Raw genomic sequence first — 230,686 nt, forward strand, 5'->3', positions numbered from 1 at the left:
AGTGGTTGTGGAAAATCAACCTTGCTCCGTTTGCTTGTTGGCTTAGATGATCAATTCGAAGGAAAAATTCTGGTTGATGGTCAGCCGATTAGTGGCACCAGTTTGGAACGAGGAATTGTGTTCCAAGATCACCGTTTATTTCCTTGGCTGAATGTACAGGATAATATTCGGGTTGCACTCTTAAACAGTCAACTCACACGAAAGGAGCAGGATCAACTGATTGATGAGCATATTGAACTAGTTGGGTTAAGCAAGTTCAAACAGGCTTATCCCGCACAGCTTTCAGGAGGGATGAGCCAACGTGTTGCTATTGCCCGAAGCTTGATTAATCGGCCTAAAATTTTATTGCTGGATGAGCCATTTGGCGCCTTAGATGCGCTAACCCGAGCAAACTTGCAAAAGGAATTACAACGGATTTGGCAGGCTGAAAAAATTACCATGATTATCGTGACACATGATGTTGAGGAGGCGGTATTTCTTGGTGATCGTGTGGTGGTGATGCAACCGAATCCAGGCCGAATCAAGCGGATTGTTCCCGTTCATCTGGCACATCCACGGCTACGTGAGGATGTGCGATTGTCTGCAATTCGAAATGATATTTTGACTGATTTTAGTCATGTGGATGATGATCATTTAGTTATTCCACCTGCGAAAGAATTTAATCAATTTCAGTTTGCTTGGTAAACCCAAGTAAACTGATTTTTATAATCATAAAAATGAATAAATTAATATAAAAATATTGCTTCTTAAAATGATTGGTTTGCATATATTTAAGTTAGTCACTGCATAGAGTGATTGGGGAAGATTGAATAAAGCATAGCGCTTTTAAAATAATGAATGATGAATAGGAACGACAATGACCGTACTCACACAACTCTCAGCTGCGATCGAAAGCGCACCACGTTGGCATGAATATAAAAAACATAGTTTGGACACTGTACAAATCACACCAATCAATGGGGCTTTAGGCGCAATCGTAACAGGGCTAGATGCCAGTCAGCCACAAAGCTCGGAAGTGATTTTGAAGCTTAAGAAGGCTTTACATGAGCATTTAATTTTAGTGTTTAAGTCACAAGACCTTGAAGATAATGATTTACTTGCTTTTGCGAGCTATTTTGGTGGTATCTTCCGTCCACCTACAGATGTTCCCGTATTGGCAACCAATCATGATACGCATGTACCACCAGATATCGTGCCAGTATCCAATGCCGTTGGTGAAGGAGATTATACTGGCCATGGTGAACTGACCCCGCATAGCGACCATCACTGGACGCCACAACCTTCCAGCGGTTCTTTACTTTATGCGATTGAAATTCCTAAAGATGGTGGAGCAACCAGTTGGTACAATACAGTACAGGCCTATGAAGACCTTGACCAAGCAACCAAAGCTGAAATTGAAGGTTTACAGCTCATCACCTATAACCCTTTCTTGCGTCTCAAAGACAAGAGCCCAATTCCCAAATACCGCTTCGCGGATCAACCGACCTTAGGGTCTGCTTTCCCACATCCGTTGGTGCGGACGCATTCAGAAAGTGGCCGACGTGGTATTTATTTAGATGCACAGACCGAGGTTGAAGTGGTTGGCTATGATGATCAGAAAGGCGCGGCATTGATTGAACGTTTAAGAGCTCATATTGTGCAACCGCAGTATCGTTATGAGCATCAATGGGAAATTGGCGATATCGTGTATTGGGATAATCAGTTAACCCTACACTCACGTACCGCTTTTCCTGCCGAGCAACGTCGCTTACTGAAACGTGTCAGTCTAGCGGGTGCAAGACCTTTTTAAGATTTTAGCAGCCAGCGAAAGCTGGCTTTTAATTTTCTGCTTTTGCCAATTCTGCTTCGATATAACTAATAATCATGGTACTTAACCCTTTCACCATTTCATCAAAGCTGATTTGCGGATTCGGTAAGATTAAATGACGAGCCACATTGAAGATACTACTATTAATACTGATATAAGCAGTCACGCTGAGATTATTGACCTTTAAGTAACGAGGATGGCGAATCATATATTTCATCAAAACCTCCATCAGTGCCATTTCAATTTGACCTATATATTTCTCGTATTTGAGTTCAGTTGCATAACGCAGGCAAATCAGATATCGGTCATCATCGCGGGTCAGTAGATCTCTAAAGGTATAGAAAATCATTTCAAATAAAGGTTCTAACTCCTGTTCAATGATGATCGGCGTGAGTTCCTTAACCATATCCAATACTTCTTTGACAAAAGTTCTGGCCATTGCATCATAAATTTCTTCTTTATTTTTAAAATACTCATATAAAGAGCCAACACTCACTCCTGCAATATCTGCAATATGCCGTGTGGTGGTGCCGCTAGTACCGTTGGTGGCAACGGCAATAAAGCCTGCTTCAATAATCGTATCTACGGTCACTTTAGAACGTGATTGACGTGGTTTGCGAGTAGTCATAATGCTTTATTATTAAAATCCGAACATAACGTCAGATTAACATGCCGCTGAAAGTGATGAAAGTAGCTGTAAATTAATCCGAACAAATAAAATTACTTAGTTGGTCATTTAAATTTTTTAGCGGTCATGATTTTATCTATAAGGCCAATCTTTTATATGAAAATAAAGCGTTCATTCAGAAATTAATTTTCTTATATGTTTGATTTGTATATTTAAATTTTATTAAAATTCGATATTTGTACAAATTTAAAAATAAGAAAATTGACCTTAGATTGATCTCTGAAAGTTCAAAACATTTGAATAAATTACCCGAATTGAATCCGAACATAAGATCGGTTTACAGTGGGTCTAGAAGAGGAACTGGTTCATAAAAATCTCCCGAATGTTTTTTCGTAGATCAGATGCGATTGGAATTACGAAAAAGAGATGAACCAAGTGCAACGCATGTAAAAGGGCAAAAGACGCTCAAGTGAAGTAGGTAGGTGTAGCCATGATTAGCAGCACATTAAAGAAAGGTTTAAGTCTATTTAAATCTAACCCAATAACTGAGCAAATTGATTTTGCGAGTAAAAAAACCATTCCTATTCGTCATTTGGCTATTGGATTTGAAGGCAAACAAGTTGACTTATCTTTCTATATGAATAATCAGTTTGCCACGATTTTCTTTGCGACACTTTCAGTATTCTTAACCTATGGCGAAGATTTAGTGATTGAAACCGCCCGTCATCATCGTGATCAACTGAAAGATCCGATTTTAAAACAACGTGTAACTTCATTGATTGGTCAGGAAGCGATTCATTCAAAATTACATAATGAGTTTAACGATGCAATTGTTGAGTTAGATTATCCAGTAAGACTCTATCGTTTTTTGGGTGAACAATTTTTTGATCACATTTTCTTGAAATTCCCGCAACCTTTGAAGTTGTCATTGATGGCGGGGATTGAGCATTTTACTGCTGTATTGGCAGAGTACATGATGGCGCATGAGCAGAATTTCTATTTCTCTGATGATGCCAAAACTCGTGCATTATGGATGTGGCATATGCTTGAAGAGTCAGAGCATAAAGATGTGGCCTATGATGTTTATCAAACATTGAATGGTAACTATGCCTTACGTATTTCAGGTTTCTTTTTGGCTTATTTCACTATTCTTGGTCTGATTCCTTTCTCGGCAACCATGGTCCCGATTTTACGTAAGCCACAAGAAATGCTGACTTCGAAATTTTGGAAAGATGCACGTCGTGGCGTCAAGCTAATTTTTAGTCCGAAGGATGGTGTGTTTGGAAGTACCCAAGGACGTATTTTTGATTATTTGCGTACTGATTTCCATCCAAATGATCATGATGCATCTGCGTATTTCGAGTATTACGAAAAGAAACTTTTATCAGAGGGTGGGGCTTTATATCCATTCTTCGTGAAGGAATTTACACCAAAGGTACAAGCGGCTTAATGCTGAATTAAGTATGTACAGTATGCATGTCATTGCGCGCTGAATTGGCAAAAAAGCTCAGCGTGTGATGAGCAGTTTAGTTCTTGTTGCCTATATTGCAGTCATGCACTATGCAAGCGAAGCAATCTTATCCAGTGGCTGTGTAGCATTGGCTAAGCCTTTTAAGTTGTAGTGCCGTTTTAGGGGATCAAGCTATGGTCGCTCACGTTCTTCGTAATGTTTTTTCAGAAAAACTCAGTACCAAATATCAAGGGCTCGTTCAGAACCTTGCGAGCAAGTCACCGATTCCAATTCGCCATTTTGATTTCAAGTTTAATCCAGCAGAATTGGATGAAAAGTTTTTTTTAAATAAAGAACTCGCAACCTCATATTTTCATGCTTTATCCATCTTCCTAACCTTTGGTGAAGACGTGGTGATTGAAACAGCGCGTCATCATCGTGACTTTATTGCAGATCCGATTTTGAAACAAAGATTGACCTCACTGATTGGGCAAGAGGCGATTCATTCAAAAATCCACAATCAATTTAATGATGAAGTGCTGAAGGAAAATGGTTATCCCGTTGAATTGTTGCGCGCCATTGCGGGTAAGGTCTTTGATTATGGTATTTACAAGCTGCCGCAATCGTTACAGCTTTCATTGATGGCAGGGATTGAGCATTACACAGCAGTGTTGGCTGAATTTATGATGCAACACGAAGACTACTTGTTGGGTTCACAAGATGAGCGTCAGCGCGCCATGTGGATGTGGCATATGCTGGAAGAATCTGAACATAAAGACATTGCCTATGATGTCTTCCTTGAGCTTTCAGGCAATTACTGGCTCAGAATTACAGGCTTTTTGTTGGCGAGCTTAACGATTCTTGGTGGGGTGTCATTGGGTGGTTATCTGATGCCGTTTGTGCGTAAACCAAGCAACTTGGTCAATCCACGCTATATGAAAGATATTGTAGAAAGCACAGCTTTACTGTTCGGTAGCGAGCGTGGGGTATTTGGCAGCAGTTTTATGCATATTCTTGAATATCTGCGTCCAAGCTTCCATCCCAATGATCATGATACCACTGCATATATGGTCTATTACAAAGAGCGTTTATTAAACCCTGAAACCGGTTTATTAAGTCCGTATTTCCTTAAAGAATTTGTGCCACCTGTACGTGCAGCGACTGCATAACTGGGTGTTTATAAATACAAGATTGCTGGAAAATAAAGATGAAATTATTTGGGAAAAAAACCAAGCCAAGCCAAAAAGCATTCGCTGTGGTGACTGGTGCAGGAAGTGGTATTGGTCGTAGTTTTGCGCTTGAATTGGCAAAACGTGGCGGCACAGTCGTGTGTTCGGACATTAACCTTGACGCAGCAAAAGAAACGGTCAGCTTGGTTGAAGCGCTTGGTGCAAAAGCCTTTGCTGTGCAATGTGATGTCGCTAAGGAAGAGCAAGTCAATCAGTTGGCTGAGCAGGCTCAGCAATTGATGCAGAGCCCAGTCACATTGGTGATTAATAATGCAGGGATTGGTCTTGGCGGCAAGTTTGATGAAATGTCTTCTGAGGATTGGCATTGGTGCATGAATATTAATTTATGGGGCGTAATCTACGGTTGTCGTGCTTTTGTACCGAAGTTTAAACAGCTTGGTCATGGCGCAATTATTAATGTTGCATCAGCTGCATCGTATACGGCAGCACCAGAAATGACCGTCTATAACGTTTCTAAAGCGGGTGTCCGAGCCTTATCGGAAACACTGTCAGCTGAATTGAAAAAATCGAATATTAAGGTCAATGTGCTTTGCCCAACCTTAGTGCCGACCAACATTATTAAAAACGGCAAGGTTCCACATAAAGGGCTATTGGATTATGCGCTTACCCATTTGGCATTTACCACCAGTGACAAGGTCGCCAAATTAACGCTAGATCGTTTGGATAAAGGTGAGCTTTATACCATTCCACAAATTGATGCCAAGTTATTTTGGTTCTTAAAACGCACTGCTCCGAACTTATATGCCAAGTTCTTAGGCACATCGTATCGATTAATGAAGTAACTCCTGAATAGGGAACGATTTTAATAACTGAGATCAACCACAATTCCAGAATTGAATTGCAGATCTTGGTGAATAAGTGAAAGGATATTTTAAATGACAGCTCAAGCAAAAAAATTAAATTCAGCTGAAGGAAAAGCACTCCCACAACATATCTATGACACCTTTATTGTGGGTGCGGGTATTTCAGGAATTGCGACTGCAATTCGTCTTGATCAAGTGGGTTATAGCAACTACAAGATTATTGAAAAAGCAACACGTGTGGGGGGGACTTGGCGTGAAAATACCTACCCAGGGTGTGGTTGTGATGTGCCATCAGCGCTCTATTCATATTCTTTTGCGCCAAGTGCAAAATGGAGCCATTTATTTGCTCGTCAACCTGAGATCCTGAATTACTTAGAAGAAGTGAGCCAAGATTTTGGTGTGAGTTCAAAAATTGAGTTTGGTACAGAGCTGCTCAATGCGGCATGGGACAGTGAACGTAATTTATGGGTGATGGACACCAATAAAGGGCAATTTTTGGCACGGACCACCATTTTTGCCACAGGGCCAATTACCGAAGCCCAAATTCCTAAACTTGAAGGCTTAGAAACCTTTAAAGGGGAAATGTTTCATTCGGCAAAATGGAATCATGAATATGACTTGACGGGCAAGCGTATTGCAGTAATCGGGACAGGTGCATCAGCGATTCAGTTCGTGCCGCAGATTCAACCATTGGCAAAAGAACTGTATGTCTATCAACGTACTGCACCTTGGGTGGTTCCGAAACCTGATACCGACTTAGGTGATGTGAGCAAAGCCCTGATTGAAAAATTCCCACTGATCCAAAAAACATGGCGCAAAACAGTTGCTCAGTCTTTAAATGCGATTAACTTTGGTTTACGTAATCCAGCAGTGTTAAAACCTGTGGGTGAATTAGCCAAACTGATTTTACGCTTCCAAATCGAAGATCCTGAATTACGTAAAAACGTTACTCCGAACTTTACCATTGGCTGTAAACGTCTTTTATTCGCTAACAACTATTATCCAGCCTTACAACAGCCGAATACACAGTTGATTCCACATGGATTGGTGAAAGTAGAAGGCAATACTGTAGTATCGGCGAATGGTGAACGTCATGAAGTCGATGTGATTATTTGGGGAACTGGTTTTGAAGTCTCTCATCCGCCTATTGGTAAGCGTGTAACCAATGAAAAAGGTCAGATTCTCAATGATCTTTGGAAGAGCAGTTCACCTGAAGCTTATTTGGGGACCAGCATTGAAAATGTACCGAATGCATTCTTGGTCTTAGGACCAAACGTATTGGTATATGATTCTTTTATTGGTTTGGCAGAAGCACAGCTCGATTATATTGTGGATGGTCTACTCAAAATCAGAGACAAAGGCATTGCCAAGTTGAACATTAAACCAGAAGTCATCAAGCATCATAATGAGCTGGTGCAAAAACATCTAAAAACTACCGTGTTTAATGCAGGTGGCTGTAAGAGTTATTATTTAGATGCTAATGGTCGTAACTTTGCTGCTTGGCCTTGGTCATTGAAAAAGTTAAAACAACGTTTGAAACGTATGGATTTGAATGATTACCAAGTGACTTATCAGACTGAAAAAACCAACTGATTTTGAGTTGAATCATTCAAAGCAGCAAATTTTATCTTAGGGTAGAATTTGCTGCTTATTTTTTTCAAGATAGGAATAAAAATGGGGAATAAAAATGAAACAAGGACAATCGAGCCGAACAGCTGAGGCAGCGGCAGCATTGCGCGCCAATCATTTTCAAAATGCAGAAAATCCAGTTTTTGTAGATCCTTTTGCATTTGAGTTAACCAGTAAGGGCTGGAAGAAACTGTTAACCAGTGCGTTGACTGTAAAAGTCATGAACTCCTCTGTGTTTAATCGTACTTTGGGCTTATTAACAGGGCAAGTAGTAGGACGTTCAAGATATGCAGAAGATTTACTTGAGCAAGCAATCGCGAAGGGGATTCAACAGTATGTACTGGTAGGGGCAGGCTTAGATTCATTCACGCTACGACATGCTCAGCAGTATCCACAGTTAAAAATCTTTGAAGTGGACCATCCAGATACCCAAGCAGCAAAACAAAGGAAACTACGTCAATTTGGTGAGCTTCCTGCCAATGTTGAGTTTGTCGCGATTGATTTTGAAAAAGAGTCGATTGCAGATGCTCTGGCGCGCAGTACGTTTAAGCAGGATCAAGCTGCTTTTTTCTCATGGTTGGGAACCACGCATTATCTTGAGCCTGAAACGACGTTAAAGACCTTGACAAGCATTGCACAGATTGCTGCGCAGGGAAGTGAAGTGGCGTTGGACTATTCGATTGATTATCGAGAACTAGAGGGTGTAGAGCGCTTAGGAAGCTTGTTTGTGTCGCAATTTACCCGTTTTTTAAAAGAGCCATTAAAAGGGCAATTCAGACCCAAGGTATTGCACCAAGCGGTGGAGCAAATGGGCTATCAAGTCACTGAGGATTTATCTGGAGATGGTTTGAGTGAGCGTTATTTTCAAGCTCGACCCGATCATCTCCGTCATACCATTGCAACACATATGTTGCATCTGCGTTTGCAGAAGCATTGATTCGAGCTGCAAAAAAGAAAAAGCCCTTAAATACACTTGAGCATTTAAGGGCAGTATGAATTAACGGCGTTGGTTATAAACTGCTAAAGCTGCTGGCAAGTTTTTACGCATGTCGCTAATACGTTGAGTATTCGATGGGTGAGTCGACAGGAACGAGCCACCAGCACCAGCGCCATCTAAACGATTCATTTTTTCCCACAGGCTGATTGCCGCATTTGGGTTATAGCCAGCTTTTGCCATGAGCATTAAACCGCCGTAATCCGCACGACTTTCCAAGTTACGTGAGTACGGTAAGCCGATACCCACTTGGCTACCTAAATCAATTGCAGCACTGCCTAGATCGCCGATGCTGTTGCCTGCGTATGATTTACCAATACCAATTGCAAGATTAGTTAAAGCCTGAGCACCGATTTTACTTTTTGCATGCTCTTCAAGTGCATGGGTCATTTCATGTCCCATAACAGCAGCAATTTCATCATTGGTTAAATTGAGCTTGTTCACGATACCCGTATAGAAAACAACCTTACCACCAGGGGCTACATAGGCGTTAACGGTATCTGATTTGAGTACTGCAAGTTGCCATTGAAAGCGTTGACCAGTCTGGTTCATTTGATCCGCATAAGGTTTTAAGCGGTTGAATACGGTATTAATACGTTGATAAGTACTTGAGCTGCTATCCAGCTGATTTTTGGCACGTGCTTCTTGAGTCATTTTTGAGAAGCTTTGTGCTGATTGAGCATTTAAAGTTGCGCTGTCTGCGCCAGCCATGTCTGCGAAAGATGCGCAGCCAGAAATTGTCATTACGGTCACAGCACACAGGCTCAAAGCTAATTTCTTCATACTTATTCTCTCCAAATCAGTATCTTATGAATATAGTCGTGATCAGGGTGGATTATAGAAAATGTTGACAGCAGTTAATATTCTGAATGCCTCTATAATCATTGTAATTATGTAATCAGCAACGTGTATTCCGTGTAAAAAATCAAAGCCAGTGCTGAGCACTGGCTTTGTTCGAGTCAATCCGATCTCAGATCAAATTAATCCTCGTCATCGTACTCGTCTTCAGTGAAAGTGTTTTCTTCTAAAGATGCATCAAAAATCAAGATTGCTTTACCGTCAGTCTGAATCATACCTTGATCTTCAAGTGTCTTGAGGACACGACCAACCATTTCACGAGAACAACCGACGATACGACCAATTTCTTGGCGAGTAATACGAATCTGACGGCCATTCGGTAAAATCATTGCTTCTGGCTGAGCAGATAAGTCAATTAGACAACGTGCAATACGACCAGACACATCAATGAAGGCTAGATCAGTCACTTTACGTGTTGTATTTTTTAGGCGACGGACCAATTGAGCAAACACAGCGTAACTTAAATCTGGGTATTGCTTGCTTAACTCATGAAAATTGTCATACGAAATTTCTGCAATTTCACAGACATCTCGCGTACGTACTTCTGCGGTACGTTGAGGGTTCTTTTCAAAAAGACCCATTTCACCAAAGAAATCGCCAGGATTGAGATAAGCGACAACGATTTCTCGTTCGTCATCTTCACGTAAGATAATTGACACTGAACCTTTTAATATTAAATACAGTGATTTTGATTCCGTTCCAGCGTCAACAATCGTGGTGCGTTTAGGGTATCTGTTAATATGAGCACGTTTTAGCAAAGCTTTAACTGATTCAGGTAGTTGACCTGGAGACAAAGCATCAGTGCTAAGTTGTGAAAAATTTGAAGTCATGCTTAAAATTTCCGAATTTGGATAAAACCGATCGCACAGACTCTTGTAAGAGCCTTTTCTACACAGAAGAGATGAAATTCCTTATCAACTCATTTTATGTTAGTGTACAAGAACAGAGTAAATTTATAACGTTTTTCGGGTAGTTGCAATGCAAACAAGTGTACATTGGTTAGAGAATGTTGCTTTTGAGGCAAAATCAGAAAGTGGCCATACTGTGGTGATGGATGGTTCTGCCGAATATGGTGGTGAAAACCGTGGTCCACGTCCTATGGAATTGATTTTAATGGGACTTGGTGGGTGTGCTTCGTTTGATATTGTGACCATTTTAAAGAAATCCCGCCAAGATGTGACGAATGTTGTATGTCAGCTGAAAGCAGAAAGAGCGGATTCAATTCCTGCGGTATTTACTAAAATCCATTTGCACTTCATTGTCACGGGTAAAGCGGTAAAAACCAAGCAAGTTGAAAAAGCAGTTGAGCTTTCTGCTGAGAAATATTGTTCAGCAAGTAAAATGCTTGCCGATGGTGGTGTTGAAATTACCCATGATTTTGAAATTGTTGAAGCTGCTTAAAAGTTAAAATTATTAAGTTTTACTAAAAAGTGACCTGTTTTTACAGGTCACTTTTTTTTAAGTTTTTCTTTTTATTTTAGAAATAATTGTGGGTCTACCCGCGCATTATTCAAACTCATTCCCCAATGCAAGTGTGGCCCAGTGACACGACCAGTTTTACCAACCAATCCCAGTGTTTCACCCTGACGAATCTGTTGTCCCTTGACCACATTAATTTTACTCAAATGACAGAACATGCTGATCAGACCCTGACCATGATCAATCAGAACTGTATTACCATTAAAGAAATAGTTGCCTGTTTGGACCACGACACCACCAGCAGGTGCGATAACATTCTGTCCCACAGGTGCTGGGATATCTAAACCAGAATGTGGTGCGCGCTCTTCACCATTGAAAAAACGCTTTCTGCCAAATGAATTACTAAATTTACCTGCCGTAGGCCGAATAAAGTTAGGAAACTGGGTCCAGTTACTTTGGGAAAAAGAGCTATAAATATCATTTTGCTCTTTCGCTTCTCGTGCATAACGGTCGAGTTGTTCTTGGTTCGGGTTGACATAATCCTGATTTTTAACGCTTAAGCGTTGCTCAGCATAGCGATAGGGTGTCACTTCGACTTGAATCGGCTTATGATTGGTGGCTAAAGTCAAGGTACCTAATGGGGCCGAAAGTGGAATACCAAACACGGCATAGCGTTGCTTGCCTTGTTGTGTAATCAAAACAGGCTTTTGTTCATACAAGACTTGGGTGGTTTCAGTCGAAAGTGGAATCACGGCAATACCGCCAGCTCGTCTTGAGTCTTGGGGGAGTTGTGCAAAAGCAGTATGAAGCGGAAGGAGGGACGCAACGCTGAGCAAAATTGTTTTTAAAGACATGATGAGCATTTCTAATTGAAGCAAAGCCTTAAGCTAAAACGTTCACCTTAAAATCACAATAAGGATTTTGTGCAAAACAGAATAGACAGAAAAATTATACAAAATATACTTGAAATAGATTGTTTATACACCCATATTAATACTGAGTTTTATACATTGATATTTTTATAAAATATTGAAAAATATATAAATTTTATTTGAAATTTTAAAAAGCGTTCCCATCTAAGTGATAAGTTAAAAATTTGTTGTGAGGAATAACAAGAATGCGATTTGAAAAATTTACAAACCGCTTACAGCAAGCACTCTCAGATGCACAATCATTGGCTATGGGTAAGGATCACACTTCGATTGCAGGTGTGCATATCTTATCCACTTTACTTGAAGAACCGGCCAATCTGAGTTTATTGCAACAAGCGGGTGCACGTTTACCTGAGTTAAAACAGAAACTTGAACAAGCCGTGCAAAATGCACCGACTTTGGCAAATCCTACAGGTGATATCAATCTCAATCCTGAAGCGGTAAAGGCATTGAATTTAGCTGACCGCTATGCGCAAAAGGCAGGAGATGAGTTTCTGTCGACTGATTGGGTGCTGTTAGGTTTGGCGGAAACAGGTGAAACAAAAACAATATTGAATAGCGTGGGTGTGACACCAGAAAGCTTACGTAAAGTAATTGAAAATATTCGAGGAAACGACAAAGTCATGAGCAATAATCACGAAGATCAACGTGACTCACTCAATAAATATACCATTGACCTAACTGAGCGTGCTTTAGCGGGCAAGCTTGATCCTGTGATTGGTCGTGATGATGAAATTCGCCGTACCATCCAGGTTCTCTCACGTCGAACCAAAAATAACCCAGTTTTAATTGGTGAACCTGGGGTGGGTAAAACTGCAATTGTTGAAGGTTTGGCGCAACGTATTGTCAATGGCGAAGTACCTGAAGGCTTGAAAAATAAGCGCGTCTTATCATTAGACTTAGGTTCATTACTTGCAGGTGCGAAATATCGCGGTGAGTTTGAAGAGCGACTAAAAGCAGTTCTCAAAGACCTTGCGAAACACGAAGGCGAGATCATCTTATTTATTGATGAGTTACATACGCTGGTTGGTGCAGGTAAGGGCGATGGCGCAATGGATGCAGGTAATATGTTAAAACCTGCCTTAGCGCGTGGTGAATTACGCTGTGTCGGTGCGACGACCTTAGATGAATACCGTCAATACATCGAGAAAGATGCTGCACTTGAACGTCGTTTCCAGAAGGTATTGGTTGATGAGCCAAGTGTTGAAGACACGATTGCGATTTTGCGTGGTCTAAAAGAAAAATATGCGACCCACCATGGGGTGCAAATTTTAGACTCAGCCATTATTGCAGCGGCGAAGATGTCACATCGTTATATTACCGATCGTCAGTTGCCTGATAAAGCGATTGATTTGATTGATGAGGCAGCATCTCGTATCAAAATGGAAATCGATTCCAAGCCTGAGGCTTTAGATAAACTTGATCGCCGTTTAATCCAGTTGAAAATGCAATTGGAAGCGGTGAGAAAAGATCAAGATGCAGGCAGTAAAGCCGAAGTCAATCATCTTGAGCAGCAAATTGCTGAAAAGCAAAAAGAGTACAACGATCTAGAAGAAATCTGGAAGGCTGAAAAAACCTTGGTTGAAGGGGATAAGAAAGCACAAGTTGAACTCGATCAAGCGCGTGTTGCTTTGGAAAAAGCCAAACGTGAAGGTGATTTGGCAGAAGCGGCGCGTTTGCAATATGGTGTGATTCCAGAGTTGCAGAAACGCTTGGAACAAGCCGAAGTTGCTGAGGAAAATGAAGAACCGAAGCTGATTCGGACCAAAGTCACCGAAAACGAAATTGCAGAAGTGGTCAGTGCTGCAACAGGCATTCCTGTGGCGAAAATGCTACAGGGTGAGCGTGAAAAACTGCTGAATATGGAAGAGTTCTTACATAATCGTGTGGTTGGACAAGATGAAGCGGTGGTTGCTGTTTCCAATGCAGTCCGTCGTTCACGTGCAGGTTTATCTGACCCGAATCGTCCAAGTGGTTCATTCTTGTTCCTTGGACCGACAGGTGTAGGTAAAACTGAGTTGACCAAAGCATTGGCAAACTTCTTGTTTGACAGTGATGATGCCATGATTCGTATTGATATGTCCGAATTTATGGAAAAGCACTCTGTCAGTCGTTTGGTGGGTGCACCTCCGGGCTATGTAGGTTATGAAGAAGGTGGTGTTTTAACTGAGGCAGTACGTCGTAAACCTTACAGTGTGGTGTTATTTGATGAGGTGGAAAAAGCCCATCCAGATGTGTTTAACATCCTGCTACAAGTGTTAGATGATGGGCGCTTAACGGATTCACAAGGTCGTGTGATTGACTTTAAGAATACTGTTATTGTGATGACTTCTAACTTAGGTTCACAAGATGTGCGTGAACTGGGTGAAGGCGCAACCGATGACGAGGTGCGTACTGTGGTCATGAATGCTGTGACACAGCATTTCCGTCCTGAGTTTATTAACCGTATTGATGAGTTGGTGGTTTTCCACTCACTGCAAAAGGCGCAGATTCGTGGTATTGCGGATATTCAGTTAGATCGTTTACGTTCACGCTTGAGTGATCGTGATATGGGCTTAACAGTGGATGATACCGCTTTCGATCTATTGATCGATGCCGGTTTTGATCCTGTATATGGTGCACGACCATTGAAACGTGCCATTCAGCAGCAAGTGGAGAATAACTTGGCTCAGAAAATCTTATCTGGTGAGTTTCAGCCAGGGGATAACATTTTGATCAAAGGGGAAAGTGGTCATTTGGTCTTTGATAAAATGAAACTAAGTTAAACGCAATTTGAATGTTTGGCTAAAAAGATGGTGATGTAAATCACCATCTTTTTTTGTATCAGTGCAACTGGTCAGATTTTTGCAGGAATATTACCAATGACATTGCGACTTTGAGAAAAACTTGATAGTTTCGGAACAAATAAGAAAAAAATTCAGGATGAATTGCAATGGAAAAGAACAGACATCATTGCACAAATATGTGTGTAATTTTGTTGATGACTGCCTTATCTTCAATGGTGCATGCTGCACAACCATTGAGTGAGGGGACGCTCGCCTTACAAACTGCTATGTTAAACAACGCACTTCCCAGTATTCTTATTAAAGCGCAACAAGATGCCCTAAAGCCTGAAGAAGAGCGCTGGCGCTCACAACGACTCTTGAGTGATAAGTACTTAGGTGAGATTCGTGTCAGCACCATCTTAGGTGGTGTATTGTCATCTCATGAAGAGCAAAAGAAAGTGATGGCTGTTGACCCCAGAGATAAGAGGTCGGCCACGATCAAGCCGCACGAACAACCACCTGATCGCTATATGATTTATGAGTTCCAATCAGGTGATGTTCATGTGACTTATAACAATGATGTTAAAGCCGAATTGGTGGTTAAATAGCAGGGTGCTGAATTTTCCAAGCACGGTGAATTTTTTGATTACGTTTAAAATCTAGACCAATAGTTTCAGAGGTGATTTCTTCGACTTGATACATCGCCTCGATTTCTTCGTCTAATTCAAAGCCTCGATAGTTATTTGAGAAGTACAAGGTCCCATCACTGGTTAAACGATTCATTGCACGTTTGAGTAGGGAAACATGGTCGCGTTGTACATCAAAAGTTCCATAGAACTTTTTCGAATTCGAGAAAGTCGGTGGATCAATGAAGATCAAGTCATATTGTTCATGACCTTCTTTTAGCCATTCAAAACAATCGCTGGCAAAGAACATATGTTGTTCATCAGCATGGTCTACAGTCAAACCATTGAGGACAAAGTTCTCTTTAGACCAACTCAAATAGGTATTGGATAGATCTACACTGGTGGTACTTGCTGCACCACCAAGCGCGGCATGTAGACTTGCAGTTGAAGTATAGCTGTAAAGATTAAGGAAGTGTTTGCCGCGCGCTTCTTTGGCAATTCTTAAGCGCATCTGACGGTGATCCAAGAATAAACCAGTATCTAAATAATCAGTTAAATTCACCAAGATACGTGCTTTGCCTTCCTGAACGATAAAACGTTTAGACGCTGTACTTTGTTTGGTGTACTGGTTTGCACCCGCTTGTTTTGCACGCGTTTTAATAAAGATGGCATCACGACCTAAACCAGTCACAGCACGAATCGCTGCAAGTGCTAAGTTAAAGCGTTTTTTTGCTTTTTCTGGATCAATGGTTTTTGGTGGTGCGTATTCTTGAACATGCAAACGATCTCCATATAAATCGACTGCAACGTTAAAGTCTGGTAAGTCTGCATCATATAAACGTAGGCAGAATACATTCTCTTTCACCGCCCATTTTTTCAATGTTTGCATATTTTTTTGCAAACGATTGGTAAAGTCTTCGGCACCTTCAATTTTCTCAAATTGTTGTGGTTGCCAAGTCGCAAGGAAAGGTTGTGTCACTGTCGCAGGCTTGACTGTTCCAAAGCGGGTGTAAATTGGCAGTTTGCCATTCATCAAACGTAAGGTTTGCGGATCATTAAATGCCAGTACGTCTGCTTGCTCAATTTGCGCGGCAATAATCGCAGCACGTTGATTTGGGAAATGTTTTTGCAATAAAGCAGATAGGCCAAGATATAAAGAACGGTTCGATGCTTTATCGCCCAAGCGTTCGCCATACGGTGGGTTGGTCACGATAAAGGCCTTTTTACCTTCAGCATGAAAATCATCCCAATCTGCCAGCGTACGTTCTTCAATTTGAATTTGATCGAGTAACTTTTCAAAACCCGCAGCAATAATGTTTTGGCGCGTTGCTTTGACTGCTTCCCAGTCAGCATCGTAAGCATAAAACTTAGGTAGGGGTTGTTCTAATGCTTTTTCATGACGTTCTGCGGCTTCGGCTTTGAGGGACAACCACAGTTCACGATCATGACCATGCCAGCCATTGAAGCCAAAGCGGCGCACTAAACCGGGTGCACGATCAGTTAAAATCAATAAAGATTCGATAATGAATGTGCCTGAACCACACATTGGGTCAAGAATAATATCGGGCTGATATTGCGCCAGTTGGGCTTTTTGTAGAATCGCCGCTGCCAAGTTTTCTTTAATCGGGGCATCGGTCATAAAACGACGGTAACCGCGTTTATGCAAAGAATCACCTGATAAGTCTAAGCAATAAGTATGTTCTGTTTTACCTGCTAACACATAAAGCGTGATCTCAGGTTGTTTAATATCAATGCTTGGGCGTTTGCCAACGGCTTCCATAAAGGAATCGACCACGCCATCTTTTACGCGTAAGGTTGCAAATTGCGTATTAACCTTAATTTCACGTTCCACATGTAAGCGGACTGCAAAGGTACTTTGTGGTGCAAAAATCAGTGACCAGTCAAAGCTAATCGCGCCTTCATAGAGCTCTTCTGCTACGTCACGTGCGTCATGGGTATGTTCAAGTTCATGCGTATGAATTGGTAATAATACCCGAGAGGCTAAACGAGACCACATACAAACCCGATATGCATTTTCGAGCGTGCCTTTAAAAACCAAACGCCCTGCAAAACGTTGGATATTTTGAATGCCTAAATCTTCAAGCTCTTGTTGTAATAAGGTTTCAAGCCCGTCCGCACAGGTGACCCAATAGTCTGTTAGACGTGGTTTAGCGTTCATTCAAATTTCCAAAACATTTTTAGCAATTGGCTATTTTAACTGATTTTTGTTTGTTCTGTCGGTGCATATTTGTGTGATTGTTAGCTTTATCAGCGATTCATCGCATTTTTTTGATGAATTATTCTTGGCCTGATCTGTTTTTAATGTGATGAGATTCATTATTGATGCCAAATTTATTGAATAGTTGGTACATCTTTTGCTTCTAAATTAGCAGCACATCAGTGAACTATTTGACTTAAAGCTGATGAAATTTAAGAATTTTAATTTGATGGCTGTGGGGATGTTATGAAAGAAAGCATGAAGAATGAAGTCGTGGTCAACGCCGAAGCTTTTACGATTGCAACTCAAATGTATGTCCGTTTAAGACGTGTCTGTGGTCGTGTGATCGATGTGATGTATTTGGTCAATAATAAAGACTATGCCAAGCATATACTTGAACTTGCCTTGGCAACACAAGACCCAGAATTGGAGCGTTTTGTGCTTCGTTTAAGTCCATTGATTGATTTATATCCAGAACCTGCGGCATTGGTGACCGAAGCAAAAGTTGAGGAGAAAAAGCAAGCTGTTGAAGTTTTAGAAAGCTATTCAATGGAAGTGACCGAAGAAGAGATCTATCAAGCCCAAGTGCACCATCACTACATTGGTGCATTGAGATAGATTATAAGTCATTCAAAAATAGAGAAGGAGTAAAGGATGTAGCCAAGCTGTTTACATCCTTATTAGTATTGCTTAGGCATGAGATTCGAACGCAATATTTAAAGCATAGCTGTAATCTTCGCTATACCCATTAAAAAAAATAAGATGATGAAAAAAATCTAAAAGATTTTTACTTAAGTGCTGAAAAGTTCAACTGCGAATGAAATCCAAAGTCTGTATAATGCGTTAACTTAACGTGTTAGGAATCTCTTATGCACTTGGCGGCATTGCATACTTTGAGTCAGATCCAGCTCAATCAACAAGGAAATCTCAAGCACTTTTTAACTATTGAAGGTCTTTCCAAAGAAACCTTAACCAAGATTCTAGATACAGCGCAAAGCTTCTTAGATGAAAATAATAATTTGATCAATCGTCCGTTGCTTGAAGGACTGACGGTGATGAATCTTTTCTTCGAAAACTCCACTCGTACCCGTACTACTTTTGAGGCTGCAGCAAAGCGTTTGTCTGCCAATGTCTTGAATATTGATATTGCACGTTCAAGTACCTCTAAGGGTGAAACCTTACGTGATACGCTTTGGAATTTGGAAGCCATGGCAGCGGATATCTTTGTGGTACGTCATTCATCGTCAGGTGCAGCGCATTTTATTGCCAAAGATGTCTGTCCTAAAGTTGCGATTATTAATGCGGGTGATGGTCGTCATGCACATCCTACCCAAGCCATGCTGGATATGTTGACTATTCGCCGTGAAACCAAGAAGCCATTTGAAGACTTAACAGTGGCGATCATTGGAGATATCAAACATTCGCGTGTTGCGCGTTCGAATGTGGCAGCATTGCAAACATTGGGCTGCAAAGACATTCGCGTGATTGCACCTAATACCCTGTTGCCAGTCGGCTTTAATGAATATGGCGAACATGTGCGTCTGTTTAACAAAATGGATGAAGGGGTAACAGATTGCGATGTGATTATTGCCTTACGGATTCAAAATGAACGTATTGATTCACCAGCTTTATCTTCACAAGCCGAATTCTACAAAATGTACGGCTTAAACAAAGAGCGTTTAGCTTTGGCAAAGCCTGATTGTATCGTGATGCATCCAGGCCCAATGAACCGTGGAGTTGAAATTGACTCAAGTGTTGCCGATGGTGATCAATCTGTCATTTTGAAGCAAGTTACCAATGGGATTGCGGTTCGTATGGCAGTGTTGGCACTCGCGATGCAAGGGCAGTTACAAGAACAAGGTTTAATTGAAGCGATTGCGCTGTAAGGGATAGATCACATGAGTATTGTAAAAATTGAAAATGTCCGTGTGCTCGATCCAATTCAAAAAACTGATCAAGTAAAAACGGTGTATATCGAAAATGGTAAGTTGGTTGATGCGGTTGATCAAGTCAACGAAACCATTGATGGTCAAGGCAAATGGTTAATGCCAACCATGGTTGATCTTTGTGCACGTTTACGTGAACCTGGGCAACAACAGCATGGAACGTTAAAGTCTGAAGGTAAAGCAGCACGTGCCAATGGTATTTTGCATGTGATGACACCCCCTGATTCAAAACCAATTGTTCAAGATAATGGTGCTTTAATTCATGGTTTGATCGAAAAAGCACAATTGGATGGCGGAATTTACCTGCAAATTATTGGTGCGCAAACCCAAGGTCTCAATGGCAAACAACCTGCCAATATGGCGGGGTTGAAGAAAGGTGGATGTACGGCTGTTTCAAATGCCAATGCAAGCTTTGAAAATGATGATGTGGTGATTCGTACTCTAGAATATGCGGCAGGTTTGGGTTTGACCGTGGTGTTCTATGCCGAAGAGCCTCAAATTGCCAAAGATGGCTGTGCACACGAAGGTTTTATTGCTTCTCGTCAAGGTTTACCGATGATCCCTGCGATTGCTGAAACTGTTGCAATTGCCAAATACTTGATCATGATTGAAGCAACAGGCGTGAAAGCACACTTTGGTTTACTGTCTAGTGGTGCTTCTGTTGATTTGATTCGCGCTGCAAAAGCCAAAGGTTTACCTGTAACTGCCGATGTTGCCATGCATCAGTTACATCTAACTGAGCAACTGACGGATGGCTTTAACTCACTTGCACATGTACGCCCACCGCTACGTTCTGAGCAAGATAAAGCCTTATTGCGTCAAGGGGTGAAAGAAGGGGTGATTGATGCAATTTGTACGCATCATGAACCACTTAGTAGCTCGGCAAAAATGGCTCCATTTGCTGAAACACAGCCAGGGATTACTGCTTTTGATACCTATGTGGGTTTAGGTGTGCAATTGATTCAAGAAGGTGTGTTTGAACCTTTGGAATGGGTGGCGAAAGTGACCTCTATACCAGCACAAGTCGCCAATATGACTGATCGTTGGTTGCAAGAAGCTGGTTGGGTTTTAATTGATCCAGAATTACAGTGGACTGTGTCTAAAGACAGTATCTTATCCCAAGGTAAAAATACGCCATTACTGGGTCAACAACTGACTGGTAAGGTGGTAAGCACCTTCGCATAAATGAGATGAAAACAGTAGAATAAGGCGATCAAGTCTTATTCTGCTTTGTAAACTGTGATGTAGATATTGTATTTAAATTTTACAAAGCCGATAAAAATTAAAAAACTAGATTAAAGTAACAATATAAATGAGATGTGCTTTACATAAAATTATAAAAAATGAGAATTAAACAGTTTAAATAATTGGAGCTAAATCATATGGCTATTAATCCAATGGAGCTACTTAAGCAAAAGGTATCCTCTATTATTGTCAATGATCAAACTTGTTTGGTAAATGAAAAAAATGATGTTTTATCAAGATTTTACCCTATTTTTTTACATCGTTTTTTAGAAAAACCTGAATTGGTTGATCAATTAAAAGAAAAACTTACGCCCTCTATTTTTGATTTATTAGAGCAAAATGATCGTGTAAAAAATGAATTGTTGTTGAGATTAGCAGCAGGCAAAGTTGCTGTGGCTGAAGTTGAAATTACATTAAATCGGGCCATTCCTAAAAGCTTAGCTGTGCTTTCAAATGAGGTCGGAAATGATGCGATCAGCATTATTCATTATCTCCGTGAACATAAACAGTCTATTCATGCCTTATTGCCAAACTGGTCAGATGAGGTATTGCTACATTTAAATGAGGTTCCTGAACCTGAGCCCGTATTGGAAGAAGTCATAGCACCTGCAGAAGAGCCAATAGAAAAGAAATCCTATAAATTGTTTCCTTTTTTAACTTTGATTTTTGCCAGCTTTTCTTTGCTCTTTCTTTATCATTTAAGTAAGTAAAATCTGTCGTTTAGATGGTATTACGCTGGATCACGCTGTAATTGATTTCGTGCTAGCTAGCGTCATGGCAAACAGATGTTTTGTAAACTGTGATGTAAGTATTGTATTTAAATGATATAAAAACGAATAAAAAATACACAAATGTTTAGAATGAAAATGCATCAGTTTGCTTGTACTTCGCATTTTTCTTAAGCGATCTGAATATTATAAATTTAATGTGTTGGAGAGAATAACAATGTCAATAAACCCAATAGAACTGTTAAAGCAGAAAGTGACTTCTGTGCTTGTGAATGGTCAAGACGGATTGGCGAACGAAAAAAGTGCGCTGTTATCTAAGTTTTACCCGATTTTTCTTTCGATTTTAGCCGCAAAACCTGAACTGATTCAGAAACTAAAAGAGTCGATTTCACCTTCATTATTCGATTTATTTGGTCATAATGATCAAGTTAAAAATACTTTATTATCCAATCTTGCTAGCGGTCAGCTTTCCACAGCTGAAGCAGAACAAACTTTAAATCAGTCGATTCCGATCAGCCTTGCTGCTTTAACCAGTGAAGCCGGCAACGATACCCAAAGTATTGTCAATTATTTAAAACAGCATGCCGATTCAATTCGTGCTCTGCTACCCGCATGGGCGGTCGGTTTACTTGCGCCTTTAGGGCTGGTTTCAAGTGCTTCAGCCTCTGTATCAAATTTGGCAAATAATACAGCAGCAGGTGCAGCAACTAAATCACGTGCATGGTTACCGATTGTGGCGCTGATTATTTTGGCTCTTCTGGTCGCATGGCTGTGGAAGTCATGTCAACATAAACAAATGGAAGTGCCTGTAAATAATGCGGATTCTCCAGCATCACAGGTTGGTACAGTCATTGCACCAGCGAGTTTAGCATTAACCACCGATGCCAATGGTCATGTTGCACAGTGTCAGGTTATGGTGGGTGATCAAGGATTTTTGGCCAGCATTCAGGCCAAGGTCAAAGAAATTTTTTCTTCTACTCAGGATTGTATGGTAGATACTGCCGGTACGGCTGCAACACATGCAGGCAAGTTTACTGATCAAGCAGGACTTGCAGGTGTGTTGGGATTACTTAAAGGGGTTCCAAATGTTTCCTTGGAATGGGTCGGTGATAAGATCACCTTAAAAGGTACAGATGCAGCTAAACTCAATGAGTTGCTTGGCAAGATCAAAGGATTAGTACCAAATACTGAGGTGGTTGTCGAAGCACCTGTGAGTGCTGCTGATTCTGTCAGTAATAGTCTAAATGCAGCACAAGATGCATTGGCGAGTATTGATGCCAATCAGGTTGATATTAATGCTGTGATTAAAGCGCTTAATCTACAGATTATTAATTTCTCTACGGGATCCAACCAGATTCCAGATGAAAACAAAGCAATCTTGGATAAAGCCGCTGGCTTAATGAAAAATACCAAAGACGCAAAACTAACCGTTGCGGGTTATACCGATTCGACAGGTAATGCCAATAGCAATAAAACGCTGTCACAAAAACGTGCACAGGCTGTGGTCGATTATTTAGTTGGTCAAGGTGTAGATGCTGCTCAACTCACAGCGGTGGGACATGGTGCTGATAACCCTGTTGCAGATAATACAACTGAGGAAGGGCGCTTTAAAAATCGTCGAATTGAGTTTTCAATTAGTCCTTAATTGATGCTTTGTTGAAGTTTTAAAGGAGTTATTGAGAAAATAACTCCTTTTATTTTAATTATTTATTTGAGTAAATATCATTTTAAATAACGTTGTTTAAATAAAATCAAATAAAAGACTCGAAAGTATAGATTTAAATTGAGTAGAATACGCTCGAAAAACAAGATAATAGAGTATTAATATGAATAAGTTTTTGATATTCACAACATTAACCGCAGCTGTGTTATTAACAGGATGTGATAAGTTCAAACCGAAAGATAAAGTTGAAAATACCGATGCGGCAGTCGCAGAGTGGAGCTGTACCAATCAAGATAACTTGAATAATATTCAAGCGGCACTCAAAAAAGACTATTTAAAGCAAATCGAGCGTAGCCTAAGAGAAAGTCAGTATCAGGCAGACTATGATGTTTTGGATAAAATCAATAAAGGTCTGAAATTCGAAATTAAAAATGTGCGTACTTTGGATACAGCAGAAGGTGAACAAACATCAAAAACACAATTAAGCTGTGAAAGTCAGTTAATTGTTCAATTTCCAAAAGGCTTACAAAAGCGTGCGGAAAATGCCTATGCTGAGCAGCAGAAAAATTGTGAAGAGTGTGAAGGCGATTATAGTGCCAGTACTTTAGGTGATTATTTTGCAGATAATGAATATTCATTGACTTTAGAAGATGACAAGCTCAAAGGTAGTTTCTTCTATGACATTACCAAGACTGATAAAGATGGTTTAGTATTCAATATCCCTGATCAAAATGCAGTGATTGATGGTGTGGTCTTTATGGCGACCAAAGCCGTACAGTATGTGGCTTATTTAAAAGAAAACCGCCTGATTGAACAAAGCAATGAACAAGCTCAGCAGCAATATGATGCAGAAGAATCGGCTCAAATGGGTTTGGCTCAAAAAGCAATGGATATTCGCAAGAAAGAGTTGGATGCTGAAAAAGCACAACAAGTTGAGCGTTTAAACCAAACGTGGGACAAGTTTAGCCCAGAGCAGAAAGCACAGTTGCAGCAAGACCAGTCTGATTGGTTTGAAAAACGCGATGTTGATTGTAAAGTACTTGCTCAGAAGCATGTGTCTGACATTCCTGAAAAAGATTTGGAAACCTATCAAAAGCAATCACGCTATTGGAATGATGCGATGCGTCAACAAGACCAAGATATGCAGTACACCAAGTGTTTCACCCAACGTACTATTGAGCGCATTGTTTATCTCAATAATGTCAATTAAGTAAGCAACAACTAGAAGGACGAATTGATTCGTCCTTTTTTTATTGGCATGCTTAGCACAGCGATGGTTTTAAGATAAATATTATGCGAATTACATTGATTGGCGCAGGTCGTGTTGCAACCCATTTGGCCAAAGTATTGCAATTGCGGCATCAGATTGTGCAAATCTGTAGTCGGAATCTACAACATGCTCAGACCCTTGCAGACCAAGTCAGTGCCCAAGCAATTGATGATGAGCAGCAGCTAGATGAGCAAACCGATTTAGTGATTATTGCAGTCAGTGATCAGGCGATTCGTAGCGTGATTGATTCGATTGCGCCATATCTCCCTGAAAATCTGATTGTACATACTTCGGGGAGCACTGCTTTATCAGTACTGGAACAAAGACATCCACGCGCGGGTGTGTTCTATCCTTTGCAAACCTTTAGTATGGAAAGGAATGTGAATTGGGCAGACACCCCTTTGTTTGTTGAGGCAGTACAGCAACAGGACTTAACCTTATTAACCGAATTAGCCAACAGTTTAAGCCAACGTGTCTATCAATATAGTTCTACACAACGTTTGACCTTGCATTTAGCAGCGGTATTTGCTTGTAATTTTAGTAATTATTGTTATGACATGGCGAAGCAGATCGTTGATGCAGAGCAGGTTGATTTTAGTTTGCTCTATCCACTTATTTTAGAGACCGCAAATAAAGCCACAGCCAATAATCCCAAGGATATGCAGACAGGCCCTGCGATGCGTGGTGACCAAAATATATTAAGTATGCATAGCCAGTTATTAGCAGATTCTAATCGTCCAGACTTGCAGAATATCTATGGTCTTATCAGTGAATCTATTTTAAAACGCCATCATTAAATTAATTTAACAATAAGTATACAAAATAGACAAATCAGTCTGTTTTGTATACCATGACTAAAATTTGATTTAATTCTATATAAAAAGATGTTGGCTAATATATTTCAAGCTTTAGAGAGTCTCGGCCTTACTGCACAAAAACGTGCAATCCATATTCAATTTTCTCATCAAAGTTTAAAGACTCAAGTCTTCCTACAGCGTATTGATGGTCAGCATCAACTGAATAATGGATTTAAGGCAGAACTGATTTGCCTGTCGACCAATGCGACCATTCCACTCAAACAATTTATTGGTAGCCATGCGGCAATTGATACGGTGACCGATAATGGACAATTGACCCGTGTCACAGGGATCATTACTCAAGCCTTACAAGGGCAATCGGATGGTAGCTTAACCGTCTATAAGCTGACTTTAGAAGATCCCACCGCATTGTGGAAACAACGTCGTAACAGCCGTGTGTTTATGAACAAGAGCGTGCCTGATGTCGTGCAACTTATCTTTAAAGAGTGGCAACAAAAGAGTTCCTTATTTGCATCAAGCTTAACGCTTGATTTAAGCGGACTGAGCCAAGATTACGATATTCGTCCTTTTATTATGCAATATAATCAATCAGATGAAGCATTTTTAACATCTTTGATGCGTAGCGAAGGGATTAGCTGGTTAATTGATGAAGCCGAGCGAATCGTTCCGCAAAGCAGTGCCGCGATTCAGCCGCAAAAACTACGCTTGATTGATGACAATAGCCAATACCAAGCGCTAGACAGAAGAACGATTCGTTACCACCGCAGCAGTGCGACAGAGCAATATGACAGCATGACCAGTTTGGTCGGGCAACGCAGCTTACAACCGAGCAGCGTGCATGTACAGCGTTGGCAAGCTGATGTACTGGAACAAGAAGATGGCGCAGGCAGTGTGCAGAGCACACATAAACACAGTGCTCAATACGACAATGCCAGTTTAGGTCTGGAGCAGGCATGGCATTTCTCACCGGCATGGATGCAAGACCTGAATGGTGAAGATGGTGCAACCGCATCGGGCAATGCGCAGATCGAAAAACTGAATCAAAATCTCGGTCAATATTACGACTTACAATCCAAGCAATTTACAGCCCATACCACCGTCCGCGACACGCATGTGGGTTACTGGTTTGAATTGGCTGAACATCCTGAAATTGATCAACATGCTGGCAGCGATAAAGAATTCCTGATTACAGGCAAAAACTTTTATAACCAAAACAACTTGCCTAAAGATCTACATCAGCAGATCAATCAATTATTAGCACAAAGCAATTGGCAGCCAACTCAATCTAATAACACAGAAGAACGCCAAGCCAATCAACTGACACTACAACGCCGCAGCATTAAAACCGTACCTGAATTTAATCCCTTACAACACCGCCCAATAGCCTCACCGCAACGAGCCAAAGTGGTTGGGCCAAGCGGCGAAGAAATTCATGTGGATGAATGGGGGCGGATTAAAGTCCGTTTCCTATTCACCCGTAACGATGACCACAGCCATGATGGTGGTGCGGGTGCCAATGATAACGACACCGATTCAGCTTGGGTTGATGTACTGACGCCTTGGGCAGGTGAAGGCTATGGTGCACGTTTCTTACCGCGTATTGGAGAAATCGTAGTCATAGACTTCTTTGATGGCAATATTGACCGTCCATTTGTGGTGGGAAGAATTCATGAAGGCCAGCGTAGCCCGACCAAGTTTGATCAAGTAGGTAAGCTGCCAGACACCAAGAAACTGGCAGGAATTAAGTCCAAAGAGGTTCAAGGTGAAGGTTTTAACCAACTGCGCTTTGATGACACCACAGGACAGATCAGTGCTCAGTTGCAAAGTAGCCATGCCGCCAGCCAACTGAATCTGGGTAAACTCAGTCATCCCAAAGACAAGGCTGAAAGTGAAGACCGAGGTGAAGGTTTTGAGCTACGTACCGACCAATGGGGTGCAGTGCGGGCAGGCGATGGTTTATTACTTTCCACCTATAAACAAGATCAAGCCCAAGGTGAACATCTGGACGCACAAGTTGCTAAACAGCAGCTTGAGGGCAATCAAAACAATGCCAAAGCCTTAAGTGAAGTTGCCAAGAACCAACAGACCGATGAAATAGAATCGCTGGATCAACTCAAAGAATTTGCGGAAGAAATTGAATCTGATATTGCCAAATTTAATAAGGCGATGTTGTTGCTTAGCTCACCTGCGGGCATTGGTTTAAGTAGCAATGAAGATATTCATCTCTCTGCGGATGGACAGATCAATCAGTTTGCGGGTGATAGTATTAATCTAAGCACCCAAAAAAATCTGGTGGCACATGTGAGTGGTAAAGCCAGTCTGTTTGCCGCACAAAATGGCATTAAACAAGTCGCAGCCAAAGGCAAGTTTGAAGTTCAGGCCCAAGGGGATGGCATGGATTTACTTGCCAAGCAAGGCATACAAATTACTTCGACTGAAGACCGTATTGAAATCACCAGCCCCAAAGAGATTGTGATTACTGCGGGTGGTTCTCAGATTAAGCTGAATGGCTCAGGGATTTTCCCTGTGACTAGTGGCAAGTTTGAGGTGAAGGCTGGGCAGCATTTGTTTGTGGGTGGGGCGAAGTCAAATTATATTTTACCTGAATTACCAAACATTCAATATGCTTATAGTAATAAATTGGATGTTTTTAATCTCTTTAAGCAGTCGGAATTAAAAAATATTGAATATTCAATATTGCATTATAATGGGAAAGTTAAAAAGGGGACGCTTGATCAATATGGTAGAACTGATCGAATAAGATCGCATGAAAAAGAAAAAGTTAAAATCTTAATTGGAGGAGATGAGTGGCATTACTATATTGAAAATTTTGGAGGAACCAAAGATGAGAATACTTTTATTCAATTTTTAGACTTTTTAGGTGTAGCTATTCCTAATTTAATATTTCAGTTGAGTGATGAAAATAATAAGATTATTTTAACAGGCACAACTGATAAAAATGGTGAGGCTGTCTTTAAGTGTCCTAATGTTAATTTTCCTTTACTTTCAGTAAAAAGTATTATTGATAATGAGTTTAAGCCTATTATTAGAATTGAGAATAATTATGTAAGAGAAATTACACTGATTAGCCCTAAAATTTTAAAAGATATAGATTTGTTTCAAGATTCTGAGGAAAAGGGAGCTTATAGACGAAGTAATTATTCAGGAGAAACATCATTCAATGACGGAGAGAATTAAAAATGGTGGATGAGTCTAAAAAAGATCAGCAGATGAAGAACCAGAATGGTAGATCTGTACTTGTAATTTCGGCTGAAGATGTAAAAGATGCAGCTAGTGCAATTCAAACAGCTTCTGATTGGTTGGGTTATTTGACAACAGGTACGAAAGTAGTAGAAAAGAATAACTTTGCATGGGGCGTCTTACACTCTAAAAATTCCCCAGGATTTAGTCTAGAAAACTTAAAAAAAATTAAAATGTATTCTCATAATCCAGAAACAAATAGAGTATTTCAGGGAAATAAGCACACTAAAGTTACAAATATTGGAAAAGTGGCTGGTAAAGTTGATAAAGTTGGTGGAATGTTAGGAAATGTTGGGGATGCTGCAGAGATTGTTGTGGCAATAAAGCAAAAAGATGCGAAAGCTCTCGCATCAAAATCTTCGACAATGATTTTATCAAAAAGTGGCGAAACTGCGGGTTTGGCTGCTGCAGGGAAATGTACAAAGTTTGCAGTGAAAAAATTAGATCCGAAGAGAGTCGCTATAGCAGGTACAGCTTGTTATATAGCATTTAACTATGGTGGAAAGTATGTAGGTGACAAAGTAGGTACAGCCGTTGGAGAAACTGGTCCTGCTGTAGAAGTAGCTAAAGGTATTATTAAAGCGATTGATATAATGGATGAGCAAGATAAAGCTGCTGAGGAAAAAAGGAAGGCAATAGAAACTAAAAAAGATCCTATGCTAGAATGGCATGTAATTGGTGCAGATTAATTACAAGGTTTTTATATGAAATTAAAGTTTTTAACAGTTTTTGTTTTATTAGGTTTTAATCCTTTAGTTCTTTTAGCATGTTCTAAACCTACAGTTGAATCTGTAACAGTTTCACAAAATGCAGAAAAAATTTACCAAAATGGTGAAAAATATTATTTAGGTAAAGGAGTGTCGCAAGATTATCAAAAAGCTTTTCAATTGATTGAGCAAGCCGCTAATATGGGCTTAGCTGAAGCTCAAAATGATTTAGCTAGTATGTATTTTGAAGGGTTAGGTACAAAACAAGACTACGAAAAAGCTTTTTTTTGGTTTGATAAATCGGCGAAACAAAACTTTCCTGAAGCTGAATACAACTTAGGGTTAATGTATGCTCATGGAAATTTTGTGCCAGTAAGTAAATCAAAAGCATTAGAGCTATATTCTAAAGCAGCAGAAAAAAACTTTCCTCAAGCACAATTTAATTTAGCTAATGCTTATTTAAATGGTGATGGATTACCTAAGGATGAGGCTAAAGCATTAGAGCTATACGCTAAAGCAGCAGAACAAAACTTTCCTCAAGCACAATTCAATTTAGCTAATGCTTATTTTAATGGTGATGGATTACCTAAAGATGAGAAAAAAGCATTGGAATTATATACTAAAGCAGCAGAACAAAATTTCCCTCAAGCGCAATTTAATTTAGCTTATATATATCAACATAACTTTAATGATATAGAAAAAGCTAAGTATTGGTTCAAAAAAGCTTATGATAATGGTATTGAAGAAGCTGGAGCAGCATTAATGCAATTGGATGATTAATTTTTTTTTATAAATAAGTATAAAAATGTGCACAAAATAAGTGCAGAAATGGTTGCAATGATTCCCTGTAGTTCTAGAACTATTAATGATAACCAAGATGTTTTTAAACTAATTTGGTTTTCATTAATATGTATTTTCCCTATATTGTTTTCTTTGGATATATAAACTTTTATATCCCCGTTTTTTTTGTGGTTATTCCATAGTTGTGTGTTTTTAATTTTTAAATTTTCACACGACTCAAAAAAACTTGTTCTATAATAGTTGAAAATTTTATCCTCATTAATATAGTAGTTTTTTTTATCTATAGTGTATTTATATTTTATAGAGCGGTATGCTGCTCTATTAATACCTCTATAAAATGGTTTGTGTGAACAGTAAACTTCTGATTCTATAATTTCAAATTTGTCTAGCTTCACCCAGTTTTTATGTGTGAAACTAAATAATGATTTTTTAATACAGAGAAATAGTAAGCTAGCTGAGAGGAGTAAAAATAAAGTAATTATTGTATATAATACTGTTTTTTTCATTTAAAAAAAGGAGGCAATGTAAATGCATAATTTTATCAATTTTTTTTTCAACTTATTGTTTTATTGTGTTAGTTAGGTCTCGAAAGGAACATCCTGGATTTATTACTTATGAATTTCTTAAGAATTTTAGAGGGATTAATCAATGTCTGATGCGGAATTATTTATTGTGGCAAACTATGAACACAATTCGGATGGTTCATATACGACCTGAAGCTACTTGACAGACTGTTGAATATTGGTGACACAGCGTACTCTATACAAACGATAAGTCATTTTATTCTCTTCATTTGATTCTGGGGGGGCTCTTACAATATTGAGTCTATCATACGTATTTGTTGAAGAGGAACTGCACAATACCTTTTTAGTTTCAGACCTAGCTCTTGTTGGATTCTCAACAGACGGATGCTTATAATTGTAATTATAATTTTTTGATTGACTAATATTATTTTTGAAGAAGGGAGTATAGGTTGTTAGTAATGTTGAGTGGGGAGTCAAATAAAATTATAGAGAAGGTTTTGGAAACTACATTTTTAATCACAATTTTTGATCAGTTAGGATGGTTTTAATGATTGTGCAGAAACTTAAATCTATTGTTTTTAGCTGCATATGGAATTGGAAATAAAATGAAAAAATATGAACTGATTCATAAATCTTTTCTTGCTTTATTAATATTTGTTATTTCCCTGAGTTTTATTTATATTTTTTCAAATTTTATTTTTTGTTTATTCATATTTTTATTTTTTGGTGTGCTTTTTACTTTACAAGGAAGAGCTGCGTTAGGTGTGAGTGGTCAAAAATACTTTATGTATATCACATTAAATGCTTTTCTTTTATTTGCTTTTTCTGCCTTTACCCTGGTTTTGTCTTTGAAGGGTCATGCCATATTTGTTCTTTTTCCAATTTTTATATATATTATTTTGGATTATATTGTTTTCAGAATTAAGTTAGAGGGGATTTTAATAGAATTCTCGAAAGATAGTTTGGTGATTGTTGATAATAATTATGATGATTTTTCAAGTGAATTTGAACTTAAATATGGTAAGGTTTGGGGTGTGGGGCTTGAAATATTTACTATGGTTTATGTTTTATATATGTTCGTAGTTGGACCATACTTCTTTATTTTTAAATTTAAAAGTTATTTTGATGTGGATAATATTGCAATGGAGTGGAAGGTTGGTTTTGTTGTGTATGCCTTGGTTCTTTTGTTTTTAATACTATGGGAGTATACCTTTAAAAGGCTAATTTTTTTTAAAAGATTACTTTCTAATTAACCTTTTTGAACTTAGCGTGATAAGGGTTTTAGAAGAGCTTTAAGTAATAGGATGTTGGGTTTTAATTTTTTTAGTAAAAAATAATATCTTATTTCTTTCAATAGCTTGCATAGTTCTGCTAGGGAATATTTGTGTGATATGATTAACCAGGGAAATTAGTTGATTAAATTAAGTTGGGAATTATTATTTAGGTTTGTAGTTAAGGGTTTTAAATGTCTTTGAAATTGTCTGGTTTTGATTGTAAATATTTTGTTAAAAATCATTTTATTATGAATTTGGTGTTAGGGTTTTTAACTTTTTTAATATTTTTTTCATCAATTTCTGCGAATTCGGATTTAATTAATTTTCTACTAACATTAGCTTTTGTTTTTTATTTTTCATTTTGTGTTTATATAAGAGTCAAAAGTAAGTCTAGCATCTTGGATTATGCTCGTCATCGTTATTTAAGTTGCTATCTGAGTTCCTTTTGCTTTTTTCTTCTCTCCTTGTTGGTTGCTTTAGATTTGGGTGATTTTTATTTTTTTGGTTATATTTTTATTTATTTTGTTTTGTTTGTTTTTATTTGGTTTTATAATAGGATCGAGTTGCGCTCTAATACGTATTGGAGTCTTTTAGATGAGGCTTTTTTTTCAAAAGATGACATCGAATTATATGATTTCTTTTTTTTAATTAGTAAACATAAGTATAAAACTAGCAATTTGTCTGTTATTGCTGCAATTGTTATTTCGCAGATTGCATTTGTCTTTACGATGAATGGTTTTTTAAAAATTTCTCCTGCTTATGAGTCTTCTATTTTGCCAGGTGTTTTTTTATTCATTTCTTGCTTTATAATAATCAATATGAGGTTACATGTGATTTTTCCATATTATTTCTTAAAACAATATGAAGATGATGAAAGTATGAGAAACCTACACAACTAAGTTCCTCAAAAGCTATGTTGAAATTAAGACTGTTTTATCGAAATGGCAATGAGGGGGAGCCCTTCTGTAGTTTACAATGTTAGGTTGAAATATTATATGGATTTAAATCCAAAATAGGAGAGAGTGAAATTATTTTAGATTTTTTATGTGCAATCAGGCTTTATAGAGTCCAGATGGTTGTAGCAGCTCGATTATAAGCTTGTGATGGAGTTCAAACAGATCTCAGCGGAACTTTTTGATAGTTATTAAAAGATGCCAAACTGTAAGTGATATTGAGTCATAAAACCAAGTAGAGCTTTGTTGTGAGTAAGGAAGGGCGTTTTAAAGAATCAATTCAAGCACTCGTTTGTTGCAAGTTGCAGTAGACAATGAGTATGTTGAAGCTCAATATAATATTGCATTTAATTGTTATATTAGAAGTCATGCTAAGCAAAATTTAAGTGGATTAGTTGAGTATGTGGGAAATAACAAATAAATCATATTTTAACTTTTAATCAATCTTTAATTGGGTGTAAAAATCCTTAATTATTATACTGAAAATGTTTGAAATTTAAGCTTAATATTCAGTGCTTTAATTGTTGAATCTATAAGGAAATTTACGGTAGTAAGTTTTATAGAGAATTTAGTCAAATAAATGTTGTCTATTAATAGCCAGTATTTATTTTTTGCATTGTTTCCGTATCTAAGAGTGCACGGATACTTTTAAACAAAGGATGTTTGTTCGTATATTTCTCACCATAAGTAAGGTTAAACTCATAATCAAAATCATCGGGATTAATGCCTTGGTTATGTTGTAAAATCGTTTCTAACTTATCTAAGGCTTTTACAGCAATTGCTTCTTGCGTTTGACCAGCCTCATATTCTTCCCACAGTCCAAGTAGCGAGCTTCTTAGCGGATCATCTAATGACTGGGTAAGGAATAAGAGATCATTACGTTCTTGGGCATTTTTATCAGGATGATTTTGCTTTTCGATCGCAGGAATATCACCATGAATTGTCTCGCCCAAATCATGAACAAGACACATCTTTAAGACTCTTGAAAAGTCGAGGTATGTCAATTCATCTTCAAATACCAGTGCTAATAAGGCAAGTCTCCACGTATGCTCAGCAGTACTCTCATTTCGGCCATTAGACGTGTGGGATGAACGCATGATATTTTTTAGATTTTCAGCTTCTTTTAAAAAGAGTAAACGACCTTTAATAATGTCGGTATTCATTCAGCTTTCCTGTTATTTCCAAAATGATAGAACTCTACGTTCACAAGGTTATAGAGGCATTAAAAATAGTTGTAAGGTCTGGTTTAATATATTTGGACTAATTGCAGCAATTTTTCTCTGCTTTCTGCTGAGATAAAACTTGCATTTAAAGCATCAATATTGGTTTGTATGAAGTCTTCATCCTGCCAACCAAACCGATCATGTAATAATTGATATTCTTGATTTAAAGTTGTATTCGCCACCGTTCGAGCATCCGTATTAATATTGAGCTTTACACCAGCTTGCTTAAGCTTATCGACTGAATGTTTTTCAATATTTTCAAAAACATCACATACGATATTACTGCTTGGGCATACTTCAAGTAATATATTTTGCTGCTTTAATCTTGCAACGACAGCATCATTTTCTATACTACGTACGCCATGGCCTATACGAGTTACGCTTAATTTATCTAGCACTTCGGTAACACTATCAGCTCCTTTGGCTTCTCCTGCATGCGCTATGACATTGCCGCCCATACCTCTAACATGTTCAAAAGCTGCGATGTGATTGTCTAATGAATACCGTGCTTCGTCAGCCGCTAGGTCAAGTCCAACAACGCCATCATTCATAAAGTTAGTCACTAATTTTGCAGTCTTCATACTATCTTCAAAACTAAAGTGCCTGAGCGTGCATAAAAGTAGTCCAGCTTTGATATTGTATAATGCCGATGCTTGCTGCATTGCTTTTAGGACTGTTTCAGTCACTTCTTCTACTGTTAGTCCTAGTCGTGTATGTAATAGGGGAGCAAAGCGAAGTTCTGCATAAATAACATTGTCTGCCTTCAGTTGATCAAATAGATCATCGACTGCAAGCGCAATGGCTGATTTTGTCTGTAGAATATCCAGAGTAGGCGCTATTTTACTTAAAAAATCCCCTAGGTCTTTACATTTGTTCGGGGCAATAAAAGTGTCATTAAACGTTTTTAGTCTTAAATCTGGCAGAATTTGCCTCGCACAATAATAGCTCAGGGAGGTGTCTAAATGAACATGCAGCTCAACCTTGGCTAATTTTTTAGAATCAAATAAATTCATACTTCTCTCAATTTACAAAGAGTGACGGGCTCAATATTGCTTCATCAGATGCTGTATCAGTATCAATCAATACATGTCTCACTGTGATATGACAATACCGTTATTCTTGAGGTGTGCTACAGCTTATGTTTCAATTTAAATTAGAAAAAGGACATATGTCCCTTTTTTGATATTTGATAAAGTGTGCTGACCGAAGAATATAATTTAGCTCTATCACATGGATGCCTAAGGTCAACTTAAAACATAGAGCGAAACGGTGTATGTCTGATAGATGCGCAGGCTAGAGAAGAGTCGTAAATGATGAAGAATATGAGTAAAAATGAATTAATGCAGAACTATGTGGATACATTTTCATTGTGTAACTATTTCTCTCCGGCATTGTTAGAAAATCTACGATTAAAGCAAATAGAAGAGGGGGAATACCTTGTTGCACAAGGGAGTTCATTGAATAATCTCTTCTTACTGGTGGATGGAAAGTTGCAAGTAGAACATTTTCATCAAGATGGAAGTTATGCTGTATTTTCTATCGAAAAGGCATTCTCGGTGATTGGTGACTTAGAGCTTTTTTTAGATATCGATCTGTATACGGTGAGTACTGTTAGGGCAATTTCAAAGGCAGATATTCTTGAAATACCTTTGGGTAAGATTCAGCAATATGGTTTTAATGACCCTAATTTTCTACGTTTTATTTGTACTCACCTGAGTAAAAAACTATATGCTTCGACTCAATTGCTGACGAACGTATCACTTCCTGCATTTGTGAAAGTACGGAAGTACTTGGCAATTAGAGCTGAAGCTGAAGGAACCGTAATTCAGTTAGAAAAACGTGATTCTATTGCCGCTATGCTTGGAATTTCAACTCGACAGCTCAATCGTGTTCTTAAAGATTTAGCGGAGTTAAACATTATTCAGTTCAAAAATAAAACAGTGAAAGTGCTGGATAGTGATTACCTGCTTGAAATCAAGAAGACAGATTTTTTCTAACCTACAAGAGAAGGGTTGGATAGCGATTACGATCTATTTTTAATTTTCAGAATTGATCAGTTTTCTTGAATAATATTTACACTTTATTTAAGGAGTATATTGCAGACATTTCTTAAATTTGTAATCCTTATCAAAAGGGTGTCTAGTTTTGAACTTAGGCAGGTGTTTGTTGTAGTCGGGCCGCTATAACGTAACGAAAGAGCACCTGTATGTTTAAGCTAAAGATTTTTGACTCAATCTCTACGGAAGTATTGACTTTAAAAAGTGATCTGGAACTGAATACTGAAATTCAGCTGATCACAAAATATAAAACATCTCACTCGGAAGCTTATAAAAAAGCGATCGTTTTAATATTTAAAGAACGAGGTTATTCTAGCCTAGAAATAGGGCAACTATTAGTGTCCTGATGCTTATATTTGTTTTAAAATTAAGGTGATATAAGCCTATATATTATTAGCTCTCGCTATTTTTATTCTCTCTGTCCTTGGGTTATGGGAGATTGGAAGGGCAATGATAGGACATATTCCAAATGGAGTATGTCCTTAATCTGTTTTATTCTTTGAGGCTAATTCAAGATATTTTTTTCTTGATCGGTTTTTGAGAAAGATGTATCGCGCTGCTAACAATATTTTGAATACGACTGAATGATAAAATAGCACTAAATATATGATATTTAATGCTATAGTTTGTTTTTAAAAGAGGGTTTGCTAAGACAATAAAGATTCTTTACTTTATTTTCTTAAAGATAAAATCATTAATCTTATGACCAGATTCCAGACCACGACGCTCAAATTTAGTCACTGGACGCCATTCTGGACGAGGGTAACTATTGCCTTTACCTGCCAAGTTTTCCATATCAGGACGATTATCTAGGATATCAAGCATCCACTCTGCATACGGTTCCCAGTCAGTTGCTGAGTGGAAAGTACCACCCAACTCAAGCTTTTGCTCAACTAGTTGCATACGCTCATGAATCACAAAGCGGCGTTTAAAGTGACGCTTCTTCTGCCACGGATCTGGGAAATAAAGCTGTACACAGTTAATACTGTTATCTGGCATTTCACGTAATACTTGGATTGCATCGGCATCTAGTACAAACAAGTTCTTTAAACCTGCCATACCCGCTTCATAGACACACTGTGCGATACCAGGCACATGCACTTCGATTCCGACAAAGTTACGTTCAGGATTGGCTTTTGCCATTAATACCAAAGAGCGACCCATACCAAAACCGATTTCAACAGTTAATGGACGTTCAGGATGTTCAAAGTGTTGACGTAAATCACCAACAGGGTATTCCAAAATTAAATCACGATAATCTTCTAAAGCAGTACGTTGTGAAGTATTGAGCGGAGCTGAACGACGCATAAACGTCACAATTTCACGGTGCTCAGGCAAATTGTCGAGTTCCGTAATTTGCGTTTCTAACTGATCGTTTGACATGATTCTGGAGATATAAATATAGAAATGCCGTATTTTAAGTGTTCAGGTGGTCAAGTCAAACTTTAAGTGATTTTATTTAGCCAGTCATTTCTAAAATTGCTTAAAATTTGTCAAAAAAACTTCATGTAGCTGTCACAGAAATTGCATAGCCTAATTACAATTTTAACACTAAGTAAAAAACCATGAACAATTTTAAATACCATTCGATCGCCATTTGTTTAGGTCTGTTAGGCGCATCTTCAATCTTTTCTGTTGCACATGCACAATTGATGTTTAGTCAATATGTCGATGGCAGCAGCAATAAAAAAGGACTGGAAATCTATAACCCCGATGCCACAACGGTGAATTTAGCTGATTATGAAATCCAGCAGTTTAATAATGGTGGCACAGTTAAAACAGTTGCCTTCCCATTACAGGGAACTCTAGCCAGTAAACAAAAATTCCTGATTGGTCGTTCAGAACTACAGGCGCAATTGGGCGATAAGGTTAATCAAGTTGCGGGATTATCTTTTAATGGTGACGATGCCATTGTATTGCTGTATCGCGGTACGCCTGTAGATCGTTTTGGTCGTATTGGTGAGCGCCCAACGTCAGGCTGGGGTACGACGGTATTCAGTACTGCGAATAGCTTTAAGCGCATTCAAACGGACAATCCTGTGGTGAGTGTTGATCCGACCAGCCCATTTGACCTTGACCAGTCTTGGCAGGCATGGACAGATCGTAATGACTTTTCGAATTTAACTGGTTCAACCACCACTCCACCTGTAGATGCAGTCAGCTGTAGCAGTAGCGATACGCCGATTGCCAGTCTTGCGCAATCGACTCAAAATCAAAACTACACCATTCGTGGTGTGATTACAGCGGATTACCGTTATAGCAATGGTTTCTCAGGTTTTTATGTACAAACCCCTGACAGCAAAGCAACGCCAAATGTCAGCAATGCCATCTTTGTTTATATCCCTGCAAGCAGTGCTGTCAAAGGTGGGCAAGTGGGTGATGAAGTGATTCTGCGTGGTCGTTTAACCAGTTATCAAAACCAACTTCAACTGGATCAGTTACAACAGGATATTAAAACCTGTAACCAGAACATGGCATCGTTGATTCAACCATTGGATTTAAACTTACCCTTTAGCAGTTTGACCGATACAGCGGGGAACTCACCGAAACGTTATCAGGGCATGCTGGTAAAATTACCGCAAACGTTGACGGTAAGCGAAAACTATAATTTCGGTCGTTATGGTGAACTTTCTCTGAGTCTTGGTCGCTTATTTATTCCAACCAATCTTTATCCTGCACTTTCAAATGAAGCCAAGGCTTTAGCACAGCAGAATCTACTTTCAAAAATTATTTTTGATGATGGTTATAATAATCAAAACCGCGCACCGTGGTTGCCACAAAACTTTAGTGCTTTAAATACATTACGTTCTGGTTATCAGTTAAAGAATGCACAAGGGATTCTAGAATATCGTTTTAATGCGTGGCGTGTACAGCCGATTGCAGGGGCGAACTTGCCAGAAGTCGTGACCACCACTAATCCGCGCCCAACCATTACGGCTAAACAAAGCAAGCATATTCGCGCTGCGGCTTTTAACGTCTTGAACTATGACAATGGTAAGAACGGCTTCCCAACCGAACGTGGTGCCAATAGTCAGGCTGAATTTGATAAACAACATGCCAAAATCGTCAATGCATTAAAATCAATTGATGCAGATGTTTATGGACTGATGGAGATAGCCAACAATGGTTATGGCAGTGACAGCGCAGTTGCCAATCTCACCAAAGCTTTAGGACCAGACTGGAAATATGTAATTCCAGAAGGCTTGAACCAGTTGGGTACTGATGTGATTGCAGTTGCAATTATCTATAACAGCAAACGTGTACAGCCAGTGAATAAACCTGCGGTATTGGACCTAGGCGATAAGAGCCGTTCGATCATTGCACAATCCTTCAAGCCTGTACAAGGCGGACAAATCTTCACCGTGATTCCAAATCATCTTAAGTCGAAGAGCTGTCGAGGTGTCGATGAAAGTTCTCTCGATGCGGATCAACGTGATGGGCAGGGCTGTTGGAACCCAACCCGAGTGAAAGCGGTTGAGCAACTCACCCAATGGATTGCCAAGAATCCGACTCAAGTAAAAAATCCGAATATCTTGCTTTTGGGGGATATGAACAGTTATGCCAAAGAAGATCCGATCCTGACCTTTGAGAAAGCCAACTACAAAGTTTTGCTGAATGACAGCAAAGTCGGTGAGGGCAATAAGGCGTATAGTTATGTGTTTGGTGTTGCGAGTGATGCCGATGGTTATGGCGGTGCAGGTAATCTTGATCATGCCATTGCCGATGCCAATCTGTATAAACGTGTAATCAAGACCTTTGCATGGCATATCAATGCCGATGAGCCAACAGTATTGGACTATAACGAGGAATATAAAACCGATGAGCAAAAGGCCTTGTTCTTCTCGGCAGATGCTTATCGTTCTTCGGACCATGATCCTGTGATTGTAGATTTGGATATGAAAAGCTCGGACTCGCAACTTGAACCAAACAATCCGAAAAATATTATCGTTGAATTTTTAAACTCATTATTTGAGTGGTTAGGCAAGCTTTTTGGTCGAGCATAACCCGATTTCCGTGACATTGTTTAGTTTGTTTTTTCATAAATTAATCAATCGTCACGGAATATAACTTGCAAGGTAGAAAAAAATTCATTAATAGTAGTGGTGTAGATGTTCTTAGCATGAAAGCGATTATAAATTTTAGTTATTTCTGTTCTCGAGTTTCGTAGGAACGTCCTAGAGCATAAGTTGTTAGATAACAAGGATCAATTATGAAGTTGTATTATTCCCCTGGTGCTTGCTCATTGGCTGCCCATATTATTTTAAATGAAATAAACGTTGATTTTGATTTAGAACGAGTTGATCTAAAAACACATAAAACTTCAAAAGGTGCAGATTATTACGAGATTAATCCAAAGGGCTATGTCCCTGCATTGGAAATTAATCCAGGTTTAATTTTAACTGAGAATGTAGCGATTTTACCGTTTTTGGCGCAGCATGACCCAAAACAGGATTTAATCCCACCATCGGGGATGGGGCGTGCTAAAGTCCTTGAATGGTTAGGCTATTTGAACTCAGAACTGCATGACGCTTATTCAGTGTTCTTTGGTGGTAAGCTCACTGATGATGAGAAAGCCAAAGCTTATGCAGAAGTTGATCGTTTGCTTAAATATATCGACAACTATTTAGCTGAATCAGATTGTGATTATTTAGTTGATGACAACTTTGGTCCTGCGGATGCGTATTTATTTGTTCTCACCAATTGGTCCAACCATATCGAACATGATTTAACCCCTTATATCAACATTATCGCATTGCGTAACAAAGTGGCTGAACGTCAGTCGGTACAAATTGCGATGCGTGATGAAGGTTTGTTAAGTTAATTCAGATCAATAAAAAAGCCTCTGTTGATAGAGGCTTTTTTATTTCAACTCAATTATTGTTGAGCTTTTTCTTTCACATCAGCAGCAGTTGACTCTACAGCACCAGCAACTTTAGCAGTTGCATCACGTGCAGCAGCTTCAGTTTTTGCAGCAGCTTCAGCAGTTGCAGTCGCAGTGTGATCAGCAGCAGCATCAATTTGATCACCCGCTGTATCTACAGCAGTTGCAACATTGTTAGCAGCAGAATCAGCAGCATTTTGAACATCAGCACCAACTTGGCTAGCGGCATGTTCTAAATGCTCACCTGTAGTTGCACCAGTTTCAGGTGCTTTATCTTTATTACAGCCTACAAGCGCAACAGTAGCAGCAAGACCTAAAGCAACAAGTAATTTATTCATTGTCTATTTCCTTTTCTTTGTGGCATCCAATAGGAATGGATACCGAAAATATAAACATAAACTTGATGAATAATAAAGTTGAATATTTGTTGATAACTTGTAAAAACACGCACTTACATCGGAAAATGTAAGTGCGTGTACATGTTGGCGGATGAGTTTAAACGCCAGAACGGATCATATAATCAAAAGCAGATAGTGATGCTTTCGCGCCTTCACCTGTGGCAATGATGATTTGCTTATATGGCACTGTAGTACAGTCACCTGCGGCAAAGACACCTTTGACATTGGTTTCATTACGATCATTAATCACGATCTCACCACGATTACTCAGTTCAACCGCACTATTCTTCAAGAAATCTGTGTTTGGTAATAAACCAATCTGTACAAAAATCCCTGCAAGCTCGACTGTGTGTTCAACATCTGTGGCGCGGTCTTTGTATTTCAAGGCCGTTACTTGAGCACCATCACCCACCACTTCGGTACTGAGAGCATTCAAGATCACAGTGGTATTTGGCAAGCTATTTAACTTGTCTTGCAATACTTGGTCAGCACGAAGTTTGGTATCAAACTCAACCAAAGTTACATGCTCAACAATGCCTGCAAGGTCAATCGCTGCTTCTACACCCGAGTTACCACCACCAATCACGGCAACACGTTTGCCTTTGAATAATGGACCATCACAGTGTGGGCAGTAGGCTACACCACGAGTACGGTATTCTGCTTCACCTGGTACGTTCATTTCTCTCCAACGCGCACCTGTAGACAGGATAATGGTTTTCGATTCAAGTTTGGCACCATTCTCCAGTTCAACCTCAACCAGACCATTGGCTGTTTGATCTGCACCAGTGATCTTGCTGACACGTTGCAGGTTCATAATGTCCACACCGTACTCACGCACATGTGCTTCCATGTCTTGAGCAAACTGTGGGCCTACGGTTTTTTGAACGGTCGTGAAGTTCTCAATGTCCATGGTGTCCATGACCTGACCGCCAAAGCGTTCAGCGACGATCCCAGTTTTAATCCCTTTACGTGCTGCATAGATTGCAGCAGTACCACCTGCAGGACCACCGCCAATCACCAATACATCAAATGCATCTTTGGCATTGATTGCGGCGGCATCTTTCTCAGCTGAATTGCTATCCAACTTGGCAACGATTTCTTCCAAAGTCATACGACCTTGACCAATATGCTGGTTGTCTTGAAACACCATTGGTACTGCCAAGATTTTGCGTTCTTCAACTTCGTCTTGGAAGAAGGCACCATCAATCATGGTTGCTGTGGTATTTGGATTATTGATCGCAATTAAGTTTAAAGCTTGAACCACATCTGGACAGTTGTGGCAGCTTAAAGATACAAACACATCAAAATTTGCGCTTAAGTTGAGACCTTTGATCTGAGTGAGTATTTCATCAGACACTTTAGGCGCATAACCAGACACTTGTAATAATGCCAAGATCAAAGAAGTAAACTCATGTCCCATCGGTAAGCCAGCAAAGAACACCCGTGGTTGTTCACCAGCTTTGGCCACACCAAAACTAGGACGGCGAGCGTTTGAACCGTCAAAACGCGCCGTAACTTGGTCAGAAAGTTCAGCAATTTCAGTCACGAGTTCTTTGATTTTTGCAGCTTTGTCTGATTCATCTAAAGCAGCAACCAACTCGATTGGACTTTCTAAACGTTCTAAGTAAGCTTTTAATTGAGTTTTAATATTTTGATCTAACATGTATTTCTCCAAAGACTAAGGCTTTCAAATCAGCTAAATTCATTCAATGAGGCTATAGTACGCAAAAGCACTGAATAGGTAAAACAGTATGTTTTTATGAGTTTGATCGGTTTTTTGAATTTTTACTGGTTTTGTCACTTTTTTGAACATATCTTTCAGTAAAAATTTGAGTACAATCAAAGTTGTTATATAACTGCAATCATTTCGTGGCATAAATAAAGGGTAACGAACATGACTTTACAACGTGGCATCTATCAGCATTATAAAGGACAGCTATATCAAGTCTTTAACGTGGCTCGTCATAGTGAAACAGAAGAACAGTTGGTGGTCTACCAATGCTTATATGGGGATTATTCGATGTGGGTACGCCCATTGACAATGTTTAGCGAAACCGTTCAGCTTGAAGATGGGCAAGTCCTGCCGCGTTTTAAATTAATACAATCAACTTAAATTCATTTAGCTTTTAAACAGCCTGTTTGAGGGGATCAGACATGACCAGCACGGTATTTTTACAACGTATTTCTGATTTATATGATGAGTTTAAACAACACGATGCTCGACAGTCTGATCGTTTAAGACGCTATCGAAATATTGAAGCAGAGTCTGCCAAACTGCTGGCAATGCTAGTTCGTAGCCAATGCTCAAAACGGATTTTAGAAATAGGTACTTCAACGGGTTATTCAACACTTTGGCTGGCAGAAGCTGCAAAAGCAGTTGCTGGGGCGGTGCAAACCTTAGAAATTAATGCTTTTCGTAGCGCACAAGCAAGAAAGTATGCTGAGGAATTTGGCTTAGAGGCTTTGATTGATTTTTGGGTGGGGGATGCAGCAGATTATCTGGCCCAAGCGACCGAACCTTTCGATTTGATATTACTCGATGCTGAGCGTGGTAGTTATGCTGGGTATTGGGAAGACTTAAAGCGTTTATTGCAATCTTCAGGTAGCACTTTAATTGTTGATAATGTGATTTCCCATGCCGCAGAGGTGAAGGAATTTCTTGAACTGATCAAAGATGATGAAGACTATATGAGTACGATCTTACCTGTCGGCGCTGGCTTATGTATGGTGGTCTTGAAATAAGTTGATTTTATGAAGATGCGCTTGCCGATAAGCCTGCGGACTACAACCCTGAACTTTATTAAATGCGCGGGTGAAATTGGCTGGATTGGAATAGCCTAATTCATAGGCAATAGCAGTAATGGTAAAGCTAGAATTTTCTAATAAATCAATGGCACGCTCAGTGCTGATCTGCTGTTTTAAAGCTTGAAATTCAACGCCTTGTTGCTGCAAATAGCGTTGCAAGGTTTTGGTGGAAATATTTAATACTTTGGCACATTCCATGAGGGTTGGGACTTGATTGGCTTGTCGCAACATCATGCTGACCCATTCCACAATTTCGCCTTGATGGTAGATTTTCTGGATTTGTTCCTGACAGCGTTGTTCAACTATTTTTAAACTATGTGCATCTGCCAAAGGTAAGGGTAGTGCCAACTGTTGCTGATCAATCACCACACGGATACCTGAAAGCCAAGTATAGTTAAAGTGAAAATTGGCTTTCACCAAGGCTAAATAACGTTCTTGATAGCTTGGCTCTGGAATACTTAAATAGACTTGGTAGCGTTGTAATTGCTGACCTGCCAATTCTAATAGACTGTAGTAGAACGCTACGGCAATCGCTTCAATATGAAAGGCCAAACACTGCTTATTCATCTGCAAAATTGGTTCAAATAACAGTTCAACTTTTTGTGAGTCTGATGGAAACTGAATACTCAGCTTAAAACTCGGCATAATCAGTCTAAAATATTGTGCAATCAGCCTAAGTGCATGTTCTAGATTTGGGCTGGTCATCAGTGCATAGCCGACGAGACTGTGTGAGCTGAGCTTTATATTTTTACCCAGTTCAAAGGCCAAGTCTCGGGTATTGGGCAGGCTTAAACCAATTTCTATGAATTGCTCAATTTGTTGAATCGATAATAATTCTGTTTTTGCTAATTCTTGCTGCACTGCCATCAACAAATCATTATCGTATTGATGCGTACCGATTAAAATTTCAATCAATCGCAAATAATAACGTGATGGAATAACAGGGATCTGTTGCTTTTGCACAAGAAAAACTCAGTAAAGTCTTAAAATGATAATATCAAGTCTTAAAATGATAATATAGAGGGGCGATGAAGGAACACAATCAGTTCAAGCAAAACATTTTGTGTTTGATTGAGGAGTTTCTAATGAATATGCATACTCAACTGGATGTCGAGCAAGCGACAACAACATTTAAGGATAAAAAACGTCACTTATGGCTATTGGGTTTGGCTGTACCAACCATTGCAATGGGGGGCTTGGCGGGCTATCAATTTGGTCCTAAAAAAACGAAAAAGTTCTTCGCTTCATTTGGGCCATTATTTATTCATGGTGTGATCCCAACATTAGATAAATTGATTGGCGAAGACACCGAAAACCCACCATTAGATGCAATCGCAGATTTAGAAGCCGATCCGTATTACGCTCGTATTGTGAAGCTTTTTATACCATTACAATACGCGACCAATATTTATGGGGCCTATTTAGCCAGTCGTAAAGATACACCCGTCGCGGATCAAGTTTTACTAGGAACTTTGGTAGGCATGGTCAATGGTATTGCAATTAATACTGCACATGAACTCAGCCATAAGACAGGGCGCTTAGAGCATTATCTTTCGCATTTGGCTTTGGCGCCGTCAGGTTATAACCATTTCCGCATTGAACACCCATATGGGCACCATCGTCGTGTTGCGACACCAGAAGATCCTGCCTCTTCACAATTTGGCGAGACTTTCTGGAAGTTTTTGCCACGTACTGTGATTGGTAGCTTTAAATCTGCAATTGAAATTGAAAAGAATCGTTTAGAACGTAAAAAGCTGCCTTTCTTCTGTAAGGAGAATGAGTTGATTCATGGCTGGGCGATGTCTGCTGCATACCATGCTGCCATGTTTACGAAGTTTGGTCTGCGCTCAGTACCGTTCCAAGTCACGCAAGCGGCCTATGCGATCACTTTGTTTGAGTCGGTGAATTATATTGAACATTATGGTTTGAAGCGTGCAAAGAAAGACAATGGTCAGTATGAGCGAACGCTACCAGAACATAGCTGGAACAATAATAATGTGGTAACCAATCTGTTCTTATATCAGTTGCAACGTCATTCGGATCATCATGCTAATCCAACTCGAAGCTTCCAAACTTTGCGACATTTTGAAGATGCACCACAACTTCCTGCTGGTTATGGTGCGATGATTTTGCCAGCATTTATTCCATCGTGGTGGTCAAAAATTATGGATGATCGAGTTGTACAGCACTATAAAGGTAACTTGGACAGGATCAATGTCTATCCTGAAGCCAAGCATAAGATGTTAGAGAAATATGCTAAACAGCAAGATGTGGCTTAACGTTAAAGTTAGATTCATTGAAAATCAGCCCAACGGGCTGATTTTTTTATTTTCTAAGCCGAAATACAGAGTCGTTTAAAATGCAGATCAAACTCAAGATATTTATGCACAAAGGCTGTTTTATCATTGGTGCGAAGTAAATTATTGTAGATAAACTCTGGAACGGGATGATAAAGCTCACCTGAGCCATTGCTATAAAAAATTTTTAAATAGCGTGAAGAAACATCATATTTCCAAGAGGTTACAACAACAGATTTTTCCATATAACGACTCCTATTTTTGTTTGATCTTTTAGTACATATCTAAAAACTCTTTTGTTTCATAATTTGACAGTACTCCAACTGGGGCAGTCTGACAATTCATAAATGAAGCTGGCTATAAATTTATAAGTATAAGAATTGTAAAAAATTAGCTATAAATTTTCGGTGTGGAATAGGACTTGGATTGATAAAAATAATCAATAAAAAAACCACCCTAAAAAAGGGTGGTTTCAAACCGATTGGTCTAATCTAAAGAATTAGATTTTACCAACTAAGTCGATAGATGGAGCAAGCGTAGCTTCGCCTTCTTTCCATTTAGCTGGGCAAACTTCACCTGGGTGAGCGTGAACATATTGAGCAGCTTTAACTTTACGAAGAAGTTCAGATGCATCACGGCCGATACCACCAGCGTTGATTTCAACGATTTGGATTTTGCCTTCTGGATCGATTACGAAAGTACCACGGTCAGCAAGACCAGCAGCTTCGATTAATACCTCGAAGTTTTTAGAAAGTGTCCAAGTTGGGTCACCGATCAATGGGTATTGGATTTTACCAATCACTTCTGAAGTGTCGTGCCAAGCTTTGTGCGTGAAGTGAGTATCAGTAGATACGCCATAGATTTCAACGCCTAATTTTTGGAATTCAGCATAGTTGTCAGCAAGGTCGCCTAACTCAGTTGGACATACGAATGTGAAGTCAGCTGGGTAGAAGAATACAACAGACCATTTGCCTTTAAGATCTGCTTCAGATACGTCAACAAATTGACCGTTGTGGTACGCAGTCGCTTTAAATGGTTTAACTTCAGTATTAATTAAGCTCATCATTGTCTCCATGATTGAGGTTTTATTGAGAGGCTAACGCCTTACTTGTTTACGAGGTCAAGAATAAATAATTTTTAGTTATTGGGGAAATAGTATTTTTATATGACTAGAATCGGAAAATTGAATAACTCAATAAAAACGACTTTCACCCAAGAATATCTGTCCTATTTGACTGCATCGAGATGAAGCAAACATGACAAAAGATCCAGAACTAATGTGCATAACAACATGAAGTCTACGCCATCAAAATTCAAGGGTAAAATTGAAAAAATCTAAAATTATATAAAAAACGGAGATATACGATTAAATTTTCTGCATTGCGAGACTCATTAACACGACTCAATAATACTGAGCAGCGCTAAGCATCTAAAAATGATTAATCGGAGCTAATGCAAAGCATTTGAAAAGCTTTCTTTGCATAGCAAGATTTTAAGGCGTAAAATAGCCGATTCTTTTTATATTCAGGAAAGCTGTTCAGTGCAGAGTCATTTAAATGTAGATCAATGGGTTATGGCACGTGACCGTCACCGTTTAAATCGACTGCGCAAGGATAAGAAAACAGAAACAGCAGAAATTGAAAAACTATTTGAACAGTCTAACCATAAAGTCAAACAACGTTTAGCCCGTATTCCGCAAATCAAGCTCAATCAAGACTTGCCTGTTACCCAATACGCAGATCGTTTAATTGAGGCGATTCAAAAGCATCAGGTGATTATTGTTGCTGGTGAAACGGGTTCTGGTAAAACCACACAGCTTCCACAAATTGCCATGCTGGCAGGTCGTGGACTCACAGGCATGATCGGTCATACTCAGCCGCGTCGATTGGCTGCACGGAGTGTTTCACAACGTATTGCGGAAGAAGTGGGACAGAAGCTAGGTGATGCCATTGGTTTCAAGGTTCGTTTTAATGAGCAAGGTTCGCAAGATTCTATCGTCCGTTTGATGACCGATGGTATTTTGTTGGCAGAGCTTACCAACGACCATTTTTTATCAAAATATGACACCATCATTATTGATGAAGCGCATGAACGCTCACTCAATATTGATTTCATCATGGGCTATCTCAAGCAGCTTTTGCCAAAGCGCCCTGATTTAAAAGTGATCGTGACCTCAGCAACTTTGGATGTAAATCGTTTCAGTCAATATTTCAATGATGCACCGATCTTCGAAGTGGAAGGGCGAAGCTTCCCCGTGGAAGTGCGTTATCGTCCCATCTCCGAGATGAGTATTGTCGGTAGTGATGATGATGAGTTCGATGACTTTGAAGAAAATCTACCACGTGCTGTGGTACAGGCAGTCGAAGAATGTTTTGCTGATGCAGAAAGCCGCGGTCATCCTGAACATGCCGATATTTTGATTTTTGCCAGTACTGAACAAGAAATTCGTGAGTTACAGGAAACTTTGCAGAAGTTTGGTCCTCGTCATACTGAGGTTTTACCTTTATATGCACGTTTGGCGCTGGCTGAACAGCAAAAGATTTTTAGTCCGAGTGGCAAAGGGCGACGTATTATTATTGCGACCAACGTGGCGGAAACGGCGTTGACGGTGCCAAATATTCGCTATGTGATTGATAGTGGTTTTGCTCGTATTTCACGTTATAACTACCGTTCGCGGGTACAGCGCTTACCAATTGAAGCGATTTCACAGGCAGCAGCCAATCAGCGTAAGGGGCGCTGTGGTCGTATTGCGGCGGGTGTCTGTATCCGGCTATACAGTGAAGAAGATTTTTTAAGTCGTCCAGAGTTTACTGAACCTGAGATTAAACGAACCAACTTGGCTTCTGTAATTTTACAGATGCAAAGTTTAGGTTTAGGTAGTTTGGAAGATTTTGACTTTATTGAGCCGCCTGATTTCCGTTTGGTCAATGACGGTCGCAAACTCTTGATTGAGTTGGGTGCATTATCATCCCTCTCCTCTCCCAAAGAGAGAGGAGAACTCCTTCTCCCAGTGGGAGAAGGTTGGGATGAGGGCAAAAGAAAAGCTAGTGGAGGACTAACCAAAGTCGGTCAAATGATGGCGCGTATGCCGATTGATCCACGACTGGCTCGAATGCTGATTGGTGGTGCGCACTTTGGTGTACTTAAAGAAACACTGATTATTGTCAGTGCCTTGGCGATTCAAGATCCGCGTGAACGTCCAGCCGATAAACAAATGCAGGCCGATCAAAAGCATGCCTTATTCAAGGAAGCAGATTCAGACTTTTTATTCTATCTGAAGCTTTGGAATACGATACAAACCAGTCCTGATACACAAACCGAAAACAAGCGCCGTCAATTTGCGCGCCAACATTTTTTAAGTTGGTTACGTCTGCGGGAATGGAAGCAAACCCATCAGCAGTTAGTGGAACTGGCAGAAGGTTTAAAGCTGAGTTTTAATGAAAAAGGTGCGAATTACGAAAACCTGCACCGTGCACTTTTAACCGGGCTACTTTCATTTATTGCCAATAAAACAGATGAACGTAATACTTTTATGGCGGTGCGTCAGCAGAAAGCCAAAGTGTTCCCAGCCAGTACCTTACACAAGACCAATACCGCTTGGGTCATGGCCTTTGAGATGGTGGAAACTTCTCAGGTGTATTTACGTACTTTGGCAAAAATTGATCCTGAATGGATTCTGTTGGCAGCTCGTGATTTATTGAAGTACCACTATTTCGAGCCACACTGGTCGAAAAAAGCGGGTATTGTAAATGCCTATGCACAAATATCACTATTCGGTTTAATCATCGAGCCAAAGCGAATGATTAATTTTGAGAAAGTGGATCAAGCTGCGGCACATGAAATCTTCTTACGTGATGCACTGACCACGGGTAATTTAGGTGTTACACCGCCGTTTTTAAAGCACAACCTACTGAAACTCGAAGAAGTAGAACGGGTAGAAGATAAGTTGCGTCGTCGCGATTTAGTGGTCGATGAGGAAACCATTTACCAGTTCTATGCCGAGAAAGTGCCTGAGGAAATTGCCAGTCGTCGCAGTTTTGAAGATTGGCGGGCAACAGTAGAAACAGACAATCCACGCTACTTGTTCGTTGAAGATGATGCTTTGTGGATGAATGATCGTCCCACCACGCTACAATTCCCTGATTATTTACATAATGGTCAGTTACGTTTGGCTGCAAGCTATCGTTTTGATCCAAGTCATGATGAAGATGGGGCAACGGTTAAAATCCCTGTGCAGGCTTTACCGCAAGTGGATGAAAAGCAATGGTCTTGGGGAATTCCTGGTTGGCGACAAGATTTAATTGAAGCTTTGCTCAAAGCACTTCCTAAAGACAAACGCCGTAATCTGGTTCCGATTCCAGATACCGCGAAAAAGTTGATGCAAGGCATTGATGCGGTGCATTTACGTGAGCATCTATTTAATTATTTAGCCTTTGCTTTACGTGGTGAACAGATTACGGAAAAAGACTTTTCTTTCGAGAGAATTGATCAATATCTGGTGCCTTTTATTAAGGTATTGGATGAAAAAGGTAAACTCATTGCCCAAGGCCGTGACTTAGATGAGTTAAAAGCACGTTGTCGTGTTGAAACTCATCGTCCAGTGAAACAGCAAGCAGGTGAGTTCCAGACCTTCCCTGAAAACTTTGTATTTGAAGCATCGCAAAAAGTGACGGGCGTGATCGTCAAGCAATATCAGGCTTTGGTTCCTACCAAGCGATTTGCTGAGCTTGAAGCCAAAGATGAAGCGGGCGTGGTGATTCAAACCTTTAATGATCAGGATGAAGCGATTAAGCAGCATCGTGAAGGGGTAATCCGTCTGGTACATATGCAATTGGGGGATCTAATCCGTCAATTGAAAAAACAGATTTCCAAGCCTTTAGCTCTCGCTTATTCACCGTTGGGTGATCGTGCCAAGCTGGAGCAAATGCTGGTCTATGCAACCTTACAGATTTCGATTCAAGAACTGCCTAAAAATGCCACTGAGTTTCAGCAGTTACTGACTGAAACTAAAAAGCAATTTTTAGCAAATGGTCAACAGACATTAACTGATTTAACTGAAATATTTACTCAATGGCAGCAGATTCGCCGTGAACTATTGGTCTTGGATCAGAGTATTTTTGGCCGAAGTGTCGATGACATAGAAGATCAACTTGATTTAATGTTATTGGCCAACTTTGTTTATAGCCAATCACCTGAAATTTGGCAGGAATACCCGCGTTATTTGAAAGCGCTGCTATTGCGTTTAGATCGTTTGCCCAATAATCTACAACGAGACCTTGCTGCAATTGATGATGTCGATCCATGGATGGACAAAGTATTTAAACTTAGAAACGATCCTAAAATCAAAGAACTGTATTTGATGTTGGAAGAACTGCGAATTTCCTTGTTTTCTCAACCGATGAAAACAAAGCTGCCTATTTCACCAACTAGATTACAAAAACTATGGGATCGATTAGCAATCGGTTAAACTGAGAAATATGAAAGTTAGAAGCATTCTTTACAGGAGTTTTACATGGGCATCCGTATAACAGGTACAGGGTTATTTCACCCAACCGAATCTATTTCCAATGAAGAGTTGGTTGAAAGTTTAAATGCTTATGTAGAACAGTATAACCAAGATCACGCAGCTGAAATTGAAGCGGGCGAAATTGAAGCTTTACGTGGTTCAAGCCCTGAATTTATCGAAAAAGCATCGGGTATCCAACGCCGTTACGTGGTCGAAAAATCGGGTATTCTTGATCCAACCCGTTTACGTCCGCGTTTGCAAGAGCGCAGCAATGATGAATTGTCACTTCAAGCAGAGTGGGGCGTGATTGCTGCAAAACAAGCGATGGAAAATGCAGGCGTGACTGCAGAAGATATCGATGTGGTGATTTTGGCGTGTTCAAATATGCAACGTGCCTATCCTGCAGTTGCGATTGAAATCCAGTCTGCTTTGGGTATCCAAGGTTATGCTTATGACATGAACGTGGCATGTTCTGCTGCAACATTTGGTTTGAAGCAAGCCTATGATGCCGTGAAATGTGGCGCGCGCCGTGTGTTATTGCTCAATGTTGAAATTACATCGGGTCATTTAGATTACCGTACTCGTGATGCACACTTTATCTTTGGTGATGTTGCAACGGCATCGATTATTGAAGAAACTGAAACTAAATCGGGTTATGAAATCTTAGATATCCATTTGTTTACTCAGTTCTCAAATAATATCCGTAACAATTTTGGTTTCTTAAACCGTAGCGAAGATGCAGTGGTTGACGACAAGTTATTCCGTCAAGACGGTCGTAAAGTCTTTAAAGAAGTTTGTCCTTTAGTTGCTAAAATCATTACAGCACAATTGGAAAAACTGGAGTTAAGCGCTGAACAAATCAAGCGTTTCTGGTTGCATCAAGCCAATGCCAATATGAATGAACTGATTTTGAAATTGGTTGTGGGTAAAGAAGCTGATTTAGAGCGTGCACCTATCATTTTGGATGAGTTTGCCAATACCTCGTCTGCTGGCGTGATTATTGCAATGCATCGTACTGGTGAGCAAGTGAATAACGGCGAATATGCGGTGATTTCTTCATTCGGTGCTGGCTATTCTGTTGGTTCGATTGTGGTACAAAAGCATATTGCTTAAGTGTTTAGCATAATCAAAATTAAGGAGCAAGAATTTGCTCCTTTTTTGTATTAGAAAGATTGATGAATCAAGAAATTTTGGCTTTATTAACGGATATTCCTGATCACGCAGATTATGCTTGTACTGCTGAAGAATTGGACTTGGTAGATATTTCTCAAGATCGAATCGATCGGGTTGTTGAGCTGCTTCATCATACAGAAGATGTTGTGGTTTTTGATGCCGCTAAACTGTTAACCCATTGGGGGCAGGATGAGGGCTTTAATGCGCTGACACATTTATTTGATACAAATCAATTGAGTGGCTGGATAGACCATCGCTTACATGGTTATGATGATACTTTGCAACATGTATTAAGTGCATTTGTCAGTTACTGGGCAGCAAAGTCGGATGCGGGTTTAGGTGAGTTGGCGAGAGGGAAAATTTTTCCTTATGTTGCAAAAATTATTGAGCAATCGAATACAGCGCCTTTTGAAATTAATAGTATTTTTTGGGTGATCGAAAAGAAACAATATAAGGAATATATTCCCTTATTAAAGACGCATCTGGATAAAATGATGGATGACCCTAAATTATATTTTTGGAAAATTCATGATGCAATCCAGTTGATGCTTAAGTTCGATACTGATTTTGTCTATCATCTGTTGCAAGAAAAGGGAAAAAGTTTAAAGGATTTTAGGATCGAGTGTTAATTCTCAATGACTTGCTAAGAATACAATCGAGGGGCGCACCGAAGTACGCCCATCTCAACATTAAGCTTCAATTGCTTGAACTGCAATTTTCTTGGCAGGATCGACTTTACGGCGTACCGCTGGAACAGGTTCACCATGGTATTGGCGATCAGCAAAATAGCTTGAGCGAACCATTGGCGCAGACCAGATATTTCTAAAACCAAGTTTACGACCATGCTCAGCATAGCGTTCAAACTCTTCTGGTGTGACAAAGCGATCGATTGGTGCATGTTGCTTAGACGGCTGTAGATATTGACCAATAGTAATGTAGTCAACATCATGTGCTCTAAGATCATCGAGCAGGGCGATCACTTCTTCTTCTGTTTCACCGATACCGACCATCAAACCACATTTTGTTGGTACATCAGGGCAGTATTCTTTAAACATTTTTAACAGCGTTAAAGAGTGCTGATAATCAGAACCTGGACGCATCGCTTTATACAAACGCGGCACAGTTTCAATGTTGTGGTTGAACACATCTGGTGGACATTCAGTCATAATGCGTAAGGCAATATCCATACGACCACGGAAGTCAGGAACCAGAATTTCCAATAAAGTTTTAGGGCTTAATGCACGTGCTTCTTTGATACAATCAACGAAGTGTTGAGCACCGCCATCCAAAAGGTCATCACGGTCAACTGAGGTAATTACCGCATATTTGAGGCCGAGATTGGAAATCGTCTCTGCCATATGGCGTGGTTCATCTGGATCTAAAGCATTTGGACGACCATGTGCAACGTCACAGAAAGGGCAGCGACGTGTACAGATATCACCCATGATCATAAAGGTTGCTGTACCACCACCGAAACATTCAGGTAGGTTAGGACAAGCAGCTTCTTCACAGACAGTATGCAGTTTTTGCGAGCGCAAGGTTGTTTTAATACGCTGAACTTCTTCTGGAGCGGTCATCTTGACTCGAATCCAGTCCGGTTTGCGAGGTACTTCAACCGTAGGGATAACTTTTACAGGAATTCTTGCGACTTTTTCCGCGCCACGAAGTTTTATACCCTGTTCAGGTTTACGGTGTTCAGACATATAAGTTCTACAGCCTTTGACTTGAGATATCCTGTTATTATAGTCAAATTTACCGTAATAAAGCATGAAAAGTGGTATTCATTTTGAAAATGTAAATATATAAAAATATATAGTTGTGAAATACATCATCTGGCTGCATATTGGTTATCATATATAAAGCAAAAACGGTTAGAAACAAAGGAGCTTTGAATGCCACGTAAGAAAGAGGTCGTTGGTGGGAATATTGTTAAGTATGATGCAGTAATTCTCGGTTCTGGCCCAGCTGGCGAAGGCGCGGCAATGAAGCTTGCAAAAGCAGGTAAACGTGTTGCAATCGTTGATGTTCGTGATCAACTCGGTGGTAACTGTGCACACGTCGGAACAATTCCAAGTAAAGCATTACGTCAAACAGTTTCAAGTATTATTCGTTATCAACGTGATCCAATGTTTCAAAAAGTCGGTGAGTGGAAACAATTCACCATGAAACAGGTGTTACGTAACGCGCATAAAGTGATTCAACAGCAAGTTGATACACATACACGTTTTTATGACCGCAATAAAATTGAAGTTTTTCACGGTCGTGCCTATATACAAGATAAAAACACCGTACTGATTTTTGGTCAGGATGGCATTAAAGACACCATCATTTGCAAGCAAATCGTGATCGCAACGGGTAGTCGTCCATACCAGCCACAAGGTTTAGACTTTAATCATCCACGCGTATTTGACTCAGACAAAATTCTCGATCTCGATTATTCAATCCAAAAAATCATCATTTATGGTGCGGGTGTAATTGGTTGCGAATATGCATCTATTTTCATCGGGCTTGATCATAAAGTTGATTTGATCAACACTCAGCAAAAGCTTTTAAGCTATCTTGATGACGAAATTGCCGATGCATTGTCATATCACCTGCGTGAACAAGGTGTATTGATTCGTCACAATGAGCAAATTGATCGTTTAGAAACTTTTGATGATCATGTGGTCTTGCATTTACTCAGTGGTAAGAAAATCAAAGCTGATGCGATTTTGTGGTGTAACGGTCGTTCAGGCAATACCGATGGTCTAGGCTTGGAAAATGTAGGCTTAGTGCCGAATGGTCGTGGTCAGTTGATGGTCAATGATCAATATCAAACTGAAGCTGAAAATATTTATGCGGCAGGTGATGTGATTGGTTGGCCATCATTGGCATCAGCGGCGTATGACCAAGGTCGCTGCGCGGGTGCAAACATGGTGGGTGAAAAGAATGTGAAGCCAATCCGTGATGTACCAACAGGTATTTATACCATTCCAGAGATTTCTTCAATTGGTAAGACTGAGCAGGAATTGACAGAAGAGAAAGTACCTTACGAAGTAGGGCAAGCTTCTTTCCGTCATTTGGCTCGCGCGCAGATTACCGGTGATACTGTTGGTGAGTTAAAGATCTTGTTTCATCGTGATACTTTGGAAGTTTTGGGTATTCACTGCTTTGGTAACAATGCCGCAGAGATTATTCACATTGGGCAAGTGGTGATGCACAGTCCAAACAATACCTTGAAGTACTTTGTTGAAACCACATTCAACTATCCGACCATGGCAGAAGCCTATCGCGTTGCAGCGTTGAATGGTATGAATCGTTTGTTCTAAGTGCTAGATACGTTGTATGATCAAAATGCCAATCAATTTGATTGGCATTTTGCTATCTTGTGTTTGATAACAGGTCACTATGAAAACTCAAAAAAATAATCTGATTCTGGTTGCTATTGTTGTTTTAGCGGCAGCTTATTTTGGTCTGGATTTTAAGCAAAAACAAAATACCAGTAATTCTTCCTCTATACCCAGTGCAAGTAATGCTGTTGCTGCCGATGATCAAAACAAGATTATGCAAGCTTATCAGCAGCAGCGAAGTAATGTGCAGGTACAAGCGCAGGGTATTGTAAAAGCCATTTTGCCAGATGACAATGAAGGTTCAAGACATCAGAAAATGATTCTTAAACTGGAGAATGGTTTAACCGTATTGATCGCACACAACATTGATTTAGCGCCAAGAATTGAAGGGCTGAAAAAAGGCGATACAGTTGAGTTTTTTGGTGAATATGAATACAGCCAAAAAGGTGGGGTGATTCATTGGACCCATCATGATCCGCGTGGAAAACATATTGATGGGTGGCTGAAATATCAAGGAAAAATGTACCAATAATATAAGAGGGTTAAGGAGAAAGAATTATTTATTCATCCCAGAAATTTCGATCAAATGGTTTAAATTGAAGGGCATCTTTCTCTGAGATGCCAAATTCATTCATTAAATCGATATAAACTCTCTCAACATTTTCAAGTGCTGACTCTTCAATTGGACCATATATTTCACCATTTTTCATAATAAGTGCATAAATATAGTCAATTGAGCCGCCAAAACACACATATTCAATAAAAAGCCATTGTTTAACATGATTGATATTCATCGCGCTAAAAAGAGCTTTTATGTCATCTGGTGATGATGGCGTTTTAATTGATGGGGATAGCTTTATCCCAATGCCATGGAATGGATCTTTGATATCTTTCCAAGTAGTCCCGTCAATAGGATAAAAGGGGCTTTTCATTTGCTCGGTTAATGCAAAAAAACCTACAAATTGATATGACATTTAAATCCTATTCCTGAATATTCAGAGATTTGTTGCAAGATATGCGCTAAATTAGCTTGTAATCGCTGATTTTTGACGAAGTTTCCATTTAGGTAGGACTTTAGCTAAATAAGCGTCCATGCACCATACTGGGCCAATCAGAAGGAATTGTAAGTCTTTAAAGAATGACGGCTTCTTACCTTCAACTTTGTGCCCATAAAACTGCCCGATCCATGCAATCACAAATACGCCAATATAGAATCCGACGCCGACAGGTAAAATCACAATCAGCCACGCCATGACGGCTAATAAAGCAGCCATTGCAATCGCAAGTACGATGTCTAAACGGGCATAAAAAACTAAAGTTAAAACCAGCAATAGTGCGGTGAGTAAGGTGCTAAAGTGCGCCAGAATACCAATGATTGAAAAGAGAATGGCAGGCACACAGACCCAATGGATTTTTTTGTTGGTTTGGTTTTGGTGACTGTCACTATATTCGTCAAACCATTCGTCAATCGATTTCACAGCACACTCCTTGCAGTATTCATTTTTATTGATTCAATATACCGAAGAATAGGATAGGGCGTAAAGTATTAACAAATGTAATAGATGAAAATAAAAAAAGCCGCATAAGCGGCTTTTTAGTTGTGGTCTTAATGATTAAGAATTAGGACCATCAACACGTTCAATGCTCACATTACCTGTACCTGCGCTAGACATACCCAGTTGCTTTGCAGCACCATAAGATAAGTCTAATACACGGTTACCATGGAAAGGACCACGATCGTTAACTTTTACAACAACACTTTTACCATTGTCTTTGTTTGTTACACGGATATAACAGTTCAAAGGAAGGCTACGGTGTGCAGCAGTCATTGCATTCATATCGAATGTTTCACCACTTGCTGTTTTACGGCCATGGAATTGACGACCATACCATGACGCAACACCACTTTGGCTGAATTTACGAACGGTGTTCGAAGCAACAGTATTCAGTTTTTCAATCACTGAAGGCTCTTCTTCAGGGATATCGATCTTAGCAGCAATCGTTTGGCGACGGACTTTGTCACCTGAACTCTCAGTGATTGAAAGACTATTAACGTTAGAGAAACGAGAATTAAAATTTTGAGAATCTTTGCTTAGAACGCGGGCAGCCAAATTAGAACCTTCCACATCATTGGTTAATGATGAAGACTGTACCATTTCAGCATGTAACGGGCTTAAACTTAAGCCTGCCGTCAGCGCTAGAATATATTTTAGCGAAAACTGCATTGTATAAACTCCTAGAGAACATGCTTTTCTATTTCAATAAAAACACCTTGAAATATAGTGCACATGTCTAATTATTCACTTTTGCAATTACTTTATCTTGCGGCGATAATATTCATCGCTTACGAAGTGTGTCTAGTCTTTAACGATAAATAGTTACAAAAAGGGCAAAAACTTACAGTTTCTGGTTATAAATTAATCAATATTGTAACAATTTATGAATTTTGCCGAATATATGTACTTTTTAAATAAAAAATTTATTGACTTTTCATAATCTTGTAAAAAAGCTAGCCTATCGGCTAGCTGCTTCTGTGCCCAATAACCACACTGCAGTGGCATACATTCTGCTTCTGTTGTAGGTGGTAATCACTTGGAAATTTGGATAAGTAATATAGTAAATTGGACCAAATTGGTCTTGTAATTGAATAACATTGACTAAATCAAGGTCATCAATTTTTACCAAAGGGTCAAGTGGCGCAATCCCTAATCTTTTCAATTCACCATAAGGTGTTGGTTGGGTTAAATCCTTAGCAATCACGCTATCCGGATTGTTACCAGAGTAACGAGCAGGGAAGCCAATTGGACGATCGCGTTCCCATCCGTGCTGAGCTAAATAGTTTGCAATTGAACCAATCGCATCTGCAGCAGAGTTTCTTAAGTCAATATGTCCATTGCCGTCGTAATCCACACCTAACTTTTGGATATTACTTGGCATAAACTGTGGGTAACCAATTGCACCCGCATAAGAGCCTACAATGCTGTTAGTTGGATAACCTTCTTTATAGGTCCAAGAAATCAAAGCAGCGAGTTCGTCACTAAAATAGTCAGCACGGCGTGGATAACCAAAGGCAAGTGTTGCTAGGGCATCTCTGGTGATGAAAGAGCCTTTATTGGCGCCATAACCTGTTTCTACACCTAAAATGCCGAGAATCACCGATTTAGGCACACCGTACTGCTGTTCAGCACGATTCAGTACGTCTTCATATTGGCTTTTAAAACGTGCACCACGTTGAATGGTACCTTCTACTAGAAACATTGAGCGGTATTGATACCAAGGTTTACTTTCACCAGGACGAGTCATGATGTTTAAAATGTTGGGTAAATTGCGCGCACCACTCATGGCGGCATCAATCTGTTCGCCACTTAACCCGTAGGTTGTCATTGCTTTTTGTTTGAATGCAGGGTAATTGGGATGAGTGTAAAATTCATTGGCTTGTGCCCAATTACTACTCAAAAATAAACCAGCGCTTAAAGTTAAAAATTTAAAAGTTTTATTCAAAGTAGGAAGAAACATAAGTTTATAAAATTCCTCATTATCGATGTGTATGAATAGACATAACCAGTCCAAAAGTTGACATAAGAGTAATAATTGCAGTTCCGCCATAACTCATGAACGGCAAAGGCACACCTACTACAGGTAAAATACCACTGACCATGCCTGCATTTACAAATACATAAACAAAAAAAGACAAACCAAAGGCACCAGCAACCAAACGACCATAGTTATGGAAGCTTTGTAAGCCGATTTGGAATGTTCTAAAAATAATTGCACAATACAGAAGAATCAGCAGAGTGACGCCAATCAAGCCAAATTCTTCTGAATAGGCGGCAATAATAAAGTCAGTATGACCTTCTGGTAAAAAGTGTAGATGGGATTGGGTTCCCTCTAAAAAGCCTTTACCGGAAAAGCCACCAGAACCAATCGCTGTTTTAGATTGAATAATGTTCCAACCCGTTCCGAGTGCATCGGCTTCTGGGTTAAATAAAGTCAGAACGCGCTGACGTTGATAATCATGCAGTAAAAATTCCCATGCGATTGGAATAATAATGCCTGCAATACCTGCTGCGCCTGCAATCAATTTCCATGACAGCCCACTGAGGAACAGGACGAAAATACCACTGGCAAGGACCAATAACGACGTCCCTAAGTCGGGTTGTTCTGCAATCAGTAGAAAAGGAACAACAATCAGCAATAAAGACAGAATGACTTGTGAGAAGCTTGGTGGTAGGGCTTTACGTGACAAGAACCATGCCACCATCATTGGCATGCCAATTTTCATAAATTCACTAGGTTGTACGCTACCAAAGCCAGGAATATCAATCCAACGTTGCGCCCCCATACGGACTTCACCAAAAACCACCACAGCAAGCAGTGATAACACCCCAAATACATAAAAGTAGGGAGAAAATGCCTGATACACTTTTGGTGGAATTTGAGCCAAAGTAAACATCACCACAAAGCCAATACCAAAGCTCATGGCTTGTTTACTGACCAGCCCGACATCTTGCGCTGATGCACTATATAAAACAGTCAGGCCAAGTAAGGCATTGAGAATCAGAAATAGGCATAGCCATGGGTCGATATGCAGTTGTTGCCAACGAGAAGGCTGATTGGCAGTGCTCAAGCCATCACGAGGTGCTTGACGTAAAAATTTGTATTGCGGGCTTGGAGACATGCGATTCTAAATCAGGTAAATCAACGCTTCGCGAATGCTAACATAAACGCTGATTTAGACAATGCAAATTTAGAAATTGTGACATTTATAAGCGATTAATTTGGCATAAAAAAAGCGACGATTTGGTAATCGTCGCTTTCTTATCATTCTAAACTTATTTTTGTACCAAAAGTTGGTCGAAGTGCTTGGTAAAGACTTCAAGTTCCACTTGGTTTAAGCTCGGAATCAATTTTTTAATCACGATATGAACAGCAGTTTCTACGCCGCTGGTTGCAACGCTGGCTACGCCACGTTTCACCATACCTAGACCAAGGGTTTTGTTAAATTCAGTCATAAAGTGGTGAATCAATGCGTCTGCAAACTTTTTAAACTGCTGCGTTAAAGCATCACGTTGCTCTTTACCGTTTCCAGCAGCCACTTCTGCAAAGCTTTTTTTCATGTCATTGACAAGATTGTCTGGTAATACCGTACCGATACGTTGTTTACCATCATTATCAATAAACAAGCTTTTTTCCATGAATGCGAGTGATTCAAGCACTTGTTCATTAGAGGCTTTGCCTAAGAGCTGTTTCATTAGGGTTTCAACAATGCCGCGAATTTTAATCGCAAGACCTTCAGTCGTATCACGTTTGTCACTTGGTGGAAATTGTTGAACCAAGTGAACCAACATAGTGTCAATTAACTCATCAGTTAGCTGTAGAGAAATTTTGTCACGTAAAGGGTATTGAGGCTCTTTACTGTCACGGTTGGCTTGCGCAAGTTGAATGTCCTGACTCAAACTTGCTGACGGAAGAATCCCGAAATAACTGGTCATTGAAGAACGTCCTCTATATCAAATTTATTCGTTTTATTGTCGTGCCAAGCGAATTGGCTCGGGCATCCATGACAAATCTGATACTCGGCATGGGTTAATATCCAAGCCCCCACGGCGAGTATAAGTTGCATAGACCATCAGCTTTTCTGGCTTTAACAGTTGCCAAATATCCGCAAATATTTGCTCAACACATTGTTCATGGAAACCATTATGCTGACGGTACGAGATAATATAAGCTAAAATGCTGCGATAACAAGGTTTTTTACCTTGCAAACGAATAAAAACAGTGCCCCAATCTGGCTGGCCTGTCACAGGACAATTACTTCTTAATAAATGCGAGTACAACTCGATTTCGACATCGTCTTCTGTGGTTGTATCCAATTGCAACAAGGTTGAGTCAGGATGCTCTGATAAACGCTCAGGAATGAGATCATCAATACAAATCCCTTGAGGTTTAGATATCTCTAAATCATCAACTTGGAACAGTTGTAATTCAACTTTTGCACCAGCAGCATGGGATAAATCACGCTCAACGGTTTCAACAAAGGCTTGCTGAGACTCAAATTGAGTGAAGTTCATGCTGTTGAAATAAAGTTTTAATGACTTTGATTCAATTAAATTAGGTGAGCTGGCAGGTAAGGTTAAGCGACCAATTGCCACTTGCGGTAAACCAAGATGATTCAGCCATGAAATTTCAAATACATGCCACCAGTCTTTACCTTGAGTAATGCCTTCAATATGCGCATATTGTTGACGAGACTCAGCACGCGCAATTGGAAATAAAACATCTGGCTGATATTGAGTAGGGTATTGGGTATCTTTACCCAATAAAGAATGTTCAACACTCATTCACGCATTCCTGAACCACGAGCTAATAAATGATAGGCGATTGCATAAAGGACAACACAGCATAGCGTCACGATGCCTAATGATAAGGACACATTGACATCGCTATGACCTAAAATACCGTAACGGAAGGCGTTGACCATATATACAATTGGATTAACTAAAGACACGTTTTGCCAAAATGGGCTGAGTGCACTAATGGCATAGAACACACCACCTAAATAGGTAAGAGGTGTCAATACGAAAGTTGGGATAATTGAAATATCATCAAATGACTTGGCATAGACCGCATTGATGAAACCGCCCAATGAAAATAATAATGAAGTAATAATGACTGTATATATAGTCACAAATACATTATAAATTTCTAAGTGAGTAAAGAATAGGCTCATTATCGTGACGATCAAACCGACCAACACACCACGGCTAACACCACCAATCACATAACCCCATAAGATTAAGTGTAAGGGTACTGGGCTCATAATGAGTTCTTCAATACTTTTTTGGAATTTGGCACTAAAGAAACTTGAGGAAACGTTGGCATAGCTGTTGGTGATTACAGCCATCATAATCAAGCCGGGCACAATAAACTGCATATAGCTAAAGCCGCCCATTTCACCAATACGGGAACCCACCAAGTTGCCAAAAATCACAAAGTACAAACTCATGGTGATGGCGGGTGGAAGCAGGGTTTGTGGCCAAATTCGCATAAAGCGACGAATTTCTTTAACGACTAAGGTCCACAGGGCGGTTTGTAATTGACTAAAATTCATTGATCCGCTCCTGCAAGATTCTTCTCGACCATTTTCACGAACAATTCTTCTAAGCGATTCGATTTATTACGCATACTGCTGACTTGGATATTCTGTGACTGTAATAACAGGAAGAGGTCATTCATGCTATGCGCCTTATCCATGGTGACTTCTAGGGTAACCGGATCAATCAGATTAAATTTAAAACCTATAATATTCAGGTCGAAAGTTTCGATTGGTTCAGCTAAATCACAGATAAACGATTCTTCATTCAATTGATTGAGGAAACCTTTCATTGAGGTATCTTCCTTAATCACTCCGCGGTCAATAATTGCGATACGACGACACAGCATTTCTGCTTCTTCTAAATAGTGTGTGGTCAGGATGATCGATGTGCCATTTTCATTCATTTCGGTGAGGAAGTCCCACATCGAACGACGTAACTCAATATCAACGCCAGCAGTCGGTTCATCGAGGATCAGCAGTTTAGGTTCATGCATCATCGCACGTGCAATCATTAAACGGCGTTTCATACCACCTGAGAGCATACGCGATTGAATATTGCGTTTTTCCCATAAGCCAAGCTTTTCTAAATAGTGTTCAGCACGTTGTTCGGCCAACTTCTTCGGAATGCCGTAATAACCCGCTTGGGTCACTAAAATATCGAAAGTTTTTTCAAATTGACCAAAGTTAAATTCTTGAGGAACAACACCAAGACATTGTTTTGCATGTGAGGGATGGGTATCTAAGTTATGCCCAAAAATCTCTACTGAACCAGATGTTTTTTTGGTTAAAGAGCTGATGATACCAATCGTTGTCGATTTTCCTGCACCATTAGGTCCTAATAATGCATAAAATTCACCTTCAGGTACGGTAAGGTCAATCCCTTTTAACGCCTGAAAACCATTACGATAAGTTTTGGACAAACCGCTCAACACCAAAGCATCAGTCATAAACGTCTCACGTTGTTAAATAGATGGGGTATTTTGAGCGATATGAAAAAATAAACCAAGTAGAAAAATAGGTTTATGGCGTGTTAAAAACAGAACGATTATAAAAATAAGAGGATAGAGAGAAGGAGATGCAATGGTGCGCTCAGCGGGACTCGAACCCACGCCACAGGCTTCGGAGACCTGTACTCTATCCAGTTGAGCTATGAGCGCATGCGTGCCACATCATAGGCAAAAAACACAGGCAGGTAAATATATACCTTCCAATAAAGCTACTTCTTGTTTATTAAAACATCAATTTTATTCTCAACTTATCGATATTCTACATATCCAACTATAAATGCTGCACTGAATAATTGATCAATTTTAAAGTTTGATTGAGTTGAGCAGGTGGAATTCGTGATTCTTGCAGTGAGGTTATCCATTGCATTTGGCAGACTTTGAGTTGTTGTAAAGAACTAATCGACTGAATTTTTTGTATCAATGGGCGCGCCATTAGACCGCAATAGGTCGTGAGCGTTTGAATCATGACTTGCTGGATTTCAACAAAGGGTAATTTTTCTAATTCAATAATTTCAGGTTCGATTTCTGGTTTTAGTTCAGCCGCACTAGGTCTTGGTGCGATTGTTTCTTGTGTTATAACGGGCTCTGATGCTGTTTTGAGATCATGAACTTTTAATTCGGGTACTGGATTTGCTTTTTGAACGATAGGTGTTGCTTGTTCAGCCAGTAGACCCATATCAATCAGTTGTTGAACCAGTTCAGTTGGTGCAATCCTTTCCTTATAGTCTTGATCTAGTTCTTTAAAATCTTCATGGTCAATTAATAGCAGTAGACGACGTTGACGTGCAGTCAATGCAATACTGCGTTGTTGTAGGGCTGTTTGCCCAAGCTCGGTTTTAAAAAAATGTGACATCTCTTAATCTCCCCCAAATCAAGATCTAGACGGAGATTAAGATAAGGTTAAAAAATGACAATAATGTTAACAATTTATTAAATATCATTGCCTTGTTTAAAGTAAGTGGCAAATAAGCTAAAAATTGAGAACGTTATCCTTTATTTCACTCATTTAGTTTCTAAAGCTTTGCGTAAATACGGGTCAAGATCTTCCTGACGCATGAGCCATTGAATGTAATCAGCAGGGAGGTCCTGAATGGCAGTACCTTTATGTTTACCAAAAGTAATGCTTTTAGGAATACGGGCATCTTCAGATGCAAGATAAAGCTGTTCAATATTTTGAATGTTCAACTGATGAATGATATGCATCAGAATATTGGCGGTTAAGATAATGTCGGCATCAGCCCGATGTGCACCTTTCAACATTTCTCGTGCTTTATCACTGCCTTTTGAGATCAGGTAAATCAGGGCGGAAATATTGTGCGCTTCGGCATCTTCCCATACGTGACGTGCTAAGGCCAAAGTACAAATTGGTTTTAGTTTTGAGGTGTCAACGCCACAACGTGCAATAGCTGCAATATCATAATCAACGTTGTGCCCAATGATATAAGTCGTTTCAACAGGAAGTTGAAATTCATTATAAAAAGGTTGGTCTACGAGATCGGATTCTAAAATATGATGGACCGCCATGGCAGCAAATGAAATAGGCTGACCAACTTGGTAAAGCTGATCAAAAATTTGTTTTTTATCGAGACTGAGCTTTCCATTTTCAATTTCAATTGGGGCATAGGCAATTTCAATCGGCAACCCATTCAACGTATGTGTTTCAGTATCTAAAATGATTGCTTGCATAACATTGACCTAGCTTGAGTTGAGAATTTCAATATCTTACAAGAAATTCTTCATAAGCTGTGCTGAATAAGGCAGATGCAGTTTAGTTTTTTTTAAATTTAAAAAAGAGTTTGGCTAAAACTGCGCAAATAAACAGCAAAATAAAAAAATACTTGAACAATTTGGGATTTAGCGCATTCTTATGGAAGTATTTGCCTTCGTAAAAGAAATACTAAGTACTAAAATGAAAACGATAAAAATCAGGGAAACATGACATGAACATGAACATGAAATTATTAACGGTTGCACTGCTGAGCTCAAGTGTATTGCTTACCGCGTGTAATGGCGATGACGACAATATTTCGTTTGTACCGAAGCCAGGTATTCCAGAAAACAACATTAAAAATCCTGTGGTGGGTATTCCAGTTGCTTATACTAAAACAGACTTTAGCGCCGTGGCTGCTGAAAGTTCGGTCATGACGTATAAAATGTTAGGACAAAATGGCAAAGAGACCATGGCGACCTCACTATTATTTGTACCTGGTGGGCCAACACCTGCTGGCGGCTGGAAAATTGTTGCATGGGCGCATGGCACGACTGGCGTTGCTGATCAATGTGCACCAAGCCGAAATGCAACCAATATGTATATTCAAGGTATGATTACCCAATTTCTGGCAGCGGGCTATGTGGTGGTTGCACCTGATTATGAAGGTTTAGGTGAGCCAAGTGGTCGCGAGTTGCATCCGTTCCTAAATGTAAAAAGTGAAGCCTATTCGATTACCGATGCGGTGGTTGCTGCGCGATCTTATTTAGCAGGGCAAGGTAAATTGGTTTCACGGCAATGGATGACAGTTGGGCATTCTCAAGGTGGGCAAGCCGCATTGGGGGCAGCACAATATCAAAGCCGTGCTAAGCTTGACTATAAGGGGACAATTGCTGTTGCACCTGCCTCTAATTTAGCTGCAATTTTGGTGAATGGTAATGCGTCAGTTGAGAATGCACCTTTAGCGCAAAAAATTGCGATGTATGCCCAGCTAGATACATTTACCGCTTTGATCACTGCAGGTTTAAGAAATCTTGAACCAAGTTTTAATTACGCTAATGTTTTTAAAACTCCAACTGATTTGATAGCGAAACAGGCTGAATCAGATTGCTATGATGTATTAGGTCAGAAATTTGGAGCAGCGATGCAGGATTATGCGAGTAAAAACAATAATAGTTTAACCAATTATCCAAGAACACAAACCAATTTTATGGCTGTGCCTTTGGTAAAAACGTTCTTGGAAACTGATTCGCAGCCAGCTCAGGTGAAATTGGATCAACCAGTAGTAATTTATCAAGGAGCAAAAGATACAACGGTTCCTAAAGCTGCAACGGATGCGTTGGTATTAATTGCACAAAACAAAGGGTCAAAAATCCAGTACATTACCAATACTGAATGGGATCATGGCTCGGCGTATGTCTTGAATATAGGTGAGATTGTCAAGGATGTAAAAGCGGCGATGCCTGCCAATAATTAAGAGAAGAGAGAGTAGCCCGATTTTCCATTTTGCGAAGATTGGGCTTTTTCAATGTAAGTCTCTAAGATGTAAAAATGTATAAAAAATAGCTTGTTGATTTTGGCCTATCAAAACCCCTGCTAAGAATGAATAAAATTCACGAATAATTAAATAAATATCAATCTGTGAAACCATAAACTTCGTGCTACAATATGCACCAATCTTTAGCACGGCTTAAAAGCCCTAATTCATAGGACCCTCCGCTAATGTTTGCCAATATCTCTATTGCTGAATTTGATCCAGAATTAGCTCAAGCAATTGCTTCTGAAGGCGTACGCCAAGAAGCACATATCGAGTTAATCGCATCTGAAAACTATTGCTCACCAGCTGTAATGGAAGCTCAAGGATCAAAACTTACGAATAAATATGCAGAAGGCTATCCTGGCAAACGCTACTATGGCGGTTGTGAATATGTGGATGTGATTGAACAACTTGCAATTGATCGTGCAAAAGAGTTGTTCGGTGCAGACTATGCAAACGTTCAGCCACATGCGGGTTCACAAGCAAACTCTGCGGTTTACCTAGCACTTCTTAACCCAGGTGATACCGTTCTTGGTATGAGCTTGGCTCACGGTGGTCACTTGACTCACGGTGCTAAAGTAAGCTTCTCTGGTAAAACCTATAACGCTGTTCAGTATGGTTTAAATACTGAAACTGGCGAAATTGATTATGAAGAAGTAGAGCGTTTAGCGTTGGAACACAAGCCACGTATGATCGTTGCTGGTTTCTCTGCTTATAGCCAAATCGTTGATTGGCAGCGTTTCCGTGACATCGCTGACAAAGTAGGTGCATACCTTTTTGTTGATATGGCGCATGTTGCTGGTTTAGTTGCTGCGGGTGTTTATCCTAACCCAGTGCAAATTGCAGACGTAACAACGACAACAACGCATAAAACACTTCGTGGTCCACGTTCAGGTTTAATCCTTGCTAAAGCAAACGAAGAAATCGAAAAGAAACTTCAATCTGCTGTATTCCCAGGCAACCAAGGTGGTCCTTTGATGCATGCGATTGCTGCTAAAGCAATCTGCTTCAAAGAAGCAATGTCTGATGAGTTTAAAACTTACCAGCAACAAGTTGTGAAAAATGCACAAGCAATGGCTGAAGTTTTGATTGCACGTGGTTATGATGTTGTTTCTGGCGGTACAGAAAACCATTTATTCTTATTGTCTTTAATCAAACAAGACGTAACGGGTAAAGAAGTTGATGCTTGGTTAGGCTCAGCGCACATCACTGTAAACAAAAATGCGGTTCCAAATGACCCGCGTTCTCCGTTCGTAACTTCTGGTATCCGTATTGGTACGCCAGCCGTGACGACTCGTGGTTTTGGTGAAGCTGAAGTACGTGAACTTGCAGGTTGGATCGCAGACGTGATCGACAGCAAAGGTGACGAGAAAGTTATCGCTGATGTAAAAGCTAAAGTAGAAGCTGTTTGTGCAAAATTCCCTGTATATGCAAACTAATTTGTATATCTAAAAAAAGCGCCGTAAGGCGCTTTTTTTATGGATATTTGTTCATTTATGACTTAGCCAATAATATTGAGTGCATTCTTGGCTGCTGCAACAACATCTTGCCATTCGGGTTTTTCAATATACTCAGTGTCGAGTAAATAGGAACCATATTACTTGTATCAACAGGATTCCCATTCGCATAGATATAAGGATTCAATCCACCTTCAAGCCCAATGCGATCAGGTTCTACATAACGCCCCAAAGCAGGGTTGTCTTACGCAGCTTTAGCCGCTGCTCAAATTATGATTGTAGTGCTGCTTGGTTAGCTCATCATTACTCAAGCGTAGCTTTCGGCTTGCGCTCTGGCAGAGCAGTGCTCTGCTGATCCTCCTTCATGACCAGAGAAGCGAAGGTTAAACTTCACGGTCTGAACACTTGGAACACCTACACCAAAAGCCTTTGCGCAATTGCAAAGCTTCAAACGTTTTATTTATCATTGCTCATCCCAAGCCATCAATCAAACGGCATGGGGGCAGCGATTACAATCAAGTAGGTTTTGCTGGTTACACTAGAGCCATAAATTGCAAGGAAAGGTTTATCACTCATCCATACATATCGATCGATGGAACACCATCAGCAGTATACTCACCAATCAAGTGACTATACCTATTATAAACAGAATGAAAACATTCACTGTTCAAATTTACAATCCTTATCTTTTGATGGTTTTATACTATTTAATATTTGTAGGATGGTTAATCCATCATCATCTGATCTTATTTCAGAAATGATTGTCGAGTAGTATTGATTTTCATTAAATTTAAAAGGAATTGTTATAATATTTTTGTAGTATGGGTGCTCCTGGTCTGATAAGTTTAGTGTATTAATATTTATTTTCTGGAATTTAGTTTTAAGATTTTCAAAAAAAGGAAGAAAATCAATAGATGTATTTTTTTTAAGCTCTTCTTGCTGATGCGTTGTAGTGTTTTTTATTGTTATAAAACCAATTCTATCTGTTTTTTCAATTTTTGATGGTATATTCCTTATTAAATGGCTACTTATAGTAGTGTTTTCTGTATTTACTAATCCATTTATTTGAAGATTTTTTGGGATGGTAATATTGAAACAAGGATATAATGGGAACTCTGTATTATCAGTAGTTGATACTAATGTATCTAATTTGGTTATTATCTTAGGGGCAGCTAAGCTTTTTATAATATTGTTTGAAGTTTCCATATGTTCTTTTTTTATTTTGTAGAAAAATTGTATTGTGGTTGCAGGTCCACTATTTGAAATTAATAATTCCTCTCGTAAACAAACCTCTGTCTTGAGATTATTGCAAAACCAATAAGGGATTTTTACATTTGGTTGGTTGTTTAAATTAAATTCTTGATATTTTATTGGCTTCTCCAGTATGCTCTTATTGGGGAAATTGCCAATATACATATTTAGAATATTGTCATTGTTTTTGTAGAAGTAGTACAATTCAAAATCTGGTCCTACATCTTTTTTGGAAAATATATCATCAGGTGTAACTAATGATATATTATGTATATTTATTGTTTTAGCTTGGATACCAGCAGAAGATGCTAGAACAATACTAGATATTATAAAGATGTTTTTTTTCATAAAATTATTCACTGTTTACCTTTTAATATATCAATCAAGTGACTGTACCTATTATAAACAGAATGAAAACATTCACTGTTCAAATTTACAATCCTTATCTTCTGATGGTTTTATGCTATTCAGGATTTGTAAAACAGTAAGTCCATCATCATCAGCCCTTATTTCTGAAGTAAATATTGAGTAGTATTGAATTTCTTTGAATTTAAAAGGTATGGTTATAGTGCTTTTATAGTAGGGGTTTTTGGGATCAGATAGGTTTAAAGTTACGATATTTGAATTTTTAAAGTTTGATTTAATTTTTTCGAAAAATGGCAGGAAATTAATTTTCATGCTTGTTGAAATGTTGTCTTCTTTTTCTATTTTTGAATTTTCGATTTCTATAAAACCAATTTTTCTTGTTTTTATATTTCTAGTTGTTGTGTTTCTAATGGTATGTTCGCTAATATTATTTCCATTAATATTTAAGATGGTGTTTATTTCAGTATTCTCTGGGAGGGTAATATAAAAACAAGGGTGTAGTGGTAACTCAGTATTATCCTGTTTAGATGTTATGGTAGATGGTTTGTTTTTTATTGGAGGTGCATCTAAACTTTTTATGATGTTGTTTGCAATTTCTAAGTTTTTTTTGTCTATTGCATAAAAAAATTGTATTTTAAATCCTGGGTTTTCTTGATTTAAAATAGATAATTCTGTGCGTGAGCAAATTTTATTTTCATCACATTCCCAGTAGGGTATTTCTATATTCGGTTGTTTTTCTAAGTTAAATTTTTTGTATGTTAGTGGTTGTTCTAAGATACTTTTATTTGGGAAATTACCTATATACATATTGAGGATGTTTTCATTGTTTTTGTAGAAATAATAGACTTCAAAATCTGGGCCTATTTTTTTATTTAGATAAATGTCTTCAGGTAATTCAAGAGAAATACTCTCAAATGTTATTTTTTTTGCATAGGCATTTAAGGATGTAAAACTAATGATAAAAATTATGCATAAGTAAAATTCGATATTCATTTTATAAGCTAGTTCCATTGTTCTGATTTATCAGATCTGTTATAAATCAAGAATAAACCCACCTTCAATTCTACGTAATGCACTAAAGCAGGGTTGTCTTACACAACTTTAGCTGCTGCTCAGGCACTGGTTGTAAGTGGATTATTTGCTTGTACGTTAATTTTTAGCTTTGGACTTGCACATCTGAGAGTTATATAACTGAATAAAAAAGGAATAACCTTGTTCAGCGCAACCGTTGAAATATGAATTAAACGTAATTTATATGTAAATAAAAGCTTAGCTACACGTTTTTAACGCTTTATGTCAGAATTGTTGTTCCATAAGGTTAGCTAAAATATCACAATGAATTAAGATCGATTCATCTGGAGACATCTCATTTATATATTCAAGCCAATAGTTTCAACTGCCTTTGAAATTTAAAAGTAATATTCACCCAGCTTCACACCAAACTTCAACATCAATATTGTCTGATCGAAATTGTAGTGATACTTTTGCTAAAAGTAAATTAGATTTCTTATTCGGAAATCTTATGCTTATATCAAAGTCAGGCTTTCCTATTCTTAAATTTATATGGTAGAAAATGCTTTCTACACCGTCAGGTAGTCTGGAAACTTTATTGATTTCATGTATTTGAGCATCCCATAATAATGTGGACTCTGATCTCAAATTTTCCCTAACAGTGTTTAAGATCAATCGTTCAATTTCATTTATCTCGCCTAAACCATAAATTATTTTTTTAAACCAATTAAGCATTTATCTTTTCTCCATGTTTTTTAACTATTTTCTTTGATGTACGATAAAAAACATTCTTGATAAAATTCAAAACTCATTTTTATATAAAATGCAGTGGTGTCGCACTGTAAAAATAACCATTTTAAAGCTGTTTCTGGGTTGTTTTCTTGTAGGGCAGATAGGAAATTGTTGTTGTAGTAAATAATACTGCTAATGTTGGGGAGTTCAATTCTATTTAATGTGAATTTATGGGATTCTATCAATAGAAATCCATTTATAAATATTGGAGAAGGAGGCAGCCTTTTATAGTTTTTTATTTCTTGGTTGATTTGTTTGGCATTAATGATGATTGATAAATGTGTGTCTTTCTCTATTTTTTTTGTTAATACAATTTCATTGTTCTTTTTATTGTAATTGAATTCATCTCCTAAAAAATAGAATAATATTTTTGCGTAAATTTCTCCATTTGTATCGTTACTTTTTAATATCTCTTTAATTTTTTCATCACCTTTTTTATTATTATCCCAATATTTTTTGAAAACTTCTTTTTGATTTTCTTGAAATATTTCTAAGTAATTGTCAGGGATGTTTTTTATAAAATCAAATCTATTTCTTAAGTCGGTGATATGTTCGTTAGAGAATAAATCCGTAGTTTTGCTGATACTGTAGGAATATTTAATTATTTCATTAAAATAAATATTAATTCTATCTTCCATGTTCTTTTTAATGAAATATATTTCGTTGTTTTTATATTCGCATAGAGTAAAAGCTTGCATTAATAAATGATTACTTTTGTCAAGATAAGAAATTCTCAATGCTTTTTTTAGCATTTTTTCAGAATTTTTTAACAAAAAAATGTTGAAATATTTTTTAAATAAGTCTTCTTGATTCATTTTTTTCCTAAAACTTAAAATGAGGGGGTAAACCCCTCATCTCAGATATTATCTTAAGGTATTGCAGGAATAAATCCTGGTAAAGCAGGAATTTAACCACCACTATTAGAGTTGTTATACTCAGAGTGTTGATTTTTTGTTTATAGTTTGCATTTTTCACTTTCTATGAAGTTGATAGAATTTAATAAAGTTAACAATGCAAAAGCATCCGTGCTATAACGAATATCTGCTTTAATTAGCGAGTAGTATTCATTGTTTTTGTAATTAAATGGTATTAGAAAGGTATTTTTGTAGTATATTGGGTCTATAGATGGGTTTTGGCTTGTAATGGAAATTCTTTTAAATTTATTTTTTAATTTAATGAAAAAAGGTGAAAAATCAATATGTTTTGATTGATTTGTGGTGATTCCAGCATCTGTATTATCCTTTGTGTCAACTTTAAAAGTTATAAAACCTATTGGGTTGATGTTTGGGTTTGTTTCAATGTTTTTTATAATAAAATTATTTTTTATATCTGTATTTGGTGATCTTCCAATAATTTCCATGTTATTTAAAAGGTTGATTGAGAAACAAGGGTTTATGAAAACTTCAGATGATTGGCTTTTTGCTTGAAATTTAAAACCATTGTTTATAAATATTTTTCTCTCGCTTGAGAAGCTTTTTATTATGTTATTTACAATTTCTTTATTTTTATTTGAGGTTTCGTAGAAAAACTGTACTTTATTCGGGAAGTCGATATCATCAAATGTAATTTCTAGTACAGAGCAAATTTCTTCTTTATTTTCTATACAGTTCCAATATGGTATTTTTATGTTTTTATATTGTGTTAGAGGTGTTTCCGATAAAGCTGAAGATCTTTCTATGATATTTCTATTTGGGAAATTTCCTATATAGAGATTTAATATGTTTTCTTTTTTTGTGTTATATAAGTTGTATATAGTAAAATCTTCTTCGTTGGTTTCTTTGATGTATATATCCTCAGGGATCTCTAGAGAAAAGTTCTTGAAATCAAATGTTTTCGGGTGAGTTGGATTAGCCAATAAAAAAACATTAAACATGTAATCTTTATAAAATGATGACCCGCCATGGTTTTAATCTCTTTTACGTTGTTATTTTATCATTTTTAGGGCTGTATTTCCATTTCTTAAAATATATGCCCAAGATTGGTTGGTTACTACACCTCGTTGTGTGTTACTTATAATATCATTTTCCCATCTAGGATTCGCAATCGAGAATGGGCCTCCTTTCGGTGTGTGGTAAGTATCATAGTCAAATCTCCACTTCGTATTGAATTCTTTAACATATTCAAATCTTTAACGCTGAAAATTTAATTAGGAAAGGGGAGGTTAATGTAAATTCAAGGAGATTAATTTTTGCTATCATACTAAATTTTTCAATTTAAAGATTAGTATATTTAAATTTCTTTAGCTAAATTTTCAAAAATCCTTATTTTTTGAGTATAGTTGTTTAAAATGCTTTCTAGTGTAGCTGAAAAAGGCTCTACCATTTCCGGAAAACTACCATCATTATTTAAATACCTAAAAGGAGGGGTGAAAATTTTTATTACTATGGTCTGCGATAATGGTAGATTAATTGATATTTTTTTAAAATTAAGCAAGCTGTTTATTTTTATATTGTTTGGTGTGATTTTTATATACTCTTTTTGATAAAATAATATAAAAATATTGTTATAGATGAATAGGGCCGCTTCTTTTTTTTGAAGTGACCAAGTGTAAAATGTGAAGTAAAATCCTAAAAGTTTCTCTTTTTTTTCCTTCACTTCATCAAATTTACATTTTTCTATTTTTTCCCCTTTTAATTTGTAATATGTATTTTTACCATACATATTGGGAGGGATGTTTAATATAAAGATTTCTTCATTAAATTTAGATGCTTTCATAAAATATACCTTTATTTTGAATAGGAGGGATTACCCTCCTATATGGATTACAAAAGACTATTTTTTATTTGGGTCTTTGTTTGTTGGGTGTCTGTTTAAATTGTCATATGTATTTCTAACTTCACCAAAAAAACCATTACCAATGATAATATTTGTATAATATTTATTTGTTCTCATAGATCCTTCAATAATTTCTTCAGAGGTTTTGATTTTAGATAACTGTTCATATGATGATATATGCCAATTGCCCAAAGGTTTAGCTAATGGACCCCTGTATTCTAATTTTATTGCATTTCTTAAAGCTACAGCTTCTTCTGCTGTTTTAACTACATTTCCTATATTTTTAACTTCTAACACATAGCCTATGCGTCCTAACGCCCCAAGAAATGATAGTCCGCCATCGAATAACTCTGCACCTCTCATTTGGTATGATCCTTCGTAAAATGAATTATATAAACCAGTGCCAAATTTATATCCAGGCCACCAATCATACATTGTTTGTTCAAAACTGCTTGAACATTTGCCACCAATACAGTCTAAACCATTTGGATCAACACTATTAATAGGATTCCCATTCGCATAGATATAAGGATTCAACCCACCTTCAAGCCCGATTGGGTCAGGTTCTACATAACGCCCCAAAGCAGGGTTGTAGTAACGATTATGATTGTAGTGCTGCTTAGTTAGCTCATCATAATACTGACCAGGGAAGCGAAGGTTAAACTTCACGGTCTGAACACTTGGAACACCTACACCAAAAGCAGTACTGTCCCAAGCCCATACAGTTGTTGAGGCGTCCGCAGCATCAATCAAACGGCGCGGGGTATTTTGCGCATCGGTGACGATCCAGTATGTTTTGCTGGTTGCACCAGAGCCATAAATTGCAGCGACAGGTTTATCACCCATCCAGACATATTCAACCAGTGGCACACCATCAGCGCTATATTCACCAATCAAATGATAGTTTAAAAATGAAGATTAATCCTATTAATATAATAATTTTTTAAATTAAAAAATAATTTTGCTTAATAGTGGTTTTTAAATTTAACATAGCAGTATTTTATATGGAACAATAGATAACTAGTTGGCTGAATTTTAGTTAGCATAATTTAGTCTTTTATCTTTTTCTCATAGTTTTTTCTCTATTAACTAAAGATAAAATCCAAGGGTTTTGGTTGTTATAAAATACCTCAGAAATGGGCCGCTCTGGTGCAGTTTCAATTAAACGAACTAATTCATTAGCTAATCCGAAAAAACTATCATTTCCAAATAAATTTGCTAAAGAAATAGCTTCTTTAATAGTTGAAGGTTATTGAATTTTCTCAATTAATTCTTGAAATTTAGATACATATTCATAACTATTCTTGTCATTTAAAATCTCTTTTTCACTTGGGAACTTTCCCATACTTATCATTTCTGTAATACATTTCTGCATTTTAACACCTGTTATTTATGTATTTGTTAATTGTACCGTAAAAAAGCCAATGATTCCTGTAGTAGAAAACATTGGCTTATACAGTCTCAGTCTAGTTATAATGAATGTGGCTATTTTAATGGGAATTTATTATAGCATGTTTACTCATTTAGCCTGTTGAGAGGGTATAGCGAAGTAATATCCTGATCATTCAAAACAACTTTTATCTGTTCGAAATCAAAGTAAATATTTATTGAATTTTTGTCAGCTCCTGTAATCTCAATTGTTTTTTCATTGCTTGTATAAGTGAATACAATGATTGATAATGGTGTGACTTCATAAGTTAACAGCCAAGGTTCTATTACCAAAGTAACAATTTCTTTACTATCATTTTTGTACGAGAATATATGTTTTTCCATGATCATTTATTTTCCTGCTAATTTTAAAATATTGTTCATTAATGCAGCTCTTGTTAATGGGGTTGGTGTAACTAAAACTTTATCCTTAGGGGTTAGGTTAGCAATTCTAATATAAAAGTCTCTCATTGTTTTTATATCATTTTCAGGTATCTGTTTTAAAATAGATTTGGCCTCGTAAGGTGTCATAAACATTGATCTTAATAGTGCATCGTTTGGTCTAGATCCCCATTTTATGATGTTTTTGCCTGCATCTTGGAATGTTAATCCACTTTCTGGTAGAATTTTAGGCATATTTTTTTCTAGTACATATAGTTGACTTAATGTATTTTTATTAACTCTTGCTATATCAACGGATAAATCGGCCAACTTAAATAATTCATCTATTTTCGTTGTAAAACCTAATTTAGGCAATGGCGCTAATGTTATAACATCATCTGCAAAATTATAAGCTATTCTATCAGTAAAATCCCCTCCAGAAGCAGAGTAAAAGTTCTGACCATTTTCGACCCATTCACCTTTTGAATTTACATAGGCATATAAACCGCTTGGATCGATAGCATCCACTGGATTCCCATCCGCATAGATATAAGGATTCAATCCACCTTCGAGCCCGATCGGGTCAGGTTCAACATAACGCCCCAAAGCAGGATTGTAGTAGCGATTATGATTGTAGTGCTGCTTGGTTAGCTCATCATAATACTGACCAGGGAAACGAAGGTTAAACTTCACCGTCTGAACACTTGGAACACCTACGCCAAAAGCAGTACTGTCCCAAGCCCATACAGTTGTTGAAGCATCCGCTGCATTAATCAAACGGCGTGGCGTATTTTGCGCATCAGTGACGATCCAGTATGTTTTGCTGGTTGCACCAGAGCCATAAATTGCAGCGACAGGTTTATCACCCATCCAGACATATTCAACCAGTGGCACACCATCAGCGCTATATTCACCAATCAAATGACTATTTTCATCATAAACATACTGAACAGCATTGGCTTTCCATGCTGAACCATTGGCTTGATCACCACGAACAGTCCGCTCATTTTTGTGGTTATAAGTCATATAGTACTGAGGAGCTGTTGCTGCGCCGCCTGTGGTTTTATCCTCACGGCGATTACCTGCATTGTCATAGGTTGGAGTAAATCCACCATAGATCAATTCGGCATTGGCAGTATGTGTAACTGCTGCACCTGCAATAGTCGCTAACTTATTGCCTGTATATGTATAGGCTACACTCGCCTGAGGTTGCTGATGTGTCCCTGTCGCGGCAAGACTTAAACGGTTACCATTTTTGTCATAAGTATAGGTAATCCCGAAAACATTGGTGCTGCCATTAACACGAGTTTCAGTAAGCAGGCGATCCGCATTACTATAACTAAAGCTATCAACCAAACCATTATTACGAGTGAGCTTGTTAACACGACCATCGTTATCAAAAGCATATGCCAAGCTGTAGTTGACAGCACCCGCATTATTTTTATTGCTAATGGACTGAACAGCACCATTCTTGACCGCATCATAGCTCCAAGTATAACTTGCGGCCCCAGCACCCCAGTTCCAACCTGTCATTTGACCGCCTGCATCGTACGTGATTGCACGAATCAGCGCAGCGCCATCTAATGTGATATTGGTGAGTAAGTTCTTCTTGGTCGCATCATAGCTATACGCCAACTTACGCCCAGAGGGTAAGGTCAAACTACTTAATTTATCACCAACAGTATAGGCATAAGCGACAGCTAAGCTTGGTTTGGTTCCTGTCCACGTGGTGATGGTCTTGTTGGTTTGAGATTTACTGATGATACGGTCATAAATATCATAGCCATAACTGGTATCTACGCCATAAGCCGTATCATTAGAGCTGACTTTATCCAAGCGACCAAAACGGGTCTGGTCATAAGCAAAGTTCAGATTGCTCAACAGGTTGGCAGGTGTTGTTGTGGTCGAATGCGTACAAGCTGTTTGCCCAACACGTGCCAAAGCATCGATATTCAGATTGTCACATTTACGTGTTCCGTATACCGACTGAGTCAGTAGATCTGCTTCATTGTAGCTATAGCTCTTGGTGCCATAATCGGTATTGATCTCTTTGGTTAAGACTTTACCATTGCGATAAGCATAGGGATTGGTTCCTGCATTTAAGGCATCAAGTGCTGTGAGTGTATTGTCCTGTAGGTCATAGGTCTTTTTATCAATATTGCCAAGGCCATCGGTATGGGTCAGGACACGATTTAAAACATCATAAGACCATTTTTCGGTAATTCCCAAGGCAGAAGCCGTTTGGGTGAGATTCCCATTGAGGTCATAGCTGTTCGTGACCCAGTTTTTAGCGGCATCTGTACCACTGACGGTTTTAAGGGGACGGAAATTGGCGTCCAATGCTGTGGAACTTTGATTAAAGATCGTTGCACCGGTACTATCGGTCAGTTTTTCTAAAGCAACGATCCCATTGCCGTGATAGCTCTTATTGAGCAAACTGCCATCTGCTAAGGTCGTTTTAATGAGGCGTCCAGCTACATCATAAGCATAGGAGGTTTTTTCGCCATCGGGATTGGTTTCCGTACTTAAGCGCTTTAACGTATCATAGGTATAGCTGGTGGTTTTACCTGTGATGGTCGTCGTCGCAGTTCCTGTGCCTGTGGTTTTGCTGGCAACAGTACCATCCGCATTATAGACAAACTTATCGACTAAGCCGGTTGGGTAAACAATACGTTCAGGCTGACCAAGCGCATTATAACCGACATAACTGGTGGTACGGGTTGTACCGTTTACGACCTGAGATTCTGAGGCCTTATTGCCGTATGCATCGTAGCCAAAAGTCACCTTATCAATCGTGCCTGTACGTGGCCCATCCACAGTCGAAACCAGACCATTGCTCAGATAGGTATAATCTGTGGTTTTGGAGGTGCTGCCAGCCTGAGATGAACTTAGAACAGATTGGGTAATCTGCCCAACTGTGTTAATGCTGTTGGTTTGAGTCTGATTGCCGCGTTGAATGCTTGACGGAATATCAAATGCCGTACTGTAACTTGCGGTTGTGGTACGGGGGGTGGTTGAGCCCACAGCTTCGGCGAGAGAGGTCAGGCGATTATTGACATCAAAACCCAGTGTGGTTTTATTACCATTCTTATCTACAACCTCACTGAGGCGGCGAATTTTCTTGGAAAAAACCAGATTCTTGAGCGGTTTGCCGTTATAACTCAAGCACGGAAAGCCACTGGTCGAATTATAGAACAGGCGATTAGAACCATCTGTGCTATTGGCCAAACTAAAGACTTCAGTTGCAACCGAAGCGGTGGAAGGGTGTGGGCCCGAAAGTGTCAGCGTACCACCATCTACATTTTCATTAAAACGCAATGAGGCGTAATCTAAAGCTTTATCGCTATAGCTGGCGATGCTATCAGCCGTTGTCTCCCAGTTAAATAAGGCCTGTCCAGATTTGGCGTATTTACTTAAGATCGGCAGAATGACCCCAACATCTGTTTTGGCTCTGTCTTTAAATAAGCCATTATGGGTATAGTCTGTATAGGTATAGTCTTCAGTACCATTAGTTGTTGATACCACTTTTACTAATTTAGGCAGATTTTTTGTCGTACTGTTCCAGACTACAGGCTGAATTACATAGCTATAATTGGCAATTTGTTTATTCAGTGTATTTGGAGAAGATTCAACACTGCTAATCATGCCTTGCAGTTGTAAGCCCAATGGCGAGGTATCAGACCCTGTCATATTATTTCGGCTTATTTTCAAGCTATTGCCGCGATTGTCTGTAACGCCCGTCAGCAAATAACCTGCAACGGCTCCAGAACGAGAGACTGGAGAATAGGTCATATTGATGACTTTGCCACCAGGATATTTGACCTGAGTCGCTTGGAAATTCTGCAACAGTCCTCTTGAACCTGACAGTGCTTGGAAAGTAATTTCTACACCGTTGATGTTCACAATGACCGAGAGGTTATTGTCGGTAATTTTGTACTCGGTATCCGTGGTAATCGGTACCAGACTCGGATTGGACATTTTAATCGAGCCATCACTTTGTTTGGCAAAGGTCATGGGTAGGCCACCACCAGGCATATTTAAGGTATAAGCCTGAGTACCAATGGTATTTAAACGGAAATCATAATTATGACTCCAACCCACGCCAAAAAGTGCTCTGACTTCCAGATAAGTCACAGCAAATGCTTCATCGAGGACTTTGGCATCATTTGAGCGGTAGCTCGGATTAAAACCTAATTGCAGCGCGGTTTCATAGCTTCGGGTAAAGGCTAAGGGTCCAGTAATATCGGTACTGCCCGTCGTAATTTGTCGGGAGATTGCATTGATCCCAGGGGTACAGGACTGAACATTTTGGGCTTGTGCGGTCAATGCGGTGAGTCCATAGCGCTCATCTTGATAAGCGGCATGGGTATAGATTGAGGAGACTAAAAAGGGGGTTGCTAACATGTGCAGCAACAGCTTATTCATTTTCATATCATTACCATCTTATAAAAAATTATTGGTTTTCATTATTTGAAACACGGATAAAAAAACACCGTATTCATAAAAAGAATCATGGGAAAGCAGGTGAAATATCACGATGCCTGCCATGCTTCTTTAAATTCATTTTGTGATGAATAAGTTGTGAAATACATCAATGCTGTTTCTTGAGCGACAAACTGTGACGCATGAGGAGGTGCGGATTTTTATTTTAAACTTATATTATTCAAAGGTTTGAATTGTTTTCTTTGTCGTGAAAAATGTAGGATAAATAAAAAATATAGCTAAAAAGTGGTCGTTACTTTTATCTAAATGAACTTGATACATTTTTCTTATCTACCATGCTGCAATTCGATTTAAAAATAAAAAAGTGATGCTGATCCCACAGCATCAAATTGGTGCTTTGTTTTTTAAAATGCACTCTGAACAAGCTAAAAATGACCTTTTGAGTATTACGAATATGCAAAATCGTATTACTAAATTGGCATGTCTTTTGCTTCATAACAACATAGATAAAGTTGTCTAGGGTTCCGATGTATCCGCATGGAGACATGACTGGTCCGAGAGATAACGGTTCGATAGAACTACACGGAGGGATAAAAGCCCGGGAGGTCAGGCATATTGCCATAACGAGGTTAAGTATCCGCAAGGGGTTTGTTATGAATCAATCGTTCTATCACGACAATAAAATACTGTGGCAAGAAACATTGCCTGGTGGGCATCATTGGTCGGGTCGCATTCAACGAGGGGCAGTTTTACAGCTTGAAGCGCTGGGGCAGCAGGCCAATGTGTCTTTGTTCTGTGTCAATGCTGATGACAAGCTGGAGCGTTTTAATATGCCCGATAGTCTAAAAGCACAGCATACGGCTTTTCTCTCGACAGGGCATGTTTTGTACTCAGATCTTGGCCGTGTGATGGCCTCCATTATTCAAGATGAGCATGGCTGGAATGATGTGTTTTGCGGTCCAAGTACCGCACAGCAGATTGCACAAAATTTTGGCAAAAAAAACTTTCAGGATGCGCGTAATGACATGCATCAAAATGGTCTAGATAGTTTATTGGTGGAATTGACCAAATTTGGTCTAGGCCAAGCCGATTTGAGCGCAACAGTAAATTTATTTTCAAAAGTCCAGCCCGACGATCATGGTCGATTAAGTTATGTCACAGACGACAATCAACAGCAAAAGATTGAACTGCGCTTTGAAATGGATTGTCTGGTTTTTCTTTCTGCGGCACCACATCCACTCGATTTATCTACACAGTATCAACCCGCCGATATCCAAATTCGTCTATTCAAAGCCAATGCCTTAACTGAACAGGATGTTTGTCGGGATTCATGTGCTCAAAATCAGCGTGGTTTTGCCAATAACACACGCTATTACGCATTGTCGAATTAAGGTGGGGAGCGAGAAAATGACAGCATCAGCAAAAATTGAACAGATTGTTTTAGACCAGATTTGCCTTGCAGGTGAAGCATGGATGGGTGAGGTAAAACAAGGTCAGTATTTCCGCATTATTGATCTGGAAGGAAACCAAGCTGTTGATACCTTATTTATCAGTGCCAACAACGCTGAAGAACGTTATAGCGCAACCGATACCTTGGCGCAAAATCAGCAGCTTTATCTGGAAAAAGGCACGATCTTATTTAGTAATTTTGCCCGCCCAATTGCCACTATTATCGATGACAATTGCGGCAGACATGACACCTTAGGTGGCGCATGTTCATGTGAAAGCAATACCGTTCGTTATGCGCATGATAAATATCCGATGCACAGTTGCCGCAATAATTTCATGTATGCCTTGGCACAACATCCGATCGCCAAAAAGCATCAGCTCAATGTGCGTCATATTGGTCCCAATATTAACTTTTTTATGAATGTACCAGTAACCGCTGAAGGCCATTTAAAGTTTGAAGATGGGGTGTCTGCAGCGGGTAAATATGTCGAGATCAAAGCCGAAATGGATCTGATCGTTCTGATTTCAAATTGTCCGCAATTGAATAATCCTTGTAATGCCTATAACCCGACCAAAATCCAACTTGTTATACGTGACGCGTGAGGTGGCATAATGTTTAAAAAAGTACTGATTGCCAATCGTGGGGCGATTGCCTGTCGTGTCATTCGTAGCTTAAAAAAACTTGGGATTCAATCGGTTGCGGTCTATTCCGAAGCGGATAGGGACTCCTTGCATGTCAGTTTAGCCGACGAAGCGATTTTTATCGGCGATTCAGCTGCACAACAAAGCTATTTAAATATTGAAAAAATCCTTGCCGCAGCACAGCACACTGGGGCGGAAGCGATTCATCCGGGTTATGGTTTTTTATCAGAAAATGCCGCATTTTGTGATCTGTGCGAGCAACACGGTATAGCCTTTATTGGTCCGACCTCACAGCAAATGCGCGATTTTGGTCTAAAACATACCGCACGAGCATTGGCGATTCAGAACCATGTACCCTTGCTACCGGGTAGTCAGTTGCTTATCGACTTGGATGATGCATTGCTTCAGGCCGATCAGATTGGCTATCCCGTGATGCTGAAAAGCACCGCAGGCGGTGGCGGTATTGGCATGCGTCTGGTCTGGAATGAACAGGAATTAAAAGAAGCCTATCAAACTGTTTCCTATCTGGCGCAAGCGAACTTTAAAGATGCAGGACTGTATCTGGAAAAGTTTGTCGAAAATGCCCGTCACATTGAGGTACAAATTTTTGGCGATGGTCAAGGCCATGTCATTGCACTTGGTGAGCGCGATTGTTCGGTACAACGCCGTAATCAAAAAGTGATTGAGGAAACACCCGCACCACATTTGAATGATACGCAACGCACGTATATTCAACAGGTTGCTATTCAATTGATGCAGTCGGTGCAGTATCGTTCTGCAGGTACGGTTGAATTTGTGATGGATACCGATACACAACAGTTCTACTTTTTAGAAGTGAATACACGCTTGCAAGTGGAACATGGGGTGACGGAACAGGTGTATGACGTTGATCTGGTTGAATGGATGGTGACCTTGGCCAGTGGGGATTGGCAAGCACCGCAACAGATTGCACCGCCCAAAGGTCATTCGATTCAAGTGCGTTTATATGCCGAAGATCCGATTAAGAACTTTCAACCCAGCGCAGGCTTATTGACCAGTGTCAAATTTGACCCTCAATCACGGGTGGAAACTTGGGTGGAAACAGGCTCAAATGTTTCCTCATTCTATGACCCGATGATTGCAAAAATTATTGTGACGGCAACGGATCGAGAGCAGGCCATCGTTGCTATGCAAAATAGCCTAAGTAATACAGAGATTGCAGGGATTGAAACCAATCTCGAATACTTACAGGAAATTATTGCGGGTGAGGTATTTGGGCAAGGCACACAAACCACCCGTTTCTTGAATCAGTTTGAATGGAAAACCCAAAAAATAGAAGTGTTACAGGCAGGGATTCAAACTGCAGTGCAGGATGTAACAGGTCGCTTAGGGTATTGGGATGTGGGTGTTCCGCCTTCAGGTGCGATGGATGCATTGAGCTTGAATGTTGCCAATCAATTGTTGGGCAATGAATTTAATAGTTCGGGACTAGAATGTACCTTGCTTGGACCGACTTTAAAGTTTCATTGTGATAGTCAGATTGCCATCACAGGTGGTGAGATGGAGGTCAGTCTGGATGGTCAGCCAGTCGCGATGTGGTCAAGCATTAATGTGCGTAAAGGTCAGGTGTTAAAATGCGGTCGTATCAGTACGGGTTGCCGTAGTTATATTGGGATTAAACATGGATTTAATCTGCCTGCGTATTTGGGCAGTTTAGCGACCTTTACCTTAGGGCAATTTGGTGGTCATGCAGGGCGTAACTTACTGATGGGTGATATGTTGCCAATCACGGAGGCGAAAACCGAGCAAACAGTTGCATTAAAACCTGAACAAATCCCAAGTTTTAAAACCGAATGGGAAATCGCGGTCATGTATGGTCCGCATGGCGCACCTGATTTCTTTACGCCGAATGATGTTGCCATGTTTTTTGATCAAGACTGGGAGATTCACTTTAACTCGAGTCGTACCGGTATTCGTTTGATCGGCCCGAAACCTGAATGGGCTCGGATTGATGGCGGCGAAGCAGGTTTACATCCATCGAATATTCATGACAATGCTTATGCGATTGGTGCCATTGATTTCACTGGGGATATGCCAATTATCTTGGGGCCTGATGGCCCGAGTTTAGGCGGCTTTGTTTGCCCTGCGGTGGTGATCAACTCAGAGTTATGGAAATTAGGTCAACTCAAAGCAGGTGATAAAGTGAGATTTATCCCTGTCAGTTATGCACAGGCGCAACAGTTAGAACAGCGTTATCAATCGGCCTTACAGAATGAAACGGCATCACAGATTAATTTTGAACCGATGTTTAAAGCAGAGCCTGTCACTTTAAAAAATGCCGTGTTGGCGACTTTGGATCAGGGTGCCGACAAACCCAAAGTGAGCTATCGCCCCGCAGGTAACCAATATCTGTTAGTAGAATATGGTGAATTGGTCTTAGATCTCAATTTACGTTTTCGTATTCATGCCTTAATGCAATGGGTACAACAACAAAATATTCAGGGCATCATTGATTTGACCCCAGGCATTCGTTCATTGCAGATTCATTATGATTCAATGGTTCTAGAGCAACTGGATTTACTGCGCTTATTACAAGTGGCTGAAAGTGAATTACCCGATATTGAAAATATGCAGGTACCGTCTAGAACTGTGTATTTACCACTGGCTTGGGAAGATTCGCAAACCCAACTTGCCACCGAAAAATATACGCAATTGGTTCGTCCAGATGCACCATGGTGTCCAGATAATATTGAGTTCATTCGCCGTATTAATGGTCTTGCATCAAAGCAAGCCGTTAAAGATGTGGTCTATGACACGGCGTATTTGGTAATGGGCTTGGGAGATGTTTATCTGGGTGCACCTGTTGCGACACCGCTAGACCCGAGACACCGTTTAGTTACCACTAAATATAATCCTGCTCGAACATGGACACCTGAAAACGCCGTCGGAATTGGTGGGGCTTATATGTGTGTTTATGGCATGGAAGGGCCGGGTGGCTATCAGTTTGTAGGACGTACCACACAGGTGTGGAGCCGTTATCGTCAAAATCCGAATTTTGAAGCGCACAAACCGTGGTTGCTCAGATTCTTTGACCAAATCCGTTTCTATGAAGTGTCCGAATCTGAGCTGTTGGAAATGCGGGAAGACTTTAAAGCAGGGCGTTTGCAACTGCGGATCGAAGAAGGGGTGCTGAATCTCAAAGACTACAATGCTTTTCTAAAAGACAATCAAAGCAGTATTCAGGCTTTTAAACAGATTCAACAAAGTAATTTTGAAGCGGAACGCCGTCGCTGGCATGAAGCAGGCTTGGCTGAATATGTTTCTGAAAGTATGGATGCAGTACTGGATGATTCAGAAATCATAGTTCAGAATGGTGGCATGATCGTGGAGTCACATATGCCGGGTTCGGTCTGGAAAATTGAATGTACCGTAGGCGATATTATCGAAGAAGGTGAAACCTTGGCGGTGATTGAAGCAATGAAAATTGAAATTCCAATCCTTGCGCCTGCAAAAATGAAAGTCGATAGTATCTTGATTGATAAAGCGCAAACGGTAAAAACAGGACAGGCATTGTTTACGCTTGCACCTGCTGTATAGCAATCAAAATCCATGATGCAGAAAAGGCCCTATGATGAAACATCGGGCTTTTTTTTGTGCATTTATTCAGCAATTCACACGGTTTTTCTACTTTATTTGGCTAAAAAATTGGCATAGATACTGCATTAAATATTACGAATTATAAATTTGGTATTACTAAGACTGAGGTGGTTATGAAAAAGCAATCAATCCTGATTCAGTATTTCAAAGTTGCAGCGCGCTGTTTTGCCAATTTACTTACGGTCCGAGCAGGTCTGTATGTAAAGCAAAACCAAGTTTCTAAACAATAGTCTGATTATTATGAATGCGCGTCCTAAACTGACTCGAATCAGTATTACCGTCCCTGAAAAAACGGTTGAGGCCTTAGATCAAACCATTGTCGAAGAGCATTATGAAAGTCGCTCTCAGGCCATTGTCGACATGATTAACAAGCATCTCATTGCTGAACAGGCACAGCAAAATGCAGTCATGGTCGGCACACTGACCTTGTTGTATGACGCCAGTTGTATGCCGTTGCGTATGCAACTCTTAGACTTACAACAAAAATTTTTAGAACAGGTGATCAGTTCATTACATATTCAATTGGATCAACAAAAAATATTGGAAGTCATGCTGTTACAAGGCGGCAGTAATGATCTTAAACAAATTAGTCAGCAATTTACTGCTTTAAAAGGGGTGATTAAAGGGCATCTGGAACTCATGGATGCCGTGATGCCACCCTTACAGCAAAACGAATAGGACGCAGCGGCATCGGTAGTGTCGCTCAACACGTGATTTAGATGTGCTCTGGGCAAAATTTTCAAAAAAGATATGGGGTGATTATGAAGCAAGCAATAGCAACGTTATCTGTTTCAGTGCTGTTGGGACTGAGCCTTAGCGCGTGTGATAATTCGGCCAAAGTGCCAACGGCGGAAAAAGCAACCGAGGCCAAAGAGCTAACGACAACCACACCTATTACAATTGGGTATAGTGATTGGCCGGGTTGGGTGGCTTGGCAAGTGGCGATTGAAAAAGGTTGGCTCAAAGATGCAGGCTTAAATGTTGAATTTAAATGGTTTGATTATTCAGCCTCAATTTCTGCTTTTGCTGCCAATCAACTCGATGCGGTGTTTATTACCAATGGCGATAATTTAGTCAATGCCTCGGGTGGAAGCAAGGGCATGATCATTATGGTGACCGATTATTCTGCGGGTAATGATGTGATTATTGCCAAGAATGGCATCAACAGCATTCAGGATTTAAAAGGCAAATCCATAGCAACAGAAAAGGGTTTGGTCGATCACCTGTTATTATCGACGGCTTTGACTGATGCCAAGATTCCATTCTCAGATATTAAACTGGTCAATTCAGTAACCAATGAACTTCCTCAAGTGTTTGGCAGTCAGGATATTGCTGCGATTGCAGTATGGCAACCCGTTGCCAATCAAGCATTAAAAGCAGTGGCGGGTTCCAAGATTATTTATAGTTCCAAAGATAAGCCAGGTTTGATCTACGATACGCTTGCGGTGAATCCAGCTCATTTATCGGCGCATCAAGAGGACTGGAAAAAGCTGATCCAAGTGTGGGATAAAACGGTGAAGTATATCCAAGATCCTGCAACCCATGCAGATGCGGTAAAAATTATGGCCAACCGTGTCGGTGTCGATCCTCAACAATATGAGCAATTTATTGAGGGAACGCATTTACTGGATATCGCAGCGAATAAGAAAGTGTTTCAGAAGGGAACAGGCTTTGATTCGATTTATGGTTCAACCTATCATGTCAATCAATTCAATGTCAGTAATGGCATTTATAAAACTGCAGTGGATGTGGATGGCTTGATTTATCCAGCTTTGGTGGATGAGTTGAAATAGCTAATTTATAAAAAAAATCGTTCTCATAGAACGATTTTTTTATTTCTGGATTTTAAAATTTTAAGGACAATCTTTTTAAAGAATTGATTGTCCTTTTTAGAGTCAATCAGATACAAACAGTTTTAGTAAGTTCGCGTGGCATTTTTTAATAAATGCTTTTGCTCAGCAGCCAGCCATTGTTGTGTATCTGTAGTGGTTGCGCTTGTGGTATTAAATACAAAATCAGGTTGATAGATATCTAAGTGAAAATAAAGTCGATACAGTTCACCTTCAATCTGTTTCAGTTGGGTCAGGGTATTGGAATCTTCTATTTCAAAATCATCGAGTGAAATTGATTGCTGTAAACGACTACTGATTGTACTAAAACCAATAGAAGAACCATTTAAAGCAACCGAGACTTCATAGCTTTCGATCACTTTAGGATCATTTTCAGGATGATCAATCGGGCTATTCTTCAGTTGCTTTTGTTGTTGAGGAAGGCGTGATTGAGCATAAGCCATGTGCTGATCGCTGATCATCAAGCCACCATCCATAGCTATCATCTGTTGTGTTGCCACATGTTGCATTTGAAATAGACGTAAACCAAGCAATAAACCTTGCTGAGCCTGTTGCCGCCAATCCTCTACATAGGCATGGGAAGGTGAAAACTCTAAAATACTGTTGCCGATCGGGTAGAGTTTCGCTGGTTCAGGCCATTGAATATGATTCTGATAGTTTTGATGAACCTGCCAAGAGAGTAATTCACGCTCTGAATCCCATAAGGTATCGCCGATCCATCCTTGTCGCTCATGTACTGCAGTTTGATTGGCATCGATCAGTCGGAGGTCAATGCTGAAAGATTTGGACTGAAACCAATACACAATGGTCTTTTCGTCCGTCATGCCATTGAAGAAACTGATACTTTTACGTCTAAAACATCCCAGTAAATAGCGGGGTAAGGGCAAGTGATCATCAATTGGCGTTGGCTCAAGTTGCGCGAGTAAGTTGATTAGATTCATTCACCTGCTCCTTGTTCATTTAAACCAAAGGAGTACAGCGGACGGGCATTTTCAAGTACCAGCTCGCCTGATTGAATGCGTTGCTTGAGGTACATAAAAGTTTGAGCGGTCTGATTGAATAGATGCTCACCGCCTTTCATAGGCGGGTATAACGGTGCTTCATTGGGAATCAGTGGCTGAATCAGATAGTCATAATCACAGGAGAAGAACAGCGGAAAAGAGTAACGTTCTTGCTGCACCCGTCGAACACGATGTTTGGTTGCCAGATAACGACCATTAGATAAGATCTCCATCATATCGCCAATATTCATTACCATGGTGTTTTCAATTAAGGGAATATCGATCCATTCACCTTGTTTATTCAGTACCTGTAAACCTTCCGCCGTTGGAAATAACAGGGTAAAACATTCATAGTCGGTATGTGCACCAATGCCTGATTGATCTTGTGCCTCAGGATTGTAAGGATAATGAATCAGTCTTAATTGGCTCGGCGCATGCTTTAAATGCGGTTCAAAAAAGTCTTCATTCAGCTCAAGTGCCAAAGCAAAAGCTTTAAATAGCTGATTACCGATGGCTTTGATATGTTGATAATAATTTAAGACGGTGTGTTTAAAGTGGGCATCTTCAGGCCATAGTGTTGGTCCGATTAAAGGGCGACGATGCTGCTCACCGAGATAGTCATAATTGATGTCATAGGATTCTTTTAGATCATAGACATTGGCTTTAAACTGTTCTTCACCGATTGGCACATAACCACTATGATTTTGAGAAAGACCAATATAATGCTGCATTTTAGTGGCTTGGTCTTGGCTAAAATAGTGCTGTGCGGTTTGTTTTAACTGATCGAACAGTTCGGGCTGAAATTGTTCTCCTTGAATGTATAAGAAGCCAACCTCCTTACAGGCTTGATCTAGTTGCTTGACCACCTGTTTGCGATCTTCTAAACGCTCACTGTTGAGGGGGGAAATATCTATCAAGGGCAACACATAATCATGGTTCATGAGATCCACCATTGGCTGGTCGTCCAGCAATAAATGAAGCAGATTGGGTCGTCCCAAACGCTATTTTATTTATGTGTACTCATTTGGGTCATACGTGGAATTTTAGGTAAATCTTGTAGTGCAGGGTCGAGTTGTTCCTCTTGGTGATGTACCAACAGATCAACCCGTTCCCGTAATTGTTTAAATTCAGGCGAATGCATCAGTTCCATGCTTCGTGGGCGTGGTAGATTGACCTCGATAATCTCTTTGATCTCGCCCGGATTGGCTTTTAAGGCCACAATACGATCTGCCAATAAAATGGCTTCATCCATGTCATGCGTGACAAATAAAATGGTGATATCAATGTTTTGCCACAAGTCCATGAGATGCTTTTGCATTTTTTGTCGGGTGTAGGGATCGAGTGCACCAAAAGGTTCATCCATGAGTAAAATCTTAGGTTCATTGACTAAGGCACGGGCAATGGCGACACGTTGTTTCATCCCACCTGAAAGCTCGTGTGGAAACTGATTTTCATATTTTTCTAAGCCAATAATATTAATCCACTCACGTGCCATTTCTTCGGCACGGGTTTGACTGATGCCTTTCATCAAAGGGCCAAACATCACATTTTCTTTAACGGTTTTCCATGGAAATAAGGTATAGCCTTGAAACACCATGCCACGTTCTGAACTTGGGCCTTTAATCTTTTGCCCTTCAACCAGAACCTCGCCACTGTGGTAGTCATCTAGACCTGCAACCACACGGCTTAAAGTTGATTTTCCACATCCCGAAGGACCAATCACACAGACAAACTCACGTTTATGAATACGTAAATCAATTTGGTTCAGCACGGTTCGTCCTGAATCACCATGCTGAAAAATTTGCATCAGTTGCTTGGTTTCCAACATCACGGGACGCGTATAAATATGCTCAAAATAGGCTTTGGTATCGAAATTATCCGCCATATTTATACTCCTTTTTTCCATTTAAATAGGTATGTGCCGAGTTTCATTAAAATCAAATCACACAACAGTCCAATCACCCCGATAATCAGGATGGCGGCATAGACATTGTCAAAGTTCTGATAACGCGCTTGTTGAGTAATGAACCAGGTAATTCCTGAGGTGGCACCAATCAGTTCTGACACAATCAGATAGGTCCATGCCCAACCGAGCAAGACCCGTTGGTCTCGATAAATGTCGGGTAGTGCCGCAGGAATCACCACATGAAACAGGCTTTTAAGCTTATTGGTGCCTAGGGTATAACCTGCTTCAACCAAGCCGCGATCAACCATTCGAGTGGTATTGGCAATGATCAGAATTTGCTGAAATAAGGTACCAATCACGATAATGGCAATTTTCGGGGCATCATTAATACCTAAAATCGCCACTGCTAATGCCCCAAAGGCAGGTGCTGGCAGGTAGCGAAAGAACTCGACAAAGGGTTCAGTCAGCTTAGAGACGGTATTGGAAAAACCACACAGGATACCCAACGGCACACCGATCAATGAAGAAATAAAAAACGCCGTAAAAACAATCTTGATACTGTGCCATAGACTTTGATGTAACCACGGCGCATCGGCCTGTTGAGGTGGAGTGGTAAAGGACGTAAATAAGGCTTTCGCCACTTGATGCGGTGCAGGCAAATAAATGGGATTGACCAAAATACCTGTAGGCGGTGTTTTGCCTTGATTGACGGCATCTTGTGCCTCTGCATAATAAGCCTGCTTATCTATTCGGGTGCCTGCCTGTAGATAAGTGGCTGAGCCTGCATGGGTAATTTGAACTTGTGGATGCCAGATAAAGGGTAAGTAACTGACACAGCTCCAGATCAGGATGGGAATTAGAAAAGACCCCAAACTCAAATAAAGCTTTTTGCTTTTTGACAGTACTGAATGATGCATAGGTGCACACCCGTAGTAATACTAATTGAATAAAACGTAATACTAATTAGCAATTTTGATGCCAGTGCGGATGCTGAATAGCAAAATTAGGATGAAGTGCAGTCAATGAAAAGCGAGATAGGCACTTTTCCATACTTTTCATGGGATTGTGCCTATCAGTGATGAAGTCCTTAATGCTTGAATAGATTAAGATTATTGAATTTAATCAGCAGTTGATCAGGAGATTCAACCCACGCTGGGTCAGGCTGAATACAGTCGATGGGACAGACAGCGAGACAGGTGGGTGCTGTGTAGAAACCGATACATTCAGTGCAACGTTGTGGATCAATTTCATAGACTTTTGCACCTTCATTAATCGCTTGATTGGGGCATTCAGGTAAGCACATATCGCAATTGATACATGCGTTAGTAATCATTAGTGCCATCTTAATCTGCCGAATAGGCCAAAGCCGCAGATCGTAACTCGGTTGTGGCATGGGGCAAATTACGAATCAACAGTGCATATTCAATATCGACTTCTGGGGAAAATGGAATTTCCACGATATGTCCTGAACCCTTGGCACTTTCAATGGCATTGCCTTTAAGATCACGCATCTGTTCTAATTTGAAGTTGATATTGCCTTTGGGTGTCATAAGCTCAAGTGAATCACCAATTACAAAACGGTTTTTAACCTCAATTCGAATATGGTCGCCCTGACGTGCAATGACTTCACCGCAAAATTGTTGATAGTCAAAATGCGATGAACCATCGACATAATTTTGATAATCGCTATGCACATGGCGACGCAAGAAACCTTCGGTATAACCACGGTTTGCCAAACCTTCTAGTTGAGTCATCAAGCTAGGATCAAATTTATTACCTACCAGTGCATCATCAATGGCTTTACGGTAAATCTGTGCAGTACGGGCACAATAAAAATAAGATTTAGTCCGACCCTCAATCTTTAAAGAAGCAACACCCATTTGAGTCAGACGATCTACATGTTGCACTGCGCGTAGATCTTTAGAATTCATAAAATAAGTGCCGTGCTCATCTTCTTCAGCGGCAAACATCTCTTCATCATGACGCTGCACCAAAACAGTTTGCGCCGTATTAGTGCTGTTTGATGTTTTTGAGCAACATTGCTGCTGAGTATTGGCTGGTTGAACAGGGGTGACATTTCCATTGGCATCTTCTTGCGCTGTGTGGATTTTATAGTCCCAACGACAGGCATTGGTACAGGCGCCTTGATTGGCATCACGTTTATTTATATAACCCGATAACAAGCAACGACCAGAATAGGCCATACACAGTGCCCCATGCACGAACACTTCCAGTTCAATTTCAGGGACATGATTTTGGATTTCTTCTATTTCATCGAGCGAAAGTTCTCGAGATAAAATTACCCGACTTAGACCATAGTCTTTCCAGAATTTTACTGTGGCCCAGTTAATGGCATTGGCTTGTACCGAGAGATGAATCTGCATCTCAGGAAAATGCTCACGCACCAACATAATCAATCCGGGATCAGACATAATCAGCGCATCGGGCTGCATGGCAATAATCGGTTCGATATCTCGGATAAAGTTTTTGAGCTTGCTGTTGTGCGGCTGGATATTGACCACCACATAAAACTTTTTGCCTAGCGCATGCGCCTCATCAATCCCGATTTTTAAATTGTCATGGTCAAATTCATTGTTACGCACGCGTAAGCTATAACGTGGCTGGCCCGCATAGACCGCATCGGCACCATAAGCAAAGGCATAACGCATATTTTTAAGTGAACCAGCAGGAGAGAGTAATTCAGTATTCATGATGCAGCATAAAAGGCATATAAAAAATAAGGGATTATTCTAGAAAGTTCAGATTAAGGATTCAACCTAGTGTTTTGCTCAGGATTTTATAGATATTTATGAAAAATCTAGGCCATAAAAAAGCACCCGAAGGTGCTTTTGGAATTAGTGATGACGATGCTTTCTTTTCTTCTTGTATTTCTTAGATTGGTAATTGTCATAGTCGCGGTCTTGTCCGACTTTACGGCCTAGAGCAGAACCACCCGCTGCGCCAGCTGCAGCACCAATATAACCACCAGTCGTGCCCCCCAGGTTTTTACCTACAGTATAACCACCAACACCACCTAGACCACCACCAATGGCAGCTTCAGTACGGGTACGTTTGCTGCTTGCAGCTGCAGCGCCGCCAGCACCACCCAGTGCAGAACCAATCATTGCGCCGCTGTTTCCACCCATTTCTTTACCAATTGCAGTACCGACGACGCTACCAAGCGCGGACGTCGCAGCAACACGGGTTGCATTATCAGCATGAGCAGCAGTAACCAATGATGAGCTCGCAAAAATAGCAGCACATAACCAAGCATTTAATTTCATTTTTGACTCCGTGTCCGAAATAAAGCGGACCTCTTTTTCATGGCTGCAAATGTAACAAAGTTTGAGTATGAAAGTGTGGAGAAGCTTTTCTGAATTATTACTCTTTGGTGTCTGGATTGTAGTGTTATGTTGCTGAGCTTAGAGGAGAATGCGCGTAAGATACGATTAAACAATAAGATCGTTAAACCTTGCACAAAAAAAATGAAACCTTATTTTAAGGCTCCATTCATTTTTTAATTAATCTAAGGATTCATCTTTCGCAGTTTGCTCTTCGTGTTTGAACTGACGTGGATTGAGTTCAGTCTGCAGACGCTGATAGTTTAAGTCACGAATATTCTTTTGGGTTGCCACCACGCCAAACAGACTTAATAAAAAGGACATGATGTAAAAGCCTTTTTCACTCATGCTCAGTTCGGCATTCCATAAGCTCACCAATAAAAGACCAATACATAGGGCCATCGAAGCCCAACAGAGTCCATAATAAATCGCCGTAACAGGAATCTCTTCCAGTTGATCACGCACGGTTTTCTGCAAAGAAGCTGCGGAAAAAAGTCCATACAGCAAGATCACGAGATAATAACCTTTTTCATGCAAAGGCATATTGGCATTCCAGAGGCCGATCATAAAGCCTACACCACCTGCAAGTAATGCCACCCAACTCGCAGCGATAAAGGCAGAGGTGGGACGGTTTATAAAATTATTCATAAATTATCCTATTGTTTTATCTTTCTATTTGTCTTGCATTATTTATATATAAGCCTTGGTCAGAGAACAAGCACTGAGAACTAAAACTGAACAATTTGTGATGAAATGGGGGTGGAATAGTAAGTTCCCCTGATTCTCTATGTCTTTTAAGCAGTAGAGTCTGTAAACTATGCGCAATTTTTTGATTTTGCTCGTGCTTCGTCGGCACTGAGTCTTTAGATTTTGAGATATTCCGCCCATGAAAGCATCACTCCGTTTAAGACTCGATCAACTTTGTGATCGTCACGAAGAGCTGACTGCATTACTCGCTGATGTAGAAGTAATTTCGGACAATAAACGTTTTCGTAAATTGTCTCGTGAACATAATGATTTAACTGAAATCACTGAGGTTTGGAGCAAATATCGTCAAGCGGAAGAAGATATCGAAACGGCTGAAACGATGAAATCAGATCCTGATTTTAAAGACATGGCCGAGGAAGAAATCAAAGAAAATAAAGCACTTTTGGTTGCGCTTGAAGAGCAGTTAAATGTGTTGATGATTCCGAAAGATCCAAATGACGCCAACGCAGCCTATCTTGAGGTTCGTGCGGGTACAGGCGGTGATGAAGCAGCGATCTTTTCGGGCGATTTATTCCGTATGTATAGCAAATACGCTGAAACACAAGGTTGGCGTATTGAAGTGCTTTCTGAAAATGAAGGTGAACATGGCGGTTATAAAGAAATCATTTGCCGTATTGACGGTGAAGGCGTTTATGGTCGTTTGAAGTTTGAAAGTGGTGCGCACCGTGTACAACGTGTTCCTGCGACTGAATCACAGGGCCGTGTACATACTTCGGCTTGTACGGTTGCGATTCTGCCAGAAGTCGATGTAGACACTACAGTTGAAATTAATCCTGCCGATTTGCGTATTGATACTTACCGTGCATCAGGTGCAGGTGGTCAGCATATTAACAAAACCGATTCAGCGGTTCGTATTACCCATATTCCATCGGGTGTGGTGGTGGAATGTCAGGAAGAGCGTTCACAGCACAAGAACAAAGCCAAAGCGATGGCGTTGTTGGTCTCACGTTTAGAAAATGCCAAACGTGCAGCGGCTGATGCAGCAACTTCAGAAATGCGCCGTGACTTGGTCGGCTCTGGTGATCGTTCAGAGCGTATTCGTACCTATAACTATCCACAAGGTCGTATGACTGATCACCGTATCAATCTCACTTTATATAAGTTAGATGCAATTATGGAAGGTGATTTAACTGAATTGTTAGATAGCTTACATCGTGAATATCAAGCAGATCAGTTGGCGATGCTTGCACAGGAAAATGGCGGCTAATGAATATTGCTCAAGCCTTAGAAATCAAAGGTGAAATTGATAGCTATGAACGTCAAGAGGCGGCATGGCTACTGGAGCATCTTTTGGGTATTAACGCCTTAGAACTTAAATTAAGGCTTGAGCAAGAGCTGACCGAAATGCAGGAGCAAGCTTATTTAGATGGGCTGGCTCGTATCGAACAAGGTGAACCTTTGGCCTATGTCACTGGTTCACAACCGTTTTGGACGCTCGATTTAAAAGTCACCCATGACACTTTGGTACCGCGTCCGGATACCGAAATCCTTGTGGAAACGGTATTAAAACTGCCATTAAGTTCACAAGCCAATATTGTTGACCTAGGGACAGGCACGGGTGCAATTGCTTTGGCACTTGCGAGTGAACGTCCACAATGGCAAGTCACTGCAACTGATATCTATGCGCCGACTTTAGAGGTAGCGCAGGACAATGCGGTTCGACATGGTCTCATGCAGGTGAGGTTTGCCTGTGGGGCTTGGTTTGAGGCTTTAGAACAACAACAATTTGATTTGATTGTATCCAATCCGCCTTATATTGATCCTGACGATGTGCATATGCAAAAGCTCAAGTCAGAACCTGAGCGTGCATTGATTGCAGCTAAGCAGGGCATGGCGGATATTGAAACCATTATTACCCAAGGTAAAGACTGGCTTAAACCGAATGGCTGGATTGTGCTTGAACATGGTTATGACCAAGGCCAAGCAGTACGTGATATTTTTGAGCAGCATCATTTTAGCCAGATTAAAACAATTCAGGATTATGGACAAAATGACCGTGTGACCTTGGCCTGTTGGATTTAAGCCTGTTTGTGAATGCTATCGCGCCAACGGAGTAAACGATTTTCGAGTCGTTTCATCAAGGTGTCGCTAATTTTGCCTAACAATGCCAATAGAATAATGGCAATGATTACAATATCTGGACGTGAAGTTTCTCGCCCATCACTGAGTAGATAACCAATTCCTTGGGTTGCTGCAATGAGTTCGGCTGCAATCATAAACATCCACGATAAGCTTAAGCTATTGCGTAAACCGGTCAATATTCCAGAAGAAGCGGCAGGTAAAACAATCGAGATAACCCGTTGCAATGCATTGAGATGATAGACTTTCCCAACCTCAATCAGCTTTCGATCAACATTATGGATGGCAGCGACAGTATTGGTATAGGTTGGAAAAAATGCACCTATTGCAATCAATGTGATTTTTGAAGACTCATCAATCCCTAACCAAAGCAATAATAATGGAATCCAAGCAAGGCTTGGAATTGATTTGAGTGCCGAAAATGTTGGTTCTAAATAGGCTTCTACTTCTTTGCTTAAGCCGACCCAAATCGCAAAAATCAAAGCTAAACCACTACCGAGGGCAAAACCGACGAGCACCCGCCAAGTACTGATGTAAATGTGCTGCAGTAAATCCGTTTGAGCTAAATCCCAAAAAGATTGCCACAAGCTACTGGGTGCAGGGAGTAAATACGCTTCGATATCGCCATTTCTGACCAAAAATTCACACAATATCAGCAGCAGGATTGGAATGAGCAGTGCTTTTAACCAACGAATGAAGTTTGGGCTAAAACGCTTTTTAGTTGTTTGTACGCTTTGCTGAGCGAGAAAATCTGTTAGCCCAGCCTTGTGACTTGAGTTGCGCATCGCTTATTTCACAACTTTTTGCGCAAAACGTGGATCAAGCAGCTGATCAACAACTTGATTGACATCAGTTCCTTTTCTGACCAGATCTTCTTCTGTTAGGATTTTTCCTGATCGTTTCAGGGCTTGGATTTGTGTCGCTGAAGGAATGTTTTGCTCAAAGTTGGTACGGCTCAACTGCAATTGAGCAACGGGCAAAGGCAGTTTAGCTTCGCGGGCCAACAATGCTGCAACTTTATCTGGATTGGCTTTGGCCCATTTTCGTGCTTGTTCGTAGGCTTTAATCACCGCCTCAATCGCTTCAGGGCTTTGTTTACTAAATTCTTCTTTGACACTTAAGACGCTATAACTATTAAATCCTACATTGCGATACAGCAATTTAGCCCCAGATTGGATTTGTGCAGATGCCATTAAGGGATCAAGTCCCGCCCATGCATCCACTTGACCGCGTTCTAATGCTGTTTTGCCGTCTGGGTGTTGTAAATGCACCAGTTGAACATCACGTTTATTCAATCCGACCGTATCTAATGCTTGTAGCGTAAACAGGAAAGGATCTGTGCCTTTGGTTGCAGCAATTTTTTTGCCTTTGAGGTCTTTTAAGTTTTTGATTGGAGAGTTTGCAGGAACGACTAGAGCTGTCCATTCAGGTTGGCTTTGAATATAGACCGTCTTGATTGGGCTGCCATTGGCGCGACTGAGTACCGCAGCCAAACCGGCGGTTGAAGCGAAATCAATGCTATTGCTATTTAAATACTCTAAAGAACGGTTACTGCCTTGACTGAACACCCATTTGATTTCGGTATTGGGAAGGGCTTTTTCTAACAGTTTTTGATCTTTTACCACTAAACTGGTCGGCGCATAGTAGGCGTAGTCAAGTTTGAGCGTGGTGGGAATGGCAGCAAAACTGGAGGATATAAATACCGTAGAAAAGCCTAAAGCGAATAAAGTCTGAGAGAGAGGTAATTTAGAAAGGAAAGACATGAGATAAATCAGCGCCGTATAATGAAATATCAGCGATCTTTACATGTATCACAGAGCATCCCAACTGAGTTATTTTGATTTACAAATCTTGATAATAGATAAAAATCAAATCGATCCCAAGACACTGTTTTTATTCATAAACAATGTTGAATATTACGTTGGGCTGCTATTGAAAATATAGTGATATCCTCAGCTTAATCCTCGATATATTGCTGTACTGCATTGGCTAAACGGCTTTTACCTTGTTGTTGTAGTCCATTCACTACGGCCAAAGCATCTGGCTTTTCCTGATTTTGGCTGAGTTTAAACTTAGCTGTGATCTGTGAAATCGGAATTTCGATCCCGACAATACCTTGCAGCTCCTGAGCAATATATTCGCTGGGTGCATCTGACATTTTCCAAGGTGTTGCTTGTTTGGCTTCATGAGTACGTGTCAGTCTGGCCAAGATACCACGTAAAGATTTTTCGTCATGCAGGAAATTGATGCTTCCTTTGACATGGACGACTTGATAGTTCCATGTGGGGACATGTCGATGGTGTTGTTGTTTGCTTGGATACCAATTCGGTGAGATATAAGCTTGCTCACCCTGAAAGATCATCAAAACTTCTGTGCCGCTTTCAATTTGGGTATGCAGCGGATTATTTTTAGCAATATGTGCAACCAGTGTTGCTGTTTGATTTTGCTTATCACGTAATAAATGAAAGGGCAAATGATTGGCCTCCAAACCTTCCGCACTATGACTAATTAAAGTCGCAAAAGGATAGTCTTGAATCAATTGATATAGTTTTTCAAGATCTGTTTCTTCAAATATTTCAGGTAAATACATCCTTTACTCCTTCAGTTATTCTGAGTGGCCCAAAAGTTTTTTGTTATTGGGTGATGATTTTCTATAACTGCCTGGACTGACTCCCGTCCATTTTTTAAAGGCGCGATGAAATGCACTTGGATCATGAAAATGCAGATCATCACTAATCGTTTGAATTGAATCATTACTTTTACTGAGTCGTTCAATAGCGATATCACAGCGAATATCATTTTTAAGCTGCTGATAACTGACGCCTTCTTGCTTTAAACGACGTTGAATAGTCGCAGTCGACATATTCAGTTGCTGTGCAATCTCTTTTAGTTCATCCCATTGTGATGGTGGTTGTAGCAGCAGTTGACGGCGGATCTGTAAGCTTAATGAGTTCTCATTTTTAAAGCGTACGATCAGGTTATAAGGCGTGTGTTTGAGAAAATCTTTGAGCGCTTGTTTATCTTTTTTGATTTTATGCTTGAGATAATGCGCGTCAAACTCGATTTGGTTTTGCTCGGCATTAAATTGAATGTTCTCGCAAAAACGCACTCGATAATCTTGTAGTTCCACAGGTGGGTGGCATCTAAAACTCATTTTATGGAAGCCAATCCGTTGATCACTCAACCAGCACATTAAACTATGCACCAGCATTAGATAAGTTGAATAGGTAAACATGCGCTTTGGATGCTCACGATCATGCAAGATCAGATAAGCCTTGGTGCCACGTTGTACCAATTCACCACGAATATCATCCAGTAGCAGACTTAGGAATTTTAAAATTTCGTGGATGGCTTGCTCAAGGGTTTCGGCATTAAACGCTAATTTTGCTAATAGGCTATAGCTGCCTCGGCGCATAGGATGGCGATCCATGCCCAAGAATTCATCATTCATACTTTCTGCAAGTTCAACCCATAACTGCGCGCATTGCGTTACAGGCACACGCGCCTTGGAAGAGGTTAATAACTCTGCAGAAATACCAGCACGATTGGCGATATTGACAATATTCAAGCCACGACTGGCGGCGACACTCAATGCTTCACGAATTAAAGCATTTGAAATGGTGTCCTTAGCCGAATTAAGATCGAGGTTGAGGTTTTTGTTCATAGATCAATAAAATACAGGAGAATAATAAAATCGAATGCTCAAAAGTTGCATTAAATCTGCTACTTTTTGAAATTGTATCGGAAAAAAGTTGCCTTTAGGCTTAGTGATAAGAATTTATATCTTTAATTTGATAGGAAACGTAAATGAAAATTCAGGGAAAACATTTTGTTATTACAGGTGGCGGTTCAGGTTTAGGCGCGGCAACAGCGGAATATTTAGTCGAAAAGGGTGCCTCGGTTACGTTGGTCGATATGAATGTTGAAGCGGGGGAACAACAAGCGCAAACCTTGGGTGCAGCAGCAGAATTTGTAAAGCTAGATGTGACTGATGAAGTAGCAGCAGAGCAGTTCTTTAAAGAGGTATTGGCCAAACATGGCAGCGTTTATGGCCTGATCAATTGTGCTGGCATTGGCCCCTCTGCAAAAGTAGTGGGTAAGGATGGCGTCCATGATTTGGCGATGTTCTCTAAAACCTTACACATTAATGTCACGGGGACATTTAATATGCTGCGTTTTGCAGCAGATGCCATGAGTAAAAACACGGTTGCAGAAGGTGATGAAGATCGTGGCGTGATTGTGAATACTGCTTCAGTGGCTGCCTTTGATGGTCAGATTGGACAAGCGGCTTATTCGGCATCAAAAGGGGCTGTGGTAGCGATGACCTTACCGATTGCTCGAGAACTGGCCCGCCATTCAATCCGTGTCATGACCATTGCCCCAGGGATTATGGAAACGCCAATGTTGAAAGGCTTGCCTCAGAATGTGCAAGATGCCTTAGGACAAATGGTGCCTTATCCATCACGTTTAGGTCGCCCAGAAGAGTTTGCGCGTTTAGTCGCGCATATTGCTGAAAATTCCTATTTGAATGGTGAAGTGATTCGTTTAGATGGTGCAATCCGTATGGCACCAAAATAAGTTGAGCTTTCATTCAAACGCCGTTATGGAGATCATTTCATAACGGTTTTTTATACTTTGATGTTTGTGCTATTGAATATTGTTTCTAGAGCAATTTCGATTTAAGGTCGAAGAATAATAAAAATGATTTAACAAGAAGGATCAGACCGATGAAACCCATGATTTTTTTATCCATGACATTGGCACTGACCTTAACAGGCTGTGTCGGTAATATGAACCCGACAGGTGGCAACTCAAGACCAAATTATCCGTATTACGTTACACAACAACCGATGCTGGTTAAAAAAATCCATGTTCCAGCAGGAACCACCTTGGTTTATAAGGAACAGTACTTCACAAAAGGCAAACAAGACCAGATTATGTCAGAAAATAAACTGACCGATATTCGATTGCCCATTGGTCAAAGCATCGATTGGGGTGGTGTACCAGTTACCATGATTTCGCAGTTTTTTAATTCATCTATGCGCGGCTATTCTGTGTATGCCGATTTTAAGAAGTTAGATGCAGATAAACGAACCAGATTTTCTCAGCTATGGCAGAGTTGTGATGATGATCTAGGCATTAGTATCAAAGATCGAAAGGATTGGTCATTTAATAAAGCCAATATTGCTGATGTGCAAAGCTGTAGTGGTCTTTATCAACGTTATTTTAAAAATGACCAAGAACAGCAGCAGTTCTTGGATCTTTTATATCGTGAGTTGATGAAAATCAATGATTAGTAAAAGAGGCAAAGCCTGTTTGGCCTTGCCTGATATCCAAGATTATTTGGCCTTAACTTCTTCACCAATCAGATAAAATGTCCCACCTGCAATATAATGCAGGCTACGCAAATCTTTGCTGGCTTCTTGAAAGTGCCAATGTCCATCGTGGAATACGCGTGAATCTGCCCAAGCACCGACCACCGAACCGATAAATAAATCATGCGCTTGTTGATTGTGCGGTTCTGGAATCACTTTACAGATCAACCAAGCCAGGCTACCTGCCACCAGTGGGACTGGAAAGTCAGCTTGGTAAAACAATTCAGTTTTGCACTCTTCTAACTTACTTGGATGATCGAACTGACTGATGGTTCCGAGTTGATGCACCAGATCAATCTGCGCATAGCAGGGTACTTGCAAGGCAAAATAACCACTTTGTTCTACCAGTTGACGAGTTTTGGTACTTTTATCCAAGACTACAGTGACCTTTGCAGGCGTTAATTCTAAAGCACAGGCCCAAGCCGCAGCCATGACATTACGTTCTTGTCCGTATTGAGCAGACACTAAAACCGTCGGGCCATGATTGAGTAGGCGATAGGCTTTGGAAAGTTCAACAGCCTTCATGTCAGGGTGATTCATATAACATCCAAAAGGTTGAAACATCATCCTATTGTTGCATAAAATTTCGTAAAATTTTATTCAATTTCCCAGCGTTTAAAAGCACGATTGAAACTGGAAATGGAAGAGTAACCAAGTTTTTTAGCCAACTCATCTTTGGTCAGAAAAGGATTTAGCATCAGTTGTTTGGCTTTTTCCTTGCGCACGTCCTCATAGAGTGTTTGAAAACTGACGGCTTTTTCTTGCAGCATGCGTTGTAAAGTCCGTTTGGTCAGGTTCAACTTTTGTGCCACTTGTTCAATACTGAGTAAACCTTCGGTCTTATCGTCAATCAGATATTTAATCCGCTGTAAAATATCCTGAGTGGCAACCAGTTCATCTAGCTCTTTTTGGCACAAGGCTTTAAATTTTTGTGCGCTAAGCGGATCAGCCATACTTAAAGGTGCATTTAAAAAGGTTGCGGGTGTGATTAAGCGGGTGTTGGGTTGTTGATAACGTATTTCAGCAAAGCTGGAAGTTAGGATATCGCTAAAACGAGCGAAATAGTCAGGGCATTTACATTGCAGATCAATGCTGGGCTTAAAGTCTGGAATGAAGAATCGAACCAAATGGACAAAACCTGTTAGAAAGAAAATACAGCTGAATTCATAGGCTTGAGTATCTAATTCATCATTAAAATTCAGCAGGGAACTGTCATAGGTAATACTGTAATAGGCAGTTTGATCTTCAACTTTGAAGTTGAATGCAACAAATGAGCATTGCAAACTGGCAAATTGATTGATGGTTTCAATCGCCTCCAAGGCATTTTTGGAAATGGCAACGGTAAAACCAAGTAAGCCATGTGAGCTGATTTTTAACTGCGTGCCTGCATAAAAACCGATGCCTTGTTCCTGTGTCAGTTCAATCGTTCGTGCAATCACTTTTTTAAAGGCATTTAAACTAATTTTATAACTTAGCTCATGCAACTTTTCGATCTCAACACCAGTACCCCAAAATAAGGTTTCAGCAGCAATATCCCATCGTGATACCACCTCACTCAGTAGGTGAGCATACGAGCTACTAATAAAGTGCTGATTTTGAAGACGGGGAATACTCATAGTGCGCAGCAAATTCCATTTTAAAAGCAGATCCAGTTTATTCAGAACTTAAAGCAGTGAGTATGATTTGAAAATGTGCATTCATCGGAATTTATTCAATCTAGCGTAATTTTGGCACGAATTGTTATGATTTTGGCACAGTTTGTTTTAGTCTAAAAATCACACAAAATTTCCAAGGAGTATAATTTTGCCAGTCGTTTGTATGCTAGGAATGATTCCAGATACGAAGAAAAAGACTAAATCGTTGTAATAAAAATGAAAAATGCTAGGAGCAAAACGTGAAGAAAAAATATTTAAATGTCATGGCGCTGATGGCAGGCATGGTGGTGAGCAGCGGATCTGTGGTACACGCAGGTTTGTTTGATTTTTTTGCACCCAAGGCATCATGGCAAAACTGTAATGTGAACTCTTGTTCAGTCGGCGGTAGCACCAGTGTTACATCAAGTTATGCGAAAACCAAGTATCCAATTCTCTTGGCGCATGGGATGGCAGGTTTCTCAGCCGTAGGTCCTTTGCAATACTGGAACGGAATTACTGAAGACTTGGTTGGTAATGGTGCAAATGTATTTGTTGCACAGCAAGCCTCGTTTAATTCTTCGGAAGCACGTGGTGAGCAATTATTGCTACAGGCAAAACAAGTGTTAGCGATTACAGGTGCAGAGAAAATTAATTTGATTGGCCATAGTCATGGCTCTCAATCAGTTCGTTATGTCGCGAGTTTGTTGCCAAACAAAGTTGCGTCAGTCACAGCAGTCGGTGGGCCTACCAAAGGATCTGATGTGGCTGATGTAGTCGATTCAGTGGTTAAATCACCTGCGGGGCCAGTCTTGGCACCTGTAATCGCAGCAGGGGTGAATGCCTTCTTCTCGCTAGTGGGGATTGGTTCAGGACATTATTATGATCAAGATGCACTGGCGGGCTTAAATTCATTAACCACTAGCGGTTCAGCCAACTTTAACCAACGTTTTCCTGCAGGTGTACCAACCACAGCATGTGGTTCGGGTACTGAACTGGTCAATGGTGTACGTTATTATTCTTGGAGTGGAACCAGTCCATTTACCAATGCATTAGATCCGATGGACTATGCATTAACTGCAACATCGTTACTGATCTCAGGGGAAAATGATGGCTTAGTGCCGCGTTGTTCGAGCCATTTGGGTACTGTGATTCGTGACAATTACGCATTTAACCATTTGGATGAAGTCAATCAAATTCTGGGTTTAGTTGGATTCTTACAAAATCCAGTCACCCCTTATCGGACTCAGGCAAATCGTCTGAAAAATCTAGGCTTATAATTCATTGATGACAGGAGCAATCCGTTGCTCCTGTCATGTTTAACGGTTCAAACAAAGAAAGAATGATAAATAGAGCAAGGGATGATGAACGGTAAATTTTTAAATAATAAAACCATTAGCTTAGTTTTGATTGTATGTTTATTGCTCTTGTTGGCTTTAATCTACTGGATATTTAAACCAGATGCTCAAAATACGCCACATGAGCCAAGCCAACAGGCTCAATCACAGCTTATAGGCAATGGTTTTGAAGCTGGCCAGCAAAATAATCAAAAAGGCAAAATGCCAGAATTGGCTGCTTCATTACGCGGTACAGAAATTGATTGTCCAATTCAGGTAGATGCCAACGGTAAATTAATTTTGACGGTCGGTATTCGTAGCTGTTTCGATTATTTCTTTTCCAGTTTAGGTGAAAAAACTGAAACTGAACTGATTGCCGATATTCGACAGTATCTCACTGCGACTTTACCTGACACAGCTTCGAGTTATGCAAGTTATCTGTTAGATCAATATGTGGCCTATACCCATGCCTTAAAAAATATAAAACCAACGGGCAACTTTAAGACGGGTGATATTGAAGGCTTTCAGAAAGTGATTGATCAGATGTATAAAGTACAGCAGCAGTTTTTTAATGCAGCTGAGATCAATGCCTTATTTGGCAATGAACGTAATCTGAATCAGTTTAATATTGATCAAATGCGTATCCATGCCAATAAAACCCTGAGCGCTCAGCAAAAGGCAGCTGAATTGGCGAAACTGATTGATCAACTTCCGAGCACACTGGCGGATGGCGTTCGGGTTTCGATGCAATTTGCTGAATTGCAGCAATTAACTCAAGAGGTGCGGGAAAAGGGTGGTTCTGCTCAAGAGCTACGGAATATGCGTGAAAGTTTACTAGGGCCAGAAGCGGCGGATCGTTTAGAGAAAGTTGATCAAGAAGAAGCAGGATGGCAAACACAGGTCAATGGTTACTTGGCAGCACGTGACCAGATTTTAAAGAGTGATGCCACGGATGCCAGTAAACAGCAGTCAATTGATCAGTTGCGTAATCAATCCTTTGGAACTAAAGAGGATTTATTAAGAGCGCAGTCATATGAAATGATGCATGATCGGAAGTAGGGCAAAAGGAATAGATGTAAATATAATCAGTAATAATTTTATTAGGTAAGTTTGAATATGTATGTGGCTGATTATATTGGTTTAGCATTGATCCAAGATATGACAGATAAGAGTTTGCCCCAGTCGGAAGTCGTGATTAAGGGAAAAAAGACAGGGGTTGTGGTTGAGGGTAAAGTGGTAGAAGGTGTGGTTTGTGTATATTCTCACTGCTATCTGCTTTTCCTTACCCATGATTGTATCTTTGAGGAAACTTTAACTTTGGCGTTAGTCGATCTGCATAAAAATAGCTTGTTGGAGACATTGTGGATAGGGCTGGTTTATCAGACAGATATCTTTACTGGCCCGAGGATATGTGATGATAAAATCTTATTTGAATTTTTAGCTGAAAAAACGTGGGTTCTTCAAGTATTGCAAACTGCCAGAATTCGATTTCCTATTTCTTTAAACACTTTGATACATCGTGGTTTTCAATTTAAATCTTATCTCCAGTTAGAACATTAATTTATGTGACGTATGCCGTCATGAACTCATTGCTGCTTTCCTTTTTGGAATCTTGGTCTTTCTAAATGACGTATGCCGTCATGAACCCTCTTTGATTACCGTTGAACGTTGCCAGTGATTTCTAAATGACGTATGCCGTCATGAACTAGTGGTTCAATCAATTATCAAACGGGTACTTTTTCTAAATGACGTATGCCGTCATGAACCTATCAAGGTGCAGCAGACCAGTTTCCTGAGTTTTCTAAATGACGTATGCCGTCATGAACACATGAACAGCCAGAATTACTGCTGCGTCTCTTTTCTAAATGACGTATGCCGTCATGAACTGATAGCTGTTCCGACAACTTCTTTATTCTGATTTCTAAATGACGTATGCCGTCATGAACATTTCTTTGCAGGCGGTGGCGGTGCAAGCACTTTTCTAAATGACGTATGCCGTCATGAACAGGTATTTGAACAAATTTACGCTGTAATAAATTTTCTAAATGACGTATGCCGTCATGAACTGATAGCTGTTCCGACAACTTCTTTATTCTGATTTCTAAATGACGTATGCCGTCATGAACAGTGAGAATCAATTTCTTCAAGCGTCCATTCATTTCTAAATGACGTATGCCGTCATGAACGCGGATCCGCAACGAAAAACCCAATACCTAAATTTCTAAATGACGTATGCCGTCATGAACGAGAAGAAAGAAGGAGGAAACAATGGCTGAGTTTTCTAAATGACGTATGCCGTCATGAACATTTTGCTGGAGATGCCTTGATCTGGACATAATTTCTAAATGACGTATGCCGTCATGAACAGAAATTGACTTTAACCAGCAATTGCCTGAGTTTTCTAAATGACGTATGCCGTCATGAACAGGATGTTTAAACAATGATTTGCTTACTTTATTTTCTAAATGACGTATGCCGTCATGAACAGTGAGAATCAATTTCTTCAAGCGTCCATTCATTTCTAAATGACGTATGCCGTCATGAACAGGATGTTTAAACAATGATTTGCTTACTTTATTTTCTAAATGACGTATGCCGTCATGAACTTCTATTGGAAATGGTTGTGAGACTTTCAACTTTTCTAAATGACGTATGCCGTCATGAACTCGGATTTGGTTTGTATTTTGGCTATTTGTATTTTCTAAATGACGTATGCCGTCATGAACCGTGGAGTTCTGGCTGATAAAATTTTTCTGAATTTCTAAATGACGTATGCCGTCATGAACTGCGAGAAAGAGCATCTTTCTTGGCTGTCTTATTTCTAAATGACGTATGCCGTCATGAACTACAACCAAAATCGAACGCAATTGCGCTTAATTTTCTAAATGACGTATGCCGTCATGAACATCAAGGCAAGTACTATGCATACACGCAACAATTTCTAAATGACGTATGCCGTCATGAACACCACAGAACCATCAGGCGTATCTCTCCAGTCTTTCTAAATGACGTATGCCGTCATGAACTTTCCACACATACGTGTTTCCGCGGAGTAAAATTTCTAAATGACGTATGCCGTCATGAACTTTTGCACCGTGTTTGGGTTTGTGTAATCACTTTTCTAAATGACGTATGCCGTCATGAACACAACTCGACCATCTAAAGCCTGAATCGCACTTTTCTAAATGACGTATGCCGTCATGAACTCCAACAAATCAGCTTGGCTTGGCATAGTTATTTTCTAAATGACGTATGCCGTCATGAACGATCTTTCTTTTCGAATTCAACGAAAGTGAAATTTCTAAATGACGTATGCCGTCATGAACTAGGCATTTGCTTGGTAGTAACAACATCATAATTTCTAAATGACGTATGCCGTCATGAACGATGGAATGCAAAACTTGGGTATATACACAAGTTTCTAAATGACGTATGCCGTCATGAACGACATCACGCGCTACTAACTGGTAATACAGTTTTTCTAAATGACGTATGCCGTCATGAACTCAGCGCGGATTTTGTGCCGTCTGCTTATCGCTTTCTAAATGACGTATGCCGTCATGAACCTTGAAAGTTACTACTGAAGGAAAGTTGGTTTTTTCTAAATGACGTATGCCGTCATGAACCATTTATGTGTGATGCTTGCGATTAACTTTTCTTTCTAAATGACGTATGCCGTCATGAACCGTGAAAAACAGAAAATCGTATCAACGTTCTTTTTCTAAATGACGTATGCCGTCATGAACCTTAACGTTAGTTATCGCCGCGTCCTTAATGTTTTCTAAATGACGTATGCCGTCATGAACAAAGTGGAATAGCAAGCAAGATAGCCGTTTCTTTTCTAAATGACGTATGCCGTCATGAACAAATCTTGCGAATTATTCAGCTTCACTTGTTTTTTCTAAATGACGTATGCCGTCATGAACATGGGTAATCATAATAGATACAGCTCGAACAATTTCTAAATGACGTATGCCGTCATGAACGCCCCATCCGATCCCTATCAACTGCAATCATTTTTCTAAATGATGTATGCCGTCATGAACATGGTTTCCAAGAACTTGAGAAAGTCGCCTCGGTTTCTAAATGACGTATGCCGTCATGAACTCTTCGCAGGACTGCATTTAAGTTCGACATAATTTCTAAATGACGTATGCCGTCATGAACCTTCTCGTACATCAACGAGAGACATATCAACATTTCTAAATGACGTATGCCGTCATGAACTTCAGCAGGTTTCGGTTCTAACGGTTTATTTTTTTCTAAATGACGTATGCCGTCATGAACTGGTCGGCTTACTTATAGCTGTCTATTTCATTTTTCTAAATGACGTATGCCGTCATGAACTCCAGCAGCGTGAGGGTGTTCCAGCAGCGTGATTTCTAAATGACGTATGCCGTCATGAACAAAATGACTTTCTCTCCAGTAGAAGGAGAAAATTTCTAAATGACGTATGCCGTCATGAACACTGTAACTGCCATAAAGCTTTTCTCCTAAAATTTCTAAATGACGTATGCCGTCATGAACAATCAACTGTACGCTGTCTTGGTGCGCCTGTTTTTCTAAATGACGTATGCCGTCATGAACATGTGGCTTAATTCTTTGAGAACGGTTGAAGGTTTCTAAATGACGTATGCCGTCATGAACTGCGATTTACTCCTTAGATTTTAAATCTGCAATTTCTAAATGACGTATGCCGTCATGAACGCTTGGATTCACGATTGGCTGCTGGTCGAAAATTTCTAAATGACGTATGCCGTCATGAACAGGCAAAAATGGTATTTGACTGGGATTTTACTTTTCTAAATGACGTATGCCGTCATGAACAATGGTGCAAAATTTCGCTATCTTGAACAGTATTTCTAAATGACGTATGCCGTCATGAACGTTCAGGACGGTGCATCATTCAAAGGCTATTTTTTCTAAATGACGTATGCCGTCATGAACAGGAATTGATACTATCAGCGGTGATAAGGTTGTTTCTAAATGACGTATGCCGTCATGAACATGCTTGGCCAGTATGTCGCACCAGGTGAACATTTCTAAATGACGTATGCCGTCATGAACTAGTCCCAACAGGACTGCCAGATTCATCAATTTTTCTAAATGACGTATGCCGTCATGAACATCCACTAAAAAAGCACTCATAATCCTCTACATTTCTAAATGACGTATGCCGTCATGAACAGATTTATGAGGCATCAACTTCTCAACATATTTTTCTAAATGACGTATGCCGTCATGAACGGTATGACCCGCTTTTAGACTATACAGACGGCTTTCTAAATGACGTATGCCGTCATGAACATATGCAGATCTACACGGTTTGGGTTTGTAACTTTCTAAATGACGTATGCCGTCATGAACTAAACAAAACCAATTTGGCTCTAGTGATGAGTTTTCTAAATGACGTATGCCGTCATGAACCCTGAGACTTTCAAACCGCCTTGATTGTCTTTTTTCTAAATGACGTATGCCGTCATGAACATGCAATCATCACCTACATCTATGCAGATCCTTTTCTAAATGACGTATGCCGTCATGAATACTCAGATGGTTTTTCTGGGACAAAACGCTTATTTCTAAATGACGTATGCCGTCATGAACTTGAGATCGAATATTCAGCTGATGGGCGTGATTTTCTAAATGACGTATGCCGTCATGAACCAGGATGATGCGTGGTCTATTTTATCGAAGATTTTCTAAATGACGTATGCCGTCATGAACGACATTCATCGACTGCAAGAATTGAGTTCTTATTTCTAAATGACGTATGCCGTCATGAACTTTTCATTTACAACTGCCTTCGCCCACTTGTTTTTCTAAATGACGTATGCCGTCATGAACTTATGTGCACGCACAAGATGATTAATGACATCTTTCTAAATGACGTATGCCGTCATGAACCAGTACAACTTATTGGGGTGGAGAAACCTCTATTTCTAAATGACGTATGCCGTCATGAACTATAAAATAATGAAAATAACATAAGCTAAAACATGAAGTTATACTCAAAAGGCTTTAATACCCAAAATTTCTAACTGATGTAGTAACTTATTGATTTTATTAAACTGTTAAAGAGTAAGAAAAATATTGGGGTAAAAATAGCTTTTTGTCAAAAGAAAACAGTGTTGGTTCTAATTTATTACTTTCCTCAGAACCTACATCGACTTAAAATCATGAACACTCTTGATGATAAAGAAGTAAGTCCCGTGTCAGACCATTTAGAAAACGAATTTGAGCTAAGTAATGAGGAAATGCATCTCTATAGTCGTCAGATTTTATTAGATGGTTGGGATATCGAAGCACAAGAAAAACTAAAACTTGCCAATGTGCTAATAATCGGCGCAGGCGGTATCGGCTGTACCAGTGCTGAGCTGTTAGCACGTGCAGGTGTAGGTAAAATTACCATTGTCGATGCCGATACGATTGAAATGAGTAATCTACAAAGACAAATTGCCTTTACGACAAAAGATTTAGGTCGATACAAAGCAGAAATACTGGCAAAGCATCTAAAAGACATTAATCCGCATATACAGGTCAATTATCAAAATATACGATTCGATGAAACGAATGCTGATGAACTCGTACAGCATCAAGATGTAGTCTTAGATGGCTGTGATAACTTTACAACTCGTTATCTGGTTAATGCAGTATGTAGAAAACATCAAGTACCTCTGATTAGTGCGTCAGCAATAGGTTTTGAAGGGCAGATGTTTATGGTGGATGCTGATTCAGCCTGTTATGAATGTTTATTTCCGAAAGAAGATCATGCCAATGAAGGACTGCGCTGTGCGGAGTCAGGTGTATTAGCTACCACTCCTGTAATGATAGCGTCATTACAAGCACATCACACTTTACTGTTTTTAGGCTTAGGTTTGACCCCACTCAAGCAAAAACTATTGCTTTGGAATGGCTTAAATTTAACGCAACGTATTCTTAAATTTGAAAAAGATATAAATTGTCCTGTTTGTCAGGCAACTTGATCGGTAAATTGAACAAAATTTGCTAAACTAATGCCATCTGTGAGGCAAGAAAGATTATGAAAAGAAATATTTTATTCGATGGATTACGCTCTGTTGCACGTATTGGTGAAACAGTGGTGGTTGCAGCACAAGCAGGTGTGAGGTATGCAACTGAAAAACCAAGCAACGCCAAACTGATGCGTGAGACCTTTGAGTCGCTTGGTTCGACTTATATCAAACTGGGGCAATTTATTGCCAGTACGCCGTCTTTATTCCCACGTGAATACGTTCAGGAATTCCAAGGCTGTTTAGATCAAACGCCAACCTTACCATTTAGCTATATCCAAAAAGTTTTGGCAGAAGAGTTTGAAGGGCGCAATCTCAATGAAATTTTTAGTTTTATTGATGAAAAGCCTTTGGCTTCAGCTTCAATTGCACAAGTCCACGCCGCTCGACTCGTTACGGGTGAAGATGTGGTATTAAAGGTGCAAAAGCCAGGTGTTGAAACCATTCTTTATACCGACTTGAATGTGGTGCATTGGGCAACAAAGCTACTTGAAAGAGCCGTGCCAAAAATCAAGTTTGCATCACTTTCTGAAATCGTAGATGAGATCAAAACACGGATGGTTCGTGAAGTTGATTTTATTGAAGAAGCTCAGAATCTGGATGACTTTATTCAGTACTTGAATGTGTCAGGTAACCAAGCGGCAACTGCGCCAAAGGTTTATCACCAGTTTTCAACGCGCCGTGTGCTGACCATGCAGCGTTTATATGGCGTATCATTAACTGATTTTGATGTGGTCAAACAATACGCTAAAGACCCGACGCAAGTCTTGATTACTGCGATGAATACTTGGTTTGGTAGTTTAATGCTGTGTAAGAGTTTTCATGCTGATTTACACGCTGGCAATTTGATGCTGCTGGAAGATGGTCGTATCGGTTTTATTGATTTTGGTATTGTTGGTCAGTTAAACCCGGAAGTTTGGACCGCATGTATGGCGTTTATGGATGCTTTACAGCATACCAATTACAACGCAATGGCTGAGAACATGCTGAAAATGGGCATGACCCATCAGAAAATTGATACTCAAGTCTTGGCTGATGATTTAGAACGTTTATTTAGTGGCGTGTTATTGGCAGATCCACAAGAAATTCTGAGTTCCAATCCTGCAGATTTGAATGACATTATGATGGATATGGTGGCTGTTGGTGAGCGTCACGGTATTAAATTCCCGCGTGACTTCGCTTTGTTATTCAAGCAAATGCTATATTTTGATCGTTTCATGCGTGTTCTCGCACCATATACCGATATTTATGCTGACCAACGTTTAAAAATGGTTCACAATATTGAACCTGCTTCGTTTTTAAAGCATTAATTTATTTATCGGTTCATTAGGTCATTATGGATGCCATTATAATTGAAGGGTTGAAGGTTGATACTGTCATTGGTTGTTTCAGTTGGGAACGCCAAATTATTCAACCTTTAATGCTAGATCTCACCATTCATAATGATCTAACGCAAGCTGCACAATCAGATGAGCTAGAAGATACGCTCAACTATGCGCAAATCTGTGAGCTTGCAGCACAGGTGATTCAACAAGCCAAACCCAAACTAATTGAGCATGCAGCACAATTGGTACTTGAATGTCTATTTACCACCTTTCCCTCGATTGAATCGATCAGTATCACCATTCGCAAACCCGCCATCATTGCACAAGCCAATGCAGTAGGAATTCGCCTTGAACGCAACAGAAACAATTTTTGCGCTCGCACTGGCGAGTAATCTCAAGCAACAACAGAATTTCACTTTTGCTTATCAACAAATCGAAGGTTTAGGCATAGTGGAATTTTCTCCAATTTATGAAATTCCATGTCGGGATGGAATTGGTGCTGATTATTGGAATTCAGCCTGTTTATTAAAAAGCCGACTCAGTGTTGATGAGGTGACTGAAATCCTGAAAAAACTAGAAGCGCAATCTGGTCGGGTTCGCCCATCGCATCAGATCAGTTTGGATATTGATGTGATTGCATGGGGTGAAACTTTAGACCGTATGCAATTTAATCCAAAAAAGTTACCATTGGCTTTGGATGTCAAAATTCCTTTATATGATTTATGGCAGCATGCAGATTTAACTTATCTTCAAAGTATGCATTATCCTGTCATTACAATGTAATTGTTTGAGTGGCTAATGCGATAATAATTAGGAAGAATTCTTGATGAAAATAGTTTTACTTTTATCAACTTTAACGGTTTTACTTTCGGGCTGTGCGACCATGAGTGTCGAGCAATGTAAAACAGCAAATTGGTTCAATGTAGGTGAAAAAGATGGTTCAGAAGGACGTGATTCACGCTTAGATAAATATTATTCTTCCTGCCAAAAAGCCAATATTGTGCCGAATCAGAAGCTGTATGAACAAGGCTATCAAAAAGGCTTGGGTTATTACTGCCGACCAGAAAATATCTTTAATGAGGCTTTAGAAGGTCGTGGCGATATTCGCGTTTGCCCGATTGAAAAGCGTGAATCCTTACGTAGTTATTACCAAGTTGCCAATGAATACTATCAGGCAGATTCAGAGTTTAATCGCTCCCAAAATGATATGAACCGTTATTTAAAAGAGCTGGAGCGTAAAGATCTGCCGACCAAAGTTCGGGAAGAGTATAAAAAAAGTTTATACGATCTACGCATCAATAGCAGTTGGGTACAGTCACGTTATCATCAAGCTGTCAGAGATCTAGAGCGTTTTAAGGCAGAACATGGTTTATATTGAACCGTTCAGTTTTAACATCTGATGAAAAAAATCCATGGTTGCAATCCATGGATTTTTGTTTGTGACGAAACACATTTGAGTTACATACGCCCGTATACAGGGATGTTTAAATAGATAACAAGCGAATAATGAAGGAATTATTTATGCAAGCCAAGTTACTTATTGCTCTAGGGATTATTCTCTGTGGCAGCATGAACTCAGCCTATGCAATTGATGCCAAATATAGACAACAATTAGAACAATCAGGTTGTACTCAAGTCAGTGAAGCACAAGGTTGCGATATTAGCAAAAGCAAAGCGGAAAATAGCAAGGCGGGTTTTGTCGAGCAAACGGTAGATGTAGCAAGTCCGAGTGCATCAATAACACAGCAACCGCAGTGGATTGCAGAAAGATCAGATGGCACGGCTTTGGCTGTAATTAAAATTGATCAGCAACAGCGAGTTTGGGTGAATGATACGCGTGTTATTGCGGTGAAGAAGAATGACCAATTGAGTTTTAGACAAGGTAAAATTGATTACACTATTTTTACCGATTTGGACAAGCAGTCGCAAAGCTTTTGGAGTGACCGTTATTCGACCGATAAAGGTAAAATTGTGTTTCGTTAATTTTGATGATGTAAGCTAAATCAAAAGGGAATTAGCTTTCGATAATTCCCTTGGATAAGTTAAAGATAATAACTGGTTTTAGTCATTAGTTTCGAAATAGCGGTCATAGTAATCCGTACAGGCGCGGGTAGGTTCACGCCACCAGCTTCTAAGGCAGTATCACGATGATGTAACTCGTCTTCATTCATTTGTACGAGGATTTTCCGTGAACGTTCATCATGAGCAGGTAGTTGCTGAATATGCTCTTGCAAATGCTGACTCACTTGGCGTTCAGTTTCAGCTACAAAACCCAAGCTGTATTTGTCGCCTGCAATACCTGCAATTGCACCCATCCCATAAGATAGGCCGTACCAAATTGGATTTAATACACTGGTGTGGCTATCCAATTCTTTTAAGCGGTCTTCGCACCATGCCAAATGGTCTTGTTCTTCAATTGCTGCTTGCTGCATTTCTTCACGCACATGCGGTAGTTTTGCGGTGAGTGCCTGACCGTGATAGAGCGCTTGAGCACACACCTCACCACTATGATTGACGCGCATCAAGCCAGCAACATGACGGGCATCACTGACACAGAGTTGTGATGGTTCTTCATCGGCTGGGTTGCTGCGCTGCGCACTAGTCGCACCAGGAACTAAACTACGTAAGGCTTGATCAAAGGAATTAATAAGTTTATCGAGACCAGTGTAATGACGCATATATTAATCCTCTAATGTATTGGGTGCATTTTCTAATAAAGGTTTTAGGCGTTTTAATAACCAAAATGAAAAAATAGCACTTAAAACAGCGGTAATGGTAAATAAGATTTTAATATCAATTTTTAAAAAGCTTAAGATTAAAATAGAGAAAACTGCAGAAGAGACCATAAATACAGCATTTAAAATGTTATTTGCTGCGACAACACGCGCACGATGTGAGCGTGGTGAATAGGCCTGCATCATGGCATAGAGTGGCACAATATAAAATCCACCACTAATGCCCAGTAAAGTCACTGCCAGCATGACATGGTAGTAGACAGCACCGAGCGTAAACATATCTTTTAAGCTGAGTAATTCACCTGTACGCTCAGGGACAAAGGCGAGACTTGTAGCCAAATACAGGGCAAATACAGTTAAACCAATTGCGCCATAGGGCACCATCTTGATATTAATATCCGAACCCCCGATTTTTCTGCAAAGTAAAGAACCTACACCTATACCAACCGAGAAAAAGGTGAGTAATAGACTCACTACATTTTCTGATGCATGTAGGTTTTGTTGCGTCAGTTGTGGAATCTGGGTTAAATAGGTTGCACCATAGAACCAGTACCAAGAGTTACCCAACAAAATTACAAATACAACGGGGATACTTTTGGCATATTGGATAGTCTGAAAACTGGTGCGAATAAAGTTCCAATCAATTTTTAAATCAGGTGCGGCGACTTTCTGCGGCAAGATAAAACGGCTACACAAATAGCCTAAGCAAGCAATAGTGATAACAGTGACACTGATCCAAAGTAGATTACCTTCTGAAGTGGCAATCACTGCACCACCTAAAATCATCCCCAGCAAAATTGCAATCGATGTACCTGACTGAAACAAGGCATTGCCTGACATCAACTCTTGCGGCTTTAAAATTTCAGGCAAAATGGCATATTTGATTGGACCAAAACAAGTGGAATGGGTGCCCATTAAAAACAAGGCAAATAATAGTAACCATAAATTCCCAAGCAGGAAGCCAGCAGTACCAATCAACATGATCACGATTTCTAATATTTTAATAAAGCGAATCAGTTGTGAGCGTTCGTATTTATCTGCGATTTGGCCGGCAGTCGCTGAAAAAAAGAAGTAGGGCAAAATGAACAATAAGGCTGCTAAATTGTTTAATGTGCTGATTGATGCACTTTGTTGTTGAATCCACCCATAGGTAATCACTAGCAGTAGCGCTTGCTTATATACATTATCATTCAGTGCGCCAAAGAACTGTGTGAAAAACATCGGGGCAAACCGACGTGATGTCATTAAGTGCTCATCTTGTTTCATCATGTGTTCACTTCATTGTGATTTATAAAAAAATGTGACGAACTGTAAAAATGTGATGAAATGCATGTATGATACCTAGGTCTGATTGGATGAAAAATCAAAGATTTGAAGTTATTTCACCCATCAAAAACGATAAATTAAAAAACAAATTTAGAGTTTTACATGCCATCTAAAACGAAGTTTAAACAGTCGACACTGGTTCATTCTATGCATTTAATTTTTAAAATGCAGGGTTTTCCTAAACTTATTTGTAGTGGTTTTTTAATTAGTTCTTGCATATCAGTTGCTTATGCACAAGAACAAAATTCGGCTGTGCCTGAAAATCAAGCGCTTGAACAGACCGAACCAGCCATTGAACTGGCAGCTCCTGCATTAGCACCAACAGCGCCAGCAATCAATCTTGCGGATCAAGGGGTATTGCCTGGGCAAGACAGTTTGGCAGCGCTAAAAGAACAAGAACAATCCACTAATCAAATTAACGAATTAAAACCGATTCAGTTGGATGACAATTTAGAAAATCTGCCTGTAATCCCTGTCGATCAAAACATGGCAAATGAAATCTTCCGTGTTGCTGAAGATGCAAAAAATCAAGCACAAGCGTATCGAGAAAACACCGCAAGAAATCCTGAGCCTATCATCGCTGATGCATCACAGACTGAACTGACTGAAATTAAACAAGCACCACTGAATATTGATCAACTGATGGGTGAGATTCAAGCAGACAGTAAAATCGTGGTGGAGGCCAATGAAACAGGTAAAACTTTAGCTGAATTGCAGCCTAAGTCTGATCAACCGCAGGAAAAGGTTGGATTCTTTAAACGAATTGTAAATCGTTTCCGTCCAGATAATTTACTCAATACCGATAAAATTCCGCGTATTTCCGCAGATGTGACTGGCGCACCTGCGATTTTGGCATTGAATATCAAAGCTAAATTGTCTAGTTTCACCCAAGAGTCTTTTGAGGATTTTAATGTTGCCTTACCGCAATTGCGTGCTTTGACCAATCAGGCGGCGCAAGCGGTAGGCTATTACAATGCCACTTATACCTTTGTGAAAGAAAGTGATAGCAAAGTGAAGGTGATTGTGGTTCCAAATGAACCCGTCAAAATTAAAGAACAAAATATTGAATTTACGGGTGCAGGCGCTAATACACCTCAATTCCAAGTGATTCGATTAATTCCAGAGCAAGATGTCGGTGATATTTTTAATCACGGCGCTTATGAAGCAACCAAAACTAAAATTACTACGGTAGCTTCGGATAACGGTTATTTCGATGCATTTTGGCGATTGCATGATGTCAAAATCACTCAACCAGAAAAAACTGCTGAAATTAATTTAAATTATGAAACGGGCGAGCGCTATAAGTTAAAGAAAGTTGAGTATCGGATGAGTGATCCGAGTAAACCATTGCCGCTCACCCAAAAGGTTCTCGACAGTTTAGCACCTTGGAAAGAGGATGATGATTATGCTTTCTGGCGTGTCAATGTATTGGCAAATAATTTAACCAATAGTCGTTATTTTAACTATACCTTGGTTGATACGATCAAGCCTGATGCGATTCAACCCCCTCTAGATTTACCACCTGACCTACAGGCTTTGGTTGATCAACAACGTGTGCAAGAATCGCAATTGATGAGCAGTCAACAGAAGGCAGATCTGGCTCGTGCAAAAGTCACCTCTGCGCAAGAGGTGACACAGGACGTGGTGGATGAATCACAGTTCTCTGGTGCAGAACCAGCGCAACCTGCTTTGGCGCGTTCAATGCCAGTGTTACCAGCACATGACGACGACGATGAAGAACGTCAGAAGCTCGAAGAACAAGCACGGGCAGAGCGCAAAATTCCTGTGGTCGTGACGCTAAATGCTGATCGTTTAAACAGCCTTGAAACCGGTATTGGTTATGGTACCGATACGGGTGCACGTATTCGTACGCAATACCGTCGTGCCATTGTCAATAAATATGGTCACTCTTTTGACGCGAACGTTGAGGTCTCTGAAATCCGACAGTCGATTGATGGTCGTTATAGTATTCCTTATAAACACCCGTTAAATGACTATTTCAACCTTGTTGGTGGTTATGAGCGTGAAACTCGCGATGACATTGGCCCAGATGTCAACTTATTGGTTGAATCTGCGGTACTGGGTGGTGAACGTGTCATTAAAAATCCATTGGGTGATTGGCAACATACTTTTGGTTTACGTTATCGTTTAGACCGCCTCACCAAAAAAGGTGATGTCAATGTCGATGAGTTGCCAGATGCTTTTAAAGTTTCAGGAATTGATTCTGAGCAAGAATCTTTGCTCTTAGGTTATGAAGCATCTAAAACCAATAGCAATACCCGTTTGAATCCAACCAAAGGTTTTAAACAAACCTATAAAGTTGAACTGGGTACAGAGTCTTTACTCTCAGATGCCAATATGGCAATCGTAAGTGCAGGTTGGCGTTTTATCTATTCATTGGGTGAAAACGACAATCACCAATTTGTCGGTCGTGGCGATGCAAGCTATATTTTTACCGATGACTTTAATAAAGTTCCTTATAACTTACGTTTCTTTACGGGTGGTGATCAGTCTTTACGTGGTTTCGACTATAAAAGCCTATCACCTGAAGAAAACGGCTATAAGATCGGTGGTCAAGCCTTAGGGGTTGGCTCCTTAGAATACAATTATCAATTTAAAGATGGCTGGCGTGCTGCAGTGTTCTCGGACTTTGGTAACGCTTATGACAAACAATTTAGTAACCCAACAGAATATAGTGTGGGTGTTGGTATCCGCTGGAGATCGCCAATTGGACCAATTCGATTAGATATCGCATCGGGCATTTCTAATGATAATAATCCAATTCGATTACATTTCTTTATTGGGCCACAGCTTTAAAACTTTTTTAGCCCTGTATTTAATCAGGGCAAAACAATCTCGGGTTGATTATGACGGAAGTAGAACAGCAACTTACCCCTCCAACAAAACCAAGACCACCACGGCGCATTGCTCGAAATATTGTGCTGATTGTGCTGATCATTCTTTTATTACTGGTCAGTTCTTTGCTTGTGATGATGTCAACGGATAAGGGTAGCCGTTTTCTATTAGACCGTGTACTTCAAAGCCAGAAAACCATTAAATACGAATATGAAAGTGGTAATCTGCTTTCAGGCATTATTTTAAAAAATGTGTTAGTGCGACTGGAGGGAATTGATGTTTCTTTAGATCGTGCCGATGTGTCTTTGGGGTGGCGAGCGATTCTAAAAAAAGAAGTGCATCTTAGCCATGCTGATGTTCGTAATCTAAAGATTCTTGATAAGAAACCACCATCAGGCAAACCGTTTGGATTTGATCCGATCAAACTTCCTTTTGTATTACGGGTTGATGAAGCCAAGCTCGACCATTTGCAATTGCAAACCACTACTTCGAAAGTCGATTTTAGCGATATTTATCTAAAAGATGCTTTATGGTCAGAAACCAAATTAAAGTTCGAAGACTCACGCATGAAAATGGAGTTTTTAGCAGTTAACAATGCATCAGGAGAGATGGATTTTAGTGGTAAATATCCGCTCAATGCGACTGCTGATTTGATCATTCCTGCACTTAAAAGTTTGGATATTGATGTCATTAAAGTTGCAGCCAGAGGGTCTCTAGATACCTTAAAAGTTGGCGTGGCAACTCGAAATCCAGACCTGCTCACAGGTTGGGCGGTCGTCCATCCTGTACGTGAACATGTGCCGATGAATGGTGAGCTGTTCTTTAAAAACTATCATTTGCCATTACTCAAAGATCAAAAGCTGTTTGCAAAAGATGGTATTGCAAAATTTAATGGCGATATCCAGAAACTGATTTTAACGTTGAATACAGACCTTAAAGGCGAGCAAGTGCCAGAGGGGCAATATACAGCATTGATGGATACTGATTTAACTCATCAATTGAATATCCGTGAGTTTAATGGCCAATTGATGGGTGGGGTGGTCAGCTTGCTCGGTTTTGTAAACTGGCAGGATCATGTGTCTTGGGATGTCAAAGGTCGTTTAGAAGGCTTGGATTCGAAAGACAAAACCGTACCGCAAATTGCACAAGATTTTTTACCTCCAAACTTGGATGCGAGCCTGAACTCTACAGGTTCAATGGAAAAAGGTTTGGCGCTGAATGCACAGCTTGCATTTGATAAGTTTGAGACTTGGGCGGTTCAGCTGGACCAAGCGGAAGAAAAAGACCATAAAGCACAACCGATGTTGCTTGATGTGTCATGGAAAGGGATTGATCGTGCCATGCCTTATATCGGCTGGCTCAGTAGTGAAGAAGGTCATACCAATCTGACTTTAAAAGAAGGTCAGCAAGACATTTACCTCACTACAACGATTCGTCCTCATGAGCAGGCTTTATTGCCAACAGGAAAATATGATGCGCGTTTAGATGTAAAAGGCGATCTATTAAATGTGGAAAGTTTCCGCTATGAAGCGGAAAAAGGCAGCTTGTCGGGTCAGGCCAAAGTTAAGTTACCAACCGAAAAGCAGCAACTTTCGTGGCAAGCTCAGCTCAAAGCACAGAATTTTAATCCGCAAAGCATTGCTGCGGCTGCCCCAATCAATCTATTGAATGGTGAAATCAAAGCCATTGGTTATGCCAAACCAAATCAACAAATCATTCGTTTTGAACAAATTGATTTAACTGGTCAGTTACCTCAAGAAAATAAAGCTGAAACAATTGCCTTAAAAGGTAAAAGTTCGACAGCTCTGATTTTCAATGATGAAAAAGCTGGTGGTGGATTTAAAAGTTTTGCCGTGGATTATGATGGTTCTTTGAATGCCTTGAATCAAGCTAATGGCATTTTAAAGATTAAGGTTGCAGGTACGCCTGATTACATCAAGATTAATGAACTTAATCACGATGGGGTTGCTGGAAAGATCTTCGCAACGGGTGCGGTCAACCTCAAAGATAAACTGGGTTGGGATATTGATGCTTCATTGGTACGCTTTAAACCTCAATATTTTGTTTCAAGTGTCAAAGGTGAAGTTTCTGGACGGGTTAAAACACTTGGTGTTTGGTCGGATAAACTGAAACGGATTGATATCCGTCAGCTCAATGTTGCAGGCTTCCTGAATAACAAACCAATTCGTGGTCGCGGTAATCTGAGTTTATTGCTTGATTCGAATCAAGCGGGTTTCTTACCACAACAATTCGAAGCCAATGACTTATTCTTTGCCTACGCACAGAATCAGTTGCAAGCCACAGGCAATGCACAAAATTTACGTATTAAGTTGAATGCGCCTGCTTTATATGAGCTTTATCCGGGCTTGCGTGGTCGTGCATACGGCAGTTTAAATGTACAGTCGCAGCCACGCTTAAAAGCAACCGCAAATATGGTGGTTGATAATTTTGCCTTTAATGATCTGGTGTCAATTCGTTCATTAAAAGTGCAGGGTGAATTGCCAACTTCTGAAACCACACCAACACAACTGACTGCAACGGTAGATCGTTTGCGTAATGGCAATCGTGAAATCGAACATGCAACCGTGAATCTAGCGGGAACGCGCAAGGCACATGTGTTGAAGGTTGAGAGTAAAAACCGTCAATCGAATTTCTATTTACAACTGGCAGGTGGTTTCAATCCGAAGAACGACTGGTTAGGCCAATTGCAAAAAGGTAATTTTACCTCGCGTAATATCAGTTTGGTACAAAACCAAAGTGCGCCGATTATCTATACCACGGCACAACAGGAATTGTATGTGGGTCAGCATTGCTGGCAGAGTTCGAGTAGCCAATTATGTCTAGATCAGCCTGCGCGCCTTAGCAAAGCTAAAGGTAGCTTCTCCTTTATTACCAAAAATCTGGATTTAAAAGACTTTACCGCCTTCATGCCTGAAGGTTTAGCGGTCACAGGTCAATTGAATGGTTATGCCAAAGCATCTTGGGCTCAGGGGAGCCATCCGAAGCTGGACGCGCGTTTAGTCACCCAGAAAGGTGAAATTGGATTGGCTGCGGATGATCCACAAGATCCTGCTACAACGGTCACTTATGATGAATTGAGTTTGATTGCGAAAAGTATCAGCGAAGGTTTGTTGTTACGTGTCGATATGAAAACACCAGACATTGGGACAGGTTATGCCAATGTGATTGTTAATCCATATCAAGCCAATATGCCAATGCGTGGTGAAGTTGCATTTAATGATGTGCAGTTGAAAGTGTTTAAGCCATTTATCAAAGATGTACGCTCAATGTCAGGGACTCTGGCCTTGGCAGGTAAAATGAATGGAACTTTAACTCAACCTGAGTTTGTCGGTGAGATGCGCTTGAAAAATGGTGCAATTTCGATGATCTCTCTGCCTGTGAATTTAAGCAATATTCAGCTGTATTCTTCTATACGTCAGCAATCTGCCAGTATTGATGGCGCATTTAATAGTGGTCAAGGTGTTGGACGTTTGAAGGGTAATTTTGATTGGAAAAATGACCCACATTTAAATCTGACCCTGAAAGGTGAAAACTTATTGGTACGCCAAGCACCAATGATCACGGCGATTGTAGAGCCTGATTTAAGCTTGGATGTTTATCCTTTTGCGCAGCGCTTAAGCTTGAAAGGGAAAATTGATGTGCCGCGTGCGCGTATCTCGATGCCAGAAAGTTCTGCGACGGTGGTGAACTTATCACCTGATGTGCGTGTGGTTCAACAAGGTCAAGACTTGCTGGCAACTTTAAAAGCAGCTAAACCGTGGGATATTCGCGCCGATATGACCGTAAGTTTAGGCAACCAAGTCATTTTCCAAGGTTTCGAAAGTACCATTCCATTGGTCGGTCGTTTGCACTTATCGCAGCGTGGTTTAGAAACAGCCATGCGTGCCAATGGTGCGATTGGCGTCAGTCAAAAGGTGAAGATCGAAGCCTATGGACAAAGTCTTGATTTGAACCGAGCAATTGCACGTTTCAATGGGCCGTTGGCCAACCCGACACTGGATATTGATGCCAATAAACCAGTTCAGGGTAGCATGGTTGGGGTACGTGTCACAGGAACGGCCACTGTACCGAATATTCAAATTTATAACGATGCTGGCTTGTCTGAACAAGAAGCATTAAATGCCTTACTGACAGGTCGTATTAATGAAGGTAACAGTGGTTTAAGTAATACCGAAGGCTTTAAGTCTGACGTAAATAACACTATTGCTGCTGCGGGTATTAGTATGGGCTTGGGCGGTACGCGAGCCTTGACTAACCAGATTGGTCGAACCTTTGGTTTGAGTGGTTTGGCATTGGACGCACAGGGTACGGGCGATGATACGCAAGTGAGTCTGACAGGCTATATCACGCCAGATCTGTTTATTCGTTATGGTATTGGTGTATTTACTCCAGTAAATAAATTGACCTTGCGTTATCAGATGAACCGTCGTTTATATCTGGAAGCGAGTCAGTCCTTAGAACGTGCGATTGACGTATTCTACAATTGGAGATTCTAAGCCTACTTTTAGCTTGATTTAGAATCACAAAGAGGAATTATTTCGATGAAATAGTTCCTCTTTTTTATGAGTGTAAAACAGCCCGAACCTTCAAAAAGCATTCACATAAAAATTAATGCGGACTAATGGTCTGAGGAAACTTTTTAAACAGATTTTATAACCAATGATTTTAGAAAAATAAAAATGTGATAGAATTAATTTAACCTATTGAAAATAAACGATTTTATGACATTTTTTGGAGAAAATAAATGAAATCTGTCACTTTTGGTCAGCTTTGGGCAGTGCTTGGCTTAGTGCTCTTCAGTTCGACACTCCAAGTCAATGCCAAGGAATACTATAAGTGGGTTGATGCCAAAGGGGTCACCACTTATTCCGCAACACCGCAACCTGTACAAAGACAAGAACCTCAACTTGATCCTGTAAAAAAGAATGCCAATACTACGGTCGCGCAACAAGCAAATGTACAAACGGTGACTACGCCCAAAGAGCCAAAAATTACAACAGTAACCGCAACTGCCGCAACAACATCGACTAAGCCTGTCACTGCGACCACGGCAGCAACAAGCAATCTTAGCACGACAAGTGACATGCTTATCCCTGTCAAAAACTGCAATGGGGTTAGATGTTGGGATATGAAAGGTAAGTCCTATAATCTCGTCGCAGGAACGACATACCTCTCTGCCAATGGTGGAAAATGTCAAAAGTTAGGCAATAACATGCGCTGTAGCAAATGATTTGTATGTTTTTATTACGGAAAGCCTTGTTTTAAAGGCTTCCTTTTGCAAAATCAACAAGTTTCAGTATGATGTGTGCATCAAATTAGCCGCAGTATGATGATGAAAAAAGTTTTGTTTATTGCAATAGGTTTAGTTTTGGCTGGTTGTGCTGAGAAAAAGCCGTTAACCCCTGAAGAACAATGGCATGGCTATTGCGTCAGTGTGGGCAACGCAGCACGTTCGATTACGCTAGATCGTCAAAATGGAATAGAGCAAAAACAAGCAACGGAATATGCGGCAAAGATTGAAGATGAGATGACACGTAAATTTATCTTTAAAATTTTGGATACAGTTTATGCACTTCCTGTTGATCAATTGAAAAAAGATCCAGAAGCATTACGTGAAAATTTAAAGAAACAGTTTATGGAAGAATGCTTGGTTACCCCACATGACAAGCTGCCAAACTATAAACTTTTTTAATGTGTATATAAAAAAGACAACACCGTTTGTCTTTTTTTATGGATGTAATTTATTGTTTTATTAGACTTTAACCTAAGACCAAAGCGGTATTTCAAAGGGATGAACATTTCGCTATAAAATAATGGGCATCACGTAGAAATACGGTAGTTGCATTAACATTTAACGCGAAGTCTAGTAAAATTTTACTTGTCCACATTACTTGTAAAGCTTGTAGCAAGCTGGAACTTACAAGTAATTTTTTAGAAAAGAGGAATAACACTGTGCTAGAAGCTTACCGCCAACACGTTGAAGAACGTGCCGCACTCGGAGTCCCACCGAAGCCACTTGATGATGCTCAAACAGCTGAACTCGTAGCCTTATTAAAAAATCCACCAGCAGGTGAAGAAGCTTATTTAGTAGATTTACTAGAAAATCGTGTTCCAGCAGGTGTTGACCAAGCTGCATATGTAAAAGCTGCTTTCTTAGCTGCTGTTGCAAAAGGCGAAGCAACCTCTCCACTCGTATCTAAAGAACGTGCCGTTTACTTACTAGGTACAATGCTTGGTGGTTATAACGTAGCACCACTTGTTGAACTTCTAGACAATGCTGAGCTTGCTGAATTAGCGGCTGAAGCGTTAAAGAAAACACTGCTTGTATTTGATGCGTTCCATGACGTAGCTGACAAAGCAAAAGCAGGCAATGCTGCTGCTAAAGCAGTATTACAATCTTGGGCTGATGCAGAATGGTTCACAAGCCGTGCTGACGTTCCAGAAGAAATCAAAATCACTGTGTTCAAAGTAACAGGCGAGACCAATACGGATGACTTGTCTCCAGCGCAAGACGCTTGGAGCCGTCCAGACATCCCATTACACGCAAATGCAATGTTGAAAAACGAGCGTGATGGTATCAACCCTGAAAAACCAGGTGAAGTTGGTCCATTAAACCAAATCAAAGAATTGATCGCGAAAGGCAACCAAGTTGCTTACGTGGGTGACGTTGTTGGTACTGGTTCTTCTCGTAAATCTGCAACGAACTCTGTACTTTGGTTCTTCGGTGACGAACTTCCACACATTCCAAACAAAAAAGATGGTGGTGTGTGCTTAGGTACTAAGATCGCGCCAATTTTCTTCAACACAATGGAAGATGCAGGTGCATTACCTGTAGAAATCGACGTTGCCAACATGAACATGGGCGACGAAGTTGTATTGAAAATTGATCACGCTGCTGCAAAAGTAACTGCATTCAAAGACGGTGCACAAATTGCAGAAGCTGAGCTTAAAACGCCTGTACTTTTAGACGAAGTACGTGCTGGTGGTCGTATTAACTTGATCATCGGTCGTGGTTTGACTGCAAAAGCGCGTGAAGAATTAGGTCTTGCACCATCAGCATTGTTCCGTACACCAGTACAACCTGCTGACACTGGCAAAGGCTTTACACAAGCGCAGAAAATGGTTGGTCGTGCATGTGGTTTAGCTGAAGGCCAAGGTATCCGTCCGGGTACTTACTGTGAACCGAAGATGACCACTGTTGGTTCTCAAGATACAACAGGTCCGATGACGCGTGATGAGTTAAAAGACTTGGCGTGCTTGGGCTTCTCAGCTGACTTAGTGATGCAGTCTTTCTGTCACACTGCTGCGTATCCAAAACCAGTTGACGTAACAACTCACCATACATTACCTGACTTCATTATGAACCGTGGTGGTGTATCTTTACGTCCAGGTGACGGTATTATCCACTCTTGGTTAAACCGTATGTTACTTCCAGATACTGTTGGTACTGGTGGTGACTCACATACACGTTTCCCAATCGGTATTTCTTTCCCCGCGGGTTCTGGTCTTGTTGCATTCGCAGCTGCAACTGGCGTTATGCCACTTGATATGCCTGAGTCTGTACTGGTTAAGTTCAAAGGTAAAATGCAACCTGGTATCACTTTACGTGACCTAGTACATGCAATTCCTTACTACGCAATTCAAGCGGGTGACTTAACTGTTGAGAAGAAAGGTAAGAAAAACATCTTCTCTGGTCGTATCCTTGAGATCGATTTATCAGAAATGGAAAATGACTTGACTGTTGAGCAAGCATTCGAACTTTCTGATGCATCTGCTGAGCGTTCTGCTGCTGGTTGTTCAATCACACTTTCTGAAGAGAAAGTTGCTGAATACTTACGTTCTAACATCACCATGTTGAAGTGGATGATTGCAGAAGGTTATGGCGATGCGCGTACTATGGCGCGTCGTGCTGAAAACATGCAGAAGTGGTTAGATAACCCAAGCTTGTTGAAAGCAGATGCTGATGCAGAATACTTAAAAGTTTACGAAATCGATCTTGCTGACATCAAAGAACCAATTCTTTGCTGCCCGAACGATCCAGATGACGCGAAACTTCTTTCTGATGTTCAAGGCGACAAGATTGATGAAGTATTCATCGGTTCTTGTATGACTAACATCGGTCACTTCCGTGCAGCGGGTCAGTTACTTGACAAAGTACCTGGTGGTTCATTGTCTACTCGTTTATGGTTGGCTCCACCAACTCGTATGGACGAGCATCAATTGATGGAAGAAGGCTTGTATAACATTTATGGCCGTGCTGGTGCGCGTACAGAGATGCCAGGCTGTTCATTGTGTATGGGTAACCAAGCACGTGTAGCACCGAATACAACATGTGTATCGACTTCTACTCGTAACTTCCCGAACCGTTTAGGTCAAGGTGCAAACGTTTACTTAGCTTCTGCTGAGCTTGCATCTGTCGCTGCGGTTCTTGGTAAATTACCAAGCCCAGAAGAATATCAACAGTACGCGTCACAAATCGACAGCGCTTCTGCTGACATCTACAAATACTTGAACTTCGACAAGATGAGCGAATATACAAAAGAAGCTGATCAAGTTGATACCAAGAAAATCCAAGCTGCTCAATTGACTTAATGAGCTAGGATTAAGAAAAGCCGACAAGGCTTTTCCCTAGCGCTAAAGCAAAAAAGCTAAAAATAAGGGCTGAGTCATCAGCCCTTATTTTTTTTATGCTGTGCCTGATCGTGATGCCAGATGTGACTTAACAATTTAGGCAAAATCAATGTATTAAAAATGAAGATTTACTTTTCAGAATAACTTTAATCTGTGTTTTTTCTTGAGCAATTTCGAATTTGCTTCTTTTCTATGCTAATTAAATCATCAATACATTTTAATTATTCATGAACAATAAACTTTGCTGTTTATGCTCAAGCTTAGTGTCTACTGTGTTTAGCGTAAACATACAGGGTTTTATTCAATCATATAAAAAGGAGTTTGATGATGGAAACTTTAGCCAAAGCTTATGCTAAAGCAGCAGGAATTGTGCTCGCAGGGTGCCTATTGGTAGCCTGTAATGATGATGATAAGAAGAAATTAAATTCTGACATTAAGCTGCAAACAACAACAATGGCCTTAACCGCTTTAAGTCAGCACCTTGTTTGGAAAAATGACCAATGTGATGCGGTATATCGAGATGCGATAGAACAAAATCATAAAGCATTAACCGCCTTGCAAGATTTAAGAGCGTCATTAACCACGCAGCAGAACAATTTAGCCGCTTTTATTGATCAGCGTATGTTGCCTAAGCTCACTCAGTTGGGTTCTGAGGCCACTTTTATCCGTGAACGTTGTAATGCTCCAGATTATGACGGTACGGGCGTGAGTATGGAACGTCCTGCAATGCTGCGTGAAATGCTGAATGAATGGCAGGGAACGATTGATTTATTAACAAAACAGCTCAGTAAACCGCCACAAATGAATGTATCAATTCAACCCGCACGTTTAACCAATGTAGAGGTTAATACAGGCACCGTTGCAGCATTCAAATTTAAAGATTGTTCAGATGGCTTTTGTCCTGAGTTGACGGTAATTCCCGCTGGAAGCTATCTAATGGGTGGCACATTGGAAGAGCAGGAGCGAGAGGGCGTGCCAGCTCAGGCAAGACCCTATGAACTACCTCAACATCAAGTCAATGTTACACAACCATTTGCAATGGCCTCGCATGAAACCACGGTCGCTCAATTTCAGCAATTCCAGAAAGAAACAGGCTGGGAAGTGCAAGGATGTCGAAGTTGGGAAACACGAGACGGTGAGTTCAATATGTGGTATCGCAATGACTTAACTCCGAGTAATCCAGGGTTTACACAAACGGCTCAAGATCCCGTTGTGTGTGTACGTCGTGAAGATGGTCAGGCTTTTGCAGCATGGTTATCTGAAAAAACAGGAAAAACCTATCGTTTGCCTACTGAGGCTGAATGGGAATATGCAGCACGGGCGGGGACATCAACTGCATTCTATTGGGGCAATGACCCTGAGCGTGATCAAGCCTGCAAGTATGCCAATGTTTTAGATGTCAGCACGACGACCACAGAAACCAATACAGCCACATGGCGGGCATTTAACTGTAACGATGGTTATGCATATACCGCACCTGTGGGCTCATTTTTACCGAATGCTTTTGGTTTATATGATGTACTCGCCAATGCGCGTGAATGGGTAGATGATTGTTGGCATGCCAATTATCAAGGTGCGCCTGCAACAGCAGTACGTTGGGGTGCAGAAAATAATGGTCTATGTAATTTCCCTGTATTGCGTGGTGGTGCATGGATCTATAACGTACATAATGTGCGAACGGCTTACCGTAATGCCTATTATTCGTCTCAGGCACGTTCAACCATGTGGGGTTTCCGTGTGGTTAGAGAAATTTAAGCTTATAGATTATGCCACGATGCCGATCTCATAGTTTTAATTGATATGGTCTCGTAATTTTGTCTTTACAGTTTAAATCATCCATCGTTTAATCATTCGAAAATGAGTGATTTAAAAAGTTGATTCAATTAAATGGCGAAACAATCCCGCTTCTTATGTATTGGTGGATTCCTTAACGGTTCAGCTGTGAAAGATCAAGGTGACAGTTTTATCTGTGTCGAAAATGGCAAACAAGTCAGCTACCACAAAAAGGAAATCTTCCATCAAGACTCGTGGCATCAAGATTACTACGTCTGCGAAACGACGACGGATCAACAAGCACGAAACTGGGTTTATGATATCAAGCCTGATTAATGACGCTGATATCATTTTATTCGCTGTATAGGTTTATAATTCTAGTACCCTTCAAATTAGTTACATGAAAAAGCCCCTTCGTAAGGGGCTTTTTTTAAACTAAATCATCCTACCAATAACCCAACACTTTCCACCAAAGTCCGCCAATCACCACAAAGATGATGATATTGACGACACTCATGACAAAGCCCGCTTTCCACCATTCACCCAGTGTGGTGTAACCTGAACCGAATACCACAGGCGATGTGCCCGTTGCATAATGGGTTAAGGTCATCATGATGCTCGAAGCCGCTGCCATCATTAAGGCAAATAACATCGGTGGCGCACCTAATGCAAGTCCAGCCGTATAAAAGGCTGCAAACATGGCGGTGATATGTGCGGTGGTACTGGCAAACATATAATGTGCATACAGATAGGCAAGTATTAACAATAAACAGGCAGGCATCCAGCTGAGTCCTAAATGACCAATCCCTGTTTCTAACACACCTGAGAACCACGTGATTAAACCGAGCTTATTTAAATAAGTCGCCATCATCACCAAGGCCGCAAACCAAGTGATGGTATCCCATGCGCTTTTTTGCGTCAGGATATCTTCCCAAGTCAGTACACCCGTAATCAGCAGCAAGCCTAAACCAATAAAGGCTGTCGTGGTGGGATCAACCGCCCAAGCTGAGCCAAAAATCATGGCAGGGATACCAGCCCATAACAGCAGTAAAATCCCAAATACCCCCAGCATAATGATTTCATTTTTGCTGACAGGGCCCATTTCTTTTAACTTGGTTTTGGCAAATTGAGCCGCATTCGGAGTTTCTTTCACTTCAGGTGGATACATCCAATACATGATCAATGGCATGATGATCAAGGCTATTAAACCTGGTAATAACATCGCCAGCGCCCATGTACTCCAACTCAAGGAAATCTGACTGTTGGTTGCTTTCGCCACCAGATCAACCACCAGTGGGTTAGGGGCAGTTGCGGTAATAAACATGGCAGAAGTAATCGGGTTGGCTTGGTAGTTCACTAAAGCTAAGTATTTCCCCATACGACCTTCGGTGCCTTTGGCAGGATCGGAGTCATAACTGGTGGAGATTGCACGGACAATCGGGTGAATAATCCCGCCACCACGTGCGGTATTACTTGGGGTCACAGGTGCAAGAATCAGTTCAGACAGCACCATGCTATAACCGATACCAATGGTTTTCTTGCCCCAAACGGCGATAAATAAATAGCCTAAGCGTGCACCCAATCCAGTTTTTTGCAAACCTTTGGAGATCATAATTGAAATACCAATCAACCAGATCAGTGGGCTGGCAAAACTGCTGAGGGCATCTTGAATGGCACCACTTGGAGTGTCATTAGTCACACCTGTCACGGCGACTAAAGTAATGGCAATAATCGCAATTGCACCAATCGGCATGGCTTTACCGATAATGGCGGCAATCACACCAACAAACATTGCCAATAAATGCCATGCATCAGGATCAACACCAGTCGGTACAGGAATGACGAACCAGATCAATAATGCAATAAATAAAGAGATCAGCGTCGGGAGAGCTTTAAATCCCATGTAATTTCCCCTTGTTGTACGGGTTTAATAAAATTTATAGTTCTTTATGAATGAATCGTTAAAGAAAATAACCACTAAGCTTTTATTATCGTTGAAGCAAGCGCCAAACTGCAAAGAAAGTTTTGTTGAAACAGCGTGATATAGACCAATCAATTGGTGAATGCTTTTGTTTTAAACGAGAAAATAGAGCTTCAGCTTAAAATCCCTTATTAAATACGAGAGCAACGTGCTACATTTTTGGCTTGCTTGATTAAACAATAAGTATGGTATGACTCAATTTTCATGGCAGCAATTAAGACGTTTTGTTTATGACAATCTGCACAATGATGACTATAAAAGTACGGTAAGTACCTGCCTAAACTATCTATTGATTGCCTTGATTATTGGCAACGTGGCTGCGGTTTTGTTGGAGTCCGTCAACGAATTTTATCAACTATACAAGCCTTATTTCGATATCTTTGAAAATCTCTCGATCATGATTTTTAGTGGTGAATACCTGCTTAGGCTCTGGAGTATTGTTGAGGAAGAGCCGCAAGAGGCTGCTTGGAAACAACGGATTCGTTGGATGAAAAGTGGTGGGGCAATTATCGACCTATTGGCGATTTTGCCTGCTTATCTCAATTTCATTGTTCCGATTGATTTGCGTTTCTTACGCGTCTTACGTTTGGTTCGTTTACTCAAGCTAACCCGTTATTTTGTTTCGCTGCAAATTTTATTGCGCGTGATTCAACGCGAAAAAGGCTCATTCCAAGCGGTTATTTTTATCTTGGTGATTATGATCGTGATGACGGCTTCTGCGATTTATGTGGTTGAGAATAAAGCCCAGCCTGAGGCGTTTAGCTCAATACCGCAATCGATGTGGTGGGCAGTGGTTACCTTAACTACAGTTGGTTATGGCGATGTGACCCCTGTGACTAACTTGGGGCGGATACTCGGTGCATTTATTACCATTCTCGGGGTAGGTATTGCCGCTTTACCAGCGGGTATTTTGGCTTCTGGTCTTGCCAATGAATTGAATATGCGTAATCAGCGATTGGAGCAAGAGTTTCGGGAAGTACTACAGGCCAAAGGTTTAGACCTGCTGCATGATCAAGTGGAAATTGAACGGATTCGCAAAAAGGTCGGTTTACCCAAAGAGCAGACCCATGAAATTATTATGCAACTGGTCAGAGAAAAGTTGCTTGAAGATCAGGAGCAGGAAAAGAAGCTGTGCCGTTACTGCCCACATTGTGGCGAAAAACTTCCTGAATAACTTGAAATTTATTATAAAAATGTAGCTTAAGGCTTCAGCATAAGCGCCTAATACTCAGTTATTTATTCTGATTAAATAATACTTAATTTGGCTCTAAAGCTCGGTAACACTGAGCCTTAGGGCTTTTTTATTAAAAATTAAAAGTTCTGTTGATTCAGTGGTACTTCACATCGATGATATTTCATTTAAAAAAGTTAACAATAATCTTTATCATTTGTGATAATTTCTTGTTATCTATTTTGTATTTTTTAAGCTTATTTTAAGTTTGCGCATCCTATGAAGTTCTCCCAACATGATTAAGCGGCGTTATCTGATTTTATTATTGCTTCCATTGGCATTTATTTCCTTATTTGTTGGTGTCGGTGAGATGAGTCTTGCGGGTTTGTGGGCTGGTAATCCTCATGAATGGCAATTGTTCTGGACCAGTCGTTTACCGCGTCTCATGGCAATTATTGTGGCAGGTGCGGGCCTGAGTGTCTGTGGCTTGATTATGCAATCCCTTAGCCGCAACCGTTTTGTTTCTCCAACCACTGCTGGTTTGTATGATTGTGCCCGTTTAGGCGTCTTGGTTTCGATTATCTTGCTGCCGAGTGCTTCAATCTTTGTCAAAACAGGCTTTGCGATTGCCGTGACACTGATGGGTGCAATGGCCTTTATGAGCATTTTGGCGACCCTCAAGCATCGAGATACGGTCTTTGTTCCACTGGTGGGCATGATTTTCGGCAGTATTATCTCGGCCTTTACCACCTTTATTGCCTTGCAAATGGATCTATTACAAAACTTGGCAGGTTGGTTGCAAGGTGATTTTTCCACCATTTTAAATGGTCAGTATGAGCTGATCTACCTCAGTGTGCCTGTATTGATCCTGATCTATGTCTTTGCCAATCGTTTTGTCTTGGCAGGCTTAGGACAGGATTTTGCCACCAATTTAGGGCTGAATTATAAACAGACCTTATTTTTGGGCTTGCTACTTGTTTCGGTGATTACAGGCGTAGTGATTGTGACCGTTGGTGCAATTCCTTTTCTTGGACTAATCGTACCGAATTTGGTCAGCTTATATCTAGGCGACAATATCCGCCGAACCTTATCACATACGGCGCTCCTCGGTGCTTTGCTGGTATTGCTTTGTGATGTTTTTGGCAGGGTGGTGATTTATCCCTATGAGGTCTCAGTGAGTTTGATTATGGGTGTTGTCGGCAGTGTGATTTTCCTGTGGTTATTGCTCAGGAGATATCGCTATGCCTCATAAAACCAAACTGATTGTTTTAGCCCTCTTGATGCTGCTGAGCATTGCCTTATATCTGGGTTGGAATTTAGGGATGGCATGGCAATATGCTCTCGGTCTGCGTTTAAAAACCGTTGCTGCCATCATCGTCGCTGGCGTCGCCGTTGGTGTTTCAACTTTGGTCTTTCATACCATTGTGAATAACCGAGTGGTGACACCGCAGGCTTTAGGGTTGGATAAATTATATGAATTGTCCAAGACAGCGATTATCTATTTCTTTGGTGCGAGCACTTTACTGTCACTCAACTTTGTTACCGATTATTTGATCAGTTTGCTGCTCATGGTCACGTTTGCCTTGTTGCTATATCGGTTTATTTTCCAAAAAGTTGCACAGCAAAATATTTATTTTCTGTTGTTGGTGGGGCTGATCTGTTCGACTTTATTCGACAATATGACCACATTCTTTCAGGTCTTGCTCGATCCTGATGAATTTCAGATTGCAGCCTATGCCGGTTTTGCCAGTTTTAATGTGGTGAAAATGGAAACGGTTGGACTGTCTTTGCTGACTATTGTGCCGATTCTGTTTTATAGCTTAAAGCACTATCACAAGCTGGATGTGATGGCGTTGGGACGCGATCATGCTCTAAATTTGGGTCTGGATTATGACAAGACCAGTCGCGTGTTATTGATTCTGGTGGTCTTGGCGCTGGCTTCAGCAACTGCTTTGGCAGGCCCGATGATGTTCCTTGGCTTGTTGGTACTCAACATTACCCTCGAGTTGTTCAAGACTCATCAGCATCACATCTTATTACTCGGCATTATTCTGGTCAGCATCCTATGTTTGATGATCGGGCAGTTCATCGTATTGCATCTATTGAATTTCAAAACCACGTTGAGTGTGATCATTAATTTTGTCGGTGGAATTTATTTCTTCTGGATATTACTGAAGGAAAATAAAAAATGGCAATAGAGCTAAAAAATTTAAGCAAAAGCTATCAGCAACAGCAGGTGGTACATGAGCTTTCACTAAGTATTGCCAAAGGACAGTTTACGGCGTTCATTGGCCCGAATGGTGCGGGCAAAAGTACGGTACTTTCGATGATGAGTCGCTTAATCGAGGCAGATCAGGGGCAAGTGTTGCTGGATGGGCAAGACTTACAGCAGATGAAAAGCGCTGAAATTGCGAAAAAGCTGGCCATCTTAAAACAATCCAACCATACCGAGCTAAGGCTCAGTATTGAGGATCTGGTGGCATTTGGTCGTTTCCCATACTCCCAAGGACGCTTGACCGTAGAAGATCGCAAGGTAATTGATCGCTCGATTGCCTATATGGATTTAGAAGCCTTACGGCAGCGTCAAATCAGTGAATTGTCAGGTGGTCAACGTCAGCGTGCTTATATCGCCATGATTCTGGCACAAGACACCGATTATATTTTGCTGGATGAACCTTTGAATAATCTGGATATGAAGCACTCTTCACAAATTATGAAGGTGCTAAAAGATCTGGCTGAAAATCACGGTAAGTCGATCATTGTAGTGATTCATGACATCAATTTTGCCTCAGTGTATGCGGATCACATTATTGCCATGAAAGAAGGGCAATTGGTCTATCAAGGTCATCCACAGCAGATGATGGATGAACGCATTCTCAAGGATATTTTCGATTTTCATATCCCGATTCAACAGGTTCAACAGCACAAATTAGGTTTGTATTTCATTAGTTAGGAGTTCGTTATGCTTTTCAAAAAAACATTGCCAGTCATGATGCTGAGTGTGGTCTTGGCTGCATGTGGTAATTCCAACACACCTTCTGCAACACAGGAAGGAAATACGGCTGCTGCACAGGATACGCATAGCTTCGAAAGTAAGGCGGGTCAAATCACGATTCCTGCAAATTTATCTCGAATTGCGGTATTGGATACCAGTGCTTTGAATACCATCCATGCTTTAGGCGCGGATGACAAAGTGGTGGCTTTACCCAAAGGCACCCCGTTGCCAAAAGTGCTGCAAGACTTTAATGAGGGTAAATATCTGGATGTCGGTACAGTCAAAGAACCAAATCTGGAAAAAATTGCAGCCAGCCAACCTGAATTGATTTTGATGAGCGGACGAATGGAAAATCTGGTGGCACAGATTAAACAGATTGCACCGACTTATTTTGTTGATGTGGACTATAACGATCAGTTCAACTCATTTAAGCAGCAAACCCTGAATATTGCCGAGATGGTGGGCAAAAAGCCAGAAGCGGAGCAACAATTACAAACTTTGGAAAAAGATATAGCCGCATTAAAAGCCAAAACTAAAGCTAAAACTGCTTTAGTGGTTCTGGTCAATAACAGCAAAATTGCGGCTTATGGGCCAGGTTCACGCTTCGGTAATATCCATGACCTCTATGGTTTTACTCCAGCAGATCCTTCAATCAAAGTCGGCTTGCATGGTATGGCGGTGTCGCATGAGTTTATTGCCCAGAAAAATCCTGATTATCTGTTTGTGATTGACCGTGGTGCTGCGATTACTGAAAATCAGCAAGGTGCCAAGCAGGTCTTGAATAACAAGATTATTAACCAGACCAAAGCAGCGAAAAATGGCAATATCGTCTATTTGGATTCAAGTAACTGGTACTTGATGAATAATGGCTTGGATGGCATGAAGGCGATGTTGAAAGAAGTGGCAGATGCGGTGAAATAAAAATTCAATCTGCTGATTTTATAACAAAAACCCGAAGGACTTCCTTTGGGTTTTTTATATGATGGAATTTAATAAATCACTACTTTTATAACATCATGCGTATTTCTTTATTGTATTTGGGCACGGCGATTTTAGCCATTTTGCTGCTGATTTCTGGAATTCAGCCTTTTGATCGAACCACGTGGTGGCTTGAAGTCATCCCCGTATTGATCGGCGGTCCCGTTATTATTTGCCACTTATAAAGCTTTTCCGCTCAGCCCTCTGTTATATGGACTTATTTTCTTGCATGCCGTTGTGTTGATTGTCGGTGGCGCGTATAGCTACGCATGCGTGCCTTTGGGTTTTGAAATTGCACAATGGTTGGGTTTAGAACGAAATCCATACGACAAGATCGGACATTTTATGCAGGGCTTTGTCCCTGCCATAGCTGCGCGTGAAATTCTGATTCGAAATCGTATTTTAAGCAAAGGCAAAATGCTCAGTTTTATTGTGATCTGTATTGTAATGGCGATTAGTGCGGGCTATGAATTGATTGAATGGGCCGCTGCATTGTCTTTGGGCCAAGGAGCCGAAGAGTTTTTGGGTACGCAAGGGGATGAGTGGGATACACAGTCAGATATGTTCTTTGCCTTGATTGGGTCGATCACAGCCTTATTATTCTTATCAAAATGGCATGATCGACAGATTGCAAAATTAATAGATTAAAACCCGTAGGTGAAACTGCCGTTAAGATGCAGCAGTTTCATTTTTCTGTGAATATCTGGCATAAGCCAGTGCAATTAATAAAATCGCCAATCCACCTAAACTTAAGACAAAACCAACCCAGATCGGTGCTAACCAACCCATATTATGACTTAGTACCCATCCGCCCAAGAACGCGCCAAGTGCATTGGCCAAGTTAAATGCCGAATGATTCAGTGAGGCTGCCAAAGTTTGTGCATCACCTGCGATATCCATCAAATGGGTCTGTAAAGCACCACCAAGACCGATCACGGTAAAGCCAATCAAGAATAAGGCGGCAATTGCGGTATAGAGATGAGACATCATAAAGCTGGCAGCGACAAAGGCGAGTGCCGAACTGATCAGAATGCCAATAATGGTTTTAAATAGATTTTTATCTGCCAACCAGCCGGCAACCAAGCCACCAATCACCATACCAATGCCCCAAATTGCGAGCGCTACAGGTACCACACGAATATCAGCATGGGTATATTCGGTTAGAATTGGTGAGACATAGCTATACACCGAAAACATGCCGCCAAAGCCAATTGCACCAACGGCAAGGGTCAGCCACATATTGATATTTTTTAAACCCGCCAACTCCGCTTTGATACTGGCAGTTTTCTGCAATGGGATATTGGGAACAAATAAACTGACACCAATGAGGGTAATAAACGCAATCACCGCAGAAAACTCAAAACCTGATTTCCAGCCAAATTGTTGACCCAGCCAAGTGGCAATCGGCACGCCAATGACATTGGCAATGGTGAGCCCCATCATCACCTGTGCAATCGCAGTTGCACGGCGCTGTTTGCCCGCCAGTTCAGCCGCAACTAAGGCTGCTACGCCGAAGTAGGCACCATGTGGAAAACCTGCAATAAAGCGAGACAACAGCATGGCTTCTGGTGTGCTTGCAAAAGCCGTCGCAGCATTGGCCAAGCCATAAAAAAGCATCAGGCTAAGTAAAAGCGTCTTACGTGGTACTTTTGCACCTAAAATCGCAATAATTGGTGCACCCACCATGACACCGAGGGCATAGGCGCTGATGAAATAGCCTGCATGCGGCACACTGACATTTAAATCGGTGGCGATTTCCTGAATCAAACCCATGGCCACAAATTCGGTGGTGCCAATACAGAAACTACCAACAGCAAGGGAGAAAATAACCAGAAATAAGGAATAATTGTGTGAAGGTGTGGAATCTAAGGGAGAGCTTGGTGAGGACATAATATTTCGAGTTAAAAAGTACCACCGTATTATATTCGACTCGCATTCAGAAAAGTGAAATAGAACACAATTTTTATCTCAACTGATTTGGAGAGACAGCATAAAAAATGATTAATTGAATGATAATTATTTTCATTTATGTATAATGCAAAACAGACGTTTTTTAGCTGAATTTTTATAAGGGTGGAAAGAGAGTGAAAAAATTATTGATCAGTTCATTGTTGCTTGCTTCAGCTTATAGCTTTGCTCATGAACCCTATGTTGCACCACTTGCATATACAACGGAACAAACCCAAGTTGCAATTATCTCGGGTTATGCAGAAGAAGCTTTGCAAAGTGAATATGCATTAAAAGATGCGAAGTTTGAGATTACCGCACCGAATAAAACTAAAACCACGATTGAGCCAGATTCTAAGCTCAGTTCGGCAACTGTATTTGACTTGAAATTGCCTGAAGCAGGCACTTATACGGTCAAAACCAGCGTCAGTTATCCATTGAAATATGTGCAAGATCAAAAAGAATGGAAAATGTTCTTTGATATGCCAGCAGACAAAGCGCCTGCAAAAGCTGAACGTGATTTTGTGATTCCTTCAGATTTAAAAGCGAAAAAATTTACACCTGTTGAAATTACCCGTGAATGGACATTTTTGACTTATGTATCTAAAGAGAAGAATACGCCAGTGCAGGCAAGCACAGCACCGATTCAAGTTGAGTTTTTAACCCATCCACGTGAGCTAAAGGCCAATCAAACCGTTAAAATTAAAGTTTCGAAAGCCAATCAAGCATTGACCAATGCTAATGTGGTCATTCGTGTTAAAGGTGCAACCGATAAACAAGGCATTAGCTTAAAGACTGCCGCAGATGGCAGTGCTGATTTAGTCTTTGCTCAAGCAGGTGAATATCTGATTGAAGTTAGCGAAGCAGTCGATGCGAAGCAAAAGCCAAGCAATCAGTTCTATAGCATCATCAGTGTTGCTGTAAATTAAGAAGCGGAAAGGCTAATTCATCTGAATTAGCCTTTTATTTCGAGGTCAATTTTATTGATTTGACTCATCATCCATTGCATTACTATAAAATTTCACACCCAATTGAATACGGTCACGACCATTGCTCATACGCCAGCGATTACTATCTCTAAGCGAATAAACACAACCACAGTATTCCTGTTGATAAAATTCTTCACGTTTGCTGATCTCTAGCATCCGTACTGCGCCGCCATGTTTACGCCAGTTATAATCCCAATATTGAATATTTGGATAATGTGCAGCGGCACGCAGACCACAGTCATTAATTTGCTGCATATTCTTCCAGCGAGAAATGCCCAGTGAACTACTGATCAGACTAAAGCCATGTTCATAGGCATATAGCGCTGTTCTTTCAAAACGCATATCAAAGCACATGGTGCAGCGAATGCCTTTTTCAGGCTCATTTTCCATGCCTTTGGCACGGGCAAACCAGTTGTCAGTGTCGTAGTCACAATCGATAAAAGGAATATTATGCTTTTCGGCAAAGCGGATATTTTCCTCTTTACGAATCAAATATTCTTTCACAGGGTGAATATTTGGATTATAGAAAAAGATCGAAAAGTCGATGCCAGACTCAATCAAGGTTTCCATCACTTCACCTGAACACGGCGCACAGCATGAATGCAGCAACAGTTTGTCGTGCCCTTCGGGTAGGCTGAGCATTTGACGTTCAAGCGTCTTTTGACTTTGTCGTGTCATCGTTAGCGCGGTCTGCAAAAGTGAATCGTCTATTGTAAAAGTTTTAAATGCTTATGGCAGTTCAATTCCATGAAATGTTCTCAGCTCAAGCTGAAAATTTTTAAATACCAAAAGCATCCGTGTATTAATAGCAATTGGTGTGTTGAGTTTTTAAACGAGTGTGAATGGGTAAATCATGAAATAAAGCCTATGTTGAGACAAACTAATTAATATCATGTTAAGATGAATTAAATTCAATAATGGTTGTGGTCGTGTTAGAACTTCGTCATTTAAAAACTTTAATTGCTTTAAGAGAGCACGGTTCCTTGGTATCTGCTGCAACAGATTTATGTCTTACGCCATCTGCAATTTCACATCAATTAAAAGAATTGGATCACTGGTATGGGGTAGAAGTGGTTAATCGTCGTAGTCGTCCGGTGAGCTTCTCCAATGTAGGTGAACGCTTACTTAAACTGGCAGATGATGTATTGCCACAGGTACAAATTGCGCAAACCGATATTACCCGTATCGTACATGGGCAAACGGGACGAATTATTTTCTCATCGGAATGCCATAGCTGCTTTGATTGGCTCATGCCATTACTCAATCAATATCGCCTGCAATATCCAGATGTGGACCTAGACTTTGCAGCCGGTTTTGAATCGAATCCACATGAGTTATTGCAAAATGCGGAATTTGATTTATTGATTACGGCTGACCCAATTGCGCTAAAAGGGATTGAATACTTCCCGATCTTTGAATATGAATCTCGTTTAGTACTTTCCAATACCCATCCATTGGTGCGTGCTGAGCAGGTTTCAGTCGAAGATTTAGCTGAAGAAACGCTGATCACTTATCCTGTTGATAAACATCGCTTGGATATCATGGCGCACTTGTTTATTCCTGCCAATATTCAACCCAAACATATTCGTACCACTGATCTGACCCAGATGCTAATTCAATTGGTTGCCAGTGGGCGTGGTATTGCCGCATTGCCTGACTGGGTGGTGAATGAGTATGAGCAAAAAGGCTGGGTGGTGAGTCGCCGTTTAGATTGTGTTTCGCCACAAGGTTTAAGACGAAAGCTCTACGCGGGTTATCGTAGTGAAGATAAGGAAAAGAATTACTTTGAAGGTTTTATTAAGCAGCTAGAAAAGTTTTCCAAGTTACGCACCGTATATTATGAACAGTAAGCGGCGATTGTTGGTTATCAGGTAGTGGCAGCACCACTACCTATTGACTAACGCGCGAGAAGCCTCTCTTTTTTAGTTTATCCGTTCATGACTTACCAATCAGCAAGGACAATATCCCTGCGGCAATCAGTGGACCAACAGGAACACCTCTCAATAGCGCTACACCTGCCACGGTTCCAATCAAAAGCCCTGCAACCACATCGGGTTGATTACTCATCAGTTTAACGCCACGACCACCCAGCCAAGCCACCAATAATCCAACTGCAATTGCAGCTAATGACTTAATACTAATAAATGATTTGAGGATGCTTTCACCACTGATTTTGCCGCTTGCGATGGGTGCAAGGACACCGATGGTCAGGATGATAATGCCAATATTCAAACCATGATTTTGAATATAGGGGAAAAACTGATTCAGAGGAGTCAATTTAACCAAGATCAGACAAGCAGCTGCGATCGTTACTGCCGTGTTTTGACTAAAGATACCGCAGCCTAATAAAACAAGCAGAACCAATAAGTTGACATCAAATTGTGAAAACATGTGCGAAACGTTTGCGGGGAAAGAAAGTTGAATTATATCGTAAATAGTCGCTAACTTCGGTTAAATTCATCTTAATAGCAGAGGAGAAGATTTTAACATTGATGCCTTTGCAGATTCTCCAAGGCATTAAAAAAGCCATCTTTCAACTAAAAAGTTGAAGATGGCTCGTTGTGCGAAAGAAATTAAGCCAGTTTTTTGAATGTTCCATAATAGGCAATTTGTTCATCCCAGAACTGTTCCCATAAATCACAGTATTCAAGACAGATTTGGCGGATCGACGCATATTCAGATTCAACACAAGCTTGCGCCAACACGAACCATAAATCGTCCTCATGATCATCATCTGCAGCTTCTGCTGAGGCATCATGTGAAACACCATGTACATAGTAATAACCGCTGTCGACATCAAACCCAACAGCTTTGGTTGCCTGACGTAAGGCTGGACTAAATAAAATTACTTCTTCTTCGGCCACAGCCAATAATGCTGAAACGGCTTGATAGCTATGGAATGCATTTTCCAGATAACTACGAACACGTTGCGAAATGAGCGACGGTTGATAGTCATTACGTTCTGCTTGACTCAGTTCAAAGTCATTTAACACGTCTTCAAATAGTGGATAATGGGCATATTCAGGGTTGCCTGAATAGTATCCTTCTTCGTCTAAACCTGGGCGGAAACCGAATTCATCCAGAATATTAAGATTAAGTAAAAAACGAGGGAACATTTTAGAACCTGATAATAAACGCGGCTCTAGTTGCTTGGTTTGAAATTGTGCCATCAATAATGCATCCGTAAATACTTGTACGATGGCATGGCGATATTCTAAATGAATGTGTTTTAAGGTTTCTTTATCAATAACACCGTCATTTAGAAGTTGAATAGCTGGATGACGTGAAACAGGGTGATTTGAAATTTCTGCACGTAATTGTTTCAGAAAGTTCAAGTTCTTGTTCCATTGTTCAGTAGAAATACTATTCTTCATTCCTTCAATAGCTTTCTGTCTTGGGTCGTTAAAGTTTTCAAATTTTTTAGGCATAGTTTTGTACTCGATGAATTAATAATATTATTGCTTTTCCAATTATTTACTTAGATTTTCTTTGGTTGCTTATGAATATAACTATTAGTTCAACCAAACATCTTTTTATTGGATGATTTAAATATAAAATGAATTTTTTGTGAAATCAATTTATTAAGTCGGCTAAAAAATAGTAAGAAAGTTTATGAATTAACTTAACTGTAAGCAAACAGTGAATTGCTTCACGTTAAAAAGAAATATTTTAAAAATAGAAAGATTTTTTTACAAATGATCTTGTATGTAGACTGATTTTTACATACCCTATAAGAGGAACAATAAAGAAAATGCGACTTTTCTATAATGCTCTTAAAATAACATAACATACATAGTGGCCAGAACTTTCCAGCATGTAAACTATGTCTAAATAATGCATTAAGTTTTTTGATAGAATTCTACAAGGATAATAAAATGTCAAAAAAAGAAGATATTATTGCAACGGCTCTAGACCTTTTTAACCGTCATAACTACAGCTCTGTGGGTGTGGATCGAATTATTAGTGAGTCGAGTGTTGCCAAAATGACTTTCTACAAATACTTTCCATCCAAAGAGAACTTGATCGAAGAATGCTTGTCTCGAAGGAATAAAAGTATTCAGGCGGCTATTGAACATGAAATTAGCTTAATTGCAGAAGAGGATTATTTAGGAAAAATTAAGGCAGTGTATTTTTGGCATTTGTCTTGGTTTAATTCAGATGATTTTCATGGCTGTATGTTCCAAAAAGCTTCTTTAGAAATTCTACAACAATATCCCTCAATTATTGGGCCAATTGTCGAATATCGAGAGTGGTTAATGGCTTTGGTGGAAGATTTGTTTGAAAAGGCTAAAGTATTTCAACCTCACGTGCTGACTGCAATGTATATTAATATTTTAGATGGTATGACCGCTTATGCAAAAGTGAATAAGGATCATGCTCAAATCGAAGAGTGTTGGTATTATATTGAACGTTTGATTCATTTAGAAGCAGCTTAGCTTAAATAACAGTGTCATCCTTATAAGTTATAAAAAGATGACACTGTTTTATCATTGGTCCTTAACAGTAATGAGAGGTATTTTTCGAAAATTACGCCACCAGCGAAATAAGAAAAAATGATTCCATGTTCTTTGGAAAAATAAACTAAATTCTTCGGCTAATATATTTTCTTGTATTTCATTTTTTTCTAATTGATCTAAATCTAAAATTTGTAATGAAAGTTCAGAATCTTTTATAACTGCTGATAACTCCAGTGTTAATAGCTGTTTATATTGTTTGAAACACGAAGATGGGCAATCAAGTGTGATGTAAAGTATATTCCCAAGACCCCAACACCAAATTTTTTCAATTTCGGGGTGCTCTAAGCCAAAACTATAAATGAACTGTCTAAATTGGCGGTGATTTAAGTGGCGTGACCAGAGTTCTTCACTTAAATTGGAATCTTGGCTTGATAATGCGGTAAATGCTATTTTTCTTAAAATCTCAATATCATCCTTAAATAAACTAATAAATGCACTCTGTTGTCGGTCTAAAAAGAACTGTTGATGAATATCATTAGGAAATGAAATAGAGATGATGGTATTTTCATATTTTTGTTGTATGGCTGGAAAAATATTGAAAATAATTTTGCCAAGTTCAAGATTGATACATTTAAACTCAGCGTTTGAGAGCGCTTCTTGCATTTCAACAGTGGGTTGAAATGCATAAGTTGCAATCACATAGGTTGGATGGGAGATACCCTGATCATCTTTTAGCTCTAAAATATGAATGTGAGGGCTAATCTGACTTTCGTTGATACCTTCTATTGCTTGTATGGATAAATACAGGGAAAATGATAAGACCAATTCAAAGTTTTCATAAAACCAAACCAGTGCCTGACTACGTTTTTCAGTGTTCTCATCATTAAAGTCATAAAAAAACTGCATGATATTTTTATAGTCTTCAATATTTATCGTTGAATCTTGAGTTGTCATCAATGGATTTTCCTTTTTTAATTATAAAAAAAGGTGCTTAAAGCACCTTTTTAATGAAAAAATTTATTTTTCAACAAATGCACGTTCAATCACATAGTCACCCATCACGCCCATACGAGGTGATTCAACCAGACCATGTTCATCAAGCAGTGCTGCAACATCTTTAAGGAAGGCAGGGCTACCACAGAGCATGGCACGGTCAGTTTCACGGTTAAAACGTGGTAAACCAATTTTTTCAAAAAGTTCGCCAGTTTCAATGGCTGTGGTCACACGGCCTTGAGTGTGGAACGGTTCACGTGTCACCGTTGGGTAGTAAACTAATTTGTCTTTGATGCCGAGTTCTTCAAAGAACTCGTGGTTCGGAAGTTCATTTAAGATCAAATCTTGGTAAGCAAGTTCTGATACATAACGTGTACCGTGAACCATAATTACTTTTTCAAACTTTTCGTAAGTTTCAGGGTCACGAAGTAGAGAAAGGAATGGAGCAAGGCCAGTACCAGAAGATAAAAGGTATAAATTTTTACCTGGTAATAAATCGTCATGTACTAAAGTGCCTGTAGGCTTTTTAGAAATCAGGATTTCGTCGCCCACTTGTACTTTTTGTAAGATAGAAGTTAATGGACCGTCTTGTACTTTAATAGAGAAGAATTCGAGTTCTTCTTCATAATTCGCACTCGCGATCGAATAAGCACGCATTAAAGGCTTACCATTCACTTCAAGGCCGATCATCACAAACTGACCATTTTTAAAACGTAAGCTGGTGTCGCGTGTAGTTTTAAAACTGAAAAGCGTGTCATTCCAGTGGTGAACATAAGTAATGCGTTCAACGTTAAAAGCAGCCATTAAAGGTCTCGATCACAGTTAAAAGAAACAGATCGCTATTCTAATCTAAAATCATTCTCGATAAACTGAATATATTTAATTGTGTTTATAAGAAAAAGTGATGAGCAACTCAGTAGTCATGCCGATCATTGGCCATATGCATTCTCCTTATCGGGAGAAATTTGGTATCCCACGCCAGCCAAACCTCGTACAAGTCGAGTCCTATATAGAGATGGCGGAGCCTTATAACGATATTCTGGCTTTTGAAGGGATTGAAGATTTTAGTCATTTGTGGCTGCTATGGCAGTTTCATGAAAACAAAAATCAAGATAACTCTTTGAATCAAATGTCTAAATTTCGTCCACAGGTGCGTCCACCACGACTGGGCGGTAATCAGAAAATAGGTGTTTTTGCGACACGTAGCATGTATCGACCATCACCCATCGGCTTGTCGGTGGTACGTTTTCTACGTGTTGAAAAGCAGGCTAAAGCCGTTCGTCTCTATGTCATGGGCAGTGATTTATTACATGGCACACCGATTTTAGACATCAAACCGTATATCCAATATTCCGATTCGATTGAAGATTCGGTCAGTGGTTATGCCCAACAAGAGCCAGTACGTAAAATAGTAGCGTGGACGGAAACTGCTCAGTCACAGCAGCAACAGTTATTAAATGATGGGATTTTAAATAAAAAGATATTCGATGAACTGGAACAAGTGTTATCTTTAGATCCACGACCTGCGTATCAAGATGATGCTGAGCGGGTCTATGGGATGTGTTTTTCAGAATTGAATATTCGTTTTACAGTGGATGACCGGACTGTCACCGTAGTGGCTGTAGAGCAAAGCTAAAAACTTTAAAAAAATAATTGAGTCATATATTTGGGGAACTAACGGTGATACAAGCACAGGCAAAATTTGCAAACTTTTCGTTTACAATTGATGTGACGTGGTGCTTAGAGCAACTACTGAAAGATGGTCGGATTACTGAACGGGATAAGTTACTTATCCAAACCACACATCGTCAGAAAGATCAGTTGAAATGGCATCCTTTGCAGTGGATTGCCAATTTTAATTTAAAAGATCAACTCAATCAGGGTTCTACACTAGCGATGAATCGCTTGTGTCAGTGGTTGGCTGAAAAAGCAGATATTCCTTTATTTGTGATTGATCCGCTCAAAGCAGATGTCGCTGCTCTAACCAGTGTGATGTCACAAGAGTTTGCGGTTAGAAACCATATTTTAGCGGTTGAAGTGCATGCGGATCGGATTTTGATTGGGACGGATCAGCCCTTTACCACCGAATGGCTCAACAACTTGGAGCGGAGTTTAGCACCAAAGAAAATTGAAAAAGTGCTGCTCAATCCCGAACAACTGCAACGTTATCTGGTTGAATATTATCAAGTCAGTCGGGCCGTGAGTTCATCGCAAAATGCCAGTATTTATGATCGAGAAAATAAAGGGGTTGAGGCTTTATTACAGTTAGGCGATACCCAAAACCCAGATGCCAATGATCAGCATATTGTGAAATTGGTGGATTGGGTGCTGCAATTTGCATTCGAGCAAAGTGCCAGTGATATTCATTTGGAGCCAAGGAAAGATAAAGGTAAGGTACGTTTCCGTATAGATGGTGTTTTGCATACGATCTATAACATGCCTGCCAATACACTCACCGCGGTAATTTCACGCATTAAAATCTTGGGCCGTATGAATGTGGCGGAAAAGCGAAAACCGCAAGATGGACGCTTAAAAACGCGTACACCAAAAGGGCAAGAAACAGAATTACGTCTTTCTACCTTACCTACCGCTTTTGGCGAAAAATTAGTAATGCGTATCTTTGACCCAGAAGTGTTGGTCCGTAGTTTCCAGCAGTTAGGCTTTGAAGGGCATTTATTGCAGAGTTGGCAACAACTCACACAGCACAGTCATGGCATTATCTTGGTGACAGGCCCGACAGGTTCAGGTAAAACCACAACGCTGTATTCATCGTTAAAACAACTGGCAACCGAACAGGTTAATGTTTGTACCATTGAAGATCCGATCGAAATGCTGGAACCAAGCTTTAACCAAATGCAGGTGAATCCAAACATTGAATTAGGCTTTGCGGATGGGGTTCGCGCCTTAATGCGTCAAGACCCTGACATTATCATGGTCGGTGAGATTCGTGATCACGATACCGCAAATATGGCGATTCAAGCGGCATTAACAGGTCATTTAGTCCTTTCTACGTTACATACTAATGATGCGCCATCAAGTTTGACTCGTTTGCACGATCTTGGAATCCAGCCCTTTCTTACTGCAGCAACAATTTTAGGGGTATTGGCACAACGTTTGGTACGTCGCCTTTGTCCGCATTGTAAACAGCAAACCGCCATCAATGAACAAGAATGGGAACATCTCACCTTTGACTATATGATGGATATGCCTACGACGATGTATAAAGCGGTTGGGTGTGAAGCGTGTCGTCAGACGGGTTATAAAGGCCGTGTCGGGATCTATGAGTTTATGCCAGTGAGTTTGGAGCTTAAATCACAAATCAGTGCAAACGCTACACTGAATCAATTAAGAGCACAGGCCAAGAAAGAAGGTATTGAACCTTTGCGTATCGCAGGGGCACGTAAAGTTATTGAAGGGGTAACCACTTTGGAAGAGGTTTTACGTGTCGTCCCTCTAAGTTAAACAGAAAATTTTAATCTTCAGATTCACCTCATCTTCATTTGTTTTAATGCCTACATCGAAATGAAGAAGCCAAAATGAGGGTATCAAGATGAACGTTATTTCTAAAGTTGCAGTAATTGCTGGTTTGGTTGGTGTGACAACTTTTGCAGTTGCAAATACAAATGCTGTGAATCAACAGGCGATAGCGCCCACTCAAACGACGACCGTTAAACAAGCATTGACGATGAAAGATGATACGCCAGTGCAATTAAAAGGTTATGTGGTGAAGGCGACTGGCGATGAGAAATATCAGTTTAGCGATCAAACTGGTTCAATCACCGTCGATATTGATGATGATTTATGGCAAGGTAAAGCTGTATCGGCAAAAACACCTGTAACCTTGATTGGTGAAATTGATATTGATTATAAACCAGCCAAACGTGTTGAGGTTGATGTAGATCAAGTTCAATTCTAAGCAAGCTGATGATCTCAAAAGACCACATGACAAGCATGTGGTTTTTTGCTTATGCTTTATTCCCAGAAAAATGTTATAGATCAAAAGAGAGGATTATTTTTTATGCGAATTTTATTGGCTGAAGATGATGCCTCTCAGGCAGAGAGTATTAAAGACTGGTTAGAGATGGATGGCTATAGTGTCGATTGGGTGGAACGTGGTGATCATGCGATCTTGGCGGTCGAACAGCATCAATATGATTGCATCTTATTGGATCGGGGCTTACCACAGGCTACAGGTGACGACATTCTAAAATGCATTCGCCGTCAGGATAGTAAAACTCCAGTTATTTTTATTACAGCCAAAGACCATATTCATGATCGGGTCGAAGGTTTGGATTTGGGCGCCAATGATTATTTGGTGAAACCATTTAATTTAGAGGAACTCTCGGCACGGGTTCGTTCACAATTACGTCAGCATCAAGCTCAAGCGGGACAGTACCTGAATTTTTCCGATTTACAGCTGGACCCACAAGCCAAAACACTGAGCAAAGCAGGGCAGGCCATTAATCTGACCGCGAAAGAATTTCAGATTTTGCATAAACTCATGCAAAAGCCCGATCACATTTTGACACGGGAACAACTGGAAGAATCTTTATATGCATGGGGCGATGAAATTGAAAGCAATGCCATTGAAGTATTTATTTATCAAATTCGAAAGAAAATTGGTGGGCAATATATCAAAACCATCCGTGGTTTAGGCTATCGCATGCATCAGGAATAACAGAATGAAAGTGCTGTCCTTACAAAGCAAACTGGTCAAAACTTCGTTAATCAGCTCCATCGTTGCTGGATGTGTGGCATTGCTTTTATTCGCGGTCATTTCTGTTTACCAAACTATGCAAGTACAAGACGAAATCATGGATGAGATTTCAGATATGCTGCTTATCGCAGATTTAACCAGCCCCTCTGGGCAGCAAATTGATGAGCTCAGTGATCAGTTTGATATTCAATATCGTTTAAGCAATCAGCAGCAAGTGCTCACCCAGTCAGAAGACTTTCAACTCGATCAACAGTATTACAGTTTGATTGAGGCTGCACATGGCGACTACGGCCTGATTTGGCAGAAAGGTCAGCTATGGCGAAGTTATGCGGGTGAAGATGAAAATTCGCATATGCAAGTGTTGATATTGCAACCTTTAGAAGAGCGTTTTCAAGATTTGCTGCATAGCTTTATGGGATATGCACTGGTCTTAATTTTGCTGTGGTCAATGCAGTGGATCATGCTGCATTTCCTGATCAAGCGCCAATTTAGTGTGATTCATCAATTATCAAAACAAATTTCGGCCAAGAATGCGGATGATCTTAGGCCCATCTCCTCTGGTGAAGTTGAGTTAAAAGAATTGCAACCGATGTTGGCTCAGCTCAATCGGCTACTGCAGCGTCTAGATCATTCTTTGCAGGCTGAACAACGTTTTACTGCAGATGCATCGCATGAGTTACGCTCGCCATTGTCCGCAATTCAGATGCGTTTACAGTTGTTGCAACGTAAATATCCAGAACGTACTGCCGATTTTTCACAAATGCAGCAAGACGTGAGTCGTGGAATTCAAACTTTAGAAAATCTATTGTTATTGGCGCGATTAGATCCTGAGCATGCGGAAAACTTACCCAAAACTTATTTTTCGATGCAGGAGATTGTTGAAGAGGCAATACAGGCACTTCACTTATTTGCCAAGGAAAAGCATATCCAGTTGCATTGGCAGGATGTGGCAGATCTGCAAGGTCAGATTCTTGCCAATCAGCAGCTCATCTTTACCTGTGTTCGAAACCTTGTGGATAATGCCATTCGGTATACGCCAGAACATGGACAAGTCTATATCACTTTACAGCAACAGCAGCAATATTTGGCTTTGATTGTAGAAAATGAAGGGCAAGGGATGGGTACAGAAAGTTTGGCACGTTTGGGTGAGCGTTTTTATCGGGCTTTGGGAAGCAAAACACAAGGTTCTGGTTTGGGTTTATCTATTTGTAAAAAAATTATTGAACTTCATCATGGGGAAATTGAGTTCGCACTGTCTCAACATGGTGGTCTAAAAGTCAGCATACGTTTTAAATGTTTGTAATTTAAACACATTAAAAAAGCAGTATGCGCTGACATACTGCTATTCCCACGTTTTTTATTGTTGTGCGATTATTATTATATTACTTCGTTAAAATCAGACGATTATTACGGGTTAAACGTAAACGATACTCCTCACCAGCATGCATGATGCGGATTTCGCGACCTAAGGCAAAAAGGTTATTTGAATGCAACATTGGCAATGATTGAGCTGCATCAGTACTGCGGGTAAATAGGCTAAATGGTGCGTTCATTTGTTATGCTCCGTGGTGTGTTTTTTAATGTTTTAAATGATAATCATTATCGAATAGACCTGTCAACGGAAATTTTAAGAATTTACAAAATCGTCTATTATTTTTATTTTTTGACATGGGAAAGCGATTATAAATTACTTAAAATAAAACTGAAAAGATGAGAGATTTTAGTCTGTTATGACCAAAGCTACGGTTGATGTTGCGATCGCAATTTTATTACATAAAAGCAAAGTATTGGTAGGTTGGAGACAAGCCAGTCAGCACCAAGGCAATAAACATGAATTTCCAGGTGGAAAAGTTGAACAAGGGGAAAGCCCTGAGCAGGCTTGTCGCCGTGAAATTTATGAAGAAGTTGGTATTGGTTTAAAAGAGTGGCATGCTTTTGATCTGATTCATCATGAATATGATGATCTCATTGTCAATTTGCATTTATTCCATGCTTATGTACCTGATGAATTATTAGGGCTTATTCATCAACCGTGGGCTTGGTATAGCCGAGATCAATTGGCAAATTTAAATTTCCCTAAAGCCAATGCTGCAATTTTAGAGCGCTTAAGTTGGTCGCATTTGATTCAAATTAGTGACCAACTTGCTCAAATATCACAACAGCATGCTTTGTTTTATTGGCGTACATCTTTAGAAGATCAAGCACAGATTGAATCACAATTGCAGCGATTAAGCGATGCAGAATATTCGCGGCTGGTTGTCAATTATGCGCTTTGGCAGCAATTGAGTAACGACCTACAAGCAAAAATTCAAACCATCCACCTGAAGCAATCACAATTGATGCATTTAAACAAAGCTGAATTGATCGTAGGGAAACGTTTTATTGCGGCCTGTCATGATGCAGTGTCATTACAGCATGCACACCAGATTGGCTGTGATGCGGTCTTTTTGAGTCCTGTACATGCAACCGCCACACATCCTGAAGCACAGGGCTTAGGTTGGCACAGTTTTGCAGAACTGGCACAAAACAGTGATATTCCTGTATTTGCCTTAGGTGGTGTTGCACCAGCAGATTTAGAACAAGCCCAAAAACATCATGCTTATGGGCTTGCTGGAATTCGTCAATTTATTTCAGCTGACTAAAGTCAAAGTGCCTGAATGGCTTTACGCGCTTCTTGAGCCTTAACGGTATGGCCACGGGCTTCACTGGCTTTCAGGATAATCAACCAGAACTGTTTCTTCATGGCATTGCTTTGTGCATAACTTAAGCCACGACGTGCCAATGCTTCGGCATTGGCATATTCTTTGCGCTGATCGGCGATCATGGCCAAATACAAATAGGTTTCAGTCGCTTGCGGTGCAATCCGTTGTGCTTGAAGGGCATAACGTTCAGCTTCCGCCAATTGCTGTTGTTTATAAGCGACTTGTGTTTTTTGCATTAAGGTTTTAAATGCGGGCAGTTGACTGCCATCATTAAACTTTTGCTGAACTTTTTGCTGCGGCACCACCACAGGCACACTTTGGCGCTTAATCTCTTTTTGTTCATAAGGCGTAATTTTCACCCCAGAAGAAGGTTCAGTCACTTTCTTAGGCGGGTGAGCTGGTGTTGTTTTGGTCGGCGTTTTTTCAGGCGCTGTGGTACAGCCTGCAAGTAGCAACATACCAACCAAGACTGCAGTTTTCTTCATCATATCCAATTATCCTTTTGACTTAGTTGTCACCGCTATAGCTGCCGCTCGAAATAACGCGGCTGGGTTGGCGATTGGATAAATCTGTATCCATTTGGTTTTCACTTTCACGAATATAGTTGCTGATACCGTCATTATGATCATCGGCAGGGGTTTCTTCGGACTGTGGAATATAGGTAGGTTCTACTTCGTAATGAGATTGTCCACAAAGGGTTGCACGACGGGGTACAGTTTGACGTAATAATGGAATATACAACGCTCCATCACAGCCTTGCGCTGATAAGTCACCCGTTGCACTATCAATCCATTGCCATTGAACATTGTCGGTTTGACGTAGGTTCACAGGTTCTTGGCGTAATTGACGCATCACATTGGTCCAAACGGGTAATGCACCTGAAGAACCTGTTAAGCCCGTCACTTTATTGTCATCCAGACCTAACCACACCACTGCAACGTGATTGCCTGAATAGCCAGCAAACCATGAGTCACGCGTATCATTTGTTGTGCCTGACTTACCTGCTAAATTCAATGATTCAGGTAAGCTGTTATAAGCAGAGCGACCTGTACCAGAACGCATCACTTGCTGTAAACCATAGTTAAGAATGTAGGCCGCAGCAGGATCAATAGTCTGTTGAACATTTAAGCCATAACGATCTAATAAATGTCCTTTGGCATCGACCACAGTACGAATCGAGCGTGGTGGATACTTGAAGCCACCAGTCGCAAAATTGCCGTAAATGCTTAAAACTTCCATCGGCGACATATTTACGGCACCAAGGTAAATCGAAGGGTAGGCAGGAATGTCTGAACTTACGCCAAACTGCCTTAATTTATTGCTGAACGCGGATAAACCAAACTCATTGGCTAAACGTACGGTCGAAAGGTTATACGAGTTGGCCAATGCTTGTTGCATCGGAACAACACCATGTTCACCACCACTATAGTTTTTCGGTGTCCAGCTCTTATCCCCATCAATTGGAATATTCACTGCACTATCTTCAATCGGGCTTGCCCAAGTATAGCGGCCAGATTCAATCGCATTTAAGTAGATGATCGGTTTTAACAGAGAGCCGACTTGACGCTTGGCATCCAGTGCACGGTTAAAACCAGTAAAGTCTTGAGTTGAACCGACGGCAGCGACTAATTCACCATTTTCAGGATGTGCAACCAGAACAGCGCCTTGCAAGTTTTTCAAACGGGCAGGGTTGGCTTTGGCTAAACGATCCACAGTGCTCTTAAAGGCATTTTGGACTTGGGTTTGTGCAATCGGATCCAGTGTGGTAAAGATTCTTAGACCTTGATTGGTGATATCACTTTCTTGATATTCAGTGCGAAGTTGACGACGCACGATATCAAGGAAATCTGGGAATTTTGCAGGGCCTAAGGTTGGTTTACTCACCACATTTAAAGGGCGGGCAATTTCGTCTTGGTATTCAGCTTCGGTTAAGTAACCCATGACTTTCATGTTGTTTAATACAACATCACGGCGTTTTTTGGCTGATTCTGGATTACGCCAAGGGTTATATAAAGAAGGACCTTGAACCAGGCCAACTAAATATGCCTGTTGTGAGATATTCAGTTCACGTAACGGTAAGCCAAAGTAAAATTGTGATGCCAAACCGTAGCCATTGATTGAATAGCTGCCGTTTTGTCCCAAGTTTACTTCATTGAGATACGCTTCCAGAATTTCATCTTTGCTGTAATGCAATTCAATCAGTAGAGCCATTAGGGCTTCATTGACTTTACGTTTTAACGTTTTCTCTGGAGAGAGATAGAAGTTTTTAACCAGCTGTTGCGTTAAGGTTGAACCACCTTGACGGCGACCACCGGTGGCGTTACTGACCAAAGCACGTGCCGTACCTCGGATTGAAATACCATGATGGTGATAGAAGTTACGGTCTTCGGTTGAAATTAATGCTTCAATCAGGGTTTTTGGTACTTTATTCAGTTTAATGAGGACACGGTCTTCATTATGCTGTGGGTAAATACCGCCAATCAATAAAGGTTCTAAACGTGCAATTCCTGTATTCGAAGGTTTAGTCGAGCGAATTTCGCTAACTTGACCATTCATAAAGGCAAGTTCGAGTACTTGTTCAGGCTCGGTGCTGTCACCATAGTCAAAACCACGAGTATGCACATACAGTTTGTTACCCTGTACCACATAACTACCTGACTTATCGTAATTCGCCGTGTTTTTATAACCCAGTAATTTTAACTCTTGGGTAAAATTCTCTTGGGTAATCGGTGCATTAGAATAGATTTCTAATGGGCGAGCGAACACCTTGGCAGGAATGTCCCAACGCTGACCTTCAAACTTGTCACGAATAATATTATCCAAGCGGATCAGATAGATACTAAAAGCAACAAAGACACCTATCACTAACATTGAGAAAATGAGTGCTAGAAAACCAATACCACGTTCAAACTTCATAGATTTGCGTTAAAACCAAAACAATGTCGGTAATGATGCGATAGCTTATTGTCATTTTGCAATCATAAAACTGTGAATAAATAGCAACATGCAATAAAAAGTTTAAGAATGTGTTGACATTAATCGTATAAAAAAACAACGGATAGACATTTTTATACTTTTTAATCAATCATCAACGCAACATTGGTTGTTAATGATATGATAGTCAGTAATCGCGACGGAGCTGAATTATTCGTGCAAATTTCACATAAATCCTTTCGAAATATTGGTCTAATTGGACGACCAGACAAATATTCTGTAGTAGAAACGTTATGTTTAATTCATGATCATCTGATCACTTTAGGCTTAAACCCCGTTTTTGATCAGGAAACAGCCAAACTGGTGCCTTATAGTCATGGGCAGACCGTTAGCCGAAATTTGCTTGGGGAAGTGGTCGATTTAGTTGTGGTCGTTGGTGGGGATGGTTCATTATTGCATGCTGCACGTGCGTTGGTTCGACACAATACCCCAGTCATCGGCATCAACCGTGGTCGACTGGGCTTCTTGACCGATATTAAGCCAGCAGAGGCTATTTTTAAGCTTGATCAGGTCTTGCAAGGTCAGTTTCAATTGGATCGCCGTTTCTTATTGGAAATGGAAGTCAGAACCAATGGTGAAACGATTTATGATGCGATTGCATTGAATGATGTGGTGCTACATTCGGGCAAATCGGTCCATATGATCGATTTTGAACTGAATATTGATGGACAATATGTCTATCGTCAGCATAGTGATGGTTTGATTGTTTCGACGCCAACGGGTTCAACCGCATATTCACTGTCAGGTGGTGGGCCAATTTTGCATCCGAGTATGGATGCGATTGCACTAGTTCCAATGCATCCGCATACGTTGTCATCACGACCAATCGTAGTCGGTGGGCAAAGTGAGGTGAAGATTACCATTCGGGAAAACCGTGTTTTGCCGATGGTCAGCGCCGATGGTCAACATAGTGTTGCATTAAATGTCGGTGATACTGTGCATATTCGCAAACATCCGTTTAAACTAAGCTTATTACATCCACCCGGTTATGACTTCTATATGGCATGTCGTACCAAATTGGGGTGGAATCAAGATTTTGAATCTTTTCAACAGGATGACTCATGAATATTGAACAAATGCTCGCTATTTTAAATCCTGAAATTGTTGAGCGTCTTCGTACTGCTGTTGAAATTGGTAAATGGCCAAATGGTATTGCATTGACCAAAGAGCAGCGTGAAATTTGTATGCAAGCGGTATATGCATGGGAAATGGAACATTTGCCAAAAGAACAGCGTAGTGGTTATATCGACCGTGGTACTAAAGAGGAAGGCGAAGAGTGTGATGATGATCATCACAAACACGAGCCTGAATTTAAGCCAATTCGTTTTGTTTAATACGACTGGAATGAATAAAAATGCTCCTATGGAGCATTTTTATTGCGTATGAAAATTTAGCAAGATTTTAGTTATAAAATGAATAAACTGGTTATTCAAGATTATGGTACTCCTCAAAGCAAGAGACTAGTTTTAAATTCTCAAGAAGATCAGGGTATTGCTTTCTTATAAGTTCAAGGCATTTAGGATTTGCAGTAACGACAATTAAAGGGTCACGAGGATAGGTGAGGAACATTGGATAATTCTGAATAAGCCGATAAATTGCTTGTTCCAGTTTGATGTCACCGCATGGTTTATAAATTGTGATACTTTCCACCGTACTATTATTTTCATGAAAGTTTATCGAAAAATGACATTCATTATTCAGGATTAGATTTTGAAATTGTGTGTTGCCATAATTTAAAAGATAATAATTGTGTTCTATTTCTACCCAATAGGGACTAAAGATATTTAAGAGATCATCTTTGCTCGCTGACTCATCCATTGCGATAATAAAATACTCGATTCCCATCTTTTTCCTCGTTAATATTTTTTCTCTATGCTGTTGAGATTGGAAAAGGGTTAATTTTATCGTATTAACTCTTCTAACTCGATTTGGGCTTGGGTTGAATGATTTTGAGCAGCTTTGTTTAACCAATATTTCGCTTTTTGGGGATTCGCTTTCAAAAAATCATCCCCATCTTGATACCACAAACCTAATGCAAATTGTGCTTGAGATAAATTGTTATATGCTGATTTTTCTAGATATTTAAAAGCAAGCTGCTGATTAATATTGGTTCCTTCGCCTTCAAGGTACATCATCGCAAGTACATATTGAGCTTCTGCATGGTTTTTCTCTGCAGCCAAAAGATAATATTTGAGTGCTAATTTATCATCCATTGGGAAACCATTTCTCCCCATGTAATATGAATTTGCAATATAAACTTGGGCTGCGGTGTTGCCCTGATTGGCACGTTCTAATTGATTGGATACGGTTTGTGTGAGGTCATTTTGTGCGTATGCTGAAGGGTAGCTGAATAGTGTCATGGCTAAGACCATACTGATATAAAATGGTTGCTTAAAACGATTTTTTCTATATTTAGAGATTGTTTTTTTTATATTGCTTGTTTGAGAGTTTTGATCCAACATTTATTCTCACTTTATCTGTTTAACAGATATATCGTATTGCGAACTATAAAATTAATTTGGATAGTGTTTACTATTCAGTTCAATAATAACAGCTCATTCAATAAATTTTGTTAGAAAGACGTATAATGGTAAAGCAGTTGCACCAACAGGCTAGCAATGGAAAATAGTCATGACGATATTTGGATGAGAAAAATAATGAATAGGACTTATCTTAAAATCGCTTTAACTGCACTTGTTATATTTAATACAAGCATAATTTTTGCCAAACAGCCCATTGAATGCCGCCTTAAAGTAAATGTTGTAGCTAGTCAAAAATATAGTTCGCCACGAACGAAATATACAACTATCAAGAATGATGGTTATCCTATGTTATTGATTGGGATTCAGGTGATAGAGGCGCAAACTATGCAGAACTCCCAAAAGATTAAAGCGCATGATGCATATTGTAAGACCTTTATAGGTCAACAACGAGATGCTTATCTGTCTGGTCCTTATGACGTCAATAAGATTACAATTAAAATAGGTGATCAATTGAGCCTAAGAAATATTCATTCTTCAGGGCAGGAATATCCGTTTTGGCCAGATTTTTATTATGTTGAAGATTAAGATTTTTAAATGGTCTATTGTATTGTAGCTAAAATATACGGGTTTCTAGAGTTAAGCAAAAAGTGAAACGTGAGATTGGTCAATTGATGCTTAAGCTGATCGTACTATTCAGTTTTGTTCTTGCAGGATGTAGTTATCCTTCAAATGAAAAGAGTAAAATAGTTCAAAATGTCCAGTTAGGAAAAATGACCTATTCTCGACTTGATGGGATTAGTGGGGACTTGTTCAGTTTTGAGATGATGACGAAGAATAACTTAAACGATTTGTATCTTAAGGAAAACTATAAATATTCACATTTTAAATGCAAGCCAATACAAGATTATGTCGTCATAGGCTCCGTTTCGATTGATGAGGGGCGTGTTGAACATGGGATGTATATTTCAGCGGGTTCTTTTAAAGTCTGTGAAGATGAGGCAATGAATATCTGCCTCAGAAAGAAGCAGATTGAGGCGTTATTAACAGATAATCTTTCTTGCCGGCTTGTTATGGGGGGGCTGTTCAGAAAAAGTAAAGTTGTTGCAGATACTATCGTTATCACTAAAGCTGCGATGCTTGAATCTAAAGTTCGATAGAGCAATATATTGTAAAGATCATGGCGATTTCTTTGACTTGAAATCGCCATTTGGCTTAGTTTAGACGCTTTTCCCATAGCGCTTTGGCTTTATCCATTGCTTCATCATAGCTATTGACTACACCCATGGTATACAACGCGATTCCCATGGTTTCGATCACCGCCATTTCTCCATATTCATGTTTCTGCTCACCCAGCCAAACCGCTTTAAACACAGCTAGATCAAGCTCTTCTTCAATTGGGCTACGGTCAGGGGTCAATTTAGGCAGTTCGTGTTCGTACAACTCACCATTTTTAATGCCACAAATTAAGGTTTTGGCATCAGGATTACGTTCAAACTCACCACCTTCACCTTTAATCACGGCACTGTTCTGATAACCTAAACGGAATGCGGTCTGTTGATGTGAAGTGCGATAAGCTGGATGGAAGATTGCTTGTAAGGTCGCTTTGGCATTAAATGGATTAATCAGGCGTGCCAAGGTGTGGATTGGGGAACGCAACCCCATTACATTTCGTAGCGAGATTAATTCACTTAGAATCGGTGAGATTGCTTCAAGAGGGAGGTAAGCAAAGTTGTGCTGTTCAAGTTGTTCACGGACATCTTGTTGATTTTGACAAATTGAATAGCCCAAATATTGTAAAACTTGTTCGGTATAGACACGGTTAATGGTATGCCCCGATGCACCATGCATCACAATTTTGTAACCATGATGCGCTAAAGTCAGCGCTGCCAATAAGAACCATGGGTAGTGTTTACGCTTGCCTGCATACGAGGACCAATCAAGATCGACATCAAGTGGCTGAAAATTGAGTTGATCACGGGTGGCTTGGACAAAACCCGCTAATTCATCGACAGACTCTTCTTTAACACGTAACAGCATCAAGAATGCACCCAACTGCACATCAAGTACTTCGTCTTTTAAAATCATGCTAAAAGCTTGATAGGCTTCTTCATAACTAAGCGAACGAGAACCTGTTTTGCCCTTACCTAAAATACGAACATACTGAGCAAAGGGATGTTCTGCGGTTTTATAGATATTACGTTTTGTGTTCATGGTCGTATTGAAGATTGTCACAAAGAATAAAATGAATATGACATAAAATTGGGCGGCGTAGCATAAAAAAACCAACACGCTGTTTAATCAATAAGCAATTGTGGTTTAGAGATTGGCGATGCAAACAAAATTATTGACCGAATCAGTCTAGTGATTTGATGTAAACGGGACATGACATCCCATCTAAAAGTTATTAGCATGACTGCGAACAAATTTTTAAGAACAATGAAAGCGAAAGGAAATAATGATGTTAGCTTATGATTCAGATTTGGAACTCTTCCGCGATAACTTTAAACGCTTTATGAGCGAGCAGATTGCACCGCATTATGAGCAATGGGAACGTGAAGGGATTATGCCGCGTTCAGTCTGGAACGCATTGGGCGAAAATGGATTCTTATGTGTCGATGTTCCAGAAGAATATGGTGGTTACGGTGTACCAACGCATTATTCACTCATGTTGGTTGAAGAGTCTGCGCGTGCAGGCTACTGTGCATTATCCACCGCGATTTCATGTCATTCTGAAATTGCTGCGCCGTACATCCAGCACATTGCGACAGAAGAACAAAAACAGTACTGGTTACCCAAAATGGTATCGGGTGAAGTGGTTGGTGCCATTGGTATGACTGAACCGGGTGCTGGCTCGGACTTACAAGCAATGCGGACCAGCGCCATCCTGCAAGATGATCACTATCTGTTAAATGGTTCAAAAACTTTTATTTCCAATGGTCAGCATGCAGATCTTGTGGTTCTGGCAGTAAAAACTGATCCACAAGCGCGTGCCAAAGGTGTGTCACTCATGTTGGTTGACACACATTTAGAGGGCTTTAAAAAGGGTACTAACCTCGACAAAATTGGTTTGCATTCACAAGATACTTCAGAGCTGTTCTTTGATAATGTCAAAGTACCGAAAGATCAATTATTGGGTCAAGCAGGGCAAGGCTTTGCTTACTTGATGCAAGAGCTTCCGCGTGAGCGTACCGCGATTGCGTCTACTGCATTGGGCGCAATCCGTGGTGCAATTGATTTAGCAACAGCATATGTAAAAGAACGTCAGGCCTTTGGTCAGGCAATTTCACAATTCCAAAATACACGTTTTGTCTTGGCGCAAGCGAAGATTGATGAGTTGGCAACAGCCGCTTTTTATAACCAAAACGTAGCTTTATATAATGAAGGCAAGTTGGATGTGGAAACGGCTGCCGCATTGAAGAGCTTTAGTACCGATATGCAAATGAAAGTAGCCGATAACTTGCTGCAATTATTTGGTGGCTACGGTTATATGACTGAATATCCAATTTCACGTTTCTTTGTTGATGCGCGTATTCAACGTATCTATGGCGGTACCAATGAAATCATGAAAGAAATCGTGGCGCGTGGCATTATCGGTAAAGCTTAATCCGTATTTATCGAGTCAAACAGCCTGCTTTCGAGCAGGCTGTTTTGTTTTCACTATTTGCTTGATCGTTGGATGACAGGGTAGCTCTGTTGTTTAGGTAATTGTTGCAAGGCTTGATTGATCTTGCGTAGAAACTCATCGGCTTCGTCTTGCCGAAAACTGTCTTCCGTATATGCACTACGTTGTTGAATATTAATTCCACAGCCGCGTATCTCCATATTAGATGGATTAAATGTCCAATCATTTGGGTTTTTTAAGTAAATGCTTAAATCGCTTTCACAACTTTTCCATAAATTTAGAAATGCATTCGATTGTTCTGATTTAAAGCCTCTTGCTGGATAGACAAAAAAACCCTTCATTGCGGGATCGATATATTGAATAAATTGCTCAACGGGCATACCGCCCCAAAGGATGGCGGTATTTTCAGGAAGGGCGATGCCTGTTAGGTTTTGTTCTTTTAAAGTATGAGTTTGCTGATGGGTCTGTCTAAAGTGTTGTGATTGATAGGTGAGCTTGGTTTGAGGGGGGATCGGAATTCCCCGAGCTTGACTGCTCACTGGGCTGATAAAGTAAGGTGAGCGATCAGTACCATTGCAACCCGCAATCATGGGGCAACCGCTACATGCGCTTAAACCGATACTGATCAAGCTTAATAAAGCTAAGCCGAAAATCTTATTCATTGTATTTACTGTTGTTATGACATCTTCAGACAGTATAACCAATCTATGCTACTGAAAGGTTCAAATTTAAGCGGAGAGAATCGTCCGCTTAAATGTAGCGGTGTTTATTCAGGATTTTATGGTGTTGGTTCATCAAAGAGATTTGAACAACTTTGCGGTTGACAACCTGCCAACATAATCGCTTTCGGTAAGCTAGCATACATATTGGTGAGATGCTGCTCAGCAGGATGTCGATAATTCCAGAACAAGAAATGCGGTGAACGTTGCTGATTAAAAATTTGGTAAAAATCATTCTGCTTTTGTAAGGATTCAGCATCTGGTGTTGGGCTACGACCATGCTCATGTGTACCCACTGTGGTCATCAGCATAAGATCTTGAGTTTTATTTTGGTTCTTTAACCAATCTGTCTGACGGTTTAATAGGGCATAGTTGTCAAACCAGAGTGAAGGGCTGGCAGCGATATAACGTTGGAACATTTGTGGTTGGCTAAAGAAAGTATGTAAAACAAACAGTCCGCCAAAGGAATGTCCAAACAAGCTTTGTTGCTGTGGATTGACTTTGATTTTTGCATGAACGGCAGGTTTCAGCTCTTTTTCTATAAATTGAATGAATTGGTCTGCACCACCATAGCTGTACTTGGCTTGTTTTTGAAATTCAGCCGATGCTTTAGGTGTGTAATCTAAAGCCCGTTTTTCTACATCAAAAGTACTTTGTTTGGGATATCCAATAGCAACAATGGCGACAGGACTCAAACCCAAGCGATTGGCACCACCACCCACTGATTTAGCAATATTGGCAGCACTCTCAAAAGCAGCATTACCATCCAATACATACAGAATTGGAAAACCTTGCTTTGGAGCTTCACCAGCAGGAACAGAGATCTGAATCAGATAATCATGTTTTGTATATTTAGATGCGATTACAAAGCTTTGTTGAATATTGGTTTGTGATTTGAGAGGTGCTTTATTTGAACTAGAGGTGTTGGGCTGAGCAAAAGCCAAGGGTGTAGCCATGAGCAGAGCAAAAGTCAAAATACCAAGTCGTTTAAACATAATTTATTCGCAAGCAGTGAAATTTTGCTAGCAATATATAATGAAAATCATTATCAATAAAGTTTGGTAATAAAAAGAGTTAAAACTCAGCGTGTTTAATAGCTTAAAGTGTTGCTATACTAGCTCGGATAATCAATTCACAGATGAATTGTAATCCATTCTTATAGATGATTTTGCTGAGGCTGCATTCAATGGTAAACGATGGACAAAACACATCGAATTCACTTAATTTAGACCAAATTCGTAACGATATTGATAGTGTTGATCAACAAATCCAAGAGTTACTCAACCGCCGTGCCACGCTTGCAGAAGCGGTAGCCAAAGCGAAATTTGCATCCGAAGAAAATCCGCTGTTTTATCGCCCTGAACGTGAAGCGCAAGTGCTACGGAAAGTGATGGAGCGTAATCAAGGGCCTTTGTCTGATGCAACCATGGCGCGTTTGTTCCGTGAAATCATGTCAGCATGTTTGGCACTTGAAGCACCACAAAGTATCGCATTCCTTGGGCCTGAAGGCACTTATACCCATTCCGCTGTATTAAAGCATTTCGGTAAAGATGCGGTTGTGCGTCCATTACCAACCATTGATGAAGTATTCCGTGAAGTTGAAGCGGGCAGCGCACATTATGGTGTAGTTCCAGTAGAGAACTCATCAGAAGGGATTGTCAACCATACCCTAGATTGCTTTAAATCATCGACAGTCAATGTGATTGGTGAAGTTGAGCTGCGTATCCATCACCAGTTCCTTGTATCTGAAAATACCCGTAAAGACAGCATTAAGCAGATTTATGCACACCAGCAAACCTTGGCACAATGCCGTAAATGGTTAGATGCACACTATCCAGGGGTTGAGCGTGTTGCACTGAACTCAAATGCAGAAGCGGCGCGCCGTATTCGTAATGAATGGCACTCAGCAGCGATTGCATCTGATATTGCAGCAAGCATGTACAACCTTGAGATTTTACATAGCAATATTGAAGATAACCCTGAAAATACCACACGTTTCCTTGTGATTGGTCGTGAGAAGATTCCTCAAAGCGGGAATGATAAAACTTCGCTACTCATCTCTGCGCATGATCGTGCCGGTGCTTTACTGGAAATTCTTGCGCCATTTGCCAAGCATCAAATCAGCTTGACCAGTATTGAAACGCGTCCTGCCTTACCTGAGAAATGGGCTTATGTGTTCTTTATTGATTTAGAAGGACATATCGGTCAGGAAAATGTTGCAGCGGCATTGGAAGAAATCCGTCCAATGGTGAAAGAGTTACGTGTCCTCGGTTCGTATCCAATCGCTGTTTTATAATCCCGTTTTATCGTATGGATAGATGACTTCGGTATCTATCCATATCAAAGTCGTCTCATTAGGCAAATATGTTTTATGTCTCAACCATTATTTAAGAAAGTTGCATTTATTGGGCTTGGACTGATTGGATCGAGTCTTGCTCGTGTGATTGTGGCAGAACAACTTGCAGCTCAAATTGTGGCTTCAACACGCTCAAAAAAAACATTAGAAGATGCTAAGGCACTCGGTCTTATTCAACACGGTTATGCAACACCTGAAGAAGCAGTTCGGGATGCAGATTTAATTGTTTTAGCACTGCCTGTTCGTGCGACACAAAAAGTGCTGGAACAGATCAAGCCTTATCTTGCAGACAATGTCATTATTACCGATGTGGGTAGTACCAAAGGTAATGTCGTTGAAGCAGCAAAAGCAGTATTTGGTGAAAATCTACCAGTCGGTTTTGTACCAGGTCATCCGATTGCGGGTGCTGAACATACTGGTGTACATGCAGGAAAAGTTGACTTATTTGTCAATCATAAAGTGATTTTGACACCACTTCCGACCAGTGCTGATTGGGCTGTTGAAAAACTGATTCAACTTTGGTCTGCGGCAAAAGCCGAAGTGATTTGCATGGATGTCACTAAGCACGATGAAGTATTGGCACATACCAGTCATTTACCACATTTGATGGCATTCAATCTGGTCGAACAACTGGCAAATCGTGAAGATAATTTAGATATTTTTCGCTATGCTGCTGGAGGTTTTCGTGACTTCTCTCGGATTGCAGCCAGTGATCCACAGATGTGGCATGACATTTTCTTTGCCAATAAAACCGCAATTTTGAATGCTGTTGAGGGCTTTGAACAGCAATTGTCAGTTTTAAAGAAATTGATTGAACAGGAAGATTCGCAAGCGTTGATGGGACTGCTCGGGCATGCTCAAGCAGCACGTCAGCACTTTAACCATATGTTGGCCAAAAAACCTTTGATGGAGAAAAACAAGGTGACACAGCAATTTACCATTTTACCGGGAAAGAAAACATTTACAGGTAAATTCACCGTACCGGGTGACAAATCTGTGTCACATCGCTCCATTATGTTTGGTGCGATTGCCGAAGGCACAACGCATGTGACAGGCTTCTTGGAAGGGGAAGATGCACTTGCAACTTTGCAGGCTTTCCGTGATATGGGTGTGAGCATTGAAGGACCGAAGAATGGTGAAGTCACTATTCATGGTGTAGGCATGCAAGGCTTAAAAGCGCCAGCAAGCGCTTTGTATATGGGTAACTCAGGGACTAGTATGCGTTTGCTGTCAGGCATGTTGTCTGCACAGAAGTTTGATTCAGTGATGACCGGTGATGCATCGTTGTCTAAACGTCCAATGGAACGTATTGCTAAACCACTTCGTGAAATGGGTGCACAAATCCAAACTACGGGTGAGAAAGGTACACCACCCGTCAGTATCACAGGTAGCCAAGCCCTTAAAGGGATTCAATACGATTTACCCATGGCATCTGCTCAAGTGAAATCAGGTATTTTATTGGCGGGTTTATGGGCTGCGGGTGAAACTTCGGTGACTGAGCCAGAACCAACCCGTGACCATACTGAGCGTATGTTGCGTGCTTTTGGTTATGATGTGAAAACCGAGGGCAATAAAATCTCGCTTGTGGGGGGCGGCAAATTAGTCGGTACTGATATTCAAGTGCCTTCTGATATTTCATCTGCTGCATTCTTTATGGTCGGTGCTGCAATTACTGAAGGTGCAGATGTCATTCTTGAAGCGGTTGGGATCAATCCAACGCGTACAGGTGTAATTGAAATTCTTAAGCAAATGGGTGCTGATCTAACTGTAGAAAATGAACGTATTGCAGGTGGTGAACCTATTGCAGATATTCATATCAAAGGTTCTCGTACACTAAAAGGCATTCATATGCCTGAAGATCAAGTGCCGTTAGCAATTGATGAATTCCCAGCATTATTCATAGCGGCTGCTTGTGCAGAAGGCCAAACGGTTCTGACTGGTGCTGCTGAGCTACGTGTTAAAGAATCTGACCGTATCCAAGTGATGGCAGATGGTTTAAAAACTATGGGCATTGACTGTACTCCAACCGACGATGGCATCATCATTGAAGGTAAGGGTAAGTCTGGTGACTGGTCAGCCATTTTCACTGGTGGTGAAATTGAATCACATCATGACCATCGTATTGCCATGAGTTTCAGTATGGCGGGTTTACGTACTTCAGGTAATATCACCATTCATGGTACAGAAACTGTGGCAACCAGTTTCCCAACCTTCACCGAACTTGCAAATACAGCAGGTTTGGATTTACAGGTTGTGAATCCATAAGCTGATCTGGAAAGGCAGTGTTTAGCTTGATTAATTAAGTTAAATGCTGCTTTTTTTATAAGCATATTCATAAAAACAATTGGCTAAACATAAGGCGAAAACGCTTAAATAATAAAAATGCTGAGTTTGTAGATGTACATATCTAATCGGGTCTAAATTTATCAATTTAGCCATAGAACTAAGACAATCAGCTAATCTATTAAAGACAATTGTATATATAATAATTCTTACCGTTCGCGTCGGATTTACTCTGCGATCCAGAGTTAAAAACATAAAAATAGAGGGAATAGCATGAAAACGTTGCAATTTATAGCAGATTGCCCAAAACATGGGATGGTCGAGCATCCACCGAATGAATGCTATATCACGCAAGAGTATGTGGCTGCATTATTGTATAAACAATTAGAACAATATGGTTTTGATGCCCAGCATATTCGTCATGAGCATGAAAAAATTGAAGTGCGTATCGACAATCATCAACTTCCACTGTCTATTCTCTGCTCTCAGCAGGATACAGAAGGTCATATTCTGTGTGAAATCTCTGCCAATCCACAGCAAGAACAAGCTTGGTTTGAGCGTATTGAAACACAAAGCATAATTCGCCAATTGGCTCAGGCTGTCGAAAATAGCTTAAAAGCGGAACATAGTTTTTCCCAATTTGTATGGAAAAGCTAAGTCAATTTTGCGCATAAAATCTTAATTGAAGTGATTTAACATCATTGCCGTTTGGGTGTATGGTGTATATTGGTTTAAACGCTTTATTTGAGAGTATAGGTGTATGATACAGGTCGATTTTTCTAAATTATCACCCCAAATGGTTTGGCAACATTTTGAGACCTTATGTACGATTCCTCGACCATCCAAACATGAACAACAACTCAGACAACATTTAAAAGATTGGGCGGAACAGCGCAACTTGGAAACCTATGTCGATGACATTGGTAATTTAATTATTCGAAAAGCCGCTACAGCGGGTAAAGAGCACGTTGCAGGTGTGATTTTGCAGGGACACTTAGATATGGTGACTCAGGCAAATCGTGGTACCCAACATGACTTTTTTAAAGATCCCATTCAACCTGTATTAAAAGACGGCTGGCTGATTGCTGAAAATACCACATTGGGTGCAGACAATGGTATCGGTGTTGCACTGGCGCTGGCTGTATTAGAATCCAGCGATATCGCGCACGGACCGATTGAAGTTTTGCTCACCATTGATGAAGAAGCAGGAATGAGCGGTGCTCGTTTACTCGAGTCAGGTGTGTTAACTGGACAGTGGCTTTTTAATATTGATACCGAAGAATGGGGCGAGTTGTATCTTGGCTGCGCAGGTAGTATTGACTTAGAAGTACAGCAATCACCTGAATATGAACCAGCACCTGCAAATTTGATTTATGTGGATCTGTTGGTATCAGGTTTAAAAGGTGGTCATTCAGGGGTTGATATTCATTTGGGTCGTGGTAATGCCAATGTGATTTTGGCCAATTTCCTGAATGATTATTTGGCATCATCCAATGGCCGACTGGTTGAGTTTGTCGGTGGATCGGCTCGAAATGCTATCCCACGCGAAGCTGTGGCAACGATTGCAATTAAAAAAGATCAATTGGCTGATCTAGAAAAAGCAGTTGCAGCAACACAAGTGGAATGGCAGCAAAAGCTACAGGGTATTGATGAGCAGTTGCAGATCACCGTGCAGCAAAATGCCAATCAGATACATGAAGTCATTACATTACAGCAGCAACAAGCATGGTTGCAGGCATTGGCAACGTGTCCTTATGGTATTGCACAGTGGAGTACTGCTTTACCCGATGTGGTTGAGACTTCGAATAATCTTGGTGTGGTCAAACTGACGAAAGATGAAGCGAAAACTTTGATTATGGTTCGTTCGATGGTGAACCAAGAAGCAGTGACATTTGCACAAAACATTCAACAACACTTTGCCAATTTCCAGATTCAATCCGAATTAACGCCGTTAGTGTCGGGCTGGACACCAAATCCAGATTCGGCTGCATTGAAATGTTTACAACAAGCTTATCAGTCTGCATTTAAGATTGAGCCAAACTTGAAAGTGATTCATGCTGGTTTGGAGTGTGGCATTATCGCTGAACATTATCCTGATTTACAGATGGTATCGTTTGGCCCTGATATTCAAGGGGCGCATGCGCCAGGTGAGAGGGTTAAAGTAGATACGGTCGAGAAATGTTGGGAGTTATTGGTGACGGCTTTGGAAAGTGTGCGTTAACTCAATCTCGGAATCAGATCAGACCAATGATTCTGTCTTGGTCTGATCATTTAGTAATAAATATTGTGTTGGTACATGCTTTGTTAGCCAAACACCATTTTCTGCCTGATAAAACTCAAAGCCATCTTTATGCATTTGTATCGTATTGATTAAGAAGAGCACAGGCTTACCGTAGCGTTGACCTACATTCAACGCCGTTTCTTTATTTTCACTTAAATGTACATAATGGCGCTGTCCTGCAATTAAGCCTTGCGTCTGAATTGAATCTATGAATCGACTCGCTGTGCCATGATATAAATATTGTGGTGGTTTTTGTGCAATCATTTGCCGCTGTACGGTGCTTGTTGAGTGGCCTTGCACAGCTCTGATCATCAAACCATCGTCTGAAATTTGGAAGCGTTTTTTATCATTTTGTTCTACGATTACTTGGAGGAATGCTTCATCTAGAAGAACATTGTGTTGTTGCGCAGCTTCAATGAGCTCAGCAATTTTTGCCCAACCTTCTTGATCAAGCTGAAGCCCAATTTGTTCAGGCTTATGTCTTAAGATCAGGCTTAAAAACTTGCTTATTTGAGTATGTTCTTTCATATTTAATATTCTACGTTTACTTTGACTTGAAATAGCGTTTTATCCACCTCGATAAATTCAATTTCACAATCAATAAATTTTTCAATCATTGTGGCCTGAGTACGGGTGTGTTCACTAATACATTGTGCAGTAAATTCACCCCCTTGACCCAATGCCATAGGCAATAACAATTGATCTGCTAAATATTCATCTACTACGGCTTGGGAATTAATATATTGCTTCACCTGTTCAGCCAAATGATTGGCAATTTGTTCTGCACTTTTACGCATTTCACCCAAAGCAGTAAATAGCTGAGTGTGGTGTTGATGCTCAACTTTGACATACGCCGTATTGCCTTGGCTAATCCCATTTAAATGGAACTGCTGTTGCGTATCTAGTTTCAGTCTTTTATTTAAAGTTGTTAATTCTCGTTCTGCGATTTGTGCTTCTTCTGAAAGATTCAATACTGCTGCAAAAGCCTCAGTACTTTGTAAAGCGCCACGATCTAATAGATTTAACTTGTTTCGATGTAGCCATGGCTGAATCTTGATTTGAATTTCACCTGCACCAATTGGGAAGAAGCCTGCTTTATTTAACTTAAATTCGCTTTCGATCCCCAGCTTTGTGAGCGTAGGCAAAAAGCAATGCTCAATAAAATCAGCTGTTGGTGCAAGCGGATTATGGGTACCCCCAGAAATCGTGAGTTCACTGGCGTCATTTTGCAATAACAAAGCAGGCAATAGGGTTTGCAAAACCAGTGTTGTACTTCCTGCCGAACCAATCTGGAATTGGTATTTTCCACTTTGCACATGCTGTGGTGCAAAGTACAAGCGCTGGCTATGCAGTTCAGCACCTTCTATATAGGCTTGGCTAATCTGTTGAGATGCCTGTACACAGACTAAATGTTGACGCATTAAGCCTGGTTTTTTACGCCCAGCACGAATGTTGATTAATTCAAATGCCTGACCTGTAATCATCGAAAGGGCAAGGGCGGTTCTTAAAATTTGCCCACCACCTTCACCTTGTGAACCATCAATCTGGATGGTTGCTGGCATATTTGCCAAAGCTTTATTCACGTCTATTTTCCTTATTTTGTAATTTAATGAACATACTGTCAGTACATGGTAATGCGAAGTAACGCGTGACTTTGCTTTCGGCAAAGGTTTACTCGGTACATGGTGCTGAGCCTAATCAGTGAAGATTGATGCACGGCTCACATGCTGCCATAGCCGCCTGAATTATTTTCAATCCCTCAGATCGGAGTAAAGCGGGATCTTGTACTCGCCCAGTATGCCCAAACTGTGATTGTGAACTCAATTCACAAAATCTGTTGTTTATTCGACTAAATCAATTTGCCAATTGGCAGCCTGAATTTTGATATTTAAATCACGTAATTTCGCGCTGATATCATCGGCTTGTTTTTGCAAGCTAGAGACAGGGATAACCTTCTGCCATTTGATCTCGCGTGAACTATAACGATCAGGTTCACGATGGGTATTGGCAATCGCATCAATGAGAATCTTATGCTGCTCAGCATAACTATCACGTAAGCTTAATAGGGACAGTAGGATTTTGCCATCCTCTAATTTTGCTTGTGCATTGGTCAAATGAATACGACAAATCAATTGATTGCTTTCTTGGGTTAAAGCAAACACCTGTTTGATCAGTTCATTTGGATCTTCACTCGGTTCATCGCCGTCTTGTACCAATACATTGGCGTTGATCCGTTGTTTTAATGAAGCGAGCTTTTTTTGTTGATCGCTTCGCAGTAAAAGTGCTTCTGCAAGTTTCATCTTTTATTTTCCTAAAAAATTTATTCTTTAATCTGTCGAGCTTGCAAGTAGTAAACAGCCTTTATTTTGCTGTGGTGAATAGATGGTTAAGCACCAATTACCCCACCATTCTCGGCCGGGTTCAAAATAATCATTCCATTCAGAATCATTATCTCGACCACTACCTGGGTAGCCAACCCAATCATATATTTCACAGTCTTTTTCAGTTAGAAGACATAATTGCGTGAATTTTTTGAAGAATGCGACTCGATTAGAATGGGCAAGGGTTGTTCCATATGGTGGATCAATGACTGACTCTAACAAGTTCAAAAACCAATTATGTCCAGAGAATAAATTAGGTTTGTCTAAACTATCAATATCTACAAGAGTGCTATCTAATTTCTCAATGATTAAAGTGTTTAAGTCCAACGCTTTTTCTATTGCTAAACGTTCACAATTCAATAGCATCTGTTGATGAATAGCGAGTGTATTCGAAGATTCCGTTTGATCTGCGATATCAAACAAAGAAACTTCAAATACGGCGTGTATGGCATCGAGATCAGATTGTAATTCTTTGCTCTTCAAATGATTTAATTGGACAAACATATGTTCACCTTCTGCTTATGCTCAGGTATTTAACCCTTAACACAAACCACTTGTCTTAATGTATACACCACTTCAACCAAATCCTGCTGTGCTTTCATCACATCTTCAATCGGTTTATAAGCTGATGGAATTTCATCAATTACAGCAGCATCTTTACGGCATTCCACGCCTTCAGTCTGCACGATCTGATCTTCCACGGTAAAACGTCGTTTTGCTTCAGCACGGCTCATTACACGACCTGCACCATGCGAACATGAACAGAACGACTCCTGATTTCCAAGCCCACGAACAATAAAGGACTTGGCACCCATTGAACCTGGGATAATTCCATATTCTCCTAAACGTGCACGTACAGCACCTTTACGGGTCACCATCACTTCTTCGCCGTAATGTTCTTCCTTTTCCACATAGTTATGGTGGCAATTCACCGCTTCCAATTTTGCATTAAATGGTTTTGGAATAATTGTTGCTAAAGCTTTAATCGCAGACTGCATCATGATTTCACGGTTTTTCATGGCAAAGCGTTGTGCCCAACCCACAGCAAACCAGTAATCATCAAAATGCTCAGTACCTTCAACTAAATAGGCCAGATCTTTATTGGGTAAGTTAATAAAGTGCTTTTGCATATCTTTACGTGCCAGCTCGATAAAATGATTACCGATGGCATTACCCACACCACGTGAACCTGAGTGCAACATAATCCAAACATGATCGTGTTCATCTAAACAGATTTCTACAAAGTGATTTCCTGTTCCTAAAGTTCCCAACTGCTTACGGTTATTGGTATTTTTTAGGCGAGGATGCTTCGCACAGATGAACTCAAAATCTGCAACTAAATCAGCCCAAGCTTGATCGACCATTTCAGGTGGCGTTTCCCAAGAACCTTTATCTCGTCCACGGCCTTTGGTCATTCCATGTGGAATCAAGCGCTCAAGCTCAGTACGTAAAGCATATAGGTTATCGGGTAAATCCGACGCGGTTAAGTTGGTACGCGTCGCCATCATTCCACAGCCGATATCGACACCTACGGCGGCAGGGATAATCGCACCTTTGGTAGGAATCACACTTCCGATGGTTGCACCTAAGCCAAAGTGAACGTCTGGCATCACCGCCATCCATTTATAAATAAAGGGCATTTGTGCGGTTTGCAGCAATTGTTGTTTTGAGTTTTCATCGACTAGTACGCCATTGGTCCACATTTTCACAGGCATACTTTTGCCATTTTGTAGAACCTGATAGGCGCGTTGTTGCTGTTCTTGTTCAAATTGAGCTTGTTGGTTGATTTGTTCAACGACAGACATTTTCGTTTTCCTTTCAAAGCCTGCCTGCCAAGCGTTTGCAGGCAGGTGATATTCACAAGATCCCAATGATATTGTGTGCTTATACTATTGCAGCGACTGTGCCAACTTTTTAAATGTATCTATTAAAACATCTTATTTTATTGATAATAAACAAGATATTTTATTTTTCTTAGATTCTCTGGATTGTTTTTGGTATATAGTTTAATAAATTTGATATTATTTTAGATATTTTTATATCTTAAAAGATATTTTAAATTTATAAAAATTCTTAATTTTTCGAGCGAATTTTAGCTCGTTTGCAATTTGTTGTCATAAGGTATTGATGAGTGCATGATTTAGGAGAGAAATGTTGGTTTCTATTTGATATCCAGCGTCGTCATTTCTCATTTGAATTCTATATTGCTGCTTTAGCAAATAGATGGGGTGTTGTTTGATATATTTCAGATGAAAATCTGTTGTCTGGTTTAGATGTGAGTATGTCTTTGTTTAAGGTCATGCTATAAACATAACAAAACATCAATAAATTGCTAAATCTGATGGAACTTTTTCGTTATTTAGTCTCGATTATTTTATTTGTTGCAGGGGTATTTTGTGTTGTGCAATTCCTGTTGGAGGATTTTAATCTCGTATTTCTTGCGCTAAGTACTGTTTGTTTCCTATTTGCTTATTGGGTGAAACCAAAGCGAGAAAACCGAGGTGGTAGAAGTGATGCTTGGGATTGGTTCGATTTGATCGATATTTCTATTGAACTTATTTATCGGATCATCACCTTACCAGTTCGCCTAATACGAAGAATATTTGATTTCTTTTCGCCTGATATTCCATAAGGAGGGGGGATCTCAATCAACAAGGAGGATAAACACTTCTTTTTCCTTAGCTGCCTTATTTATAAAAATAGATATACAACTACGTACGATTTTGCTATGTAGTGCTTATCGCATTTGATTGAGATTAAAGAGGATCATCACAACAAAAATAATGAGACTTTCCTTAAAAAAGGATTAGATATTTGAACTCTATGCTTTCGCATTCACCATGTAGTCCCATTGGCATTTGTGATGATGCGACATAAACAAAATTATCTAAGACTTAAACCATTATGTCTTAATTTAGACGACTGCATACACTGTAGATGCAGGTGAGAGTGGTTACTCACATTTATGGGGTAGGATGTAGTCCTAAACGCATTTTATGCCGTATCATAAAAAATATGCAAACAATTAATCGCCAAGACAACTCTTCCACTGCGTTTCCCTTTCCGCCATTGATCGAGGTCGATCAAGATGGACTCGAACCATCAAGTTATTGCTAACGGTGAACCCCTTATTGTAGTCCTGACTGCATTTTGCATAGACCAGTAAACAAAATGATAAGACCTTTTATACATGGCTCTACCCAATTGAGCTACAAACTGATTTGCATCAATTTGAAGGGACTTGAACCCTCAACAAATGTAGTCCTATCTGCATTTTACTGGTTGGTTGTAATAACAAGGTGTAATGAAACGTTTTATCTACAGGATGTAGTTCCATCGGCATTTATTACAACCATTCCTCGCACAACAATAATGATGAAACATCGAGCCAGCTTTCACTGAGCTATCTTGGAAGGATAGTGATGTAGTTCCATCTGCATTTGTGCAATTTTGATTATAGGGTAGCAAGTTGAATCTAGAAACAAAAACATTGGAAAGATGTAGTTCCTTAAGCATTTACCCTATTTACAGACCTGACCAATCAAGTCGGTAATTTGCTTTGTTCAATTTCATTGATCCAGTGATCAGCGTGCATTTTACCCTGCGAAAATAAATCAATCAGCGTAAATACATGGTCACTAAAACCACCAATATTTATCACATCAGTACGTTCAGGTACTTGAGTGTGCGTATAAGGCTGTAAATCTACGCAGACCAATTTTGCTTCTGGGCAGCGTTGTTTTAAAATATCCCATTCATACAACATGCCTGTTTTATGGCGTGTGCGTAACTGGTCAGCCCAAGACTCATTGTCTGAAAAATAAATCATCAAATCGACAACTGCCTGATCTCGATTGAGTCGATTTAATGGAATGCTGCAATCCGTTCCACCGCCACCAAGCGAAGCAAATTGTTTGGCGACTTCAAAAATAGAGCGTGTTTTACCACCTGTAAAAACCTGTTTTAATCGACCAAATAAGCTTGCTTGATCAGATTCATTTTCCACAATATTTAATGAATGAAGTTGTGTATCAAATGGCATAATTTCAATGTCAGGATTTACTTGCTTTAACGCACAAGCAAATAACGATGCCACATCGACACAACGTAAAGTTGATGTTGCGCCTTTACGATAGCCTGTCACGGGGCTTGCCATTGAACCTGAGACATCAATCGCAACAACCACGCGACCAGCGAGGCGAGGTACATTTTGCAAAGCGGCCTGCATTACCTGTTCTAAAGCTTGTTTTACAATTTGTGGGACGGTGTCATTCAGCGCAGACCAAGTTGTCATTAATTGATAGGGCAAAACTCGGCTTTTGCGAATCATATCCTGATCTTGTAATTTATTTGCAATGATTTCATCCATACCCTCGATTTGAAATACACCATGACGAGCAAAAGTATTCAAGTTCATTCTTAACATCTGCCAACCTCCATTTTTAGCAATCTCAGCCCATTGCTGAGCTGAAAGCTGTAAATTGGTGAGAAGTTGCATTGGCAAGTCAGGAACATCTTGGCTTAAACCTTGACGGAATTTTTCTAAGGCTTGAACTTTGGCAGGCAACTGCTCAAGCTCGTATTTTTTACCTAGCACATAAGCAAAGAATGCCTCCTGAGCGACATCTTTAGGCTTTGGGTGAGTCATTTTTAATACATCTGCTATAGAAGGTTGATTGCCAATATTAGCTGCCAACAATTGATTTTCATTGGCATTGATCAACCATTGATTGATCATTTTCTTTGGCAAGCTACCCAAAGATTTGCGTTGTACCACACCTGAACGCATGATTTGTACAAAATTACGCAACTGTTTGCCATTATCAATCACCAATGGAAAGACTGCTTTAAATAAGGTTTGATCACGTTGTGATAAAATGGCCAATAATAAAACAGGCATGTCTTTCATGTAGTTATTTTGGCGGGTATAAACTGCCGTTTTAGCAATAAATTCTGCATCAATATCTTGTGTTAGTACCAATACCTGATCCAACTGCATTTGTGCCGTTTGATAAAAGGTGTGATTCAACGTACCTGTTGCTGCAAGTTGAGCTAAGGCTTGACGGTGATTTAGTTGAAATGCACGACCGCCAGCTTCATTGTTGATCAATTGTTTTTTAGTTGCCTGAGAGGCAAAAATTGTCTGGTTTACCATGACCCATCCTCTATGAATTTTAAGTTGTTGTCTCTTGGATGTGTTATTGCAGTGACTGTGCCAACTTTTTAAAAACCAACTATAAATTTTTTTAAGGTATTGATAATTAAATTAAATAAAATTTTAAATATTTTTCTGGAGTATATGTATTGTTGATTTTATCGATATTAATATATCTTTTGGGATATATTGATATTTTAAAAGATATATGATCTGTGCTGAGATTTTATTGATAGATCATATATCAGGGGATCTATTAGGATTTGTCGATTTTTGAAAGTTGACCTGTCTCATCTAAGCTAAATTGATCGAAATCATGGGCTAAATAGAAGTTTCCTTGATAGAAAACTTGCACTTCCTCTGCAATGGCTTGCTGTCCAGCATTATCTTGATGTCTTGGACTAAAGTGCGTCAGGATTAGATTGCTTAGACCTTGTTGCTGAGCGAATTCTGCAACCATCTTTGCTGAACTATGCATTGGGCCTGAACCGACTTTATCTAAAGCGGCTTGTGTGTAGGTGCTTTCGTGAATCAAAAGTTGAGCATCTTCGCAAGCCTGTGCCAATAATTCAGGACAGTCATTATCGCCGCCGACGATGGCATGTGCGCGTTGTATCTGTAACTGGGTAAAATCGGCTGCTTTTAAAGTTTTTCCATTAAATTGAATGTCCAGACCTTGTTGTAAATCGCCCCAAGCTTTGCCTTTTGGTACGCCGAGTTGAATTAAAGCCTGCGTATCTAATTTTTTTTGAGTGTATTGCACAATCATACTAAATGCGAAACTGGGTACACGATGACTGAGTGGGTGAGCTTGAATTGAAAGATTATCCGTCAGTTGCTGTATTTGGGTCGCTTCATTTACATCAATAAAGTGGAGTGGGTAAGGTAAATGTAAATCGGTCAGTTGTGCTGTGACTGCAATCCATTGTTGAATTTCTTTGGGCGCGATAATGGTTAAAGGTGCAGTACGGGCATTCATACCTGCACTTGCGAGTAAGCCAACTAGGCCATAACAGTGATCGCCGTGAACATGGCTAATGCAGATCGCGATTAAGTTTTGTAATGAAAGTTTGGCCTGTTGAATGCGATGCTGTGTGCCTTCACCAGCATCGACCAATATCCAGTCTTTATTCTTGCTGTTGCGGATGGCTAAACCAGAAACGTTGCGTGTCAGTGTGGGTACACCAGATGATGTGCCTAAAAAAGTAAAATGAAGCATCTTGTTGGTATTTTTTAATGAAAAGGTTATTGTATATGAAACTATAAAATTTTATAGAAAATGATGTGCAAAGATCATAAGATCAATAAAAAGATTTAAGGGCATAGCCTCAAATGAGTAAACTAGGATGTATATGTGGTCATGTGATTGTTGATCAGACAGATCAAATTCCATACAAAGCTTCTTTTATTACTGATGTTGATTTATTTGATTTTTATGATGCAGTCGATGATACGATGAAGACGCCTTTAAATCATAAACAGACATTTTCTGAGCAGTTTATAGATAGGTTTATACGATATTCTGCAGATATGTATGAATGTACGCAATGTGGGCGATTATGGATAGGTATTGGAAATAATCAGTTTAAGCCTTTTCTTCCTGAATCAGGGAAATATCAAGCTATTTTAAATATTCAACATGATAGATTTAAATGAATAAAAAAACCGTTGTGATTGGCTTTGTAGGTTCTACTTTAGATCAAGGAAAGCGTCCTGATCGTTGGCAACGCTGGCGTCCGACTTTGAGCCTTCTGATGCATGAAGATTTGATTGTGGATGAATTGGTACTATTGCATGATCGACAACATCATAATTTAGTTAAATTTATTGCTGAAGATGTGCAGGATGTGTCGCCATCGACTACCGTGTCAGGTCAGCGAGTGAGTATCCGTGATCCTTGGGATTTTGCCGAGGTCTATGGTGCGCTGTATGACTTTGTAAAAACCTATCCATTTGATACTGAAAAAAATAACTATCTTTTGCATATCACGACAGGCACACACGTTGGTCAAATCTGTTGGTATCTATTAGTCGATGCCAATTATTTGCCTGCCAAGCTGATTCAAAGTGCACCCAATCAACAAAAAACACCAGAAGGTGAATATCGTATCATTGATCTGGATTTGTCTCGCTATGATGTTCTCAAGCAGCGTTTTGAAGATGAACAACAACAAAACTGGCAGCAACTAAAAGCCAATATTTCAACTTATAACCCCGAATTTAATCAACTGATCACTGAAGTTGAATTGGTGGCAACACGTTCCAGCGCACCGATTTTGATTATGGGTGCAACAGGGGTTGGAAAATCGCATTTAGCCAAACAAATCTTTCAATTAAAGAAAGATAAGTTTCATTTGAATGGCCGCTTTATTGATGTCAACTGTGCGACCTTACGTGGTGACAGTGCCATGTCGAGTTTGTTTGGTCATATCAAAGGAGCATTTACAGGTGCAGCGGCTTCGCGGACAGGTCTATTAAAAAGTGCCGATCAGGGGATTTTGTTTTTGGATGAAATTGGGGAGCTTGGGCTAGATGAGCAAGCGATGCTGCTCAAGGCGTTGGAGGATAAATCCTTTTTTCCTGTCGGAAGTGACAAAGAGGTTCAGGCAGATTTCCAACTGATTGCAGGGACAAATCGAGATCTAAGAACTGAAGTGCAGGCAGGTCGTTTCCGAGAGGATTTATGGGCGCGATTGAATACATGGACTTTCTTTTTACCCAATCTTAAAGATCGAATTGAAGATATTGCTCCGAATATTGAATTTGAGTTGCAACGCTTCGCGGCAAATCAGCAACGCCAATTACGCTTTCAACGTGATGCACTCGATGTGTATTTGAAATTTGCTAAGTCTAAAGAAGCATCATGGCAAGGTAATTTTCGTGATTTAACTGCCAGTGTGACGCGATTAGCGACATTATCCAGTGGTGAGCTGATCCGTTCAGAAACAGTCGAAAAAGAGATTCAGCGTTTAAAGCAGTTGTGGTCGATTCAAACCACACAAAGTGAATTTAAGGAAAAGGATGTTCTACTCAAGTATTTAGATCAAGCGCAGTTGAGCGAGATCGATGAGTTTGATCAGATTCAACTGCGTGGGGTGCTGCAAGTCTGTGAAAATGCCAAGTCGATGGCGGATGCTGGACGTCAATTGTTTGCAGCTTCACGCCAACAACGTAATACCACCAATGACAGTGACCGAGTCAAAAAGTATTTGGCTCGGTTTGGCTTAAGTTGGGGGGATTTTCAGTAATCATTCAACTGGATGGTTTTTCTTTATTTGGGGTTGGTTAGGTAGAAATTCTAAGTTCCAGAGCTTTTCGGCATGCCGGCCAATCCACCAGAACGAAACGGCGAGCAAGATAAAGAAAATGGCTTTGTGCATGCCATTCCAGAAGAACTCAAAATACTTGGTGTAGAGGTTAATAAATAAGAAGGTGATACCAAAACCACGTGAGGTGGCATCATCATGTTTTAAACCATAGACAATCGCGATAATGGCAATAAAAGCGAATAGAACACCCCAATGCAACAGCTCATATTGTTTAACGCTATACCAACTACTTAAGTCTCCATAATTGCCAAAGATTGAGAGGATCCATAAGGCAATAAACAGGTAGAGTAGGCCCATGACATAAGTTGAATGTGCAAAGTCTTTAAAATGCGCATACCGTTTAAACAGCAAGCTTAATCCAATCAGTGCGCCACCAAACAAGACAAAGCGTAAAGGAAAGTTCATCCCAAGATAATAAGCACCCCAACCTGACATATAGCCTGTTTCCGTCCCAAACCATGAGCCGAGTGATAGCAGCGAAAACACCCAGATCAGTTTAGAAGGGAACCAGAAGGCAAGTGCCGCATAAATGATGGTGGAGAGCAGAAATAATAAAGAGAAATGTCCACTACCAGTATCAATGGCTTGGCCAAAATAGGCGACAGACGCTGCGGTAGAGAGCACGCCTGCAAAAATAATCGCTTCATTGCTAAATTGATGCAGCGGTTTGGTTTTGCGTCGATGATAGGCAAAGCCATAAAAGGTTGCTGCAACCACAGCAAAAATCAAACAAGGAATGATTTTGGAATCAATAAAGATTTTTTCAATCAATTCCATCAAAAATTTATCGGCGGTAATTGCAGCAATGGCAATTACGGCACAAATCATTGAAATCCAGAATGAGTATTTTGCTAAACGTTCCCAGTCAAAAGGCCGAATCGAAAAACTTTGATTTAAATCATTGGCAACATCGGGCGTAATCGTGCCTTGTTGTTGCCATTGCTCAATGGTTTGCTTTAAAAAAAGTCCCTGTTTTTTATTTAATTTCATTATGAAAGAACCCGAATGTCTGTACATCTATACTGATATAACAGACATTGGATTCAAAACACGTATATTTTTCTTAGTAATTTGTTGTTAAGTCTACAGTTTTAAAAAACGAGCAATGACTTGACGCAACTGTTTTAGATAACCTGTAAAGAAATGATTGGCGCCTGGCAAAATTGTGATCGGATGTTTTTGTGGTTTTGCCCAGGCAATCATATCTGAGAGCAAGGTAATATCATCCTGCTCACCGTGAACAAAGAGAATGTCGCCGTCAATTGCAGGGGTTTTATAATGACGTAAATCAACCACCGAGCCTGTAGGTAAGCCACATAATACCAACTGTTTAGGACGTAATTCATCGCTGAGTTGTGCTTGGCATTTTGCCAGTACATGTGAACCAAAGCTAAAGCCACCTGCGTAGAAGGTTAAACCTGCATGCTTTTCACGGGCATATTTAATCACAGCCATGATGTCATCAGTCTCGCCGTGTCCTTGGTCATGTGTGCCTTCACTCCCAGCTAAACCACGAAAACTTGGACGATACACAATACAGCCCATTTCATTGAAAATCTGAGCCAATAAAACAGGGACCTTGTGATGAGGTGTACCACCTTGTAAAGGATGTGGGTGGCAGACGACAGCAAAACCTGTGATTTCACCTTGGGGTTGATCAACAAACATTTCGATTTGACCAACAGGACCTTGGATGAATAATTGCTCAGACATAAGATACGCAATGGATAATGGAAGAATCCACTATTTTACCGATAAAACTGAACGAGAACACGAATTGGCATTAAAAATTATCAACTGTTATAGTTTCACTAAGATAAATTTATTTTTGATTGATTATGCTTGCTTTAATTTCTCCTGCTAAAACACTTGATTACACCACAGCCTTACCTACAGATACGCACACTCAGCCACGTTTATTGGCACAATCTCAACAGTTGATTGATGTATGTCGTAAACTTTCGGCAACTGAAATCGCATCCTTGATGACAGTAAGCGAGAAAATCGCCAATTTAAATGTAGAGCGTTTTCGTGACTGGAATGCTGATTTTGATTTTTCCAATGCACGTCAAGCCTTGTTTGCATTTAAAGGGGATGTGTATACTGGTTTAGATGCTTATCATCTAAAAGACCAAGATGTTAATTTTGCCCAACAGCATTTACGTATGCTGTCTGGTCTGTATGGTTTATTGCGTCCGTTGGATTTGATGATGCCGTACCGTTTGGAAATGGGGACTAAATTGAAAAATACCCGTGGCCATAATCTATATGAATTTTGGGGCAGTATTATCACCGATCAAATTAACCACGATTTAGCTGAAATTGATGCAAAAGTATTGGTAAATTTAGCTTCTGACGAATATTATAAATCTGTGAATGAAAAGAAAATTCAGGCAGAAATTATCAAGCCTGTATTCTTGGATCAGAAGAACGGAAAATATAAAGTCATTAGTTTCTATGCGAAAAAAGCGCGTGGTCTGATGGCAAGATACTTGATTGAAAATAAATTAAGCCAAGTAGAACAATTAAAAGCATTTGATAGTGAAGGGTATTACTTTGATGCTGAAAGTTCATCGAATAAAGAATTGGTCTTTAAGCGAGATGAACAACACGCAGCTTAGTTTTGCCTTGGGCAGGGTGGGATGTTAACCAAAGAATATTTATTAAAACACGCAATATCGTCTGATCAAGTTAAAGTCAAAGGGCATTTGACAGAACCTCGAAGTTATGGGGTGTATGCATTACCTTTAGATCGAGATGGTACTCGACGATTCCGATTTGGTAATCACCCTATGCGCCAACAGGAACTGAAACATGAGTTTGGTTCCTGTACCTTGTATCAGCTTTTTTTAGAGCGTAAAGATGCTGAATCATTGGCAAAGTGGCTGAATAAAGAAATCCAATGAGGATGAGCAATGCCACAATATTTAACTTCATTAGAAAAATCATGGTTTGAGCTGCAGCAGCATTATTATTTTTCTGAACCGCAGAAAGTTTTTAATAAGTTGATTGCTGCCTACAGTGAAAAGCAGCGGGCTTATCATACGCTGCAGCATTTGTATGAATGTTTGGCTTTATTTGACACGATTCGAGCTGATTTAAATGATGGGCATGCAGTTGCATTGGCGCTCTGGTTCCATGATGCAGTTTATGATCCGCAAGCGAAAGATAACGAGTTGAAAAGTGCTGAGCTGTTCGAGCAGTATTTGGTTCAAGATTTACCAAACGATATTGTTCAAAAGATAAAGCGGTGGATTGTTGCCACGCAAAAGCATGCATCGACAGATGAGTTGGATTTACAGTTTTTACTGGATATTGATTTGGCGATTCTAGCGGCTTCGCCAGAGCGTTTTACGGAGTATGAGCAGCAGATTCAGCAGGAATACGCTTGGGTTGATCCAGATGTCTATTTGATTAAAAGAAAAGAAGTCCTAGCGCATTTTTATCAGACAGAACCGCTGTATCAAACTGAATATTTCCAACAGAATTTTGAGCAAAGGGCGAAAGGGAATTTGAGGGAAATATTGGATGGAAAATAGTTTACACATTCCTAAACTCCTTAACACGAATGCTAGGATGGCATTGGCAAAGCGATTGAACTTACCTTATCACGATAATATGCAAGATTGGGAATATGAAGTCGCTGACGTAGTTCACATAGATGATTTTTTGAATGCTTATGGTCTAAACGATATTACAGACGATGAGCGATTTCTGCTGATTGAAATGCTTTTTCAGTCTTTTGAAGAAGTGAATGATTTAGAGAAAGACTCTCGTTGGCATCGGACACTATCTTTTGTTGAAAATAATCTTGATTTGCACACACAAACTGTTCTTTATTGGGCAAATGGCGTAGAGCCATTTGAGGATAGTTGGAATATAGCGCCTTTTATTAGAAACCTGAGAGACCAATATAATTTGAAAAAATAAAATTCATTTAGGGATAATATTTTATCCCTTTATGGTGATACCTTTTCCCCTGGTAAATTAAATAAGATGAGTAATTATCATCAATCATTAAATTAACTGAATGGTTGCATAATTTGTAAAATAAATCATACTCAAGATCAGTTACAATAGGTCGTATTACACCCCCACCAAGAATATCCATAACATCATTCTTATAAATATCTAAATCTTCTTTGTTTTCCCACCACGTTATAATTTCGGTAAGTGTCTCAAAAGGTGTTTCCCAAAAAAACTCCTCAGCGCCATATTCGAGTTGAACGGGAATGATTTCGTACGTTGGTTCTAAAATAAAATTTGTCATAAATCGCCTCTTTTCCTAATTTTACTGTAGCGATGTTACTTATACTTTTAATACTAATGATCGTCTAAAAATAACTTCTGTGAATGTAAAGGGCGAACTGTGTTCGCCCAAAAACTTTACTTAAAGAAATACCCAGTCTCTGGTGAGCTCGCATTCGCCATACGCTTACGTGGCATACGACCTGCTAAAAATGCTTCACGACCTGCTTCAACCGCTTTCTTCATTGCAGAAGCCATTAAAATTGGATTTTGCGCAGCTGCAATCGCTGTATTCATGAGTACGCCGTCGCAACCCAATTCCATTGCAATCGCCGCATCACTGGCTGTACCAACACCAGCATCAACTAACACGGGAACTTTGGCATTTTCTTTGATGATTGAAATGGTGTGTGGATTGAGAATACCGAGACCAGAACCAATTAAGCTACCCAAAGGCATGATCGCAACACAACCCATACTTTCAAGTTCTTGAGCAACAATAGGGTCATCTGAGGTGTAGACCATGATTTCAAAGCCATCATCAATCAAGGTTTGCGCTGCTTTAAGCGTTGCAGTGACATTTGGATATAAAGTTTTTTCATCACCAAGGACTTCTAACTTCACCAAATTGTGACCATCAAGCAGTTCACGGGCTAGCATACAAGTCCGAATCGCGCTATCTGCATCAAAGCAACCTGCGGTATTTGGCAGGATTGTGTATTTCTCAGGTGGAATCACAGAAAGCAGATTTGGTTGATCGGCATGCTGACCAATGTTTACACGACGAATTGCAACGGTGACAATTTCAGCACCACTGGCTTGAATGGCTAAATCAGTTTCATTGAGATCTTTATATTTACCAGTTCCGACCAATAAACGAGATTGGAAAGTACGTGAACCAACAATTAAAGGGGAATCTTGCATGGGCTTACTCCATTTTTAGCCGATTAGCCGCCACCAACAGCTTGAATAATTTCAATACGATCTTCAGGAGCAATTGTTGTTTGCTCAAGTCTACTTTTCGGAATAATCTGTTGGTTCTTCTCTACAGCAAAGCGTTTGCCTTCTAAGGCTAAGCTTTGAATCAATTGCTGTAGATTTTCACAAGACGTGTCTGTTGACTCGCCATTTAAATAGATGTGCATGATCAATCCTTATTTCGCATGCTTGATTGCTTGCCATGCGAGTAACAGCCAGCCCGCTATCATAAACGCACCGCCAATCGGTGTAATCGCACCTAAAATACGAGGTAGGCCGAGCGCCATAATGTATAACGAACCGCAGAAAAAGATGATACCAATTTGCATCAAAATAAAAGGAATTTTTATTGGGAATGTTGCTGTGGTTTTATGCAAAACACCTAAAATCAGTAAGCCGAGCCCATGATAGAAAAAGTATTGAGTTGCTGTTGCCCACCAAGCGAGTTGCTCTGGGGTTGCAAATGATTTGAGTCCATGAGCACCGAAAGCACCCAACATAACTGCAAGCGCAAGGTTAAGCGCCGAGATAGCTATCCACATAATGGCAATGGAACTGGAAATTTGATGAACAAAGTTAACATATTCGAGGGCTTAAACAAAGCCAGATAAAACAAAAGGGCATTAAAGCCCTTGTGTTTGGTTTGATTTTAACTTGCAGACATCGCAGTTTTGATCTTTTCCATTGCATTTTTTTCAAGCTGGCGAATACGTTCTGCGGAAACATTATATTCTGCAGCTAGTTCATGCAAGGTTGATTTGTCATCATCTAACCAGCGACGTTGTAAAATATTCCGTGAACGATCATCTAGCTGATCCATTGCCTCATGCAAGGCCGTAGTGCTTTGTTCTTCGTAGTCTTCTTCTTCAACTAATCGAGCAGGATCGTAACGATTGTCCTCGAGATACAGTGCAGGTGCTGTATGTGGTGTATCGTCATCGTCATCGCCTTGAGCTTCAAAAGCAGCATCATAAGCGGTTAAGCGACCTTCCATTTCGAGCACTTGCTCTGGTGTGACATTCAAATCATTGGCAATTGATTTCGCTTCTTCCAAAGTGAGTCGTTTGCTTGATTTTTTAAGGCTACGTAAGTTAAAGAATAATTTACGTTGTGCCTTGGTCGTTGCGATTTTGACAATACGCCAGTTACGAATCACATATTCATGTATTTCGGCTTTAATCCAGTGCACTGCAAAAGAAACTAAGCGAACACCCATATTTGGATCGAAGCGTTTGACCGCTTTCATTAATCCAAGGTTACCTTCTTGAATGAGATCGCCTTGTGGCAATCCGTAACCTGCATAGCTACGTGCAATATGTACCACAAAGCGTAGGTGTGACATTACCAATAGTTTGGCAGCATCAAGATCTTGGTCATAATAATAACGCTCAGCAAGTTCTTTTTCCTGCTCGGCCGTTAGAATTGGAATTTGATTGACAGTACTGATATATGCACCAAGGTTTACGCCTGGCGCAGACAATGACAGGGGCATCAATTGATTGCTGCTGTCAGTAGTCATGGAGTCTCCTTATAGGATGGTATTTAAGTCAACAATTTCATCTTAATGCGAATGTTCTTCATCACTAAGGAAATTTGAGTATAGAAATGTAAAGTTAACTATTTTATCTTTACCAAGAGTTTAGCAAAGAATCACATAGATTCAATTAAATAGTGAAATTCATTGTCTGAAATTTTTTGTGTCTGGCATTGAAGTTGCTGAATTTGGCAATATCGTGTTACATCAATTTCACTGTGCGGGTCAGAAGATTTCAATAGATATTGTTGTATGCCGTTGGCTTTCTTTAGTGCGCGCTTTAGCATGAGCAAAGGCATGGGGCAAGGTTGCCCTAAGGCATCAATAATGATGAGAGTATCGGGTGTGTCGGTCATATTCATTTAAATCACTTTATTCAGAATTATCTTAACAAATTTTTGCGTAATTTTTGAGAGGAAAATTTCATTAAAAAATTAGCTAAATTATTGAAAAAAACAGATAGAAATATCCTTAATAACTAAAAAAACTTCTATTAATTGTGATAAACCCATGATAAGCTCGATGCGTTTTAGAAAGTTGTTTAATGCAATTTAATTGTTTTAAACTCTATAACAAATGGATGTAACCGGAAATTGTTGATAGTTTTACAGAATGATTACAAGCTTTAAAATTATAAATATTTTAAAACCTTGTTGGCTCTGCTGTTTGCAACACCGGAAGGTCCTTATCTTTCAATATCTGAGGATTGACTTATGACAGCTCGTGAACAAGGCGTAGTAAAGTGGTTTAACGACACTAAAGGCTTTGGTTTTATTCAGCGTAATGGTGGTGATGACGTATTTGTTCATTTCCGCGCAATTATGGGTGATGGCCACCGTTCTTTACGTGACGGCCAACGCGTAGAATTCAGTGTTGTTCAAGGACAAAAAGGTTTCCAAGCTGAAAACGTTCAGCCTTTAGACTAATTTGTTGCCTTAACGCAATATAAAAACGCTCCAATGTAATTTGGGGCGTTTTTGTTTTTTATGGTTTATAATAGCGACTTTCTTTTGGTCGTTGATGGTTTGAGAGCATATATGACATCTGGTTTTGAAACCTTAAATTTACATCCGCAGCTGAAGAAAGCGATTGATGCTTTGGGTTTTACAAAAATGACCCCAATTCAGCAAAAGGTTTTAAAATATACATTAGCAGGGCATGATGCCATTGGTCGAGCGCAAACAGGTACGGGGAAAACTGCTGCCTTTTTGATTAGTGTGATCAATGATCTACTCAATAATCCAGTGCAAGAGCAGCGTTTTCGCGGTGAACCACGTGCATTGATTTTAGCGCCGACCCGTGAGTTGGCATTGCAGATTGAGAGTGATGCGCAAGCGTTGACCAAGTTTTCAAATTTGCACCTTGTGACCTTACTCGGTGGTGTGGATTTTGAAAAACAAAAGAAAATGTTGGATCGTAACTTTGTCGATATTATTGTTGCTACGCCTGGACGCTTAATTGATTTTGTTGAGCAAAAAGAAGTGTGGTTGGATAAAATCGAATTCTTAGTAATCGATGAGGCTGACCGTTTGCTTGATATGGGCTTCATTCCTTCTGTCAAAAGAATTGTTCGTTACTCCCCGTTTAAAGAACAGCGCCAAACTTTAATGTTCTCTGCAACATTTAGTTATGATGTACTTAATTTAGCGCGTCAATGGTTGTTCGAGCCAGTTACAGTCGAAATTGAGCCTGAGCAAAAAACCAATAATGACGTTGAACAGCGTGTCTATGTGGTTGCTAAACAGGATAAATACAAGTTACTGCAAGATATTTTGCGTGAAGAGCCAATTGATAAGGTCATGATCTTTGCCAATCGCCGAGATCAGGTGCGTCGCTTGTACGATCACTTAAAGCGTGATGGATATAAAGTAGGCATGCTATCTGGTGAAATTGCACAAGATAAGCGTTTAAAGATGTTAGACCAATTCAAACAAGGTAAGAACAATATTATGATTGCAACAGATGTTGCGGGTCGTGGTATTCATGTCGATGGTGTTTCGCATGTGATTAATTTTACCTTGCCTGAGCAGTCGGATGACTATGTGCATCGTATTGGGCGTACAGGGCGTGCTGGCGCGCAGGGCGTTAGTATTAGTTTCCTGTCAGAAGATGATGCATTCTATTTACCAGAAATTGAAAAAGCGATTGGTAAAAAATTACCGTTAACACGTTTAGAAGGTTATTGCTAAATTTTGATCCATTTTATTGGATCTAATTAAGCGCAATGTCTTTTGAGAAAAAGGTCAAATCATGCTGTGATTTGACCTTTTTGATTATTAAGTCAGAATAACTACTCAAATTACACAAAAGATTGAAGATTTTTTTATAATTACTGTGATTAGTTGCTGAATTGAAATAGATCAGCATGTAGAATATGGCGCATTACCTGGGAGGATATTATGGCTCTAATTTCAATGCGCCAGCTCTTGGATCACGCTGCAGAACATAACTACGGCGTACCAGCGTTTAACGTAAACAACTTAGAACAAATGCGTGCAATCATGCTCGCTGCGGATGCAACGAATTCACCTGTTATCGTGCAAGCTTCGGCTGGTGCGCGTAAATATGCGGGTGCACCTTTCTTACGTCATCTTATTTTAGCTGCGATTGAAGAGTGGCCACATATTCCAGTGGTAATGCATCAAGATCATGGTACAAGCCCTGATGTTTGCCAACGTTCAATCCAATTGGGTTTTAGCTCAGTGATGATGGATGGTTCATTGGGTGCGGACGGTAAAACACCTACAACTTATGATTACAATGTTGACGTAACTCGTCGTGTTGTAGCAATGGCACATGCGTGTGGCGTTTCAGTTGAAGGTGAAATCGGTTGCTTGGGTAGCCTTGAAACTGGTATGGCAGGTGAAGAAGATGGTGTTGGTGCAGAAGGTGTGCTTGACCACTCTCAACTGTTAACTTCTGTTGAAGAAGCAACTCAGTTTGTGGCAGATACCAATGTCGATGCCTTGGCGATTGCTGTCGGTACTTCACATGGTGCGTACAAGTTTACTCGTCCACCTACAGGCGATATCTTGGCCATTGACCGTATTAAAGAAATCCATGCTGCTTTACCAAATACACATCTTGTGATGCATGGTTCAAGCTCTGTACCACAAGAGTGGTTGGCTGTGATTAACCAATACGGTGGTGATATTAAAGAAACTTATGGTGTGCCTGTAGATCAGCTAGTGGAAGCGATCAAACATGGTGTGCGTAAGATTAACATTGACACTGATTTACGTTTGGCTTCTACTGGCGCAATGCGTCGTATGATGGCTGAAAAACCAAGTGAATTTGACCCGCGTAAATTCTTTGGTGAAACAGTTGAAGCAATGAAGCAAATCTGTGTAGATCGTTATAATTCATTTGGTACATCAGGTAATGCAGATAAAATTCGTCCAATTTCTTTAGAGAAAATGGTTGATCGTTACAAATAATCAATTTGTAATGGGTAAAAAATAGCGGCAATTGCCGCTATTTTTTTACCTTTAATTTGGGGAATAAAAAATGCCAGCGGATTGCTGGCATTTTTCTTAAGCGGATTTATTTCTGTTGTGCTTTTGAGTCAAGGCTCGCATCTTTAATTTCCACGTAAGCATTGGCACGAAGCTCACGCATCCAGCTATCAACTTCGGTATCGAATTGGCGTTCACCCAAGATTTGACGTGCCATACGTTCTTGCACTTCTTTGGTCATGTCTTGTTCACGAGTATCTGTGACTTGCAAGATATGCCAGCCGAACTGGCTTTGGAAGGGTTGGCTGATTTGTCCAACCGGTGTTTCTTTCATGACTTTTTCAAACTCAGGAACCATTACACCAGGACTCACCCAGCCTAAGCTACCGCCATCACGGGCAGAACCTGTATCGTTGGAGTAGGTTGCAGCGAGTGTTGCAAAATCATCACCTGCTTTAGCGCGGTTGTATAGGCTATCGATCATTTGTTTTGCACGATCTATGCTTACCACTTCAGAAGGTTGGATTAAGATATGGCGGGTCTGATATTGAGGGACTAATGCTTTTTGTTCGTTTTGCTTGCGTTCAAGTAATTTTAAGACATGCACGCCATCACGAACATTGATCAGCTCAGTGGTTTGTCCAACTTGAAGTGGGGCAATACGTGCTGAAAGCTCAGTTGGAATTTCTGAGAGTGAGCGGAATCCCATATCAGCGCCATCAACTTTCACGGAAGCGGTGGATAGTTTAGAGCTAATTGATTTAGTGTCATCACTTGTAGTGAGGGATTGTTTTACTTGTTGAGCGACTTGCTGTACATCATTGGCATTGTCACCTGAAATACGCATGTGAAGGACGTGCACCTGAGTCCCGAGCGCAGCTTGACCTTCTGGTGACTTAAGGAAGTTGTCAACATCATGATCACTGATCTTAATACGTGACATAACTTGTTGTTGGCGTAAACGACCAATCGCTAAATCTTCAGCAACACGGTTACGCAAGTTTTCGTATGTACCAGGCGCAATTGCATCTAACTTTTGTTGAAATGCTTCAAGTGTATTGGCCCCTGATTGGTTTGCGACTTTTAATACCGCAGCATTTAAACTTTTTTCATCAGGTTTGATGCCATAACGCTTCACTTGCTCTAATTGAGCTTGGCGAATGATCAATTGATCAAGCACTTGCATTTGCAAATACTGTTGCGGCGGAACAGTTTTATTCTGTGCTTTTAACTGGTGTTCTGTTTCAGCAATCCCTTGTTCTAAATCACTTTTAAGAATGACACTACTATCTACAATGGCAACAACCTCATCCGTAGGTTGTGCAAAGCTTTGCATTGATGAAGAAATTAGGGTAGCGAGAACAGTCGCTTTAAAGATATGTTGAAAAGATTTTATCTTCATTAACGTTGTGTCCAAGATTGATTAATTTTGTTGAAACCTAAAACTCTGTTTTCAAGGAGAGAAGCAAGCTTGTTGTTTAAAGCACCAAGACCTTTCAGGGTGAATTCAGCCATCACCGCATTCTTTTTACGAACATCTGGAGAGTTTGGATCATCCAAATCGTTATAGTAAGAACGGCCATAGACTGAAACAGCCCAACAGCATGATTCGTAATTTACACCAAGTAAGTATTCACGCATCACATTGTTGTCAATGTCGTATTGAGCATGACCCATAATACGCCAATTGTCTTTTACAGGTTGTATAAAGGATGCAACAACTTGGTCATAAGAATCCTGTCGATCAGGGATGTGCTTACGATAAAAATAGCCTAAGTTATAAAGATTACCTTTGTCGCCTGTATAGTAGGCTTGAAAGTCCCGCTGTGCGTTTTCACCATTCGACATCCAAGCAGAGTTGGAGGTGATAGTGAAGTTCTGGTTAAGCTGGCTCGATAAGCTTACAATCGGTCCTGTACGACGCTGTGTGTCAAACTCATCGAGTTTTTCATTTAGGCTGACACGACGATCACTGAAATAATAGCTTTGACCAATGCTAGCTTTAATGCGCTCTAGGCCTTCAGTATCCAGCAAGCTATAAGTCACACCGAGCGACAAGAAGTTATTGTCATCTAGACGGTCATGTCCATAGAAACGATACGGGTTGAACAGTTGATCATAGTTGATCGATGCTGTGGTCGAATCAAAGTTTGGATGATCATCTTGGTTTTTATAAGGTGAATAAGCATAAAAGGCACGAGGGGAAATACTTTGTAAGTATTTACCATCTTTCTCAAATGTTAAACCAGTCGATAATGTGAATTGTGGAACGACAACTGATTTCTCTAAATCATCAGAAGCAGATAGTCCACGGCCTTCTTTTGAATCTTGATCGTAGAAGGTATTAATGCTACGGACAGAAACTTCTGGAACGACATAGAACCAAGAAGGAGTTAAGTAGTTATAACGAACTGCAAACTGATTGTAGATACGGGTACCGCTTGATTCTAATGCAGATCCATCATTTACAGATTTTTTGAAATAAGCCGTATCGTTATTAAACTCGTATTGTAGGCCTTGTGGATCACCCGTAATGTAGTTTAATAAGAATTGCGGAAGACGAGCGTAGGGCTTATCGACATCTTTGATTGTCTTATCCAAAGTTTGGAAGTCTTCAACTTTCAACTGAGCTCTCAGGCCCGGAATTCCATTTTGGTAATTCAGTTCCCAAGCACGGCGTAAATTTAGATCTGTTCGTGTGTTTGGATTATTGTTGAAATCCGCGAAGTAATCTTTATCTGATGCGTAGTTGTATTCTAAATTGGTCGACCATTGATTATCGATCTTCCAATTGTGAACAAAGTGAAGATCATCACGTGCTTCATCACCATATTGATTGTCTTTGGCAATATAACCACCCCAAATACGACCTGAACCAAAGTTTTCAGTCATATAGCGGAAGTCAGCATCTAATTTCGGGCCACGTTTGCTCATGTAGCTCGGCGTGAGTGTGAGGTCATAGTTTGGCGCAAGATTGAGATAGATGGGGGTGATTAATTGTGCACCACCATCATTGCTATAACCAAAATTTGGGCTCAATAAACCTGTCGTACGTCGGTCATCAATCGGGAAGTTGAAATAAGGAACTGCAAGTACAGGTACATTTTTGACATAGAGCTTGGTACCGCGTGTTACGCCACGACCTGTATCTTGGTTGAGCTCAATTTCTTTGGCCTGAATTTTCCATGCAGGCTTTTGCTCAGGAGGACAAGCAGTATAACTCGCATCCTTCAACACGACTAAGTTCTGATTGGCCCGTTTGATCTGGCTGGCATGACCATGTGCATGCTGCTGTTCTGAGATATAGAAACTATTATTTAGATCACCCGTTTGTGTCTTTAAATTATAGTTAATTGTATCGCTTTGGGTGAGTAAACCTGATTGAGCAACTTGAACACGACCTTCGGCGTTGGCGTAGGTCTGTGTTGAATCAATGGTAACTTGATCGGCACGAATGGTGCGGCCTTCTTGGTCAATGACGACATTGCCTTGTAGGACTGAATCACCCGCTGGGTTGTAATGCCCATAATCTGCTGTGAGTACAGAGGTGGTCGTATCCGCAGTGCCAGCTTTTGTTTCTGGGTTGATTGGAGTCACCCAAGTCCCTTGGCAAAAGGAGGAGCTCAAATAGCGATTATCACGTAACTGTGCTTCAGGTGCGGATTTATCCACATAATATTGCTGGAAGAAACTTTCCCCAGGATAACTTTCTTGATTTTGCTGTTCTTGATTCTGTCGAATGGCAGCTTTGAGCTGTTTATTGTCAAGCGTAGAGACAGCATCAGCTGGTGCCGCGAAACTGGATTGGATCGAGCCGCCACATAAGAGTGTCAAAATAGCTGTTGCTAAAGGATTAAATTTAAACTGATGTTTCATTGTCTCATTAACCAGTACGCTAATTCACAATTAATTATTGTCGCATCATAGAGAAAAAGTTGATAAGTGGCTACACTTAAGCTTTCAAAATCTCAGCTAGTTTTAGATTTTATTGCAAATGAATACACAACGTGAACAATTGATACAAACTTGGCTTCAAGCCACTCTACAATCTGATCAATTTGAGATCAGCTTTCTGGCTGGAGATGCAAGCTTTCGTCGCTATGCGCGAATTAAGTTACAAAACAAAACATACATGCTAATGGATGCACCTCCTGAAAAAGAAGATTGTGCACCATTTGTCAGTATTGATGAGTTTTTTGACAAAAATGGTGTGCGTGTTCCGCATATTGTTGCGAAAGACTTAACTTTGGGACTGCTGTTATTGGAAGATTTTGGGGATGTGGTGTTATCAACACTACTCAATGATCAAACAGTAGATCAATATTATGCTCAAAGTTTTAAGCAGTTGATTGAATTGCAGCAGGTCGATGGTGATGCACAATTGCCAGCTTATTCTTATGAAAAGTTAATGACTGAAATGCGTTTGCTTACAGATTGGATGTTGCCTTCATTGAGCATTCAACCGACAGAGCAGCAATTGGAAACAATCGAACAAGCATTCGACTTTCTTGCGATTGAAGCAACTCAGCAGCCACAAGTGATTGTACATCGTGATTTTCACAGTCGTAATTTGATGAAAATCGAGAATGAGCAAGAATTAGGTGTGATTGATTTTCAGGACGCAGTAATTGGTGCGGATACTTATGACTTAATTTCAATTACACGTGATGCCTATGTACAGTGGAATGCTGAGCGTGTATATGAATGGTTTGAGGTGTTCTATAACTTATTACCTGCATCAGCAAAAGAAAACCGTAGTTTTGAGCAATTCAAGCGAGATGCGGACTTGATGGCAATTCAGCGCCATTTGAAAATTTTAGGTATCTTTGTACGCCTGTTTGAACGTGATGGTAAATCTGGCTATTTAAAAGATTTACCACGTGTGATGTGGTATTTGCTTGAAGAAAGCCAAGGCTATGATGAACTGAATGATTTCATGCAGTTTATCCGTGATGTGGTCATGCCTAAATTTATTGCGAAATATGGTGATTACGAGGTTGCAGCATAATGAAAGCCATGATTCTTGCTGCAGGTCTAGGCAATCGCATGCGACCTTTAACCTTACATACGCCTAAACCTTTACTTGAGGTGGGTGGCAAAGCTCTGATTGTTTGGCATATTGAAAAGCTGAAAGCGGTGGGTGTGACTGAGATCGTGATTAATACGGCTTGGTTGGGAGATAAGCTTGTTGCTGCTTTGGGTGATGGTTCACAATTTGGTGTGACCATCTTGTGGTCACATGAAGGTGAGGGTTTGGAAACGGCGGGTGGTATTATTAATGCTTTACCGTTGTTGGGTGATCAACCTTTTATCTTGGTAAATGGTGATGTTTGGACCACAATGGACTTTTCATCACTCTTAAGTGTTCAGTTGGAGGATAAACAAGCCCATTTGGTCTTGGTAGAGAATCCACCACAGCATTTGAAAGGTGACTTTATCCTTGCGAATGATTTGGCTTACACCTTTGAACAAGAGCAACTTGGCGAAGCATTAACTTATAGTGGCGTTGCGGTATTGGCACCGCAGATGTTCGCTGGTTTGGAAAATGGCAAGCGACCTTTAGCGCCATTGTTGAAACAAGCGATGCAACAACAGCAGGTTTCTGCTGAAAAAATGCAGGCAATTTGGGTGGATGTAGGTACGCCTGAGCGGTTGCAACAGTTGGATCAGCAAATCAAGCAGGGCACGTTTGCATAATAAAAAATGCTTTGTCTATCTGTGATTTGCATAAGAACAGACAAAAACTTAGCGGATTGTGCAGTTTATCATGCTTGTAAATGTTTAACTGCATAATCGTTCAACAAGTCCTACTGTGCCTTGTATCAGAAATCGGTATACTGCACAGCAAATTTATCGAGATGTTGCACTGTTATGCATCCTTTTTTTCAAGAATTAAAGCAAGGTAGTCAAGCGCTAGGTCTGAACCTGAGTGAGGACGCCCTAATACTCTTATTGAAATATCAAGATGCTCTCGTGCTATGGAATAAGGCCTACAACTTGACGGCAATTCGTGAGCCGAAAGAAATGTTGGTTAAACATTTATTAGATAGTTTAAGTATCTTAAATGATTTACCACAAGGTCGCCTATTGGATGTGGGTACGGGCGGTGGTATGCCAGGCATGATCATTGCATTATGCCAACCAGAACGTTCTTGTGTACTATTAGATTCAAATGGGAAAAAGATTCGTTTCTTGAAGCAATTTATTGCGGATTTAAAACTGAATAATGTTATTGCTGTGCAAACACGTGTAGAGAATGAAGATAGTATCGGTGAGCTTGGTCAGTTCGATGTCATTACCAGTCGGGCATTTGCTTCTTTGACAGACTTTGTGGATGCAGCGCAACCTTATATGCACCAACAAAGTATCATTGCCGCAATGAAAGGCTTAATCCCAGAGGATGAAGTTGAGCAGATGAAAGATCAGTATTCATGTAAGATCATTGAACTGCGTGTGCCAAGATTGGATGAACAGCGTCATTTACTTTTACTTCAACGTATTCAATAAAAATATTAAGGGTAGTCATGGCTCAAATTATTGCGATTGCAAACCAAAAAGGTGGTGTGGGAAAAACCACGACAGCAGTCAATCTTGCTGCTTCTTTGGCGATCTTGAAGAAACGTGTCTTGTTGGTCGATATGGACTCACAAGGGAATGCCACCATGGGGTCTGGCATTCAAAAGAATGATTTACTTTATTCAGTTACAGATGTGTTGTTGGGTGAAGTGCCGATTGAAACAGCTATTCAAAAAGCTGAAGTAGGTTATAAGGTTTTAGGTGCAAACCGTGAGCTTGCAGGTGTGGAACTTGCCATTGCAGAACAGGAGGGACGAGAGTTCATTCTTAAAAATGCATTGCAAGAAGTCGATTCCGCATTTGATTATATTATTGTGGACTGTGCGCCAAGTTTAAGCCTGATCACTGTGAATGCCTTGGCGGCTGTCAATGGTGTGATTATTCCAATGCAATGTGAATACTATGCTCTGGAAGGCTTGGCTGACCTTACACAAACCATTGACCGTATACAAAAAGCCCTTAATCCAAACTTGGAAATTGTTGGGGTATTACGTACCATGTATGACGCTCGTAATGCATTGACACGTGATGTGTCAGCTGAATTAGAGCAATATTTTGGTAAAAAACTCTATGAAACGGTCATTCCGCGAAATATTCGTTTGGCTGAAGCACCTGCACATGGTTTGCCTGTGATTTATTTTGAGAAAAGTTCGAAAGGCGCTGTTTCATATTTGAATCTCGCTGCAGAAATGTTGAAGAAAAGTAAAGTGAAAAAAGGAAGTGCTGTATGAGCATCAAGAAACGCGGATTGGCTAAAGGTCGTGGTTTAGATGCGCTATTGGGTTCAATTCAAAAAGAGAAATTGCAACTTGAAGCACAAGCCTTGGATCATGGTCAACTCAAGCAAATTGATGTTAACTTGTTGAAGCGTGGTGAATATCAGCCACGTCGTTTCATCCAGGAGCAGGATTTACAAGAGCTTGCAGCATCAATTGAAAAACATGGTGTGATGCAACCGATTGTGATTCGTCCTGTAGATGATGAACAGCATCCATATGAAATTATCGCGGGTGAACGTCGTTGGCGTGCAGCACAATTGGCTGGTTTGGCTGAAATTCCCGCGATTGTACGTGATTTAAATGATCAAGTCGCAATTGCCTTGGCTTTAATTGAAAACATTCAACGTCAAGATTTAAACCCGATTGATCAGGCGGTTGCTTTACAACGGTTCCATGATGAGTTTGGTTTAAGTCATCAAGAAATTGCAGATACGGTCGGCAAGGCACGTACTACAGTGAGTAATTTGTTACGCTTACTTAGCTTGGCTGATCCGATTAAGGACTTAATGCAACAGGGTCAGATTGATATGGGGCATGCCCGTGCGATTTTGACATTGAAAGCAAAAGATCAGATCGCGGTTGCACAAATCGTGATTGAAAAAGGTTTGTCGGTACGCCAAACTGAACAGTTAGTTCGTGAGTGGAGTGAACCAAAACCTGAAAAGGAAAAGGCTCAGATTTCTCCAGATATTGAACAATTGACTCAGAAACTTTCGGAGCGTTTCGGGGCAAATGTGAAAATTGACCATAATCAGAAAGGTAAAGGGAAAATGGTCATTCATTACCACTCATTGGATGAGTTGGATGGAATCCTCAATATTTGTTTGCCGAACTAATATCAAGGATGGATTCGTTGAGTGTTTCGCAAAATTGCTAGAATGATCAATGAATCCAAGTCCATCCTTTTATAGTTTAAATATTATTGGGGAATAATATGTGGGAACTTGTGAAAGCGGGTGGCTGGTTAATGCTGCCCCTTATTCTCTCATCAATTTTTACGGTTGCGATTACACTTGAACGATATATTCGTTTAAAACGGTCACAAGTTTTACCGCAAGCACTGCTTGTCAATGGTTCGGATGTAGAGTCGGTTATTACGCAGTTAAAACAAGATGAAGCATCAAAAAGTCCTTTGGGGCGTATTCTTAAAGCGGGTTATGAGCATCAAGACCAAGGCGAACAATTTGCACGTGCTCAGATGGAAGCAACAGCTTCTCAAGAAATTAGTTATCTCGAAAAAAACATCAACTTCTTAGGGACCTTGAGTGCAATTGCACCTTTATTGGGTTTACTTGGAACAGTACTCGGGATTATCGAATCATTTTTAGTGATAGATGTGGGGTCGGCTGGTAATGCCAGTATGATGATGCCAGGTATTTCTAAGGCTTTAATTACCACTGCTGTTGGGATGTTAATTGCGATTCCTGCCATGATTGCCTATCGTTATTTCCAACGCGTGGTTCATGAATATATCGCTGAATTAGAGCAGCAGTCGACCTTGTTTCATGCCGCGCTTTTTTACAAGAAAGCAGGACATGTACAAGAACATCGTCGTGCCAGTTAAGCCGAGGTGTTCGCATGAAGTTTAAGCGTTCTCAGGTTGAAGATATTCATATCAATTTGACACCAATGATTGACTGTATGTTATTTATCTTGGTGTTTTTATTACTTTCTACGACATTTAGTCAGCAAAGTCGTATAAACCTAACATTGCCAGATGCGCAGGGTGTACCGCCTAAACAATTCGATCACAAAATTGAAATCATGGTAGACTCCACAGGGCATTATTCTGTCAATGGTCAGGCTTTATCAAGTAAAGATATTGCTGACTTAAGCACAGCAATTAAGCAGGTTGCACAAGATCGTCGTGATTTTATGTTTATTATTGCTGCTGACGCCAAAGCTGCACATCAGGATGTCATTCGTGTGATGGATGTGGCAGGTCAACTCGGATTTGTTAACGTCAATATCAGCACCAAAGTTCCAACGAGAGGTTTTACTGAGTGAATCAGGATTTTAAGGTTTATGTCCGTTTAATATCGTATTTAAAATCTTATTGGGGCGTAGCCTTACTCGTCTTACTTGGTTTTGGAATCAACGCTGCGACGGAAGTTTCTGTCGCAAAGTTGCTGAAATACATTATTGATGCCATTCAAGAAGGTAGTCGTACAAACTTGGACTGGTTTCCAGCCCTCATTGTCTTATTGATGTTCTTCCGTGGCGTCGGTCTATTCCTTGGTGGTTATTTCTCTGCTGTCATTTCGCGTAGTTTAGTGTTTAGCATCCGTCAGGAAGTCTATGCAAAGCTACTAAGACTGCCAGCGCAATACTATCTTGATAATAGCGCAGGGCATATTAGTGCCAAATTGATGTACAACGTAGAGCAGTTAACAGCAGCTTCTTCTGAGTCTTTACAGACGCTGATCAAAGATGGTTTGATTGTTATTGGTTTGTTGAGCTATTTACTCTATACCAATTGGCGTTTAACACTGTGTATCGTGGTTTTCATGCCATTTATTGGTTTGCTGGTCAGAGTCGCATCAAAAAAGATGCGTAAACTGTCGATTCAAGTGCAAAATACCATGGGGGATGTGAACCATGTGGTACAAGAGACGATTACTGGAAACTCTGTTGTAAAGAGTTTTACGGGTGAAGCTTTTGAACAGAAGCGTTTTTATAAATCTTCTGAAGAAAACCTTCGTCGTGGTTTGAAAATGGTCGTCGTGCAGAATATTAATAGTCCGATCATTCAGCTGTTATTGTCGATGGCAATGGCGATTATTCTTTGGTTGGCTTTGCGTCCTCAAGTTTTTGGTGATACGTCTGCAGGTGAGTTTATATCATTTATTACCGCTGCAGGTTTGATATCAAAGCCAGTAAAGAACTTAACCGATATCAATGAAAAACTTCAACGTGGTTTAGCAGCAGCCCATTCAGTTTTTGAATTGCTAGATATGCCTGAAGAAGTGAACAACGGGCAGCTTAAACCTGTGTTACATGGCAATATTAAATTTGACCATGCAAACTTGCGTTATGAAGATGGTACACATGCAATAAAAGACTTTTCTTTAGATATTAAGGCAGGTCAAACCATTGCATTGGTTGGGCGCTCTGGTGCAGGGAAAACTTCTTTAGTGAATATGTTGCCACGCTTTCAAGAGTTAAGTGAAGGGCAAATTTACTTTGACGATATCCCTGTTCAGGATATTGAATTGGCTTATTTGCGATCACAAATTGCGACAGTGAATCAGCAAGTCGTGTTATTTAACCGCTCAGTACGCGATAATATTGCTTATGGTCAGTTACAAGACTCGAGTGATGAGCAAGTGATTGCTGCGGCTAAAGCTGCTTATGCGCATGACTTTATTATGAACCTACCACAAGGTTATGACACGATTTTAGGTGCTCAAGGCTTAAATCTATCGGGTGGTCAGCGTCAGCGTATTGCGATTGCAAGAGCAATTTTAAAAGACTCTCCAATTTTAATTTTAGACGAAGCGACCAGTGCCTTGGATAATGAATCTGAATACTTTATTCAGCAAGCATTTGATGAAGCTATGCAGGGCCGTACCACCATTGTGATTGCCCACCGTTTATCTACAGTTGAAAATGCAGATGTCATTGTCGTGATGGATAAAGGTCAGATTATTGAACAAGGTACCCATGCTGAGTTACTCGAAAAACATGGCATGTACTATCAGCTACACCAACGTAACTTCGAGGAAAACTAAGTATGTCGATGGCGCAACGAATACAGGATGCTTGGAATGAACAAGCTTCGTGGTTAGTGGTGTTGCGCCCCCTGTCTTGGTTGTATCGCTTAGGTTTTTGTGCCAATCAGGCTTTGTATAAACACGGAATTAAACCTGTTTATACGGCACCAGTACCTGTCATGGTCATTGGTAATATTACCGTTGGCGGCAGCGGTAAAACGCCATTGCTGATTCAATTGGTCAAATATTTACAACAGCATCAGATTCGTGTGGGTGTCATTAGTCGGGGATATGGCGGCGAAGGTCCATTCCCACTTTTGGTGACGCAACGATCTGAACCCGATACTGCCGGTGATGAACCCTGCCTTATTGTTCAATCGACCCATGTCCCGATGGCGGTTGGGCCGAATCGACAAGCTTCGATCGAGTTGTTACTCGAACAGGAAAAACTTGATCTCATCATTAGTGATGATGGCTTGCAACATTGGGCTCTGGCACGTCAAATTGAATGGATCGTATTAGATCAAAATCGGGGTTTGGGTAATGAAAAGCTATTACCAGAAGGCTATTTACGTGAGCCTAAATCACGCCTAAAAGATAGTACTGTGATTGAACATAGCAAAACTGCACAAGCGCAAAGAAGTATGCATTTGGCGGTGGGGCAACCTTATCTTTTAAATACCAATCTTGAAGAAAGCTGGTTTGATGTGGATCAGTATTTTAATGCAGTGGTTGGCATTGGTTTTCCGCAACGTTTTTATCAAACACTCAATAGTTTGAATGTACAGCAGTATCAGGCACATGAATTTCCAGATCATCATGATTATGAAATCGGCGATTTAACATTCGACAATCATGATGCGATTATCACTACTGAAAAAGATGCAGTAAAGTTTAAAACCTTATTAAAACAACATCCTGAATTCAATACACCGATTTGGGTGGTTCCTGTTGAGGCTGTATTATCATCCGATTGTTATGACTTGCTGAAACAACAATTACAGCATGTCGGTATTCAATTTTCTTAGAGAGCGTCCATGAAACATATTGTCATTCCTGCTCGTTTTGCGAGTTCTCGTTTGCCAGCAAAACCATTACTCCTGATTCATGGCCGTCCAATGATTTTGCGTGTGGTTGACCAAGCCAAAAAAGTTGCAGGTTTTGATGATCTGTGTGTCGCCACGGATGATGAACGTATCGCAGAGGTGTGTCGTGCGGAAGGGGTTGATGTGGTAATGACCCGTGCAGAACATCCTTCAGGCACTGACCGTTTAAGCGAAGTCGCACGTCTGAAAGGCTGGGATCAAGATGATATTATCGTCAATGTGCAAGGTGATGAGCCATTGTTACCAGCACAATTGGTTCAGCAGGTGAGCCAGCTTTTAGTCGACAATCCGCAATGCTCAATGTCTACGTTGTGTGAGCCGATCCATCAGTTAGATGAGTTTCAGCGAGATAGTATTGTTAAAGTGGTGATGAGTAAGCGTAATGAGGCGTTATATTTTAGCCGTGCAACCATTCCGTATGATCGTGATGCTGCGAAACAGAGCGAAGCAACATTGCATGATCAAGCTTTTCGTCATTTAGGTCTATATGCCTATCGTGTGAAATTGCTGCAAGACTATGTCACTTGGGAACAAGGTCATCTCGAAAAGTTGGAAAGTTTGGAGCAACTCCGTGTGCTTGAAAACGGTCACCGTATCGCGATTGCTGTGGCAGAAGCTAATTTACCGCCAGGAGTTGATACTCAGGCAGACTTAGATCGCTTAAACACTCTGCCTGTGAGTGCATTTGAATAACTATGGTCGATACTCAATCTACAGTGATTTATCCTTGGCATGCTCAGACATGGGAATTGTTAACAACGCGGTTCCCTGAACTTGGTCATGGTCTTTTGTTTTACGGAAAGAAAGGTTGCGCCAAGCAAGAGTTTGCAGAGCGATTTGTGGCTTGGGTGCTGTGTCTAAATAAACAGGCACAACGGGCCTGTGGTGAGTGTACCAGTTGTCAATGGTTGAAGTCCGATACACATCCAAACTATGTGCATATCACTACGGATGAAGACAATAAAAAGCAAAATGCAAAAATCAAAATTGAAAAAATCCGAGACTTACTTCCGTTTGTTCAGCAAACAGGAGAGGGTTGGCGTGTGGTGGTTATTGAGCCTGCTGAAGCCTTAAATACGGCCTCTGCCAATGCATTGCTCAAGACCTTGGAGGAGCCTGGCGAGAAGGTTGTACTGATCTTATTGGCCGACCATTATTTAAAACTTCCTGCAACGATCCGAAGTCGCCTACAGCATTTTGCTTTAGACCGATTAACGATTCAGGAGGCACAAACATTTGTACAACAGCAAATTCCTGAGATTAATGCCGAGCAAGTTTCATTATTGTTAAATCTTGCCAATGATATGCCGTTGACAGCGATTGAGATTGAAAAGAGTGAATGGTTACAGAAACGTGCATTATTCTTGAATGATTGGTTTAAGTTGGTGGCTGAAAAGAATATGCCTTTAAACTATTCAAATAAGTGGTCTAAAGAATTAAATTTCTCTGAATTGATCACCATGTTTGAATATCTTTTAGGGGATTTGATCAGTTTAAAGTTGAATCAATCCTTAAAGAATGATGATTTGGACTTTAAAGCACTTGCCGAGTTCTACAGTTTGGAAGCGCTGTTTACGATTTACTCTGACTTACAGCAGAAAAAGTTAATGATTGAGCAAAATGTTCAAACCCAACTGGTGCTGGATGAGTTATTTATTCAGTTGATGAATGTTACTTAAGTAGATTTTAAAAATATTTTAATTAAATTTATAGACTTAGTCCTCTAAATCAAACATGAGGCCTAAGTTTTATCGTGTTTATGTAAAGTTTGTATATAAATTGTTCGGTACTCTTCAAACCTGATTAAAACTATATAAAATGTGAGTTACTTCACAATAATATTAAAAAATAAGGAATGTAGAGATGAAAATAACATTTATAGCGATTGCTTTATCATTTGCAGTAATGCCAAATATCGCAATGGCTGAACCGAAATTTGTATCCAATATTAATGGCTCCTCATTTGCGATTAATGCTTCAAATGTAGGCTTTCAAGCATATGAATGTGTATATAGCTATTCATTTAATCATGCCCAAGGTGTGGTCGTGAATCAGTTCAGTGGTACGCTTTATATCGAAGCTGGGGTGAGTAATATTTCTGTGATTTCAAGACATACAGATCAAATGATTAGTGCGTTGAATTTTGATTATAAATGCACTGAAAAATAGTCATTCATGACGTGAATGTTGAGTAAAGAAGCCGCTTACAAGAGCGGTTTTTTTATGGAAAAAATTTCCCTTATGGTGAATGTTAAAAATTCACATATTTCAATAAGTATGTTATTTTTTCACATGGCGTTTTGCTCGATATGCTAGGGAATTGAAATATGCACGTAAAAACACTTTTGGTCGCTTTCAGCTTTTTGTCATTAAGTGCTTGTCAGACATTGGATTCAGCAATGTCTGCAACGGATGGAATTTTAAATAAAACTGGAGATATCCTCAGTGGGGACTTTCGTGGTTTGGGGCCTGCGAAGAAAGCAACGCTTTCTGAAATCTGGAGGGATTGGCAACAAAATGAAATTACTGCAAAACGGAAATGGGATGCTCAGCGTCTTGAAGTACCCGGAATCATTACTCGTATTACTAAAACTGGTGAGGTGATTTCTCAAAACCAGATTGCGATTATTTTTAAAGATCCAAGTAATAGTAAATGTAAAGGACAAGGCTTGACACGTGACGATTTAAAAGTAAATACAGATAAAATTAGCAATCTAAAAGTTGGTGATCGGATTACCGTGACAGGTGTGCTGGGTACAACTGAATCAAAATGGGCAACGCAAGGTGAATGCTGGTTCTCATTTGATAAAGCTGAGATTGTAAAAGCAACAAAATAATCTATTCGGTCGAGATCTTAAGCCGGCCTTACTATCTCGATCAACCTAAATTATTTATGGATTTAAGGTGTTATCATCATCTTCACTTCCTGTAGGAAGTGGAGTGTAATAAACCAGTTTCAATTGGTTGTTTTTGAGGAGGTAAAATTTTTTAGCATAGATATCTTTTTCATTGATTTGAACGGAACCATGGCTCACCAATATAAGCTATTGGGTCGGATATCAATTAACTTTTCTCCAGTTTCACCACCGAATACGTTGAGAATTTTTCCTGTTCTTTTACTAATTAAGGTCAGGCTAAAACACATCGCACCACAACCCCAACCAACTGCGACATATTCTCCTGCATAGTCAGGTTTTTCTTTTAATCCCTCTGATAATCGTGTTCTAAACAAACGAGCATCAGCATCACTCTTGTCTAATTGTGCAGTGGGCCCTTTATAAGTCTGCACGGGGTAGTCAGTGAATTTGGGTTGAGTGTTCAAAGTCTTCGCATAGAGCATGGATGGACTGAATAGGTAAGCACTACACAAGATGACTAGGTTCATTCTTTTCATTCAAAACTCCTGTTGATCTGCCTTTTTATGCTTTAATCGAGTGGGTTCAGTCAATTTTGATAAATTGTCATCTTGGTTTAAACAATCCTATCTAGAATGCTTGGCTTGTTTAAATAAGACTCAGGTTGGTGGCTTTGTTCTGGTTTTATTTAAACATTATTTGTTGTTTGTTCGATTGTTTTCTATAATCAAGCCATAAATCGAGTATAGATTTTTTATTAGACGGTCACCAATGAAAATTCTCTAAAATGATGCGGGCTAGTAATATTTTTAAGATTTATCAATGGTATAAAATTATTAATGTGTTAATGAATTAGTATTTGACAGGGGAATGTTATGCAACCACAAATGATGGGCGGAATTATACAGGTCAATATTCCAGATAAAACCACATTGCAATCCAGCTATATGCCTTTTGTTGTGGGCGGTGGTCTATTTGTACCAACGAAACAAGCCGTTAAAATGGGGCAAGAGGTGTTTGTGCTGGCAACCTTACCTGAGCAATCACAAAAGATTCCTTTGACCGGAAAGGTGATCTGGATTTCACATAAACAGACGCATTTTAAACCACAAGGTTTTGCAATCCAGCTTGTTGGTGAAAAAGGTGTGTATTATAAAAATGAAGCTGAAAAATTATTAGCGGGTATGAAAGGCTTGGATCGTCCAAGTTATACCATGTAGTCGTAAAGAGAATAGGAAGAAAGAGTGTTTGTTGATACGCATTGCCATTTAACCATGTTAGATCTAAGTCCTTATCAAGGGGATTTAGATCAAGCACTTGAACAAGCGCGACTTGCAGGTGTGTCCAAGTTCATGGGGATTTCAGTTGATCTTGATGATCATGTTAAATTGGCTGAAATTGCTGCTCGACATGATGATGTGGGCTATTCAGTGGGTGTGCATCCTTGTGAAGACGAGCATATCATGGCGCGTGCAACAACGGATTATCTGGTTCAACTTGCTCAGTCAGACAAAGTCTGGGCCTTAGGGGAAACGGGTTTAGATTATTATCATAGTACCGATTTTGTTGCTGAGCAAAAACGTTGTTTTGCACGTCATATTGAAGCATCTAAGATTGTTAAAAAGCCTGTGGTGGTGCACACCCGAGCAGCGAAACACGATACTGTCGATATTATTCGGGCAGAACAATCTACACATGGCATTCTGCATTGTTTTACTGAAGATTGGGAAACGGCAAAAGCGGTTCTGGATTGTGGTTATTACATTTCCTTTTCTGGTATTGTCTCTTTTAAAAATGCACAAGACTTACGTGATGTTGCGAAGCAGGTACCACTTGATCGTTTGTTGATTGAAACGGATAGCCCTTATTTAGCACCTATGCCATATCGAGGTAAAACCAATGAACCGAAATACGTTCCTTTTGTAGCAAAAGCATTAAGTGATGTATATGATAAATCGGTTGAAGAGATTGGCATGATTACAACACAAAATTTTGAGAATCTCTTAAATTTGAAGTAAACGGTTTTTGATGTACTAGGAAAGAGAGTTATTACGTGAAAATGGATCGTCAGGCTCAGTTTAGAGCACGAGAAGTATTAATTTTTCAAATCGCGGAGCAACTCCTATTAGAAAATGGTGAAGCTGGCATGACGCTAGATGCTTTGGCAGCAGAACTGGATCTTGCTAAAGGTACGCTATATAAGCATTTTCAAAGTAAAGATGAACTATACATGCTGCTCATTATCCGTAATGAGCGTATGTTGTTGGAGATGATTCAGGATACTGAAAAGGCTTTTCCCGAACATTTAGCATTCTTTATGTTGCATCATTTACATCACCCTGAACGTACAGCATTATTTCACCAGATTGAAGAGCGCCTTTCGACAACGGGTCAGGGTATTCAATTGCTTTTTAGTGAGTTATATAAAGTACGTCGACAGCGTTTACGTATCATCATTCGGATGACCGAAAGTTATTTATTGAGTATCAATAGCACCATGACTACTCGTGATTATCTCGCCTCAATTTGGTCGTTGACCTATGGTGCGGCGGTAATTTTGAACTCGAGTTTCTATCAACGTTATTTAGGTTCTCGAGATACCTTACGTGTTGCCTATATCGAGCAAGCTTTAGCATTACCTAAGTTACTCGAACCTGTACTCCCATAGTTGAAATGATAATGAGATCACCACCACATTCGCAAAAAGCCTTTACCCTGATTGAGGTCATGGTGGTGATTGTTATTATGACCATCATGGCATCTCTGGTGGTATTAAATATTGGGGGAGTCGATCAACGCCGAGCAATGCAGGCTAGAGAAATGTTTGTTCTTGATCTGAAAAAAATCAATAAAGAAGCAACAGATCAGGCCAAAGTTTTTGCTCTAAATACTCAGAATGCCACAGATGTAGCACCGTTTAGTTATAACTTGTTTGAATACCACGATCAAAGCCGTGAGCAGATTCAGCAGGCAGACCGTACTTGGCAACAGTATAAAGAATTTAAAACTCGCCAATTACCTGATCATGTGTCTTTTAGTATTCAAAGTCTTGACACAGCGAACTATAACAAAGCAAAAAATGAAGACTTATTAGGTGGTAAAGCGCCGCAATTGATTTGGTTTGGCAATGGTGAAGTGAAGCCTGTTCGGATACAGTTCTATTATGAGCAACAACCGATTGGTCATGAGTTAGAGCTAGATCATTTGGGTAAAATAAATGAAAATTAAATATTCAGATGAAAGCGTTCCATCTTGTGCTTGGGTGAACAATTCTAATAATCGAAGCATAGCTTCTCGCCTTGCGACACGATCGAGCCTTGCTCGATTTAATCGTGTTCACGTCGAGCATAGCTCTCCGTCTTGCGCTCAGGTGAAACGTTGTTTCACTAACCCCTATACTCGAAGCATAGCTTCTCGCCTTGCAGCAGGGCCGAGCGGTGCTCGGCGGAGACCTACTTCAGGATTTACCTTACTCGAAGTGATGGTCGCTTTGGCGATCTTTGCTGTAGCAGCAATTGCCTTAACTAAAGTTGCGATGCAGTACACGCAGTCAACCTCAAATGCGATTTTAAGAACTAAAGCACAATTTGTCGCAATGAATGAAGTGGCGATGATGGAAATCAATCAGGAATGGCTGGATGGAACACAATCCAAGCAAATTACTTCACAAGGTGAAACTTGGCAAATTGATAAAAAAGCACAATCGACGATAAGCCCGAAAATTCAACGTATCGAGTTGCAAGTCAGCTTATTTAATAATGAACAAGGTAAGGTCGAAGCGGGTGTTACGAATCTTGTGTTCTTTAACTATCCTGCAAAGGCGAGAACACAATGACATATCATGCTGAGCATCGCTCTTTGCGTCAATCAGGCTTTACTTTGGTTGAATTGTTGGTTGCAATTGCAATTTTTGCTGTGCTTTCAATGTTGGGATGGAAGGTCTTTGATTATCTACTAAAAGTAAAAGATCGCAATGCAGAGCATGAAACGTATCTATTTGCCTTGCAAGATGCCTATCAACAGGTTTTAAGAGATAGCTTGCAGATTATCCCTGTGACGGCAAATGATGGGCGACAATTGCAAGCGGCCATTGTATTGAATGATCAACACTTTGCATTTAGTAAGGCTGGGGTTTCAGACCCATTGAAACAGGGACTTTCACCCTATGAGCGCATTGAATATCGCTATGATTCAGCACAAAAGAAAGTATATCGATTAAAGTATTCGAATTTGAATATTCCAAATCGCGTACAGCCGATTTCAAGTACGTTGCTGGATAATGTGGATCAATTTAAGGTGATGGTTCTGAATCCGCAGGAACTGACGCAATGGCCTGAAAATATCAGTGATCCAAACAATATCGCTGAGCTGAAAAAACTACCTTTAGGGTTAAAAATACAATTGACTGTTGCAGGGACAGATTATGAATGGGTATATAGCCTGTTAACTCCGAATCAGGGGGCAGGAAATCCATGAGAACAATGAAAATCTCTTCCTCTCAGCGTGGTATCGCATTACTCACGATATTGGTTATGGTGGCCTTGGCAACGATTTTAGCGGCGACGATAGCCAAAAGACAAACCAATACCTCTGAAAATACAGGCTATTTGATGCGTCAAAATCAATCGCTGCTCTATGCGAAAAGTGCAGAAGCCTTTTTCTCCGAACTATTGATCCAAGACAGCGATAATGGCGGTACGATTGACCATTTGCAGGAAAACTGGGCCAAGCCGATGCCACCGTTTCCTGTGGAGGATGGTCTGGTATCTGGCCGCTTGATTGATGAGTCGGGAAAATTTAACCTCAATAATTTGGTCAAAGCAGATGGCAATCAAGTTGATGATTCGGCACGGCGCTGGTTTGAAAAATTGTTACAACGGGTAGGTTTGCCTGCTGAGTTGAGTCAGGCAGTCATTGACTGGCAAGATAGCAATGAAGAAGTAACTGGTGCAATGGGGGCTGAGAGTAGCTATTATCAAGGTTTAGACCCTGCATATTTAGTACCCAATACAAAATTTCATAGTGTTGAGGAGCTTAAGCTGGTGAGGGGCTTTGAAGGTAAAAACTACGATTTGATTAAACCTTATGTCACGGCTTTACCTGAACAAACCAAAGTAAATATCAATACGGCACCAGCATTATTGCTTGCTAGTATTGATCCAACAGTGGATGTTAAAACAGTCGAGCAGGAGCTAAAACGTAAACAAACAGAGCTCACTTATTTCAATAATGTGGAAGATTTATGGAAGTTAAGTGTTTTTTCTGGAATAGAACAACAAAATAAAACTGATGCGGCCGCTTTACTGGATAGTAAGTCCAATTATTTTACCGCACAAATTGAGGTTGTTTTAAGCGAACGGAAGCGTCAATTTAGCAGTGCTTTGGTGCGTAAAGATAAGCAAGTATCTGTTTATTCAAGAAGTCTTGCACCATTTGAGTGACTTTGAAGATTGATTTATCAAATGGTGACAAGATTTAAAATCAATCCCAATGCACGTTTTTTTGCTTTATAATAAAATTCGTTTGCAGATAAAAGATTAGCTTGGTGCATGTTAATTCGTAAATTATTTAAGTTTGAAAATGCTCATATTGTACGTAACTGTACATCGGACCGTTGTAAGCATTCGATCCATGGGCATAGCTATAAAGTTGAATTATTATTAAAAGCGTCAAAGTTAGATCATGGGCAAATGGTCTATGACTTCGGTCTGTTAAAAGGCGTTATTAAAGAGTTGTATGATAGTTTTGATCATGCGATCTGTTTTTGGCAGAAAGATGATCCTGCTTATATTGAGGCATGTAAAACATTTAGTGCGCGTTGGATTGCTTTACCTGTTTCGCCATCGGCTGAACAGTTTTCTCGTATTTTCTTTTATCTTGCTCAGCAGGTATTGAACTCAACCACAACTCAAAACGGCGAGGGTGATGTTGAAGTGTATTCTGTGATTGTGCATGAAACAGATACGGGTTATGCGCAGAGTTTTCAGGAAGATATTGATAATGCACAAATGGGTGCATTAAGTTTGGATCAAATTGTGTTTTCAGAGCAAGTACAGGCTGAATGGAGTGATGTTCAGATGTATGAAAATCTGAAAAAAGGAATGAAGTTCCAAAATCCAAACGTAGAATTACAAGTTAATATTTGAGTGCTTTTGCACGTATTTGAGTGAATTTATTTCAAGGAATGTGGATGCAATTTACTGAACAGCAGCAGGACAAATTAAGTAAAGTTCAGTTGGACGAGTCTTGGAAAATCTCATTATCAGAGTTTTTGCTTAGTCAAAAAATGGATAATTTACGTGAGTTTTTACAGCAAGAAAAAGTTGCTGAAAAGACGATTTATCCACCCAGTAAACAGATTTTTAATGCGCTGAATACCACACCGCTTGGTGAAGTTAAAGTCGTTATTTTAGGCCAAGATCCATATCATGGTCCAAATCAGGCCAATGGTCTAAGTTTTTCGGTACAAAGAGGGGTTGCATTACCGCCATCTTTACGTAATATTTTTCACGAATTACATACCGATCTGGCTGTACCGATTTCACGTCATGGTGATTTGAGTCAATGGGCAGCACAAGGGGTGCTGTTACTCAACAGTGTACTCACGGTAGAAGCAGGACAGCCGACTTCACATCAAAAACAAGGGTGGGAAGACTTTACCGATACTGTTATTGACGTATTAAATGAACAACGTGAACATGTGGTGTTTATTTTATGGGGTGCGTATGCACAACGTAAAGGTCAACGTATTGATCGTAATAGACATCTTGTGCTAACAGCAGCGCATCCATCACCACTTGCTGCGAATCGTGGTGGCTTTTTTGGCTGTAAAGTATTTTCTAAAACCAATCAATATTTGAAACAACATGGCATTGAGCCTATAGACTGGCAATTGGACGCATAATGACTTCTCCTGATTTAAATAGCTATCATCCAGATTTAGTTATTGAACACGCAAAAAATGGTTGGCGAATCATTCGTCTTAATCGCCCTAAATCTTTGCACGCTTTGGATGAATCCATCGTCAGTGCATTGCTTCAGGTTTTTGAAGATTTTCATGTCGATGAGACGGTGAAAGCAATCTGGTTTGATTCAACCACACCGAAAGCATTTTGTGCAGGTGGTGATGTACGTAAATTACGCCAGTTGGTGATAAATCAGGAAGTTGATGCGGCCAATCAATTCTTCCAGCAAGAATATGCGCTTGATCTATTGTTACATAATTATGCTAAACCGATTGTAGTGTGGGGCGAAGGTTATGTGATGGGTGGTGGGCTCGGTCTGTTTATGGCTGCGCCATTCCGTCTAGTCACCCCTTATTCACGTTTGGCGATGCCAGAAATCAATATTGGTTTGTATCCAGATGTTGGTGCGAGCCGTTTCTTGGCAGATCGTGGTCAAATTGGCCTGTTTACAGGATTAACGGGTTCAATCATGACCGCCGCAGGTGCATTCAGTATTGGTTGGGCGACACATATTTGTGAAGCGCAGCGTGATAATGTCTTGCAAAAAGTTTTGAATGTAGACTGGAACCATTATCCAGCAGGTGCATTCAGGGCGATTGATGATACTCTAAATAGTTTACATCGCCCAGTCGCTTCTGGCCCATTACAAAATTCAATTGATGTAATTCATAGTGTATGTCGTGGACAAAGCTTTGAATATGACTACCAGTCAATTATTGGATTGAGTGATGCAAGTAGTGACTGGTTGCGCCAAGCCAGTGAAAACTTGCAGAAAGGTTCTCCAAGTACAGCTGCCATTACTTGGTTATTATGGCAGTGGGGCAAACAAGGTCATGCTTGGGATGGGGTTTTTGCACTAGAAGCCCAAATCTCTGATTGGAAGATTCGTCATCCAGATTTTGTCGAGGGTGTGCGTGCTCGTTTAGTGGATAAAGACTTATCTCCAGAATGGCAGGCAACTGAGCAGCTTAGCTTGAAAGGTATTTTGGGAGATTGTCCTCCAGTTACTAATATCGAAAGCTGGAATGCATTGTTAAAGCAATATGGTGTTATTGCCTGAGCCGTATGAATTCTGAAAATCGTAATGATGAATATTGGATGCAGCTTGCCTATGAGCAGGCTGCATTGGCTGCAGCCCAAGGTGAAATCCCTGTGGGGGCAATTTTAGTGAGTAATGGGCAGGTGATTGGTGCTGGATATAATGCGCCGATTAAGCTTTCCGACCCAACTGCGCATGCCGAGATACAAGCTTTACGTGTTGCGTGCCAGTCATTAAATAACTATCGTTTGCCTGAAGATACCACCCTCTATGTCACCCTTGAGCCATGTACCATGTGTGTAGGCGCTTTAGTACATGCACGTGTTCAGCGCGTAGTTTTTGCCACAACTGAACCGAAAGCGGGTTCTTTAATCAGTGCCAGACAACTACTTGATAGTGGTTATTACAATCATAAATTTGTCTTTGAGCAAGGTTGCTTACAAGCACAATGTTCACAACAATTGAGTGATTTCTTTAAACAGAGGCGGGATGAAAAGAAGAAAATTCGGTCATCAAAAACGTCCTTAAATGATTAAAAGTGTCTTTAAGATTATGGCAAACTAAGCCTCCAATGATTTTGGATCACATAAAAAGGCAATGTTATGCGTAATGCAATTACTGTAAAAAAAGAATTTAATGCACCGATCTCAGAAGTTTTTGACTTGTTGTCAAAACATGCTACTTACAATAAGGCGTTTGCACCTTTACAAGTTGTACGTGTAAAGGACTCGGCTGACCCAAAACGTCCTGATGGCATTGGTTCGATTCGCCGTATGGGGTTTGGTCCAATCAAACCATTACAAGAAGAAATTACCCTGTTGGAAGAAAATAAGCGGATTGAATATAAACTGATTAATAATCCATTGGTGAAGCATCATTTAGGACAAATCGATTTTAAAGAAATTACCCCTTATATTACTTTGGTGACCTATAAGATTGAATTTACGGCAAAAGCCCCTTTAGTTAGTAAATTAGTTCTTGCACAACTCAAAGCAGCGATTACACTAGGCTTTTCAAAATTAGCCAAATCAGTTGCTTCATAAGAGATGGAAATGACAATTCATATTATTACGATCGATGGCCCTAGTGGTTCAGGTAAGGGTACATTAGCCGCCAAAATTGCAGCACATTATCGATTTAATTTGTTAGATTCTGGAGCGTTATATCGTTTACTTGGATTGTCACTCTTTCAACGTGGCTTGCTTGACCAAATTGACTCGAACTTAGATCAATGCGTTGAGTATGCAACACATTTAGATATCGAATTTAAAACCACTGAAGCAGCGACATTGATTTTACTTGAGGGGGTCGATGTCACTAATACCATTCGAACAGAACAAGTCGGAGAGTATGCTTCTAGAGTTGCCACTGTACCCGAATTAAGAAAAGCATTATTTGAACGTCAACGTGCTTTTATTCAGGCGCCAGGTTTAGTAGCTGATGGGCGAGATATGGCAACATCGATTTTTCCAGAAGCCCAAGCCAAGATTTACTTAACTGCATCGGCTGAATCTCGCGCAGAGCGACGTGTAAAACAGTTGCAGGGTATGGGTCTTGATGCTAAAATAAGCGACATTTTATCTAACATACAGGCTAGAGATAAAAGAGATATGGAGCGTTCGGTTGCTCCACTCAAGCCCGCTGAAGATGCGTATATCATTGATAGTTCTACAATAGGTATCAATGAAGTGTTTCAGTTGATGGTGAATTATATCGATAGTCGTATTCAGTAGATACACAATTTTTTATCAGTTGAAGCATTGCTTGATCAGATTTTTTGGACAATGTAACAACTTAACTAAACCGGCCTTGTCTGATCCAAGACCGCGGACTTTATCAGGTATATCATGACCGAATCTTTTGCAGCCCTCTTTGAAGAAAGTGAATTAAACCTCAACGTTGAAAAGGGTGCAGTCATCCAAGGTACTGTTGTTAGTATCGATTCTGACTGGGTTACTGTTGACACTGGCCTTAAATCTGAAGGCGTTGTTGACCGTGCTGAATTTTTAAATGAACAACGTGAACTTGAAGTTCAAGTTGGCGATACTGTTGACGTAGTTGTTGAAGCGCTTGACAACGGTATGGGTCAAACAGTTTTATCACGTGAAAAAGCGAAACGTGCTGAAACTTGGACTAAACTTGAGAAAATCTTTGAAGACGGCGAAATCGTTACTGGTGTTATCTCTGGTAAGGTTAAAGGCGGTTTCACTGTTGACATCGGTCCTGTACGTGCATTCTTACCAGGTTCTTTAGTTGACACTCGTCCTATCCGTGACACAACTCACCTTGAAGGTAAAGAGTTAGAGTTCAAAGTAATCAAACTTGATGCTAAACGTAACAACGTTGTTGTATCTCGTCGTGCAGTTATGGAAGCTGAATCTTCAGCTGACCGTGAAGCATTACTTGCTCAACTTGAAGAAGGTCAAACAGTTACAGGTACTATCAAGAACCTTACTGATTACGGCGCGTTCGTTGATCTTGGCGGTATTGATGGTCTTCTACATATCACAGATATGGCTTGGAAGCGTATCAAGCACCCTTCAGAAGTTGTTGAAGTTGGTCAAGAAGTTACAGTTAAAGTACTTAAATTTGACCGCGAGCGTAACCGTGTATCTTTAGGCCTTAAGCAATTAGGTGAAGATCCATGGTTAGCGATCATGAGCCGTTACCCTAAAGGTTCTATCGTTAAAGCACGTGTTACTAACTTAACTGACTACGGTTGCTTCGCTGAAATCGCTGAAGGCGTTGAAGGTTTAGTACACGTTTCAGAAATGGACCACACAAACAAAAACATCCACCCATCTAAAGTTGTTCAGATCGGTGATGAAGTTGATGTTATGGTTCTTGAAGTTGATGAAGAACGTCGTCGTATTTCATTGGGTATCAAACAAACTCGTGCTAACCCATGGGAAGAGTTTGCTAAAGCAAATGAAAAAGGCGAAAAAGTTTCTGGTACAATCAAGTCAATCACTGACTTCGGTATCTTCATCGGTTTATCTGGTGGTATCGACGGTTTAGTACACTTGTCTGATATTTCTTGGAACGAACAAGGCGAAGAAGCGATTCGTCGTTACAAGAAAGGTGACACAGTTGAAGCGGTTATCTTATCTGTTGACGCTGAAGGCAACCGTATCAGCCTTGGTATCAAGCAATTAAACAGCGATCCATTCAATGACTTCTTAGCTGCGAATGAGCGCGGTGCTTTAGTTAAAGGTACTGTAACTGCTGTTGATGCTAAAGGTGCTACAGTTAAATTAGCTGATGACATCGAAGCAACACTTAAAGCTTCAGAAATCAACCGTGACCGCGTTGAAGATGCGACTAAATTCTTAGAAGTTGGTCAAGAAGTTGAAGCGAAGATCATCAACGTTGATCGCAAATCTCGCTCTATCAACTTGTCTATCAAAGCGAAAGACGAAGCTGAAGAGAAAGAAGCTGTGAACAATGCTCGCCAAGCTGCTGCAACTCAAGTTGCAGAAAGCAATGGTCCTAAGACTATTGGTGACTTAATTAAAGCTCAAATGAAGTAATTTGTTAAAAAGTACGTTTCTTGTAACTGAGACGTACTTTTTTATACAAAAATACTGTAAACGGTAGCGTAGTAATCATGTACTGCGCTACCGTTTTGTATTTAAACAGGTTATTATTAAAAACATTGGAAAGTAGCAATAATTAAAGAGGTCATCAATGACTACTGAAGCACTTAATAAATCTGATTTAATTGAACGGATTGCACTTAAAAACCCACACTTAGCTGAGCCTTTGGTTGAAGATGCAGTTAAGATTATGATTGATCAAATGATTGAAGCCCTTTCAAGCGGCGATCGTATTGAGATCCGTGGTTTTGGTAGTTTTGCATTACATCACCGTGAGCCACGTTTAGGGCGCAATCCTAAAACTGGTAAGTCTGTAGATGTCGCTGCAAAGGCAGTCCCACATTTTAAACCTGGTAAGGCACTTCGTGACGCAGTAAACGAATCTGCCGAATAAGAATTGAGGTGTTTATGCGTTATGTATTAATTGCATTACTCGTTGCCATATTTGGTTATTCGCTTGCTTTAGTGCTTCAAAACCCAGCTGAGTTACAAGTAGATTTACTATTTACTCAAGTTCCAGCAATGCGTTTGGGCTTATTGCTTTTACTAACCTTAGTCTTAGGTGTGGTGGTTGGTTTGCTTCTCGGTGTGCAAGTTTTCCGAGTGTTCCAAACCAGTTGGGAAATTAAACGTCTTCGTAAAGATATTGACCATCTGCGTAAAGAGCAGATCCAGCTTGCACAACAGGCTGCCGCAGAAGCTGCTGCAAGTGTCAGACATGAAAAAACAGTGCTGGATATTCATCCAGAGAGTCAAACACGTACACCACTGTAATTAAGAATATTTTCTGCGCGATTAACTGTTAACGTTTTATAGCGAATAAAAATAGCCCTTTTAATAAAGGGCTATTTTTTTGCCTTAAGGAATGCCGAGGTATCTCAGGCTTGCAGTGATCAGCATCGCCACAAGAATAACCACGATCAGTGAATATTTCTTCCAAGCAAAGATAAGGGCTACAGCAACGCCCACGATTTTACTCATTCCACTAAAATGAGTTTCAGAAAAAAGTGTATTGAATATGGCTAAGGTAAATAGAAGAACACAAGCAGAATCAGCGAGAAGTTGTTTGTGATGCTCTCTAAACGTTATACGATCAGCTAAATAGAATCCTGAATAGCGAATGAGATACGTGCCCAGTGCAAGTATGACAATCCCTATGAAGATATAACTCTCACTATATTTCATTTTGATTTACCTTTTAGCAACAGACCAAGCATTGATACGAGAACAGGTAAACCTGTTGGTAGTAGGGGGATAGACGCTAAAGACAATGTCGTGCCAAGAAATACTCGATTTCGTGTGGTTTTATTTTTGAGCATCGGCAAGATTAAAGCAAAAAGAATGGCGGGAAATGCGGCATCAATACCGAAGACATAAATATCAGGGATATTTTTACTAAGCAGATAGCCAATAAACACGCCAATTGGCCAAAGAATGCAAATCCCTAATCCACACATCCAATACGCCCATTTCTTGGCTTGATCATTGTGTTGGCTTAGTCCAAACATCACACTTTCATCATTCATGATGTGACAAGCGATAAAACGAGATGCATTTTTCTCAATAAATGTCGCGACGGATAAACCAAATGGAAGATGACGTAGATTAATCAATATGCCAGTCAATGCGGCAAAAATAGGATTCGCACCTGTCGCAATCATACCAATGAACGTAAATTCAGCCGCTCCAGCCAATACGGTCAAGGAAAGCAATATGGGAATCCACATGGGTACATCAAAGCTTGCTGCAACTGAACCGAGTGAAATTCCGACTATTCCTGTCGCAATAGAAATGAGACTAATGGCTTTGATGAGGTTAAATCGCTCTATATCTTGCATCTTTCTTTTCTATATCAAACGAACGTACGATATAATAGATTAAATTTATACCGTTCGTCAAAACGAACATTCGTTTTTTATGGTGAAATATGGCATTGCCAATTGAAATTGTTGCTAAAGGCTTACAAAGAGAAAGACAAAAGGCAGGGCTGTCCTTGGCAGAAGTGGCTCGCCGCGCAGGAATTGCGAAATCGACTTTGTCACAATTAGAAGCGGCACAAGGCAACCCGAGTCTGGAAACCTTATGGGCCTTGTGTGTGGCTTTGGATATTCCTTTCGCAAAGTTGATGGAAAGCAATATTACACAAACGCAAGTGATTCGCTTTGGCGAAGGGCCTTCGGTTTCATCCGAGATTGCTCATTATCAAGCGATTTTATTGGCCAATTGTCCTACAGGTGCTAGACGGGATGTGTATATCTTGGTCACCCAGCCCGGTGAGCCGCGCTGTAGTCAGCCCCATTCAATTGGCAGCATTGAGCATATTATTATTATGCAAGGCAAGGCTAAGGTTGGCTTGATTTCGGAACCTGTGCTGCTGAGTGAGGGTGATTATATTTGTTATCCAGCTGATCAAGCACATATTTTTGAAGCACTGGAACCGAATACGCGAGCGATTTTGATCTCAGAGCAAAGATAAGGATGTTTGAGTTGGTTGGTAAAGCTTTTTTTCAATATGCTGGTTTTCTTGCTTTGTTCATACGCTGAATCACTTTATAATTACTCGATTTTTATGTGATGGAACTAGATTCGTGAGTATTATTGTTGCCCTAGACGCAAAAAGCCAATATGACGCCTTAACAATTGTTGATCAGCTAGATCCGTCACTTTGTCGTGTTAAAGTGGGTAAAGAGCTGTTTACGCATGAAGGTCCATCCATTGTGAAAAACTTACAAGACAATGGTTTTGAGGTTTTTCTAGATTTAAAATTCCATGATATTCCAAATACGACGGCTCAGGCGGTATGTGCTGCAGCAGACCTTGGGGTGTGGATGGTCAACGTGCATGCATCTGGTGGTCGTAAAATGATGGAAACCTGTGTTGAGCGTCTGAAAGCTGGAAATTATCAAACCCAGCTGATTGCGGTGACGGTTTTGACCTCAATGGGCCGTGAAGATTTACGTGATCTTGGCTTAGATATCGAACCAGTTGAGCAGGTAAAGCGTTTAGCGAAACTCACTCAGGAAAGTGGTTTGGATGGTGTCGTTTGTTCAGCACAAGAAGCGAAAATTCTTCGTGAACTATTAGGACAAGATTTTGCTTTGGTTACACCAGGGATTCGCCCAGAAGGTTCAAATGCCGATGACCAAAAGCGTATTGTGACCCCTAAACAAGCCATGCTGGATGGTTCAACGCATTTGGTTATCGGTCGTCCAATCACCAAAGCTGAAAACCCAACTGAGATGTTAAAGTCAATTTTGGCTTCGATCTAATTGGGTTTGGCTTGGTCTAGAACTTTAGATTCAAAAATAAGCTGATGAGCAATGGTGCGAGGAGGGATAGAATCAATCCACTCATCATTGCATGTGGTACGTAATGCGTACCACATGATTGTTTGACCATGGCAAGTGTGACATCCATCGAGGTCGCACCAGCACTTGAAATTGCAGAGCGCGGAAAGCGCCAACCCAAACAATACATTAATAAAATTGCAAAAATCTCTCTAAATAAGTCTGTTAACAGTGCTATACCGCCGAGCTTGGCGGAGTGTAATTCAGTAAATAGAATCCCTGACATGGAGTACCAGCCATACCCTTGGGCTAAGGCCATGACTTCATTTAAGCTGTAATGATTGGATAGAATAAAATAATTAAAGATTGCAGCTAAGCAGGAGCCGACAAAAGCCGCGATAGGCACGAGTAGAATTCTCCAACTCAACCAGCTACGATCAAATTGAGTGAAGGCCAGTTCGATCCCAATCAAAAAGATAAAGATCAACAATAAATACCAACTATTAAAGCTAATCGCTAAACCAGCACTATTGACCACGATGCCCAATAGAATACCAACGCCCAAAGCCAAAAATGCTTTGGCAATATTCTTGAGTGCATTGAGAAATAGATGCAGGGAAATCTTTCCTTGTACACTTTGGCGATCAATCAGTTTGTAAGTGATCAAGCAAATAAAAAATGAACCAATTGAGGTGGTAAATGCAATCAGTAACGCTGGCGGTAGAATAGCAGCAGGATTTTGAACGTGATTTAAGGCTTGAGTCAGCTCAAAAGCCACACTAATCAGTAAAATATAAGAAAAATAGGGTAGTATTTTAAATACAAATTGTTTTATTGACTGTGACAAATGTGGTCCAACAAAATAGCCTAAGCTAATGCAGACAAAAATTTGGAAGATCAAAACAAAAGAGGTCATACAATCAGAGTGTTTATAGTGCTGATTTATTATGCAGGGAAATCTGATACTTGGATAGATTTATATATCATTTGATATAGAATGTTTTGCAATAAAAATGCATTTAAATATATGAGAAGCAGCTAACGTGGTTGATTCACTTCATTGTTATTATACAGCTATGAATATCATGTGGGCTGAAATATACTTTTGTAAGACATAGAGGTAAATGATTTGTGACAGCAGCTAAGATTCAAAAATTTGCCTTGGAGCGTTTTGCAAAACAAGGCTTTGCCGCAACCTCCTTAAATGAAATAGCGACCGATGTTGGCATTAAAAAGCCTTCAATTTATGCACATTTTAAAAATAAAGATGAACTGTATCTGAGCTTGATCCCGATTATGATTGATGAAGAGTTGGGGCATGCTCAAACCGTTCTGCAAGGTGGTACTGGAATTCAGCAGCAATTACATGCTTACTTCATGAGTATTGAACAACGCTTTGATGCCTCTTATGGGGTTCAGTTCTGGATGAATGCATTAATTAGTCCACCTGTACATTTATATGATCAGGTGATTGAGCCAATGCATATCTTTATGGCTGAATTGGAACAGGTATTTTTACAGGCAATACAACAGTCGGTTTTGAAGGAAAACAAGCACCAACTGGAGAGTATGGTTTTGGCGCGGGTCTGTATGAGCTTTGTCGATGCTTTACAAAGTGAATTGATCTACGGAGGTCGAGATAAGTTCAGGCTTCGACTGGATGCCATTCTCAAAACCTTAGATGTTCTGATCAGCCCTTAATGGTAATCAATTGCTGACCAGTGCATGAGATTTGTTATTGTGTTTCCATTGTCGAAAATGAGTCAGCTTGTCTAAGTGCTGCATAAATACATAAGCCCAGTGCAATCATTCCGCAAAGGAATAGACTGGCTGGAAGCAGGCTGATGTTAATTTCAAACAGGCTTACGATAAAGCCAATTAGCGAAGCAAAGGCATATTGTAGTAGACCCATCAAGGATGAGGCTGCGCCGGTTAAATGTTGAGGGCTTTGTTGCATGGTCAGTGCAGTCAAATTACCAAAAATAAAACCTGTGGACCAGATACTCAGTCCCAGCAGCACAATGTATTGCCATAAACTTAAATGATAGAAACTGACACTGAGCATTAGAATGAAACTGGCGCCACTAAATATACACATGCCCAGTACTAATAATTGCTGCGCTGTCCATCGTTTTAATAACAGGATTGAAACTTGTCCAAGGATAATCAAGCCTACGGCGTTGGCTGCAAATAGGCTGCTAAAACTTTCATTATGAATATGATAATGCTGGATAAAAATAAATGGTGATTGGCTCAGATAAACAAAAAAACCACCCAAGATGAAACCGCCTGCCAAGGTATAAGCCATAAAGCCTTTATTTAGGGCAAGTGTTTGATAGCTTGTTCGAATCGCTGCAAATTGGAGTGGTTGACGATATTGAGGTTTTAGGGTTTCTGGGATGGCGTGATTACCCCATAACAAGAGAATGGCTCCTAGTGCAGCCAGAGTATAGAAAATCAAATGCCAAGAACCGATCCGTAAGATCAGGCTTCCAAACAAGGGGGCAATGATGGGTACAATCATCATGACCTGCATCAAAATAGAAAAGTTTTTGGCACTGGTTTTGGCATCACAGACATCAGAAATAATTGCTCTTGGAACGACTAAGCCCGCAGATGCACCAATGGCTTGCATGAAGCGTGCTGCCAGCAGCCATTCAATACTTGGTGCAATTGCAGCCAATAATGAACCCAGAATAAATATTGCGATGCCAATCAGTAGGGGGTTACGTCGGCCAAAACGGTCAAGCAATGGGCCATATAATCCTTGACCGATTGCGAGTCCAATGAGAAACACCGAGAGCGTGAGTTGTATATGACCAGGTGAAGTTGCAAAACTCTCTGCAAGCAGTGGAAACGCAGGCAAATAAATATCAATTGCCAGTGCATCTAAGGCGGTAAAAAGGGAGAGTAACAGCAGTAAAGACCAACTGATCTTTGTGATGTGGGTAGCAGCGTTCATGTTTTGTGTACTCTTTCGAGGGAAACAATATTTATTTTAACTACCTAACGGTAGGTAGTTAAAATATTAGCATGATTACTTATGTTTTGCATAGGGAAGAACAGGGAGATTTAAATCAGGTCCATAAAGCGTTGCAATAAAAAACACCTTTGAGCGTTCAAAGGTGTTCTTGATATTAGGAGGAGTTCAGCTATTTCAGCTTAAGCGGCATTATTTTTTGCATGCGTTGCTGTGTTGATAAAATTATAATCAGCAACATTTACTTTACGGGTCTCTAACCAATATCGCCATGTGTAGGTTGGCCATAAAGAAAAGTTCTTACCATCTGCTGCTTGATACCAACTGCTACAGCCACCTGCTTGCCATACGGTTCCTTTCAACTGATCTTGAACACGCTCATTGAATTGATCTTGAACTTCATGTTTGATCTCAACTGCTTGTGTGCCTGTTTTATCAACGGTTTGGATCAACTGTAGAATGTAGTTCACCTGAGACTCAATCATGAAGATCACTGAGTTATGACCAAGAATGGTGTTAGGGCCCAATAACTGGAATAAATTTGGGAAGTTCTTGGTGCTAATACCATAGTAACTTTCAGCACCATCTTTCCATGCTTGTTTCAGTTCTATGCCATGACGACCAACACAATCGAAATGTTTTAGATAAATACGAGGGTCGGTAATGAAGCCAGTACCGTAAATCAGACAATCGATTTGACGTTCTTTGCCATCTTTTGTGATGATGCTATTGGCTGTGATTTCTTGAATAGCATCTGTCACCAATTCAACGTTTTTACGATTGAAAGTTGGAAAGTATTTATTTGAAATCAAAATACGTTTACAACCCATGACAAAATCGGGTGTCAGTTTTTTTGCGAGTTCTTTATCTTTGACTTGGAAGCGAATAAAGGCTTCAGCCAGTTTTTGACCGTACTTCATGATCTGAGGTTGAACAATCGGAACAACACGAGATTCATTGGTCCAGTACAAACGGGTACGGTGAATCTGACGGTAGATATTTGACGCTTTGAATAATGATTTGCTCAGTTGAGAATATTTGCGTTCATCACGAGGAATTACCCAAGCTGCAGTCCGTTGTAATACATATAACTGCTTCACCTCGGGTGCAATTTCAGGAATATACTGAATCGCACTGCCACCAGTTCCAATCGATGCAACAGATTTACCTGTTAAGTCGTAGTCATGGTCCCACTGTGATGAATGGAACACTTTGCCTTGGAACTTTTCAATACCTTTAACATATGGAACTTGTGGTACATGCAGTGGGCCAGATGCAAAAATAACAAATTGTGCTTCTAGTGTTGGCTGATCTTTGAAAGTCAAAGTCCATAGATTACGGCTTTCATCAAATTCAGCATGAGTAACTTCATGATTGAACTGACAGTAGTCTTTTAATTTGTATTGTTGAGTAATATCTTGAATATAAGCGAAGATCTCATCTGCCTCGGCATAACGCTTTGACCAGTCGGTCTTTGGTGCAAATGAAAGCGAATACATATGTGATTGAACATCACAGGCTGCGCCAGGATATTGGTTTTCGCGCCATGTACCGCCAACATCGTTGGTTTTTTCTAAAATTACAAAATCATTGATTTGACTTTGCAATAGTCGAATCGCCATTGCTAAACCACCAAAGCCTGCACCAATAATTGCAACTTTTGTTTTTTGAATCGCATTTTTGGTTTCATCACGCATAGTCTATGTCCTACACAGCTAAATTTTGTGCAAGTTTAACGGTTTTAGCGAGATTAAATATGATTGTATAGACGCAAAACTTGATCATTTCGGCAATTCATTTGTGCATGCTTTTATAGTAAAACATTAAAGTTTTGAGCATCGCATTCGGACTTATGAAAAGATCTATCCTCGGATTGATGTATTTAATTCAAGGCATGCGACATGTCGGCATTGATGTGGACGCGCGTTTAGCGAATATGGGAATACAGGCCGATGCATTAGATCCAAGCTCGATTATCCCTGATGAAATTGAATGGGATATTTTGCAGCATATTAGTCAGGATATCTCACCTGAACAAGGCTTATTCATCGGACAACATTATGCATTGGCTGGTTATGGTCCATTTCTGATGTTATTGGTGACCAGTGATACGTTGCATAGTGCTTTACTCAATGGTGTTCAATTCCAGCAGTTAACTCATCTCTTTGGGTCGCTGCAGTTAAAGATTGAAACTAATTTGATCTATCTGTTCTATCAACCTATTGATTTAAGTATGCATCTTGGTCAACTTAGGGCGCAGTGTGAGATTTCAGGTACCTATAAGTTCTTACAAGATATCTTTAAAATGATGGGCTTGGATGTACCTAAAATTCAGATTGAATTGCCATTTCAGCGACCTAAAGATCTAGGTTTACTTGCTGCTTATCAGGACTATTATGGGCAGGATGTCAAATTTGGATGTGCGCAAGCGGCCTTCATTTTAGAAAATACCCAAATTTTAAATACAAAAATACCCTCTGCCGATATTTTGACGTATCGCATTTATGAAGAAAAATGCCTACAGGATATTCAGCATTTAGAGAAAAGTGCAGCAGTCAAATTAACCATTGTTGAGTATGTGCAGGATTATCTAGAAATGCAAAATGGGGTCATGCCAACCATGGCGGAAACCGCTTGTGCATTGAGTATTCCTGAGCGAACGTTGAGACATCAATTGCAGCAAATGCAGACCAGCTATAAAGAAATTCGTGAAAAGCTGATCAAACAGAAGGCAATAAAGTTTATTGAAAACAGTTCTTATTCGATTGAACAGGTGGCCGAAATGTTGGGGTATTCTGAGCCCGCTGCGTTTAATCATGCCTTTAAAAGGTGGTTTGGATTGAGTCCAAGGCAATATCATCGAAATCATTAAATGATTAAAAATGGTACATTTTGATGTTTAAACTCTATGATAATTAAGCCTAAAATCTAATGCCATTGAACAGAATGTTCGATATAATTTTCATCAATTAAAATTGCAATAACACCTTATGTCAAATTCTAAACCAGACTCACATAGCACTGCATATATCCCAACATCACCTGCTGAGCGTTATGCTCAAGCACTTGAGTCAGGACAATTCATGCCAGATGAGGCTCAAGCACAAGCTGTGCAAGAGTTGGATCGAGTATGGAAAGAGTTACTCACTCGCTATAAAGCATCTAAGAAAGCGTTTCGACGTTTCCGTCGTCAAACCTATCCAAAGGGCGTTTATATGTGGGGGGGTGTCGGCCGTGGAAAAACGTGGTTAATGGATCAATTCTATGAATCGGTGCCATTCCGCCGTAAAACACGCATGCATTTCCATCACTTTATGCAACACGTCCATAAAGAGTTGAATAAACTTTCTGGTCAACGTAACCCTTTGGATTTGGTTGCGGATCAAATTTATAAAGATGCCGTTGTGATTTGCTTTGACGAATTTTTCGTATCGAACGTGACTGATGCGATGATTTTGAGTGATCTATTCCAAAAGCTATTCGAGCGCGGCATTACTTTGATTGCGACATCGAACATTGCACCAGATGGTCTATACAAAAACGGAATTCACCGTGATCGCTTTATCCCAACAATTGAATTGGTCAAAAAGAACTGTACCATTTTGAATGTGGATGCAGGTGTGGATTATCGTTTGCGTGTATTGAAGCAAGCGCAATTATTTAAATATCCATTAACCGATGATGCGCAAGAGTGGTTATCTGGTCGTTTTAAAGCATTAACCCAAACACAGACTCAATCTAATTCACCGATTATGATCAATAATCGTGTGGTGGAAACCTTAGGTCATACTGAAGACGTATTGTGGTGTGAGTTTTCAGAACTATGCTTTAAGCCTCGGAGCCCAGCAGACTTTATTGAAATCGCCAACATTTACAATACCGTTTTGGTCAGTAATGTTCCGCATTTGACCGATTTCTTGTCTGAAGGAACACGCCGCTTTATTTATTTGGTCGATGAGTTCTATGACCGCGGGGTAAAATTGATTCTCACTTCAGAAGATTCAATTATTGATCTATATGAAGGCGAGAAATTGGCATTTGAAATTGAACGGACGCGTTCACGTTTATTAGAAATGCAATCGGATGATTATCTACATTCGGAGCATCGACAAATTCAGGTCGCACAGACTTCATAAATGAAAAGGCATTCTTCGGAATGCCTTTTTTTATAAACTTATAGGGATAAGGCTTTATTCTTGGTCGAATTTTGTTATAACTAGATGAGTTTGAAAAAGGGAGTATGTTGCATAACTAGACAAGAAGCACACATCATTTGATATTTTGATAGGTATAAAAAAATATGTTTGTCAATACTTCTAATGGGGAAAATGCTTACTATTTAGGAATGTGATATTACTATTCAGGCTAGTATAAATCAGTATACTAGAATTCTTGTTATAAAAAGTTAGCACCATCAGGAAAGACAATGACTGTACGTATTCAAAAAGGCAAGCTAGCGATTGCTAAAGAACTTTACGATTTCATCGAAAATGAAGCTTTACCAGGTACTGGTTTAGAGAGTGAAACTTACTGGAAGAACTTCGAGCAAGTCGTTGTCGACCTTAGCCCAAAGAACAAAGCATTATTGGCTAAGCGTGATGAACTTCAGGCAAAGATTGATGAATGGCATCGCAACAATAAATTTGAATTAAATGCTTACAAGGCATTCTTAACTGAAATTGGTTATCTCGTACCAGAAGTTGCTGACTTCCAAGTGACGACTGAAAATGTGGATGAAGAAATCGCATTATTGGCTGGTCCACAGCTGGTTGTACCTGTGCGTAATGCGCGTTATAGCTTAAACGCAGCCAATGCACGTTGGGGTTCTTTATATGACG

General features: G+C 40.1%; 217 protein-coding genes, 1 tRNA gene, 2 pseudogenes, 1 CRISPR repeat array and 1 riboswitch (2 of these 222 running past the window's edge). Of the genes and pseudogenes, 129 read left to right on the forward strand and 91 right to left on the reverse strand.

The genetic code is table 11. From position 1 onward, the window contains the following. Together V6E90_RS04450 and V6E90_RS04455 are read left to right on the forward strand one after the other, a co-directional pair. Positions 1–684, forward strand: partial view of an ABC transporter ATP-binding protein gene (locus V6E90_RS04450; RefSeq protein WP_016542159.1) — the 3' portion only. 141 nt of this gene lie to the left of the window's left edge; the window shows 684 of its 825 coding nt (coding positions 142–825); its start codon lies off the left edge, out of view; it ends in the stop codon at positions 682–684. A gap of 172 nt (positions 685–856) precedes the next feature. Next, positions 857–1,789, forward strand: coding sequence for a TauD/TfdA dioxygenase family protein (locus V6E90_RS04455; protein WP_332604634.1), 933 nt, complete (start codon positions 857–859; stop codon positions 1,787–1,789). A gap of 28 nt (positions 1,790–1,817) precedes the next feature. On the opposite strand, the gene V6E90_RS04460 is transcribed toward V6E90_RS04455, so the two are convergent. Continuing rightward, positions 1,818–2,435: a TetR/AcrR family transcriptional regulator gene (locus V6E90_RS04460; RefSeq protein ID WP_016542161.1), complete on the reverse strand. Its 618-nt coding sequence runs from the start codon at positions 2,433–2,435 to the stop codon at positions 1,818–1,820. A gap of 490 nt (positions 2,436–2,925) precedes the next feature. On the opposite strand from V6E90_RS04460, the gene V6E90_RS04465 reads away from it, so the two are divergent. The 5 genes from V6E90_RS04465 to V6E90_RS04485 all read left to right on the forward strand — a co-directional run bounded on the left by V6E90_RS04465 (position 2,926) and on the right by V6E90_RS04485 (position 8,504). Beyond that, positions 2,926–3,885 carry a metal-dependent hydrolase gene (locus tag V6E90_RS04465; protein WP_016542162.1) on the forward strand — a complete coding sequence of 320 codons (960 nt, stop codon included), beginning with the start codon at positions 2,926–2,928 and terminating at the stop codon, positions 3,883–3,885. 194 nt (positions 3,886–4,079) lie between these two features. Continuing rightward, on the forward strand, positions 4,080–5,054 hold the full coding sequence (locus V6E90_RS04470; protein ID WP_065342230.1) for a metal-dependent hydrolase: 975 nt from the start codon (positions 4,080–4,082) through the stop codon (positions 5,052–5,054). Positions 5,055–5,092: 38 nt separating this feature from the next. Next, positions 5,093–5,917, forward strand: coding sequence for an SDR family NAD(P)-dependent oxidoreductase (locus V6E90_RS04475; RefSeq protein WP_065342229.1), 825 nt, complete (start codon positions 5,093–5,095; stop codon positions 5,915–5,917). Positions 5,918–6,010: 93 nt separating this feature from the next. Continuing rightward, entirely contained in the window at positions 6,011–7,531 is a 1,521-nt protein-coding gene (locus V6E90_RS04480) for a flavin-containing monooxygenase (protein ID WP_332604636.1), read from the forward strand. Positions 7,532–7,625: 94 nt separating this feature from the next. Continuing rightward, the gene (locus V6E90_RS04485; RefSeq protein WP_332604637.1) at positions 7,626–8,504 is read left to right on the forward strand and encodes a class I SAM-dependent methyltransferase; all 879 of its coding nucleotides are present in this window, start codon (positions 7,626–7,628) and stop codon (positions 8,502–8,504) included. 60 nt (positions 8,505–8,564) lie between these two features. On the opposite strand, the gene V6E90_RS04490 is transcribed toward V6E90_RS04485, so the two are convergent. Both V6E90_RS04490 and crp read right to left on the reverse strand, forming a co-directional pair. Beyond that, positions 8,565–9,344 (reverse strand): M48 family metallopeptidase, encoded by a 780-nt coding sequence (locus V6E90_RS04490; RefSeq protein ID WP_016542167.1) that lies wholly within the window; start codon positions 9,342–9,344, stop codon positions 8,565–8,567. Positions 9,345–9,541: 197 nt separating this feature from the next. Next, positions 9,542–10,249: a cAMP-activated global transcriptional regulator CRP gene (crp, locus tag V6E90_RS04495; protein WP_016542168.1), complete on the reverse strand. Its 708-nt coding sequence runs from the start codon at positions 10,247–10,249 to the stop codon at positions 9,542–9,544. 148 nt (positions 10,250–10,397) lie between these two features. Here crp and V6E90_RS04500 point away from each other — a divergent pair, with 148 nt between their 5' ends. Then, on the forward strand, positions 10,398–10,820 hold the full coding sequence (locus V6E90_RS04500; RefSeq protein ID WP_016542169.1) for an OsmC family protein: 423 nt from the start codon (positions 10,398–10,400) through the stop codon (positions 10,818–10,820). Between the two features lie 71 nt (positions 10,821–10,891). On the opposite strand, the gene V6E90_RS04505 is transcribed toward V6E90_RS04500, so the two are convergent. Beyond that, positions 10,892–11,692: a peptidoglycan DD-metalloendopeptidase family protein gene (locus V6E90_RS04505; protein ID WP_332604638.1), complete on the reverse strand. Its 801-nt coding sequence runs from the start codon at positions 11,690–11,692 to the stop codon at positions 10,892–10,894. A 263-nt stretch (positions 11,693–11,955) separates the two neighbouring features. On the opposite strand from V6E90_RS04505, the gene clpB reads away from it, so the two are divergent. Together clpB and V6E90_RS04515 are read left to right on the forward strand one after the other, a co-directional pair. After that, positions 11,956–14,535, forward strand: coding sequence for an ATP-dependent chaperone ClpB (gene clpB / locus V6E90_RS04510; RefSeq protein WP_332604639.1), 2,580 nt, complete (start codon positions 11,956–11,958; stop codon positions 14,533–14,535). A gap of 167 nt (positions 14,536–14,702) precedes the next feature. Continuing rightward, positions 14,703–15,143, forward strand: coding sequence for a hypothetical protein (locus V6E90_RS04515; RefSeq protein WP_016660091.1), 441 nt, complete (start codon positions 14,703–14,705; stop codon positions 15,141–15,143). On the opposite strand, the gene rlmKL is transcribed toward V6E90_RS04515, so the two are convergent. Further along, a complete protein-coding gene (gene rlmKL / locus V6E90_RS04520) occupies positions 15,136–17,340 on the reverse strand; it encodes a bifunctional 23S rRNA (guanine(2069)-N(7))-methyltransferase RlmK/23S rRNA (guanine(2445)-N(2))-methyltransferase RlmL (RefSeq protein ID WP_023270486.1) in 2,205 nt (734 codons plus the stop codon). The genes V6E90_RS04515 and rlmKL overlap by 8 nt on opposite strands. A gap of 285 nt (positions 17,341–17,625) precedes the next feature. Here rlmKL and V6E90_RS04525 point away from each other — a divergent pair, with 285 nt between their 5' ends. The 10 genes from V6E90_RS04525 (at position 17,626) to V6E90_RS04570 (ending at position 29,797) form a co-directional block, all read left to right on the forward strand. Continuing rightward, complete coding sequence (locus V6E90_RS04525) at positions 17,626–17,997, forward strand: hypothetical protein (protein ID WP_332604640.1); 372 nt, start codon at positions 17,626–17,628, stop codon at positions 17,995–17,997. A 251-nt stretch (positions 17,998–18,248) separates the two neighbouring features. Beyond that, positions 18,249–19,265: an aspartate carbamoyltransferase catalytic subunit gene (locus V6E90_RS04530; RefSeq protein ID WP_016542175.1), complete on the forward strand. Its 1,017-nt coding sequence runs from the start codon at positions 18,249–18,251 to the stop codon at positions 19,263–19,265. A 12-nt stretch (positions 19,266–19,277) separates the two neighbouring features. Beyond that, entirely contained in the window at positions 19,278–20,510 is a 1,233-nt protein-coding gene (locus V6E90_RS04535) for a dihydroorotase (protein ID WP_016542176.1), read from the forward strand. Between the two features lie 197 nt (positions 20,511–20,707). Then, complete coding sequence (locus tag V6E90_RS04540) at positions 20,708–21,280, forward strand: hypothetical protein (RefSeq protein WP_023270490.1); 573 nt, start codon at positions 20,708–20,710, stop codon at positions 21,278–21,280. A gap of 235 nt (positions 21,281–21,515) precedes the next feature. After that, positions 21,516–22,943 (forward strand): OmpA family protein, encoded by a 1,428-nt coding sequence (locus tag V6E90_RS04545; RefSeq protein ID WP_016542178.1) that lies wholly within the window; start codon positions 21,516–21,518, stop codon positions 22,941–22,943. Positions 22,944–23,124: 181 nt separating this feature from the next. Further along, entirely contained in the window at positions 23,125–24,171 is a 1,047-nt protein-coding gene (locus V6E90_RS04550) for a hypothetical protein (protein WP_016542179.1), read from the forward strand. Between the two features lie 83 nt (positions 24,172–24,254). Beyond that, positions 24,255–25,028, forward strand: a complete 774-nt coding sequence (locus tag V6E90_RS04555; RefSeq protein ID WP_332604641.1) for a Rossmann-like and DUF2520 domain-containing protein — start codon at positions 24,255–24,257, stop codon at positions 25,026–25,028. Between the two features lie 87 nt (positions 25,029–25,115). Continuing rightward, positions 25,116–28,247 (forward strand): type VI secretion system Vgr family protein, encoded by a 3,132-nt coding sequence (locus V6E90_RS04560; RefSeq protein WP_332604642.1) that lies wholly within the window; start codon positions 25,116–25,118, stop codon positions 28,245–28,247. 2 nt (positions 28,248–28,249) lie between these two features. After that, on the forward strand, positions 28,250–28,999 hold the full coding sequence (locus V6E90_RS04565) for a hypothetical protein (RefSeq protein ID WP_332604643.1): 750 nt from the start codon (positions 28,250–28,252) through the stop codon (positions 28,997–28,999). Positions 29,000–29,014: 15 nt separating this feature from the next. Continuing rightward, positions 29,015–29,797 carry a tetratricopeptide repeat protein gene (locus V6E90_RS04570; RefSeq protein ID WP_332604644.1) on the forward strand — a complete coding sequence of 261 codons (783 nt, stop codon included), beginning with the start codon at positions 29,015–29,017 and terminating at the stop codon, positions 29,795–29,797. Here the strand turns inward: V6E90_RS04570 and V6E90_RS04575 are convergent. Next, positions 29,794–30,324 carry a hypothetical protein gene (locus tag V6E90_RS04575; RefSeq protein WP_332604645.1) on the reverse strand — a complete coding sequence of 177 codons (531 nt, stop codon included), beginning with the start codon at positions 30,322–30,324 and terminating at the stop codon, positions 29,794–29,796. The genes V6E90_RS04570 and V6E90_RS04575 overlap by 4 nt on opposite strands. 623 nt (positions 30,325–30,947) lie before the next feature. On the opposite strand from V6E90_RS04575, the gene V6E90_RS04580 reads away from it, so the two are divergent. Together V6E90_RS04580 and V6E90_RS04585 are read left to right on the forward strand one after the other, a co-directional pair. Further along, positions 30,948–31,595 (forward strand): hypothetical protein, encoded by a 648-nt coding sequence (locus tag V6E90_RS04580; RefSeq protein ID WP_332604646.1) that lies wholly within the window; start codon positions 30,948–30,950, stop codon positions 31,593–31,595. A gap of 212 nt (positions 31,596–31,807) precedes the next feature. After that, positions 31,808–32,515 carry a hypothetical protein gene (locus V6E90_RS04585; RefSeq protein ID WP_332604647.1) on the forward strand — a complete coding sequence of 236 codons (708 nt, stop codon included), beginning with the start codon at positions 31,808–31,810 and terminating at the stop codon, positions 32,513–32,515. A 644-nt stretch (positions 32,516–33,159) separates the two neighbouring features. On the opposite strand, the gene V6E90_RS04590 is transcribed toward V6E90_RS04585, so the two are convergent. Continuing rightward, positions 33,160–33,732, reverse strand: coding sequence for an HD domain-containing protein (locus V6E90_RS04590; RefSeq protein ID WP_065342217.1), 573 nt, complete (start codon positions 33,730–33,732; stop codon positions 33,160–33,162). Positions 33,733–33,815: 83 nt separating this feature from the next. Then, entirely contained in the window at positions 33,816–34,805 is a 990-nt protein-coding gene (gene add, locus V6E90_RS04595) for an adenosine deaminase (protein ID WP_065342216.1), read from the reverse strand. Between the two features lie 297 nt (positions 34,806–35,102). Between add and V6E90_RS04600 the strand changes: the two genes are divergently transcribed. Next, positions 35,103–35,789, forward strand: a complete 687-nt coding sequence (locus V6E90_RS04600; protein ID WP_332604648.1) for a Crp/Fnr family transcriptional regulator — start codon at positions 35,103–35,105, stop codon at positions 35,787–35,789. A gap of 209 nt (positions 35,790–35,998) precedes the next feature. Then, positions 35,999–36,196: a hypothetical protein gene (locus tag V6E90_RS04605; RefSeq protein WP_016660685.1), complete on the forward strand. Its 198-nt coding sequence runs from the start codon at positions 35,999–36,001 to the stop codon at positions 36,194–36,196. A gap of 319 nt (positions 36,197–36,515) precedes the next feature. Here the strand turns inward: V6E90_RS04605 and trmB are convergent, their stop codons facing one another. Then, on the reverse strand, positions 36,516–37,232 hold the full coding sequence (gene trmB, locus V6E90_RS04610; protein ID WP_004654068.1) for a tRNA (guanosine(46)-N7)-methyltransferase TrmB: 717 nt from the start codon (positions 37,230–37,232) through the stop codon (positions 36,516–36,518). A gap of 182 nt (positions 37,233–37,414) precedes the next feature. Here trmB and V6E90_RS04615 point away from each other — a divergent pair, with 182 nt between their 5' ends. Together V6E90_RS04615 and V6E90_RS04620 are read left to right on the forward strand one after the other, a co-directional pair. Beyond that, a complete protein-coding gene (locus tag V6E90_RS04615) occupies positions 37,415–39,853 on the forward strand; it encodes an ExeM/NucH family extracellular endonuclease (protein ID WP_332604649.1) in 2,439 nt (812 codons plus the stop codon). Between the two features lie 206 nt (positions 39,854–40,059). Further along, complete coding sequence (locus tag V6E90_RS04620) at positions 40,060–40,671, forward strand: glutathione binding-like protein (RefSeq protein ID WP_016542190.1); 612 nt, start codon at positions 40,060–40,062, stop codon at positions 40,669–40,671. A 53-nt stretch (positions 40,672–40,724) separates the two neighbouring features. Here V6E90_RS04620 and V6E90_RS04625 read toward each other — a convergent pair whose 3' ends face one another. Both V6E90_RS04625 and ahpF read right to left on the reverse strand, forming a co-directional pair. Beyond that, positions 40,725–41,069 carry a hypothetical protein gene (locus V6E90_RS04625; protein WP_016542191.1) on the reverse strand — a complete coding sequence of 115 codons (345 nt, stop codon included), beginning with the start codon at positions 41,067–41,069 and terminating at the stop codon, positions 40,725–40,727. 157 nt (positions 41,070–41,226) lie between these two features. Beyond that, positions 41,227–42,792, reverse strand: coding sequence for an alkyl hydroperoxide reductase subunit F (gene ahpF / locus V6E90_RS04630; protein ID WP_332604650.1), 1,566 nt, complete (start codon positions 42,790–42,792; stop codon positions 41,227–41,229). A gap of 231 nt (positions 42,793–43,023) precedes the next feature. Here ahpF and V6E90_RS04635 point away from each other — a divergent pair, with 231 nt between their 5' ends. Both V6E90_RS04635 and V6E90_RS04640 read left to right on the forward strand, forming a co-directional pair. Continuing rightward, positions 43,024–43,242, forward strand: coding sequence for a DUF1653 domain-containing protein (locus tag V6E90_RS04635; protein ID WP_016539763.1), 219 nt, complete (start codon positions 43,024–43,026; stop codon positions 43,240–43,242). Between the two features lie 41 nt (positions 43,243–43,283). After that, on the forward strand, positions 43,284–43,871 hold the full coding sequence (locus V6E90_RS04640; protein WP_332604651.1) for an O-methyltransferase: 588 nt from the start codon (positions 43,284–43,286) through the stop codon (positions 43,869–43,871). Here the strand turns inward: V6E90_RS04640 and V6E90_RS04645 are convergent. Then, positions 43,848–44,897: a helix-turn-helix domain-containing protein gene (locus V6E90_RS04645; protein ID WP_262758706.1), complete on the reverse strand. Its 1,050-nt coding sequence runs from the start codon at positions 44,895–44,897 to the stop codon at positions 43,848–43,850. The two genes, V6E90_RS04640 and V6E90_RS04645, sit on opposite strands and share 24 nt — an antisense overlap. Before the next feature lie 122 nt (positions 44,898–45,019). On the opposite strand from V6E90_RS04645, the gene V6E90_RS04650 reads away from it, so the two are divergent. Further along, positions 45,020–46,213, forward strand: coding sequence for an alkane 1-monooxygenase (locus V6E90_RS04650; RefSeq protein ID WP_332604652.1), 1,194 nt, complete (start codon positions 45,020–45,022; stop codon positions 46,211–46,213). Between the two features lie 53 nt (positions 46,214–46,266). On the opposite strand, the gene V6E90_RS04655 is transcribed toward V6E90_RS04650, so the two are convergent. Both V6E90_RS04655 and ahpC read right to left on the reverse strand, forming a co-directional pair. Next, positions 46,267–46,476, reverse strand: a complete 210-nt coding sequence (locus tag V6E90_RS04655) for a KTSC domain-containing protein (RefSeq protein ID WP_003652651.1) — start codon at positions 46,474–46,476, stop codon at positions 46,267–46,269. 254 nt (positions 46,477–46,730) lie between these two features. Beyond that, positions 46,731–47,294 carry an alkyl hydroperoxide reductase subunit C gene (gene ahpC, locus V6E90_RS04660; RefSeq protein ID WP_016539767.1) on the reverse strand — a complete coding sequence of 188 codons (564 nt, stop codon included), beginning with the start codon at positions 47,292–47,294 and terminating at the stop codon, positions 46,731–46,733. Between the two features lie 477 nt (positions 47,295–47,771). Here ahpC and hrpA point away from each other — a divergent pair, with 477 nt between their 5' ends. The 3 genes from hrpA (at position 47,772) to V6E90_RS04675 (ending at position 53,539) form a co-directional block, all read left to right on the forward strand. Continuing rightward, entirely contained in the window at positions 47,772–51,698 is a 3,927-nt protein-coding gene (gene hrpA, locus V6E90_RS04665; protein WP_332604653.1) for an ATP-dependent RNA helicase HrpA, read from the forward strand. 45 nt (positions 51,699–51,743) lie between these two features. Then, a complete protein-coding gene (locus tag V6E90_RS04670; protein ID WP_262758703.1) occupies positions 51,744–52,850 on the forward strand; it encodes a beta-ketoacyl-ACP synthase III in 1,107 nt (368 codons plus the stop codon). 62 nt (positions 52,851–52,912) lie between these two features. Continuing rightward, entirely contained in the window at positions 52,913–53,539 is a 627-nt protein-coding gene (locus V6E90_RS04675) for a hypothetical protein (protein ID WP_332604654.1), read from the forward strand. Between the two features lie 60 nt (positions 53,540–53,599). Here the strand turns inward: V6E90_RS04675 and lipA are convergent, their stop codons facing one another. After that, a complete protein-coding gene (gene lipA / locus V6E90_RS04680; protein WP_016539771.1) occupies positions 53,600–54,613 on the reverse strand; it encodes a lipoyl synthase in 1,014 nt (337 codons plus the stop codon). A 189-nt stretch (positions 54,614–54,802) separates the two neighbouring features. Between lipA and sthA the strand changes: the two genes are divergently transcribed. Beyond that, on the forward strand, positions 54,803–56,218 hold the full coding sequence (sthA, locus tag V6E90_RS04685) for a Si-specific NAD(P)(+) transhydrogenase (RefSeq protein WP_004654041.1): 1,416 nt from the start codon (positions 54,803–54,805) through the stop codon (positions 56,216–56,218). Between the two features lie 79 nt (positions 56,219–56,297). Next, entirely contained in the window at positions 56,298–56,771 is a 474-nt protein-coding gene (locus V6E90_RS04690) for a DUF3465 domain-containing protein (RefSeq protein ID WP_332604655.1), read from the forward strand. Between the two features lie 28 nt (positions 56,772–56,799). Here V6E90_RS04690 and V6E90_RS04695 read toward each other — a convergent pair whose 3' ends face one another. From V6E90_RS04695 to V6E90_RS04750, 12 genes are all read right to left on the reverse strand, one after another. Next, positions 56,800–57,213 carry a hypothetical protein gene (locus V6E90_RS04695; RefSeq protein ID WP_332604656.1) on the reverse strand — a complete coding sequence of 138 codons (414 nt, stop codon included), beginning with the start codon at positions 57,211–57,213 and terminating at the stop codon, positions 56,800–56,802. Positions 57,214–57,264: 51 nt separating this feature from the next. Next, a complete protein-coding gene (locus V6E90_RS04700; protein WP_004654035.1) occupies positions 57,265–57,717 on the reverse strand; it encodes an Mpo1 family 2-hydroxy fatty acid dioxygenase in 453 nt (150 codons plus the stop codon). 135 nt (positions 57,718–57,852) lie between these two features. Continuing rightward, positions 57,853–58,464 carry a septal ring lytic transglycosylase RlpA family protein gene (locus tag V6E90_RS04705; RefSeq protein WP_016539775.1) on the reverse strand — a complete coding sequence of 204 codons (612 nt, stop codon included), beginning with the start codon at positions 58,462–58,464 and terminating at the stop codon, positions 57,853–57,855. 289 nt (positions 58,465–58,753) lie between these two features. Beyond that, on the reverse strand, positions 58,754–59,755 hold the full coding sequence (mltB, locus tag V6E90_RS04710) for a lytic murein transglycosylase B (protein WP_016539776.1): 1,002 nt from the start codon (positions 59,753–59,755) through the stop codon (positions 58,754–58,756). Positions 59,756–59,774: 19 nt separating this feature from the next. Next, positions 59,775–60,917: a rod shape-determining protein RodA gene (gene rodA, locus V6E90_RS04715; protein ID WP_016539777.1), complete on the reverse strand. Its 1,143-nt coding sequence runs from the start codon at positions 60,915–60,917 to the stop codon at positions 59,775–59,777. A 154-nt stretch (positions 60,918–61,071) separates the two neighbouring features. Beyond that, positions 61,072–61,731, reverse strand: coding sequence for a hypothetical protein (locus tag V6E90_RS04720; protein ID WP_332604657.1), 660 nt, complete (start codon positions 61,729–61,731; stop codon positions 61,072–61,074). Between the two features lie 33 nt (positions 61,732–61,764). After that, positions 61,765–62,580 carry an NADPH-dependent 7-cyano-7-deazaguanine reductase QueF gene (gene queF / locus V6E90_RS04725; RefSeq protein WP_016539779.1) on the reverse strand — a complete coding sequence of 272 codons (816 nt, stop codon included), beginning with the start codon at positions 62,578–62,580 and terminating at the stop codon, positions 61,765–61,767. Beyond that, on the reverse strand, positions 62,577–63,350 hold the full coding sequence (locus tag V6E90_RS04730) for an ABC transporter permease (RefSeq protein ID WP_016539780.1): 774 nt from the start codon (positions 63,348–63,350) through the stop codon (positions 62,577–62,579). The genes queF and V6E90_RS04730 overlap by 4 nt, the downstream gene beginning before the upstream one ends. After that, positions 63,347–64,282 carry an ABC transporter ATP-binding protein gene (locus V6E90_RS04735; protein WP_005204396.1) on the reverse strand — a complete coding sequence of 312 codons (936 nt, stop codon included), beginning with the start codon at positions 64,280–64,282 and terminating at the stop codon, positions 63,347–63,349. The genes V6E90_RS04730 and V6E90_RS04735 overlap by 4 nt, the downstream gene beginning before the upstream one ends. A gap of 134 nt (positions 64,283–64,416) precedes the next feature. Then, positions 64,417–64,492, reverse strand: a tRNA-Arg gene (locus tag V6E90_RS04740). A gap of 121 nt (positions 64,493–64,613) precedes the next feature. Further along, complete coding sequence (locus V6E90_RS04745; RefSeq protein WP_332604659.1) at positions 64,614–65,195, reverse strand: hypothetical protein; 582 nt, start codon at positions 65,193–65,195, stop codon at positions 64,614–64,616. 149 nt (positions 65,196–65,344) lie between these two features. Then, positions 65,345–66,028, reverse strand: a complete 684-nt coding sequence (locus V6E90_RS04750; protein ID WP_262758697.1) for a putative quorum-sensing-regulated virulence factor — start codon at positions 66,026–66,028, stop codon at positions 65,345–65,347. Positions 66,029–66,288: 260 nt separating this feature from the next. Here V6E90_RS04750 and V6E90_RS04755 point away from each other — a divergent pair, with 260 nt between their 5' ends. Then, complete coding sequence (locus tag V6E90_RS04755) at positions 66,289–67,527, forward strand: alpha/beta hydrolase family protein (RefSeq protein WP_332604660.1); 1,239 nt, start codon at positions 66,289–66,291, stop codon at positions 67,525–67,527. Positions 67,528–67,772: 245 nt separating this feature from the next. Beyond that, the gene (glyA, locus tag V6E90_RS04760) at positions 67,773–69,026 is read left to right on the forward strand and encodes a serine hydroxymethyltransferase (RefSeq protein WP_005313196.1); all 1,254 of its coding nucleotides are present in this window, start codon (positions 67,773–67,775) and stop codon (positions 69,024–69,026) included. 55 nt (positions 69,027–69,081) lie between these two features. Here the strand turns inward: glyA and V6E90_RS21835 are convergent, their stop codons facing one another. From V6E90_RS21835 to V6E90_RS04805, 10 genes and pseudogenes are all read right to left on the reverse strand, one after another. Continuing rightward, the gene (locus V6E90_RS21835; protein WP_442881248.1) at positions 69,082–69,276 is read right to left on the reverse strand and encodes a hypothetical protein; all 195 of its coding nucleotides are present in this window, start codon (positions 69,274–69,276) and stop codon (positions 69,082–69,084) included. Positions 69,277–69,704: 428 nt separating this feature from the next. Further along, the gene (locus V6E90_RS04765) at positions 69,705–70,643 is read right to left on the reverse strand and encodes a hypothetical protein (RefSeq protein WP_332604661.1); all 939 of its coding nucleotides are present in this window, start codon (positions 70,641–70,643) and stop codon (positions 69,705–69,707) included. Between the two features lie 72 nt (positions 70,644–70,715). After that, positions 70,716–71,654 (reverse strand): hypothetical protein, encoded by a 939-nt coding sequence (locus tag V6E90_RS04770; RefSeq protein ID WP_332604662.1) that lies wholly within the window; start codon positions 71,652–71,654, stop codon positions 70,716–70,718. A 429-nt stretch (positions 71,655–72,083) separates the two neighbouring features. Continuing rightward, positions 72,084–72,407, reverse strand: coding sequence for a hypothetical protein (locus V6E90_RS04775; RefSeq protein ID WP_016660594.1), 324 nt, complete (start codon positions 72,405–72,407; stop codon positions 72,084–72,086). A 20-nt stretch (positions 72,408–72,427) separates the two neighbouring features. Beyond that, the gene (locus tag V6E90_RS04780) at positions 72,428–73,279 is read right to left on the reverse strand and encodes a hypothetical protein (protein ID WP_332604663.1); all 852 of its coding nucleotides are present in this window, start codon (positions 73,277–73,279) and stop codon (positions 72,428–72,430) included. Between the two features lie 140 nt (positions 73,280–73,419). Next, positions 73,420–74,319, reverse strand: a complete 900-nt coding sequence (locus V6E90_RS04785; RefSeq protein ID WP_332604664.1) for a hypothetical protein — start codon at positions 74,317–74,319, stop codon at positions 73,420–73,422. A 374-nt stretch (positions 74,320–74,693) separates the two neighbouring features. Continuing rightward, entirely contained in the window at positions 74,694–75,179 is a 486-nt protein-coding gene (locus V6E90_RS04790; protein ID WP_023269512.1) for a hypothetical protein, read from the reverse strand. Positions 75,180–75,716: 537 nt separating this feature from the next. After that, positions 75,717–76,139, reverse strand: a pseudogene (locus V6E90_RS04795) (RHS repeat-associated core domain-containing protein); the annotation flags it as partial. A 615-nt stretch (positions 76,140–76,754) separates the two neighbouring features. Beyond that, positions 76,755–77,012 carry a hypothetical protein gene (locus V6E90_RS04800; protein ID WP_155762610.1) on the reverse strand — a complete coding sequence of 86 codons (258 nt, stop codon included), beginning with the start codon at positions 77,010–77,012 and terminating at the stop codon, positions 76,755–76,757. 6 nt (positions 77,013–77,018) lie between these two features. Beyond that, positions 77,019–81,479 carry an RHS repeat domain-containing protein gene (locus tag V6E90_RS04805; protein WP_332604665.1) on the reverse strand — a complete coding sequence of 1,487 codons (4,461 nt, stop codon included), beginning with the start codon at positions 81,477–81,479 and terminating at the stop codon, positions 77,019–77,021. 517 nt (positions 81,480–81,996) lie between these two features. Continuing rightward, a riboswitch (guanidine-I (ykkC/yxkD leader) is annotated at positions 81,997–82,098 on the forward strand. 46 nt (positions 82,099–82,144) lie between these two features. On the opposite strand from V6E90_RS04805, the gene V6E90_RS04810 reads away from it, so the two are divergent. The 5 genes from V6E90_RS04810 (at position 82,145) to V6E90_RS04830 (ending at position 89,011) form a co-directional block, all read left to right on the forward strand. Further along, a complete protein-coding gene (locus tag V6E90_RS04810) occupies positions 82,145–82,882 on the forward strand; it encodes an urea amidolyase associated protein UAAP1 (RefSeq protein WP_332604666.1) in 738 nt (245 codons plus the stop codon). A 16-nt stretch (positions 82,883–82,898) separates the two neighbouring features. Continuing rightward, positions 82,899–83,543: an urea amidolyase associated protein UAAP2 gene (locus V6E90_RS04815; protein WP_016539793.1), complete on the forward strand. Its 645-nt coding sequence runs from the start codon at positions 82,899–82,901 to the stop codon at positions 83,541–83,543. 9 nt (positions 83,544–83,552) lie between these two features. Then, entirely contained in the window at positions 83,553–87,158 is a 3,606-nt protein-coding gene (gene uca / locus V6E90_RS04820; protein WP_332604667.1) for an urea carboxylase, read from the forward strand. A gap of 300 nt (positions 87,159–87,458) precedes the next feature. After that, a complete protein-coding gene (locus V6E90_RS04825) occupies positions 87,459–87,896 on the forward strand; it encodes a CopG family ribbon-helix-helix protein (RefSeq protein WP_004654007.1) in 438 nt (145 codons plus the stop codon). An 83-nt stretch (positions 87,897–87,979) separates the two neighbouring features. Continuing rightward, positions 87,980–89,011 (forward strand): ABC transporter substrate-binding protein, encoded by a 1,032-nt coding sequence (locus V6E90_RS04830; RefSeq protein ID WP_442881249.1) that lies wholly within the window; start codon positions 87,980–87,982, stop codon positions 89,009–89,011. 122 nt (positions 89,012–89,133) lie between these two features. Here V6E90_RS04830 and V6E90_RS04835 read toward each other — a convergent pair whose 3' ends face one another. From V6E90_RS04835 to yiaA, 8 genes are all read right to left on the reverse strand, one after another. Beyond that, positions 89,134–90,009, reverse strand: a complete 876-nt coding sequence (locus tag V6E90_RS04835) for a hypothetical protein (protein ID WP_332604668.1) — start codon at positions 90,007–90,009, stop codon at positions 89,134–89,136. Continuing rightward, positions 90,006–91,022 (reverse strand): isopenicillin N synthase family dioxygenase, encoded by a 1,017-nt coding sequence (locus tag V6E90_RS04840; protein WP_332604669.1) that lies wholly within the window; start codon positions 91,020–91,022, stop codon positions 90,006–90,008. Before V6E90_RS04840 ends, V6E90_RS04835 begins: the two co-directional genes overlap by 4 nt. Before the next feature lie 53 nt (positions 91,023–91,075). Further along, positions 91,076–91,954, reverse strand: a complete 879-nt coding sequence (locus tag V6E90_RS04845) for an ABC transporter ATP-binding protein (RefSeq protein WP_332604670.1) — start codon at positions 91,952–91,954, stop codon at positions 91,076–91,078. Positions 91,955–91,956: 2 nt separating this feature from the next. Continuing rightward, positions 91,957–92,892: an ABC transporter permease gene (locus V6E90_RS04850; protein WP_332604671.1), complete on the reverse strand. Its 936-nt coding sequence runs from the start codon at positions 92,890–92,892 to the stop codon at positions 91,957–91,959. A gap of 170 nt (positions 92,893–93,062) precedes the next feature. After that, complete coding sequence (locus V6E90_RS04855) at positions 93,063–93,317, reverse strand: YfhL family 4Fe-4S dicluster ferredoxin (RefSeq protein ID WP_332604672.1); 255 nt, start codon at positions 93,315–93,317, stop codon at positions 93,063–93,065. A 1-nt stretch (position 93,318) separates the two neighbouring features. Further along, the gene (gene trhP, locus V6E90_RS04860) at positions 93,319–94,686 is read right to left on the reverse strand and encodes a prephenate-dependent tRNA uridine(34) hydroxylase TrhP (RefSeq protein WP_332604673.1); all 1,368 of its coding nucleotides are present in this window, start codon (positions 94,684–94,686) and stop codon (positions 93,319–93,321) included. 144 nt (positions 94,687–94,830) lie between these two features. Continuing rightward, positions 94,831–95,259 carry a hypothetical protein gene (locus V6E90_RS04865; protein ID WP_016539803.1) on the reverse strand — a complete coding sequence of 143 codons (429 nt, stop codon included), beginning with the start codon at positions 95,257–95,259 and terminating at the stop codon, positions 94,831–94,833. Between the two features lie 237 nt (positions 95,260–95,496). Beyond that, positions 95,497–95,964 (reverse strand): inner membrane protein YiaA, encoded by a 468-nt coding sequence (gene yiaA, locus V6E90_RS04870; RefSeq protein ID WP_332604674.1) that lies wholly within the window; start codon positions 95,962–95,964, stop codon positions 95,497–95,499. A 238-nt stretch (positions 95,965–96,202) separates the two neighbouring features. On the opposite strand from yiaA, the gene prfA reads away from it, so the two are divergent. Both prfA and prmC read left to right on the forward strand, forming a co-directional pair. Further along, entirely contained in the window at positions 96,203–97,291 is a 1,089-nt protein-coding gene (gene prfA, locus V6E90_RS04875; RefSeq protein WP_005212840.1) for a peptide chain release factor 1, read from the forward strand. Continuing rightward, positions 97,291–98,106, forward strand: coding sequence for a peptide chain release factor N(5)-glutamine methyltransferase (prmC, locus tag V6E90_RS04880; RefSeq protein ID WP_332604675.1), 816 nt, complete (start codon positions 97,291–97,293; stop codon positions 98,104–98,106). Before prfA ends, prmC begins: the two co-directional genes overlap by 1 nt. Here prmC and V6E90_RS04885 read toward each other — a convergent pair. The 4 genes from V6E90_RS04885 to V6E90_RS04900 all read right to left on the reverse strand — a co-directional run bounded on the left by V6E90_RS04885 (position 98,103) and on the right by V6E90_RS04900 (position 101,827). Further along, entirely contained in the window at positions 98,103–98,948 is an 846-nt protein-coding gene (locus V6E90_RS04885) for an ABC transporter permease (RefSeq protein WP_332604676.1), read from the reverse strand. The two genes, prmC and V6E90_RS04885, sit on opposite strands and share 4 nt — an antisense overlap. A gap of 3 nt (positions 98,949–98,951) precedes the next feature. Continuing rightward, the gene (locus V6E90_RS04890; RefSeq protein ID WP_332604677.1) at positions 98,952–99,926 is read right to left on the reverse strand and encodes an aliphatic sulfonate ABC transporter substrate-binding protein; all 975 of its coding nucleotides are present in this window, start codon (positions 99,924–99,926) and stop codon (positions 98,952–98,954) included. A gap of 194 nt (positions 99,927–100,120) precedes the next feature. Next, on the reverse strand, positions 100,121–100,753 hold the full coding sequence (locus V6E90_RS04895; protein ID WP_332604678.1) for an FMN-binding negative transcriptional regulator: 633 nt from the start codon (positions 100,751–100,753) through the stop codon (positions 100,121–100,123). Between the two features lie 15 nt (positions 100,754–100,768). Next, positions 100,769–101,827, reverse strand: coding sequence for an AraC family transcriptional regulator (locus V6E90_RS04900; protein WP_065342189.1), 1,059 nt, complete (start codon positions 101,825–101,827; stop codon positions 100,769–100,771). 143 nt (positions 101,828–101,970) lie between these two features. Between V6E90_RS04900 and V6E90_RS04905 the strand changes: the two genes are divergently transcribed. Together V6E90_RS04905 and V6E90_RS04910 are read left to right on the forward strand one after the other, a co-directional pair. After that, a complete protein-coding gene (locus V6E90_RS04905) occupies positions 101,971–102,741 on the forward strand; it encodes a 3-hydroxyacyl-CoA dehydrogenase (RefSeq protein WP_332604679.1) in 771 nt (256 codons plus the stop codon). Positions 102,742–102,890: 149 nt separating this feature from the next. Next, positions 102,891–103,460, forward strand: a complete 570-nt coding sequence (locus tag V6E90_RS04910; RefSeq protein WP_332604680.1) for a hypothetical protein — start codon at positions 102,891–102,893, stop codon at positions 103,458–103,460. A gap of 42 nt (positions 103,461–103,502) precedes the next feature. On the opposite strand, the gene V6E90_RS04915 is transcribed toward V6E90_RS04910, so the two are convergent. Further along, the gene (locus tag V6E90_RS04915; protein ID WP_332604681.1) at positions 103,503–104,078 is read right to left on the reverse strand and encodes a flavin reductase family protein; all 576 of its coding nucleotides are present in this window, start codon (positions 104,076–104,078) and stop codon (positions 103,503–103,505) included. Positions 104,079–104,134: 56 nt separating this feature from the next. Beyond that, positions 104,135–105,154 (reverse strand): AraC family transcriptional regulator ligand-binding domain-containing protein, encoded by a 1,020-nt coding sequence (locus V6E90_RS04920; protein WP_332604682.1) that lies wholly within the window; start codon positions 105,152–105,154, stop codon positions 104,135–104,137. Between the two features lie 278 nt (positions 105,155–105,432). Here V6E90_RS04920 and V6E90_RS04925 point away from each other — a divergent pair, with 278 nt between their 5' ends. From V6E90_RS04925 to V6E90_RS04960, 8 genes are all read left to right on the forward strand, one after another. Continuing rightward, positions 105,433–106,449 (forward strand): lipase family alpha/beta hydrolase, encoded by a 1,017-nt coding sequence (locus V6E90_RS04925; protein WP_016539814.1) that lies wholly within the window; start codon positions 105,433–105,435, stop codon positions 106,447–106,449. Positions 106,450–106,533: 84 nt separating this feature from the next. Further along, positions 106,534–107,565, forward strand: a complete 1,032-nt coding sequence (locus V6E90_RS04930; RefSeq protein WP_332605071.1) for a lipase secretion chaperone — start codon at positions 106,534–106,536, stop codon at positions 107,563–107,565. Positions 107,566–108,064: 499 nt separating this feature from the next. Continuing rightward, positions 108,065–112,473: direct repeats of the CRISPR family, unit length 28 nt; unit sequence TTTCTAAATGACGTATGCCGTCATGAAC. Positions 112,474–112,685: 212 nt separating this feature from the next. Next, complete coding sequence (locus tag V6E90_RS04935) at positions 112,686–113,492, forward strand: HesA/MoeB/ThiF family protein (RefSeq protein ID WP_442881250.1); 807 nt, start codon at positions 112,686–112,688, stop codon at positions 113,490–113,492. A 56-nt stretch (positions 113,493–113,548) separates the two neighbouring features. Next, a complete protein-coding gene (locus V6E90_RS04940) occupies positions 113,549–114,847 on the forward strand; it encodes an ABC1 kinase family protein (protein ID WP_065342183.1) in 1,299 nt (432 codons plus the stop codon). Positions 114,848–114,873: 26 nt separating this feature from the next. Beyond that, the gene (gene folB, locus V6E90_RS04945; protein WP_016539818.1) at positions 114,874–115,254 is read left to right on the forward strand and encodes a dihydroneopterin aldolase; all 381 of its coding nucleotides are present in this window, start codon (positions 114,874–114,876) and stop codon (positions 115,252–115,254) included. After that, the gene (locus V6E90_RS04950; protein WP_332604683.1) at positions 115,211–115,645 is read left to right on the forward strand and encodes a 2-amino-4-hydroxy-6-hydroxymethyldihydropteridine diphosphokinase; all 435 of its coding nucleotides are present in this window, start codon (positions 115,211–115,213) and stop codon (positions 115,643–115,645) included. The genes folB and V6E90_RS04950 overlap by 44 nt, the downstream gene beginning before the upstream one ends. Before the next feature lie 43 nt (positions 115,646–115,688). Then, positions 115,689–116,240, forward strand: coding sequence for a DUF2799 domain-containing protein (locus V6E90_RS04955; RefSeq protein WP_332604684.1), 552 nt, complete (start codon positions 115,689–115,691; stop codon positions 116,238–116,240). Between the two features lie 143 nt (positions 116,241–116,383). Beyond that, positions 116,384–116,845: a hypothetical protein gene (locus tag V6E90_RS04960; protein ID WP_065342182.1), complete on the forward strand. Its 462-nt coding sequence runs from the start codon at positions 116,384–116,386 to the stop codon at positions 116,843–116,845. A 59-nt stretch (positions 116,846–116,904) separates the two neighbouring features. Here the strand turns inward: V6E90_RS04960 and coq7 are convergent, their stop codons facing one another. Both coq7 and V6E90_RS04970 read right to left on the reverse strand, forming a co-directional pair. After that, positions 116,905–117,540, reverse strand: a complete 636-nt coding sequence (gene coq7, locus V6E90_RS04965) for a 2-polyprenyl-3-methyl-6-methoxy-1,4-benzoquinone monooxygenase (RefSeq protein ID WP_023269540.1) — start codon at positions 117,538–117,540, stop codon at positions 116,905–116,907. A gap of 3 nt (positions 117,541–117,543) precedes the next feature. Next, a complete protein-coding gene (locus V6E90_RS04970) occupies positions 117,544–118,866 on the reverse strand; it encodes an MFS transporter (protein WP_262757680.1) in 1,323 nt (440 codons plus the stop codon). 159 nt (positions 118,867–119,025) lie between these two features. Here V6E90_RS04970 and V6E90_RS04975 point away from each other — a divergent pair, with 159 nt between their 5' ends. From V6E90_RS04975 to V6E90_RS05005, 7 genes are all read left to right on the forward strand, one after another. Then, positions 119,026–121,740, forward strand: a complete 2,715-nt coding sequence (locus tag V6E90_RS04975; RefSeq protein WP_332604686.1) for an autotransporter assembly complex protein TamA — start codon at positions 119,026–119,028, stop codon at positions 121,738–121,740. A 50-nt stretch (positions 121,741–121,790) separates the two neighbouring features. Next, positions 121,791–126,296 carry a translocation/assembly module TamB domain-containing protein gene (locus tag V6E90_RS04980; protein ID WP_332604687.1) on the forward strand — a complete coding sequence of 1,502 codons (4,506 nt, stop codon included), beginning with the start codon at positions 121,791–121,793 and terminating at the stop codon, positions 126,294–126,296. 248 nt (positions 126,297–126,544) lie between these two features. Further along, positions 126,545–127,030 (forward strand): DUF4124 domain-containing protein, encoded by a 486-nt coding sequence (locus V6E90_RS04985; RefSeq protein WP_332604688.1) that lies wholly within the window; start codon positions 126,545–126,547, stop codon positions 127,028–127,030. Positions 127,031–127,132: 102 nt separating this feature from the next. Continuing rightward, entirely contained in the window at positions 127,133–127,492 is a 360-nt protein-coding gene (locus V6E90_RS04990) for a hypothetical protein (protein WP_004806476.1), read from the forward strand. A 260-nt stretch (positions 127,493–127,752) separates the two neighbouring features. Continuing rightward, positions 127,753–130,392 (forward strand): bifunctional aconitate hydratase 2/2-methylisocitrate dehydratase, encoded by a 2,640-nt coding sequence (locus V6E90_RS04995; RefSeq protein ID WP_332604689.1) that lies wholly within the window; start codon positions 127,753–127,755, stop codon positions 130,390–130,392. Positions 130,393–130,758: 366 nt separating this feature from the next. After that, positions 130,759–132,186 carry a formylglycine-generating enzyme family protein gene (locus V6E90_RS05000; RefSeq protein ID WP_332605073.1) on the forward strand — a complete coding sequence of 476 codons (1,428 nt, stop codon included), beginning with the start codon at positions 130,759–130,761 and terminating at the stop codon, positions 132,184–132,186. Positions 132,187–132,318: 132 nt separating this feature from the next. Further along, on the forward strand, positions 132,319–132,540 hold the full coding sequence (locus tag V6E90_RS05005; RefSeq protein ID WP_004806481.1) for a hypothetical protein: 222 nt from the start codon (positions 132,319–132,321) through the stop codon (positions 132,538–132,540). Between the two features lie 109 nt (positions 132,541–132,649). Here the strand turns inward: V6E90_RS05005 and V6E90_RS05010 are convergent, their stop codons facing one another. Then, a complete protein-coding gene (locus tag V6E90_RS05010) occupies positions 132,650–134,107 on the reverse strand; it encodes a DASS family sodium-coupled anion symporter (protein ID WP_332604690.1) in 1,458 nt (485 codons plus the stop codon). Between the two features lie 268 nt (positions 134,108–134,375). Here V6E90_RS05010 and V6E90_RS05015 point away from each other — a divergent pair, with 268 nt between their 5' ends. The 6 genes and pseudogenes from V6E90_RS05015 to V6E90_RS05040 all read left to right on the forward strand — a co-directional run bounded on the left by V6E90_RS05015 (position 134,376) and on the right by V6E90_RS05040 (position 139,977). Continuing rightward, the gene (locus tag V6E90_RS05015; protein ID WP_332604691.1) at positions 134,376–135,359 is read left to right on the forward strand and encodes an ion transporter; all 984 of its coding nucleotides are present in this window, start codon (positions 134,376–134,378) and stop codon (positions 135,357–135,359) included. 292 nt (positions 135,360–135,651) lie between these two features. Further along, positions 135,652–136,608 carry an ABC transporter permease gene (locus tag V6E90_RS05020; protein ID WP_332604692.1) on the forward strand — a complete coding sequence of 319 codons (957 nt, stop codon included), beginning with the start codon at positions 135,652–135,654 and terminating at the stop codon, positions 136,606–136,608. Continuing rightward, positions 136,598–137,554: an iron chelate uptake ABC transporter family permease subunit gene (locus V6E90_RS05025; protein ID WP_332604693.1), complete on the forward strand. Its 957-nt coding sequence runs from the start codon at positions 136,598–136,600 to the stop codon at positions 137,552–137,554. Before V6E90_RS05020 ends, V6E90_RS05025 begins: the two co-directional genes overlap by 11 nt. Beyond that, positions 137,545–138,309 (forward strand): iron ABC transporter ATP-binding protein, encoded by a 765-nt coding sequence (locus V6E90_RS05030; protein WP_332604694.1) that lies wholly within the window; start codon positions 137,545–137,547, stop codon positions 138,307–138,309. The genes V6E90_RS05025 and V6E90_RS05030 overlap by 10 nt, the downstream gene beginning before the upstream one ends. A gap of 9 nt (positions 138,310–138,318) precedes the next feature. Next, positions 138,319–139,272 (forward strand): siderophore ABC transporter substrate-binding protein, encoded by a 954-nt coding sequence (locus tag V6E90_RS05035; protein ID WP_016539834.1) that lies wholly within the window; start codon positions 138,319–138,321, stop codon positions 139,270–139,272. Between the two features lie 95 nt (positions 139,273–139,367). Then, positions 139,368–139,977, forward strand: a pseudogene (locus V6E90_RS05040) (DUF2238 domain-containing protein). A 21-nt stretch (positions 139,978–139,998) separates the two neighbouring features. Here the strand turns inward: V6E90_RS05040 and V6E90_RS05045 are convergent. Further along, positions 139,999–141,219 carry an MFS transporter gene (locus tag V6E90_RS05045; protein WP_332604695.1) on the reverse strand — a complete coding sequence of 407 codons (1,221 nt, stop codon included), beginning with the start codon at positions 141,217–141,219 and terminating at the stop codon, positions 139,999–140,001. A gap of 194 nt (positions 141,220–141,413) precedes the next feature. On the opposite strand from V6E90_RS05045, the gene V6E90_RS05050 reads away from it, so the two are divergent. After that, positions 141,414–142,205: a DUF4198 domain-containing protein gene (locus V6E90_RS05050; RefSeq protein WP_332604696.1), complete on the forward strand. Its 792-nt coding sequence runs from the start codon at positions 141,414–141,416 to the stop codon at positions 142,203–142,205. Positions 142,206–142,256: 51 nt separating this feature from the next. Here the strand turns inward: V6E90_RS05050 and V6E90_RS05055 are convergent, their stop codons facing one another. Beyond that, the gene (locus tag V6E90_RS05055) at positions 142,257–142,943 is read right to left on the reverse strand and encodes an epoxyqueuosine reductase QueH (protein WP_065342166.1); all 687 of its coding nucleotides are present in this window, start codon (positions 142,941–142,943) and stop codon (positions 142,257–142,259) included. Between the two features lie 251 nt (positions 142,944–143,194). Here V6E90_RS05055 and V6E90_RS05060 point away from each other — a divergent pair, with 251 nt between their 5' ends. Then, positions 143,195–144,115 (forward strand): LysR family transcriptional regulator, encoded by a 921-nt coding sequence (locus V6E90_RS05060; RefSeq protein WP_167539922.1) that lies wholly within the window; start codon positions 143,195–143,197, stop codon positions 144,113–144,115. A gap of 85 nt (positions 144,116–144,200) precedes the next feature. On the opposite strand, the gene V6E90_RS05065 is transcribed toward V6E90_RS05060, so the two are convergent. Both V6E90_RS05065 and V6E90_RS05070 read right to left on the reverse strand, forming a co-directional pair. Continuing rightward, positions 144,201–144,656 (reverse strand): DUF441 domain-containing protein, encoded by a 456-nt coding sequence (locus tag V6E90_RS05065; RefSeq protein WP_004653942.1) that lies wholly within the window; start codon positions 144,654–144,656, stop codon positions 144,201–144,203. 182 nt (positions 144,657–144,838) lie between these two features. Then, positions 144,839–145,693 (reverse strand): hypothetical protein, encoded by an 855-nt coding sequence (locus V6E90_RS05070; RefSeq protein WP_016539840.1) that lies wholly within the window; start codon positions 145,691–145,693, stop codon positions 144,839–144,841. A gap of 447 nt (positions 145,694–146,140) precedes the next feature. Here V6E90_RS05070 and V6E90_RS05075 point away from each other — a divergent pair, with 447 nt between their 5' ends. After that, on the forward strand, positions 146,141–146,701 hold the full coding sequence (locus tag V6E90_RS05075) for a TetR/AcrR family transcriptional regulator (protein WP_332604697.1): 561 nt from the start codon (positions 146,141–146,143) through the stop codon (positions 146,699–146,701). 51 nt (positions 146,702–146,752) lie between these two features. On the opposite strand, the gene V6E90_RS05080 is transcribed toward V6E90_RS05075, so the two are convergent. Together V6E90_RS05080 and V6E90_RS05085 are read right to left on the reverse strand one after the other, a co-directional pair. Continuing rightward, positions 146,753–147,676 (reverse strand): hypothetical protein, encoded by a 924-nt coding sequence (locus V6E90_RS05080; RefSeq protein WP_332604698.1) that lies wholly within the window; start codon positions 147,674–147,676, stop codon positions 146,753–146,755. 63 nt (positions 147,677–147,739) lie between these two features. Further along, positions 147,740–148,519: a ferredoxin--NADP reductase gene (locus V6E90_RS05085; protein WP_332604699.1), complete on the reverse strand. Its 780-nt coding sequence runs from the start codon at positions 148,517–148,519 to the stop codon at positions 147,740–147,742. A 100-nt stretch (positions 148,520–148,619) separates the two neighbouring features. Here V6E90_RS05085 and tsaA point away from each other — a divergent pair, with 100 nt between their 5' ends. The 5 genes from tsaA to V6E90_RS05110 all read left to right on the forward strand — a co-directional run bounded on the left by tsaA (position 148,620) and on the right by V6E90_RS05110 (position 153,735). Continuing rightward, positions 148,620–149,351 carry a tRNA (N6-threonylcarbamoyladenosine(37)-N6)-methyltransferase TrmO gene (gene tsaA / locus V6E90_RS05090; protein ID WP_332604700.1) on the forward strand — a complete coding sequence of 244 codons (732 nt, stop codon included), beginning with the start codon at positions 148,620–148,622 and terminating at the stop codon, positions 149,349–149,351. Positions 149,352–149,398: 47 nt separating this feature from the next. Further along, positions 149,399–151,177: a GspE/PulE family protein gene (locus V6E90_RS05095; protein WP_032860413.1), complete on the forward strand. Its 1,779-nt coding sequence runs from the start codon at positions 149,399–149,401 to the stop codon at positions 151,175–151,177. 88 nt (positions 151,178–151,265) lie between these two features. Next, positions 151,266–151,631 carry a NirD/YgiW/YdeI family stress tolerance protein gene (locus tag V6E90_RS05100; RefSeq protein ID WP_004653936.1) on the forward strand — a complete coding sequence of 122 codons (366 nt, stop codon included), beginning with the start codon at positions 151,266–151,268 and terminating at the stop codon, positions 151,629–151,631. Between the two features lie 102 nt (positions 151,632–151,733). Then, positions 151,734–152,393 (forward strand): response regulator transcription factor, encoded by a 660-nt coding sequence (locus V6E90_RS05105; RefSeq protein ID WP_065342162.1) that lies wholly within the window; start codon positions 151,734–151,736, stop codon positions 152,391–152,393. Between the two features lie 4 nt (positions 152,394–152,397). Beyond that, complete coding sequence (locus V6E90_RS05110) at positions 152,398–153,735, forward strand: sensor histidine kinase (RefSeq protein WP_332604702.1); 1,338 nt, start codon at positions 152,398–152,400, stop codon at positions 153,733–153,735. 79 nt (positions 153,736–153,814) lie between these two features. Here the strand turns inward: V6E90_RS05110 and hemP are convergent, their stop codons facing one another. After that, positions 153,815–153,985 (reverse strand): hemin uptake protein HemP, encoded by a 171-nt coding sequence (hemP, locus tag V6E90_RS05115; protein WP_004653932.1) that lies wholly within the window; start codon positions 153,983–153,985, stop codon positions 153,815–153,817. 177 nt (positions 153,986–154,162) lie between these two features. Here hemP and V6E90_RS05120 point away from each other — a divergent pair, with 177 nt between their 5' ends. After that, positions 154,163–155,074: an NUDIX domain-containing protein gene (locus tag V6E90_RS05120; protein ID WP_065342160.1), complete on the forward strand. Its 912-nt coding sequence runs from the start codon at positions 154,163–154,165 to the stop codon at positions 155,072–155,074. Positions 155,075–155,076: 2 nt separating this feature from the next. On the opposite strand, the gene V6E90_RS05125 is transcribed toward V6E90_RS05120, so the two are convergent. Both V6E90_RS05125 and mrcB read right to left on the reverse strand, forming a co-directional pair. Next, on the reverse strand, positions 155,077–155,622 hold the full coding sequence (locus V6E90_RS05125; RefSeq protein ID WP_332604703.1) for a tetratricopeptide repeat protein: 546 nt from the start codon (positions 155,620–155,622) through the stop codon (positions 155,077–155,079). 19 nt (positions 155,623–155,641) lie between these two features. Beyond that, positions 155,642–158,050, reverse strand: a complete 2,409-nt coding sequence (gene mrcB, locus V6E90_RS05130) for a penicillin-binding protein 1B (RefSeq protein ID WP_016539849.1) — start codon at positions 158,048–158,050, stop codon at positions 155,642–155,644. Positions 158,051–158,284: 234 nt separating this feature from the next. On the opposite strand from mrcB, the gene V6E90_RS05135 reads away from it, so the two are divergent. Together V6E90_RS05135 and V6E90_RS05140 are read left to right on the forward strand one after the other, a co-directional pair. Beyond that, positions 158,285–159,193, forward strand: coding sequence for an NAD(+) kinase (locus tag V6E90_RS05135; protein WP_016539850.1), 909 nt, complete (start codon positions 158,285–158,287; stop codon positions 159,191–159,193). Further along, complete coding sequence (locus V6E90_RS05140; protein ID WP_016539851.1) at positions 159,190–159,462, forward strand: YeaC family protein; 273 nt, start codon at positions 159,190–159,192, stop codon at positions 159,460–159,462. The genes V6E90_RS05135 and V6E90_RS05140 overlap by 4 nt, the downstream gene beginning before the upstream one ends. A 91-nt stretch (positions 159,463–159,553) precedes the next feature. On the opposite strand, the gene V6E90_RS05145 is transcribed toward V6E90_RS05140, so the two are convergent. Next, on the reverse strand, positions 159,554–159,973 hold the full coding sequence (locus V6E90_RS05145) for a hypothetical protein (RefSeq protein ID WP_016660304.1): 420 nt from the start codon (positions 159,971–159,973) through the stop codon (positions 159,554–159,556). Positions 159,974–160,029: 56 nt separating this feature from the next. Continuing rightward, complete coding sequence (locus tag V6E90_RS05150) at positions 160,030–160,488, reverse strand: tetratricopeptide repeat protein (protein WP_332604704.1); 459 nt, start codon at positions 160,486–160,488, stop codon at positions 160,030–160,032. 297 nt (positions 160,489–160,785) lie between these two features. Between V6E90_RS05150 and V6E90_RS05155 the strand changes: the two genes are divergently transcribed. Together V6E90_RS05155 and V6E90_RS05160 are read left to right on the forward strand one after the other, a co-directional pair. Further along, on the forward strand, positions 160,786–161,196 hold the full coding sequence (locus tag V6E90_RS05155; RefSeq protein WP_332605074.1) for a hypothetical protein: 411 nt from the start codon (positions 160,786–160,788) through the stop codon (positions 161,194–161,196). A gap of 62 nt (positions 161,197–161,258) precedes the next feature. Further along, positions 161,259–161,768, forward strand: a complete 510-nt coding sequence (locus V6E90_RS05160) for a hypothetical protein (protein WP_023269561.1) — start codon at positions 161,259–161,261, stop codon at positions 161,766–161,768. Positions 161,769–161,823: 55 nt separating this feature from the next. Here V6E90_RS05160 and V6E90_RS05165 read toward each other — a convergent pair whose 3' ends face one another. Then, entirely contained in the window at positions 161,824–162,822 is a 999-nt protein-coding gene (locus V6E90_RS05165; protein WP_332604705.1) for a glycosyl transferase family protein, read from the reverse strand. A 247-nt stretch (positions 162,823–163,069) separates the two neighbouring features. Here V6E90_RS05165 and V6E90_RS05170 point away from each other — a divergent pair, with 247 nt between their 5' ends. Beyond that, positions 163,070–164,215, forward strand: a complete 1,146-nt coding sequence (locus V6E90_RS05170) for an acyl-CoA dehydrogenase family protein (RefSeq protein WP_016539856.1) — start codon at positions 163,070–163,072, stop codon at positions 164,213–164,215. Between the two features lie 53 nt (positions 164,216–164,268). On the opposite strand, the gene V6E90_RS05175 is transcribed toward V6E90_RS05170, so the two are convergent. Together V6E90_RS05175 and V6E90_RS05180 are read right to left on the reverse strand one after the other, a co-directional pair. After that, complete coding sequence (locus V6E90_RS05175; protein ID WP_332604706.1) at positions 164,269–164,895, reverse strand: hypothetical protein; 627 nt, start codon at positions 164,893–164,895, stop codon at positions 164,269–164,271. 116 nt (positions 164,896–165,011) lie between these two features. Next, complete coding sequence (locus tag V6E90_RS05180; protein WP_332604707.1) at positions 165,012–165,947, reverse strand: alpha/beta hydrolase; 936 nt, start codon at positions 165,945–165,947, stop codon at positions 165,012–165,014. A 191-nt stretch (positions 165,948–166,138) separates the two neighbouring features. Between V6E90_RS05180 and pheA the strand changes: the two genes are divergently transcribed. The 4 genes from pheA (at position 166,139) to V6E90_RS05200 (ending at position 171,812) form a co-directional block, all read left to right on the forward strand. Further along, on the forward strand, positions 166,139–167,248 hold the full coding sequence (gene pheA / locus V6E90_RS05185; protein ID WP_005153565.1) for a prephenate dehydratase: 1,110 nt from the start codon (positions 166,139–166,141) through the stop codon (positions 167,246–167,248). 75 nt (positions 167,249–167,323) lie between these two features. Further along, positions 167,324–169,573 carry a bifunctional prephenate dehydrogenase/3-phosphoshikimate 1-carboxyvinyltransferase gene (locus tag V6E90_RS05190; RefSeq protein WP_332604708.1) on the forward strand — a complete coding sequence of 750 codons (2,250 nt, stop codon included), beginning with the start codon at positions 167,324–167,326 and terminating at the stop codon, positions 169,571–169,573. A gap of 291 nt (positions 169,574–169,864) precedes the next feature. Next, positions 169,865–170,248 carry a hypothetical protein gene (locus tag V6E90_RS05195; protein ID WP_023269568.1) on the forward strand — a complete coding sequence of 128 codons (384 nt, stop codon included), beginning with the start codon at positions 169,865–169,867 and terminating at the stop codon, positions 170,246–170,248. Between the two features lie 103 nt (positions 170,249–170,351). Then, on the forward strand, positions 170,352–171,812 hold the full coding sequence (locus tag V6E90_RS05200; protein ID WP_023269569.1) for an aminoacyl-histidine dipeptidase: 1,461 nt from the start codon (positions 170,352–170,354) through the stop codon (positions 171,810–171,812). An 18-nt stretch (positions 171,813–171,830) separates the two neighbouring features. On the opposite strand, the gene V6E90_RS05205 is transcribed toward V6E90_RS05200, so the two are convergent. From V6E90_RS05205 to V6E90_RS05225, 5 genes are all read right to left on the reverse strand, one after another. After that, the gene (locus V6E90_RS05205) at positions 171,831–172,400 is read right to left on the reverse strand and encodes an RNA 2'-phosphotransferase (protein WP_332604709.1); all 570 of its coding nucleotides are present in this window, start codon (positions 172,398–172,400) and stop codon (positions 171,831–171,833) included. 2 nt (positions 172,401–172,402) lie between these two features. Continuing rightward, positions 172,403–173,455 (reverse strand): RNA 3'-terminal phosphate cyclase, encoded by a 1,053-nt coding sequence (rtcA, locus tag V6E90_RS05210; protein ID WP_332604710.1) that lies wholly within the window; start codon positions 173,453–173,455, stop codon positions 172,403–172,405. 258 nt (positions 173,456–173,713) lie between these two features. Further along, a complete protein-coding gene (locus V6E90_RS05215) occupies positions 173,714–174,172 on the reverse strand; it encodes a DIP1984 family protein (RefSeq protein WP_016539863.1) in 459 nt (152 codons plus the stop codon). A 27-nt stretch (positions 174,173–174,199) separates the two neighbouring features. Then, the gene (locus tag V6E90_RS05220) at positions 174,200–174,757 is read right to left on the reverse strand and encodes a hypothetical protein (RefSeq protein WP_065342153.1); all 558 of its coding nucleotides are present in this window, start codon (positions 174,755–174,757) and stop codon (positions 174,200–174,202) included. A 29-nt stretch (positions 174,758–174,786) separates the two neighbouring features. After that, complete coding sequence (locus V6E90_RS05225) at positions 174,787–176,058, reverse strand: RtcB family protein (RefSeq protein WP_332604711.1); 1,272 nt, start codon at positions 176,056–176,058, stop codon at positions 174,787–174,789. A gap of 536 nt (positions 176,059–176,594) precedes the next feature. On the opposite strand from V6E90_RS05225, the gene V6E90_RS05230 reads away from it, so the two are divergent. Then, a complete protein-coding gene (locus tag V6E90_RS05230) occupies positions 176,595–176,885 on the forward strand; it encodes a hypothetical protein (RefSeq protein ID WP_023269574.1) in 291 nt (96 codons plus the stop codon). A gap of 909 nt (positions 176,886–177,794) precedes the next feature. Here V6E90_RS05230 and V6E90_RS05235 read toward each other — a convergent pair. Next, the gene (locus V6E90_RS05235) at positions 177,795–179,408 is read right to left on the reverse strand and encodes a TROVE domain-containing protein (RefSeq protein WP_332604712.1); all 1,614 of its coding nucleotides are present in this window, start codon (positions 179,406–179,408) and stop codon (positions 177,795–177,797) included. A 256-nt stretch (positions 179,409–179,664) separates the two neighbouring features. Then, entirely contained in the window at positions 179,665–180,627 is a 963-nt protein-coding gene (locus tag V6E90_RS05240; RefSeq protein ID WP_332604713.1) for a ribonuclease Z, read from the reverse strand. Positions 180,628–180,740: 113 nt separating this feature from the next. Here V6E90_RS05240 and V6E90_RS05245 point away from each other — a divergent pair, with 113 nt between their 5' ends. Together V6E90_RS05245 and rtcR are read left to right on the forward strand one after the other, a co-directional pair. Then, a complete protein-coding gene (locus V6E90_RS05245) occupies positions 180,741–181,064 on the forward strand; it encodes a hypothetical protein (RefSeq protein ID WP_332604715.1) in 324 nt (107 codons plus the stop codon). Further along, complete coding sequence (rtcR, locus tag V6E90_RS05250) at positions 181,061–182,656, forward strand: RNA repair transcriptional activator RtcR (protein WP_262757636.1); 1,596 nt, start codon at positions 181,061–181,063, stop codon at positions 182,654–182,656. Before V6E90_RS05245 ends, rtcR begins: the two co-directional genes overlap by 4 nt. On the opposite strand, the gene V6E90_RS05255 is transcribed toward rtcR, so the two are convergent. Both V6E90_RS05255 and V6E90_RS05260 read right to left on the reverse strand, forming a co-directional pair. Then, positions 182,657–183,727: a DUF2157 domain-containing protein gene (locus V6E90_RS05255; RefSeq protein ID WP_016539870.1), complete on the reverse strand. Its 1,071-nt coding sequence runs from the start codon at positions 183,725–183,727 to the stop codon at positions 182,657–182,659. Between the two features lie 93 nt (positions 183,728–183,820). Continuing rightward, the gene (locus V6E90_RS05260) at positions 183,821–184,450 is read right to left on the reverse strand and encodes an alpha/beta hydrolase (RefSeq protein ID WP_016539871.1); all 630 of its coding nucleotides are present in this window, start codon (positions 184,448–184,450) and stop codon (positions 183,821–183,823) included. A gap of 125 nt (positions 184,451–184,575) precedes the next feature. Between V6E90_RS05260 and yaaA the strand changes: the two genes are divergently transcribed. Genes yaaA through V6E90_RS05280 form a run of 4 tightly spaced genes read left to right on the forward strand, consistent with a single transcriptional unit; the run spans position 184,576 to position 186,667 of the window. After that, a complete protein-coding gene (gene yaaA / locus V6E90_RS05265) occupies positions 184,576–185,358 on the forward strand; it encodes a peroxide stress protein YaaA (protein WP_332604716.1) in 783 nt (260 codons plus the stop codon). A gap of 21 nt (positions 185,359–185,379) precedes the next feature. After that, on the forward strand, positions 185,380–185,643 hold the full coding sequence (locus tag V6E90_RS05270) for a hypothetical protein (RefSeq protein WP_005058768.1): 264 nt from the start codon (positions 185,380–185,382) through the stop codon (positions 185,641–185,643). A 9-nt stretch (positions 185,644–185,652) separates the two neighbouring features. Continuing rightward, positions 185,653–186,276 carry an HD domain-containing protein gene (locus V6E90_RS05275; protein ID WP_332604717.1) on the forward strand — a complete coding sequence of 208 codons (624 nt, stop codon included), beginning with the start codon at positions 185,653–185,655 and terminating at the stop codon, positions 186,274–186,276. Further along, entirely contained in the window at positions 186,266–186,667 is a 402-nt protein-coding gene (locus tag V6E90_RS05280; protein WP_332604718.1) for a hypothetical protein, read from the forward strand. Before V6E90_RS05275 ends, V6E90_RS05280 begins: the two co-directional genes overlap by 11 nt. A gap of 7 nt (positions 186,668–186,674) precedes the next feature. Here V6E90_RS05280 and V6E90_RS05285 read toward each other — a convergent pair whose 3' ends face one another. The 6 genes from V6E90_RS05285 to V6E90_RS05310 all read right to left on the reverse strand — a co-directional run bounded on the left by V6E90_RS05285 (position 186,675) and on the right by V6E90_RS05310 (position 189,853). Beyond that, positions 186,675–187,007, reverse strand: coding sequence for a hypothetical protein (locus V6E90_RS05285; RefSeq protein WP_332604719.1), 333 nt, complete (start codon positions 187,005–187,007; stop codon positions 186,675–186,677). Positions 187,008–187,123: 116 nt separating this feature from the next. Then, positions 187,124–187,909, reverse strand: coding sequence for a thiazole synthase (locus V6E90_RS05290; protein ID WP_004653899.1), 786 nt, complete (start codon positions 187,907–187,909; stop codon positions 187,124–187,126). Between the two features lie 23 nt (positions 187,910–187,932). Beyond that, entirely contained in the window at positions 187,933–188,130 is a 198-nt protein-coding gene (gene thiS / locus V6E90_RS05295) for a sulfur carrier protein ThiS (protein ID WP_004911577.1), read from the reverse strand. Positions 188,131–188,139: 9 nt separating this feature from the next. After that, positions 188,140–188,505: a DUF423 domain-containing protein gene (locus V6E90_RS05300; protein WP_023269582.1), complete on the reverse strand. Its 366-nt coding sequence runs from the start codon at positions 188,503–188,505 to the stop codon at positions 188,140–188,142. 107 nt (positions 188,506–188,612) lie between these two features. Further along, complete coding sequence (gene rpoH, locus V6E90_RS05305; protein ID WP_004653896.1) at positions 188,613–189,482, reverse strand: RNA polymerase sigma factor RpoH; 870 nt, start codon at positions 189,480–189,482, stop codon at positions 188,613–188,615. A 131-nt stretch (positions 189,483–189,613) separates the two neighbouring features. Next, positions 189,614–189,853 (reverse strand): sulfurtransferase TusA family protein, encoded by a 240-nt coding sequence (locus V6E90_RS05310; RefSeq protein WP_032860420.1) that lies wholly within the window; start codon positions 189,851–189,853, stop codon positions 189,614–189,616. A gap of 357 nt (positions 189,854–190,210) precedes the next feature. On the opposite strand from V6E90_RS05310, the gene V6E90_RS05315 reads away from it, so the two are divergent. The 3 genes from V6E90_RS05315 (at position 190,211) to fba (ending at position 192,934) form a co-directional block, all read left to right on the forward strand. Continuing rightward, entirely contained in the window at positions 190,211–190,423 is a 213-nt protein-coding gene (locus V6E90_RS05315) for a cold-shock protein (protein WP_004653893.1), read from the forward strand. Positions 190,424–190,534: 111 nt separating this feature from the next. Further along, the gene (rhlB, locus tag V6E90_RS05320; protein WP_016539877.1) at positions 190,535–191,686 is read left to right on the forward strand and encodes an ATP-dependent RNA helicase RhlB; all 1,152 of its coding nucleotides are present in this window, start codon (positions 190,535–190,537) and stop codon (positions 191,684–191,686) included. 210 nt (positions 191,687–191,896) lie between these two features. Next, positions 191,897–192,934 carry a class II fructose-bisphosphate aldolase gene (fba, locus tag V6E90_RS05325; RefSeq protein ID WP_004653891.1) on the forward strand — a complete coding sequence of 346 codons (1,038 nt, stop codon included), beginning with the start codon at positions 191,897–191,899 and terminating at the stop codon, positions 192,932–192,934. A 106-nt stretch (positions 192,935–193,040) separates the two neighbouring features. Here fba and V6E90_RS05330 read toward each other — a convergent pair whose 3' ends face one another. Both V6E90_RS05330 and V6E90_RS05335 read right to left on the reverse strand, forming a co-directional pair. Further along, entirely contained in the window at positions 193,041–194,354 is a 1,314-nt protein-coding gene (locus tag V6E90_RS05330) for a peptidylprolyl isomerase (RefSeq protein WP_023269583.1), read from the reverse strand. Further along, positions 194,354–196,828: an LPS-assembly protein LptD gene (locus V6E90_RS05335; protein ID WP_016539879.1), complete on the reverse strand. Its 2,475-nt coding sequence runs from the start codon at positions 196,826–196,828 to the stop codon at positions 194,354–194,356. The genes V6E90_RS05330 and V6E90_RS05335 overlap by 1 nt, the downstream gene beginning before the upstream one ends. A 118-nt stretch (positions 196,829–196,946) precedes the next feature. On the opposite strand from V6E90_RS05335, the gene V6E90_RS05340 reads away from it, so the two are divergent. From V6E90_RS05340 to V6E90_RS05400, 13 genes are all read left to right on the forward strand, one after another. After that, the gene (locus V6E90_RS05340; protein ID WP_332604721.1) at positions 196,947–197,960 is read left to right on the forward strand and encodes an aminoglycoside phosphotransferase family protein; all 1,014 of its coding nucleotides are present in this window, start codon (positions 196,947–196,949) and stop codon (positions 197,958–197,960) included. Then, positions 197,960–198,649: an N-acetylmuramate alpha-1-phosphate uridylyltransferase MurU gene (gene murU, locus V6E90_RS05345; RefSeq protein ID WP_262757626.1), complete on the forward strand. Its 690-nt coding sequence runs from the start codon at positions 197,960–197,962 to the stop codon at positions 198,647–198,649. The genes V6E90_RS05340 and murU overlap by 1 nt, the downstream gene beginning before the upstream one ends. Before the next feature lie 174 nt (positions 198,650–198,823). After that, positions 198,824–199,459 carry a 16S rRNA (guanine(527)-N(7))-methyltransferase RsmG gene (gene rsmG / locus V6E90_RS05350; protein WP_016660310.1) on the forward strand — a complete coding sequence of 212 codons (636 nt, stop codon included), beginning with the start codon at positions 198,824–198,826 and terminating at the stop codon, positions 199,457–199,459. A 17-nt stretch (positions 199,460–199,476) separates the two neighbouring features. Further along, on the forward strand, positions 199,477–200,259 hold the full coding sequence (locus V6E90_RS05355) for a ParA family protein (protein ID WP_016539883.1): 783 nt from the start codon (positions 199,477–199,479) through the stop codon (positions 200,257–200,259). Beyond that, the gene (locus V6E90_RS05360; RefSeq protein ID WP_016539884.1) at positions 200,256–201,143 is read left to right on the forward strand and encodes a ParB/RepB/Spo0J family partition protein; all 888 of its coding nucleotides are present in this window, start codon (positions 200,256–200,258) and stop codon (positions 201,141–201,143) included. Before V6E90_RS05355 ends, V6E90_RS05360 begins: the two co-directional genes overlap by 4 nt. Before the next feature lie 98 nt (positions 201,144–201,241). Beyond that, entirely contained in the window at positions 201,242–201,871 is a 630-nt protein-coding gene (locus V6E90_RS05365) for a MotA/TolQ/ExbB proton channel family protein (RefSeq protein WP_332604722.1), read from the forward strand. A 14-nt stretch (positions 201,872–201,885) separates the two neighbouring features. Beyond that, positions 201,886–202,314: an ExbD/TolR family protein gene (locus V6E90_RS05370; protein ID WP_004806616.1), complete on the forward strand. Its 429-nt coding sequence runs from the start codon at positions 201,886–201,888 to the stop codon at positions 202,312–202,314. Beyond that, a complete protein-coding gene (gene msbA / locus V6E90_RS05375) occupies positions 202,311–204,038 on the forward strand; it encodes a lipid A export permease/ATP-binding protein MsbA (protein WP_016539886.1) in 1,728 nt (575 codons plus the stop codon). The genes V6E90_RS05370 and msbA overlap by 4 nt, the downstream gene beginning before the upstream one ends. Positions 204,039–204,040: 2 nt before the next feature. Then, positions 204,041–205,048, forward strand: a complete 1,008-nt coding sequence (gene lpxK / locus V6E90_RS05380; RefSeq protein WP_065342138.1) for a tetraacyldisaccharide 4'-kinase — start codon at positions 204,041–204,043, stop codon at positions 205,046–205,048. A 9-nt stretch (positions 205,049–205,057) separates the two neighbouring features. Beyond that, positions 205,058–205,819: a 3-deoxy-manno-octulosonate cytidylyltransferase gene (gene kdsB / locus V6E90_RS05385; RefSeq protein ID WP_332604723.1), complete on the forward strand. Its 762-nt coding sequence runs from the start codon at positions 205,058–205,060 to the stop codon at positions 205,817–205,819. Between the two features lie 2 nt (positions 205,820–205,821). Further along, entirely contained in the window at positions 205,822–206,805 is a 984-nt protein-coding gene (locus V6E90_RS05390) for a DNA polymerase III subunit delta' (protein WP_332604725.1), read from the forward strand. A gap of 184 nt (positions 206,806–206,989) precedes the next feature. After that, a complete protein-coding gene (locus V6E90_RS05395) occupies positions 206,990–207,295 on the forward strand; it encodes a hypothetical protein (RefSeq protein ID WP_332604726.1) in 306 nt (101 codons plus the stop codon). A gap of 158 nt (positions 207,296–207,453) precedes the next feature. Then, complete coding sequence (locus tag V6E90_RS05400) at positions 207,454–207,963, forward strand: hypothetical protein (protein WP_016660311.1); 510 nt, start codon at positions 207,454–207,456, stop codon at positions 207,961–207,963. Between the two features lie 194 nt (positions 207,964–208,157). Here V6E90_RS05400 and V6E90_RS05405 read toward each other — a convergent pair whose 3' ends face one another. Continuing rightward, a complete protein-coding gene (locus V6E90_RS05405; RefSeq protein ID WP_332604727.1) occupies positions 208,158–208,520 on the reverse strand; it encodes a hypothetical protein in 363 nt (120 codons plus the stop codon). A gap of 336 nt (positions 208,521–208,856) precedes the next feature. On the opposite strand from V6E90_RS05405, the gene V6E90_RS05410 reads away from it, so the two are divergent. From V6E90_RS05410 to V6E90_RS05485, 16 genes are all read left to right on the forward strand, one after another. Further along, positions 208,857–209,201 carry a PilZ domain-containing protein gene (locus V6E90_RS05410; RefSeq protein ID WP_004806631.1) on the forward strand — a complete coding sequence of 115 codons (345 nt, stop codon included), beginning with the start codon at positions 208,857–208,859 and terminating at the stop codon, positions 209,199–209,201. Between the two features lie 24 nt (positions 209,202–209,225). Further along, complete coding sequence (locus tag V6E90_RS05415) at positions 209,226–209,999, forward strand: TatD family hydrolase (protein ID WP_332604728.1); 774 nt, start codon at positions 209,226–209,228, stop codon at positions 209,997–209,999. 41 nt (positions 210,000–210,040) lie between these two features. Next, positions 210,041–210,649 carry a TetR/AcrR family transcriptional regulator gene (locus tag V6E90_RS05420; RefSeq protein ID WP_016660313.1) on the forward strand — a complete coding sequence of 203 codons (609 nt, stop codon included), beginning with the start codon at positions 210,041–210,043 and terminating at the stop codon, positions 210,647–210,649. Between the two features lie 11 nt (positions 210,650–210,660). Continuing rightward, on the forward strand, positions 210,661–211,209 hold the full coding sequence (locus tag V6E90_RS05425) for a pilus assembly FimT family protein (RefSeq protein ID WP_016539895.1): 549 nt from the start codon (positions 210,661–210,663) through the stop codon (positions 211,207–211,209). 178 nt (positions 211,210–211,387) lie between these two features. Next, positions 211,388–211,816 (forward strand): type II secretion system minor pseudopilin GspI, encoded by a 429-nt coding sequence (gene gspI, locus V6E90_RS05430; RefSeq protein WP_332605075.1) that lies wholly within the window; start codon positions 211,388–211,390, stop codon positions 211,814–211,816. Next, positions 211,813–212,457 (forward strand): type II secretion system minor pseudopilin GspJ, encoded by a 645-nt coding sequence (gene gspJ / locus V6E90_RS05435; RefSeq protein ID WP_065342134.1) that lies wholly within the window; start codon positions 211,813–211,815, stop codon positions 212,455–212,457. The genes gspI and gspJ overlap by 4 nt, the downstream gene beginning before the upstream one ends. A 5-nt stretch (positions 212,458–212,462) precedes the next feature. Then, on the forward strand, positions 212,463–213,422 hold the full coding sequence (gspK, locus tag V6E90_RS05440; protein WP_065342133.1) for a type II secretion system minor pseudopilin GspK: 960 nt from the start codon (positions 212,463–212,465) through the stop codon (positions 213,420–213,422). 108 nt (positions 213,423–213,530) lie between these two features. Next, entirely contained in the window at positions 213,531–214,127 is a 597-nt protein-coding gene (locus V6E90_RS05445) for a 6-pyruvoyl trahydropterin synthase family protein (protein ID WP_332604729.1), read from the forward strand. 44 nt (positions 214,128–214,171) lie between these two features. Further along, positions 214,172–214,885 carry a uracil-DNA glycosylase gene (ung, locus tag V6E90_RS05450; protein WP_016539900.1) on the forward strand — a complete coding sequence of 238 codons (714 nt, stop codon included), beginning with the start codon at positions 214,172–214,174 and terminating at the stop codon, positions 214,883–214,885. Next, a complete protein-coding gene (locus V6E90_RS05455) occupies positions 214,882–216,006 on the forward strand; it encodes an enoyl-CoA hydratase/isomerase family protein (RefSeq protein ID WP_332605076.1) in 1,125 nt (374 codons plus the stop codon). The genes ung and V6E90_RS05455 overlap by 4 nt, the downstream gene beginning before the upstream one ends. Positions 216,007–216,011: 5 nt before the next feature. Then, positions 216,012–216,521, forward strand: coding sequence for a tRNA adenosine(34) deaminase TadA (gene tadA, locus V6E90_RS05460; protein ID WP_016539902.1), 510 nt, complete (start codon positions 216,012–216,014; stop codon positions 216,519–216,521). Between the two features lie 66 nt (positions 216,522–216,587). After that, positions 216,588–217,028, forward strand: a complete 441-nt coding sequence (locus V6E90_RS05465) for an SRPBCC family protein (protein WP_004653858.1) — start codon at positions 216,588–216,590, stop codon at positions 217,026–217,028. Between the two features lie 9 nt (positions 217,029–217,037). Further along, the gene (cmk, locus tag V6E90_RS05470) at positions 217,038–217,718 is read left to right on the forward strand and encodes a (d)CMP kinase (RefSeq protein WP_332604730.1); all 681 of its coding nucleotides are present in this window, start codon (positions 217,038–217,040) and stop codon (positions 217,716–217,718) included. A 114-nt stretch (positions 217,719–217,832) separates the two neighbouring features. Continuing rightward, on the forward strand, positions 217,833–219,515 hold the full coding sequence (rpsA, locus tag V6E90_RS05475) for a 30S ribosomal protein S1 (RefSeq protein WP_016539904.1): 1,683 nt from the start codon (positions 217,833–217,835) through the stop codon (positions 219,513–219,515). Between the two features lie 157 nt (positions 219,516–219,672). Next, a complete protein-coding gene (locus V6E90_RS05480) occupies positions 219,673–219,975 on the forward strand; it encodes an integration host factor subunit beta (protein ID WP_004653854.1) in 303 nt (100 codons plus the stop codon). A 14-nt stretch (positions 219,976–219,989) separates the two neighbouring features. Further along, positions 219,990–220,355: a lipopolysaccharide assembly protein LapA domain-containing protein gene (locus V6E90_RS05485; RefSeq protein ID WP_016539905.1), complete on the forward strand. Its 366-nt coding sequence runs from the start codon at positions 219,990–219,992 to the stop codon at positions 220,353–220,355. Between the two features lie 84 nt (positions 220,356–220,439). Here the strand turns inward: V6E90_RS05485 and V6E90_RS05490 are convergent, their stop codons facing one another. Then, positions 220,440–220,766, reverse strand: coding sequence for an AzlD domain-containing protein (locus tag V6E90_RS05490; protein WP_016660315.1), 327 nt, complete (start codon positions 220,764–220,766; stop codon positions 220,440–220,442). Beyond that, positions 220,763–221,419 carry an AzlC family ABC transporter permease gene (locus tag V6E90_RS05495; RefSeq protein ID WP_016539907.1) on the reverse strand — a complete coding sequence of 219 codons (657 nt, stop codon included), beginning with the start codon at positions 221,417–221,419 and terminating at the stop codon, positions 220,763–220,765. The genes V6E90_RS05490 and V6E90_RS05495 overlap by 4 nt, the downstream gene beginning before the upstream one ends. Positions 221,420–221,508: 89 nt before the next feature. Here V6E90_RS05495 and V6E90_RS05500 point away from each other — a divergent pair, with 89 nt between their 5' ends. Together V6E90_RS05500 and pyrF are read left to right on the forward strand one after the other, a co-directional pair. Then, positions 221,509–222,057, forward strand: coding sequence for a helix-turn-helix domain-containing protein (locus tag V6E90_RS05500; protein ID WP_016539908.1), 549 nt, complete (start codon positions 221,509–221,511; stop codon positions 222,055–222,057). 112 nt (positions 222,058–222,169) lie between these two features. Continuing rightward, complete coding sequence (pyrF, locus tag V6E90_RS05505) at positions 222,170–222,850, forward strand: orotidine-5'-phosphate decarboxylase (protein WP_332604731.1); 681 nt, start codon at positions 222,170–222,172, stop codon at positions 222,848–222,850. Positions 222,851–222,866: 16 nt separating this feature from the next. Here pyrF and V6E90_RS05510 read toward each other — a convergent pair whose 3' ends face one another. Further along, positions 222,867–223,784: a lysine exporter LysO family protein gene (locus tag V6E90_RS05510; protein WP_065342128.1), complete on the reverse strand. Its 918-nt coding sequence runs from the start codon at positions 223,782–223,784 to the stop codon at positions 222,867–222,869. Positions 223,785–223,999: 215 nt separating this feature from the next. Between V6E90_RS05510 and V6E90_RS05515 the strand changes: the two genes are divergently transcribed. After that, on the forward strand, positions 224,000–224,569 hold the full coding sequence (locus V6E90_RS05515) for a TetR/AcrR family transcriptional regulator (RefSeq protein WP_262757618.1): 570 nt from the start codon (positions 224,000–224,002) through the stop codon (positions 224,567–224,569). A 34-nt stretch (positions 224,570–224,603) separates the two neighbouring features. Here V6E90_RS05515 and V6E90_RS05520 read toward each other — a convergent pair whose 3' ends face one another. Beyond that, positions 224,604–225,830, reverse strand: a complete 1,227-nt coding sequence (locus V6E90_RS05520) for a multidrug effflux MFS transporter (RefSeq protein ID WP_332604732.1) — start codon at positions 225,828–225,830, stop codon at positions 224,604–224,606. Positions 225,831–226,030: 200 nt separating this feature from the next. Next, entirely contained in the window at positions 226,031–227,545 is a 1,515-nt protein-coding gene (locus V6E90_RS05525) for a flavin-containing monooxygenase (RefSeq protein WP_332604733.1), read from the reverse strand. Positions 227,546–227,700: 155 nt separating this feature from the next. Between V6E90_RS05525 and V6E90_RS05530 the strand changes: the two genes are divergently transcribed. The 3 genes from V6E90_RS05530 to V6E90_RS05540 form a co-directional block, all read left to right on the forward strand. Beyond that, positions 227,701–228,720, forward strand: coding sequence for an AraC family transcriptional regulator (locus tag V6E90_RS05530; RefSeq protein ID WP_332604734.1), 1,020 nt, complete (start codon positions 227,701–227,703; stop codon positions 228,718–228,720). Between the two features lie 118 nt (positions 228,721–228,838). After that, entirely contained in the window at positions 228,839–229,984 is a 1,146-nt protein-coding gene (gene zapE / locus V6E90_RS05535; protein ID WP_332604735.1) for a cell division protein ZapE, read from the forward strand. 290 nt (positions 229,985–230,274) lie between these two features. After that, a protein-coding gene (locus tag V6E90_RS05540; RefSeq protein ID WP_016539916.1) for a malate synthase G crosses the window boundary here: on the forward strand, positions 230,275–230,686 show its 5' end (the start). Its footprint extends 1,751 nt past the window's final position; 412 of the gene's 2,163 nt are visible here — the first part of the coding sequence; it begins with the start codon at positions 230,275–230,277; its stop codon lies off the right edge, out of view.

Origin of the sequence: Acinetobacter sp. ESBL14 (genome assembly GCF_036668815.1) — a bacterium.
GTDB classification, from domain to species: Bacteria; Pseudomonadota; Gammaproteobacteria; order Pseudomonadales; family Moraxellaceae; genus Acinetobacter; species Acinetobacter gyllenbergii.

Excerpts from the sequence above, each read along its gene's own strand:
- V6E90_RS04455 (WP_332604634.1), top strand. The coding sequence starts at position 857 with ATGACCGTACTCACACAACTCTCAGCTGCGATCGAAAGCGCACCACGT.
- V6E90_RS04460 (WP_016542161.1), bottom strand. The coding sequence starts at position 2,435 with ATGACTACTCGCAAACCACGTCAATCACGTTCTAAAGTGACCGTAGAT.
- V6E90_RS04465 (WP_016542162.1), top strand. The coding sequence starts at position 2,926 with ATGATTAGCAGCACATTAAAGAAAGGTTTAAGTCTATTTAAATCTAAC.
- V6E90_RS04470 (WP_065342230.1), top strand. The coding sequence starts at position 4,080 with ATGGTCGCTCACGTTCTTCGTAATGTTTTTTCAGAAAAACTCAGTACC.
- V6E90_RS04475 (WP_065342229.1), top strand. The coding sequence starts at position 5,093 with ATGAAATTATTTGGGAAAAAAACCAAGCCAAGCCAAAAAGCATTCGCT.
- V6E90_RS04480 (WP_332604636.1), top strand. The coding sequence starts at position 6,011 with ATGACAGCTCAAGCAAAAAAATTAAATTCAGCTGAAGGAAAAGCACTC.
- V6E90_RS04485 (WP_332604637.1), top strand. The coding sequence starts at position 7,626 with ATGAAACAAGGACAATCGAGCCGAACAGCTGAGGCAGCGGCAGCATTG.
- V6E90_RS04490 (WP_016542167.1), bottom strand. The coding sequence starts at position 9,344 with ATGAAGAAATTAGCTTTGAGCCTGTGTGCTGTGACCGTAATGACAATT.
- crp (WP_016542168.1), bottom strand. The coding sequence starts at position 10,249 with ATGACTTCAAATTTTTCACAACTTAGCACTGATGCTTTGTCTCCAGGT.
- V6E90_RS04500 (WP_016542169.1), top strand. The coding sequence starts at position 10,398 with ATGCAAACAAGTGTACATTGGTTAGAGAATGTTGCTTTTGAGGCAAAA.
- V6E90_RS04505 (WP_332604638.1), bottom strand. The coding sequence starts at position 11,692 with ATGTCTTTAAAAACAATTTTGCTCAGCGTTGCGTCCCTCCTTCCGCTT.
- clpB (WP_332604639.1), top strand. The coding sequence starts at position 11,956 with ATGCGATTTGAAAAATTTACAAACCGCTTACAGCAAGCACTCTCAGAT.
- V6E90_RS04515 (WP_016660091.1), top strand. The coding sequence starts at position 14,703 with ATGGAAAAGAACAGACATCATTGCACAAATATGTGTGTAATTTTGTTG.
- rlmKL (WP_023270486.1), bottom strand. The coding sequence starts at position 17,340 with ATGAACGCTAAACCACGTCTAACAGACTATTGGGTCACCTGTGCGGAC.
- V6E90_RS04525 (WP_332604640.1), top strand. The coding sequence starts at position 17,626 with ATGAAAGAAAGCATGAAGAATGAAGTCGTGGTCAACGCCGAAGCTTTT.
- V6E90_RS04530 (WP_016542175.1), top strand. The coding sequence starts at position 18,249 with ATGCACTTGGCGGCATTGCATACTTTGAGTCAGATCCAGCTCAATCAA.
- V6E90_RS04535 (WP_016542176.1), top strand. The coding sequence starts at position 19,278 with ATGAGTATTGTAAAAATTGAAAATGTCCGTGTGCTCGATCCAATTCAA.
- V6E90_RS04540 (WP_023270490.1), top strand. The coding sequence starts at position 20,708 with ATGGCTATTAATCCAATGGAGCTACTTAAGCAAAAGGTATCCTCTATT.
- V6E90_RS04545 (WP_016542178.1), top strand. The coding sequence starts at position 21,516 with ATGTCAATAAACCCAATAGAACTGTTAAAGCAGAAAGTGACTTCTGTG.
- V6E90_RS04550 (WP_016542179.1), top strand. The coding sequence starts at position 23,125 with ATGAATAAGTTTTTGATATTCACAACATTAACCGCAGCTGTGTTATTA.
- V6E90_RS04555 (WP_332604641.1), top strand. The coding sequence starts at position 24,255 with ATGCGAATTACATTGATTGGCGCAGGTCGTGTTGCAACCCATTTGGCC.
- V6E90_RS04560 (WP_332604642.1), top strand. The coding sequence starts at position 25,116 with ATGTTGGCTAATATATTTCAAGCTTTAGAGAGTCTCGGCCTTACTGCA.
- V6E90_RS04565 (WP_332604643.1), top strand. The coding sequence starts at position 28,250 with ATGGTGGATGAGTCTAAAAAAGATCAGCAGATGAAGAACCAGAATGGT.
- V6E90_RS04570 (WP_332604644.1), top strand. The coding sequence starts at position 29,015 with ATGAAATTAAAGTTTTTAACAGTTTTTGTTTTATTAGGTTTTAATCCT.
- V6E90_RS04575 (WP_332604645.1), bottom strand. The coding sequence starts at position 30,324 with ATGAAAAAAACAGTATTATATACAATAATTACTTTATTTTTACTCCTC.
- V6E90_RS04580 (WP_332604646.1), top strand. The coding sequence starts at position 30,948 with ATGAAAAAATATGAACTGATTCATAAATCTTTTCTTGCTTTATTAATA.
- V6E90_RS04585 (WP_332604647.1), top strand. The coding sequence starts at position 31,808 with ATGTCTTTGAAATTGTCTGGTTTTGATTGTAAATATTTTGTTAAAAAT.
- V6E90_RS04590 (WP_065342217.1), bottom strand. The coding sequence starts at position 33,732 with ATGAATACCGACATTATTAAAGGTCGTTTACTCTTTTTAAAAGAAGCT.
- add (WP_065342216.1), bottom strand. The coding sequence starts at position 34,805 with ATGAATTTATTTGATTCTAAAAAATTAGCCAAGGTTGAGCTGCATGTT.
- V6E90_RS04600 (WP_332604648.1), top strand. The coding sequence starts at position 35,103 with ATGATGAAGAATATGAGTAAAAATGAATTAATGCAGAACTATGTGGAT.
- V6E90_RS04605 (WP_016660685.1), top strand. The coding sequence starts at position 35,999 with ATGTTTAAGCTAAAGATTTTTGACTCAATCTCTACGGAAGTATTGACT.
- trmB (WP_004654068.1), bottom strand. The coding sequence starts at position 37,232 with ATGTCAAACGATCAGTTAGAAACGCAAATTACGGAACTCGACAATTTG.
- V6E90_RS04615 (WP_332604649.1), top strand. The coding sequence starts at position 37,415 with ATGAACAATTTTAAATACCATTCGATCGCCATTTGTTTAGGTCTGTTA.
- V6E90_RS04620 (WP_016542190.1), top strand. The coding sequence starts at position 40,060 with ATGAAGTTGTATTATTCCCCTGGTGCTTGCTCATTGGCTGCCCATATT.
- V6E90_RS04625 (WP_016542191.1), bottom strand. The coding sequence starts at position 41,069 with ATGAATAAATTACTTGTTGCTTTAGGTCTTGCTGCTACTGTTGCGCTT.
- ahpF (WP_332604650.1), bottom strand. The coding sequence starts at position 42,792 with ATGTTAGATCAAAATATTAAAACTCAATTAAAAGCTTACTTAGAACGT.
- V6E90_RS04635 (WP_016539763.1), top strand. The coding sequence starts at position 43,024 with ATGACTTTACAACGTGGCATCTATCAGCATTATAAAGGACAGCTATAT.
- V6E90_RS04640 (WP_332604651.1), top strand. The coding sequence starts at position 43,284 with ATGACCAGCACGGTATTTTTACAACGTATTTCTGATTTATATGATGAG.
- V6E90_RS04650 (WP_332604652.1), top strand. The coding sequence starts at position 45,020 with ATGAATATGCATACTCAACTGGATGTCGAGCAAGCGACAACAACATTT.
- V6E90_RS04655 (WP_003652651.1), bottom strand. The coding sequence starts at position 46,476 with ATGGAAAAATCTGTTGTTGTAACCTCTTGGAAATATGATGTTTCTTCA.
- ahpC (WP_016539767.1), bottom strand. The coding sequence starts at position 47,294 with ATGAGCTTAATTAATACTGAAGTTAAACCATTTAAAGCGACTGCGTAC.
- V6E90_RS04670 (WP_262758703.1), top strand. The coding sequence starts at position 51,744 with ATGGGCATCCGTATAACAGGTACAGGGTTATTTCACCCAACCGAATCT.
- V6E90_RS04675 (WP_332604654.1), top strand. The coding sequence starts at position 52,913 with ATGAATCAAGAAATTTTGGCTTTATTAACGGATATTCCTGATCACGCA.
- lipA (WP_016539771.1), bottom strand. The coding sequence starts at position 54,613 with ATGTCTGAACACCGTAAACCTGAACAGGGTATAAAACTTCGTGGCGCG.
- sthA (WP_004654041.1), top strand. The coding sequence starts at position 54,803 with ATGCCACGTAAGAAAGAGGTCGTTGGTGGGAATATTGTTAAGTATGAT.
- V6E90_RS04690 (WP_332604655.1), top strand. The coding sequence starts at position 56,298 with ATGAAAACTCAAAAAAATAATCTGATTCTGGTTGCTATTGTTGTTTTA.
- V6E90_RS04695 (WP_332604656.1), bottom strand. The coding sequence starts at position 57,213 with ATGTCATATCAATTTGTAGGTTTTTTTGCATTAACCGAGCAAATGAAA.
- V6E90_RS04705 (WP_016539775.1), bottom strand. The coding sequence starts at position 58,464 with ATGCAGTTTTCGCTAAAATATATTCTAGCGCTGACGGCAGGCTTAAGT.
- mltB (WP_016539776.1), bottom strand. The coding sequence starts at position 59,755 with ATGTTTCTTCCTACTTTGAATAAAACTTTTAAATTTTTAACTTTAAGC.
- rodA (WP_016539777.1), bottom strand. The coding sequence starts at position 60,917 with ATGTCTCCAAGCCCGCAATACAAATTTTTACGTCAAGCACCTCGTGAT.
- V6E90_RS04720 (WP_332604657.1), bottom strand. The coding sequence starts at position 61,731 with ATGACCAGTTATTTCGGGATTCTTCCGTCAGCAAGTTTGAGTCAGGAC.
- queF (WP_016539779.1), bottom strand. The coding sequence starts at position 62,580 with ATGAGTGTTGAACATTCTTTATTGGGTAAAGATACCCAATACCCTACT.
- V6E90_RS04730 (WP_016539780.1), bottom strand. The coding sequence starts at position 63,350 with ATGAATTTTAGTCAATTACAAACCGCCCTGTGGACCTTAGTCGTTAAA.
- V6E90_RS04735 (WP_005204396.1), bottom strand. The coding sequence starts at position 64,282 with ATGACTGATGCTTTGGTGTTGAGCGGTTTGTCCAAAACTTATCGTAAT.
- V6E90_RS04745 (WP_332604659.1), bottom strand. The coding sequence starts at position 65,195 with ATGTCACATTTTTTTAAAACCGAGCTTGGGCAAACAGCCCTACAACAA.
- V6E90_RS04750 (WP_262758697.1), bottom strand. The coding sequence starts at position 66,028 with ATGCAAGCAATCATTTTAGATACTGAAACACATACGTTGAATGGGTTG.
- V6E90_RS04755 (WP_332604660.1), top strand. The coding sequence starts at position 66,289 with ATGAACATGAAATTATTAACGGTTGCACTGCTGAGCTCAAGTGTATTG.
- glyA (WP_005313196.1), top strand. The coding sequence starts at position 67,773 with ATGTTTGCCAATATCTCTATTGCTGAATTTGATCCAGAATTAGCTCAA.
- V6E90_RS04765 (WP_332604661.1), bottom strand. The coding sequence starts at position 70,643 with ATGAAAAAAAACATCTTTATAATATCTAGTATTGTTCTAGCATCTTCT.
- V6E90_RS04770 (WP_332604662.1), bottom strand. The coding sequence starts at position 71,654 with ATGAATATCGAATTTTACTTATGCATAATTTTTATCATTAGTTTTACA.
- V6E90_RS04775 (WP_016660594.1), bottom strand. The coding sequence starts at position 72,407 with ATGCTTAATTGGTTTAAAAAAATAATTTATGGTTTAGGCGAGATAAAT.
- V6E90_RS04780 (WP_332604663.1), bottom strand. The coding sequence starts at position 73,279 with ATGAATCAAGAAGACTTATTTAAAAAATATTTCAACATTTTTTTGTTA.
- V6E90_RS04790 (WP_023269512.1), bottom strand. The coding sequence starts at position 75,179 with ATGAAAGCATCTAAATTTAATGAAGAAATCTTTATATTAAACATCCCT.
- V6E90_RS04800 (WP_155762610.1), bottom strand. The coding sequence starts at position 77,012 with ATGGAAAAACATATATTCTCGTACAAAAATGATAGTAAAGAAATTGTT.
- V6E90_RS04805 (WP_332604665.1), bottom strand. The coding sequence starts at position 81,479 with ATGAAAATGAATAAGCTGTTGCTGCACATGTTAGCAACCCCCTTTTTA.
- V6E90_RS04810 (WP_332604666.1), top strand. The coding sequence starts at position 82,145 with ATGAATCAATCGTTCTATCACGACAATAAAATACTGTGGCAAGAAACA.
- V6E90_RS04815 (WP_016539793.1), top strand. The coding sequence starts at position 82,899 with ATGACAGCATCAGCAAAAATTGAACAGATTGTTTTAGACCAGATTTGC.
- uca (WP_332604667.1), top strand. The coding sequence starts at position 83,553 with ATGTTTAAAAAAGTACTGATTGCCAATCGTGGGGCGATTGCCTGTCGT.
- V6E90_RS04825 (WP_004654007.1), top strand. The coding sequence starts at position 87,459 with ATGAATGCGCGTCCTAAACTGACTCGAATCAGTATTACCGTCCCTGAA.
- V6E90_RS04830 (WP_442881249.1), top strand. The coding sequence starts at position 87,980 with ATGAAGCAAGCAATAGCAACGTTATCTGTTTCAGTGCTGTTGGGACTG.
- V6E90_RS04835 (WP_332604668.1), bottom strand. The coding sequence starts at position 90,009 with ATGAATCTAATCAACTTACTCGCGCAACTTGAGCCAACGCCAATTGAT.
- V6E90_RS04840 (WP_332604669.1), bottom strand. The coding sequence starts at position 91,022 with ATGGTGGATCTCATGAACCATGATTATGTGTTGCCCTTGATAGATATT.
- V6E90_RS04845 (WP_332604670.1), bottom strand. The coding sequence starts at position 91,954 with ATGGCGGATAATTTCGATACCAAAGCCTATTTTGAGCATATTTATACG.
- V6E90_RS04850 (WP_332604671.1), bottom strand. The coding sequence starts at position 92,892 with ATGCATCATTCAGTACTGTCAAAAAGCAAAAAGCTTTATTTGAGTTTG.
- V6E90_RS04855 (WP_332604672.1), bottom strand. The coding sequence starts at position 93,317 with ATGGCACTAATGATTACTAACGCATGTATCAATTGCGATATGTGCTTA.
- trhP (WP_332604673.1), bottom strand. The coding sequence starts at position 94,686 with ATGAATACTGAATTACTCTCTCCTGCTGGTTCACTTAAAAATATGCGT.
- V6E90_RS04865 (WP_016539803.1), bottom strand. The coding sequence starts at position 95,259 with ATGAAATTAAATGCTTGGTTATGTGCTGCTATTTTTGCGAGCTCATCA.
- yiaA (WP_332604674.1), bottom strand. The coding sequence starts at position 95,964 with ATGAATAATTTTATAAACCGTCCCACCTCTGCCTTTATCGCTGCGAGT.
- prfA (WP_005212840.1), top strand. The coding sequence starts at position 96,203 with ATGAAAGCATCACTCCGTTTAAGACTCGATCAACTTTGTGATCGTCAC.
- prmC (WP_332604675.1), top strand. The coding sequence starts at position 97,291 with ATGAATATTGCTCAAGCCTTAGAAATCAAAGGTGAAATTGATAGCTAT.
- V6E90_RS04885 (WP_332604676.1), bottom strand. The coding sequence starts at position 98,948 with ATGCGCAACTCAAGTCACAAGGCTGGGCTAACAGATTTTCTCGCTCAG.
- V6E90_RS04890 (WP_332604677.1), bottom strand. The coding sequence starts at position 99,926 with ATGTCTTTCCTTTCTAAATTACCTCTCTCTCAGACTTTATTCGCTTTA.
- V6E90_RS04895 (WP_332604678.1), bottom strand. The coding sequence starts at position 100,753 with ATGTATTTACCTGAAATATTTGAAGAAACAGATCTTGAAAAACTATAT.
- V6E90_RS04900 (WP_065342189.1), bottom strand. The coding sequence starts at position 101,827 with ATGAACAAAAACCTCAACCTCGATCTTAATTCGGCTAAGGACACCATT.
- V6E90_RS04905 (WP_332604679.1), top strand. The coding sequence starts at position 101,971 with ATGAAAATTCAGGGAAAACATTTTGTTATTACAGGTGGCGGTTCAGGT.
- V6E90_RS04910 (WP_332604680.1), top strand. The coding sequence starts at position 102,891 with ATGAAACCCATGATTTTTTTATCCATGACATTGGCACTGACCTTAACA.
- V6E90_RS04915 (WP_332604681.1), bottom strand. The coding sequence starts at position 104,078 with ATGAATCACCCTGACATGAAGGCTGTTGAACTTTCCAAAGCCTATCGC.
- V6E90_RS04920 (WP_332604682.1), bottom strand. The coding sequence starts at position 105,154 with ATGAGTATTCCCCGTCTTCAAAATCAGCACTTTATTAGTAGCTCGTAT.
- V6E90_RS04930 (WP_332605071.1), top strand. The coding sequence starts at position 106,534 with ATGAACGGTAAATTTTTAAATAATAAAACCATTAGCTTAGTTTTGATT.
- V6E90_RS04935 (WP_442881250.1), top strand. The coding sequence starts at position 112,686 with ATGAACACTCTTGATGATAAAGAAGTAAGTCCCGTGTCAGACCATTTA.
- V6E90_RS04940 (WP_065342183.1), top strand. The coding sequence starts at position 113,549 with ATGAAAAGAAATATTTTATTCGATGGATTACGCTCTGTTGCACGTATT.
- folB (WP_016539818.1), top strand. The coding sequence starts at position 114,874 with ATGGATGCCATTATAATTGAAGGGTTGAAGGTTGATACTGTCATTGGT.
- V6E90_RS04955 (WP_332604684.1), top strand. The coding sequence starts at position 115,689 with ATGAAAATAGTTTTACTTTTATCAACTTTAACGGTTTTACTTTCGGGC.
- V6E90_RS04960 (WP_065342182.1), top strand. The coding sequence starts at position 116,384 with ATGCAAGCCAAGTTACTTATTGCTCTAGGGATTATTCTCTGTGGCAGC.
- coq7 (WP_023269540.1), bottom strand. The coding sequence starts at position 117,540 with ATGCGTCATTACACTGGTCTCGATAAACTTATTAATTCCTTTGATCAA.
- V6E90_RS04970 (WP_262757680.1), bottom strand. The coding sequence starts at position 118,866 with ATGATGAAACAAGATGAGCACTTAATGACATCACGTCGGTTTGCCCCG.
- V6E90_RS04975 (WP_332604686.1), top strand. The coding sequence starts at position 119,026 with ATGCCATCTAAAACGAAGTTTAAACAGTCGACACTGGTTCATTCTATG.
- V6E90_RS04980 (WP_332604687.1), top strand. The coding sequence starts at position 121,791 with ATGACGGAAGTAGAACAGCAACTTACCCCTCCAACAAAACCAAGACCA.
- V6E90_RS04985 (WP_332604688.1), top strand. The coding sequence starts at position 126,545 with ATGAAATCTGTCACTTTTGGTCAGCTTTGGGCAGTGCTTGGCTTAGTG.
- V6E90_RS04990 (WP_004806476.1), top strand. The coding sequence starts at position 127,133 with ATGAAAAAAGTTTTGTTTATTGCAATAGGTTTAGTTTTGGCTGGTTGT.
- V6E90_RS05000 (WP_332605073.1), top strand. The coding sequence starts at position 130,759 with ATGGAAACTTTAGCCAAAGCTTATGCTAAAGCAGCAGGAATTGTGCTC.
- V6E90_RS05005 (WP_004806481.1), top strand. The coding sequence starts at position 132,319 with ATGGCGAAACAATCCCGCTTCTTATGTATTGGTGGATTCCTTAACGGT.
- V6E90_RS05010 (WP_332604690.1), bottom strand. The coding sequence starts at position 134,107 with ATGGGATTTAAAGCTCTCCCGACGCTGATCTCTTTATTTATTGCATTA.
- V6E90_RS05015 (WP_332604691.1), top strand. The coding sequence starts at position 134,376 with ATGACTCAATTTTCATGGCAGCAATTAAGACGTTTTGTTTATGACAAT.
- V6E90_RS05020 (WP_332604692.1), top strand. The coding sequence starts at position 135,652 with ATGATTAAGCGGCGTTATCTGATTTTATTATTGCTTCCATTGGCATTT.
- V6E90_RS05025 (WP_332604693.1), top strand. The coding sequence starts at position 136,598 with ATGCCTCATAAAACCAAACTGATTGTTTTAGCCCTCTTGATGCTGCTG.
- V6E90_RS05030 (WP_332604694.1), top strand. The coding sequence starts at position 137,545 with ATGGCAATAGAGCTAAAAAATTTAAGCAAAAGCTATCAGCAACAGCAG.
- V6E90_RS05035 (WP_016539834.1), top strand. The coding sequence starts at position 138,319 with ATGCTTTTCAAAAAAACATTGCCAGTCATGATGCTGAGTGTGGTCTTG.
- V6E90_RS05045 (WP_332604695.1), bottom strand. The coding sequence starts at position 141,219 with ATGTCCTCACCAAGCTCTCCCTTAGATTCCACACCTTCACACAATTAT.
- V6E90_RS05055 (WP_065342166.1), bottom strand. The coding sequence starts at position 142,943 with ATGACACGACAAAGTCAAAAGACGCTTGAACGTCAAATGCTCAGCCTA.
- V6E90_RS05065 (WP_004653942.1), bottom strand. The coding sequence starts at position 144,656 with ATGTTTTCACAATTTGATGTCAACTTATTGGTTCTGCTTGTTTTATTA.
- V6E90_RS05070 (WP_016539840.1), bottom strand. The coding sequence starts at position 145,693 with ATGCCTAAAAAATTTGAAAACTTTAACGACCCAAGACAGAAAGCTATT.
- V6E90_RS05075 (WP_332604697.1), top strand. The coding sequence starts at position 146,141 with ATGTCAAAAAAAGAAGATATTATTGCAACGGCTCTAGACCTTTTTAAC.
- V6E90_RS05080 (WP_332604698.1), bottom strand. The coding sequence starts at position 147,676 with ATGACAACTCAAGATTCAACGATAAATATTGAAGACTATAAAAATATC.
- V6E90_RS05085 (WP_332604699.1), bottom strand. The coding sequence starts at position 148,519 with ATGGCTGCTTTTAACGTTGAACGCATTACTTATGTTCACCACTGGAAT.
- tsaA (WP_332604700.1), top strand. The coding sequence starts at position 148,620 with ATGAGCAACTCAGTAGTCATGCCGATCATTGGCCATATGCATTCTCCT.
- V6E90_RS05100 (WP_004653936.1), top strand. The coding sequence starts at position 151,266 with ATGAACGTTATTTCTAAAGTTGCAGTAATTGCTGGTTTGGTTGGTGTG.
- V6E90_RS05105 (WP_065342162.1), top strand. The coding sequence starts at position 151,734 with ATGCGAATTTTATTGGCTGAAGATGATGCCTCTCAGGCAGAGAGTATT.
- V6E90_RS05110 (WP_332604702.1), top strand. The coding sequence starts at position 152,398 with ATGAAAGTGCTGTCCTTACAAAGCAAACTGGTCAAAACTTCGTTAATC.
- hemP (WP_004653932.1), bottom strand. The coding sequence starts at position 153,985 with ATGAACGCACCATTTAGCCTATTTACCCGCAGTACTGATGCAGCTCAA.
- V6E90_RS05120 (WP_065342160.1), top strand. The coding sequence starts at position 154,163 with ATGACCAAAGCTACGGTTGATGTTGCGATCGCAATTTTATTACATAAA.
- V6E90_RS05125 (WP_332604703.1), bottom strand. The coding sequence starts at position 155,622 with ATGATGAAGAAAACTGCAGTCTTGGTTGGTATGTTGCTACTTGCAGGC.
- mrcB (WP_016539849.1), bottom strand. The coding sequence starts at position 158,050 with ATGAAGTTTGAACGTGGTATTGGTTTTCTAGCACTCATTTTCTCAATG.
- V6E90_RS05140 (WP_016539851.1), top strand. The coding sequence starts at position 159,190 with ATGAATATTGAACAAATGCTCGCTATTTTAAATCCTGAAATTGTTGAG.
- V6E90_RS05145 (WP_016660304.1), bottom strand. The coding sequence starts at position 159,973 with ATGGGAATCGAGTATTTTATTATCGCAATGGATGAGTCAGCGAGCAAA.
- V6E90_RS05150 (WP_332604704.1), bottom strand. The coding sequence starts at position 160,488 with ATGACACTATTCAGCTACCCTTCAGCATACGCACAAAATGACCTCACA.
- V6E90_RS05155 (WP_332605074.1), top strand. The coding sequence starts at position 160,786 with ATGAATAGGACTTATCTTAAAATCGCTTTAACTGCACTTGTTATATTT.
- V6E90_RS05165 (WP_332604705.1), bottom strand. The coding sequence starts at position 162,822 with ATGAACACAAAACGTAATATCTATAAAACCGCAGAACATCCCTTTGCT.
- V6E90_RS05170 (WP_016539856.1), top strand. The coding sequence starts at position 163,070 with ATGTTAGCTTATGATTCAGATTTGGAACTCTTCCGCGATAACTTTAAA.
- V6E90_RS05175 (WP_332604706.1), bottom strand. The coding sequence starts at position 164,895 with ATGAATAAGATTTTCGGCTTAGCTTTATTAAGCTTGATCAGTATCGGT.
- V6E90_RS05180 (WP_332604707.1), bottom strand. The coding sequence starts at position 165,947 with ATGTTTAAACGACTTGGTATTTTGACTTTTGCTCTGCTCATGGCTACA.
- pheA (WP_005153565.1), top strand. The coding sequence starts at position 166,139 with ATGGTAAACGATGGACAAAACACATCGAATTCACTTAATTTAGACCAA.
- V6E90_RS05190 (WP_332604708.1), top strand. The coding sequence starts at position 167,324 with ATGTCTCAACCATTATTTAAGAAAGTTGCATTTATTGGGCTTGGACTG.
- V6E90_RS05195 (WP_023269568.1), top strand. The coding sequence starts at position 169,865 with ATGAAAACGTTGCAATTTATAGCAGATTGCCCAAAACATGGGATGGTC.
- V6E90_RS05200 (WP_023269569.1), top strand. The coding sequence starts at position 170,352 with ATGATACAGGTCGATTTTTCTAAATTATCACCCCAAATGGTTTGGCAA.
- V6E90_RS05205 (WP_332604709.1), bottom strand. The coding sequence starts at position 172,400 with ATGAAAGAACATACTCAAATAAGCAAGTTTTTAAGCCTGATCTTAAGA.
- V6E90_RS05215 (WP_016539863.1), bottom strand. The coding sequence starts at position 174,172 with ATGAAACTTGCAGAAGCACTTTTACTGCGAAGCGATCAACAAAAAAAG.
- V6E90_RS05220 (WP_065342153.1), bottom strand. The coding sequence starts at position 174,757 with ATGTTTGTCCAATTAAATCATTTGAAGAGCAAAGAATTACAATCTGAT.
- V6E90_RS05225 (WP_332604711.1), bottom strand. The coding sequence starts at position 176,058 with ATGTCTGTCGTTGAACAAATCAACCAACAAGCTCAATTTGAACAAGAA.
- V6E90_RS05230 (WP_023269574.1), top strand. The coding sequence starts at position 176,595 with ATGGAACTTTTTCGTTATTTAGTCTCGATTATTTTATTTGTTGCAGGG.
- V6E90_RS05235 (WP_332604712.1), bottom strand. The coding sequence starts at position 179,408 with ATGGTAAACCAGACAATTTTTGCCTCTCAGGCAACTAAAAAACAATTG.
- V6E90_RS05240 (WP_332604713.1), bottom strand. The coding sequence starts at position 180,627 with ATGCTTCATTTTACTTTTTTAGGCACATCATCTGGTGTACCCACACTG.
- V6E90_RS05245 (WP_332604715.1), top strand. The coding sequence starts at position 180,741 with ATGAGTAAACTAGGATGTATATGTGGTCATGTGATTGTTGATCAGACA.
- rtcR (WP_262757636.1), top strand. The coding sequence starts at position 181,061 with ATGAATAAAAAAACCGTTGTGATTGGCTTTGTAGGTTCTACTTTAGAT.
- V6E90_RS05255 (WP_016539870.1), bottom strand. The coding sequence starts at position 183,727 with ATGAAATTAAATAAAAAACAGGGACTTTTTTTAAAGCAAACCATTGAG.
- V6E90_RS05260 (WP_016539871.1), bottom strand. The coding sequence starts at position 184,450 with ATGTCTGAGCAATTATTCATCCAAGGTCCTGTTGGTCAAATCGAAATG.
- yaaA (WP_332604716.1), top strand. The coding sequence starts at position 184,576 with ATGCTTGCTTTAATTTCTCCTGCTAAAACACTTGATTACACCACAGCC.
- V6E90_RS05270 (WP_005058768.1), top strand. The coding sequence starts at position 185,380 with ATGTTAACCAAAGAATATTTATTAAAACACGCAATATCGTCTGATCAA.
- V6E90_RS05275 (WP_332604717.1), top strand. The coding sequence starts at position 185,653 with ATGCCACAATATTTAACTTCATTAGAAAAATCATGGTTTGAGCTGCAG.
- V6E90_RS05280 (WP_332604718.1), top strand. The coding sequence starts at position 186,266 with ATGGAAAATAGTTTACACATTCCTAAACTCCTTAACACGAATGCTAGG.
- V6E90_RS05285 (WP_332604719.1), bottom strand. The coding sequence starts at position 187,007 with ATGACAAATTTTATTTTAGAACCAACGTACGAAATCATTCCCGTTCAA.
- V6E90_RS05290 (WP_004653899.1), bottom strand. The coding sequence starts at position 187,909 with ATGCAAGATTCCCCTTTAATTGTTGGTTCACGTACTTTCCAATCTCGT.
- thiS (WP_004911577.1), bottom strand. The coding sequence starts at position 188,130 with ATGCACATCTATTTAAATGGCGAGTCAACAGACACGTCTTGTGAAAAT.
- V6E90_RS05300 (WP_023269582.1), bottom strand. The coding sequence starts at position 188,505 with ATGTGGATAGCTATCTCGGCGCTTAACCTTGCGCTTGCAGTTATGTTG.
- rpoH (WP_004653896.1), bottom strand. The coding sequence starts at position 189,482 with ATGACTACTGACAGCAGCAATCAATTGATGCCCCTGTCATTGTCTGCG.
- V6E90_RS05310 (WP_032860420.1), bottom strand. The coding sequence starts at position 189,853 with ATGACCGACACACCCGATACTCTCATCATTATTGATGCCTTAGGGCAA.
- V6E90_RS05315 (WP_004653893.1), top strand. The coding sequence starts at position 190,211 with ATGACAGCTCGTGAACAAGGCGTAGTAAAGTGGTTTAACGACACTAAA.
- rhlB (WP_016539877.1), top strand. The coding sequence starts at position 190,535 with ATGACATCTGGTTTTGAAACCTTAAATTTACATCCGCAGCTGAAGAAA.
- fba (WP_004653891.1), top strand. The coding sequence starts at position 191,897 with ATGGCTCTAATTTCAATGCGCCAGCTCTTGGATCACGCTGCAGAACAT.
- V6E90_RS05330 (WP_023269583.1), bottom strand. The coding sequence starts at position 194,354 with ATGAAGATAAAATCTTTTCAACATATCTTTAAAGCGACTGTTCTCGCT.
- V6E90_RS05335 (WP_016539879.1), bottom strand. The coding sequence starts at position 196,828 with ATGAAACATCAGTTTAAATTTAATCCTTTAGCAACAGCTATTTTGACA.
- V6E90_RS05340 (WP_332604721.1), top strand. The coding sequence starts at position 196,947 with ATGAATACACAACGTGAACAATTGATACAAACTTGGCTTCAAGCCACT.
- murU (WP_262757626.1), top strand. The coding sequence starts at position 197,960 with ATGAAAGCCATGATTCTTGCTGCAGGTCTAGGCAATCGCATGCGACCT.
- rsmG (WP_016660310.1), top strand. The coding sequence starts at position 198,824 with ATGCATCCTTTTTTTCAAGAATTAAAGCAAGGTAGTCAAGCGCTAGGT.
- V6E90_RS05355 (WP_016539883.1), top strand. The coding sequence starts at position 199,477 with ATGGCTCAAATTATTGCGATTGCAAACCAAAAAGGTGGTGTGGGAAAA.
- V6E90_RS05360 (WP_016539884.1), top strand. The coding sequence starts at position 200,256 with ATGAGCATCAAGAAACGCGGATTGGCTAAAGGTCGTGGTTTAGATGCG.
- V6E90_RS05365 (WP_332604722.1), top strand. The coding sequence starts at position 201,242 with ATGTGGGAACTTGTGAAAGCGGGTGGCTGGTTAATGCTGCCCCTTATT.
- V6E90_RS05370 (WP_004806616.1), top strand. The coding sequence starts at position 201,886 with ATGAAGTTTAAGCGTTCTCAGGTTGAAGATATTCATATCAATTTGACA.
- lpxK (WP_065342138.1), top strand. The coding sequence starts at position 204,041 with ATGTCGATGGCGCAACGAATACAGGATGCTTGGAATGAACAAGCTTCG.
- kdsB (WP_332604723.1), top strand. The coding sequence starts at position 205,058 with ATGAAACATATTGTCATTCCTGCTCGTTTTGCGAGTTCTCGTTTGCCA.
- V6E90_RS05390 (WP_332604725.1), top strand. The coding sequence starts at position 205,822 with ATGGTCGATACTCAATCTACAGTGATTTATCCTTGGCATGCTCAGACA.
- V6E90_RS05395 (WP_332604726.1), top strand. The coding sequence starts at position 206,990 with ATGAAAATAACATTTATAGCGATTGCTTTATCATTTGCAGTAATGCCA.
- V6E90_RS05400 (WP_016660311.1), top strand. The coding sequence starts at position 207,454 with ATGCACGTAAAAACACTTTTGGTCGCTTTCAGCTTTTTGTCATTAAGT.
- V6E90_RS05405 (WP_332604727.1), bottom strand. The coding sequence starts at position 208,520 with ATGAAAAGAATGAACCTAGTCATCTTGTGTAGTGCTTACCTATTCAGT.
- V6E90_RS05410 (WP_004806631.1), top strand. The coding sequence starts at position 208,857 with ATGCAACCACAAATGATGGGCGGAATTATACAGGTCAATATTCCAGAT.
- V6E90_RS05420 (WP_016660313.1), top strand. The coding sequence starts at position 210,041 with ATGGATCGTCAGGCTCAGTTTAGAGCACGAGAAGTATTAATTTTTCAA.
- V6E90_RS05425 (WP_016539895.1), top strand. The coding sequence starts at position 210,661 with ATGAGATCACCACCACATTCGCAAAAAGCCTTTACCCTGATTGAGGTC.
- gspJ (WP_065342134.1), top strand. The coding sequence starts at position 211,813 with ATGACATATCATGCTGAGCATCGCTCTTTGCGTCAATCAGGCTTTACT.
- gspK (WP_065342133.1), top strand. The coding sequence starts at position 212,463 with ATGAAAATCTCTTCCTCTCAGCGTGGTATCGCATTACTCACGATATTG.
- V6E90_RS05445 (WP_332604729.1), top strand. The coding sequence starts at position 213,531 with ATGTTAATTCGTAAATTATTTAAGTTTGAAAATGCTCATATTGTACGT.
- ung (WP_016539900.1), top strand. The coding sequence starts at position 214,172 with ATGCAATTTACTGAACAGCAGCAGGACAAATTAAGTAAAGTTCAGTTG.
- tadA (WP_016539902.1), top strand. The coding sequence starts at position 216,012 with ATGAATTCTGAAAATCGTAATGATGAATATTGGATGCAGCTTGCCTAT.
- V6E90_RS05465 (WP_004653858.1), top strand. The coding sequence starts at position 216,588 with ATGCGTAATGCAATTACTGTAAAAAAAGAATTTAATGCACCGATCTCA.
- cmk (WP_332604730.1), top strand. The coding sequence starts at position 217,038 with ATGACAATTCATATTATTACGATCGATGGCCCTAGTGGTTCAGGTAAG.
- rpsA (WP_016539904.1), top strand. The coding sequence starts at position 217,833 with ATGACCGAATCTTTTGCAGCCCTCTTTGAAGAAAGTGAATTAAACCTC.
- V6E90_RS05480 (WP_004653854.1), top strand. The coding sequence starts at position 219,673 with ATGACTACTGAAGCACTTAATAAATCTGATTTAATTGAACGGATTGCA.
- V6E90_RS05485 (WP_016539905.1), top strand. The coding sequence starts at position 219,990 with ATGCGTTATGTATTAATTGCATTACTCGTTGCCATATTTGGTTATTCG.
- V6E90_RS05490 (WP_016660315.1), bottom strand. The coding sequence starts at position 220,766 with ATGAAATATAGTGAGAGTTATATCTTCATAGGGATTGTCATACTTGCA.
- V6E90_RS05495 (WP_016539907.1), bottom strand. The coding sequence starts at position 221,419 with ATGCAAGATATAGAGCGATTTAACCTCATCAAAGCCATTAGTCTCATT.
- V6E90_RS05500 (WP_016539908.1), top strand. The coding sequence starts at position 221,509 with ATGGCATTGCCAATTGAAATTGTTGCTAAAGGCTTACAAAGAGAAAGA.
- V6E90_RS05510 (WP_065342128.1), bottom strand. The coding sequence starts at position 223,784 with ATGACCTCTTTTGTTTTGATCTTCCAAATTTTTGTCTGCATTAGCTTA.
- V6E90_RS05520 (WP_332604732.1), bottom strand. The coding sequence starts at position 225,830 with ATGAACGCTGCTACCCACATCACAAAGATCAGTTGGTCTTTACTGCTG.
- V6E90_RS05525 (WP_332604733.1), bottom strand. The coding sequence starts at position 227,545 with ATGCGTGATGAAACCAAAAATGCGATTCAAAAAACAAAAGTTGCAATT.
- V6E90_RS05530 (WP_332604734.1), top strand. The coding sequence starts at position 227,701 with ATGAAAAGATCTATCCTCGGATTGATGTATTTAATTCAAGGCATGCGA.
- zapE (WP_332604735.1), top strand. The coding sequence starts at position 228,839 with ATGTCAAATTCTAAACCAGACTCACATAGCACTGCATATATCCCAACA.